The organism is Pseudomonas sp. WS 5059, from assembly GCF_012985525.1.
Lineage (GTDB): Bacteria > Pseudomonadota > Gammaproteobacteria > Pseudomonadales > Pseudomonadaceae > Aquipseudomonas.
The window spans coordinates 1-230,089 of record NZ_JAAQWO010000008.1 but is presented as its reverse complement, the minus strand read 5'-3'; the positions used below and the strand labels follow the sequence as shown (position 1 = coordinate 230,089).

General features: G+C 61.4%; 203 protein-coding genes, 1 tRNA gene, 2 rRNA genes, 1 other RNA gene and 1 pseudogene (1 of these 208 cut by a window edge). 99 read left to right on the top strand and 109 right to left on the bottom strand.

Annotated elements, in window-relative coordinates; translation table 11 throughout:
- From ccoN (HBO12_RS23325) to hemN, 16 genes are all read left to right on the top strand, one after another.
- On the top strand, positions 1–603 hold the end of the coding sequence (gene ccoN / locus HBO12_RS23325) for a cytochrome-c oxidase, cbb3-type subunit I (protein ID WP_169954201.1). The gene continues 822 nt to the left of window position 1, outside the view; 603 of the gene's 1,425 nt are visible here — the last part of the coding sequence; the start codon falls outside the window, past its left edge; it ends in the stop codon at positions 601–603.
- Between the two features lie 10 nt (positions 604–613).
- Positions 614–1,222: a cytochrome-c oxidase, cbb3-type subunit II gene (gene ccoO, locus HBO12_RS23320; protein WP_029300055.1), complete on the top strand. Its 609-nt coding sequence runs from the start codon at positions 614–616 to the stop codon at positions 1,220–1,222.
- A 3-nt stretch (positions 1,223–1,225) separates the two neighbouring features.
- Complete coding sequence (locus tag HBO12_RS23315) at positions 1,226–1,444, top strand: cbb3-type cytochrome oxidase subunit 3 (protein WP_169954202.1); 219 nt, start codon at positions 1,226–1,228, stop codon at positions 1,442–1,444.
- Positions 1,441–2,364, top strand: a complete 924-nt coding sequence (ccoP, locus tag HBO12_RS23310; RefSeq protein WP_169954203.1) for a cytochrome-c oxidase, cbb3-type subunit III — start codon at positions 1,441–1,443, stop codon at positions 2,362–2,364. The genes HBO12_RS23315 and ccoP (HBO12_RS23310) overlap by 4 nt, the downstream gene beginning before the upstream one ends.
- 536 nt (positions 2,365–2,900) lie before the next feature.
- The gene (ccoN, locus tag HBO12_RS23305) at positions 2,901–4,343 is read left to right on the top strand and encodes a cytochrome-c oxidase, cbb3-type subunit I (protein ID WP_057439486.1); all 1,443 of its coding nucleotides are present in this window, start codon (positions 2,901–2,903) and stop codon (positions 4,341–4,343) included.
- Positions 4,343–4,951, top strand: a complete 609-nt coding sequence (gene ccoO, locus HBO12_RS23300) for a cytochrome-c oxidase, cbb3-type subunit II (RefSeq protein WP_029300047.1) — start codon at positions 4,343–4,345, stop codon at positions 4,949–4,951. The genes ccoN (HBO12_RS23305) and ccoO (HBO12_RS23300) overlap by 1 nt, the downstream gene beginning before the upstream one ends.
- Positions 4,952–4,956: 5 nt before the next feature.
- Complete coding sequence (locus tag HBO12_RS23295) at positions 4,957–5,142, top strand: CcoQ/FixQ family Cbb3-type cytochrome c oxidase assembly chaperone (RefSeq protein WP_003175465.1); 186 nt, start codon at positions 4,957–4,959, stop codon at positions 5,140–5,142.
- Positions 5,139–6,113 carry a cytochrome-c oxidase, cbb3-type subunit III gene (ccoP, locus tag HBO12_RS23290; RefSeq protein ID WP_170043329.1) on the top strand — a complete coding sequence of 325 codons (975 nt, stop codon included), beginning with the start codon at positions 5,139–5,141 and terminating at the stop codon, positions 6,111–6,113. Before HBO12_RS23295 ends, ccoP (HBO12_RS23290) begins: the two co-directional genes overlap by 4 nt.
- A 156-nt stretch (positions 6,114–6,269) precedes the next feature.
- Positions 6,270–6,524 (top strand): type II toxin-antitoxin system Phd/YefM family antitoxin, encoded by a 255-nt coding sequence (locus tag HBO12_RS23285; protein ID WP_169954205.1) that lies wholly within the window; start codon positions 6,270–6,272, stop codon positions 6,522–6,524.
- The gene (locus HBO12_RS23280) at positions 6,524–6,934 is read left to right on the top strand and encodes a type II toxin-antitoxin system VapC family toxin (RefSeq protein WP_169954206.1); all 411 of its coding nucleotides are present in this window, start codon (positions 6,524–6,526) and stop codon (positions 6,932–6,934) included. The genes HBO12_RS23285 and HBO12_RS23280 overlap by 1 nt, the downstream gene beginning before the upstream one ends.
- Positions 6,935–7,141: 207 nt before the next feature.
- On the top strand, positions 7,142–8,557 hold the full coding sequence (ccoG, locus tag HBO12_RS23275) for a cytochrome c oxidase accessory protein CcoG (RefSeq protein WP_169954207.1): 1,416 nt from the start codon (positions 7,142–7,144) through the stop codon (positions 8,555–8,557).
- 14 nt (positions 8,558–8,571) lie between these two features.
- Positions 8,572–9,111, top strand: a complete 540-nt coding sequence (locus tag HBO12_RS23270) for a FixH family protein (RefSeq protein WP_057960318.1) — start codon at positions 8,572–8,574, stop codon at positions 9,109–9,111.
- A gap of 114 nt (positions 9,112–9,225) precedes the next feature.
- Positions 9,226–11,676 carry a heavy metal translocating P-type ATPase gene (locus HBO12_RS23265; RefSeq protein ID WP_169954296.1) on the top strand — a complete coding sequence of 817 codons (2,451 nt, stop codon included), beginning with the start codon at positions 9,226–9,228 and terminating at the stop codon, positions 11,674–11,676.
- A gap of 22 nt (positions 11,677–11,698) precedes the next feature.
- The gene (gene ccoS, locus HBO12_RS23260; protein WP_169954209.1) at positions 11,699–11,926 is read left to right on the top strand and encodes a cbb3-type cytochrome oxidase assembly protein CcoS; all 228 of its coding nucleotides are present in this window, start codon (positions 11,699–11,701) and stop codon (positions 11,924–11,926) included.
- Positions 11,919–12,602, top strand: a complete 684-nt coding sequence (locus tag HBO12_RS23255; protein ID WP_170043328.1) for a sulfite exporter TauE/SafE family protein — start codon at positions 11,919–11,921, stop codon at positions 12,600–12,602. The genes ccoS and HBO12_RS23255 overlap by 8 nt, the downstream gene beginning before the upstream one ends.
- A 102-nt stretch (positions 12,603–12,704) precedes the next feature.
- Positions 12,705–14,087 carry an oxygen-independent coproporphyrinogen III oxidase gene (gene hemN, locus HBO12_RS23250; protein WP_169954211.1) on the top strand — a complete coding sequence of 461 codons (1,383 nt, stop codon included), beginning with the start codon at positions 12,705–12,707 and terminating at the stop codon, positions 14,085–14,087.
- 6 nt (positions 14,088–14,093) lie between these two features.
- Here the strand turns inward: hemN and HBO12_RS23245 are convergent, their stop codons facing one another.
- Entirely contained in the window at positions 14,094–14,564 is a 471-nt protein-coding gene (locus HBO12_RS23245) for a hypothetical protein (RefSeq protein WP_057960322.1), read from the bottom strand.
- 154 nt (positions 14,565–14,718) lie between these two features.
- Here HBO12_RS23245 and fnr point away from each other — a divergent pair, with 154 nt between their 5' ends.
- Positions 14,719–15,453, top strand: a complete 735-nt coding sequence (gene fnr / locus HBO12_RS23240) for a fumarate/nitrate reduction transcriptional regulator Fnr (protein ID WP_032863348.1) — start codon at positions 14,719–14,721, stop codon at positions 15,451–15,453.
- A 90-nt stretch (positions 15,454–15,543) separates the two neighbouring features.
- Positions 15,544–16,092, top strand: coding sequence for an adenine phosphoribosyltransferase (locus HBO12_RS23235; RefSeq protein ID WP_169954212.1), 549 nt, complete (start codon positions 15,544–15,546; stop codon positions 16,090–16,092).
- Positions 16,093–16,210: 118 nt separating this feature from the next.
- Here HBO12_RS23235 and HBO12_RS23230 read toward each other — a convergent pair whose 3' ends face one another.
- From HBO12_RS23230 to dnaX, 5 genes are all read right to left on the bottom strand, one after another.
- Positions 16,211–17,359 (bottom strand): acyl-CoA dehydrogenase family protein, encoded by a 1,149-nt coding sequence (locus HBO12_RS23230; protein ID WP_170043327.1) that lies wholly within the window; start codon positions 17,357–17,359, stop codon positions 16,211–16,213.
- Positions 17,360–17,559: 200 nt separating this feature from the next.
- Positions 17,560–18,162, bottom strand: a complete 603-nt coding sequence (gene recR, locus HBO12_RS23225) for a recombination mediator RecR (protein ID WP_170043326.1) — start codon at positions 18,160–18,162, stop codon at positions 17,560–17,562.
- A 58-nt stretch (positions 18,163–18,220) separates the two neighbouring features.
- Positions 18,221–19,246: an NADP-dependent oxidoreductase gene (locus HBO12_RS23220; protein WP_170043325.1), complete on the bottom strand. Its 1,026-nt coding sequence runs from the start codon at positions 19,244–19,246 to the stop codon at positions 18,221–18,223.
- Positions 19,247–19,387: 141 nt separating this feature from the next.
- Positions 19,388–19,726 carry a YbaB/EbfC family nucleoid-associated protein gene (locus HBO12_RS23215; protein ID WP_003193199.1) on the bottom strand — a complete coding sequence of 113 codons (339 nt, stop codon included), beginning with the start codon at positions 19,724–19,726 and terminating at the stop codon, positions 19,388–19,390.
- Between the two features lie 66 nt (positions 19,727–19,792).
- Positions 19,793–21,844, bottom strand: a complete 2,052-nt coding sequence (dnaX, locus tag HBO12_RS23210; protein WP_169954298.1) for a DNA polymerase III subunit gamma/tau — start codon at positions 21,842–21,844, stop codon at positions 19,793–19,795.
- A 134-nt stretch (positions 21,845–21,978) separates the two neighbouring features.
- On the opposite strand from dnaX, the gene HBO12_RS23205 reads away from it, so the two are divergent.
- Positions 21,979–22,746 carry a substrate-binding periplasmic protein gene (locus HBO12_RS23205; RefSeq protein ID WP_170043324.1) on the top strand — a complete coding sequence of 256 codons (768 nt, stop codon included), beginning with the start codon at positions 21,979–21,981 and terminating at the stop codon, positions 22,744–22,746.
- Here HBO12_RS23205 and HBO12_RS23200 read toward each other — a convergent pair.
- The 3 genes and pseudogenes from HBO12_RS23200 to HBO12_RS28830 all read right to left on the bottom strand — a co-directional run.
- Complete coding sequence (locus HBO12_RS23200; protein ID WP_170043323.1) at positions 22,725–24,416, bottom strand: putative bifunctional diguanylate cyclase/phosphodiesterase; 1,692 nt, start codon at positions 24,414–24,416, stop codon at positions 22,725–22,727. The genes HBO12_RS23205 and HBO12_RS23200 overlap by 22 nt on opposite strands.
- Positions 24,417–24,434: 18 nt before the next feature.
- A complete protein-coding gene (locus HBO12_RS23195) occupies positions 24,435–25,502 on the bottom strand; it encodes a methyl-accepting chemotaxis protein (RefSeq protein ID WP_432755740.1) in 1,068 nt (355 codons plus the stop codon).
- A 216-nt stretch (positions 25,503–25,718) separates the two neighbouring features.
- A pseudogene (locus tag HBO12_RS28830) lies at positions 25,719–26,000 on the bottom strand (PAS domain-containing protein); the annotation flags it as partial.
- Between the two features lie 458 nt (positions 26,001–26,458).
- Between HBO12_RS28830 and HBO12_RS23190 the strand changes: the two are divergent.
- The gene (locus HBO12_RS23190) at positions 26,459–26,773 is read left to right on the top strand and encodes a helix-turn-helix domain-containing protein (RefSeq protein ID WP_032863355.1); all 315 of its coding nucleotides are present in this window, start codon (positions 26,459–26,461) and stop codon (positions 26,771–26,773) included.
- Between the two features lie 429 nt (positions 26,774–27,202).
- Here the strand turns inward: HBO12_RS23190 and ffs are convergent.
- The 6 genes from ffs to HBO12_RS23160 all read right to left on the bottom strand — a co-directional run bounded on the left by ffs (position 27,203) and on the right by HBO12_RS23160 (position 36,474).
- Positions 27,203–27,299, bottom strand: an RNA gene (gene ffs, locus HBO12_RS23185) — signal recognition particle sRNA small type.
- A 208-nt stretch (positions 27,300–27,507) separates the two neighbouring features.
- Positions 27,508–28,674 carry a zinc-binding metallopeptidase family protein gene (locus HBO12_RS23180; protein ID WP_170043321.1) on the bottom strand — a complete coding sequence of 389 codons (1,167 nt, stop codon included), beginning with the start codon at positions 28,672–28,674 and terminating at the stop codon, positions 27,508–27,510.
- A gap of 86 nt (positions 28,675–28,760) precedes the next feature.
- On the bottom strand, positions 28,761–31,118 hold the full coding sequence (gene ligA, locus HBO12_RS23175) for an NAD-dependent DNA ligase LigA (RefSeq protein ID WP_170043320.1): 2,358 nt from the start codon (positions 31,116–31,118) through the stop codon (positions 28,761–28,763).
- A gap of 88 nt (positions 31,119–31,206) precedes the next feature.
- Entirely contained in the window at positions 31,207–32,070 is an 864-nt protein-coding gene (gene zipA, locus HBO12_RS23170; RefSeq protein ID WP_169954221.1) for a cell division protein ZipA, read from the bottom strand.
- A 253-nt stretch (positions 32,071–32,323) separates the two neighbouring features.
- Positions 32,324–35,812 carry a chromosome segregation protein SMC gene (gene smc, locus HBO12_RS23165; protein WP_170043319.1) on the bottom strand — a complete coding sequence of 1,163 codons (3,489 nt, stop codon included), beginning with the start codon at positions 35,810–35,812 and terminating at the stop codon, positions 32,324–32,326.
- Between the two features lie 2 nt (positions 35,813–35,814).
- The gene (locus HBO12_RS23160; RefSeq protein WP_170043318.1) at positions 35,815–36,474 is read right to left on the bottom strand and encodes a GntR family transcriptional regulator; all 660 of its coding nucleotides are present in this window, start codon (positions 36,472–36,474) and stop codon (positions 35,815–35,817) included.
- A gap of 267 nt (positions 36,475–36,741) precedes the next feature.
- Here HBO12_RS23160 and xdhA point away from each other — a divergent pair, with 267 nt between their 5' ends.
- The 4 genes from xdhA (at position 36,742) to guaD (ending at position 42,852) form a co-directional block, all read left to right on the top strand.
- The gene (gene xdhA / locus HBO12_RS23155; protein ID WP_169954224.1) at positions 36,742–38,190 is read left to right on the top strand and encodes a xanthine dehydrogenase small subunit; all 1,449 of its coding nucleotides are present in this window, start codon (positions 36,742–36,744) and stop codon (positions 38,188–38,190) included.
- A complete protein-coding gene (gene xdhB, locus HBO12_RS23150) occupies positions 38,183–40,582 on the top strand; it encodes a xanthine dehydrogenase molybdopterin binding subunit (protein ID WP_170043317.1) in 2,400 nt (799 codons plus the stop codon). Before xdhA ends, xdhB begins: the two co-directional genes overlap by 8 nt.
- 115 nt (positions 40,583–40,697) lie before the next feature.
- The gene (xdhC, locus tag HBO12_RS23145; RefSeq protein ID WP_169954226.1) at positions 40,698–41,540 is read left to right on the top strand and encodes a xanthine dehydrogenase accessory protein XdhC; all 843 of its coding nucleotides are present in this window, start codon (positions 40,698–40,700) and stop codon (positions 41,538–41,540) included.
- Positions 41,541–41,547: 7 nt separating this feature from the next.
- Positions 41,548–42,852, top strand: coding sequence for a guanine deaminase (guaD, locus tag HBO12_RS23140; protein WP_169954227.1), 1,305 nt, complete (start codon positions 41,548–41,550; stop codon positions 42,850–42,852).
- A 122-nt stretch (positions 42,853–42,974) separates the two neighbouring features.
- Here the strand turns inward: guaD and HBO12_RS23135 are convergent, their stop codons facing one another.
- Positions 42,975–43,739, bottom strand: a complete 765-nt coding sequence (locus HBO12_RS23135) for a GntR family transcriptional regulator (RefSeq protein ID WP_057439513.1) — start codon at positions 43,737–43,739, stop codon at positions 42,975–42,977.
- A gap of 220 nt (positions 43,740–43,959) precedes the next feature.
- On the opposite strand from HBO12_RS23135, the gene HBO12_RS23130 reads away from it, so the two are divergent.
- A complete protein-coding gene (locus tag HBO12_RS23130) occupies positions 43,960–45,150 on the top strand; it encodes a benzoate/H(+) symporter BenE family transporter (RefSeq protein WP_169954228.1) in 1,191 nt (396 codons plus the stop codon).
- 53 nt (positions 45,151–45,203) lie between these two features.
- Here the strand turns inward: HBO12_RS23130 and HBO12_RS23125 are convergent, their stop codons facing one another.
- Positions 45,204–45,548 (bottom strand): YggL family protein, encoded by a 345-nt coding sequence (locus tag HBO12_RS23125; RefSeq protein WP_170043316.1) that lies wholly within the window; start codon positions 45,546–45,548, stop codon positions 45,204–45,206.
- Between the two features lie 237 nt (positions 45,549–45,785).
- On the opposite strand from HBO12_RS23125, the gene dacB reads away from it, so the two are divergent.
- Entirely contained in the window at positions 45,786–47,246 is a 1,461-nt protein-coding gene (gene dacB, locus HBO12_RS23120; RefSeq protein WP_170043315.1) for a D-alanyl-D-alanine carboxypeptidase/D-alanyl-D-alanine endopeptidase, read from the top strand.
- Between the two features lie 133 nt (positions 47,247–47,379).
- Here dacB and HBO12_RS23115 read toward each other — a convergent pair whose 3' ends face one another.
- Both HBO12_RS23115 and rlmKL read right to left on the bottom strand, forming a co-directional pair.
- The gene (locus HBO12_RS23115) at positions 47,380–49,779 is read right to left on the bottom strand and encodes a sensor domain-containing diguanylate cyclase (protein WP_169954230.1); all 2,400 of its coding nucleotides are present in this window, start codon (positions 49,777–49,779) and stop codon (positions 47,380–47,382) included.
- Between the two features lie 135 nt (positions 49,780–49,914).
- Positions 49,915–52,185: a bifunctional 23S rRNA (guanine(2069)-N(7))-methyltransferase RlmK/23S rRNA (guanine(2445)-N(2))-methyltransferase RlmL gene (gene rlmKL, locus HBO12_RS23110; protein ID WP_170043314.1), complete on the bottom strand. Its 2,271-nt coding sequence runs from the start codon at positions 52,183–52,185 to the stop codon at positions 49,915–49,917.
- A 533-nt stretch (positions 52,186–52,718) separates the two neighbouring features.
- Between rlmKL and rmf the strand changes: the two genes are divergently transcribed.
- Positions 52,719–52,934 (top strand): ribosome modulation factor, encoded by a 216-nt coding sequence (rmf, locus tag HBO12_RS23105; RefSeq protein WP_002553055.1) that lies wholly within the window; start codon positions 52,719–52,721, stop codon positions 52,932–52,934.
- A gap of 136 nt (positions 52,935–53,070) precedes the next feature.
- Here rmf and HBO12_RS23100 read toward each other — a convergent pair whose 3' ends face one another.
- The 4 genes from HBO12_RS23100 to HBO12_RS28635 all read right to left on the bottom strand — a co-directional run bounded on the left by HBO12_RS23100 (position 53,071) and on the right by HBO12_RS28635 (position 56,093).
- On the bottom strand, positions 53,071–54,096 hold the full coding sequence (locus HBO12_RS23100; protein WP_169954231.1) for a quinone-dependent dihydroorotate dehydrogenase: 1,026 nt from the start codon (positions 54,094–54,096) through the stop codon (positions 53,071–53,073).
- A gap of 90 nt (positions 54,097–54,186) precedes the next feature.
- Positions 54,187–54,651 (bottom strand): transglycosylase SLT domain-containing protein, encoded by a 465-nt coding sequence (locus HBO12_RS23095; RefSeq protein ID WP_169954232.1) that lies wholly within the window; start codon positions 54,649–54,651, stop codon positions 54,187–54,189.
- Entirely contained in the window at positions 54,648–55,055 is a 408-nt protein-coding gene (locus tag HBO12_RS23090; protein ID WP_169954233.1) for a winged helix-turn-helix domain-containing protein, read from the bottom strand. Before HBO12_RS23090 ends, HBO12_RS23095 begins: the two co-directional genes overlap by 4 nt.
- 177 nt (positions 55,056–55,232) lie before the next feature.
- Positions 55,233–56,093 carry a secretin N-terminal domain-containing protein gene (locus HBO12_RS28635; RefSeq protein ID WP_346343192.1) on the bottom strand — a complete coding sequence of 287 codons (861 nt, stop codon included), beginning with the start codon at positions 56,091–56,093 and terminating at the stop codon, positions 55,233–55,235.
- A gap of 246 nt (positions 56,094–56,339) precedes the next feature.
- On the opposite strand from HBO12_RS28635, the gene HBO12_RS23080 reads away from it, so the two are divergent.
- The 8 genes from HBO12_RS23080 to cobA all read left to right on the top strand — a co-directional run bounded on the left by HBO12_RS23080 (position 56,340) and on the right by cobA (position 67,874).
- Positions 56,340–57,566 carry a CmpA/NrtA family ABC transporter substrate-binding protein gene (locus HBO12_RS23080; protein ID WP_170043312.1) on the top strand — a complete coding sequence of 409 codons (1,227 nt, stop codon included), beginning with the start codon at positions 56,340–56,342 and terminating at the stop codon, positions 57,564–57,566.
- Positions 57,567–57,579: 13 nt separating this feature from the next.
- Positions 57,580–58,155 (top strand): ANTAR domain-containing response regulator, encoded by a 576-nt coding sequence (locus HBO12_RS23075; RefSeq protein WP_038442299.1) that lies wholly within the window; start codon positions 57,580–57,582, stop codon positions 58,153–58,155.
- 247 nt (positions 58,156–58,402) lie between these two features.
- Complete coding sequence (locus HBO12_RS23070; protein ID WP_169954236.1) at positions 58,403–59,614, top strand: nitrate/nitrite transporter; 1,212 nt, start codon at positions 58,403–58,405, stop codon at positions 59,612–59,614.
- Positions 59,614–61,281 (top strand): bifunctional protein-serine/threonine kinase/phosphatase, encoded by a 1,668-nt coding sequence (locus HBO12_RS23065; protein WP_170043385.1) that lies wholly within the window; start codon positions 59,614–59,616, stop codon positions 61,279–61,281. Before HBO12_RS23070 ends, HBO12_RS23065 begins: the two co-directional genes overlap by 1 nt.
- A 368-nt stretch (positions 61,282–61,649) precedes the next feature.
- Positions 61,650–64,103, top strand: coding sequence for a nitrite reductase large subunit NirB (nirB, locus tag HBO12_RS23060; RefSeq protein ID WP_170043311.1), 2,454 nt, complete (start codon positions 61,650–61,652; stop codon positions 64,101–64,103).
- On the top strand, positions 64,100–64,417 hold the full coding sequence (gene nirD / locus HBO12_RS23055; protein ID WP_169954238.1) for a nitrite reductase small subunit NirD: 318 nt from the start codon (positions 64,100–64,102) through the stop codon (positions 64,415–64,417). Before nirB ends, nirD begins: the two co-directional genes overlap by 4 nt.
- Positions 64,417–67,125: a nitrate reductase gene (locus HBO12_RS23050; RefSeq protein ID WP_170043310.1), complete on the top strand. Its 2,709-nt coding sequence runs from the start codon at positions 64,417–64,419 to the stop codon at positions 67,123–67,125. The genes nirD and HBO12_RS23050 overlap by 1 nt, the downstream gene beginning before the upstream one ends.
- An 11-nt stretch (positions 67,126–67,136) precedes the next feature.
- Positions 67,137–67,874 (top strand): uroporphyrinogen-III C-methyltransferase, encoded by a 738-nt coding sequence (cobA, locus tag HBO12_RS23045; RefSeq protein ID WP_170043309.1) that lies wholly within the window; start codon positions 67,137–67,139, stop codon positions 67,872–67,874.
- A 60-nt stretch (positions 67,875–67,934) separates the two neighbouring features.
- On the opposite strand, the gene HBO12_RS23040 is transcribed toward cobA, so the two are convergent.
- The 8 genes from HBO12_RS23040 to ppsA form a co-directional block, all read right to left on the bottom strand.
- Positions 67,935–68,915, bottom strand: coding sequence for an OmpA family protein (locus tag HBO12_RS23040; RefSeq protein WP_169954241.1), 981 nt, complete (start codon positions 68,913–68,915; stop codon positions 67,935–67,937).
- Positions 68,916–69,022: 107 nt separating this feature from the next.
- Positions 69,023–69,613: an RNA polymerase sigma factor SigX gene (sigX, locus tag HBO12_RS23035; RefSeq protein WP_038442311.1), complete on the bottom strand. Its 591-nt coding sequence runs from the start codon at positions 69,611–69,613 to the stop codon at positions 69,023–69,025.
- 87 nt (positions 69,614–69,700) lie between these two features.
- A complete protein-coding gene (locus HBO12_RS23030) occupies positions 69,701–70,525 on the bottom strand; it encodes a mechanosensitive ion channel family protein (RefSeq protein ID WP_169954242.1) in 825 nt (274 codons plus the stop codon).
- A gap of 2 nt (positions 70,526–70,527) precedes the next feature.
- A complete protein-coding gene (locus HBO12_RS23025) occupies positions 70,528–70,773 on the bottom strand; it encodes a hypothetical protein (protein ID WP_038442312.1) in 246 nt (81 codons plus the stop codon).
- A gap of 85 nt (positions 70,774–70,858) precedes the next feature.
- On the bottom strand, positions 70,859–71,854 hold the full coding sequence (locus HBO12_RS23020) for a zinc transporter ZntB (protein ID WP_170043308.1): 996 nt from the start codon (positions 71,852–71,854) through the stop codon (positions 70,859–70,861).
- 24 nt (positions 71,855–71,878) lie between these two features.
- Entirely contained in the window at positions 71,879–72,370 is a 492-nt protein-coding gene (gene rraA / locus HBO12_RS23015; RefSeq protein ID WP_170043307.1) for a ribonuclease E activity regulator RraA, read from the bottom strand.
- A gap of 229 nt (positions 72,371–72,599) precedes the next feature.
- Entirely contained in the window at positions 72,600–73,589 is a 990-nt protein-coding gene (locus tag HBO12_RS23010) for an alpha/beta fold hydrolase (protein WP_170043306.1), read from the bottom strand.
- 99 nt (positions 73,590–73,688) lie between these two features.
- The gene (ppsA, locus tag HBO12_RS23005; RefSeq protein WP_170043305.1) at positions 73,689–76,064 is read right to left on the bottom strand and encodes a phosphoenolpyruvate synthase; all 2,376 of its coding nucleotides are present in this window, start codon (positions 76,062–76,064) and stop codon (positions 73,689–73,691) included.
- A 178-nt stretch (positions 76,065–76,242) separates the two neighbouring features.
- Here ppsA and ppsR point away from each other — a divergent pair, with 178 nt between their 5' ends.
- Complete coding sequence (gene ppsR / locus HBO12_RS23000) at positions 76,243–77,061, top strand: posphoenolpyruvate synthetase regulatory kinase/phosphorylase PpsR (RefSeq protein WP_076961191.1); 819 nt, start codon at positions 76,243–76,245, stop codon at positions 77,059–77,061.
- Between the two features lie 105 nt (positions 77,062–77,166).
- Here ppsR and HBO12_RS22995 read toward each other — a convergent pair whose 3' ends face one another.
- Positions 77,167–78,591 carry an aminotransferase-like domain-containing protein gene (locus tag HBO12_RS22995; RefSeq protein WP_170043304.1) on the bottom strand — a complete coding sequence of 475 codons (1,425 nt, stop codon included), beginning with the start codon at positions 78,589–78,591 and terminating at the stop codon, positions 77,167–77,169.
- 160 nt (positions 78,592–78,751) lie between these two features.
- On the opposite strand from HBO12_RS22995, the gene HBO12_RS22990 reads away from it, so the two are divergent.
- From HBO12_RS22990 to HBO12_RS22970, 5 genes are read left to right on the top strand one after another with little or no spacing between them, the layout of a single operon-like run.
- Positions 78,752–79,645, top strand: a complete 894-nt coding sequence (locus tag HBO12_RS22990; RefSeq protein WP_170043384.1) for a DMT family transporter — start codon at positions 78,752–78,754, stop codon at positions 79,643–79,645.
- 26 nt (positions 79,646–79,671) lie between these two features.
- Positions 79,672–81,531 (top strand): molybdopterin-synthase adenylyltransferase MoeB, encoded by a 1,860-nt coding sequence (gene moeB, locus HBO12_RS22985; RefSeq protein WP_170043303.1) that lies wholly within the window; start codon positions 79,672–79,674, stop codon positions 81,529–81,531.
- Between the two features lie 25 nt (positions 81,532–81,556).
- Positions 81,557–82,471, top strand: a complete 915-nt coding sequence (locus HBO12_RS22980) for a PLP-dependent cysteine synthase family protein (RefSeq protein WP_170043302.1) — start codon at positions 81,557–81,559, stop codon at positions 82,469–82,471.
- A gap of 23 nt (positions 82,472–82,494) precedes the next feature.
- On the top strand, positions 82,495–83,487 hold the full coding sequence (locus HBO12_RS22975; protein WP_169954249.1) for a serine O-acetyltransferase: 993 nt from the start codon (positions 82,495–82,497) through the stop codon (positions 83,485–83,487).
- A gap of 2 nt (positions 83,488–83,489) precedes the next feature.
- Positions 83,490–84,218 carry an alanyl-tRNA editing protein gene (locus tag HBO12_RS22970; protein ID WP_170043301.1) on the top strand — a complete coding sequence of 243 codons (729 nt, stop codon included), beginning with the start codon at positions 83,490–83,492 and terminating at the stop codon, positions 84,216–84,218.
- Positions 84,219–84,272: 54 nt separating this feature from the next.
- Here the strand turns inward: HBO12_RS22970 and HBO12_RS22965 are convergent, their stop codons facing one another.
- The 7 genes from HBO12_RS22965 to HBO12_RS22935 form a co-directional block, all read right to left on the bottom strand.
- On the bottom strand, positions 84,273–85,208 hold the full coding sequence (locus tag HBO12_RS22965) for a hypothetical protein (protein ID WP_170043300.1): 936 nt from the start codon (positions 85,206–85,208) through the stop codon (positions 84,273–84,275).
- Positions 85,209–85,374: 166 nt separating this feature from the next.
- A complete protein-coding gene (gene prpD / locus HBO12_RS22960) occupies positions 85,375–86,859 on the bottom strand; it encodes a 2-methylcitrate dehydratase (protein ID WP_170043299.1) in 1,485 nt (494 codons plus the stop codon).
- A gap of 247 nt (positions 86,860–87,106) precedes the next feature.
- Positions 87,107–88,297: a 2-methylaconitate cis-trans isomerase PrpF gene (gene prpF, locus HBO12_RS22955; protein ID WP_170043298.1), complete on the bottom strand. Its 1,191-nt coding sequence runs from the start codon at positions 88,295–88,297 to the stop codon at positions 87,107–87,109.
- Positions 88,298–88,308: 11 nt separating this feature from the next.
- Positions 88,309–90,903 carry a Fe/S-dependent 2-methylisocitrate dehydratase AcnD gene (gene acnD, locus HBO12_RS22950; RefSeq protein WP_169954300.1) on the bottom strand — a complete coding sequence of 865 codons (2,595 nt, stop codon included), beginning with the start codon at positions 90,901–90,903 and terminating at the stop codon, positions 88,309–88,311.
- A gap of 202 nt (positions 90,904–91,105) precedes the next feature.
- Entirely contained in the window at positions 91,106–92,233 is a 1,128-nt protein-coding gene (gene prpC / locus HBO12_RS22945) for a bifunctional 2-methylcitrate synthase/citrate synthase (RefSeq protein WP_169954255.1), read from the bottom strand.
- Positions 92,234–92,274: 41 nt separating this feature from the next.
- Positions 92,275–93,168, bottom strand: a complete 894-nt coding sequence (gene prpB / locus HBO12_RS22940) for a methylisocitrate lyase (protein ID WP_169954256.1) — start codon at positions 93,166–93,168, stop codon at positions 92,275–92,277.
- Positions 93,165–93,875 carry a GntR family transcriptional regulator gene (locus tag HBO12_RS22935; protein ID WP_170043297.1) on the bottom strand — a complete coding sequence of 237 codons (711 nt, stop codon included), beginning with the start codon at positions 93,873–93,875 and terminating at the stop codon, positions 93,165–93,167. Before HBO12_RS22935 ends, prpB begins: the two co-directional genes overlap by 4 nt.
- A 272-nt stretch (positions 93,876–94,147) precedes the next feature.
- Here HBO12_RS22935 and rloA point away from each other — a divergent pair, with 272 nt between their 5' ends.
- From rloA to pabB, 4 genes are all read left to right on the top strand, one after another.
- Positions 94,148–94,684 carry a retropepsin-like aspartic peptidase RloA gene (gene rloA, locus HBO12_RS22930; RefSeq protein WP_038442340.1) on the top strand — a complete coding sequence of 179 codons (537 nt, stop codon included), beginning with the start codon at positions 94,148–94,150 and terminating at the stop codon, positions 94,682–94,684.
- A 5-nt stretch (positions 94,685–94,689) separates the two neighbouring features.
- Entirely contained in the window at positions 94,690–96,222 is a 1,533-nt protein-coding gene (gene rloB, locus HBO12_RS22925; RefSeq protein WP_169954258.1) for an osmotic stress tolerance membrane protein RloB, read from the top strand.
- Positions 96,222–97,208, top strand: a complete 987-nt coding sequence (locus HBO12_RS22920) for an alpha-L-glutamate ligase-like protein (protein ID WP_169954259.1) — start codon at positions 96,222–96,224, stop codon at positions 97,206–97,208. Before rloB ends, HBO12_RS22920 begins: the two co-directional genes overlap by 1 nt.
- Before the next feature lie 113 nt (positions 97,209–97,321).
- Positions 97,322–98,665: an aminodeoxychorismate synthase component I gene (gene pabB / locus HBO12_RS22915; protein ID WP_169954260.1), complete on the top strand. Its 1,344-nt coding sequence runs from the start codon at positions 97,322–97,324 to the stop codon at positions 98,663–98,665.
- Positions 98,666–98,909: 244 nt separating this feature from the next.
- Here the strand turns inward: pabB and thrH are convergent, their stop codons facing one another.
- Complete coding sequence (thrH, locus tag HBO12_RS22910) at positions 98,910–99,527, bottom strand: bifunctional phosphoserine phosphatase/homoserine phosphotransferase ThrH (protein ID WP_029298307.1); 618 nt, start codon at positions 99,525–99,527, stop codon at positions 98,910–98,912.
- A gap of 154 nt (positions 99,528–99,681) precedes the next feature.
- Here thrH and HBO12_RS22905 point away from each other — a divergent pair, with 154 nt between their 5' ends.
- The 3 genes from HBO12_RS22905 (at position 99,682) to HBO12_RS22895 (ending at position 103,189) form a co-directional block, all read left to right on the top strand.
- A complete protein-coding gene (locus HBO12_RS22905; protein ID WP_057960355.1) occupies positions 99,682–100,416 on the top strand; it encodes a phosphoadenylyl-sulfate reductase in 735 nt (244 codons plus the stop codon).
- 500 nt (positions 100,417–100,916) lie between these two features.
- Entirely contained in the window at positions 100,917–102,446 is a 1,530-nt protein-coding gene (locus HBO12_RS22900) for an NCS1 family nucleobase:cation symporter-1 (protein WP_170043296.1), read from the top strand.
- Between the two features lie 14 nt (positions 102,447–102,460).
- Positions 102,461–103,189: an aspartate/glutamate racemase family protein gene (locus tag HBO12_RS22895; RefSeq protein ID WP_170043295.1), complete on the top strand. Its 729-nt coding sequence runs from the start codon at positions 102,461–102,463 to the stop codon at positions 103,187–103,189.
- A gap of 14 nt (positions 103,190–103,203) precedes the next feature.
- On the opposite strand, the gene HBO12_RS22890 is transcribed toward HBO12_RS22895, so the two are convergent.
- Both HBO12_RS22890 and HBO12_RS22885 read right to left on the bottom strand, forming a co-directional pair.
- Positions 103,204–103,677 carry an anti-virulence regulator CigR family protein gene (locus HBO12_RS22890; protein ID WP_463671620.1) on the bottom strand — a complete coding sequence of 158 codons (474 nt, stop codon included), beginning with the start codon at positions 103,675–103,677 and terminating at the stop codon, positions 103,204–103,206.
- Between the two features lie 76 nt (positions 103,678–103,753).
- A complete protein-coding gene (locus HBO12_RS22885; protein ID WP_169954265.1) occupies positions 103,754–104,677 on the bottom strand; it encodes a LysR family transcriptional regulator in 924 nt (307 codons plus the stop codon).
- A 125-nt stretch (positions 104,678–104,802) separates the two neighbouring features.
- Between HBO12_RS22885 and HBO12_RS22880 the strand changes: the two genes are divergently transcribed.
- Positions 104,803–105,549, top strand: a complete 747-nt coding sequence (locus HBO12_RS22880; protein WP_170043293.1) for a 3-oxoacyl-ACP reductase family protein — start codon at positions 104,803–104,805, stop codon at positions 105,547–105,549.
- Between the two features lie 61 nt (positions 105,550–105,610).
- On the opposite strand, the gene HBO12_RS22875 is transcribed toward HBO12_RS22880, so the two are convergent.
- Positions 105,611–106,300, bottom strand: a complete 690-nt coding sequence (locus tag HBO12_RS22875; RefSeq protein ID WP_170043292.1) for an HAD-IA family hydrolase — start codon at positions 106,298–106,300, stop codon at positions 105,611–105,613.
- 115 nt (positions 106,301–106,415) lie between these two features.
- Between HBO12_RS22875 and HBO12_RS22870 the strand changes: the two genes are divergently transcribed.
- Positions 106,416–106,772: a DUF2784 domain-containing protein gene (locus HBO12_RS22870; protein WP_169954268.1), complete on the top strand. Its 357-nt coding sequence runs from the start codon at positions 106,416–106,418 to the stop codon at positions 106,770–106,772.
- 95 nt (positions 106,773–106,867) lie between these two features.
- The gene (locus HBO12_RS22865) at positions 106,868–107,527 is read left to right on the top strand and encodes an aminopeptidase P family protein (RefSeq protein ID WP_262377058.1); all 660 of its coding nucleotides are present in this window, start codon (positions 106,868–106,870) and stop codon (positions 107,525–107,527) included.
- Positions 107,528–107,532: 5 nt separating this feature from the next.
- Here HBO12_RS22865 and HBO12_RS22860 read toward each other — a convergent pair whose 3' ends face one another.
- Together HBO12_RS22860 and HBO12_RS22855 are read right to left on the bottom strand one after the other, a co-directional pair.
- On the bottom strand, positions 107,533–108,543 hold the full coding sequence (locus HBO12_RS22860) for an alpha/beta hydrolase family protein (protein WP_170043291.1): 1,011 nt from the start codon (positions 108,541–108,543) through the stop codon (positions 107,533–107,535).
- A 144-nt stretch (positions 108,544–108,687) separates the two neighbouring features.
- A tRNA-Ser gene (locus tag HBO12_RS22855) sits at positions 108,688–108,777 on the bottom strand.
- Positions 108,778–109,110: 333 nt separating this feature from the next.
- On the opposite strand from HBO12_RS22855, the gene HBO12_RS22850 reads away from it, so the two are divergent.
- The 3 genes from HBO12_RS22850 to HBO12_RS22840 all read left to right on the top strand — a co-directional run bounded on the left by HBO12_RS22850 (position 109,111) and on the right by HBO12_RS22840 (position 111,790).
- A complete protein-coding gene (locus HBO12_RS22850) occupies positions 109,111–109,800 on the top strand; it encodes a crotonase/enoyl-CoA hydratase family protein (RefSeq protein WP_169956995.1) in 690 nt (229 codons plus the stop codon).
- A 216-nt stretch (positions 109,801–110,016) separates the two neighbouring features.
- Positions 110,017–110,739 carry a 1-acylglycerol-3-phosphate O-acyltransferase gene (locus tag HBO12_RS22845; protein ID WP_170043290.1) on the top strand — a complete coding sequence of 241 codons (723 nt, stop codon included), beginning with the start codon at positions 110,017–110,019 and terminating at the stop codon, positions 110,737–110,739.
- 79 nt (positions 110,740–110,818) lie between these two features.
- Positions 110,819–111,790 carry a magnesium and cobalt transport protein CorA gene (locus HBO12_RS22840; protein WP_169956993.1) on the top strand — a complete coding sequence of 324 codons (972 nt, stop codon included), beginning with the start codon at positions 110,819–110,821 and terminating at the stop codon, positions 111,788–111,790.
- Between the two features lie 24 nt (positions 111,791–111,814).
- Here the strand turns inward: HBO12_RS22840 and HBO12_RS22835 are convergent, their stop codons facing one another.
- The 3 genes from HBO12_RS22835 to HBO12_RS22825 form a co-directional block, all read right to left on the bottom strand.
- Positions 111,815–112,537, bottom strand: coding sequence for an amidotransferase (locus HBO12_RS22835; protein WP_169956992.1), 723 nt, complete (start codon positions 112,535–112,537; stop codon positions 111,815–111,817).
- A gap of 98 nt (positions 112,538–112,635) precedes the next feature.
- Positions 112,636–114,780, bottom strand: coding sequence for a 3-hydroxyacyl-CoA dehydrogenase NAD-binding domain-containing protein (locus HBO12_RS22830; RefSeq protein WP_170043289.1), 2,145 nt, complete (start codon positions 114,778–114,780; stop codon positions 112,636–112,638).
- A gap of 16 nt (positions 114,781–114,796) precedes the next feature.
- A complete protein-coding gene (locus HBO12_RS22825) occupies positions 114,797–116,002 on the bottom strand; it encodes an acetyl-CoA C-acetyltransferase (protein WP_169956990.1) in 1,206 nt (401 codons plus the stop codon).
- A 686-nt stretch (positions 116,003–116,688) separates the two neighbouring features.
- Between HBO12_RS22825 and HBO12_RS22820 the strand changes: the two genes are divergently transcribed.
- The gene (locus HBO12_RS22820; RefSeq protein WP_170043288.1) at positions 116,689–117,501 is read left to right on the top strand and encodes a c-type cytochrome; all 813 of its coding nucleotides are present in this window, start codon (positions 116,689–116,691) and stop codon (positions 117,499–117,501) included.
- Here HBO12_RS22820 and HBO12_RS22815 read toward each other — a convergent pair.
- From HBO12_RS22815 to HBO12_RS22795, 5 genes are all read right to left on the bottom strand, one after another.
- Positions 117,498–118,037, bottom strand: a complete 540-nt coding sequence (locus tag HBO12_RS22815; protein ID WP_169956988.1) for a C40 family peptidase — start codon at positions 118,035–118,037, stop codon at positions 117,498–117,500. The genes HBO12_RS22820 and HBO12_RS22815 overlap by 4 nt on opposite strands.
- Positions 118,038–118,181: 144 nt before the next feature.
- Positions 118,182–118,811, bottom strand: a complete 630-nt coding sequence (locus tag HBO12_RS22810; RefSeq protein WP_170043287.1) for a C40 family peptidase — start codon at positions 118,809–118,811, stop codon at positions 118,182–118,184.
- A 213-nt stretch (positions 118,812–119,024) separates the two neighbouring features.
- Positions 119,025–119,729: a DnaA regulatory inactivator Hda gene (hda, locus tag HBO12_RS22805; protein ID WP_029292403.1), complete on the bottom strand. Its 705-nt coding sequence runs from the start codon at positions 119,727–119,729 to the stop codon at positions 119,025–119,027.
- A 215-nt stretch (positions 119,730–119,944) separates the two neighbouring features.
- Positions 119,945–121,018 carry an AI-2E family transporter gene (locus HBO12_RS22800; RefSeq protein ID WP_169956987.1) on the bottom strand — a complete coding sequence of 358 codons (1,074 nt, stop codon included), beginning with the start codon at positions 121,016–121,018 and terminating at the stop codon, positions 119,945–119,947.
- Between the two features lie 43 nt (positions 121,019–121,061).
- Positions 121,062–122,120: a DUF2066 domain-containing protein gene (locus tag HBO12_RS22795; RefSeq protein ID WP_170043286.1), complete on the bottom strand. Its 1,059-nt coding sequence runs from the start codon at positions 122,118–122,120 to the stop codon at positions 121,062–121,064.
- Positions 122,121–122,478: 358 nt separating this feature from the next.
- Between HBO12_RS22795 and purM the strand changes: the two genes are divergently transcribed.
- The 4 genes from purM (at position 122,479) to HBO12_RS22775 (ending at position 125,465) form a co-directional block, all read left to right on the top strand.
- A complete protein-coding gene (gene purM / locus HBO12_RS22790; protein ID WP_169956985.1) occupies positions 122,479–123,537 on the top strand; it encodes a phosphoribosylformylglycinamidine cyclo-ligase in 1,059 nt (352 codons plus the stop codon).
- Entirely contained in the window at positions 123,537–124,187 is a 651-nt protein-coding gene (gene purN / locus HBO12_RS22785) for a phosphoribosylglycinamide formyltransferase (protein WP_169956984.1), read from the top strand. Before purM ends, purN begins: the two co-directional genes overlap by 1 nt.
- Before the next feature lie 8 nt (positions 124,188–124,195).
- Positions 124,196–124,909: a DUF3108 domain-containing protein gene (locus HBO12_RS22780; protein ID WP_170043285.1), complete on the top strand. Its 714-nt coding sequence runs from the start codon at positions 124,196–124,198 to the stop codon at positions 124,907–124,909.
- Positions 124,910–125,276: 367 nt separating this feature from the next.
- Complete coding sequence (locus HBO12_RS22775) at positions 125,277–125,465, top strand: hypothetical protein (protein WP_032857031.1); 189 nt, start codon at positions 125,277–125,279, stop codon at positions 125,463–125,465.
- Between the two features lie 93 nt (positions 125,466–125,558).
- Here the strand turns inward: HBO12_RS22775 and HBO12_RS22770 are convergent, their stop codons facing one another.
- From HBO12_RS22770 to HBO12_RS22745, 6 genes are all read right to left on the bottom strand, one after another.
- Positions 125,559–126,104, bottom strand: coding sequence for a DUF2058 domain-containing protein (locus HBO12_RS22770; RefSeq protein ID WP_076963006.1), 546 nt, complete (start codon positions 126,102–126,104; stop codon positions 125,559–125,561).
- Positions 126,105–126,129: 25 nt separating this feature from the next.
- Positions 126,130–126,963, bottom strand: coding sequence for a nucleoside triphosphate pyrophosphohydrolase (gene mazG, locus HBO12_RS22765; RefSeq protein WP_170043284.1), 834 nt, complete (start codon positions 126,961–126,963; stop codon positions 126,130–126,132).
- A gap of 166 nt (positions 126,964–127,129) precedes the next feature.
- The gene (gene relA, locus HBO12_RS22760; RefSeq protein ID WP_169956980.1) at positions 127,130–129,373 is read right to left on the bottom strand and encodes a GTP diphosphokinase; all 2,244 of its coding nucleotides are present in this window, start codon (positions 129,371–129,373) and stop codon (positions 127,130–127,132) included.
- Between the two features lie 120 nt (positions 129,374–129,493).
- The gene (gene rlmD, locus HBO12_RS22755) at positions 129,494–130,846 is read right to left on the bottom strand and encodes a 23S rRNA (uracil(1939)-C(5))-methyltransferase RlmD (protein WP_170043283.1); all 1,353 of its coding nucleotides are present in this window, start codon (positions 130,844–130,846) and stop codon (positions 129,494–129,496) included.
- Positions 130,846–131,748, bottom strand: coding sequence for a cysteine synthase CysM (gene cysM, locus HBO12_RS22750; RefSeq protein WP_169956978.1), 903 nt, complete (start codon positions 131,746–131,748; stop codon positions 130,846–130,848). The genes rlmD and cysM overlap by 1 nt, the downstream gene beginning before the upstream one ends.
- Positions 131,749–131,941: 193 nt before the next feature.
- The gene (locus tag HBO12_RS22745) at positions 131,942–140,563 is read right to left on the bottom strand and encodes a retention module-containing protein (protein ID WP_170043282.1); all 8,622 of its coding nucleotides are present in this window, start codon (positions 140,561–140,563) and stop codon (positions 131,942–131,944) included.
- 466 nt (positions 140,564–141,029) lie between these two features.
- Between HBO12_RS22745 and HBO12_RS22740 the strand changes: the two genes are divergently transcribed.
- Genes HBO12_RS22740 through HBO12_RS22730 form a run of 3 tightly spaced genes read left to right on the top strand, consistent with a single transcriptional unit; the run spans position 141,030 to position 145,936 of the window.
- Complete coding sequence (locus HBO12_RS22740; protein ID WP_169955621.1) at positions 141,030–142,388, top strand: TolC family outer membrane protein; 1,359 nt, start codon at positions 141,030–141,032, stop codon at positions 142,386–142,388.
- Between the two features lie 22 nt (positions 142,389–142,410).
- Entirely contained in the window at positions 142,411–144,570 is a 2,160-nt protein-coding gene (locus HBO12_RS22735) for a type I secretion system permease/ATPase (protein WP_170043281.1), read from the top strand.
- Positions 144,571–144,580: 10 nt separating this feature from the next.
- On the top strand, positions 144,581–145,936 hold the full coding sequence (locus HBO12_RS22730; protein ID WP_170043280.1) for an HlyD family type I secretion periplasmic adaptor subunit: 1,356 nt from the start codon (positions 144,581–144,583) through the stop codon (positions 145,934–145,936).
- 120 nt (positions 145,937–146,056) lie between these two features.
- Here HBO12_RS22730 and HBO12_RS22725 read toward each other — a convergent pair whose 3' ends face one another.
- Positions 146,057–146,653 (bottom strand): tRNA-uridine aminocarboxypropyltransferase, encoded by a 597-nt coding sequence (locus HBO12_RS22725; RefSeq protein ID WP_170043279.1) that lies wholly within the window; start codon positions 146,651–146,653, stop codon positions 146,057–146,059.
- 2 nt (positions 146,654–146,655) lie between these two features.
- A complete protein-coding gene (locus HBO12_RS22720; protein ID WP_169955617.1) occupies positions 146,656–147,549 on the bottom strand; it encodes a LysR family transcriptional regulator in 894 nt (297 codons plus the stop codon).
- Positions 147,550–147,836: 287 nt separating this feature from the next.
- Here HBO12_RS22720 and speB point away from each other — a divergent pair, with 287 nt between their 5' ends.
- On the top strand, positions 147,837–148,787 hold the full coding sequence (gene speB / locus HBO12_RS22715) for an agmatinase (protein WP_170043278.1): 951 nt from the start codon (positions 147,837–147,839) through the stop codon (positions 148,785–148,787).
- Positions 148,788–148,838: 51 nt separating this feature from the next.
- The gene (locus tag HBO12_RS22710; protein WP_170043277.1) at positions 148,839–150,221 is read left to right on the top strand and encodes a sodium:solute symporter family protein; all 1,383 of its coding nucleotides are present in this window, start codon (positions 148,839–148,841) and stop codon (positions 150,219–150,221) included.
- A 197-nt stretch (positions 150,222–150,418) separates the two neighbouring features.
- Here the strand turns inward: HBO12_RS22710 and HBO12_RS28445 are convergent, their stop codons facing one another.
- Positions 150,419–150,541: a PA1414 family protein gene (locus HBO12_RS28445; RefSeq protein WP_003210728.1), complete on the bottom strand. Its 123-nt coding sequence runs from the start codon at positions 150,539–150,541 to the stop codon at positions 150,419–150,421.
- A 139-nt stretch (positions 150,542–150,680) separates the two neighbouring features.
- On the bottom strand, positions 150,681–151,574 hold the full coding sequence (ptrR, locus tag HBO12_RS22705; protein WP_170043276.1) for a putrescine utilization regulator PtrR: 894 nt from the start codon (positions 151,572–151,574) through the stop codon (positions 150,681–150,683).
- Positions 151,575–151,675: 101 nt separating this feature from the next.
- Between ptrR and HBO12_RS22700 the strand changes: the two genes are divergently transcribed.
- Positions 151,676–152,839 carry a YbfB/YjiJ family MFS transporter gene (locus HBO12_RS22700; protein WP_170043275.1) on the top strand — a complete coding sequence of 388 codons (1,164 nt, stop codon included), beginning with the start codon at positions 151,676–151,678 and terminating at the stop codon, positions 152,837–152,839.
- Here the strand turns inward: HBO12_RS22700 and HBO12_RS22695 are convergent.
- Positions 152,829–153,236 (bottom strand): DUF2177 family protein, encoded by a 408-nt coding sequence (locus HBO12_RS22695; protein WP_170043274.1) that lies wholly within the window; start codon positions 153,234–153,236, stop codon positions 152,829–152,831. The two genes, HBO12_RS22700 and HBO12_RS22695, sit on opposite strands and share 11 nt — an antisense overlap.
- A 66-nt stretch (positions 153,237–153,302) precedes the next feature.
- Positions 153,303–154,139, bottom strand: a complete 837-nt coding sequence (locus HBO12_RS22690; protein ID WP_038446825.1) for a CvfB family protein — start codon at positions 154,137–154,139, stop codon at positions 153,303–153,305.
- 334 nt (positions 154,140–154,473) lie between these two features.
- On the opposite strand from HBO12_RS22690, the gene HBO12_RS22685 reads away from it, so the two are divergent.
- The 3 genes from HBO12_RS22685 (at position 154,474) to HBO12_RS22675 (ending at position 156,525) form a co-directional block, all read left to right on the top strand.
- The gene (locus HBO12_RS22685) at positions 154,474–154,653 is read left to right on the top strand and encodes a hypothetical protein (protein WP_007946007.1); all 180 of its coding nucleotides are present in this window, start codon (positions 154,474–154,476) and stop codon (positions 154,651–154,653) included.
- A 216-nt stretch (positions 154,654–154,869) separates the two neighbouring features.
- Complete coding sequence (locus HBO12_RS22680) at positions 154,870–155,592, top strand: TorF family putative porin (protein ID WP_169955611.1); 723 nt, start codon at positions 154,870–154,872, stop codon at positions 155,590–155,592.
- 66 nt (positions 155,593–155,658) lie between these two features.
- Positions 155,659–156,525, top strand: a complete 867-nt coding sequence (locus HBO12_RS22675) for a DUF6279 family lipoprotein (protein ID WP_170043273.1) — start codon at positions 155,659–155,661, stop codon at positions 156,523–156,525.
- A gap of 15 nt (positions 156,526–156,540) precedes the next feature.
- Here the strand turns inward: HBO12_RS22675 and HBO12_RS22670 are convergent, their stop codons facing one another.
- The 3 genes from HBO12_RS22670 to HBO12_RS22660 all read right to left on the bottom strand — a co-directional run bounded on the left by HBO12_RS22670 (position 156,541) and on the right by HBO12_RS22660 (position 159,585).
- Positions 156,541–157,350 (bottom strand): copper resistance protein B, encoded by an 810-nt coding sequence (locus tag HBO12_RS22670; RefSeq protein WP_170043272.1) that lies wholly within the window; start codon positions 157,348–157,350, stop codon positions 156,541–156,543.
- Positions 157,351–157,360: 10 nt separating this feature from the next.
- Entirely contained in the window at positions 157,361–159,097 is a 1,737-nt protein-coding gene (locus HBO12_RS22665) for a copper resistance system multicopper oxidase (protein WP_170043271.1), read from the bottom strand.
- 98 nt (positions 159,098–159,195) lie between these two features.
- Entirely contained in the window at positions 159,196–159,585 is a 390-nt protein-coding gene (locus HBO12_RS22660; RefSeq protein ID WP_169955607.1) for a transcriptional regulator, read from the bottom strand.
- 155 nt (positions 159,586–159,740) lie between these two features.
- Between HBO12_RS22660 and HBO12_RS22655 the strand changes: the two genes are divergently transcribed.
- Positions 159,741–160,016, top strand: coding sequence for a hypothetical protein (locus HBO12_RS22655; protein WP_170043270.1), 276 nt, complete (start codon positions 159,741–159,743; stop codon positions 160,014–160,016).
- A gap of 48 nt (positions 160,017–160,064) precedes the next feature.
- Here HBO12_RS22655 and HBO12_RS22650 read toward each other — a convergent pair whose 3' ends face one another.
- On the bottom strand, positions 160,065–161,411 hold the full coding sequence (locus HBO12_RS22650; protein WP_169955605.1) for a DEAD/DEAH box helicase: 1,347 nt from the start codon (positions 161,409–161,411) through the stop codon (positions 160,065–160,067).
- A gap of 193 nt (positions 161,412–161,604) precedes the next feature.
- Here HBO12_RS22650 and HBO12_RS22645 point away from each other — a divergent pair, with 193 nt between their 5' ends.
- Positions 161,605–162,903 (top strand): mechanosensitive ion channel family protein, encoded by a 1,299-nt coding sequence (locus HBO12_RS22645; protein ID WP_169955604.1) that lies wholly within the window; start codon positions 161,605–161,607, stop codon positions 162,901–162,903.
- Positions 162,904–163,023: 120 nt separating this feature from the next.
- On the opposite strand, the gene HBO12_RS22640 is transcribed toward HBO12_RS22645, so the two are convergent.
- From HBO12_RS22640 to HBO12_RS22630, 3 genes are all read right to left on the bottom strand, one after another.
- A complete protein-coding gene (locus HBO12_RS22640) occupies positions 163,024–163,893 on the bottom strand; it encodes a carboxylate/amino acid/amine transporter (RefSeq protein ID WP_128593759.1) in 870 nt (289 codons plus the stop codon).
- Positions 163,894–164,096: 203 nt separating this feature from the next.
- Complete coding sequence (locus tag HBO12_RS22635) at positions 164,097–164,696, bottom strand: FMN-dependent NADH-azoreductase (protein ID WP_169955603.1); 600 nt, start codon at positions 164,694–164,696, stop codon at positions 164,097–164,099.
- Positions 164,697–164,841: 145 nt separating this feature from the next.
- Positions 164,842–165,156, bottom strand: coding sequence for a 3-phosphoglycerate kinase (locus tag HBO12_RS22630; RefSeq protein WP_169955602.1), 315 nt, complete (start codon positions 165,154–165,156; stop codon positions 164,842–164,844).
- A 49-nt stretch (positions 165,157–165,205) separates the two neighbouring features.
- Between HBO12_RS22630 and HBO12_RS22625 the strand changes: the two genes are divergently transcribed.
- From HBO12_RS22625 to aqpZ, 5 genes are all read left to right on the top strand, one after another.
- Positions 165,206–166,129: a LysR family transcriptional regulator gene (locus tag HBO12_RS22625; protein ID WP_169955601.1), complete on the top strand. Its 924-nt coding sequence runs from the start codon at positions 165,206–165,208 to the stop codon at positions 166,127–166,129.
- Between the two features lie 14 nt (positions 166,130–166,143).
- On the top strand, positions 166,144–166,947 hold the full coding sequence (locus HBO12_RS22620; RefSeq protein ID WP_170043269.1) for an alpha/beta fold hydrolase: 804 nt from the start codon (positions 166,144–166,146) through the stop codon (positions 166,945–166,947).
- Positions 166,948–166,950: 3 nt separating this feature from the next.
- Positions 166,951–167,511 (top strand): peptidylprolyl isomerase, encoded by a 561-nt coding sequence (locus HBO12_RS22615; protein ID WP_170043268.1) that lies wholly within the window; start codon positions 166,951–166,953, stop codon positions 167,509–167,511.
- 80 nt (positions 167,512–167,591) lie between these two features.
- Positions 167,592–169,424: an ABC transporter ATP-binding protein gene (locus tag HBO12_RS22610; RefSeq protein WP_169955598.1), complete on the top strand. Its 1,833-nt coding sequence runs from the start codon at positions 167,592–167,594 to the stop codon at positions 169,422–169,424.
- A 167-nt stretch (positions 169,425–169,591) separates the two neighbouring features.
- Positions 169,592–170,293 carry an aquaporin Z gene (gene aqpZ / locus HBO12_RS22605; RefSeq protein ID WP_169955597.1) on the top strand — a complete coding sequence of 234 codons (702 nt, stop codon included), beginning with the start codon at positions 169,592–169,594 and terminating at the stop codon, positions 170,291–170,293.
- Between the two features lie 116 nt (positions 170,294–170,409).
- Here aqpZ and HBO12_RS22600 read toward each other — a convergent pair whose 3' ends face one another.
- From HBO12_RS22600 to aceK, 9 genes are all read right to left on the bottom strand, one after another.
- Positions 170,410–170,658, bottom strand: coding sequence for a BrnA antitoxin family protein (locus tag HBO12_RS22600; protein WP_170043267.1), 249 nt, complete (start codon positions 170,656–170,658; stop codon positions 170,410–170,412).
- Positions 170,636–170,914 carry a BrnT family toxin gene (locus HBO12_RS22595; RefSeq protein WP_170043266.1) on the bottom strand — a complete coding sequence of 93 codons (279 nt, stop codon included), beginning with the start codon at positions 170,912–170,914 and terminating at the stop codon, positions 170,636–170,638. Before HBO12_RS22595 ends, HBO12_RS22600 begins: the two co-directional genes overlap by 23 nt.
- A 96-nt stretch (positions 170,915–171,010) precedes the next feature.
- On the bottom strand, positions 171,011–172,135 hold the full coding sequence (locus HBO12_RS22590) for a GNAT family N-acetyltransferase (protein ID WP_170043265.1): 1,125 nt from the start codon (positions 172,133–172,135) through the stop codon (positions 171,011–171,013).
- Between the two features lie 165 nt (positions 172,136–172,300).
- Positions 172,301–173,635 (bottom strand): OprO/OprP family phosphate-selective porin, encoded by a 1,335-nt coding sequence (locus HBO12_RS22585; protein WP_169955595.1) that lies wholly within the window; start codon positions 173,633–173,635, stop codon positions 172,301–172,303.
- 335 nt (positions 173,636–173,970) lie between these two features.
- Complete coding sequence (locus tag HBO12_RS22580) at positions 173,971–174,204, bottom strand: anti-sigma factor family protein (RefSeq protein WP_170043264.1); 234 nt, start codon at positions 174,202–174,204, stop codon at positions 173,971–173,973.
- On the bottom strand, positions 174,198–174,812 hold the full coding sequence (locus HBO12_RS22575; RefSeq protein ID WP_170043263.1) for an RNA polymerase sigma factor: 615 nt from the start codon (positions 174,810–174,812) through the stop codon (positions 174,198–174,200). The genes HBO12_RS22580 and HBO12_RS22575 overlap by 7 nt, the downstream gene beginning before the upstream one ends.
- 43 nt (positions 174,813–174,855) lie before the next feature.
- Positions 174,856–175,977 carry a beta-ketoacyl-ACP synthase III gene (locus tag HBO12_RS22570; protein WP_170043262.1) on the bottom strand — a complete coding sequence of 374 codons (1,122 nt, stop codon included), beginning with the start codon at positions 175,975–175,977 and terminating at the stop codon, positions 174,856–174,858.
- 226 nt (positions 175,978–176,203) lie between these two features.
- The gene (gene hrpA / locus HBO12_RS22565) at positions 176,204–180,115 is read right to left on the bottom strand and encodes an ATP-dependent RNA helicase HrpA (protein WP_170043261.1); all 3,912 of its coding nucleotides are present in this window, start codon (positions 180,113–180,115) and stop codon (positions 176,204–176,206) included.
- Between the two features lie 188 nt (positions 180,116–180,303).
- Positions 180,304–182,037: a bifunctional isocitrate dehydrogenase kinase/phosphatase gene (aceK, locus tag HBO12_RS22560; protein ID WP_169955625.1), complete on the bottom strand. Its 1,734-nt coding sequence runs from the start codon at positions 182,035–182,037 to the stop codon at positions 180,304–180,306.
- Between the two features lie 401 nt (positions 182,038–182,438).
- On the opposite strand from aceK, the gene HBO12_RS22555 reads away from it, so the two are divergent.
- Together HBO12_RS22555 and HBO12_RS22550 are read left to right on the top strand one after the other, a co-directional pair.
- On the top strand, positions 182,439–184,064 hold the full coding sequence (locus HBO12_RS22555) for a methyl-accepting chemotaxis protein (RefSeq protein WP_170043260.1): 1,626 nt from the start codon (positions 182,439–182,441) through the stop codon (positions 184,062–184,064).
- Positions 184,065–184,135: 71 nt separating this feature from the next.
- Positions 184,136–185,032, top strand: coding sequence for an EamA family transporter (locus tag HBO12_RS22550; RefSeq protein ID WP_170043259.1), 897 nt, complete (start codon positions 184,136–184,138; stop codon positions 185,030–185,032).
- A 31-nt stretch (positions 185,033–185,063) separates the two neighbouring features.
- Here HBO12_RS22550 and HBO12_RS22545 read toward each other — a convergent pair whose 3' ends face one another.
- On the bottom strand, positions 185,064–185,924 hold the full coding sequence (locus HBO12_RS22545) for a DMT family transporter (RefSeq protein WP_170043258.1): 861 nt from the start codon (positions 185,922–185,924) through the stop codon (positions 185,064–185,066).
- 445 nt (positions 185,925–186,369) lie between these two features.
- Here HBO12_RS22545 and HBO12_RS22540 point away from each other — a divergent pair, with 445 nt between their 5' ends.
- Positions 186,370–186,918 carry a hypothetical protein gene (locus tag HBO12_RS22540; RefSeq protein ID WP_170043257.1) on the top strand — a complete coding sequence of 183 codons (549 nt, stop codon included), beginning with the start codon at positions 186,370–186,372 and terminating at the stop codon, positions 186,916–186,918.
- Positions 186,919–186,960: 42 nt separating this feature from the next.
- Complete coding sequence (locus HBO12_RS22535; RefSeq protein ID WP_170043256.1) at positions 186,961–187,125, top strand: hypothetical protein; 165 nt, start codon at positions 186,961–186,963, stop codon at positions 187,123–187,125.
- A gap of 45 nt (positions 187,126–187,170) precedes the next feature.
- Here the strand turns inward: HBO12_RS22535 and HBO12_RS22530 are convergent, their stop codons facing one another.
- Together HBO12_RS22530 and cysK are read right to left on the bottom strand one after the other, a co-directional pair.
- Positions 187,171–188,109 (bottom strand): aspartyl/asparaginyl beta-hydroxylase domain-containing protein, encoded by a 939-nt coding sequence (locus HBO12_RS22530; RefSeq protein ID WP_169955575.1) that lies wholly within the window; start codon positions 188,107–188,109, stop codon positions 187,171–187,173.
- A gap of 206 nt (positions 188,110–188,315) precedes the next feature.
- Positions 188,316–189,290, bottom strand: coding sequence for a cysteine synthase A (gene cysK / locus HBO12_RS22525; RefSeq protein WP_170043255.1), 975 nt, complete (start codon positions 189,288–189,290; stop codon positions 188,316–188,318).
- Between the two features lie 125 nt (positions 189,291–189,415).
- Here cysK and HBO12_RS22520 point away from each other — a divergent pair, with 125 nt between their 5' ends.
- From HBO12_RS22520 to HBO12_RS22510, 3 genes are all read left to right on the top strand, one after another.
- Positions 189,416–190,492, top strand: a complete 1,077-nt coding sequence (locus HBO12_RS22520; protein ID WP_170043254.1) for a DUF748 domain-containing protein — start codon at positions 189,416–189,418, stop codon at positions 190,490–190,492.
- A 117-nt stretch (positions 190,493–190,609) separates the two neighbouring features.
- Positions 190,610–191,455 (top strand): AAA family ATPase, encoded by an 846-nt coding sequence (locus HBO12_RS22515; protein ID WP_029292347.1) that lies wholly within the window; start codon positions 190,610–190,612, stop codon positions 191,453–191,455.
- 11 nt (positions 191,456–191,466) lie between these two features.
- Positions 191,467–192,645 carry a vWA domain-containing protein gene (locus HBO12_RS22510; RefSeq protein ID WP_057441266.1) on the top strand — a complete coding sequence of 393 codons (1,179 nt, stop codon included), beginning with the start codon at positions 191,467–191,469 and terminating at the stop codon, positions 192,643–192,645.
- A 116-nt stretch (positions 192,646–192,761) separates the two neighbouring features.
- On the opposite strand, the gene HBO12_RS22505 is transcribed toward HBO12_RS22510, so the two are convergent.
- Genes HBO12_RS22505 through HBO12_RS22495 form a run of 3 tightly spaced genes read right to left on the bottom strand, consistent with a single transcriptional unit; the run spans position 192,762 to position 195,117 of the window.
- Positions 192,762–193,676 carry a 5-oxoprolinase subunit C family protein gene (locus HBO12_RS22505; RefSeq protein ID WP_170043253.1) on the bottom strand — a complete coding sequence of 305 codons (915 nt, stop codon included), beginning with the start codon at positions 193,674–193,676 and terminating at the stop codon, positions 192,762–192,764.
- Entirely contained in the window at positions 193,673–194,377 is a 705-nt protein-coding gene (locus tag HBO12_RS22500; RefSeq protein ID WP_169955571.1) for a 5-oxoprolinase subunit B family protein, read from the bottom strand. Before HBO12_RS22500 ends, HBO12_RS22505 begins: the two co-directional genes overlap by 4 nt.
- Positions 194,374–195,117 carry a 5-oxoprolinase subunit PxpA gene (locus HBO12_RS22495; RefSeq protein ID WP_169955570.1) on the bottom strand — a complete coding sequence of 248 codons (744 nt, stop codon included), beginning with the start codon at positions 195,115–195,117 and terminating at the stop codon, positions 194,374–194,376. The genes HBO12_RS22500 and HBO12_RS22495 overlap by 4 nt, the downstream gene beginning before the upstream one ends.
- 178 nt (positions 195,118–195,295) lie before the next feature.
- Here HBO12_RS22495 and HBO12_RS22490 point away from each other — a divergent pair, with 178 nt between their 5' ends.
- A complete protein-coding gene (locus HBO12_RS22490; RefSeq protein WP_170043252.1) occupies positions 195,296–196,234 on the top strand; it encodes a LysR family transcriptional regulator in 939 nt (312 codons plus the stop codon).
- A 124-nt stretch (positions 196,235–196,358) separates the two neighbouring features.
- On the opposite strand, the gene HBO12_RS22485 is transcribed toward HBO12_RS22490, so the two are convergent.
- Genes HBO12_RS22485 through HBO12_RS22475 form a run of 3 tightly spaced genes read right to left on the bottom strand, consistent with a single transcriptional unit; the run spans position 196,359 to position 198,184 of the window.
- Entirely contained in the window at positions 196,359–196,901 is a 543-nt protein-coding gene (locus tag HBO12_RS22485; RefSeq protein WP_016971394.1) for a DUF2937 family protein, read from the bottom strand.
- 11 nt (positions 196,902–196,912) lie between these two features.
- The gene (locus HBO12_RS22480) at positions 196,913–197,689 is read right to left on the bottom strand and encodes a class II glutamine amidotransferase (RefSeq protein WP_029292340.1); all 777 of its coding nucleotides are present in this window, start codon (positions 197,687–197,689) and stop codon (positions 196,913–196,915) included.
- A gap of 30 nt (positions 197,690–197,719) precedes the next feature.
- Positions 197,720–198,184: an MFS transporter gene (locus HBO12_RS22475; RefSeq protein WP_225923868.1), complete on the bottom strand. Its 465-nt coding sequence runs from the start codon at positions 198,182–198,184 to the stop codon at positions 197,720–197,722.
- Between the two features lie 90 nt (positions 198,185–198,274).
- On the opposite strand from HBO12_RS22475, the gene HBO12_RS22470 reads away from it, so the two are divergent.
- Positions 198,275–200,329, top strand: coding sequence for a S9 family peptidase (locus HBO12_RS22470; protein ID WP_170043251.1), 2,055 nt, complete (start codon positions 198,275–198,277; stop codon positions 200,327–200,329).
- On the opposite strand, the gene HBO12_RS22465 is transcribed toward HBO12_RS22470, so the two are convergent.
- A complete protein-coding gene (locus tag HBO12_RS22465) occupies positions 200,326–200,610 on the bottom strand; it encodes a hypothetical protein (protein WP_169955567.1) in 285 nt (94 codons plus the stop codon). The genes HBO12_RS22470 and HBO12_RS22465 overlap by 4 nt on opposite strands.
- 81 nt (positions 200,611–200,691) lie before the next feature.
- On the opposite strand from HBO12_RS22465, the gene HBO12_RS22460 reads away from it, so the two are divergent.
- Positions 200,692–201,378 carry a spermidine synthase gene (locus tag HBO12_RS22460; RefSeq protein WP_169955566.1) on the top strand — a complete coding sequence of 229 codons (687 nt, stop codon included), beginning with the start codon at positions 200,692–200,694 and terminating at the stop codon, positions 201,376–201,378.
- Positions 201,379–201,390: 12 nt separating this feature from the next.
- Here HBO12_RS22460 and rarD read toward each other — a convergent pair whose 3' ends face one another.
- A complete protein-coding gene (rarD, locus tag HBO12_RS22455; protein WP_170043250.1) occupies positions 201,391–202,275 on the bottom strand; it encodes an EamA family transporter RarD in 885 nt (294 codons plus the stop codon).
- A 622-nt stretch (positions 202,276–202,897) separates the two neighbouring features.
- Between rarD and HBO12_RS22450 the strand changes: the two genes are divergently transcribed.
- From HBO12_RS22450 to HBO12_RS22440, 3 genes are all read left to right on the top strand, one after another.
- Complete coding sequence (locus HBO12_RS22450) at positions 202,898–203,272, top strand: YajD family HNH nuclease (RefSeq protein WP_038448187.1); 375 nt, start codon at positions 202,898–202,900, stop codon at positions 203,270–203,272.
- Between the two features lie 134 nt (positions 203,273–203,406).
- Positions 203,407–203,874: an RNA methyltransferase gene (locus HBO12_RS22445; protein WP_032863501.1), complete on the top strand. Its 468-nt coding sequence runs from the start codon at positions 203,407–203,409 to the stop codon at positions 203,872–203,874.
- Positions 203,875–203,943: 69 nt separating this feature from the next.
- A complete protein-coding gene (locus tag HBO12_RS22440) occupies positions 203,944–204,285 on the top strand; it encodes a YgaP family membrane protein (RefSeq protein ID WP_169955564.1) in 342 nt (113 codons plus the stop codon).
- 138 nt (positions 204,286–204,423) lie between these two features.
- On the opposite strand, the gene HBO12_RS22435 is transcribed toward HBO12_RS22440, so the two are convergent.
- Positions 204,424–205,656: a hypothetical protein gene (locus tag HBO12_RS22435; RefSeq protein ID WP_170043249.1), complete on the bottom strand. Its 1,233-nt coding sequence runs from the start codon at positions 205,654–205,656 to the stop codon at positions 204,424–204,426.
- 12 nt (positions 205,657–205,668) lie between these two features.
- Positions 205,669–206,118 (bottom strand): YcgN family cysteine cluster protein, encoded by a 450-nt coding sequence (locus tag HBO12_RS22430; protein WP_029292333.1) that lies wholly within the window; start codon positions 206,116–206,118, stop codon positions 205,669–205,671.
- 153 nt (positions 206,119–206,271) lie between these two features.
- On the opposite strand from HBO12_RS22430, the gene HBO12_RS22425 reads away from it, so the two are divergent.
- Positions 206,272–206,865 (top strand): nitroreductase family protein, encoded by a 594-nt coding sequence (locus tag HBO12_RS22425; RefSeq protein WP_169955562.1) that lies wholly within the window; start codon positions 206,272–206,274, stop codon positions 206,863–206,865.
- 71 nt (positions 206,866–206,936) lie between these two features.
- Here the strand turns inward: HBO12_RS22425 and HBO12_RS22420 are convergent, their stop codons facing one another.
- The 7 genes from HBO12_RS22420 to cynR all read right to left on the bottom strand — a co-directional run bounded on the left by HBO12_RS22420 (position 206,937) and on the right by cynR (position 216,366).
- Entirely contained in the window at positions 206,937–210,359 is a 3,423-nt protein-coding gene (locus HBO12_RS22420; RefSeq protein ID WP_170043248.1) for an OspG family effector kinase, read from the bottom strand.
- Positions 210,360–210,448: 89 nt separating this feature from the next.
- Positions 210,449–211,381 carry a D-2-hydroxyacid dehydrogenase gene (locus tag HBO12_RS22415; RefSeq protein WP_169955560.1) on the bottom strand — a complete coding sequence of 311 codons (933 nt, stop codon included), beginning with the start codon at positions 211,379–211,381 and terminating at the stop codon, positions 210,449–210,451.
- Between the two features lie 113 nt (positions 211,382–211,494).
- Positions 211,495–211,788: a YcgL domain-containing protein gene (locus HBO12_RS22410; RefSeq protein ID WP_169955559.1), complete on the bottom strand. Its 294-nt coding sequence runs from the start codon at positions 211,786–211,788 to the stop codon at positions 211,495–211,497.
- On the bottom strand, positions 211,785–212,918 hold the full coding sequence (gene rnd, locus HBO12_RS22405; protein ID WP_169955558.1) for a ribonuclease D: 1,134 nt from the start codon (positions 212,916–212,918) through the stop codon (positions 211,785–211,787). The genes HBO12_RS22410 and rnd overlap by 4 nt, the downstream gene beginning before the upstream one ends.
- Before the next feature lie 122 nt (positions 212,919–213,040).
- Entirely contained in the window at positions 213,041–213,697 is a 657-nt protein-coding gene (locus tag HBO12_RS22400) for a class I SAM-dependent methyltransferase (RefSeq protein ID WP_169955557.1), read from the bottom strand.
- A 98-nt stretch (positions 213,698–213,795) separates the two neighbouring features.
- On the bottom strand, positions 213,796–215,169 hold the full coding sequence (locus HBO12_RS22395) for a glutamine synthetase family protein (RefSeq protein ID WP_170043247.1): 1,374 nt from the start codon (positions 215,167–215,169) through the stop codon (positions 213,796–213,798).
- A gap of 285 nt (positions 215,170–215,454) precedes the next feature.
- On the bottom strand, positions 215,455–216,366 hold the full coding sequence (cynR, locus tag HBO12_RS22390) for a transcriptional regulator CynR (RefSeq protein WP_169955555.1): 912 nt from the start codon (positions 216,364–216,366) through the stop codon (positions 215,455–215,457).
- Between the two features lie 112 nt (positions 216,367–216,478).
- Between cynR and HBO12_RS22385 the strand changes: the two genes are divergently transcribed.
- The 3 genes from HBO12_RS22385 to HBO12_RS22375 are packed head-to-tail and all read left to right on the top strand — an operon-like array spanning position 216,479 to position 218,516.
- Entirely contained in the window at positions 216,479–217,120 is a 642-nt protein-coding gene (locus HBO12_RS22385; RefSeq protein WP_057958801.1) for a carbonic anhydrase, read from the top strand.
- 28 nt (positions 217,121–217,148) lie between these two features.
- The gene (gene cynS / locus HBO12_RS22380) at positions 217,149–217,619 is read left to right on the top strand and encodes a cyanase (RefSeq protein WP_057958800.1); all 471 of its coding nucleotides are present in this window, start codon (positions 217,149–217,151) and stop codon (positions 217,617–217,619) included.
- A 54-nt stretch (positions 217,620–217,673) separates the two neighbouring features.
- On the top strand, positions 217,674–218,516 hold the full coding sequence (locus HBO12_RS22375) for a cache domain-containing protein (protein WP_170043246.1): 843 nt from the start codon (positions 217,674–217,676) through the stop codon (positions 218,514–218,516).
- A gap of 42 nt (positions 218,517–218,558) precedes the next feature.
- On the opposite strand, the gene HBO12_RS22370 is transcribed toward HBO12_RS22375, so the two are convergent.
- Positions 218,559–220,076: an MDR family MFS transporter gene (locus HBO12_RS22370; RefSeq protein WP_170043245.1), complete on the bottom strand. Its 1,518-nt coding sequence runs from the start codon at positions 220,074–220,076 to the stop codon at positions 218,559–218,561.
- Between the two features lie 33 nt (positions 220,077–220,109).
- Positions 220,110–221,303, bottom strand: a complete 1,194-nt coding sequence (gene pobA / locus HBO12_RS22365) for a 4-hydroxybenzoate 3-monooxygenase (protein WP_170043244.1) — start codon at positions 221,301–221,303, stop codon at positions 220,110–220,112.
- Between the two features lie 179 nt (positions 221,304–221,482).
- Here pobA and HBO12_RS22360 point away from each other — a divergent pair, with 179 nt between their 5' ends.
- Entirely contained in the window at positions 221,483–222,358 is an 876-nt protein-coding gene (locus HBO12_RS22360) for a helix-turn-helix domain-containing protein (protein ID WP_170043243.1), read from the top strand.
- A gap of 59 nt (positions 222,359–222,417) precedes the next feature.
- On the opposite strand, the gene HBO12_RS22355 is transcribed toward HBO12_RS22360, so the two are convergent.
- Together HBO12_RS22355 and HBO12_RS22350 are read right to left on the bottom strand one after the other, a co-directional pair.
- Positions 222,418–222,591: a hypothetical protein gene (locus tag HBO12_RS22355; RefSeq protein ID WP_169955550.1), complete on the bottom strand. Its 174-nt coding sequence runs from the start codon at positions 222,589–222,591 to the stop codon at positions 222,418–222,420.
- 99 nt (positions 222,592–222,690) lie between these two features.
- Positions 222,691–223,596, bottom strand: coding sequence for a LysR family transcriptional regulator (locus tag HBO12_RS22350; protein ID WP_170043242.1), 906 nt, complete (start codon positions 223,594–223,596; stop codon positions 222,691–222,693).
- Between the two features lie 113 nt (positions 223,597–223,709).
- On the opposite strand from HBO12_RS22350, the gene HBO12_RS22345 reads away from it, so the two are divergent.
- The 4 genes from HBO12_RS22345 to HBO12_RS22330 all read left to right on the top strand — a co-directional run bounded on the left by HBO12_RS22345 (position 223,710) and on the right by HBO12_RS22330 (position 227,691).
- Positions 223,710–224,576 carry an MBL fold metallo-hydrolase gene (locus tag HBO12_RS22345; RefSeq protein ID WP_170043241.1) on the top strand — a complete coding sequence of 289 codons (867 nt, stop codon included), beginning with the start codon at positions 223,710–223,712 and terminating at the stop codon, positions 224,574–224,576.
- A 34-nt stretch (positions 224,577–224,610) separates the two neighbouring features.
- A complete protein-coding gene (locus HBO12_RS22340) occupies positions 224,611–225,225 on the top strand; it encodes an NAD(P)-dependent oxidoreductase (protein ID WP_170043240.1) in 615 nt (204 codons plus the stop codon).
- A gap of 184 nt (positions 225,226–225,409) precedes the next feature.
- Positions 225,410–226,597 carry a CynX/NimT family MFS transporter gene (locus HBO12_RS22335; RefSeq protein WP_170043239.1) on the top strand — a complete coding sequence of 396 codons (1,188 nt, stop codon included), beginning with the start codon at positions 225,410–225,412 and terminating at the stop codon, positions 226,595–226,597.
- A gap of 137 nt (positions 226,598–226,734) precedes the next feature.
- Complete coding sequence (locus tag HBO12_RS22330; RefSeq protein WP_169955545.1) at positions 226,735–227,691, top strand: LysR family transcriptional regulator; 957 nt, start codon at positions 226,735–226,737, stop codon at positions 227,689–227,691.
- A gap of 10 nt (positions 227,692–227,701) precedes the next feature.
- Here HBO12_RS22330 and HBO12_RS22325 read toward each other — a convergent pair whose 3' ends face one another.
- Complete coding sequence (locus HBO12_RS22325) at positions 227,702–228,604, bottom strand: LysR substrate-binding domain-containing protein (RefSeq protein WP_169955544.1); 903 nt, start codon at positions 228,602–228,604, stop codon at positions 227,702–227,704.
- A 108-nt stretch (positions 228,605–228,712) separates the two neighbouring features.
- Between HBO12_RS22325 and HBO12_RS22320 the strand changes: the two genes are divergently transcribed.
- Complete coding sequence (locus tag HBO12_RS22320) at positions 228,713–228,919, top strand: hypothetical protein (protein WP_178121219.1); 207 nt, start codon at positions 228,713–228,715, stop codon at positions 228,917–228,919.
- 57 nt (positions 228,920–228,976) lie between these two features.
- Entirely contained in the window at positions 228,977–229,378 is a 402-nt protein-coding gene (locus tag HBO12_RS22315; RefSeq protein ID WP_170043238.1) for a VOC family protein, read from the top strand.
- Positions 229,379–229,430: 52 nt separating this feature from the next.
- On the opposite strand, the gene HBO12_RS22310 is transcribed toward HBO12_RS22315, so the two are convergent.
- The 3 genes from HBO12_RS22310 to HBO12_RS22300 form a co-directional block, all read right to left on the bottom strand.
- The gene (locus HBO12_RS22310; RefSeq protein ID WP_170043237.1) at positions 229,431–229,577 is read right to left on the bottom strand and encodes a hypothetical protein; all 147 of its coding nucleotides are present in this window, start codon (positions 229,575–229,577) and stop codon (positions 229,431–229,433) included.
- Between the two features lie 163 nt (positions 229,578–229,740).
- Positions 229,741–229,856 (bottom strand): 5S ribosomal RNA (gene rrf / locus HBO12_RS22305).
- Between the two features lie 154 nt (positions 229,857–230,010).
- Positions 230,011–230,089: ribosomal RNA gene (locus tag HBO12_RS22300) — 23S ribosomal RNA — on the bottom strand; the annotation flags it as partial.

Below are 230,089 nucleotides of genomic sequence, written 5' to 3'. Positions count from 1 at the left end.
ATGTCACTGGTTCTGCTGGCGCCAAGCTGGGGCGGCATGATCAACGGCATGATGACCCTCTCGGGCGCCTGGCATAAGCTGCGCAGCGACCCGATCCTGCGCTTCCTCGTTGTATCGCTGGCGTTCTACGGCATGTCGACCTTCGAAGGGCCGATGATGGCCATCAAGACGGTCAACGCCCTGTCCCACTACACCGACTGGACCATCGGCCACGTACACGCCGGCGCCCTCGGTTGGGTAGCGATGATCTCCATCGGCGCGCTGTACCACATGATCCCGAAAATCTTCGGTCGCGAGCAGATGTACAGCCTCGGCCTGATCAACGCGCACTTCTGGCTGGCGACCATCGGCACCGTGCTCTACATCGCTTCGATGTGGGTCAACGGCATTGCCCAAGGCCTGATGTGGCGTGCGGTCAACGAAGACGGCACCCTGACCTACTCCTTCGTCGAAACCCTGGTGGCCAGCCACCCAGGCTTCATCGTGCGGTTGGTGGGCGGAGCGATCTTCCTCAGCGGCATGTTCCTGATGGCTTACAACACTTGGCGCACCGTGCGTTCGGCACAACCTGCCGAAGTGGCCGCTGCGGCGCAGATGGCCTGAGGAGTCGATGATGAAACACGAAACGATTGAAAAGAACGTCGGCCTATTGATGCTGCTGATGGTGCTTGCCGTGAGTATCGGCGGCCTGACGCAGATCGTCCCGCTGTTCTTCCAGGACGTCACCAACAAGCCGGTCGAAGGCATGAAGCCCTACACCGCGCTGCAACTGGAAGGCCGTGACATCTACATCCGCGAAGGCTGCGTACAGTGTCACTCGCAGATGATCCGGCCGTTCCGCGCCGAGACCGAACGCTACGGCCACTACTCGGTCGCCGGCGAAAGCGTGTGGGATCACCCGTTCCTGTGGGGTTCCAAGCGTACCGGTCCGGACCTGGCCCGCGTTGGCGCGCGCTACTCCGACGACTGGCACCGCGCGCACTTGTACAACCCGCGCAACGTTGTGCCTGAGTCGAAGATGCCGGCCTACCCATGGCTGGTCACCGCCCAGGTCGACAGCAGCCACACCGAAACCAAGCTCAAGGTCATGCGCACCCTCGGCGTGCCGTACACCGACGCAGACATCACCGCGGCCGTGGACAGCCTCAAGGGCAAGACCGAAATGGACGCCCTGGTCTCCTACCTGCAAGTGCTCGGCACTGCAATCAAGAGCAAGAGGTGAACCATGGGTTTTGAACTGGATACCGGAATGATCCGCGGCCTCGGCACGCTGGTGGTGGCAATTGCCTTCATCGGCCTGTCGCTGTGGGTGTTCAACTCCAAGCGCAACCCGGAGTTCGCCGAGGCCTGCCTGCTGCCATTTGCCGATGAGCCTAAGCCTGACGCCATCGACACCCCATCCGACGCTCAAGAAGAGCCTGTAACAAGGAGCATTCGGCCATGACTACCTTTTGGAGTACATGGATCTGTGTACTGACCCTCGGCAGCCTGATCGGCCTGACCTGGCTGCTGTTCGGCACCCGCAAGGGCGAGACCAAGGGCAGCGTCGACCAGACCATGGGCCACGCCTTCGACGGGATTGAGGAGTACGACAACCCCCTGCCCCAGTGGTGGTTCATGTTGTTCGCCGGCACCCTGGTGTTTGCCGTCGGCTACCTGATCCTCTATCCGGGCCTGGGCAACTGGAAAGGCGTGTTGCCGGGCTATGAAGACGGCTGGACCCAGACCAAGGAATGGGACAAGGAAATGGCCAAGGCCGACGCCAAGTTTGGGCCGATCTTCGCCAAATTCGCAGCCATGCCCGTGGAAGAAGTGGCCAAGGACCCGCAAGCGTTGAAAATGGGCGGCCGCCTGTTTGCCTCCAACTGCGCGGTGTGCCACGGCTCCGATGCCAAGGGCGCCTACGGCTTCCCGAACCTGGCGGACGACAACTGGCGCTGGGGTGGTTCGGCAGACGCGATCAAGCTGACCATCATGAACGGTCGCCACGCCGCCATGCCGGCCTGGGGTGAAGTGCTGGGCGAGGACGGGGTGAAAAACGTCGCGGCCTATGTGCGCCACGACCTGGCCAAGTTGCCGCTGCCGGCTGACAGCAAGGTCGACCTGGCTGCTGGCAAGCAAGCGTTCGACACCACCTGCGTGGCCTGCCACGGCCCAGAAGGCCACGGCGTTGAAGCCATGGGCGCGCCAAACCTGACGCAGCCTGCCGGTTTCATCTACGGCACCAGCCTTGCGCAGTTGCAGCAGACCATCCGTCACGGCCGCCAGGGCCAGATGCCGGCGCAGGAAGCTCTGCAAGGCAACGACAAGGTCCACCTGCTGGCGGCCTACGTCTACAGCCTGTCGCAGAAAGAGCAGAAGTAAGCTTCAAGCTGCACGCTGCAAGAGAAGAGTTCTCAACTCGGCTCTTGCAGCCCTCCCTCTCCCCGCTCCAAACCTGCCCCTTGCAGCTTGCTACTAACCGCTGCGCCCTGCGCCAGATTGTCACACCCTTCTAAAGCACACCTTTCCCCTCTCGCCATTCGGGTCTACGCTTGTTTCCACAGTGGGCCGGCGTTGATCGGTCGCAGCTCGACTTGCACTCGATGAGTCAGACACTCCAGCAGGGTGACAGGCGCAAAGGCTGGCAGTTACCGGCTGTCGTGCCATTGACCATTCGTCACTTCGCCAGCTTGTTTGTACATACCTCGCTACAAGTACCTGCGCCCCCTCAAAATTCCTGTCCAACCCGTCAGCTTTTCATTTTTGATTTTGTCCTTACGCCAAACATGGAAAGGGCGCAGAATCTGGTTTGTAAAGCATTGACGCAGGTCAGCGTTACGTTGCAATGGCACCTCGCTTTCTCCATACTTGCGACCGATTTTTATCCTAATAAAACACCTAAACCGTGGAACCTTAGAATGAGCACAGCAATCAGTCCGACTGCTTATAACTATAAGGTAGTCCGCCAGTTCGCCATCATGACGGTGGTCTGGGGGATCCTTGGCATGGGGCTCGGTGTCTTCATCGCCTCGCAACTGGTCTGGCCGGAGTTGAACTTCGACCTGCCATGGACGACGTTTGGACGCCTACGCCCACTGCACACCAACCTGGTGATCTTCGCCTTCGGCGGATGTGCACTGTTTGCCACTTCCTACTATGTCGTGCAGCGAACCTGCCAGACGCGACTGATTTCCGATGGTCTCGCCGCCTTCACCTTCTGGGGATGGCAAGCGGTGATTGTCGGCGCCATCATCACCCTGCCAATGGGCTTCACCACCACCAAGGAATACGCGGAATTGGAATGGCCCCTTGCCATCCTTCTGGCGATCGTCTGGGTGACCTACGGCATTGTGTTCTTTGGCACCATCGTCAAGCGCAAGACCAAGCACATCTATGTTGGCAACTGGTTCTACGGCGCATTCATTGTCGTGACGGCGATGCTGCACATCGTCAACCACGCGTCCCTGCCGGTGAGTTTCTTCAAGTCCTACTCGGCCTACGCCGGTGCGACCGATGCGATGATCCAGTGGTGGTACGGCCACAACGCCGTAGGGTTCTTCCTGACCACCGGCTTTTTGGGGATGATGTACTACTTCGTGCCGAAACAGGCCGAGCGTCCGATCTACTCCTATCGCCTGTCCATCGTGCACTTCTGGGCGCTGATCACCCTGTATATCTGGGCCGGTCCGCACCACCTGCACTACACCGCACTGCCAGATTGGGCACAGTCCCTGGGCATGGCCATGTCGATCATCCTGCTGGCTCCGAGCTGGGGCGGCATGATCAACGGCATGATGACCCTGTCGGGCGCCTGGCATAAGCTGCGCACCGACCCGATCCTGCGCTTTTTGGTGGTATCGCTGGCGTTCTACGGCATGTCGACCTTCGAAGGGCCGATGATGGCCATCAAGACCGTCAACTCGCTGTCCCACTACACCGACTGGACCATCGGCCACGTCCACGCCGGCGCCCTCGGCTGGGTAGCGATGATCTCCATCGGCGCGCTGTATCACATGATTCCCAAGCTCTATGGCCGGGCGCAGATGCACAGCACCAGCCTGATCAATACCCACTTCTGGCTGGCCACCATCGGCACCGTGCTCTACATCGCCTCGATGTGGGTCAACGGCATCACCCAGGGCCTGATGTGGCGTGCGATCAACGACGACGGCACCCTCACCTACTCCTTCGTCGAAGCGCTGCAAGCCAGCCATCCTGGTTTCATCGTCCGTGCCCTCGGTGGTGCGTTCTTTGCCAGCGGCATGCTGTTCATGGCCTACAACGTGTGGCGCACCGTGCGTGCCTCCAACCCTGTAGAGGCTGAAGCCGCCACCAAGATCGCCGTCGTGGGAGCTCACTGATGAAGCATGAAGTAGTCGAGAAGAATATCGGCCTGCTGGCCTTCTTCATGGTCATCGCCGTGAGTATCGGCGGCCTGACCCAGATCGTTCCGCTGTTTTTCCAGGACGTGACCAACAAGCCGGTCGAAGGCATGAAGCCACGTACCGCCCTTGAACTGGAAGGTCGCGATGTGTACATCGCCAACGGCTGTGTCGGCTGCCACTCGCAGATGATCCGCCCGTTCCGTGCTGAAACCGAACGCTATGGCCACTACTCGGTCGCCGGCGAAAGCGTGTGGGACCACCCGTTCCTGTGGGGCTCCAAGCGTACCGGTCCGGACCTGGCCCGCGTGGGTGGTCGTTACTCCGATGACTGGCAGCGTGCGCACTTGTACAACCCGCGCAACGTGGTGCCCGAGTCGAAAATGCCGGCGTACCCGTTCCTCGTGGAAAACAAGCTCGACGGCAAAGACACTGCCAAGAAAATGGAAGTCTTGCGCACCCTCGGCGTGCCTTACACCGACGAAGACATCGCCGGTGCCCAGGCAGCCGTCAAGGGCAAGACCGAAATGGACGCGCTGGTGGCCTACCTGCAAGGCCTGGGCACCATCATCAAAAGCAAACGGTGATCTGAATGGATATCGGGATGATTCGAGGCCTGGGCACCGTTGTCGTGATGGTGGCCTTTATCGGCCTGGCGTTGTGGGTGTTCAGCCCCAAGCGCAAGTCAGAGTTTGAAGACGCGACCTTGCTGCCTTTTGCGGATGATCCCGAAGCCATCAAGCACGTCGAGCAAGCTTCTAGGAGTAACAAAGAATGACTACGTTCTGGAGTCTGTACGTCACAGTCCTCAGTCTGGGTACCATTTTTGCCCTGACCTGGCTGCTGCTGTCGACCCGCAAGGGCCAGCGCGCCGAACAAACGGACGAGACGGTTGGCCACTCGTTCGATGGCATCGAGGAATACGACAACCCACTGCCAAAGTGGTGGTTCATGTTGTTCGTCGGCACCATCGTGTTTGCCCTGGGCTACCTGGTGCTGTACCCGGGCCTGGGCAACTGGAAAGGCCTGCTGCCGGGCTATGCCTACCTCGATAACGACAAGCAAACCCCATTCGCCAACGGCCAGAGCGGCTGGACTGGCGTGCACGAGTGGGAAAAGGAAATGGCGCGCTCGGACGCCAAGTTCGGGCCGATCTTCGCCAAATTCGCGGCCATGCCTATTGAAGAAGTGGCCAAGGACCCGCAAGCGCTGAAGATGGGAGGCCGCCTGTTCGCCTCCAACTGCTCGGTCTGCCACGGTTCCGACGCCAAGGGTGCCTACGGCTTTCCCAACCTGACCGACGCCGACTGGCGCTGGGGCGGCGAGCCGGAAACCATCAAGGCCACCATCATGGCCGGCCGCCATGCAGTGATGCCGGGCTGGGCTGAAGTCATCGGCGAACAAGGCGTGGCTGACGTGGCCGGCTTCGTGCTGACCAACCTCGATGGCCGCAAGCTGCCGGAAGGCGCCAAGGCCGACGTGGCCAACGGCGAGAAACTCTTCGCCGCCAACTGCGTGGCCTGCCACGGACCGGCCGGCAAGGGTACGCCAGCAATGGGCGCACCCGACCTGACCCACCCGGGCGCGTTCATCTACGGCTCCAGCTTCGCCCAACTGCAGCAGACCATCCGTTACGGCCGCCAGGGCCAAATGCCTGCGCAAGAGCAACTGCAAGGTAACGACAAGGTGCACTTGCTGGCGGCGTATGTTTACAGCCTGTCGCACAAAGAGCAGCAAGAGCAGAAGTAAGCTGCAAGCCCCAATAAAAAGCCCCGTACAGCGCATGCTGGCGGGGCTTTTTTGGTTCTGGTGAAGCCTATCGACCGTTTGTAGCTTCAAGCTTGTGGCTTGCAACTGCGTAGTAGTAACGTAACTACATTCACCCATCCCGCTGGGAGGCGCCCCATGACTATCACGACAATCTCCAGCCGCGAATTCAACCAGGACACAAGCGGTGCCAAAAAAGCCGCGCGCCAAGGACCGGTTTTTATTACCGATCGAGGCAAGCCTGCCCATGTACTGCTAAGTATTGAGGACTACCAAAAATTGACAGGCATCAACGCCGATATCGTTGACCTGTTGGTGATGCCCGAAGCGGCGGATATCGAGTTTGAAACCGAGCGTGCCGTGATTACACACCGACCCGTGGACCTCTCCTGATGTATCTGCTCGATACCAACGTCATTTCCGAGTTACGCAAACCCCAAGCCGACAAAAATGTGGTGGCCTGGGCCAGAACCGTCGCCGCACCGCGCATGTATATTTCGGCGATTACCTTGAAGGAACTGGAGACTGGGGTGCTGCGAATGGAGCGCCGTGACCCCGCGCAGGGCAAGGTCTTGCGCACCTGGCTCAAACGCCACGTCATGCCGGCCTTCGATGCCAGAATCCTGCCAATTGACGCTGCCGTGGCATTGCGCTGCGCCAGCCTACATGTGCCCGATTGTGCCAACGAAAGTGATGCGCTTATCGCCGCAACCGCTCTGGTTCACGGCCTGACCGTGGTCACCCGCAATGTCACCGACTTCCAAAGCAGCGGTGTGACACTGATCAACCCATGGGACGAATGACCTTCGAGCCCTGAAAAACCGTCCATACTCATCCTGTCAATTGATTCAAGTCACGTACACCATCAATTGATTTCCCCCAACGCGACCAAAGGTCGCACCCGTTCATCGGTACTACAGGCGTATCATTACGCCACTGCAAGACCCCTATTTTGACCCCGGCTGGCACGTACTGGCCGAGGCAAATCTCCACTGCCGTGGGATGCAATGATGAGCAACCAGATTCCGGTACATGACGTTACCCCGCCTGCCAAAAAAACCAGCGACACCGTCGATCTCTACGCCTCGCGGGAGAAAATCTACACCCGTGCGTTCACCGGGATGTTCCGCAATCTGCGGATGCTCGGCGGTGCCGGGTTGTTCCTGCTGTACTTCGGTACGGTGTGGCTGAACTGGGGCGGGCACCAGGCCGTCTGGTGGAACCTGCCAGAGCGTAAATTCTTCATTTTCGGTGCGACATTCTGGCCCCAGGACTTCATCCTGCTGTCGGGCATCCTGATCATCTCGGCCTTTGGCCTGTTCTTTATCACCGTGTACGCCGGGCGGATCTGGTGCGGCTACACCTGCCCGCAAAGCGTGTGGACCTGGATCTACATGTGGTGCGAAAAGGTCACCGAAGGCGACCGCAACCAGCGGATCAAGCTGGACAAGGCGCCAATGAGCGCCAACAAGTTCCTGCGTAAACTCAGCAAGCACAGCCTGTGGCTGATCATCGGCTTTGTTACCGGCATGACCTTTGTCGGCTACTTCTCGCCGATCCGCGAACTGGTCTTCGACTTCTTCACCGGCCAAGCCGATGGCTGGTCGTACTTCTGGGTCGGCTTCTTCACCCTCGCCACCTACGGCAACGCCGGCTGGCTGCGTGAACAAGTGTGCATCTACATGTGTCCGTATGCGCGCTTCCAGAGCGTGATGTTCGACAAGGACACCCTGATCGTCTCCTATGACCCGCGTCGTGGCGAAGTGCGTGGCCCACGCAAGAAAGGCATCGACTACAAGGCCCAGGGCCTGGGGGATTGCATCGACTGCACCATGTGCGTGCAGGTCTGCCCCACCGGGATCGACATCCGTGACGGCCTGCAGATCGAGTGCATTGGCTGCGCCGCCTGCATCGACGCCTGCGACACCATCATGGACAAGATGGACTACCCTCGCGGGTTGATCAGCTACACCACCGAACATAACCTGTCGGGGCAAAAGACCCACAAGTTGCGCCCGCGCCTGATCGGCTATGCGCTGGTGCTGCTGGCGATGATCAGCCTGCTGGCCACGGCGTTTTTCATGCGCTCGCTGGTGGGTTTCGACGTCAGCAAGGACCGCGTGCTCTACCGCGAAAACGCCGAAGGGCGGATCGAGAACGTCTACAGCCTGAAAATCATGAACAAGGACCAGCACGACCACACCTACGTGCTGGACGCCAGCGGCCTGCCGGACCTCAAGCTGCAAGGCAAGCGCGAGATCAAGGTCGCCGCCGGGGAAATCTTCACTATGCCGGTGGAGCTGTCGAGCGCGCCGGAACAATTGCCATCGAGCACCAACGAGGTGAAATTCATCCTCAAGGATGCTGACGATGACAGCGTCCACGTTGAAGCCAAGAGCCGGTTCATCGGCCCACAAATTCGTTAAAAGAGAGCAGAACAATGCCCGTAGCAACTGCCGCAAGCCCCTGGTACAAGCACCTCTGGCCCTGGATCATCATTGCCATCCTGGCCTGCTCGGTGACGCTGACCTTGTCCATGGTGACCATCGCGGTGAACAACCCGGACAACCTGGTCAACGACAACTACTACGAGGCCGGCAAAGGCATCAACCGCTCCCTGGACCGCGAACTGCTGGCCCAGACCCTGCAAATGCGCGCCACCCTGCACCTGGATGAACTGACCGGTGAAGTGGAACTGTTCCTCACCGGCAACAGCGGGCCGACTACTCTGGAGCTGAACCTGATTTCGCCGACCCAGCCGGAGAAAGACCGCAAGGTCGTGCTCACCCGCAGCCAGAGCGAGCCTGGGCGTTACATCGGCCAGGTGACCGACAAAGTCGAGGGGCGGCGCTTCGTCGAACTGCTGGGGGTCGAAGGCGACAGGACCTGGCGCATGTTTGAAGAGGAAGAAGTCAGCCATGGCACCGACTTGAAGTTAGGTGACGAGCCGTTGCAGGGTGCTGAAGACCTGAAGAACTGACAGCCGCGCTTCGCGCATCGCCGGCAAGCCGGCTCCTACAGGGAGTGTGCGATAACCTTGTAGGAGCGGGCTTGCCCGCGATGAGGCCCTCCCCGCCCACACAGATCCAAAACCATGACCACCCCAACCCCCTGCTACCACTGCGCCCTCCCCGTCCCGCCCGGCAGCCGCTTCACTGCGGTGATCCTTGGCGAGTCCCGCGAGCTCTGCTGCCCGGGTTGCCAGGCGGTGGCCGAGGCGATTGTCGCAGGCGGGCTGGAAAGCTATTACCAACACCGCAGCGAGGCCTCGGCCAACCCCGAAGCGCTGCCCGTGCAGTTGGTCGACGAACTGGCGCTGTACGACCGCGCCGATGTGCAAAAACCCTTCGTGCGCCACGACGGCGACCTGGCCGAAGCCACCCTGTTGATGGAAGGCATCAGTTGCGCCGCCTGCGGCTGGCTGATCGAAAAACACCTGCGCAGCCTGCCCGCCGTGGCCGAGGCGCGACTGAACCTGTCCAACCATCGCCTGCATGTGCGCTGGGCCGATGGGCAGTTGCCGTTGAGCCAGGTGCTCAGCGAGCTGCGCCAGATCGGCTACGCCGCCCACCCCTATCAAGCCGACCGCGCCGCCGAACAACTGGCCAGCGAAAACCGCCTGGCCCTGCGCCAACTCGGCGTCGCCGGCCTGCTGTGGTTCCAGGCGATGATGGCAACCATGGCCACCTGGCCGGAATTCAATATCGACCTGAGCCCCGAGCTGCACGTGATCCTGCGCTGGGTCGCGCTGTTTTTGACCACCCCCATCGTGTTCTACAGCTGCGCGCCGTTTTTCAAGGGCGCCATGCGCGACCTGCGCACTCGCCACCTGACCATGGATGTCTCGGTGTCACTGGCCATCGGCGGCGCTTACCTCGCGGGAATCTGGACCGCGATAACGGGAGTGGGCGAGCTGTATTTCGATGCCGTGGGCATGTTCGCCCTGTTCCTCCTGGCCGGCCGCTACCTGGAGCGCCGTGCCCGCGAGCGCACGGCCGCCGCCACCGCGCAGTTGGTCAACCTGCTGCCGGCCTCGTGCCTGCGCCTCAAAGGCGATGGCCAGAGCGAACGCATCCTGCTCACCGAACTGGCCCTGGGCGACCGGGTGCTGGTGCATCCGGGCGCGATCCTGCCGGCCGACGGGGTGATCCTGGAGGGCCAATCGAGCATTGATGAATCCCTGCTCACCGGCGAATACCTGCCACAACCGCGACAGGCCGGCGATAGCGTCACCGCTGGCACCCTCAACGTCGAAGGCGCGTTGACCGTGCAAGTGCGCGCCCTGGGACACGACACCCGCTTGTCGGCCATCGTGCGCCTGCTGGAGCGGGCCCAGGCCGAAAAACCGCGCCTGGCAGAAATCGCCGACCGCGCCGCGCAATGGTTCCTGCTCTGCTCACTGATCGCCGCCGCTGTGATCGGCCTGCTGTGGTGGGAGCTGGATTCATCGCGAGCATTCTGGATTGTCCTGGCGATGCTGGTGGCGACTTGCCCGTGCGCCCTGTCCCTGGCAACCCCCACGGCCTTGACCGCCGCCACCGGCACTCTGCATAAACTCGGCCTGCTGCTGACCCGTGGCCATGTGCTGGAAGGCTTGAACCAGATCGACACAGTGATTTTCGACAAGACCGGCACCCTCACCGAAGGCCGCCTGGCCCTGCGCGCCATCCGGCCGCTGGGCAGCATGAGCAGCGATCTCGCCCTGGCCCTGGCCGCCGCCCTCGAAAACCGCTCCGAACACCCGATTGCCCGGGCCTTTGGCCGCGCGCCGCTGGCAGCTGAAGAGGTGCTCAGCACCCCTGGCCTGGGGCTCGAAGGGCGGGTCGGCGAACGCCTGCTGCGGATCGGCCAACCCGCTTTTGTCTGTGAATTAAGCGGCTGTGGGATTCCCGATTCGCCGCAAGACGCTGGCCAATGGCTGCTGCTGGGCGATACCGGCGGGGCCCTGGCCTGGTTTGTCCTGGATGATCGCCTGCGCAGCGATGCACCGGCGCTGCTGGCCGCGTGCAAGGCGCGGGGCTGGCGTACCTTGCTACTGTCGGGTGACAGCTCGCCGATGGTCGCCAGCGTCGCCGCCGAACTGGGGATTGATGAAGCCCGTGGCGGCCTGCGCCCGGATGACAAGCTGCAGGTGCTGCAACAACTGCACAAGGAAGGCCGCAAGGTGCTGATGCTCGGGGACGGCGTGAATGACGTGCCGGTATTGGCCGCCGCCGATATCAGCGTGGCCATGGGCTCGGCCACTGACCTGGCGAAAACCAGCGCCGATGCGGTGCTGTTGTCCAACCGCCTGGACGCCCTGGTGCAAGCCTTCAGCCTGGCCCGGCGCACGCGCCGGGTAATCATTGAAAACCTGCTGTGGGCCGGGCTGTACAATGGCCTGATGTTGCCGTTCGCCGCCCTCGGTTGGATCACGCCGATCTGGGCTGCGATCGGCATGTCCCTCAGTTCGTTGACCGTGGTGCTCAACGCCCTGCGCCTGACACGCCTGCCGCGCGCCAGTGCCGCGAGCACCACCCCACAGCCTCGCCCGCTGCCGGCTTGAGCCGCGCGGGCATGGAGTAGCGATGCCAGCTCTTTACGTAATGATTCCAGCGGCGCTGCTGATCGTCGCCATCGCCATCTACATCTTCTTCTGGGCGGTTGACAGCGGCCAGTATGACGACCTCGACGGGCCGGCCCACAGCGTGTTGTTCGACGACCAGGACCCCAAGCACCTGGCCGCTGTCGACGAAGCCAGCAGCCATGCGCAACCACCGACCAAGCCTGACGAGCCGGCGCCGCCCCATGCTTGACCTCGCGCCGCTGCTGGTTTCTGCGCTGATCCTCGGCCTGCTGGGCGGCGGCCATTGCCTGGGCATGTGCGGCGGCCTGATGGGCGCGCTGACCCTGGCCATCCCCCCGGAGCAACGCAGCCGGCGCTTTCGCCTGCTGCTGGCGTACAACCTGGGACGCATCCTCAGCTATGCCTGCGCCGGCGTATTGATTGGCCTGGCCGGCTGGGCCGTGGCCAACAGCCCGGCGGCGATGTTCATGCGCATCCTCGCGGGCCTGCTGTTGATCAGCATGGGCCTGTACCTGGCCGGCTGGTGGAGCGGCCTGACCCGTATCGAAAGCCTCGGCCGCGGCCTGTGGCGCCATATCCAGCCGTTTGCCAGCCGTTTGCTGCCGGTGTCCAGCCTGCCCCGCGCCTTGCTGCTGGGCGCGCTGTGGGGTTGGTTGCCGTGCGGCCTGGTCTACAGCACCTTGTTGTGGGCGGCCAGCCAGGGCAATGCGATGGATAGCGGGTTGCTAATGCTGGCCTTCGGCCTTGGCACCTGGCCGGTCTTGCTCGCCACCGGGCTGGCGGCGGAGCGTGTCACCGCGCTGTTGCGCAAGCGCAGTGTGCGCGTGGCGGGCGGCCTGCTGGTGATGGTGTTCGGGATCTGGACCCTACCCGGCCCCCATCAGCACTGGCTGATGGGCCACTAAAAGGCCATGTGGCATAGCGCCGCTCCCCTTTGATACAAATCAAGATGACCGCCCGGCCATGCCCCTAGACTCGGCCCACTAGCCAATCCGGGGAACGCCCGCATGCTCGACGCCATTCGTTGGGATACTGATCTGATTCATCGCTACGACCTCGCGGGGCCGCGCTACACCTCCTACCCCACCGCCGTACAATTCACCAGCCAGGTCGGCACTTTCGACCTGCTGCACGCCCTGCGCGACAGCCGCAAGGCGGTGCGCCCGCTGTCGCTGTATGTGCACGTGCCGTTCTGCGCGAACATTTGCTACTACTGCGCCTGCAACAAAGTCATCACCAAGGACCGCGGTCGCGCCCAGGCCTACCTGCAACGCCTGGAACAAGAGATTCAACTGGTCGCCTGTCACCTGGACCCCAACCAACGGGTGCAGCAACTGCATTTTGGCGGCGGCACGCCGACCTTTCTCAGCCACGACGAATTGCGCCAACTGATGGCGCAACTGCGCCAGCATTTCAACCTGCTGGATGACGACTCCGGCGACTACGGCATCGAGATCGACCCCCGGGAAGCCGACTGGGCCACCATGGGCCTGCTGCGTGAACTGGGCTTCAACCGCGTGAGCATCGGCGTGCAGGACCTGGACCCCGAGGTACAGCGGGCGGTCAATCGCCTGCAAAGCCTGGAAGAAACCCGCGCGGTGATCGACGCGGCGCGCACCCTGCAGTTTCGCTCGATCAATATCGACCTGATCTACGGCCTGCCCAAGCAGACCCCGGAGCATTTCGCCCGCACGGTGGCCGAGGTCATCAGCCTGCAACCCGACCGCCTGTCGGTGTTCAACTATGCCCACCTGCCCGAACGCTTCCTGCCCCAGCGGCGGATCAACGGCGAAGACCTGCCGGCCCCCGCCGTCAAATTGCAGATGCTGCAGGAAACCATCGAACAGTTGACGGCGGCTGGCTACAACTACATCGGCATGGACCACTTCGCCCTGCCCGATGACGAATTGGCCATTGCCCAGGAAGAGTCCACCCTGCAGCGCAACTTCCAGGGCTACACCACCCACGGTCACTGCGATTTGATCGGGCTTGGCGTTTCGGCCATCAGTCAGATTGGTGACCTGTACTGCCAGAACAGCAGCGACCTGAATCACTACCAGAACGCCCTGGCGGGGGCGCAACTGGCCACCAGTCGCGGCCTGCTCTGCACGGCGGACGATCGTTTGCGCCGGGCGGTGATTCAACAGTTGATCTGTCACTTCAGCCTGGACTTCGAAAGCATCGAGCAGGCCTTCACCGTGGATTTTCGCGGCTATTTCGCCGAGCTTTGGCCACAACTCCAAGCCATGGCCAGTGACGGCCTGATCGAACTCGACGCCGAAGGCATTCGGGTACTGCCGGCCGGACGCCTGCTGGTGCGCTCGGTGTGCATGGTGTTCGATGCCTATCTGGAGCAACAGAATAGGCAGCGATTTTCGCGGGTGATCTAAGCCGGGTTACTTGGCCATCAACGAGGCGGCCTTCACCGCGTCTTCGGCGCTCAGGTTCTTCATCGCTTCGCTCAACGACGCATAGGCGCCGGTCAGCGAGGCTTGCAAGCCGCCCAACGCCGATTGCACGCCGCTCAGTTTCGCCAGGACCTGCTCCGGGCTGAGGCGCTTGTCGGACATGATCGCCGACATCTCAGCCATCTTTTCCGCGATCTGCTGCTTCAACTGGCGAATCATTTTCAGCAGTTTCTGCACGTTCTCGTCCAGCCCGCTTTCTTCGATATCGTCGTTGGCGGTCTTCTCGGCGCTGGCAGCCTTCAGCGACGCACCGGAAAAGGTCACACTCACGCCTTCGGCAGGCTGGGTTTCACCCAGCGCCGTTGATTCGGTACCGGCGCCCACGGTGCTGGTTTTTTTCGGTTCAAGCAGCGTCGGCACAGTGGTGCGGGACGGAAGATTGCCGTCGATGGAAAGCATATCGTGAGCCTCCAAGCTCTTGGTCGTTAGCAGTTCATCGGCCGCGGGGTAAAATTCTTTATACCCCTGCCGGTTTTTTGTACAGGCTGGCCTGATAGTCCCTCAGTGCGGTACCCTTACGTCTTATGTGTGTTTTCCCACAAGGATTTAAGAAATGTCCGAGCCAGTTAAACTGCGCGCTCATAGCCAGGCTCACTGCAAGGATTGCAGCCTGGCGCCCCTCTGCTTGCCACTTTCGCTGAATCTGGAAGACATGGATGCGCTGGACGAAATCGTTAAACGTGGTCGCCCCCTGAAGAAAGGCGAGTTTCTGTTTCGCCAGGGTGACAAGTTCGATTCCGTCTATGCAGTACGCTCGGGCGCCTTGAAGACGTTCAGCCTGAGCGACAGCGGCGAAGAACAGATCACCGGCTTCCACCTGCCCAGCGAGCTGGTGGGCCTGTCGGGCATGGACACCGAGATTCACCCGGTGTCGGCCCAGGCCCTGGAAACCACGTCGGTGTGCGAGATCCCGTTCGAACGCCTGGACGAACTGGCCCTGCAATTGCCGCAGTTGCGCCGCCAGTTGATGCGCGTGATGAGCCGGGAAATCCGTGACGACCAGCAAATGATGCTGCTGTTGTCGAAAAAAACCGCCGACGAACGGATTGCCACCTTCCTGGTCAACCTGTCGGCGCGTTTCCGCGCCCGGGGTTTCTCGGCCAATCAGTTCCGCCTGAGCATGTCGCGCAACGAAATCGGCAATTACCTGGGCCTGGCGGTGGAAACCGTATCCCGGGTATTCACGCGCTTCCAGCAGAACGAACTGATTGCCGCCGAGGGCAAGGAAGTACACATCCTCGACCCGATCCAGCTCTGCGCACTGGCCGGCGGCTCCCTCGACGGCTGACCGCCGGACCAGGGGCGCGACACTTGCGGCCAAGCCAACCGGCGAGGCCGCAGGTATACTGCGAAGTCTTTGCGCCCAGGACTCCCGACGATGGCTTTCGACTCCTTCGACATCAAATCCCTGATTCGCCCCGTCATCGACTTCCCCAAGCCTGGGGTGATCTTTCGTGATATCACGCCGCTGTTCCAGTCGCCCAAGGCCATGCGCCTGGTGGCCGATACCTTTATCCATCGCTACGTCGAAGCCGAGTTTAGCCATATCGGCGCAATGGATGCCCGCGGCTTTCTGATCGGTTCGGTGATTGCCTATCAACTGAACAAGCCGCTGATCCTGTTCCGCAAACAGGGCAAGCTGCCGGCGGACGTACTGTCCGAGGGCTATCAGACCGAATATGGCGAAGCGTTCCTCGAAGTACACGCCGACAGCCTGTGCGAAGGGGATTCGGTATTGATGTTCGATGACCTGATCGCCACGGGTGGCACCTTGATTGCTGCGGCTAATCTGGCGCGGCGCATGGGGGCACGGATTTTCGAGGCCGCGGCGATTATTGATCTGCCGGAGCTGGGGGGCTCGCAGCGTTTGGAGGATATGGGGATCGCGACCTTCTGCTTGACGCAGTTTGGCTTGACTGAGCGGTAATTTGCGCCGGTCTTGCGGGCCTCATCGCGGGCAAGCCCGCTCCCACTTTTGAATGGGTTCACAAATCAAAATGTAGGAGCGGGCTTGCCCGCGATGAGGCCAGTAATAACACCCTCAATCACAACCCCATCTGCTTACTGATGATTTCATTCATCACCTCCCGCGTCCCGCCACCAATCGACAAAATCCGGTTATCCCGGTACAGCCGCTCCACCAGGCTGCCGCGCATATAACCCAGGCCTCCCAGGATCTGCACCGCGTCATACGTCACCCGGTCGGCGGTGTCGGTGGCCAGGTTCTTGGCCATGGAAATCTCCTTGATCACACTCTTGCCCGCCGCCATCTTCGCGGCCTGGCGGTAGGTGAACTCGCGGGAAACCTCGACCGCCGTGGCCATCTCCGCCAGGCGGTGCTTGAGCACCTGGAACTTGCCAATCGGCTTGCCAAAGGCCTCGCGCTGCGCAGCCCACTTCAGGCTCTCTTCCAGGGCCATCTGCGCCGTCATGTTGGCCATCAATGCCAATGCCAGGCGTTCGCTCTGGAAATTGCCCATGATGCAGGCAAACCCCATGTTTTCGCTGCCGATCAGGTTGCCTACGGGCACCTGGCAATTGTCGAAGAACAACTCGGCCGTGTCCGACGCCCACCAGCCCATTTTCTTCAGCGGTTGGCCGACGGTGAAGCCAGGTGTGCCCTTCTCGATCAGCAACAGGCTGATGCCGGCAAAGCCCGGCCCGCCGGTACGTACGGCGACAGTGTAGTAGTCGGCGCGCACGCCACTGGTAATAAAGGTTTTGCTGCCACTGACCCGATAGCAATCGCCATCGCGCACGGCACGGGTTTGCAGGCTGGCCACGTCGGAGCCACCACCGGGCTCGGTGACGGCCAGGGCCATGATCTTCTCGCCAGACAAGACCTGCGGGGCCACGCGCTCGCGGATTTCGGGGCGGGCCCATTTGACGATGGGCGGCAGGCCGATATCCAACGAGCCCAGCCCCGCCACCACGCCGCCGGAGCCACAGCGCATCAGCTCTTCGCTGGCGGCCACCTTGGCGAACAGATCGCCTTCATGACTGCCGCCGAGGGCTTCGGGGTAACCGATCCCGAGAATCCCCGCCGTACCGGCCTTGAGGTACAGCTCGCGAGGGAAGTGTTCGGCCTCCTCCCACTGCTCGATGCCCGGCACAATCTCGCGCTCGACAAAACGGCGCACGCTGTCGCGGACCAATTGGTGACTGGGGTCGAAATATTCCTGGTAGGCAGACATCGGCAAGCTCCATGCAGAGATGGAGCGAACTTACCAAGCGCTTGCTTGGTTATCAAGCCGAACGCAAATGCAATGTGCATGCTTGTGTAGGAGCTGGCTTGCCTGCGATGGTATCGCCTCGGTCCCCCTGATAAACCGCAGTGCCTGCATCGCAGGCAAGCCAGCTCCTACACAAGCCAGCGTGCTACAGGGAGTTTGGCTTACAGCGCGATAGGTTTACGCCCGGCAAACGAGTGCGCCAGGGTGCCGCCGTCCACCAGTTCCAGCTCACCACCCAACGGCACGCCGTGGGCGATGCGCGAGGTGATCAGGCCTTTGTTGGTCAGCAGTTGCGCGATGTAATGCGCCGTGGCTTCCCCTTCCACCGTAGGGTTGGTGGCCAGGATCACTTCGGCAAAGGTGCCCTGCTCTTCGATGCGCGCCACCAATTGCGGGATACCAATGGCTTCAGGCCCCAGGCCGTCAAGGGGCGACAGGTGGCCCTTGAGTACGAAGTAGCGCCCGCGGTAGCCGGTCTGCTCCACCGCATACACGTCCATCGGCCCTTCGACCACGCACAGCAGGGTGTCGTCGCGACGGGGGTCGGCGCATTGCGGGCACAGTTCTTCTTCGGTAAGGGTGCGGCACTGACGGCAATGGCCCACGCCTTCCATGGCCTGGCTCAAGGCCTGGGCCAGCCGCGAGCCACCGCTGCGGTCACGCTCCAGCAGTTGCAGCGCCATACGCTGGGCGGTTTTCTGGCCCACGCCCGGCAAGGTGCGCAGGGCGTCGATCAGTTGACGAATCAGAGGGCTGAAGCTCATGGGGCAAAAGTCCGACAAAACAACGAGACGCGGTTTATACCCGCGCCTCGGATAAGCGTCAAATACGCACGACCAACTTGCCGAAATTGCGCCCTTCCAACAGGCCGATAAAGGCCTCGGGCGCCTGCTCAAGGCCCTCGACCACGTCTTCGCGAAACTTGACCTTGCCGTCCCGCACCCACGGCGCCATGGCGCTGATGAATTCCGGGTGGCGGTCGCCATAGTCGTCGAACACGATAAAGCCCTGGATGCGCACGCGCTTGGTCAACAGGGTGCGTTGCAACGCTGGCAGCCGGTCAGGGCCGGTGGGGGCCTCATGGGCGTTGTAGCCGGCAATCAGGCCACACAGGGGGATCCGCGCCTTGGGATTGAGCAGGGGCAGTACGGCGTCGAAGACCTTGCCGCCGACGTTCTCGTAATAAATGTCCACCCCTTTGAAACAGGCCTGGGCCAGCTCATCGGCAAAATCTGCGCCTTTGTGATCGATGCAGGCGTCAAAACCCAACTCTTCCACCACGTAGCGGCATTTGTCTGCGCCGCCCGCGATGCCAACCACCCGCAGGCCCTTGAGCTTGGCCACCTGGCCAACCACCGAGCCCACCGCACCGGAGGCCGCCGCCACCACCAGGGTTTCCCCGGCCTGGGGTTGGCCAATATCCATCAGGCCCATGTAGGCCGTCATGCCGGGCATACCCAGCACACCCAGGGCCATGGATGGGCTTGGCAAGCCGTTGGGCACCGGTATCAAATTGCGGCCGTCACTGATGCTATGGCTTTGCCAGCCGGTGGCGCCGACCACCAGGTCACCCACCTCGAACTTGGGGTTGCGCGACTGTTCGATGCGGCTGACAGCGCCACCAGTCATCACCTCGCCGATTTCTACCGGGGCTGCGTAGGACGGCGCGTCACTCATGCGTCCACGCATGTAGGGGTCCAGGGACAGGAACAGGGTCTTGAGCAGGACCTGGCCGTCTGCCAGGTCGGGCAGCGCCACGCGCTCCAGGCGGAAGTTTTCCGGCACGGGCGCACCCTGCGGGCGGGATACCAGGACGATGCGCTGGTTGAGGGTCGTGGCTTGGGTCATCAGCGGGGCTCCTTTATATCGGTGATTGAATTCAGCGGTATAGGGTGCAGACAGCTGTTGCAGGGCTGACGTTCGATTGTGCCCGAGACAAACAAAAATGCCAGGCGCGATGCCTGGCATTTTCAGTCTTGCGCTGGCCGGTCAGAACGGCAGCTTCATGCCCGGCGGCAGTTGCATGCCCGCGGTGACGCCGGACATTTTGTCCTGGCTGTTGGCTTCGATCTTGCGCACGGCGTCGTTGACGGCCGCGGCGAACAGGGCTTCGAGCATTTCCAGGTCGTCTTCGCCAACGCCCGGCAATACGCTTGGGTCAATGCTCACGCGCTTGATGTCGTGACGACCGGTCATCACCACGCTGACCATATCGCCACCGGCTTTACCGGTGACTTCGGCGTTGGCCAGTTCTTCCTGCATCTTGGCCATCTTTTCCTGCATCTGCTGCGCCTGCTTCATCAGGCCGGCCATGCCACCTTTCATCATGGGAATCACCTCAAAAGTACGTGGATCAATACGGCGCCGAGCCTCAAGGCACGGCGCCTGCAATTATCAGCCCGCTGCAGCCTGGGCTTCGACAGGTTCAATAGTATCGTGTCGCACCACCGCGCCAAACTGCTCCATCATCTGCTGGATCAGCGGGTCGGCCTGGATCGACTCCTCGGCCTCGCGCTGGCGGTTGAGCCGGCGACGGGTGGCGGCCTGGGCCGGGGTTTCCTGCTCGGGCTTGATCAGCTCGATGGTCACCGTCAGGGTGCGTTCGTGGAACTGGTTCAGGGCATCGTTGAGCCGGCGCTGCTGGGTCGCGTTGAACAGGGCGCTGTGGGCCGGGTCCAGGTGCAACAGCCAGTGATCGCCATCGACAGCGATCAGCGTGCAGTTGGCGGCGATGCTGCCGGTCATGCCGGAAATCGGCAATTTCGGGAACAGCTCCAGCCATTGCAGGGCCAGGCCGGTGGCCGGCATGGCGGCAGGTTCCGCCTCGGGCTCGGGCGCAGGCTCGGCGGTGTGCTCGCTGGCCAGGTCGTCCAGGTAGCTGTAGGCCGAATCCATGTCCGGCTCGATGTAATCTTCGTCCAGCGGCGGCTCGTCATCCAGGTCGATGCCTGGGGTAGCGGCGTCCACTTCGGCAATAGTCGGCTCGGGCACGGGTGCCGAGACCCATTCCGGCGCGTCGGGTACCACGCTGTCGGGGGTTGGCGTCGGCATCGGCGTCAGTTCAGGCTGCTCGCCGGTGGTTTCGAGGACAGGCTCGACGGCAGGAGCCAGCTCGACCACGGCCTCTGCCGGCTCATTCCAGGGCAGATCGACTACCGGCGCGGGCTCGGGCTCGACCATCGGCTGCGGCGCCACTACAGGCGCCACAGGCTCCACCGCGACCATGGCTGGAGCAGCGGCCACAGGTTGCGGCGCGCTTACTGGCGCAACGACCGCCGCGCCAGCCACTGGTTTGGCGGAATCAACTGTGGCCTGGCTGATCCCCACTGGCTTTAGTGGCTGTCTCGGCGCGTCGGCGGTATCCGCGGGGCGAAACGCCAGCATGCGCAGCATGACCATTTCGAAACCGCCGCGCGGGTCTGGTGCCAACGGCAGGTCGCGGCGCCCGATCAGGCCCATCTGGTAGTAGAACTGCACATCTTCGGCCGGCAGCGCCTGGGCCAGTGCCAATACGCGGTCGCGGTCGCCGTGGCCGTTGTCGACCCCCTCAGGCAGGGCCTGGGCGATAGCGACGCGGTGCAGCACATTGAGAATTTCCGAGAGCACGCCATTCCAGTCCGGCCCCTGCTCCGACAGATGGCGCACGGCTTCGAGCAGCGCCTTGGCGTCGCCTTCGATCAGCGCATGCAGCACGTCGAATACTTGGCCGTGATCGAGGGTGCCGAGCATGGCGCGCACGTCGGCGGCCATTACCTTGCCTTCACCGAAGGCAATCGCCTGGTCGGTCAGGCTCATGGCATCGCGCATCGAGCCATCGGCGGCGCGGCCCAGCAGCCACAGCGCATCGTCTTCGAACGGCACGTTCTCCACACCCAATACGTGGGTCAAATGCTCGACCACCCGCTCAGGGGTCATGTTCTTCAGGGAGAACTGCAGGCACCGCGACAAAATCGTTGCAGGAAGTTTCTGCGGATCGGTGGTGGCCAGGATGAACTTAACGTAGGGCGGCGGCTCCTCCAGGGTCTTCAACAGGGCGTTGAAGGAGTGGCTGGAGAGCATGTGCACTTCGTCGATCAGGTAGACCTTGAAGCGCCCGCGGCTGGGGGCGTACTGCACGTTGTCCAGCAGTTCGCGGGTGTCCTCGACCTTGGTGCGGCTCGCGGCGTCGATTTCGATCAGGTCGACAAAACGCCCTTCGTCGATCTCCCGGCACACCGAGCAGGTGCCGCAGGGCGTCGAGGTGATGCCGGTCTCACAGTTCAGGCACTTGGCAATGATCCGCGCAATGGTGGTCTTGCCCACCCCGCGCGTGCCGGTGAACAGGTAGGCGTGGTGCAGCCGTTGGCTGTCCAAGGCATTGATCAGAGCCTTGAGCACATGGGTCTGGCCGACCATTTCGCGGAACGAGCGCGGACGCCATTTACGTGCAAGAACCTGATAACTCATCGAAAACCGTCGCAACTGGGAAGCGGAAGCCGGTAATGCTAGCGGAGCAGGGGGGAAATTGCATCCGGCACGCTCGCCTAATCTGACTAAGCTGGTAGTGGCACGCCCTGCAAAGGGCTGATCCCGGAGAGTTTATGCGCGTAGTCCTGGGCGCTTTATGGATGATCACCACACTGAGCCTGGCGGCGCCCGCCCCGTTGCGCTTCGCCATTTCCGACAGCTGGGCCATGCCCATGGTGCAGATCGAGGGGGCCCAGCCGACCCAGGGCATTTTGTATGACTTGATGCTCAGCCTGGCAACCCAGGTCGGCCACCCGGCGCAGTTCCAGGTACTGGCCCGGGCCCGTATCGCTCCAGCCATGGAGCACGGCGAGATTGATGTGCGCTGCTACGTCGCACAAGCGTGGCTGAATAATCTGTCCGGGGACTACATATGGAGCATTCCGTTATGGGTGCAGCGCAATGTCCTGGCCAGCGCCCATGTGCCGCCGCTGTCGGTGAATGTGGCGCAGCTGGCGGCACAGAATATCGGCACGGTGCTCAACTACAGCTACCCGACCCTCGAACCGCTGTTTGCCAAGGGCCAGCTCAAGCGCGACGACGCCCGCAGCGAAGAGCAAGTGCTGCAAAAGCTGGTGGCGGGACGCTTCAAGTACGCGGTCACCAACGAATGGACCCTGGAACGCTTCAATCAGCAGTTACCGGCAGGTCGCAAGCTGCACGTGGTGGCCGTGATTGAAGAGCAGAGCCTGGGCTGCTACGTGCGCAACGACCCAGCCCTACCCGTGCAGCGGATTTTGCGCACACTGCTGCGTATGAAAATGTCCGGGGAGATTGACGCAATCATCCTGCTCTATACCGGCGACGCTGGGCGCCTGCCTCAATCCCCGCCAGCGCCATAGTTGAGCAGATCAAACCCCGCCGCCCAGGCCGGCACCTCGGCTGCCGGCATCGGTTGGGCGAAGTAATAGCCCTGGGCCACTTCACAGCCCATGCGCAGCAGCAACTGGCCATGCTCGAGGGTTTCCAGGCCCTCGGCGATCACTTCGCGACCAAATGCCCGGGCCAGGCCGATCACCGCCTGGGTCAGCGCGAGGTCATCCTTGTCGTGCAGGATGTCGCGCACAAACGACTTGTCGATCTTGATGGTCTGGGTGGGCAGGCGCTTGAGGTAGCTGAGGGACGAATAGCCCGTGCCGAAATCGTCCAGGGAAAACCGCACTCCCAGCGCCTGGCATGCCGCCAGGTGCTCGGTGACGCGCTGGATATGATCGATGGCTACCGATTCGGCGATCTCCAGGTCGAGCATGTGCGGCGCAACGTCAGGATGCTGGGCCAGCAGCTGTTGCAAGCGCTCGACAAAATCCGCGCGCTGGAAGTGTCGCGCCGCGATATTCACGCTGACCGGCCAGCAGTGCCCGGCATCTTGCCACTGGCGTATCTGCGCCAGCACCTGGTCCATCACCCACTCGCCGACATCGACGATCAGGTCGGTCTGCTCGATCAACGACAGGAAATCCTTGGGCGACACCAGCCCGCGAATCGGGTGCTGCCAGCGCAGCAATGCCTCAAAACCCACGACCTGGCCGTGGCGCAGGTTGATCTTGGGATGGAAGTGCAGGCACAACTCCCCCGCTGCCAGGGCCTGGCGAATCTGCTGCACGGTCTGGTGGGTGGCCTTGACCTCCTGCTCCAGGGACACATCAAACAGCTGGTAGCGGTTACGGCCACTTTGCTTGGCCACGTACATCGCCTGGTCGGCATGGCGCAGCAGGGTGTCGGCATCCTCGTCATCCAACGGGAACAGCGTGACGCCAATGCTGGCAAACACGTTGATCTGCGCGCCGAGGATCGAGTACGGCTCGGAAATGGCCGTGAGGATGCGCCGCAAAGCGCGGTTCAACTCCTCGGCATCGCGCACGTAGCGCAGGATCAGCACAAACTCGTCACCGGCAAGCCTTGCGACCACGTCTTCGCCACGGATGATGTCGCGCAGGCGGCTGGCGACCTCCACCAGCAACAGGTCGCCAGAGGCATGGCCGTAGCCGTCGTTGACCGCCTTGAAGCCGTCTAGGTCGAGCATGCACACCGCCAGGGGGATGTGCTCGCTGCGGGAAAACTCCAAGGATTGCACGAGCAGTTCAGACAGATAGGCACGGTTGGGCAGCCCGGTCAGCACATCATGGCCGACCCGCCATTGCAGGGTCTGCAACAACTGGCGCTTTTCGCTGACATCAAAACGAATCGACACGTACTTCTGCACCTTGCCGGTCCGCTCATCGACCAGCGGCACCATGGTGCTGTCGACCCAGTACAGCGAGCCGTCCTTGGCGCGGTTACAGATTTCCCCGCGCCAGACCTTACCCTCGGTGATGGTGCGCCACATCCCCTGGAAAAACCCGGCAGGATGCAACCCGGAACTGAGGATCCGGTGGTTGCGCCCCAGCAACTCGTCGCGGCTGTAGCCGGACATGCCGCAGAATTGGTCGTTTACATAGGTGATGCGGCCGGTGAGGTCTGTCTCGGAGAAAATGGCGGCGGCATCCACGGCCCTGCGGTATTTCTCATCCATGAATGAGGCTCTAGGTGGCTAGCGGTTGAACCGCTCGACCAGGGCACGCAACCCGGAAGAGATGCTTTCAAGTTCCCGGCCCCGGGTGACTGCAGCGTTGGCATTGCCCGCTGTCTTTTGTACCGTGGCCGCGACGTTATTGATCTGTTGTGAAACATCCTCTGCGACGTGGGATTGTTCCTGCGAGGCAGCAGCCATTTGCTGACTCATGCCGGTAATGCGCTCTACTGCCTGGCGAATACCCAGCAATGCCTGTTGCGCCTGCAATACCTGCTGCACGCCCTGCTCGGCCTCATGGATACCGGTGCTGGCAATTTCCACTGCTTCATCGGCGCCCGCGCGTAGATTCTGGATGATGCCCTGGATCTGCTCGGTCGACTCCCGGGTCTTGCCCGCCAGCGCCCGCACTTCATCGGCCACCACCGCAAAACCACGGCCCTGTTCACCAGCCCGCGCCGCCTCGATGGCAGCATTCAGGGCCAGCAGGTTGGTCTGGTCGGCAATCGCCTGGATCATGCTCGCCGCCACGCGGATTTCCTGGGTCTGGCCGGCCAGGTGGCCCACCGCCTGGTTGATCTGGGTAACGGTGGCCGCCAGCAGTTGGATCGCGTCGCGTGTGGTTCCGACCACCTGGCTGCCATGCCCGGCCAGGTCGTTGGCGGTACGGGCTTCGCTGGCGGTCTGCTGTACATGTGTCGCCACTTCGGCGATGGAGGCGGCCATTTCGGTCATGGCCGCGGCGGTCATATCGGTTTCGGCGCGCTGTTCCAGCAGCGCCGACTCGGTATTGCCCGACAACACGCTGGAATCGGTAGCCGCCTCGGCCATCTGTGTGGCCAGGTCGCTGAGCCGCGTGAGGGCGGTTTTCAAGCGCGCCTCTTCGCTGATCAGGATCATCTCCAATTGCGCGGCCGGACCTAGCGCATCGCTGTAGGTCATGGCGCTGATCGGGTCGGAAAAGGTGTTGGGAGTGTGCTCGACAATCTGCTTGAGCTGCTGCCCCAGACGCAGGTGCGCCCAGGCGCCCAGACCGAGAAACAGCAGCGCAGTCGTTGCCTGAGCCCAGCCGCTGGGCAGCCATTGCACCGCGCCGCCAGCCGCCACCGCCGCCAGGGCCGGCACGGCCAGGGCATTGCCGAACTGGCCCAGGCGTTGCAGCGGCGAAACCGCCGAACGCCCGGCACGCAAGCGCGCGTAGAGCGCTTCGGCACGCCGCACCTGTTCGCGCGTCGGCTTGACCCGCACCGACTCATAGCCCACCAACCGGCCGTCTTCGAGGATGGGGGTCACATAGGCGCTGACCCAATAGAAGTTGCCATTCTTGCAGCGATTCTTGACCACGCCCATCCAGCTCTGGCCGGCCTTGAGGTAGCGCCACATCAGTTCGAAGACCGCTGGCGGCATATCCGGGTGGCGTACCAGGTTGTGGGTACTGCCGATCAGCTCGGCCTGGGTGAAGCCGCTCATGGCAGCAAACTCGGCGTTGCAGTAGGTAATGTGGCTATTGATGTCCGTCGCGGAAATGAGCCGTTGCTGCTCCCCGAAAGTCTGTTCAACTGTGGTGACCGGCAAATTGACGCGCACTTTAAAGCTCCATGGACAGCATTCGATCTACCGGCCCGGGATCGGGTAGATCCGGCAGGTAGAGGGGTATTTCCAGACGGGTAAACCGTCAATCGGCTGGCTGGCCCCATTCGGCGGCCAAACCAGGTTTTGCCCAGCACCTGAGCTTCGGTTTAGCGAAGATCAACTAGGCTTTAATTCGAGCGTCTGGTGTGAAAGGCGGGGGCTGCGGGGGCGCGCAAGAGCGAGCCTGGCGCTGCGGCCAAGCAACTGTTTTGCAACTACCTTTATGAAAGAGAGGAGAAAGCAATGATTTCCCGTTTCATAAAGGTGCCCTGTGAAACGACACCGCCAAATACTTGTCCTAAACGCCGATTCTACGAATTACATCACATTTTGCAAGAAAAGGTGATGGTGCGTGCCGTTGTCTAATGCCAATATTTATCGTTAAGTTCTTGATTCTAAATGGGAATTGAGCGATGCAAATTTCAAGTTTGGGTCCAGCCATCAGACGTTATCGAAAGGTAGCGGGGCTTACTCAGGCTGAACTAGGTGAGAAAACCGGTTTTGACCCTAAAACCATCAGCCGCTTCGAAACCGGCACCTATACACCCAGCGTTGACGCTCTCTTCTTGTTTGCAGAGGCTCTGGGAGTGAAGCTGAAAGTCTTTTTTGCCGATCTGGGCGATGAGGACGAACAGCGCGCTTATCTGTTCGGTGTCATTCATAAAGCCACCCCGAAGGATCTGGGAAAGCTGATAGCGGCGGTAGACCAGGCCTTGTCCAAGCCTTAGAGCTCGTACGACATAAAAAAGAGCAGGTCGCTGATGCTGCCTGCTCTTTGCTCTTTGCCTACTGACATGATCCGACCGGACAGCGCCTCTCCTGGCAGGCGCTGGGCCACGCCTTTTGCCAATATGCTCGCGCAGCCCAAGCGGACTCGGCATCCTTTCGCGCAATTACTTCAAAATGCAAGGGACTACCATGAGCTACCTCCGCCTGCTGGCGGTGGCTGGCACCTAGAACCTGCCTGCAAGACCGGCATCTTCCTGCTGGCGGCGAAGAAGCTTCTTCAACCGCAATAAAGGCTGATAGCCAGACACGAAAACGCCGCGAAAAAACGCGGCGTACAGACGGCTTCGACCGCTGCGCAATAACGCACGGCAAAGTGATAATTTTTGATCAGAGGAAGAGTTGTTACGAAGGGAGCGTTATGGAGGCAACCCCACCAGCCACACCCCGGCACACAATGTTCCCGCTGTGGCTGCTGCCTTCCGGCTCTGACCAGGTTCACGGGTAATCGTTGCGAGGGGACCGATGGGGTCACCATAACGACGCTGGCCTCTCGGCAAGCCGCGCCATTGTACCGATCTCATCGGAAGTTACAACCGTTGGTGCAGGATTAAAAAGCCAAGGGGCTCAAGTACTTGCCATAGCCCTGAAGAACACCCTCTATGTGGTGTGGGAGCGGGCTTGCCCGCGATGGCGGTGGTCACGTCATCGCGGGCAAGCCCGCGTCCACATTGGATCATTGGGCTTTCAACACCTCATCCGCCCGGCCGCCCTCCTCCTGGATCACCAGGTGGATGAAATGCAGCTTGGCAATCACCGCCGGTGGCAGCACGAAGGGATAGAAATCCGGTTGCCCCATGCTGCGGGACAGTTCGTTGAGCATGCCGGCCAGTTCGATCCAGGCGTTGACGAACGACAGGAACGCCGCCCCGCCAGGGTGTTGCGGATCGTAGAGCGTGGCGAGGGGAAACGGCTGGTAGTCCAGGTCCATCTCCCGCGCGCTCATACCAAAGCCCAGGGCGGTATCGACCGCGTCCATCATGTGCAGGTAGTGGGCCCAGGTTTCCGCCCAGTCTTCCCAAGGGTGCATGGTGGCGTAGGCGCTGACGCAGGTTTGCTGCCAACCCGGGCGCGGGCCGTTCTGGTAGTGCTGCTCGAGAGCATCGGCATAGCTGGCACGCTCATCACCAAACACCTGGCGGAACGGCTCCAGCCAGTGGCTGCCGGCGACCAGGCGATCCCAGTAATAGTGACCGACTTCATGCCGGAAATGACCGAGCAAGGTGCGGTACGGTTCACGCATCTGCACGCGAATTTTCTCACGGTGTTCGTCGTCGGCTTCCTTGATATCCAAGGTGATCAAGCCGTTGGCGTGGCCGGTGGTGGGGGCCTTGCCTTGCAGGTCGATACCGACGAAGTCAAAGGCCAGGCCATTGGCTTCATCGACGGACTTGGGGACCACCTGCAACCCCAGGCTGATCAGTTGCGCCACCAGCCGGCGCTTGGCGGTTTCGACTTTGCGCCAGCGCTCGGGGTTTTCTGCAATCGACAGGTCGGGGATGGTGCGATTAAGGCTACACGCCACGCACAGCGCTGCGGTGCTGTAGGCCGGGATCAGCCAGTTGCAGGCAGCAGGCGTGTCGAGGTTGGCGCAGCGGCGCGAGGCGCCCGCGTCAAGATTATCGTCCTGCAGCCAGGTATTGACGACCGGCCCAGGTTGCAGGGACGACAGCCGGCTTTGCTCGGGCAGATAGCCCAGCAGCGCCGAACAGGCCAGGCATTGGCTGTTGCGAAAGAACAGGGATTGCCCGCAACGGCACTGCCACACCTTGCTATTGCGCGAAGTCCCGGCCATGAACGGTGCGGCGATGCGCGAACTGAGCTGTTCGAAGAAGCGGTACATGGCGATCTCTCCAGGGGCGTGCCCAAGACTAGATCATTTACCACGCAAGATCGTTCCCACACTCTGCGTGGGAACGATCGCCATCATCAGATGGAGATGTTGTGGCGGGTCAGAAAGGCGACAAAAGCCTCTTCATCCATGACTTTCAACCCCAGCTCACTGGCCTTGGCCAACTTCGACCCGGCGCCTGGCCCCGCGACCACGCAATAGGTTTTCGCCGACACCGAACCGGCGACCTTGGCGCCCAGGCTTTCGAGTTTTTCCTTGGCCACGTCGCGGCTCATCAACTCCAGCGAGCCGGTCAGCACCCAGGTATGGCCCGCTTCGGGCAAGCCCTCGAGGACTTTCTTCTCGCTCTGCCAGTGCATGCCAAAGTCCTTGAGCTGCTGCTCGATGGCTTGCGCACGCTGGGCATTGTCCGGATTATCAAAAAATTCGCGCACGGCCTTGGCCTGTTTCTCTGGGAGTGCCTGGCGCATATCCAGCCAATCGGCCTGGATAACGCCCTCCAGGGAGCCGAACTTGTCCGCCAGCTTCTGCGCAGCCCCCGGCCCCACGGAAGGCACGTGCAGCTTGTCGAGAAAGCCGCCCAGGGTGGTACTGGCCGCGAACTCGGCGCTCAGTTCGCCCTGGTCCTGCAATTGCAGGCCGCACTCATCCGGCGACAGTAACGCGCCAATCACCTGCTGGTTATGGCTGTCTTCAAAGAAGCTGTGGATCTCGTGCGCCACCTCCAGGCCAACATCCGGCAAGTACGTCAACACTTCCGGCAAGGCTTGCTGCACGCGCTCCAGGGACGCCAGGGAGCGCGCCAGCACCTTGGCGGTTTCCTCGCCGACATCGGGAATGCCCAGGGCGTAGATAAACCGTGCCAGGGTTGGGGTCTTGCTGTTTTCGATGGCAGCGATCAGTTTCTTGCTGGAAACATCAGCGAAGCCTTCCAGGTCGATGATCTGTTCGTACTTGAGCTTGTACAGGTCAGCCGGCGAACCGATGAGCTTTTCATCGACCAGTTGCTCGATGGTCTTGTCGCCCAGGCCGTCGATATCCATGGCCCGTCGCGAGACAAAATGGATAATCGCCTGCTTGAGCTGCGCACCACAGGCCAGCCGCCCGACACAGCGATACACCGCGCCTTCGCTGACGGTTTCCTTGCCCTTGCTACGCTTGACCAACTGCGTGCGTTCCACATGGGAGCCACACACCGGGCAGGTTTGCGGGATCTGTACGGCGCGGGCATTTTCCGGGCGGCGCTCGGCAACCACCGACACGACCTGTGGGATTACGTCACCGGCACGGCGGATAATCACGGTGTCACCGATCATCAAGCCCAGGCGCGCCACTTCGTCCATATTGTGCAACGTCGCATTGGACACAGTGACGCCCGCCACCTTGACTGGCTTCAAGCGTGCTACCGGGGTCACTGCGCCGGTGCGGCCGACCTGGAACTCAACGTCCAGCAATTCGGTGAGTTCTTCCAGCGCCGGAAACTTATGAGCGATGGCCCAGCGCGGCTCGCGGGCGCGAAAGCCCAGTTCACGCTGGTAGGCAATGCTGTTGACCTTGAACACCACCCCGTCGATTTCATAGGGCAGACTGCTACGCCGCTCACCGATGTCGCGGTAGTACTCCAGGCAATCCTCAATACCCTTGGCCAGCTTCAACTCATGGCTGATGGGCATGCCCCATTTCTGCAACTGCTGCAGGTTGCCGATATGAGTGTCGCTGATATCCGTGGTCACGCCGTAGCAGCAAAACTCCAGGGGGCGACTGGCGGTGATCTTCGAATCGAGTTGGCGCAGGCTGCCGGCGGCGGCGTTGCGCGGGTTGGCGAAGGTCTTGCCGCCGACTTCCAGTTGCGTGGCGTTCAAACGCTCGAAACCGGCCTTGGACATGAACACTTCGCCACGCACTTCCAGGGTCGCCGGCCAGCCCGTGCCATGCAGTTTCAGCGGGATATTGCGCACGGTGCGCACATTGACGCTGATGTCTTCGCCCGTGGTGCCGTCGCCACGTGTCGCGCCGCGTACCAACTCGCCATCCTGGTACAGCAGGCTGACCGCCAGGCCATCGAGCTTGGGTTCGCAGCTGTATTCCACCGCCGCACCACTGCCAAACAGATCGCCCACCGGCAGGTCGAGGCCCTCGGTGACCCGACGATCAAATTCCAGCATGGTGGTTTCATCAAACGCGTTGCCCAGGCTGAGCATGGGGATCTCATGGCGCACCTGGGTAAACGCCGACAACGCCGCACTACCCACCCGTTGCGTTGGTGAATCACGGGTCACCAGGTCGGGGTGCTCGGACTCCAGGGCCTTGAGCTCATGGAACAACCGGTCGTACTCGGCGTCCGGGATGCTCGGCTCGTCGAGTACGTGATAACGGTAGTTGTGCTGATCCAGTTCAGCGCGCAGTTCGAGGATGCGGGTGTGGGCGGCGGTCATGGGTGTTCTCTCATAAAGCAAAAGAGCAGCCGAAGCTGCTCAATATGTTAGTGCGCTTAATTCTACTGACAACGCTGAAGACCAATCCTCAGCGTTTCTGTGTCAGGGCGCGACGCTCGAACTCGACGATGCGCTGACGGTAGTGTTCGATGGTCTGGGCGGTCAGTACGCTGCGCTGGTCGTCCTTGAGCTCACCGTTAAGTTCCTGGGACAGCTTGCGGGCGGCGGCCACCATGACGTCGAACGCCTGTTTCGGGTGGCGCGGGCCTGGCAGGCCGAGGAAGAAGCTCACCGCCGGGGTGCTGAACAGGTCGATATCGTCCAAATCGAAGGTGCCCGGCTTGACCGCGTTGGCCATGGAGAACAGCACTTCACCGTTGCCCGCCATGCTTTCGTGACGGTGGAAAATATCCATCTCGCCAAAACGCAGGCCGCTTTCCAGGATGTTCTGCAACAGCGCCGGGCCCTTGAAGCCGGCCGCGTCGCGGCAGATCACGCTGATCACCAGCACTTCTTCAGCCGCCGGCTGATCCTTGGAGGACTCACGCGGTGCGCTCTTGGCCGGGGTTTCATCCGGAAAATCACCGTCACGGCTGCTGAAGCTCGGGCCTTCGTCGACGTCGAGGTTCAGGTCGCCCTGATGCGGCTCGGCCACGACAGCACTGCCACGCTTGCCGCGCTTGGACGACGGCTCGCGGGGCTCGCGCACCGGCGCGCTCATCGACGGCAGGTCGTGTTCGTCCAGTTGCGGTTCTTTATGGGTATCCAGGACACGGGGAGGCCCCAGCAGCTCGGCGGCGCCATCGTCGTCGGGCAGATTGGACAGGTTTCGGTCCAGGCGGAATTTCAGCTTGCCCTTGCCGCCGCGCATACGGCGCCAGCCATCAAAAAGAATACCGGCTATTACAATAATGCCGATGACGATCAGCCACTCGCGCAGACCGATTTCCATGTAATCCCTTGCCTCTATAAAAAATGCTGAAAAATAAGGGGTTTAGCACCGTGCAAACCGCTTTAAAACGTGGCGCCAACTCTATGTTCTGACTGACGTTTTGCCCACGCATACGAAAAATTGACATTAAACTAGCACGACCAAAGATAACTTTACACAGTTGGCGCAAAATGTGTCGGCTAACGCAGGAATCAGGCTACAAATCATAAGCTTCAAGCCGACACTCTTGCCCCTTGAAGCTAGCAACTTGCCGCTAACTTTCCACCATCGCCATCGCCTCTTCCACATCCACCGCCACCAGTCGCGAACAGCCCGGTTCATGCATGGTCACCCCCATCAATTGATCAGCCATTTCCATGGCGATCTTGTTGTGGGTGATATAGATGAACTGCACCGTCTGGGACATCTCTTTAACCAGGCGGGCATACCGTCCAACGTTAGCGTCATCCAGCGGCGCGTCAACTTCGTCGAGCATGCAGAACGGCGCCGGGTTCAACTTGAAGATGGCAAACACCAGGGCCAATGCGGTCAGGGCCTTCTCGCCGCCGGACAACAAATGGATGGTGCTGTTCTTCTTGCCCGGAGGCCGCGCCATGATCGTTACCCCTGTATCGAGTAGATCTTCGCCCGTCAGTTCCAAGTAAGCGCTGCCACCACCGAAAACTTTTGGGAATAAGGCCTGTAAACCGCTATTAATCTGATCAAAGGTATCTTTGAAGCGGTTTCGGGTTTCTTTGTCGATCTTGCGAATGACGTTTTCCAAAGTGTCGAGGGCTTCCACCAGATCGGCGTCCTGGGCATCCAGATAACGTTTGCGCTCGGACTGCTGCTGATATTCGTCGATGGCCGCGAGGTTGATCGCCCCGAGTCGTTGAATACGTGCGCCAATGCGCTCAAGTTCTTCCTCGGCGTCCTTCTCGTTGGCCTGGGCGGTCAGGGTATTGAGTACGCCGTGCAGGTCGTAGCCATCTTCCAGCAACTGGTCTTGCAGGGTTTTGCGGCGCACCGTGAGGGCTTGCCACTCCATGCGCTGCTGTTCGAGCTGGCCGCGGATCAATTGCGATTGCTGCTCGGCCTGGGTCCGGCGCTTTTCTGCGTCGCGCAGTTCGCGGTCGGCGTCTTCCAGGGCGATTTGTGCGGTCTTGAGTTCTTCGTCGACGCTCATGCGTTTATCGAGCAACTCTTCGAGCTTCAAGCGCAGCTCTTCCAGCGGCGCCTCGCCCTCCTCCAGGTTGAGGCTCAGTTGCTCGCGCTTTTCCGTCAGGCGTTCGGACTGCATCTCCAGGCGCTCCAGGGCCTGGCGCGTGGAATCGTGCTGGGCGCGCAAGGAGCCCAGGCGCACGGCCAACTGGTGGGCATGATCCTTGTGCTGGCGCGCTTCCTGGCGTACCCGGTCGAGGCGCTCGCGCAGGCTGTCACGCTGGGCCAGCAACAGTTCGCGCTGCTCGGTATCGAGGGCCATGCTGTCGAGGGCCTCCTGCAATTGCAGGCGTGCTTCGCCGACTTGTTCGTGTTCGAGGGCGCGCTGTTCGCCCATTTCGGCCACTTCTTCGTCGAGCCGGGTGCGGCGCAGGGTCAGCTGTTCGGCCTTGGCCTTGCTGGCCGAGAGCTGGGCTTTCAATTCGCCCTGCTGGCGCGCTTCGTCCTGCAACAGGCGGCGCAAGTGTTCGCGGCCGGTCTCTTGCTGGCGCTGAGTGGCGCGCAGGGTTTGCAGTTGGGTTTCCAGGGACTCAAGGGTGGCTTCGCGCTCTTCACGCTCGGCACTCAGGTTGACGATTTCCTGGCCACGGGCCAATACGCCACTTTCGGCTTCACTGGCGCGGCGCACCCGCAAAAAGTGCCGGCCTACCCAGTAGCCGTCGCGGCTGATCAGGCTTTCGCCAGAGATCAATTGGCCACGCAGCGCCAGGGCCTGTTCCAGCGAGTCCACCGGTTTGACCTGGCCCAGCCACGGCGCCAGATCAATCTGCGCCTCGACTTTATCCAACAGGCTGCCGGGCACGCGGGTGCCATCGGCTGCCGGGCTGAGCAGGCGCAAGTCACCTTGTGTGAAGCCCGCCAGGTCAAAGCCGCCAAAATCGTCCACCAGCACCGCTTGCAGGTCCGCACCGAGCACGGTTTCCACAGCCAATTCCCAACCAGCTTCAACCTTCAAGCCTTCGGCCAGGCGCGGGCGCTCGGCCAGGTGCTGATCGCGCAGCCATTCGGCGGTGCCGGTGCCTGGGTCCAATGCGGCCTGCTGCAAGGCTTCAAGGGAGGCCAGGCGCCCGTTAAGGCGCTGTAAATCGCCCTGGGCCTGCTGCTGCGCCTGGGTCGCCTGCTGCAGCTCCTGACGCAATTGCTCCAGGCGTTCCACTTGTTGTTCTTCGCTGGCCTCCAGCTCTTCCAGGGTCATTTCGCTTTCGGCCAACTGCTCGCTCAGCGCCATGATCGCCGCGTCTTCCGGAGCGGAGGCGAGCAACGCGCGCTCCTCCAGGACCCGGCGCTGACGCTCGGCCAGGCGTTCCATACTGGTTTCCAGTTGCTGGATGCGCGACTGCTGCACCTCAGCCTGGCGCCGTGGCTCGGCGGAGCGCAGGTTGAACGCGTCCCACTGCTCCTGCCAGCCGTGCATGGTGGTTTCCGATTCTTCCAGGGCGGCGGCGGCTTCTTCGGCGGCGGCGCTGGTGATTTCCTGCTCGGGGGTGAGCATGTCCAGCTCTTCGCCGAGGGTCAGCAGCAAGGTGCGGTCGTGGCCCAGGTGGGACTCGGTTTCCAGCCGCGCCCGCTCCGCTTCCTTGAGGTCATCCTGCAACTGGCGCAGGCGCTGCTGGCCGTGCTGGATGCTCTGCTCGACCCGCGCAATGTCGCCGCCCACCGAATAGAAGCGGCCCTGCACCAGATTGAAGCGCTCGGACAGATCATGGTGACCGTCACGCAGGCGCTCGATGCTGGCGTCGGCATTGCGCTGCTCGGCCACCAGGGCTTCGAAGCTGATTTCCTGGGTGCCGATGATCGCTTCGCGCTGGCCCACCTGGTCATTCAAGGCCTGCCAGCGCAGGGCCGAGAGTTGTGCCTTGAGCTGGCGCTCTTCGCCTTTGTATTCCTGGTATTTCTCGGCGGCCTGGGCCTGGCGGTGCAGGCGCTCCAACTGGCGCTCCAGCTCTTCACGCAGGTCGGTCAGGCGCGCCAGGTTTTCGTGGGTGCGGCGGATGCGGTTCTCGGTCTCGCGCCGGCGCTCCTTGTACTTGGAGATGCCGGCCGCTTCCTCGATAAAGTTGCGCAAGTCCTCGGGCTTGGCTTCGATCAGCTTGGAGATCATGCCCTGCTCGATGATCGAGTAGCTGCGCGGGCCCAGGCCGGTGCCGAGGAAGATGTCGGTGATGTCGCGGCGCCGGCACTTGGTGCCATTGAGGAAGTAACTGTTCTGGCTGTCGCGCGTCACTTTGCGGCGGATGGAAATTTCTGCGTAGGCCGCGTATTCGCCCACCAGGGTGCCGTCGGAGTTGTCGAACACCAGTTCGATGCTGGCCTGGCTCACCGGCTTGCGGCTGGTGGAGCCATTGAAGATGACGTCGGTCATCGACTCGCCACGCAGGTTTTTTGCCGAGCTCTCGCCCATCACCCAGCGCACGGCGTCGATAATGTTCGACTTGCCGCAACCATTGGGCCCGACCACTGCCGCCATGTTACTGGGGAAGTTCACCGTAGTCGGGTCGACGAAGGATTTGAACCCCGCCAGTTTGATGCACTTGAGCCGCACGCTTAGGCGTCCGCCAGGGCTGCGATAACCAGGGTGCAACTGCGCTGGCCATAGGCCGACAACACTTGGCGAATCTGCGGCAAGTCACGGGCCAGTACGGCAGCGAGCAGTTGCTCGAACAGCGCCAGGTACTCGCTCATGGACGCCTTGCGTTGATCCAGGGCCAGGTAATAGGCGCGATTCATCGCCGGCTGCAGGTTCTCGACGGTTTCCTGCAGGTACGGATTGTTGGCAAAGGGATACGCGGCGCGCATGACATTGAAGCATTCCTCGACAAAGGCGCGGATGTCCTGGCGTTCGAAATTGCTCACCAGTCGTTGCTGGATCTGCACGAACGGCGCCATGTCGACCTGGGTCTGCCAGCCTTCGGCAACCGCGTTGCCCAGCAGGATGTACAGCTCGCTCATCAGCGTGCACAGGCTCTGCACCTTGTGTGCGGTGAGCTCGGTGACGTGGGCGCCACGGCGCGGCAGGATGGCGATCAGGTGCCGCCGCTCGAGGATCAGCAAGGCTTCGCGCACGGAGCCACGGCTGACATTGAGTGCCAGCGTGACTTTCTGTTCCTGGATCCGCTCCCCAGGCTTGAGATCGCCGCGAATGATGCGTTCGGCGAGGTGGTGAGCGATTTGCTCGGCGAGACTATCCGGCGCCTTGAACGTCATGTTTTCCCTTCAAAATCGTCTATCGGTACAAGGGCGGCAGTGTAGCGCAATCACTGGGCCAGCAACGCCGAATTTGGCATGAAATAAGCAGACGATAAAGCCCAGGCGCCCCTGAAAACGGCGGTTACAGGGATCTGAACCATAATCAAAGGTGTTGCAATCGCATTTTCTTGACCTTCTGGTCAGAAAATCGTTGACCGAAAAGTCAGACATGACTAGATTCGGCGCAAAGCGGTTAACAACAATAATGAGTCTGCGAGGCCTTCCGTGATCCAGTTTTTACTAAACCAGGAGCTCCGTAGCGAGCACGCCCTGGACCCGAACCTGACTGTGCTCAACTACCTGCGTGAGCACCTGGGCAAATCCGGAACCAAGGAAGGCTGCGCCAGCGGCGACTGTGGTGCCTGCACCGTGGTAGTCGGCGAGCTGCATACCGATGAGCAAGGTGCCGAGCAAATTCGCTATCGCAGCCTCAATTCGTGCCTGACGTTTGTCTCGTCCCTGCACGGCAAGCAACTGATCAGCGTCGAAGACCTCAAGCACCAGGGCCAACTGCACAGCGTGCAACAGGCGATGGTCGAGTGCCATGGCTCGCAGTGCGGTTTCTGTACGCCGGGCTTTGTGATGTCACTGTTCGCCCTGCAAAAAAACAGCGACGCCCCGGACAGCGCCAAGGCCCACGAAGCCCTGGCCGGCAACCTGTGCCGCTGCACCGGCTACCGGCCGATCCTGGCCGCCGCCGAACAGGCCTGTTGCAACAAGCCCCAGGACCAGTTCGATAGTCGCCAGGCGCAGACCATCGCCCGCCTCAAGGCCATCGCCCCGACGCAAACCGGCGAACTGAACAGCGGCGACAAACGCTGCCTGGTGCCCCTGACCGTCGCCGACCTGGCCGACCTCTACGACGCCTACCCACAGGCCCGGCTGCTGGCCGGCGGCACCGACCTGGCGCTGGAAGTGACCCAGTTCCACCGCACGCTGCCAGTGATGATCTATGTGGGCAACATCGAGTCCATGAAGCGCATCGAGACCTTTGACGACCGCCTGGAAATCGGCGCCGCCACCGCCCTCTCCGACTGCTACAGCGCGCTGCACCATGAATACCCGGACTTCGGCGACCTGCTGCACCGCTTCGCCTCCCTGCAAATCCGCAACCAGGGCACCCTCGGCGGCAATATCGGCAACGCCTCGCCCATCGGTGATTCGCCGCCGCTGCTGATCGCCCTCGGCGCGCAGATCGTGCTGTGCAAGGGCAGCGTGCGCCGCACCCTGGCCCTGGAAGACTACTTTATCGACTACCGCGTCACTGCCCGCCAGGACAGCGAGTTCATCGAAAAAATCATCGTACCCAAGGGCCACGCGCTGTTTCGTGCCTACAAGGTTTCCAAGCGCCTGGACGATGACATCTCGGCGGTGTGCGCGGCGTTCAACCTGAAAATCGACAACGGGGTGATCAGCGATGCCCGCGTGGCCTTCGGCGGCATGGCCGCCACGCCCAAACGCGCGCAACACTGCGAGACGGTGCTGATCGGCGCCACCTGGAACAGTGCCACCGTGGAGAAAGCCTGCGCGGCCCTGGCCGAGGATTTCACCCCGCTGTCGGACTTTCGCGCGAGCAAGGAATACCGCCTGCTCAGCGCACAGAACCTGCTGCGCAAATACTTCATCGAACTGCAAACGCCGCACATCGAGACTCGGGTGACCGCTTATGTCTAACCATCACGCCGTGGTAAAAACCCAAGCCGAAATGGCCGCGCTGTTTGCCCAGGACCTGACGTCCGGGGTCGGGCGCAGCGTCAAGCATGACAGCGCCGCCAAGCACGTGTCGGGCGAAGCGCAGTACATCGATGACCGCCTGGAATTCCCCAACCAGTTGCACCTGTATGCGCGCATGTCCGACCGCGCCCATGCCCGGATCCTCAGCATCGACACCGCGCCCTGCTACGCCTTCGAGGGGGTGCGCATCGTCATCACCCACGAAGACGTACCGGGCCTCAAAGACATCGGCCCGCTGATGCCCGGCGACCCGTTGCTGGCCATCGACACCGTGCAGTTCGTCGGCCAGGTGGTGCTGGCCGTCGCCGCCCGCGACCTGGAGACCGCACGCAAGGCCGCCATGGCGGCGGTGATCGAATACGAAGACCTGGAGCCGGTGCTGGATGTGGTCGAGGCCTTTCGCAACAAACATTTCGTGCTGGACAGCCACACCCACCAGCGCGGGGATTCGGCGGGCGCCCTGGCGAGCGCGAAACATCGTATCCAGGGGACCCTGCATATCGGCGGCCAGGAACACTTCTACCTGGAGACCCAGATTTCCTCGGTGATGCCCACCGAAGACGGCGGCATGATCGTCTACTGCTCCACCCAGAACCCCACCGAAGTGCAGAAACTGGTGGCCGAAGTGCTGGACGTGTCGATGAACAAAATCGTCGTGGATATGCGCCGCATGGGCGGTGGTTTTGGTGGCAAGGAAACCCAGGCGGCCAGCCCGGCATGCCTGTGTGCAGTGGTCGCGCGCCTGACCGGCCAGCCGACCAAAATGCGCCTGCCACGGGTCGAAGACATGCTGATGACCGGCAAGCGCCACCCGTTCTATATCGAATACGACGTGGGCTTTGACGACAACGGCCGCCTGCACGGGATCAATCTGGACCTGGCGGGTAACTGCGGCTGCTCGCCAGACCTGTCTAACTCGATTGTCGACCGCGCGATGTTCCACTCCGACAACTCCTATTACCTGGGCGACGCCACCGTCAACGGCCATCGCTGCAAGACCAACACCGCCTCCAACACCGCCTACCGTGGCTTCGGCGGCCCGCAAGGCATGGTCGCCATCGAGGAAGTGATGGACGCCATCGCCCGCCACCTGGCGCTGGACCCGCTGGCGGTGCGCAAGGCCAATTACTATGGCAAGACCGAGCGCAACGTCACCCACTACTACCAGACTGTCGAGCACAACATGCTCGAAGAGATGACCGCCGAGCTTGAGGCCAGCAGCCAATACGCCGAGCGCCGCGAAGCGATCCGCCTGTACAACGCCCACAGCCCGATCCTGAAAAAAGGCCTGGCGCTGACCCCGGTCAAGTTCGGTATTTCGTTTACCGCCAGCTTCCTCAACCAGGCCGGCGCCTTGATCCATATCTACACCGACGGCAGCATCCACCTGAACCACGGCGGCACCGAGATGGGCCAGGGCCTGAACATCAAAGTCGCGCAAGTGGTGGCCGAGATTTTCCAGGTGGAAATCGACCGGGTGCAGATCACCGCGACCAACACCGACAAAGTGCCCAACACCTCGCCGACCGCCGCCTCCAGCGGTGCCGACCTCAACGGCAAGGCCGCGCAGAATGCCGCCGAGACCATCAAGCAGCGCCTGGTGGAATTTGCCGCGCGCAAATACGACGTCAGCGAGGCCGATGTTGAGTTCCACAACGGCCATGTGCGGGTGCGTGAGCTGATCCTGACGTTCGAGGAGCTGATCCAGCAGGCGTATTTCGCCCAGGTGTCGCTGTCCAGTACCGGGTTCTACAAGACCCCGAAAATCTTCTACGACCGCAGCCAGGCGCGGGGTCGGCCGTTCTACTACTTCGCCTTCGGTGCGGCCTGCTGCGAAGTGATCGTCGACACCCTGACCGGCGAGTACAAAATGCTGCGCACCGACATCCTCCACGATGTGGGCGCCTCGCTGAACCCGGCCATCGATATCGGCCAGGTGGAAGGCGGCTTTATCCAGGGCATGGGCTGGCTGACCATGGAAGAGCTGGTGTGGAACAACAAGGGCAAATTGATGACCAATGGCCCGGCCAGCTACAAGATCCCGGCGGTAGCAGACATGCCCCTGGATTTGCGGGTCAAGCTGGTAGAAAACCGCAAGAACCCGGAAGACACGGTGTTCCACTCCAAGGCCGTGGGTGAGCCGCCATTCATGCTCGGAATTGCCTCGTGGTGCGCGATCAAGGATGCGGTGGCGAGCCTGGCTGACTATCGCCATCAACCCAAGATCGATGCACCGGCGACCCCGGAGCGGGTGTTGTGGGGCTGTGAGCAGATGCGCCAGTTGCAGGCGGCGACGGTGGTTGAGCCTGAGACCGAGATGGCTTCGCTCTAGACCCAGGTGCTGCCATCGCGGGCGAGCCCGCTCCCAAATTTGGATTGCATTCCCCGGTGGGAGCGGGCTTGCCCGCGAAGACGGCCGAACTGACAACAGAAATGTTGAGGTAGACATGAACAACTGGATCAGCGCCCTCGCCGACCTGCAACACCAGGGTGAACCCTGCGTGCTGGTGACCATCATCGAAGAACTCGGCTCCACGCCGCGCAACGCCGGTTCCAAGATGGTGATCAGTGCCGCCCGGACCTTCGACACCATCGGCGGCGGCCACCTGGAATACAAAGCGATGCAGATCGCCCGCGAGATGCTCGCCAGCGGTCAGCACAACACCCATCTGGAGCGCTTCAGCCTGGGGGCCAGCCTCGGCCAGTGCTGCGGCGGCGTGACCGTGCTGCTGTTTGAGCCCATGGGCCAGGTGCAGGCGCAGATTGCCGTATTCGGCGCCGGCCATGTCGGCCGCGCGCTGGTGCCACTGCTGGCCAGCCTGCCGTGCCGGGTGCGCTGGATCGACTCGCGGGAACAGGAATTCCCGGAGCATATCCCCCAGGGCGTGCGTAAAATCGTCAGCGAAGAGCCGGTCGATGAAATTGCCGACCTGCCGGCGGGCAGTTACTGCATCGTCATGACCCACAATCACGCGCTGGACCTGGAACTCACCGCCGCCCTGCTCAAGCGCAATGACTTTGCCTACTTCGGCCTGATCGGCTCGCAGACCAAACGCGTCAAGTTTGAACACCGCCTGCGTGAGCGCGGCTTCGAGGCCGCGCAGTTACAACGCATGCGCTGCCCCATGGGCCTCACCGAGGTGAAGGGCAAATTGCCGGTGGAAATCGCCATTTCCATCGCCGGCGAGATCATCGCCACCTATAACGCCAACTTCGGCCAGCACACCGCGAGTGCCGAACCCATTGCCAAACTGCTGCCGGCCTCGCGCCGCAGCCAAGCTATCAATTGAGACGACCATGCCTTTGACTCGCAAAGCCTACCGCGCCGCCATCCTGCACAGCCTCGCCGACCCTGCCGTGGTTGGGATCGACGCCTCCTACGAGTATTTCGAAGACGGCCTGCTGGTGATCGACAACGGCCAGATCAGCGCCCTGGGGCATGCCAGCGACTTGCTGCCGACGCTGGCGGCCGATATCGAAATCACCCATTACCAGGACGCGCTGATCACCCCCGGCCTGATCGACACCCATATCCACCTGCCGCAAACCGGCATGGTCGGGGCCTACGGCGAACAACTGCTGGATTGGCTCAACACCTATACCTTCCCTTGCGAAAGCCAGTTCGCCGACAAGGCCCACGCCGAAGAAGTGGCGGATATCTTTATCAAGGAACTGCTGCGCAACGGCACCACCACCGCCCTGGTGTTCGGCAGCGTGCACCCGCAATCGGTCAACTCATTCTTTGAAGCCGCCGAGAAACTCGACCTGCGCATGATCGCCGGCAAGGTGATGATGGACCGCAATGCGCCGGACTACCTGACCGACACCGCCGAGTCCGGCTACCAGGAGAGCAAGGCGCTGATCGAGCGCTGGCACGGCAAGGGCCGTTTGCACTACGCCGTGACCCCGCGCTTCGCGCCTACCAGCACACCGGAACAGTTGACCCTCGCCGGGCAATTGCTGGGGGAATACCCGGACCTGTACATGCAGACGCACATCAGTGAAAACCTGCAGGAAGTGCAATGGGTCAAGGAGTTGTTCCCGGAGCGCAGCGGCTACCTGGACGTGTACGACCACTACAAGCTGCTGGGGGAACGTTCGGTATTCGCCCATGGCGTGCACCTGTGCGACGACGAATGCGCGCGACTGGCGCAAGCGGGTTCAGCAGTGGCGTTCTGCCCGACGTCGAACTTCTTCCTCGGCAGCGGCCTGTTCAACCTGCCGATGGCCGAGAAGCACCAACTCAATGTGGGCCTGGGCACGGACGTGGGGGGTGGCACCAGTTTCTCGCTGCTGCAGACCCTGAACGAGGCCTACAAGGTCATGCAATTGCAGGGCGCGCGGTTGAGCCCGTTCAAATCGTTGTACCTGGCGACCCTGGGCGGTGCCAAAGCGCTGCGCCTGGAAGACAAGATCGGCACCTTGCAGCCGGGCACCGATGCCGATTTCCTGGTCCTGGACTACAACGCCACGCCACTGCTCAGCTATCGCCTGAAGCAGGCCAAGAACATTGCCGAGACGTTGTTTGTATTGATGACACTGGGGGATGATCGGGCGGTGATGCAGACGTATGCGGCGGGCAATCTGGTACACCAACGCTGACCCAAAGAACACCACAAAACCCTGTAGGAGCTGGCTTGCCAGCGATAGCATCACCGCGGTGAACAGATACACCGCGGTGCCTGCATCGCTGGCAAGCCAGCTCCTACACAGTTTGATCGGGTTTACAGCTTGATCGAGGAGCGGCCCGGCTTCTTGGTCTGCAGCAAATGCGAGAACACCGCATGCAAATCATCCGACGCGCTTTCCTCATCGAGGTTGAGCTTGCTGTCGATATGATCCATGTGGTGCATCATCAGGTTCACCGCCAACCCCACATCCCTAGCTTCGATGGCATCGATCAACTGGGTGTGCTCGTCGTAGGAACAGTGCGAGCGGTTGCCACTTTCATACTGGGCGATGATCAGCGAAGTCTGGGACACCAGGCTGCGTTGGAAGCTGATCAGCGGGGCATTTTTTGCCGCCTCGGCCAGCTTGAGGTGGAACTCGCCAGAGAGCCGGATACCCGCGCCACGATCGCCACGGGAGAAGCTGTCGCGCTCATCGTTGACCATCTGCCGCAACTCGGCCAACTCTTCGGTGGAGGCATGCTGCACCGCCAGTTCGGTGATAGCCCGCTCGACCAGGCGCCGTGCGAGGAATACCTGACGGGCTTCCTCGACACTTGGGCTGGCCACGACCGCACCCCGATTGGGGCGCAACAACACCACGCCTTCATGGGCCAGGCGCGACAAGGCGCGGCGGATGATGGTGCGGCTGACGCCAAAGATCTCGCCCAGTGCTTCTTCACTCAATTTGGTACCGGGCGCCAGGCGTTGTTCGAGGATGGCCTCGAAGATATGCGCGTAGACGATATCGTCCTGGGTTCCACTGCGACCGGCCTTACCGGCTCGCGGCTGTTTCTTGAGGGGCTGCAACTGTTCGTTCATGGGCACTCGGGTCGGGAGAACGGCGGCGAATTGACGTTGACTGTAATAAGGGTATAGCGGGTCGCTGGCAAGTATCGCGTAAAAACAGCGCACATTGTACACAACCCGTTGCGCCAACACACTGTACGGCTGTTTGCGCGGCCGGCTGTATTGCAACAGTCAGTTACGTTTGAGTTTAGGCTTGATTCCACGATTTCCCAGGTACAAGGAACACCGCCCCATGACCGACGCGACCCAGGCGCCCCTGCGCCCACTGGCCGACACTTCACCCTCGGCCATTGTCGCCGGCTTCATCGCCATGATGACCGGCTACACCAGTTCGCTGGTGCTGATGTTCCAGGCCGGCCAGGCTGCCGGCCTGACCACCGGGCAAATCTCCTCGTGGATCTGGGCGATTTCCATCGGCATGGCGGTGTGCAGCATCGGCCTGTCCCTGCGCTACCGCACGCCCATCACCATTGCCTGGTCGACCCCCGGTGCGGCGCTGCTGATTACCAGCCTGGGCGGGGTCAGCTATGGCGAGGCCATTGGCGCCTACATCACCTGCGCGGTGCTGGTGACGATCTGCGGCCTCACCGGCAGCTTTGAGAAACTGGTGAGGAAGATCCCCGCCTCGCTGGCCGCCGCGCTGCTGGCCGGGATTCTGTTCAAGATCGGCAGCGAGATTTTCGTCGCCGCGCAGCACCGCACCGCCCTGGTACTGGGCATGTTCTTTACCTACCTGATCATCAAGCGCCTGTCGCCCCGGTATGCGGTGCTGGCGGCGCTGCTGATCGGCACCGCCTTGTCCGGGCTGATGGGGCTCCTGGATTTCAGCGGGTTCAGCCTGGAAGTGGCGACGCCGGTGTGGACCACGCCGCACTTCTCCCTGGCGGCGACCATCAGCATCGGTATTCCGCTGTTCGTGGTGGCGATGACTTCGCAGAACATGCCGGGGGTCGCGGTGTTGCGCGCCGATGGCTACGATGTACCGGCCTCGCCACTGATCACCGCCACCGGCCTGGCCTCGCTGGTGCTGGCACCGTTCGGCTCCCACGGCATCAACCTGGCAGCCATCAGTGCGGCCATCTGCACCGGGCCTCACGCCCATGAGGATCGCAACAAGCGCTACACCGCCGCGGTGTGGTGCGGGATTTTCTACGGTATCGCCGGGGTATTTGGCGCAACCTTGGCGGCATTGTTCGCCGCATTGCCCAAGGAGCTGGTGCTGTCGATCGCGGCATTGGCGTTGTTTGGCTCGATCATCAATGGCCTGAGCATCGCCATGAATGAGCCCAAGGAGCGGGAAGCCGCGCTGATTACCTTTATGGTCACGGCGTCGGGGCTGACGCTGTTTTCCATCGGTTCGGCATTCTGGGGGATTGTGGCGGGGGTGTTGACGCTGGTGATTCTGAACTGGCGCAAAGCCTGACTTTAATACCCTGAAACGAAAAAGCGACCCGGGAGGGTCGCTTTTTCATGACATCAGACAGCCGGGTTGATCGGCTTTTCTGGGTGCCAGGCGTCCAGCAGTTCGCTGACTTCAACGCGGGTCAGCTCTGGGCGAGCCTTGAGCCACGCTTCGACAGCTGCACGCTGCTCAGGGGTAACCGAACCACGGGTGGCTTTGCAGACCAGACCGAAGTCGTCGCCGCCCACGTAGTCCAGGCCATTGCCATCCATCGCTTCGGTCAGGAAGGCGTCGAGGAAAGCGTCAACCGCTTCGTCGTCCAAACCTTCTTTGAAATCCAGGTTCAGTTCGAAACCCAGCTCTTGAAATTCATCAACGCACAGTTTTTTGCGCAGACGCCGGGAACGGTTAGTCGCCATTGGAACAATCCTCTTAAGTATTAACGGCCGGCACTCTACCAGTTTAAGGCGCTGATTGCCCGGCAATCCAAGACGGGTGGCACGATAGCGCGAAAAAAAACCGTGATTTGCAGCTATCGTTGAGGCACAAGTAGCTCCACCTTGGGGCATAATGCCGACACTTTCATGACCACTGGGGGATTTTCTTACATAGCCCCCGCTATATTCACCCTCCTATGCAGTAGGGTCTTACTTCTTATGATCAAATCCTTGCGTCCATTGTTACTCGCCAGTTTCCTTTTGCCCCTGGCCCTCTCTGTCACCGCCGCCCCGATCAATACCACCTTGCCACCTAAAGTCCAGGAAGCCCTGCAGAAAGCCAAGCTGCAGAACAATGCACTGTCCCTGGTGATGATTCCGCTCAATGGCCCCGGCACTGCCACGGTGTTCAACGCTGACGTCTCGGTCAACCCGGCGTCGACCATGAAGCTGGTCACCACCTACGCTGCCCTGGAAATGCTCGGCCCCAATCATCAATGGAAAACCGAGTTCTACACCGACGGCACCCTCAGCGGCGGCGTCCTGCGGGGCAACCTGTACCTCAAGGGCGGCGGCGACCCCAAGCTGAACATGGAAAAACTCTGGCTGCTGATGCGCGACCTGCGTGCCAATGGCGTCCAGCAAGTCACCGGTGACCTGGTGCTGGACCGTGGCTTCTTTATCCAGCCGCAATTGCCGGAATTCAACGACGACGGCAACGATGCCAACAAACCTTTCCTGGTCAAGCCGGACGCCCTGCTGGTCAACCTCAAGGCCCTGCGTTTCGTGACCCGCAACGATTCAGGACGGGTGTTGGTGTCGGTGGAACCGCCGATTGCCAGCATCCAGATCGACAATCAGGTCAAGGCCACCAACGCCAAGCAGTGCACCGGTGACGTGCGCTACAACCCGGTCACCGCCGCCGATGGCAGTGTCACCGTGACCGTCAGCGGCCAGTTGGGCGATGGCTGCAGCTCGCAGACATATCTGTCGCTGCTCGACCATGCCACCTACACCGCTGGTGCCGTGCGCGCGATCTGGAAAGAACTCGGCGGCACGATCCAGGGCCGCGACGTGCTGGCCCCAGTGCCGAAAACCGCCAAGGTCCTGGCCCGGGCGTTCTCCCCGGACCTGGCCGAGATCATTCGCGACATCAATAAATACAGTAACAACACCATGGCCCAGCAACTGTTCCTCAGCCTCGGCGCGCAATACCGCACCGATGCCGATGGCGACGATGCCAAGGCTGCGCAGCGTGTGGTGCGCCAGTGGCTGGCGAAAAAAGGCATCACCGCGCCGCACCTGGTGATGGAAAACGGCTCCGGCCTGTCCCGTGCCGAACGGGTCAGTGCCCGGGAAATGGCGACCATGTTGCAGGCTGCCTGGAGAAGCCCGTACGCGGCAGAGTTCATCAGCTCGATGCCGATTGCCGGCAGTGACGGCACCATGCGCAAGCGCCTGAAGACCACGGCCCTGCGTGGCGAAGCCCACGTCAAGACCGGCACCCTGAACACCGTGCGCGCCATTGCCGGCTTCAGCCGTGATAACAATGGCAATACTTGGGCGGTGGTGGCGATTCTCAACGATCCGAAGCCTTGGGGTGCTTCATCGGTGCTCGACCAGGTGCTGCTGGACCTGTATCGCCAGCCGAAGCTGGCAGCAGCGGCACCAGGTCTATAGATGGGGACTCAATGTGGGAGCGGGCTTGCCCGCGATAGCTGTGGGTCAGTCAGCACATTTGGCACCTGATACACCGCCATCGCGGGCAAGCCCGCTCCCACACAACCCTGCTCCCACATTCGGTATACGGTACTCAGGCAGGCAAGCGCTGCGCCTCGACCCGATCCCGGCCCGCCTGCTTGGCCGCATACACCGCCGAATCCGCACGCAGCAACAAGCTATCCACGCCCTCATCGACCCGCCAACTGGCCACGCCGAAACTGGCCGTTACCGTGCCGACGCCGTCCATTGGTGTACTGCGCAGCACTTCCCACAACTCAACGGCCAGGCTGTAGGCCTGAACGCCATCGGTGTTCGGACACAACACCATGAACTCCTCACCGCCCAGGCGACAGAACACATCGCTGCGGCGCACACGCAGGCGGATACGCCGGCACAGCTCCTGCAGCACGCCATCCCCCGCCGCGTGCCCATGCTGGTCATTGATACGTTTGAAGTGATCGATATCCAGCATGATCACTGCCAGTGCTCCCGACGTGCGCCGCACCCGGCTCATCTCGGCCTTCAGCCGGTCCTGGAAATAGCGACGATTATGGATACCCGTCAACGAATCGGTGATGGACAACGCCCGCAACTCTTCCTCTACCCGCTTGAGATCGGAGATATCCGACACATAGCCATGCCATAGCGTACCGCCGCCAGGTAACTCTTCCGGCGTCGCCTCGCCGCGAATCCAACGCAGGCCCCGACCTGGGAGTTGCACCCGGTACTCTTCACGCCAGTGGCTCAATTGCAGCGCTGACAGGCGGATGGAGGCGCGGATGCGTTCAGCGTCCTGGGGATGAATTCGCTCGAAGACTTGCTTGGCATCCTGTTGCAGCAACCCCGGATCGATTTCGTAGATATCGCGAATACCGTCGCTGGCGTAGATAAACCGCCAATTGTCGTTAGGCTCCAGGGTGAACTGGAAGATCCCGCCCGGCACATGGGCGCTGAGTTTTTTCAGCAACCGATCCCTCGCCGCCAGGGCCTCATAGGCGCGTTTCTGTTCGGTGACATCCAGGCAGATCGCCAGGTGCCCGACCCACAAACCATGTTCATCAAGCAAGGCTGTGGCCAGCATATTCACGGTCAACTGGCTGCCGTCCTGGCGCACCAGCGTCCACTCCCGGGCCTCATGCAGGCTGTCGGCGCCCTCCACCAGCATCGCCTGGCCGGGCATGATCCGCTTGCCGAGAGCATGGCTCAGTTGCATGGCACGGGTTTCCAGCTCCACCGCCAGGTGCAGGCTTTCGAGGGTCATGTGGCCCAGCACCTGGTCAGCCGGATAACCCAGCATTTGCTCGGCGCCGGCATTGAAGGTGCTGATCACGCCCCGCAAATCGGTGGCAATGATCGCCACCTGGGTCGCGGCGTTGAGCACACTGCGCAACTGGCCGTGGGCACCGCGCAACTCGTACTCGCGCTGGTGCAATTGCCCGGTGCGTTGCTGCACCAGCCGCACCGCCCGTTGACGCTGGCTGACCAGCACATAGAGCAAGGCACTGAGTAACAGGCTGAGCAAACAGCCCATGGTCAGGATACTGGCGACGGAGGAATGATTGGCCTGGGCGAATACCTGGCTGGGGCGCAGGCTCAGGGCGTAGACATGATCCCCAAGGGTCAGCCGGCGGATCGCTTCCAGGCCACTATCGCCCAGGGCATTGTCCGACGCATACAACACCCGCTGCTGGGTATCGGAAGTATCCACAATCTGCATCACCAGGTTGTCCCGCGCAGGTTTGGGCAGACCGTCGGCGACCAATTGGCGCATGCTGATCACCGCCATGACGAAACCGTAGGGTTCGTTGTAGGGCATTTGCGCGGTGGGCGCTCGAGTGACGGGCGCCACCAGCAACACCCCCATGGCATACGCCGGCTCGACGCCCACCAGCGACATCGGTTGGGACACGGCGATGGTGCCGGAACGGTACGCCCGCTCGACCGTCGATCGGCGCAGTGGCTGCGCCAGCAAGTCAAACCCCAAGGGTGAGCCGAGCAGGCTTTGGGTCTGGCTGTACAACACCGGCACATATTCATCGCGCTCGCCCGCCGTCACCAAAGTCCCGGCTTCGTTCAGCTCGCGAATGGAGAACGACATGCCACGCTGGAGTGACACTTGCTGTTCAAAAGCCTGGCGCTGATCGCGAAATATCCGTGGCGCCCAGGCGTAGGCACGCGCGCGCAACAGTAGCGGCTGGGCGAACCCATCGAACTCTTCGCGGGAAACATCATGGGAGTTGACGAAAAAACGCCGCAGGCTGCCCAGGCGCTGTTCCTGGTCTTCAAAACGCTCTTCCAGGCGGCTATAGCGTTCGTTGACCAACAACTGAAAACGCTGGCGGACCTCCTGGTGATGCAGGTCGGCCGTGGCCAGCGCCAGTACGCCGGTAAGCGCCACACCCACCAGCAAGACCACCAAAGCCACCAGCCAAGCCGACGCCTGTTCGCTGATAAATCCCAGTATTTTCGGGCGGACGGCTTGCAACGGCATAGGCAAAACTCGCAACACCAGCGTGCAGGGGCGCCACTTTGGCTAAGAGAATAGTTATAGCCATCGAGCCCACTTTTGACCAGCGCAAAAAAGCCGCGAGCCCGGAAAAATCCAGGCTCGCGGCTTCAAGGTCGATCAGCGTGCGGTGATTTTCCAGGCGCGGTGGATTTTCGGGTTACGGGCGAAATCCGGATCGATGGTTTTGTCGCTGATTTCCTCGACGGCATAGCGCTCGCCCAGGTTGTCTTCCAACTGGAACTTGCGGAAGTTGTTGGAGAAATACAGCACCCCGCCCGGCGCCAAGCGGGCCATGGCCAGGTCCAACAACTGCACGTGGTCACGCTGGACGTCAAACACGCCTTCCATGCGCTTGGAGTTGGAGAAGGTTGGCGGATCGATGAAGATCAGGTCGAACTCATCACGACTGGCTTCCAGCCACGCCATCACATCACCCTGCTCCAGGCGGTTCTTGTCGGAGAAGCCATTGAGGGACAGGTTGCGACGTGCCCAGTCCAGGTAGGTTTTCGACAAATCGACGCTGGTGGTGCTGCGCGCACCGCCTTTGGCCGCGTGCACACTGGCAGTGGCGGTGTAGCAATACAGGTTGAGGAAGCGCTTGCCGGCGGCTTCTTTCTGGATGCGCATGCGCATCGGGCGGTGGTCGAGGAACAGACCGGTGTCCAGGTAATCGGTCAGGTTGACCAGCAACTTCACCCCGCCTTCGCTGACTTCCGTGAACTTGCCCTGGGCACTCTGGCGCTCGTACTGCTTGGTGCCGCTCTGGCGCTCGCGGCGCTTGACCACCACACGGTTCTTGTCGATGTTCAGCGCCTGGGGAATTGCGGCCAGGGCATCGAACATGCGCGCCGAGGCTTTTTCCGGGTCAATGGATTTGGGTGCCACGTATTCCTGGACGTGCACCCAATCGTGGTACAGATCGATAGCCATGGAGTATTCCGGCATATCGGCGTCGTACACACGGTAGCAATCCACACCCTCGCGCTTGGCCCACTTGCCTAGCAACTTGAGGTTCTTTTGCAGGCGGTTGGCAAACATCTGCCCGCCTTCGCTCAAGCGCGCCTGCTCGACCACCGGAGCCGGTGCCGGCGCGGGTTTGATCGGGTTACCGTTCTTATTGTACTGGCGCTCTTGCGGCTCGGTCGGGGCCTGGTCGTAAGCGGCTTGCTCACGTTCGGCCTGGCGCTGTTCCGGGGTGCGGCGCTCGCCGGTGACGAACTGGTCCGGGTTGACCTTGATCAGCAGCAGCTTGCACGGCAAGGCGCCGTTCCAGAACGAGTACTGCTTGTGGCTGCGGATACCCATGCGCTTGCCCAGGTCTGGCGCGCCGGTGAACACCGCCGCTTCCCAGCCCATGCACGCCTGGCGCAGACGCTCGCCAAGGTTCTGGTAGAGGTACAACAGGCTGGCTTCATCACCCAGGCGCTCGCCGTACGGCGGGTTGCAGATGACCAGGCCTTTCTGGTTCTGGTCGGGGCGCGGTTCGAAGGTGCCGACTTCACCCTGGTAGATCTTGATCCAGTGGCTCAGGCCGGCGCGCTCGATGTTGTTGCGCGCGGGCTGGATCAGACGCGGATCGGCTTCGTAGCCACGGATCCACAGTGGTGGCTTGTTCATGCCGATAGCCGCACGCTCGCTGGCCTCGGTGTGCAGTTTTTTCCACAAGGCCGGCACGTGGCCGAGCCAGGCGGTGAAGCCCCACTGTTCGCGATTGAGGTTGGGGGCCATGTCGGCGGCGATCATCGCGCCTTCGACCAGGAAAGTGCCGACGCCGCACATCGGGTCAGTCAACGCGCCGTTTTCAGCGGCAATGCGCGGCCAGCCCGCACGAATCAGAATTGCCGCCGCGAGGTTTTCCTTCAACGGTGCCGCACCCTGCTGCAAGCGGTAACCGCGCTGGTGCAGGCTATGGCCGGACAGGTCAAGGGAGAGGATCGCTTCGCCACGGTCCAGGCGCAGGTGAATGCGCAGGTCGGGGTTGATCTTGTCGATGGACGGACGTTCGCCGGTCGGGGTACGCAGCTTGTCGACAATCGCATCCTTGACCTTCAGCGCGCCGAAGTGAGTGTTGTCGATACCCGAGCCATGGCCGCTGAATTCCACCGCGAGGGTGCCATCAGGGACCATATGGTCTTGCCATTCGATATCCAGCACGCCGTGGTACAGGTCTTCGGCATCCTTCATCGGGAAGCGCTTGAGCACCAGCAACACACGGTTGGCCAGGCGCGACCAGAGGCACAGGCGGTAGGCGGTTTCCATGTCGGCCATGCCGCGCACGGCCGAGGTGTGCTCGCGCGCGTCTTCAAGGCCAAGCCCGACGGCTTCCTCGATCAGCAGGCCTTCGAGGCCCTTGGGGCAAGTGAGGAAGAGTTCGTAACGGTCCGACATGGGCATTCCAGGCTTTTCAGCAATAAGTGAACGGGCGACGCATCGCGCGTTCGGTTTTCAATCAAGCGCTTTTCTTGAAGAGCGCTCGCGTGGCACGAATGTGTGCCGTTCCACCCCGGTCTCCTGGCCTATTGGCCTTGATTGCCGGGGCAGAGAGATAATTTGTGCAACAAAATGAAATATTCTGACCCTTCGTCGAATAATAACCGACTGCAAGCGGCGGGTATTCTCACTAAAGGATTAAACCCATCCTCTATACAGGGCACATCATAGCTGGCTTTGCCCTGTAAATGGGGCGAAAAGCCATCCCAGCTTATGGCTATAGCATCGTTATCGTTACGTGCTTATGACAAAACGATCATTGAATCCATGTGACCTATTGGTTAGAACTCAACACAGGTTAGCGCCGCAACGACGCTGACACAGAGGCTCGCCACGCCGGCAGCGAGCCACACCAACGGCAGAAAAACTCTGCCCGGCCTCGGATGAGGTCGAAGGATATCAAGACAGTCAACAAGTGAGGGAAACACCCTATGAGAAGACTTAAGCGTGATCCGTTGGAAAGAGCATTTTTACGCGGATATCAGTATGGCGTTCATGGCAAATCCCGTGAGCTTTGCCCCTTTACTCTACCGTCGGTACGCCAAGCCTGGATTAACGGCTGGCGCGAAGGACGCGGCGACAATTGGGACGGTATGACCGGCACTGCGGGGATCCACAGACTCAACGAACTTCACGCCGTCGGCTAATAATCAGGGCACTTAATTCCGACAACCACCTTGAAGAATGTAACGACTTAACCACGCACGCCCCATCCGGGCGGCGGGCTTCGGCCCAGGGGCTCCTTCGAGGAGCCCTTTTTTATGGGCCGGCTCCTACAGGGGCTCAGGATTTGGGGAGCGCCGCGATAGCGTCGACCGATTGGCGAATCAGCGCTGGCCCCTTGTAGATAAACCCGGAATACAACTGCACCAGGCTGGCCCCTGCGGCGATTTTCTCGGCAGCGTGCTTGCCTTCTGTGATCCCGCCCACGGCGATGATCGGCAAACGGCCGGCCAGTTCGGCCGCCAGCACCTTGACGATATGGGTGCTCTGGTCACGCACTGGCGCACCGGAAAGGCCACCGGCTTCGTCACCGTAGGCCAGGCCTTCAACGCCGACACGGCTGAGGGTGGTGTTGGTCGCAATCACCGCGTCCATCCCCGAATCCACCAGAGCCTGGGCCACCAGCACGGTTTCTTCGTCGCTCATGTCCGGGGCGATCTTGATGGCCAACGGCACGCGCTTGCCGTGGCGTACCGCAAGGTCTTCCTGGCGCTGGCGCAGGGCTTCGAGCAGCTGCTTGAGGGAATCGCCAAATTGCAGGCTGCGCAGGCCCGGGGTGTTGGGCGAACTGACGTTGACTGTCACATAGCTGGCGTGGGCGTAGACCTTGTCCAGGCAAGTCAGGTAGTCATCCACCGCACGCTCCACCGGGGTATCGAAGTTCTTGCCGATATTGATCCCGAGGATGCCCTTGTACTTGGCGGCCTGTACCCGGGACAGCAGGTGGTCAACCCCCAGGTTGTTGAAGCCCATGCGGTTGATGATCGCCTCGGCTTCCGGCAGGCGGAAAATGCGCGGCTTGGGATTGCCCGGCTGCGGGCGCGGCGTGACGGTGCCGATCTCGACAAAACCGAACCCCAACTGCGCGAAGCCATCGATGGCCGCGCCATTCTTGTCCAGGCCAGCCGCCAGGCCCACCGGGTTGGGAAAATCGAGCCCCATCACCGACACCGGCATCTTCGCCGGCGCCTTGCACACCAGGCCATTGAGCCCCAGGCGGCCACCCGCGCCGATCAGGTCCAGGGACAGATCGTGGGAAGTTTCCGGGGAGAGTTTGAACAACAGCTGGCGGGCCAGGGTATACATGGGCGGGCTTGACTCGGATGGCGGCAAAAGGTGGCGGCGATTATAGCCGGGGTGGCGGGTCCGTGCGAGGCATGGCACACCGCCGGTCGATCATCCATTGCGATGGGCCATCAACTCTTCATAGCGGCTCCAGATCTTCTGCGCGTAGCGCAAGCGCAACGCGTCACGCTCGGCCCCCGCCCCAGGCCCGACGTTATAGGCGCCCACGGCAGTCCAGTTGTAGCCAAACTGCTTGATGAAGCCGGCCAGGATCGAGGCCCCCACCTCGACCGACAGACAGGGCTCATCCAACAGGCGCTGCTCGGTAATGCCCTGCTTGAGCAGGCGAGGCAGATGGATGCTGTTGATTTGCATCAGGCCAATATCATAGGTGCCGTTGTTATTGCTGTAGTTCATGGCCTCGGCACGGTAGCCGGACTCCACAGCGGCAATCGCCTGCAACAGTTCCGGCTCGATATCGTATTGACGAGCGGCCTCGGCCCAGCAGTAAGCCCGGGCTTCGCCTGCCCCGCCCAGGCAAAGCAACAACAGTCCCAGCCGGCAGGCGCGTTTCATGCCCGCTCGCCATACCATCCACAGGCAGGGCACGCACGGGGCGCTTTGCCCGCCGCCTGCGCCGGGCCAGGTGGCTCGATCACACGCACCCGGCCATTGAAGCGATAACCGCGGCCATACACGGTCGCGATCAACGCCCGGTCGCCCTCCAACTGCTTGCGCAGCGCGTAGATGCACCGGGTCAGGGATTCTTCGGCGATATCGGTATGGGGCCAGACCTGCTCCAGCAGGTGGTCCTTGCTGACCAGCACGCCGGGCGTGGCCAGCAACAGGCGCAACACGTGACATTCCTTGGGTGGTAGCTGAATGTCGCGACCTTCAGTGGTCAACCTGCCATCCGCCTGCAACCTCCAATGACCAAAGGCGAGGGACGCCGCCATCAAGCCCTCAACTGCAACAACCATTCAAACCTCTGTACCTGTCTGCGGACATTCACGGCGCCCTGATTTTCCATAGCGCACCGTCTGGGAGATAGGGCGACTATAGAAACCCGCAGCCAGTTTCACGTTAGGAAAAAGCCCGCTGCTTCGAAGTTTTCCGGGAGTGTTGCGTAGGAACTTTCGAAGTCTGTACAAACCCCGCTACGGCTCGGCGATCCGCGCAAATGCACGCCGCACACGCTCGTATTGCTCGGCACTCAAGGGCGTCGAAGTGACGGAATGCGCGGGTGTGTCCAGCTCAGCCACCAGTTTTTTGATCAGCCTCAACTGCTGCTCACTGCCTTTGACCAGCAGGCTGTTGGTCTCTGGGTAGGCGATTACCACCGCGCCGGTGCCGGCCTTGCGCCCCAGCGTGGCGAGCTGTTTCTCGAGCAGCGTGGCGACACCCGGCACGGTGATGGTCTGCGAGCCCATGTCATACCGACGGTCCGAGACGTCGGCATTCTGCACCTGGACTACGCCCACTTCAGGCGGGGCCTCGCGTCGCGCCGGGCGCGGGCGATCCATCAACTGGGCCAGGCGCAGGACGTGGTCGACGTAATTGGCGGGCCCCGACACATAAAACAATCGGGCGCCGGCCTTGCGCAGGGGGTAACGCGCCTCTTCGAGCCCCGCGCGGCGCATGACCTGGCGCAATCGGTCGACGGTCATGTAGCGCAGGGTCACCCCGGAACTCTTGGCCTCGCTGGCGTCGTAGAGATGCAGCACCTGGCCGTCGCTGTACCAGATCAGATCGTGCTGTAACGCCACGCTCTCCAGGACCGCTTGTGCATGGGCAAAATCAAAATGCCCGGTAATGCGCTTGCCCGCCGCCAGTTTGCTGACCACGATGGGCTGGCCCAGGGGCACCGCAAGCCGTCTGAAGAAGCCTTGTAGGCTTTCGTCCCACATCAGATAGGACTCGCCCATGGCCGGTAAGGCATTGAGCATCAACAGACCGCCCAGCAGCCAGCGCTGTAAAAAGCCACGACAGGTCGTTGCGTTAGATCGATCAAGGAGCACGCCGGGTTTCCTGGACGGTGTTGCGTGAAAGAGCGCCATAGTGAAAGCCCACCCGGGTGCAATCTTGATGAAAACCTGATCAACCACCACTCGCCCGGGCGCCGTGGCATGTGCCTTGCTTTGCCCTACCCAGCGCAGCCCGCGCCAACGCCGGAACGGGCTCACAGACAAAGGCGTCGTTACCTGCCGCGGCTTGCATGCCGCCTGGCATGACGACGCCTTTTTTCATACAGAAGGTAGGTGTAGATGAGTGATCAGCTCGGCAACAGCCAGGCCAACAACCCTCTGGCCTGGGTCAACGGCAGCGATGCCCCGGAAAAGAGCAGCCTCGACCTGGGCTTCATGGCCCTGAGCGATTGTGCCTCACTGGTGGTCGCGGCGACCCAGGGGTTTGCCCAGCCCTACGGCCTGACGCTAAACCTCAAGCGCCAGTCATCCTGGGCCGGCCTGCGGGACAAGCTGGTCAGCGGCGAACTCGACGCCGCCCATAGCCTGTACGGCCTGATCTATGCGGTGCACCTGGGCATCGGCGGCGTTGCGCCGACCGACATGGCGGTGCTGATGGGCCTGAACCAGAACGGCCAGGGCATCAACTTGTCCCAGGGCCTGCAACAACAGGGCGTGACCAGTCCTGAGGCACTGGCGCGCAAGGTGCACCAAAGCCGGACAAAACTGACCTTCGCCCAGACGTTTCCTACCGGCACCCACGCCATGTGGTTGTATTACTGGCTGGCTAGCCAGGGCATTCATCCATTGCGGGATGTGGACAGTGTGGTAGTGCCGCCGCCGCAGATGGTCGCGCACCTGCAAGCCGGGCGGATCGACGGCCTGTGTGTCGGCGAACCCTGGTGCGCCAGCGCGGCGCAACAGCACCAGGGTTTTACCCTCGCCACCAGCCAGGCGATCTGGCCGGACCACCCGGAGAAAGTCCTGGGCTGCACCCAGGCGTTTGTCGAGCAGTACCCCAACACCGCCCGGGTGCTGGTGATGGCGGTCCTGGAAGCCAGCCGCTTTATCGACGACAGCATCGAAAACCGACGTTCCACCGCGCAACTGCTGAGCGCCCGGGAGTACCTGGACGCCCCGCTCGACTGCATCGAGCCACGGCTGCTGGGCGCCTATGCCGACGGCCTGGGCAACCACTGGCAGGACGCGCACGCGCTGCGCTTCCATGGCGAGGGCGAGGTCAACCTGCCGTACCTGTCCGATGGCATGTGGTTCATGACCCAGTTCCGCCGCTGGGGCCTTTTGCGGGAAGACCCCGATTACCTCGCCGTGGCCCGCCAGGTGCAACAACTGGATCTCTATCGCCAGGCCGCAAGCGCCGTGGGCGTGGCGGCCATGGACACGCAGATGCGCAGCAGCCAATTGATCGACGGCAAGGTCTGGGACGGCTCGGACCCGGCCGGTTATGCCCGCAGTTTCCGCCTGAATGCCCTGGCCGACGATGTCGTCCGCCACGCCTTGCGCTGACCGGAGGCCACCCATGTTGCGAATCCTGCTGATCAATGACACCCCACGCAAAGTCGGGCGCCTCAAGAGCGCGCTGACCGAGGCCGGCTTTGAGGTAATCGACGAGTCCGGCCTTACCATCGACCTGCCGGCGCGCGTCGAAACGGTGCGCCCGGACGTGATTCTGATCGATACCGAATCACCCGGGCGCGATGTGATGGAGCAAGTGGTGCTGGTCAGCCGCGACCAGCCGCGGCCCATCGTGATGTTTACCGACGAACATGATCCCGGGGTAATGCGCCAGGCGATCAAGTCCGGGGTCAGCGCCTACATCGTCGAAGGCATCCAGGCCCAGCGCCTGCAACCGATCCTTGATGTCGCCATGGCGCGCTTCGAGAGCGACCAGGCCTTGCGCGCGCAACTACTGGCCCGCGACCAGCAACTGGCGGAACGCAAGCGCATCGAGCTGGCCAAGGGCTTGCTGATGAAAATGAAGGACTGCAATGAGGAACAGGCCTACACCCTGATGCGCCGCCAGGCCATGAGCCGCCAGCAGAAGTTGATCCAGGTGGCGGAGCAGATTATTGCCATGAGTGAATTGCTAGGCTGAGCCACACAACCGCAATCGCCCAAGGTGGGAACGGGCCTGCCCGCGAGGGCAATGTCACGGTTGGCGCAAGACTTGCTAACTAAACACCACAGGTAGCCAACGGCGGTTGCCCCTCCACGACAAAGACGTCGCACATCCGGTTTGCCCAGGCGAACCCGGTGGCGGCGTTTTTTCGTTTGGATGGGGCGGCCTTCGCTGGCCGTTCCATCACCAGGCCTTCTACAAGATCCCCAATCTGAGGTGCGTGATGAAATCAAGCTTCTGGAAATCCGGGCACACCCCGACCTTGTTTGCCGCGTTCCTGTATTTCGACCTGAGTTTCATGGTCTGGTACCTATTGGGCCCGCTGGCGGTGCAGATCGCCGCCGACCTGCAACTGACCACCCAGCAACGCGGGCTGATGGTCGCCACGCCGATCCTGGCAGGGGCGATCCTGCGCTTCTTGATGGGTATGCTCGCGGACAAGCTGTCGCCCAAGACTGCCGGCCTGATCGGCCAGGTGATCGTGATTGTGGCGCTGTTCTGTGCCTGGAAACTGGGGATCCACAGTTATGAACAGGCGTTGCTGCTAGGGCTGTTCCTCGGCATGGCCGGGGCCTCGTTTGCCGTCGCCCTGCCGCTGGCCTCCCAGTGGTACCCCGCCGAACACCAGGGCAAGGCCATGGGCATCGCCGGTGCCGGCAACTCCGGCACGGTTTTCGCCGCGCTACTGGCACCGCTGATCGCCGCCGCATTTGGCTGGACCAACGTGTTCGGCTTTGCCCTGATCCCGCTGATCCTGACTTTGATCGTGTTCGCCTGGCTGGCACGCAATGCGCCTGAGCGACCCAAAGCCAAATCCATGGCCGACTATTTCAAGGCCCTGGGCGACCGCGACAGTTGGTGGTTCATGTTCTTCTACAGCGTGACCTTCGGTGGTTTCATCGGCCTGGCCAGCGCCCTGCCCGGCTACTTCAACGACCAATACGGCCTGAGCCCGGTCACCGCTGGTTACTACACCGCCGCCTGCGTGTTCGGCGGCAGCCTGATGCGGCCCCTGGGCGGCGCCCTGGCTGACCGTTTCGGCGGGATCCGCACCCTGCTGGGCATGTACGGCGTGGCGGCCGTGTGCATCGCCGCAGTGGGCTTCAACCTACCGAGTTCCTACGCGGCACTGGCACTTTTCGTGTGCACCATGCTCGGCCTGGGCGCCGGTAACGGTGCGGTATTCCAACTGGTGCCCCAGCGCTTTCGCCGCGAGATTGGCGTGATGACCGGGCTGATCGGCATGGCCGGCGGTATCGGCGGTTTCGCCCTGGCAGCGGGCATGGGCGCGATCAAGCAAAGCACCGGCAGCTACCAGTTGGCACTGTGGCTATTCGCCAGCCTGGGCGTGCTGGCGTGGTTCGGCCTGTATGGCGTGAAGCGCCGCTGGAGGACCACCTGGGGTTCGGCTGCCGTCACCGCCGCGCGGGTCTGATGAGCCTGCAACTGAGCGTGGCCCAGGCCAGCGCCATCGGGCCGCGCGCGGAAAACCAGGACGCCCTGCGCCTGGTCACGCCGGCTCCGGAACTGGCCGCCAGCAAAGGCTATCTGTGTGCTATCGCCGATGGCGTCAGCCAATGCGCCGACGGCGGCCTGGCCGCGCGCTCGACCGTGCAGGCCCTGGCCCTGGATTACTACGCCACGCCACAGACCTGGGGCGTGGCCCAGGCCCTGGAGCGGCTGTTGCTGGCACAGAATCGCTGGCTGCAGGCCAATGGCGGCGGCCAACCGTTGCTGACCACCCTTAGCGCCCTGGTGTTTCGCGGCCAGCGCTTTACCCTGGCCCATGTTGGTGATTGCCGGGTGTATCGCTGGTTTGACGGTGAGTTGCAGCGCATCACTCAAGAGCATGTCTGGGAGCAACCCGGCATGCAGCATGTGCTCAAGCGCGCCCTGGGCCTGGACCAGCATCTGGTGGTGGATTTTCTCGACGGTGAACTGCGCCAGGGCGAATGTTTCCTGCTGCTCAGCGATGGTGTGTGGGCGACCCTCGCCGACCACAGCATCCGCGCGATCCTGCGCGAACAGGCCGACTTGGACGTGGCCGTCAATACGCTGGTCAACGCCGCGCACCTGGCAGGTAGTCAGGACAACGCCAGCGCCCTGCTGGTGCGCATCGACCGACTCGGCGCCGCGACCCTGGGCGATGCACTGGTGCAGTTGCAACAGTGGCCATTGCCGCCACTGTTGAAGGCCGGGCAATCCTTCGAAGGCTGGCAGGTGGAATGCCTGCGGGCACACAGTCGCCAGTCGTTGCTGTACCGGGTGCGGGATGCCCAGCAGCAACCCTGGCTGCTCAAGACCCTGCCCCCTGACCACGATGATGACCACGATGCCGCCCAGGCCCTGCTCGCGGAGGAATGGTTTCTGCGCAGGGTGGCCGGGCGGGCATTTCCTGAAGTCCATCTGGGCGGCGGGCGTCAGCATTTGTACTACGTGATGCGTGAATACAGCGGGCAAACCCTGGCGCAGCTGTTCCAGCGGCAAGGCCCGTTGCCACTGGCGCAGTGGCAATCCATTGCCGAACGCTTGCTGCGGGCAGTGGGCATGCTGCATCGCCGGCAAATCCTGCACCGCGACATCAAACCGGAAAACCTGCTGCTGGGCGATGACGGCGAACTGCGGGTGCTGGATTTTGGCCTGGCCTATTGCCCTGGGTTGTCCGAAGACCGCGCTCACCTGTTGCCGGGCACACCCAGCTTTATCGCGCCCGAAGCCTTCAGCGGCGAACGTCCGACCCCGCAGCAGGATTTGTACAGCGCCGGTGTGAGCCTGTATTACCTGCTCACCGGGCATTATCCCTACGGTGAGATCGAAGCTTTCCAGCGGCCCCGGTTCAACACGCCGGTCAACGCCAGCCGCTACCGGCCGGACCTGCCCGATTGGTTGCAGCAAAGCCTGGAACGCTCGGTGGCCGCGCAAGCAGATCAGCGTTACGAAACCGCCGAGCAATGGCTGCTGGTACTGGAACAGGCCGACCGCCGCGAACTGAGCCTGCGCCCGCGGCCGCTGCTGGAACGCGAACCGCTGAAGGTCTGGCAAACCCTGGCGTTGGTGTCGCTGCTGATCAATCTGCTGTTGCTGTATCTGTTATCCCTGTAGGAGCCAGCTTGCCGGCGCAAAACCCACAATCACCGTATTCATCCAGGTACCTCGCGTTATCGTTAACGTCCTTCGCCGGCAAGCCGGCGCCTACAGGAGGTCGACGCGCCAGTTGTGGGCATCGCGCCTTTAAATGGTGCGAAACAGCCTTGTGGCAGCCGCCAGAACCTCAGTAAATCCGGCTTTTCACGACTTGGCACAACCGCTGCATTAGCTCCTGCAACACCCCCACATACAGCCCACCCTTCAACGACGAAGGTGGGGCTCTCCCGAGAGAACGGGACCAGGACAAAGGCGTCCTCGCTAGGCAACTAGCGGGGCGCCTTTTTTGTTTGCGCGTGATTTGTCGAGCCACTGCGGAGAACGACATGAAGAAACTCAAACTGGTGATGATCGGCAACGGCATGGCCGGGGTTCGCACCCTTGAAGAACTGCTGAAACTGAGCACCGAGCTGTACGACATCACGGTGTTTGGTGCCGAGCCCCACACCAACTACAACCGCATCCTGCTCTCGCCGGTACTGGCCGGCGAGCAGACGTTCGAAGAGATCGTGCTCAACGACCTGGACTGGTACCTACAAAACAACATCAAGCTGCTGCTCAACCGCAAGGTGGTGCAGATCGACCGGGTCAAGCGCAAAGTCATCGCCGAAGACGGCACCGAGGCCGAGTACGATCGCCTGCTGATCGCCACCGGTTCGACCCCGTTTATCCTGCCGATCCCCGGCAACACCTTGCAGGGCGTGATTGGCTACCGCGACATCGCCGATACCCAGGCCATGATCGACACCGCCAAAACCCACAAGCACGCGGTGGTCATCGGCGGCGGCCTGCTGGGCCTGGAAGCCGCCAATGGCCTGATGCTGCGCGGCATGCACGTGACCGTGGTGCATATCGGCGAATGGCTGCTGGAACGCCAGCTGGACAAGACCAGCGGCCAGTTGCTGCAAACCGAACTGGAAAGCCGGGGCCTGGTGTTTCGCCTGTGCGAACAGACCCAGGCCCTGCATGACGCCGGCAATGGCCGCGTGGGCTCGGTGCAGTTCAAAAATGGCGAAGTGATTCCGGCCGACCTGGTGGTGATGGCCGCCGGTATCCGCCCCAACACCGAACTGGCGGAACGGTCTGGCATCCCGTGCAACCGTGGGATCCTGGTCAACGACACGCTGCAAACCTACGACCCGCGCATCTATGCCATCGGCGAGTGCGCCAGCCATCGTGGGATTGCCTACGGCCTGGTGGCACCGCTGTTCGAACAGGCCAAGGTGTGTGCCAACCATCTGGCGCAGTTGGGCTTCGCCACCTACAAAGGCTCGGTGACCTCGACCAAGCTCAAAGTCACCGGCATCGACCTGTTTTCTGCTGGCGACTTCATGGGCGGCGAAGGCACCGAGACCATCACCCTTTCCGACCCCATTGGCGGCGTCTATAAGAAGCTGGTGATCAAGGACGACATACTGGTCGGCGCCTGCCTGTACGGCGATACCGCCGACGGCGGTTGGTATTTCCGGCAGATCCGTGAGAACCATGGCATTGGCGAGATCCGCGACCACCTGATGTTCGGCGAAAACGCCTTGGGCGATGTAGGCCACCAAGGCCAGGACAAAGCCATGAGCATGGCCGACAGCGCCGAAGTCTGCGGCTGTAACGGGGTGTGCAAGGGCACCATCGTCAAGGCGATCCAGGAACAGGGCCTGTTCAGCGTCGATGAGGTAAAAAAACACACCAAGGCCGCCAGTTCCTGCGGCTCCTGCGCCGGGCTAGTGGAGCAGATCCTGATCAATACCGTGGGCGGCGCCGCCGACGTCAAGCCCAAAAGCGAAAAAGCCATCTGCGGTTGCAGCGACCTCAACCACGGGCAAATCCGCAAGGCCATCCGCGACCAGCACCTGCTGACCATCGCCGACACCATGGGCTACCTCAACTGGCGCACGCCCAACGGCTGCGCCACCTGCCGCCCGGCCTTGAACTACTACCTGATCTCCACCTGGCCAGGCGAAGCCAAGGACGACCCGCAATCGCGCCTGATCAACGAACGGGCCCACGCCAATATTCAGAAAGACGGCACCTACTCGGTAGTCCCACGGATGTGGGGCGGTGTGACCAATCCTGCCGAGCTGCGGCGGATTGCCGATGTGGCCGACAAGTACAACGTGCCAATGGTCAAGGTCACTGGCGGCCAGCGCATCGACTTGCTGGGCATCAAGAAACAGGACCTGCCCGGGGTCTGGAAAGACCTCGATATGCCGTCCGGGCATGCCTACGGCAAATCCATCCGCACCGTGAAGACCTGTGTCGGCAGCGAGTTCTGCCGTTTCGGCACGCAGAACTCCACGCAACTGGGCATTGAGCTTGAGCATGACCTGTTCAATATGTGGTCGCCCCACAAGGTCAAGCTGGCGGTGTCCGGGTGCCCGCGCAACTGCTCGGAAGCCGGGATCAAGGACGTGGGAATAATCGGCGTCGACTCGGGGTGGGAGATGTATATCGGTGGCAATGGCGGGATCAAGACCGAGGTCGCGGAATTTTTCGTCAAGCTCAAGACCGCCGAGGAAGTGCGTGAGTACAACGGCGCTTTCCTACAGCTGTACCGCGAAGAAGCCTTCTACCTGGAGCGCACCGTGCATTACCTGCAACGGGTCGGCATGGACCACATCAAGAAGGCCGTGCTGGAAGACCCGGCGCGGCGCCAGGCCCTCAATGAGCGCCTGCAATTTTCCCTGTCGTTTGAACAGGACCCGTGGAAAGAGCGCCTGGAGCAGCCATTGCTGAAAAAGGAATTCGACACCATCGCCGTCAAACAGCTGGAGGTAGTGCTATGAACTGGCTGGATATCTGCGCCCTCGAAGAAATCAACGCCCTGGGCTCGCGCATCATCAGCGGCCCGAAAGGGGAAATCGCGATTTTTCGTACCAGTGACGACGAGGTTTTCGCCCTCGACGACCGCTGCCCGCACAAGGGCGGCCCACTGTCCCAGGGGCTGATCTATGGCAAACGCGTGGCCTGCCCGCTGCACAACTGGCAGATCGACCTGGCATCCGGCGAAGCCCAGGCCCCGGATATCGGCTGCGCCCACCATCACCACGCCCGGGTGGAAAACGGCCGGGTGATGCTGGCCCTGCGGGACGCCGGTTGATGAACCGCCAGGTCACCGCATCGACCTGCTGCTACTGCGGGGTCGGCTGCGGCGTGCTGATCGAACATGATGGCACGCAGATCCTCGGGGTCAGCGGCGATCCGGCGCACCCGGCCAACTTCGGCAAACTGTGCAGCAAGGGCTCCACCCTGCACCTGACCGGCGACCGGTCGGCGCGGGCGTTGTACCCGGAACTGCGCCTGGGCAAAGGCCTGGCCCGTAGCCGCACCGACTGGGACACGGCCCTGGAACACGCGGCCAATGTGTTCGCCGATACCATCACCGAGCATGGCCCCGACAGCGTGGCGTTCTATATCTCCGGGCAACTGTTGACCGAGGACTACTACAGTTTCAACAAACTCGCACGGGCCCTGGTGGGCACCAACAATATCGACAGCAATTCCAGGCTGTGCATGTCCTCGGCGGTGGTCGGCTACAAGCGCAGCCTGGGTGCCGATGCGCCACCGTGCAGCTATGAGGATCTGGAGGCCAGCGATTGCGTGATGATCGTCGGCAGTAACATGGCCTACGCCCACCCGGTACTGTTTCGCCGGCTGGAAGAAGCCAAGGCGCGCCGACCGGACATGAAGGTGCTGGTCATCGATCCCCGACGCACCGACACCTGCGACCTGGCGGATATGCACCTGGCGATCCTGCCGGGGACTGATGTGGCGTTGTTCCATGGGATTTTGCATCTGTTGCTGTGGGAAGACTGGATCGACCGCGACTTTATCCAGGCCCATACCGAGGGTTTGGTCGAGCTGAAACGGCTGGTGCATGACTACACGCCGCAGATGGTCACGCAATTGTGCGGGATCAGCGTCGAACAACTGCGCCAGTGTGCTGAGTGGGTCGGCACCTCGCCGAGTTTCCTGTCTTTGTGGTGCATGGGGTTGAACCAGTCCACTGCCGGCAGCGCGAAAAACAGTGCATTGATCAACCTGCACCTGGCCACCGGCACCCTTGGCCGCCCAGGTTGCGGGCCCTTTTCCCTGACCGGCCAACCGAATGCCATGGGCGGGCGGGAAACCGGCAGCCTGTCGAACCTGCTACCGGGCCATCGCGACGCCGGCAACGCCGAGCACCGCGCCCAAGTCGCCGCTTATTGGGGGGTTGAGCAACTGCCATCCAGCACCGGCTTGACCGCCATCGAACTGTTCGAGCAGGTGCAGGCCGGCAAGATCAAGGCATTGTGGATCGCCTGTACCAACCCGGCGCAATCAATGCCGGACCAGAACAGCGTGCGTCTGGCCTTGGCCGCGTGCCCGTTCGTGGTATTGCAAGAGGCCTTTCGCACTACCGAAACCGCGGCCTTTGCCGACCTGTTGCTGCCGGCAGCCAGTTGGGGCGAGAAGGACGGCACGGTGACCAATTCCGAGCGGCGCATTTCCCACGTCCGCCAGGCCATCACCCCACCGGGCGAAGCGCGACCGGACTGGGCAATCACTGTGGATTTCGCCCAGCGCCTGGAACGCCGCTTGCGCCCGCAGAAAACCGGCCTGTTCACCTTCGAAAACCCCGCGCAGGTGTTTGATGAATACAAACAGCTGACTCGTGGCCAAGACCTGGACCTGTCAGGCCTCAGCCACGCGCTGCTCGACCGGATCGGCCCGCAGCAATGGCCGTTTCCCGCAGAGGCCCAGGCCGGCACGGCACGCTTGTACACCGACGGTATCTTCCCAACCGCCAATGGGCGGGCGCGGTTTGTCGCCGACCCTTATCGCGCCGCCAAGGAGCAGCGTGATGCGCGCTTTCCCCTGACCCTGATCACCGGCCGCCTGCGTGACCAATGGCACGGCATGAGCCGTACCGGCACGGCGGCGCAACTTTTCGGGCACGTCAGCGAAGCGTTGCTCAGCCTGCATCCGGACGAATTGCGTCGGCATCGTTTCAAGGAAGGCGACCTGGTCAACCTCAAGAGCCGTCGTGGCAATGTGATCTTGGCGGTGAGCAGTGATGACAGCGTGCGCCCCGGCCAGGCGTTCCTGCCGATGCATTGGGGCGATCGCTTCCTCAAGGGCGGCGTCAACGCCCTGACCCAGCCGGCGTTCGATCCACTGTCGAAACAGCCGGAACTCAAGCACAGCGGCGTGCGCCTGGAAGCCGTGCAATTGCCCTGGCACTTGTTCGCGCTGATCGAGGGCGATGTGCAGCAACATTTCGAAGCCTTGCGCCCCCTGTGCGAGGGTTTTGCCTATGTCAGCCTGAGCCTGGCCGGGCGCGAACGGCCTGCCCTGCTGGTACGCGCGGCACATAGCGAGGCGCCGGACCTGCAACTGCTCAAGGCCATCGACCAACTGCTGGGCCTTAATGACGGCCCGGTCATGGCCTATGACGACCCGCGGCGCTCCATCGGCAAACGGGTAAAAATCGAGAAAGGCCGGATTACCGCGATCCGCCTGGCCGGCGAAACCCTCGCCCGCCACTGGCTGCAAAGCCTATGGCTGGAAGGTCGGGCCGACGAGCAATTGCGCCGTTGGCTGCTGGCACCGCTGAGTGCGCCACCTGGTGGTGAAATGACCAGCAACAGAACCCTCTGCAACTGCAAGAACGTCAGTGAAAGCGCGATATGCGCCGGCATCGGCCGTGGTTTGGATCTGGATGGGCTGAAACAAGCGTTGGGCTGCGGTACGCAATGTGGCTCCTGCGTGCCCGAAATCAAACGGCTATTGGCGAGCACCTCGCAGCCAATCGCTATCAGTGTGTGAGGGCAATACCTATGAACGCAAAAGTCTGGCTGGTGGGCGCAGGCCCAGGTGATCCGGAGTTGTTGACCCTCAAGGCGGTACGGGCCCTGCACGAGGCCGATGTGGTACTGATTGATGACTTGGTCAACCCTGCGGTACTTGAGCATTGCCCCGGTACGCGGGTGATAACCGTCGGCAAGCGCGGGGGATGTCGTTCTACGCCCCAGGACTTCATTCACCGCTTGATGCTGCGTTATGCACGCCAGGGCAAATGTGTGGTGCGCCTGAAAGGCGGCGATCCGTGCATTTTTGGGCGCGGCGGCGAAGAGGCGAGTTGGCTGAGAGATCGAGGGGTGAGCGTGGAGTTGGTCAATGGCATCACGGCGGGGCTGGCGGGTGCCACAAACTGCGACATACCGCTGACGTTGCGGGGAATCAGTCGCGGCGTAACGCTTGTCACCGCCCATACCCAGGACGACAGCCGCCTCAATTGGCGGGCATTGGCCGAGGGTGGCACGACACTGGTGGTGTACATGGGTGTGGCGAAGCTTTCAGAGATTGCCCGGCAATTGCTCGAAGGGGGCATGGCCCCTGGTATGCCGGTGGCGATGATCGAGAACGCCTCGCTGCCCCAGCAGCGTGAGTGCCGCAGCTCCCTGGCGCACATGCAGGAGGATGCCAAGGCGTTTGCCTTGAAGAGCCCGGCGATCCTGGTGATCGGAGCAGTAGCGGGCAACGTGGTAGAGGTCGCCTTGCAGGCCAGCGCCTGAGGCAAATGGCAGGCGAAAAAAAGCCCGGCCTAAGCCGGGCTTTTTTCTACCACTCAGTAATTACTGAGCTTGAGCTTCAACCGACGCTTCTACACGACGGTTAACAGCACGACCAGCTTCAGTTGCGTTGTCAGCAACTGGGCGGGATTCGCCGTAACCTACCGCGGTGATGCGGTTGGCTTCAACGCCATCATTGGCCAGGACTTTCTTAACAGCGTCAGCACGACGCTGGGACAGCTTCTGGTTGTAGGCGTCTGGACCGACGGAGTCAGTGTGACCAGCAACTTCTACGTTGGTAGCTGGGTACTGCTTCATGAAGTCGGCCAGGTTTTTCACGTCGCCGTAGCTGTTAGGCTTAACAACGGCCTTGTCGAAGTCGAACTTCACGTCCAGCTCAACACGAACAACCTGAGCAACCGGAGCTTCTGGCTCTGGAACTGGCTCTGGAGCTGGTGCTGGGGTAGGAGCTGGAGCAACTGCGCCAGCGTTACCGCCGAAGTTTACGCCCAGGCCGACCAGTGCGGAGTAGTCCCACTTGCCGTTGTCCAGACCGTAGTCAGCTTCAACACCGGCACGAGCGTACAGGTTGTTGGTGAAGTAGTACTTAACGCCGGTACCAACGGTAGCGAAAGTAGTCTGATCGCGACCAGTGTGGCCATCAGCACGTACGTTGCCACGGCTCTGGTGACCGAAACCACCTTCTACGTATGGACGCAGGGAGTCGACGCCAGCTTGACCGAAGTGGTACTGAGCAACGAGGCTGCCGGTATCACCTTTGATCTTCTGGTTGCCAGTACCGTCAGTCGAACGGGTGTGGTTGGTCTTGTCGTAGGACAGGTTCAAGGACAGGTCGTCGGTCAGGAAGTAACCGATGCGAGCGCCAGGATTGAAGCCGTCTTCGATGTGCTTGACGCTATCGTTGTACTGCTTCTTGTAGAACAGCTCGCCTTCAACTGCGCCTTGGCCTTGTGCCAGAACGCCGAAAGAAGTAGCGGCAATAAGAGAACCAATGGCCAAGCCCAAGGTGTTTTTCAGTTTCATCCGTTAAATCCCCATCTGGTGATTGTAAAGCAGTCCCACATACCGGGGGACAACTCGGCGACAAGTCTAACAGAACTTGCCTACACGTAAGAGATATTTGCACCGAACTAAGTTTCAGTACTGTCCGCAAATTTCTCACGCAATTTATCAAGAGCACGTTTGTAACGCATTTTTGTAGCACTCAAACCCATATGCATAATGTCAGCAATTTCCTGAAATTCCAGTTCTGCGACAAATCGTAGCACCAGAATTTCCCGGTCAATTGGATTCACATGCACCAACCAGCGATCAAGCCCGCCCTTCTCCTCGGGTGCCGGCGTCTTTTCTTCAGACGCCTCCTCAAGGGGGTCCAGGCTCAATGCGTCCATCAAGCGACGCTTTCGCCGTTCCTTACGATACTGCGTGATGCACTCGTTGTACGTGATGCTGTAGAGCCAGGTTTTGAACTTCGATTTACCCTCGAAGTTCTTCAGGCCATACAACACCTTGAGCATCACTTCCTGACAGACATCATCCGCATCACGATCGTTCCCTAAATATCTTGAACAAACGTTGAACAGAGTGCGTTGATACCTGCGCATCAATTCTTCGTACGCGCGTGTTACGTGAAACAGCTCCGTGTGCGAGCGCGCGACCAACTCCTCATCAGAGAGCTCACGGGGGTCATAGCGCGTGGACAGCGTTTGGGCTTTATTCAAAACAAGTCGTGCCGACAGTCAGGTCAATGTCCGCCACAGCCTGGATACCCAGGTTTGCGGCGGCGTACATTAGCAGGGTTTACCGGGTTAGCGGCTATTGACCTGCTGTTCCAGCAGAACCCGATTGGACAGCGACACTAGTTCGCCATCATCGGTCAGCACCGTGGTTTTCACCGTACCGATCTCTTCAATCTGCCCTTCGACCTCGCCAACACGCACGTGTTGCCCAACCTGATACAACTCACGCACATAGATTCCCGCAAGAATCTGACCGGCAATTCCCCGGCTTCCCAACCCCATGGCCAGTGCAACGGCCAGACCAACGGTAATCAAAACGATCACGATCACATGGTTGAGCAGGTCAGTCTTGACCTCCAACTGGCTGATCGCCACCGAAATACTGATGATGATTACCAGCCCCTGGGCGATTCGCCCCAGGCCGCTGGCATAGTCCAGGCCCACTCCTTCGGCAGCGCCGCGTACCAGCCCATTGGCCAGTTGCGCCAGCAAAACCCCCACCAGCAACACCAACGCGCCGCCGAATACCTTCGGCAAATACAGCGCCAGCATGTCGAGCGTAGCTGAAACTCGCTCAAGTCCAAGTGATTGCGCCGCAGAAACCAGAAAAATCAGCAAAACAAACCAATAGACGATCTTGCCGATCAGTGTCGAGATCGGCACTTGCAGCCCGGCACGCCCCAGCAGCTTGGTCAATCCGGTGCCGGCCATCAGGCGATCGAGGCCCAGCTTGGCGAGCAATTTTGAGAGCAGGGTGTCGAGCAACTTGGCCACGACAAAACCCAGTAGCACCAACACCAGCGCACCAAACAGGTTGGGAATGAAATTCGCCACCTTGGTCCACAACGCAGTCATTGCAGTGACCAGACTCTGCGTCCAGAGATCAAGTTCCATATTCAATCAGCCTTATCAGCAGTGCGAGCAATAGGTTTACGACGAGAAACAGGTGATACGTGGGCCGAACCATTGTTCAGGGCCATCATCAATGCCGGCACCCAGCGGCCGAGCAGACCAAACAGATCGCCCGCACCTACCTGGCGGTTGGCAGTTTTCAGTACGCGGCCCAGGCAAGCGTCGTCGTCACGGTTGGACGGCGAAGCATTAAGCATGTCACGCAGAGACTGTTCAAACGGATCGTGCATAGGGACCTCTCGCAAGTGAGTTAAAAGACGAGGGCAAAATTCGTCGGGTCACATGACCTCTCCCGCCGTTCAGGTCACGTTCAGGTCAAACCCAGCGTAAACGTCGAAACAACCACCACTGCCCAAGGGCCACCGAGACCATCAACAGGCACGCTAGCGCGAAACCATATGGGCTCTCGGAGAACGGAATTCCGCCCACGTTGATCCCCAGCAACCCTGTCAGAAAACTCATCGGCAAAAAGATCCCGGTGATGATCCCGAAGCGGTACATGGTGCGGTTCATGCGCACGCTCAAACGCCGATCCTCGGCCTCCAGCACCAGCCCCACGCGCTCCCGGCTCAGTTCCAGCTCTTCCAGGTAACGGGTCAGGCTGTTATTCAATTCATTCCAATAGTCGGCATCGTCATCGGCAAACCATGGCAGTTTTATGCGTGTCAGTTGCGCGAAAATATCGCGCTGCGGCGCCAAAAAACGCTTGAGCGCGGCGGCACGCCGACGGATCTGCAGGACACTGCCATGCTCCGGGGTATACCGTTCGTCGGTATCGAGTTTTTCTTCTTCGATATCGACGATTTCAGACAGGTCACTGACCAGATCCTGCACTTTATGGGTCAGGTACTGCGCCATGTACAGGATCAGCTCGGAAGCAGTCCTGGGGCCTTTACCATCCGCCAACTGCACCAGCAACTCGTCGGTGGCGCGCAATGGCCGCAGACGCAGGGAGATGACCCGGCCAGCCGAAGCAAAGATACGCACCGACACCATGTCTTCCGGCTCAGCCCCAGGATTAAGGTTGATCCCGCGCAGAAACAGCAGCAATTCGTCGTCCGGCAACGGCAGCAAACGCGGGCGGGTGTTCTCCTCCAGCAGCAGGTCACAGGCAAACTCGCTCAGGCCACTGGATTTGCGCAACCAGGTCTGGGTCTGGGGATGACTGCGATCCCAATGCAGCCACAGGCTTTCCTGAGGCTGCAGTTGCAGCTCGTCAAGCTCAGTCCGGGCAATTGAACGCGCACCGCCTTTACCGTCCAGCACCAGGGCATGCACCAGCCCCCACTGCGCGTTTTCTTCCTCGAACATCCTCACCCCTGTCGGCTGCTGCAGTTATTCAGGCATTTTCAAAGGGCTTGGCGAAACAATCACGCCATTATTATCGGCATAGACATATTCGCCTGGACGCAATGTCACGCCGGCAAAGGTCACGGCCCCGCCCACGTCACCCACACCCTGGCGATGACTCTTTTTAGGGTGGCTGGCCAGGGCCTGCACGCCCAGGTGGGTCTGCGCCAGTACATCAACGTCACGCACACAACCGTAGATCACCAAGCCCTCCCAACCATTCTTTGCGGCTCGATCAGCGATCATGTCGCCCAGCAAGGCGCAACGCAGCGAACCACCACCGTCGACCACCAGCACTTTGCCAGTGCCGTCCAGCTCGGCCTGTTCCTTGACCCGGGAGTTGTCCTCAAAACACTTGACGGTCACGATCTGCCCACCGAAGGAGTCCCGGCCCCCAAAGTTGGCGAACATCGGCTCCAGCACCTGCACCAGGTCCGGGTAGGCGTCACACAGGTCGGGGGTAACGTAATGGTTCATCGAGAAACTCCTGTCGGTGAAAGAAGGTGTCGAACATCCACAGCCACATCAAGAAAACGCATCGCAACGGGCATTCTTTAAGACCTGCCGCTGCAAGGGCGACAATGATCAGACCCACCAGACTGTAACGCAATAGCCACTGCGCGACTGAATATGACCAAAATAGCTCGGGGCGTCATATCTTAGCCGTAAGCCACTTCAAGCGAAACGCCCTCTTTAGAGCCTTTTCTTAGACAGTCGCAGGCACCTGCGCCTGTGCACCCACCGGAGGTGTCAGGGGATCTTTCAGCCAGCGCTGCACCAGTGGCCATACTTCGGCCTGCGCCGCTTTGCTGACCAGCATCTCGACATGCCCGAAATCACCGCTGAACCCATGCTTGCGTCCCAGGCACAGATACTGGCGATGCTCGCTGCCCACCTGCTCAAACAGCTTGCGGCAGGCCCAGTCCGGGTCCTGATGATCGCCAGCGGCGCTCACGGCCAGTAGCGGCACATCGACCTCGGCCAGGCCTTTCCACCAGTCGCGCTCGGCATCGCCGAAACGCCCGAACAAGCCGTGCCAGCGCATGCTTTCCAGGGCCAGGCCGATAGGCTCGTCTTCCGGACCACGCTTGAGGCGCGAGCCGGAGAGCTGGGCAAAGCGCTTGAGGATCAAGCGTCCACCCCACTCCACCGGCGGAATCTTCAACGGCCAGTAAGTGCGGCTGACCTGGCAGCCAAACAACGCCACCGACGCCACCGCCGGCGCGCCCAGATAGTGGCCGCCCAAGGCTGCCGCCAGAGTCGTGCCACCCAACGAATGGCCGATCCAGTGCGGGATCTGCGCACTTTGCTCACGCACAAAGGCGGCAATGGCTGGCAAATCGTAACGAGCATAGTCGGCGACACGATTCTTGGCGTAGTCCTGGTTGCGCCGGGAAAGCCCGTGGCCGCGCATTTCCGGGATCCATACATCAAAGCCCTGGCGCGCCAGGTACGCCCCCAGGCCGATACCTTTGGGCGAATACCAGAAGCGCCGGTTGGAAAAGCTGCCATGCACCAGCACCACCGGTATGCCACGGCTTTGCGCGACATCGGCGAGGCCCAGGCGTGTCACCGCCAGCTCTACGGTGCTGTCGGGGCTGTTGCCAGGCTTGAGGCGATAGACATCTTCACTCAGGTCGCCACGACGCTCAGCGCTGATCAAGGCGACGGGAAACAGGTTGCTGCTGCTTTGCATAATGTTCTTGCACAAAAAAGGGCGGCGTCCGGTAGGAGTTCCGCCCTGTACAGAATGAGAAATGCCGGCCAGCCGCACTGGCTGGCCGGCAAATGGCAATTACGCCGAGGCTTGACCTTCAGCCAGGAAGAACCAGGTTTCCAGCACGGAATCGGGGTTCAGCGAGACGCTTTCGATGCCCTGTTCCATCAGCCATTTGGCCAGGTCCGGGTGATCGGAAGGGCCTTGGCCGCAGATGCCGATGTACTTGCCGGCCTTGTTACAGGCCTGGATGGCGTTGGCCAGCAGCTTCTTGACCGCAGGGTTACGCTCGTCAAACAGGTGCGCGATGATCCCGGAGTCACGGTCCAGGCCCAGGGTCAACTGGGTCAGGTCGTTGGACCCGATGGAGAATCCATCGAAGAACTCCAGGAACTCTTCGGCGAGGATGGCGTTGGACGGCAGCTCGCACATCATGATTACGCGCAGGTCGTTTTCGCCGCGGGTCAGACCGTTCTCGGCCAGCAGGTCAACGACCTGGCTCGCTTCGCCCAGGGTACGCACGAAGGGCACCATGATCTCGACGTTGGTCAGGCCCATCTCGTTGCGCACACGCTTGAGGGCGCGGCACTCAAGCTCAAAGCAGTCACGGAATGCTTCGCTGATGTAACGCGAGGCGCCACGGAAGCCCAGCATCGGGTTTTCTTCTTCCGGTTCGTAGAGCTTGCCGCCGATCAGGTTCGCGTATTCGTTGGACTTGAAGTCGGACAGGCGCACGATGACTTTCTTCGGCCAGAAGGCCGCCGCCAGGGTGCTGATGCCTTCCACCAGCTTCTCGACGTAGAAGCCCACCGGGTCGTTGTAGCCGGCGATGCGCTTGTCGACGCTGTCCTTGATTTCCACCGGCAGGCCGTCGTAGTTCAACAGGGCCTTGGGGTGCACGCCGATCATGCGGTTGATGATGAACTCCAGGCGGGCCAGGCCCACACCGGCGTTCGGCAACTGCGCAAAGTCGAAGGCGCGATCGGGATTGCCGACGTTCATCATGATCTTGAACGGCAGGTCCGGCATGGCGTCGATGGAGTTTTGCTTGATATCGAAGCCCAGCTCACCTTCAAAGATGAAGCCGGTATCGCCTTCGGCGCAGGACACGGTGACGCCCTGGCCATCCTTGAGCAGTTGGGTGGCGTTGCCACAACCCACCACTGCCGGGATCCCCAGCTCACGGGCGATGATCGCCGCGTGGCAGGTACGCCCGCCACGGTTGGTGACGATGGCGCTCGCGCGCTTCATCACGGGTTCCCAGTCCGGGTCGGTCATGTCGGAGACCAGCACGTCACCTGGCTGGACCTTGTCCATCTCGGACACGTCCTTGATGATCCGCACCTTGCCCGCACCGATGCGCTGACCGATGGCACGGCCCTCTACCAGCACGGTGCCGGTTTCTTTCAACAGGTAGCGTTCCATGACATTGGCCGAGGTGCGGCTCTTCACGGTTTCCGGACGGGCCTGGACGATGTACAGCTTGCCGTCGTCGCCGTCCTTGGCCCATTCAATGTCCATCGGGCACTTGTAGTGCTTCTCGATGATCATCGCCTGCTTGGCCAATTCGCTGACTTCGGCATCGCTGAGGCAAAAGCGCGCACGCTCGGCCTTGTCGACATCAACGGTTTTCACCGAGCGACCGGCCTTGGCCTCGTCGCCGTAGATCATCTTGATGGCCTTGCTGCCCAGGTTGCGGCGCAGGATCGCCGGGCGACCGGCCTCAAGGGTGTGCTTGTGCACGTAGAACTCGTCCGGGTTGACCGCGCCTTGTACGACGGTTTCGCCCAGGCCGTAGGCGCCGGTGATGAACACCACGTCACGGAAGCCCGATTCGGTATCCAGGGTGAACATCACGCCGGCAGTACCGGTTTCCGAACGCACCATGCGCTGTACGCCGGCAGACAACGCTACCAACTTGTGGTCGAAACCCTGGTGTACACGGTAGGAAATGGCGCGGTCGTTAAACAGCGAGGCAAATACTTCCTTGGCTGCACGGATAACGTTTTCCACGCCACGGATATTCAGGAAGGTTTCCTGTTGGCCGGCGAACGAGGCGTCCGGCAAGTCTTCGGCGGTGGCCGAGGAACGCACGGCGACGGCCATGTCCGGGTTGCCGGCCGACAAGGTGGCGAAGGCTGTGCGGATTTCGGCGTTGAGCTTCTCGGGGAACTCGGCTTCCATGATCCACTGGCGGATCTGTGCGCCGGTCTTGGCCAGGGCATTGACGTCATCGACGTCCAGCGCGTCTAGGGCAGCGTGGATCTGGTCGTTGAGGCCGCTCAGTTCGAGGAAATCGCGGTATGCCTGGGCCGTGGTGGCGAAACCACCGGGCACCGAGACACCAGCGCCCGCAAGATTACTGATCATCTCGCCGAGGGATGCGTTCTTGCCCCCCACATGCTCTACATCATGGACGCCGAGCTTATCGAGGGAAACTACGTACTCTACCAAGGTGATCTCTCCACTAACTGTGTTGGAAAAGCTCAGGGCGCCGGCGGCTCAGTAGGAGCATTTACCGGCGTTTGTGGCCTGGACCTGGAAAATAAGTGAGAATGCGGCCCACTGTGGGACGGCAAAATCGCGCCTATCATATCCAAGATTCGTCATCAGCTTAAGGCCCAAGGCTCAAATGAAACGATCTGCTTTCTTTATCTCCGATGGCACCGGCATTACCGCCGAAACCCTGGGTCAGAGCCTGCTGGCGCAGTTCGAAAGCATTACCTTTGCCAAATTTACCCGGCCTTATATCGATAACGTGGATAAAGCGCGGGCCATGGTACAACAAATCAATCTGGCCGCCGAAAAAGACGGTGTGCGCCCGATCATTTTCGACACCATCGTCAATCAGGACATCCGTGAGATCCTCGCGACCTCCAATGGTTTCATGATCGACATCTTCTCGACCTTCCTAGCGCCCCTGGAACAGGAGTTGAGCGAACACTCCTCGTACTCCGTAGGCAAGTCCCATTCCATTGGCCACAACTCCAACTATATGGAGCGGATCGAGGCGGTGAACTTCGCCCTGGACAACGACGACGGCGCCCGCACCCATTACTACGACAAGGCCGACCTGATCCTGGTCGGCGTGTCGCGCTGCGGCAAGACCCCGACCTGCCTGTATATGGCCATGCAATTCGGTATCCGCGCGGCCAACTACCCGCTGACCGAGGACGACATGGAGCGCCTGCAACTGCCGGCGGTGCTGCGCACCCATCAGCACAAGCTGTTCGGCCTGACCATCGACCCGGACCGCCTGACAGCGATCCGTAACGAACGCAAGCCCAACAGCCGCTATTCGAGCTATGCCCAGTGCGAGTTCGAGGTGCGGGAAGTGGAAAATCTATTCCGTCGGGAGAACATTGCGCACATCAATTCCACGCATTTTTCGGTGGAAGAGATTTCGGCGAAGATCCTTGTGGAAAAGGGCGTCGAGCGGCGCTTCAAGTAATTTGCATTGCTTGAGCCAGCTCCCATATTTGATCGGGTTCACACGTCAAATGCGGGAGCTGCGGTGGGACAATTCGACTTGCCTGCGATCAACGATAACCCAGCCTCACAGATGAAACCGGTCCCCACCCTGCCCCAGCGCCGTGGCCAGCGCATCAAACCCTGCCCTTAGCAGCTGATCATCCCCAGACGTATTGCAGATACTCGCCCGAATAAACTGCGGCACGGCCGTCTGCCCCACGGCGAAGGCCTCGGCCGTGGCGATCAGGTAATTGTTCTGCTTGAGCTCAGCCTCTATTTCCGACGCACGCCATGGCTCCGGGACTTCAATCCAGAAGTGCGGGCTATTGGGGTGCGTCCGGTATTCCAGGCCGCTCAGCAGGTCCTCGACCAACGCCTTGCGCCGGCTGATTTCGTGGATCTGCTGACGCAACAGATGCGCTGCCGTGCCGTTTTCAATCCACTGCGTGGCCAGTTCCAGGGTCACAGGGGTGGCCATCCAACAGGTTGAGCGCAGCGCTGCGGAAATACGGCTGACCAACGCCGGCGGCGCATGCACATACCCCACGCGCAAGCCCGCCGATACCGCCTTGCTCAGGCTGCTGATCAGAATCGTGCGCTCCGGGGCAAAATGACTCAGGGGCGGCGGGCGGTCCTCCACCAACACACCATGGGCCTCGTCCTCCAGGATCAGCAGGTTGTGCTCACGGCAGACCCTGGCCAGCGCCTCGCGGCGGGCAACCGACAAGACCGCTGTCGTCGGATTCTGGATGGTCGGCGTGCAGTACAGGGCAGAAACCCGGTGATTACGACACACCTCCTCCAGGGCCGTCGGCAGCACACCCTCCTCGTCCATTTCCAGGCCGATCAGGCGGATGCCAAGCATCCGTGCGGCAGTGATCAGGCCGGGATAGGTCAACTGCTCGGTGACGACCGTATCGCCCGCGCGCACCAACGCCATCAACGCGCACAACAAACCATGCTGGCCGCCGTTGACACAGATGACCTGCTCGGGAATCGGATGAAAATCACGCTGCACCAACCATTGCGCGCCCGCCGCGCGGTAGCGGGGCAAGCCGGCGTCCGGGGTGTAGGCACTGATGTCCTGCAGGAACTTGGCATTGGTGGCCAGGGTTTCAAAGCTCTGGGCCAGGAACGTGGTCTCCTGCCCCGGGATGTGCATATTGCGGCTCATATCGAAGTACTGGCGCGGTTCCTCGCTGACGTTGCGAAAGCCTTCGTCGCGCTGGCGCTCCATCCCACGCTTGCGCACGAATGTGCCGTCGCCCACCCGCGCCACCACCAGGCCCAGGCGTTCCAGTTCGCCGTAGGCGCGGCTGATCGTGCCGATGGTCACCCCCAGGTTGTCGGAAAGCACCCGATGAGGCGGCAGTTTGCGCCCTGGTTCGATCAAGCCCTCGAGGATGCCCCGCTCCATCACATCAGACAGGCGTTTGTACTTCACGCCCTGCCCACTGGACAGTCCCTCTCGCATAATTGACACCATGTCAATATTTGTTTTGACAGCCATCATTCGCCCTAATAGTGTGCTTTTACGGGTTCAATCACCGGGTGAAACCTCTAATTACAAGTCCAATATAGAGTTCAATTCCGGCTCAGGGAAGCAATAAACGATGCCAATGTCCGCCGTTCTCGAAAATTCCGAAAAAACCAAACCCTCCAAACAATGGCTGGCTGGCCTGATCACCAGTGTGATGTTCCTGATTGTCTGCCTGAGCTGGGGCACCACCTGGCTGGGGATCAAGATCGCCGTGGAAAGCGTGCCGCCCCTGACGTCGGCGGGCCTGCGCTTTTTGATCGCCTTCCCGCTGTTCCTGTGTTTTGCCTTCCTGCGTCGCGAGCCGATCCTGTTTCCACGGGAAAGCCGCTGGTTCTTTGTGTTCGTGACCCTTTGCTATTTCAGCGTGCCCTACTACCTGCTCAACTATGGCGAGATGCACGTCTCGTCCGGCCTCACCGCCCTGCTGTTCAGTTGCATGCCGGTGTTCATCCTGATCTTCTCCGCGCTATTCCTGCGCGAGCGCATCTACTTTTCCCAGGTCGTGGGGATCGGCATCGGTTTCGCCAGCCTGTACATGATCATCAAGAGCCAGGGACTGCACCTTGACCATGCCGAGTTCTTCGGCGTCCTGGCCATTCTGAGCGCCGCGATCATGCATGCCTTGTGCTATGTCATTACCAAGCAAAAAGGCAGCGCCATCAGTGTGATCACCTACAACACCCTACCCATCGGGATTGCCGGGCTGATGCTGTTCGTCGCCGGGCTGTGGTTTGAATCACCGACCTTCGAGGCCATTACCCTGCGTTCCTGGAGCGCCCTGTTCTACCTGGGCCTGGTGGCCTCAGTTGGTGGGTTTATCGTGTACTTCATGCTGCTCAAGCGCCTGAGCCCGATCATCCTGTCGTTCGTCTTCATTATTTTCCCGGTGTTCGCCGTGATCATCGGCGCCTGGTACGAAGGCCTGGAACTGTCCCGGGACCTGATGCTGTATTCGGCGATCCTGCTGGCAGGCTTTGCCATCACCAAGTTGCCGATCGAAAAGCTGCTGGCAAAACCCAATTGACCCTTTCCCCACCACGCGAGAGAAACATGGACGTCCTCCGCCAAACCGCCCTGGCACAGATCTACGCCCACGCCAGCAGCACCTACCCCGAAGAGTGCTGCGGCTTTGTCTTCGCCGACGGCAGTGTGTACCTGGGCAGCAATATCCAGAACGAGTTACACCGCAAGAACCCCGAGGCCTACCCCCGCAGCGCGGCCAACGGCTACACCTTCTCGGTGACCGACACGCTGCTGATGAACAAGGCCTTTCGCACGGATAACCCGGTGGTGGTGATCTACCACTCCCACCCGGATGTCGGTGCCTATTTCAGCGACGAGGATCAGGACAAGGCCCTCTACATGGGGGAACCGATCTACCCCGTCAGCTACCTGGTGGTGGATGTTCGCCAGGGCAAGGCCCTTGGGTCGAAGCTGTTTGCCTGGGATGGCACGCACTTCGCCCTCACCCCCTTCAACGACCTGCAAACGGAGTTGTACATGAACGCTGTCTCTTTCCCCGACATCCTGGCCCGTGTGGCCAAGTTGCCAGAATCGACCCTCGAGGGTGCCGGATCGACATTGCGCGAAGTCATTGAAGGCCTCTGTGCCCGCTACCCGCAGCTACGGGCGCACCTGTTCCACGAAAACAACGGTCGACTCAAGGAACATTTCCTGTTCACGGCCGGGGAAGAACTGATCGGCCCCGACGAGCCGCTGCCCGAGAAAGCCAGGATCGAAGTGCTGCTCGCCACCTCCGGCGGCATCGACATCGAGTCCCTGAGCAACGAGGAAGTGCAGCGCTATGTGCGCCATATCACCCTGCCCGGCGTCGGCCGCGAAGGGCAACTGAACCTGAAGAAAGCCAAGGTGCTGATCATCGGTACCGGTGGCCTGGGCTCGCCCATCAGCCTGTACCTGGCCGCAGCCGGCATCGGCACCCTGGGGCTGGTGGACTTCGATGTGGTGGAAAGCAGCAACCTGCAACGCCAGGTCGTGCACGGCAACAGCACCCTGGGCCTGCCCAAGGTCGAATCCGCCAAGCGCCGGCTGCAGGACCTCAACGCGCATATCCGGATCAACACCTACGACACCGCACTGAATGCCGACAACGCCCTGGAACTGGTCGGCGCCTACGATCTGGTGATCGACGGTACTGACAACTTCGAGACCCGCTACCAGGTCAATGATGCCTGCGTACAGTTGGGCAAGCCGTTGGTGTACGGCGCGATCTACCGCTTCGACGGCCAGATCAGCGTGTTCAACTATCAAGGCGGGCCCTGCTACCGCTGCCTGTACCCCCACGCGCCACCCGCGGAACTGGCGCCCAATTGCAGCGCCGGTGGGGTGATCGGTGTATTGCCCGGTGTGGTCGGGATGATCCAGGCCACCGAGGCGATCAAGCTGTTGATCGGCCTCGGCGAATCCTTGTCCGGCCGGTTGATGCGCTTTGATGCCCTGGCCATGAAATTCAGTGAACTGCGTTTCAAGCGCCGCGCCGACTGCCCGTGCTGTTCCGACTTGCGTGAAGAACACCAACCCGCCGCCGTGTGTGCCGATACCCTCCGCGGCACCCAGGGTCTGGCAGAAGAGCACTACATCAAGCCCCAGGTGCTCAAGCAACTGCTGGAGCAGCGCCGCAGCGCCGATATCCTGCTGGATGTACGCGACGCCAGCGAGCTGGAGGTCTGCCAACTGCCCGGCGTGGTGCACATCCCCTTGGCCCAGCTCGACGAGCAACTCGATACCCTCAGCCGTGACAACACCCATTACCTGATCTGCTATGCCGGCAGCCGCGCCGAGCAAGCCGCCAGTACGTTGCTGGCCGCAGGCTTTGCCAACACCCGGGTGCTGCAAGGCGGCATGAAACACTGGGTACGCGACGTCGAACCCGACATGCCGTTGTACTGACCACAGGCCTTGGGGTACTTATCCGATGCTGCATAACTCCATACTCGACGCCATTGGCCAAACGCCTATCGTGCGCCTGGAACAATTCTCCGAAGACCTCGGCATCGAGGTCTTCGCCAAGCTTGAATCCCTGAACCCGGGCGGTAGCCACAAGGCACGGATTGCCCTGGGAATGATCCTCGACGCCGAGCGCCGGGGCATCCTGATTCGCGATTCGGGGCAAACCATCATCGAACCCAGCGGCGGCAACACGGGCATCGGCCTGGTGATGGCCGGCAACGTGCTGGGCTACAAAGTGGTGCTGGTGATTCCCGACAACTACAGCCCCGAAAAGCAAAAGCTGCTGCGCCTGTATGGCGCCAAGGTGGTGCTGTCCGATAGCCGCCTGGGCAATAACTCCCATGGCGAAAAGTGCATGGAGTTGCAGCTGGAAAACCCCAGCTTCGTCATGCTCAACCAACAGCGCAACGGCGCCAACCCCCAGACCCACCGCGACACCACCGCCCCGGAAATCATCCGTGCCTTTGGCGAGCGCCAGGTCGACTATTTCGTCAGCGGGATAGGCACCGGGGGCCACATCACCGGGATCGGTGAAACCCTCAAGGCCACCTGGCCGCAGATCCGCGTGATGGGCGTGGAGCCCGAGGAGTGCGACCTGCTAAGTGATAGCCATGCGCCGCATCATATCCAGGGCCTGTCCATCGGCCTGATCCCGAGCATTCTCAACCTGAACGTGCTGGACGGCATGCTCAAGGTCTCGCGCCTCGATTGCCTGGAAATGATGAAACGCATCATGCGTACCGATGCCATCAGCCTGGGGCTGTCGTCGGCCGCCAATATGGTGGCCATCGCCAGGCTCGCACCGGAACTGCCCACCGACACCGTCGTCCTGACCATGGTGTACGACAGCGCCGACAGTTATCTGCCCTGCTTCGAATAACGACAATTACGGGGGTGCCTTCCATGGGAGGCTTTATCGACATGCAACAGCTGCACGATGAGCTGCTGACCCACCTCATCAAGACCCTGTCGCCGGCGCAGATGGCACAGTTGCAGCCACACCTGGCGGCGTTGATCCAGCCCGCCGCGCAGGAGGTGGCCGAGGACTTGATCGCCTATGCCTGGCGCGATCCGGCGTCCAGGGGCCGCGGCGAACTGATCCTGGAGTCCTACGCCTCATTCAAGGCCGTGCTGTATTACCGGCTGGCGCATCGGGTATGGAATCTACCCGACCAGGCCCACGGCCAGTTCTGTGCGATCGCGCTGACGTTGAGCAACCAGGGCAAGATCCTGTCCGGCGCCGAAATCCACCCCGCCGCCCGCATTGGCCGGCGCTTCGTCCTGGATCATGGCTTTGGCACGGTGGTCGGCGAGACCTGCGAGATCGGCAATGACTGCTACATCCTGTGTGGCGTGACCCTGGGCGCCCGGGGCATCGCCAACAACCCGGACGGCAAGCGTCACCCACGCCTGGGCAACAACGTGGAAGTCGGCGCGGGCGCGAGGGTGCTCGGGTATGTGCTGATTGGCGACAACGTGTTTATCAGCCCCTCCTGCGTCATCACCCAGGACGTGCCCGCGGGCACCAAGGTCAAGGTGGTCAACCAGATCCAGTTGCAGAAAAACGACGAAGCTGACGCCAGCAATTACCTCGGGGCATTTGCCCTCGACGAGCGCCTGCACGTGGTCGGCGAAGTCAACATCAGCCACCGGGTCACGGTGCTGGATGCCGACTTCCACCCACTGTCAGGCCTGGTGCTGGAACCCACGGTCAAGGAGCGTCATCACCTGCAGTTTCGCCTGCGCACGCTGCAGGCCCCCACCTACCCCCCGCGCCTGCCGCTGAACCTGAAGGTGTGCGGACCGAGATTCGAGGTCACCCTGCTCTCCCCACCCGGGCTGAGCGCAATGGTGCGGCGCCTGCTGCAAACCAGCCCACTGATCGTTGGAGGATGAACATGTCCGTACACACCATGGAAACCTTGGCGCTGTTCGACAGCGCGCCTTACCAGAACGCCTTCAGCGCCCGGGTAATCGCCGTCAGCGAACAGGGCGTGGCCCTCGAACACACGCTGTTCTACCCCACCGGCGGTGGGCAACCCGGCGATACCGGTTACTTCACCCTGCCGGACGGCAGCCGGGTCAATGTAACCGGCACCGTACGCGACCCGGTCCTGCGCTCGATCATCTGGCACCAAGTGGAACACTGCCCCGAGTCATTGCGTGCGGGGGTACAGGTAGATGCCGGCCTGGACTGGGAGCGTCGCTACCAACACATGAAAATGCACACCTGCCTGCATCTGTTGTGCTCGATCATCGACGCACCGGTAACCGGTTGCAGCATCAGCGCCGACAAGGGCCGCCTGGACTTCGACCTGCCGGAAATGACCCTCGACAAGGAAAGCATCACCCGCGACCTCAATGCCTTGATCGAGCAGGCCCATGGGGTCAAGTCGCTGTCGATGCCGGCCTCCGAATACTCCACCCTGCTGCAAATCACCCGCACCCAGGCCGTCGCGCCTCCGGTGATCCAGGGCGCGGTACGGGTGATAGAAATTGCCGACATCGATATCCAGCCGTGTGGCGGCACCCATGTGGTCAACACCGAGGAAATCGGTCGGGTGTTCTGCGAAAAAATCGAGAAGAAGAGCAAGCACAACCGACGGGTGATCCTGCGGTTCGAGTGAATCGGCAAGCAGCCAACAGGGAGGCCCAGCCTCCCCTTATCGACGCGTTTGCCCTTACTTCGACTGGGCTTTGACCTGGGCACTCAATTGCGCTATTTGCTGTTGCAGTTGGGAAATCACCTGGGTGAACTCAGTCATCATTTGATCGATGCGAGCGCGCAATTGCTCGTTCTCGCGCATAAGATCATCAACACTGCGGGCCGACGGCGCCGTGGCTTCATCGGCCTGGGCCGATGGGGTGGCGCCCTTGGCACGGGGCGCTTGCTCAGCCGGCGCAGAGTCCGACGCGGTATTGCTGTCAGCCTTCGGGCCTGCGCTAGGAGCCTGGTTTGCGGAAGTACCGGCCCCCGTTATTTTCTGGCTCAACGCCTGGATCTGCTCTTGCAGCCTGGTAACCACCGTCGTGAACTGGGTTTGCAACCGCTCGACCGTTTCACGCAGTTGGTCGTTTTCAGCAGTCAACTGCTCAAGATTACCCGGCGCTTCGGGGCCTGAAGCCGGCGTACTCTCTGCGCGGGCCGATGCTGCAGGCGCTGTTCCGTCCTGCTGCACCGCTGTGCTGTCCTGCCGAGCCGCTGGTTTTTCACCCGCGCCCCGATTGGATGGAGCGTCCTCTTTCTGCGGTTTTTGCATCGTGTTGACTTGCTGAGCCAGCTCAGCCACTTGCTGCTGCAGCGCGGTGATTATCGGCGAGAACTTGGCCACCAACTGGTTAAGCTGGTCGCGCAGCTGATTGTTTTGCTGGGAAAGCTGTGCGAGTTGGGCCGGGGCGGTATTGGTCGCAGATGACGGTGAGTTGACCAAGCCCTTGTGGGCCGCAAACTGCCCGCGCTGCTGTGCAGTCATAGGCTTTCGAGGGGATGCTGAATCTGCTGGAGTCTGGCCGGGAGTCTGGGTTTTGGCGCTGTTTTCGGACTGCGCGGATGCAGGCTTGGAGGGCATTTCATAGCCGTGGTAGGGCGCGTACTGCTGCTGGTTTACGCTAGTCATGGCGAACCTCTCATTTAATTCACAGGTCTTGCTTGCCAGACGACCCGGTACAAAAGGTCATCTGGCTACCTGATTGGCAATTATCTGAAGACGGTTCCGAAGATGTAGGACATACGATTGGCAAAGTGTGTCGACTGCAAATCCTGCCACCTTGCAGCGGCTTTTATTACATCACCCACAGATCCACAAACCGATTCACCGGCGTCCCTTCCAGCCGTGCCTGGTCCTTGCACAGTGCAAAAATCTCAGCGCTGCGCTGCGCAGTGAAGCGTGTCGCCAGGTTGGCCTTGAACTTGTCTTCCAGCAACGGAATGCTATCCGCCCGGCGCCGACGATGGCCAATCGGGTATTCCACCGCGACCTGTTCGGTGCTCGAACCATCGGTGAAAAACACCTGCACGGCGTTGGCAATGGAACGCTTGTCAGCTTCAAGGTATTCGCGGCTGTAACGCGGGTCTTCGACGATGACCATTTTTTTGCGTAACTCATCGATGATCGGGTGTGCGGCATGGAATTCATCTTCGTACTGCTCGGCCACCAGGTTGCCAAACGCCAGGGGCACAGCGGTCATGTATTGCAGGCAGTGGTCGCGGTCGGCCGCATTAGCCAGTTGGCCGACCTTGGAAATGATGCGAATGGCCGACTCGTGGGTGGTGATCACGATGCGCTCGATTTCATGCAAGCGCTGCTTGACCTGCGGGTACAAGGTGACGGCGGCTTCACAGGCGGTCTGGGCGTGGAATTCGGCGGGAAAGCTGATCTTGAACAGCACGTTTTCCATCACATAAGTGCCATAGGGCTGGGGCAGGCTGAACGCGCGCTTGCCCTCAGGTTTGAGGGCCAGGTCCTTGTTGGTGTGGCTGAACAGCACGTCATAAAAACCCCATTGCGGCGCGCTCAACACACCCGGGATGCCCATTTCGCCGCGCAGGGCGATATCCGCCAGGCGCACGCCACGGCTCGACGCATCCCCCGCCGCCCACGACTTGCGCGACCCGGCATTCGGCGCGTGACGGTAAGTGCGCAGCGCCTGCCCATCGACAAACGCCTGGGACAACGCCGCCAGCAGTTGCTCACGATTGGCACCCATCAACTTGGCGCAGACCGCCGTAGAGGCGACTTTGACCAGCAGCACATGGTCGAGGCCGACGCGGTTGAAGGAGTTTTCCAGGGCAATCACGCCCTGGATTTCGTGGGCCATGATCATCGCTTCCAGCACCGCGCGCACGGTCAGCGGCGCCTCGCCATGGGCCACGCGTTTTTGTGACAGGTGATCGGCAACGGCCAGGATGCCGCCGAGGTTATCCGAAGGATGGCCCCATTCGGCAGCGAGCCAGGTGTCGTTGTAATCGAGCCAACGCACGATGCAGCCGATGTCCCACGCGGCCTTGACCGGGTCCAGGCGATAGGACGTACCCGGCACCCGGGCACCGAACGGCACCACTGTGCCTTCGACAATCGGTCCCAAATGCTTGGTGCACTCAGGAAAGCGCAGGGCCAGCAGGCCGCAGCCGAGGGTGTCCATCAGGCAGTTGCGGGCGGTGTCCAGGGCGTCCCGTGAGTCGATGCGGTAGTTGAGGACGTAATCGGCGATGTCCTGCAAAACCTGGTCATAGTCGGGGCGGTTGTTCTGGTCGACGTTGGCGCTCATGGCAGTACTCCAAAATAGGTGGGTGTGTTCCTTCCTCAGGCTCAGGGTTGGTCGTTTGTGGCAGGTCTCTCGCCTGCTCTAATACAAAAATCGAGAAGCCACCGCTAGCCCCCTGTGGGAGCGGGCTTGTGTGGGAGCGGGCTTGCTCGCGAAGACGTCGGCCCAGCAAACATTGACATTGACTGACCCACTGCTTTCGCGGGCAAGCCCGCTCCCACACAAGCCCGCTCGCACATTGGGGCCGGCTTTAGAATGCGTCGCCGGGCACGCGCACGTAGCCTTCCATCAAGACCCGCGCACTGCGGCTCATGATGGCCTTCTTCACCACCCATTCGCCGTTGACCTGGCTGGCCTCTGCGCCCACGCGCAAGGTGCCGGACGGATGCCCGAAGCGCACGGCATTGCGTTCCACACCGCCCGCCGCGAGGCTGACCAGTGTCCCGGAAATCGCCGCCGCCGTGCCAATCGCCACCGCGGCCGTGCCCATCATCGCGTGGTGCAGCTTGCCCATGGACAGCGCCCGCACCAGCAGGTCCACATCGCCGGCCTTGATCGCCTTGCCACTGGAGGCCAGGTAATCCGCAGGCTTGGCCACGAACGCCAGCTTCGGTGTGTGCTGGCGCTGGGCCGCTTCGTCCAGGTGCTTGATCAGGCCCATGCGCAACGCCCCATGGGCCCGCACTGTCTCGAACATGGCCAGGGCTTTCGGATCGCTATTGATCGCGCCTTGCAGCTCGGTGCCGGTGTAGCCGAGGTCTTGCGCGTTGATAAAAATCGTCGGGATCCCCGCGTTGATCAGCGTCGCCTTGAAGGTGCCGACACCCGGCACTTGCAGGTCGTCGATCAGGTTGCCGGTGGGGAACATCGAACCGCCGCCGCCCTCTTCTTCGGCTGCCGGGTCGAGGAATTCCAGTTGCACTTCGGCCGCCGGGAAGGTCACGCCATCCAGCTCGAAGTCGCCGGTTTCCTGCACCGCGCCGTCGGTGATCGGCACATGGGCGATGATGGTCTTGCCGATATTCGCCTGCCAAACCCGCACCACGGCCACGCCGTTAGAGGGGATACGCGCAGCGTCCACCAGGCCAGCACTGATGGCGAATGCACCCACCGCTGCCGACAGGTTGCCGCAGTTGCCGCTCCAGTCGACAAAAGGCTTGTCGATGGACACCTGGCCAAACAGGTAGTCCACGTCATGCTCGGCGCGGGTGCTCTTGGCGAGGATCACGGTTTTGCTGGTGCTCGACGTGGCACCGCCCATGCCGTCGATCTGCTTGTCATAGGGGTCGGGGCTGCCGATCACCCGCAGCAGCAGGGCATCGCGCGCCGCCCCCGGGACCTGGGCCGATTCGGGCAAGTCCTTGAGGTTGAAAAACACGCCCTTGCTGGTGCCGCCACGCATGTAGGTGGCGGCGATCTTGATTTGCGCTACGTGTGTCATGGTTATCCTCTTCAGGCGGTCGCCGCCGATTCCAGGAAGTCCTGGGCAAAACGCTGCAACACGCCGCCCGCCTCGTAGATCGACACTTCTTCGGCGGTGTCCAGGCGGCAGGTCACTGGCACTTCGACACGTTCGCCATTCTTGCGGTTGATCACCAGGGTCAACTGCGCACGCGGGGTGCGCTCGCCGATTACGTCATAGGTTTCGCTGCCATCGATCTGCAGAGTCTTGCGGTCGGTGCCCGGCAAAAATTCCAGGGGCAGCACGCCCATGCCCACCAGGTTGGTGCGGTGGATGCGTTCGAAGCCTTCGGCGGCAATCGCTTCCACACCCGCCAGGCGCACGCCCTTGGCCGCCCAGTCGCGGGACGAACCCTGGCCGTAGTCGGCGCCGGCAATGATGATCAGCGGCTGCTTGCGCTCCATGTAGGTTTCGATGGCTTCCCACATCCGCGTGACCCGGCCTTCCGGTTCGATGCGCGCCAGGGAACCCTGCTTGACCTTGCCGTTTTCCTGGACCATTTCATTGAACAGCTTGGGGTTGGCAAAGGTCGCGCGCTGGGCGGTCAGGTGGTCGCCACGGTGTGTTGCATAGGAGTTGAAGTCGACTTCCGGCAAGCCCATTTTCGCCAGGTATTCGCCGGCGGCACTGTCGAGCATGATCGCGTTGGACGGCGACAGGTGGTCAGTGGTGATGTTGTCCGGCAGCACCGCCAGCGGGCGCATGCCCTTGAGCGGACGCGCACCGGCCAGGGCGCCTTCCCAGTACGGCGGACGACGGATGTAGGTGCTTTGCGGGCGCCAGTCGTATAGCGGGGTGACTTTCGGGCCGGTGTCTTCATGGATCGCGAACATCGGGATGTAGACCTGGCGGAACTGCTCAGGCTTGACCGAGGCCTTGACCACCGCGTCGATTTCTTCGTCGCTCGGCCAGATGTCCTGCAGGCGGATTTCCTTGCCGCTCGCGTCCAGGCCCAGTACGTCTTTTTCGATATCGAAACGGATGGTGCCGGCAATCGCGTAGGCCACCACCAGCGGTGGCGACGCCAGGAACGCTTGCTTGGCGTACGGGTGGATGCGCCCGTCGAAGTTGCGGTTACCCGAGAGCACGGCGGTGGCGTACAGGTCGCGGTCGATGATTTCTTGCTGGATCACCGGGTCGAGTGCACCGGACATGCCGTTGCAGGTGGTGCAGGCGAAGGCAACGACACCAAAACCCAACTGCTCCAACTCGCTGGTCAGCCCGGCTTCGTCGAGGTACATGGCCACGGTTTTCGAACCCGGGGCCAGGGATGACTTGACCCACGGCTTGCGGGCCAGCCCCAGCTTGTTGGCATTGCGCGCCAGCAGGCCGGCGGCGATCACGTTGCGCGGGTTGCTGGTGTTGGTGCAACTGGTAATGGCAGCGATGATCACCGCGCCGTCGGGCATTTGCCCCGGCACGTCATCCCATTGCCCGGAAATGCCCTTGGCCGCCAGGTCGCTGGTAGCCACACGTGCATGCGGGTTGCTCGGGCCGGCCATATTGCGCACGACGCTGGACAGGTCGAAGCTCAGGCCACGCTCGTATTGCGCGCCCTTGAGGTCATCGGCCCACAGGCCGGTGTGCCGTGCGTACTGCTCGACCAGGGCGACTTGTTCGTCTTCGCGACCGGTGAGCTTGAGATAGGCGATGGTCTGCGCGTCGATGTAGAACATCGCCGCCGTAGCGCCATATTCCGGGGCCATGTTGGAGATGGTGGCGCGGTCGCCCAGGGTCAGGGCCGAAGCGCCTTCACCGAAGAACTCCAGCCAGGCACCGACGACTTTCTGCTGGCGCAGGAACTCGGTCAGGGCCAGCACCATGTCGGTGGCGGTGATGCCCGGTTGCAGCTTGCCCGTCAGTTCGACGCCAACGCTTTCCGGCAGGCGCATCCACGACGCGCGGCCAAGCATCACACTTTCGGCTTCCAGGCCGCCGACGCCAATGGCGATCACGCCCAGGGCGTCGACGTGGGGGGTGTGGCTGTCGGTGCCGACGCAAGTATCCGGGAAGGCCACGCCGTCACGCACCTGGATCACCGGGGACATTTTCTCCAGGTTGATCTGGTGCATGATGCCGTTGCCCGGCGGGATCACATCGACGTTCTTGAAGGCCTTTTTGGTCCACTCGATAAAGTGGAAACGGTCTTCGTTGCGGCGGTCTTCGATGGCGCGATTTTTCTCGAAGGCCTGTGGGTCAGAACCACCGGCCTCGACCGCCAGGGAGTGGTCGACGATCAGTTGGGTCGGCACCACCGGGTTGACCTGGGCCGGGTCCCCCCCTTGCAGGGCGATGGCATCACGCAGGCCGGCGAGGTCCACCAGGGCGGTCTGGCCGAGGATGTCATGGCATACCACACGGGCCGGGAACCAGGGAAAGTCGAGGTCGCGCTTGCGTTCGATCAACTGGCTCAGGGACGCGTTGAGCGTCGCCGGGTCGCAGCGGCGCACCAGGTTTTCGGCGAGCACGCGGGAGGTGTAGGGCAGCGTGGCGTAGGCACCGGGGGTGATGGCCTCGACAGCCGCACGGGCGTCGAAGTAATCCAGGCGGCTGCCGGGGAGCGGTTTGCGAAATTCAGTGTTCATCGTCAGGACTCGGTCACGGTAGTTACAGAAGGAAGACCTGTACCGACCCAGAATTGGAATGAGGTCAAAATGTGGGAGCGGGCTTGCTCGCGAATGTGGTGTGTCATTCAACACATTCAGTGACTGTTACCCCGCATTCGCGAGCAAGCCCGCTCCCACACTTCTGATTCGGTTACCAATTCGGGATTGTCGGTCTCCTCATTCAGCGACGTTCGATTGGCACGAACTTGCGCTGCTCGACGCCGATGTACTCGGCGCTTGGACGGATGATGCGGTTGTTGGCACGCTGCTCGAACACATGCGCCGCCCAGCCGGTGAGGCGCGAGCAGACGAAGATAGGCGTGAACAGCTTGGTCGGGATGCCCATGAAGTGGTACGCCGAGGCATGGTAGAAGTCGGCGTTGGGGAACAGTTTTTTCTGTTCCCACATGGTTTTGTCGATGGCTTCGGAGACCGGGAACAGCACCTTGTCGCCCACTTCATCGGCGAGTTTTTTCGACCAGCCCTTGATCACTTCATTACGCGGGTCGTTGTCTTTATAGATCGCGTGGCCAAAGCCCATGATCTTGTCCTTGCGCTCCAGCATGCCGAGGGTGCCTTTCACGGCGTCTTCGGCCGAGGAGAAACGCTCGATCATTTCCATCGCCGCTTCGTTGGCGCCGCCATGCAGCGGGCCGCGCAGCGAGCCGATGGCGGCGGTGACGCAGGAATACAAGTCGGACAGGGTCGAGGCACACACACGAGCGGTGAACGTCGAGGCGTTGAACTCGTGCTCGGCGTACAGGATCAGCGACACGTTCATGACTTTTTCGTGCAGCGGGCTCGGCTTCTCGCCGTGCAGCAGGTGCAGGAAATGCCCACCGATGCTCGGCTCGTCGGTCACGCAGTCGATGCGCTTGCCGTCATGGCTGAAGCGGTACCAGTAGCACATGATCGCCGGGAACGCGGCCAGCAGGCGGTCGGTGACATCGCGCTGCACGCTGAAGTCTTGTTCCGGCTCGATGTTGCCGAGGAACGAGCAACCGGTGCGCATCACGTCCATCGGGTGGGCGTCGGCGGGGATGCGCTCCAGTACTTCCTTGAGCGCCTGGGGCAGGTCACGCAGCTTGCTCAGCTTGGCGCTGTAGGCCGCCAGCTCAGCCTTGCTCGGCAATTCGCCGTACAACAGCAGGTAGGCGACTTCTTCAAACTGCGCGTCGGCGGCCAGTTCACGCACGTCGTAGCCGCGATAGGTCAGGCCGGCACCGGCCTGGCCCACGGTGGACAGTGCCGTCTGCCCGGCCACCTGGCCACGCAGGCCGGCGCCACTGAGTACTTTTGCTTCAGCCATGGTTCTTCTCCAATTTTGTAGTTATCTGGGAGGCGCTGCGCTTATTTCTTGGCGGCGAACAGCGCGTCGAGCTTCTGCTCGAAGGTGTGGTAGTCAATGCGATCGTAAAGCTCCATGCGGGTTTGCATGGTGTCGATCACGTTCTGTTGGGTGCCGTCGCGACGGATCGCGGTGTAGACGTTCTCGGCGGCCTTGTTCATGGCGCGGAATGCCGACAACGGGTACAGCACGATGGAAACATCGGCAGATTTCAACTGTTCGGTGGTGTACAGCGGCGTCGCGCCGAATTCCGTGATGTTGGCCAGGATCGGCGCCTTCACACGGGAGGCGAACAGCTTGTACATCTCCAGCTCGGTGATGGCCTCGGGGAAGACCATGTCGGCGCCGGCCTCGATGCACGCGGCAGCGCGTTCCAGGGCAGACTCCAGGCCTTCCACGGCCAGGGCGTCGGTGCGCGCCATGATCACGAAGCTGTCATCGGTGCGGGCATCCACGGCAGCCTTGATGCGGTCGACCATTTCCTGCTGCGAGACGATTTCCTTATTCGGGCGATGGCCGCAGCGCTTGGCGCCCACCTGGTCTTCGATATGGATCGCGGCGGCGCCGAACTTGATCATCGACTTGACGGTACGCGCCACGTTGAACGCCGAGGAACCGAAACCGGTGTCCACGTCCACCAGCAGCGGCAGGTCGCATACGTCGGTGATCCGGCGCACGTCGGTCAGCACGTCATCCAGGCCGGTGATGCCCAGGTCCGGCACCCCCAGGGAGCCCGCGGCGACACCGCCACCAGACAGGTAAATGGCCTTGAAACCGGCGCGCTTGGCCAGCAAGGCATGGTTGGCGTTGATCGCGCCAACCACTTGCAGCGGGTGTTCGCTGGCTACCGCATCACGGAAACGCTGGCCTGGGGTGCTGTTTTTATCGGAACTCATGACTCACCTCTCGAGGGGGCGCCGTCGGGGAAGTGACGGGCGATATTGCGTTTGGAAGCGCCGATATGACGGCGCATCAACAACTCGGCCAGTTCACCGTCGCGATCGGCAATCGCGTCAAGAATGCGGTGATGCTCGGCAAATGCCTGGCGTGGACGATTGGGGGTGGCGGAGAACTGGATGCGGTACATGCGCACCAGTTGATACAGCTCGCCGCACAGCATCTGGGTCAAGGTGCGGTTACGCGCGCCCTGGATGATCCGGTAGTGAAAGTCGAAGTCGCCTTCCTGCTGGTAATAGCCAACACCGGCCTGGAACGCAGCATCGCGCTCGTGGGTGTGCAGGACCTGGCGCAGCTCCTCGATTTCTGCGTCGCTCATGCGCTCGGCGGCCAGGCGGCAGGCCATGCCTTCGAGGGATTCGCGGATTTCGTAGAGTTCCACCAGTTCCGCCTGGCTCAGGGACACCACCCGCGCGCCGACATGGGGCACGCGCACCAGCAGGCGCTGGCCTTCCAGGCGGTGGATCGCCTCGCGCAACGGGCCACGGCTGATGCCGTAGGTGCGCGCCAGCTCAGGCTCAGAGATCTTGCTGCCGGGGGCTATCTCGCCCTTGACGATGGCGGCCTGGATACGACGGAAGACGTTCTCGGACATCGTCTGGGAATCGTCCTGCCCTGCCACCGGAATTTCCAGCTGATCCAGCATGATTGTCGACACCTTTAAAAGCAATGCCGCAAAAACTAGCCAATCAGCCCCTGATAGTCAAAGAATAAATGCACATTGTCGACAATCGTCTAATAACCCGCCCTGCACGCGACAAGGCATGGCCGGCTGCCAGCGCTGGCGCCAGAAAACCTTCATGTTAGAATGCCCGCCGCATTTGCCTGACATCTCCGGATGAAAAGGCGCACGAGGGAGCTTGCGCAGCAATGCCAGTCGCCTTGAATCAAACATCGCACTGCACCGCCTCAGGATCTATGAGACTCAAGCCCTTCCCCCTATTGTTCTGCCTACTGATGTTTCCGGGCCTTGGCATCGCTGCCGAGAAGACGGTTTACGGCCTCAATGAATACGCCAAGCTGGCGGGCATTGACTTGGAAGTCGCCGCCAAGCTCGACACCGGCGCCAAGACTGCGTCCTTGAGTGCCCGGGATATCAAGCGCTTCAAGCGCAATGGTGAGTCCTGGGTCCGCTTCTACCTGGCCATAGACACCGCCCATTCGCACCCCATCGAGCGCCCCCTGGCCCGCGTCAGCAAGATCAAGCGTCGCGCCGGCGACTACGACCCCGATGAGGACAAGAACTACACCGCCCGTCCGGTGATTGCCCTGGACATCTGCATGGGCACCGCTTTACGCAGCATCGAAGTGAACTTGACTGACCGCAGCGCCTTCCAATATCCGCTGCTGATCGGCTCCGAAGCCTTGAAACGCTTTGATGCGCTGGTCGACCCCAGTCTTAAATACGCAGCGGGCAAACCTGCCTGCGCCACCGACGCTCATACCGCCGAGTAATTCCAATGCGCTCTCTTACTATGCACCTGAAGATTCTGATCGCCGTCCTGGTGGTACTGGGCATTTCGGTCACGGCCTATCAGATCTTCGTCCTCGGCATCCCGGTGACCGAAGACGCCACTGACGACCTGTGGAACATCGACGCCAAGGTCGAGTTCGTCGCCAATGCCAAGGACCCGGTCAAGGTCCAGATGTTCGTGCCGCCCCTGAGCCGCGACTTCGTCAGCCTCAATGAGAGCTTCATCTCCAATAACTATGGGGTGAGCGTCAACCGCATCGACGGCAACCGCAAGGTCACCTGGTCGGCCCGGCGCGCCAAGGGCAACCAGACCCTCTACTACCGCCTGGTGCTGACCAAGCGCTACAGCGGCGAGAAGGTCAAGGTCAAGGGCCCGACCTTCCGCGACAGCATTGCCGTGGAAGGCCCGGAAAAAATCGCCGCCGAGGCCCTGCTGGCACCGATCCGCCAGCACTCGGCCGATGTCGAGACGTTTATCAGCGAAGCCATCAAGCGCACCAACAACCTTAACGACGATAACGTCAAGCTGCTGCTGGCGGGCGATCCGTCGACGCCCCACAAGGCCAAGATCGTCGAGTTACTGCTGTCCATAGCCCACGTGCCGGTAGAAAAAGTCCACACCATCCGCCTGGTGGCCGACCAACCGCAAACCCCGGAGCTGTGGCTGCGCAGCTTCAATGGCAACGACTGGCTGTACTTCAACCCGGAAACCGGCGAACAGGGCCTGCCCTCGGACCGCCTGCTGTGGTGGACCGGCGATGAAAACCTGATCACCGTCGATGGCGGCAAGAAAGCCGCCGTGACCTTCAGCCTGAACAACAGCGAGATGAACGCGATCCGCCTGGCCAAGCTGACGGACGAGAACACCGACGCCAACTTCCTCGAATACTCGCTCTACGGCCTGCCGCTGCAAACCCAGCAGACCTTCATGATCATGGTGATGATCCCCATTGGCGTGCTGGTGATCCTGATTCTGCGCAACCTGATCGGCCTGCAAACCCTGGGTACATTCACCCCGGTACTGATCGCCCTGGCATTTCGCGAGACGCAGCTGGGCTTTGGCATCGTGCTGTTTACCGTGATTACGGCGCTCGGGCTGTCGCTGCGCTCGTACCTGGAGCACTTGAAGTTGCAGATGCTGCCGAGGCTGTCGGTGGTGCTGACCTTCGTCGTGGTGCTGATTGCGGCCATCAGCCTGTTCAGCCACAAGCTGGGCCTGGAACGCGGCCTGTCGGTGGCGCTGTTCCCGATGGTGATCCTGACCATGACCATCGAACGCCTGTCCATCACCTGGGAAGAGCGCGGTGGCGGCCATGCGATGAAAGTCGCGATTGGCACCCTGTTCGCCGCGTCCCTGGCCCACATCATCATGAGCGTGCCGGAGCTGATCTACTTCGTGTTCACCTTCCCGGCGATCCTGTTGATCCTGGTGGGCTTCATGCTGGCCATGGGTCGCTATCGTGGCTATCGCCTGACCGAGCTGGTGCGTTTCAAGGCCTTCCTCAAGGCTGATTCGTAATGTTCGGGTTCTGGAAGACCTGGAAGGCCCTGGAGGCGCGGGGCATCATGGGCATCAACCGGCGTAATGCCGACTACGTGCTCAAGTACAACAAGCGCAGCCTGTATCCGATTGTCGATGACAAGATCATCACCAAGGAGCGGGCGATTGCGGCCGGGATCCATGTGCCAGAGATGTACGGGATCATTTCCACCGAAAAAGAAATCGACAAGCTCGACGAAATCATTGGTGGCCGTAGCGATTTCGTGATCAAGCCGGCCCAGGGCGCCGGCGGCGACGGCATCCTGGTGATCGCCGACCGCTTTGAAGGGCGCTATCGCACCGTGTCCGGCAAGATCATCAGCCACGAGGAAATCGAGCACCAGATCTCCAGCATCCTCACCGGCCTGTATTCCCTGGGCGGCCACCGTGACCGCGCACTCATCGAGTACCGCGTGGTGCCCGACCAGATCTTCAAGAGCATCAGCTACGAAGGCGTGCCGGATATCCGCATCATCGTGTTGATGGGCTACCCGGTGATGGCCATGCTGCGCTTGCCGACCCGCCAGTCCGGCGGCAAGGCCAACCTGCACCAGGGCGCGATTGGTGTCGGTGTGGACCTGGCCACCGGCCTGACCCTGCGCGGCACCTGGCTGAACAACATCATCACCAAGCACCCCGACACCACCAACGCGGTGGACGGTGTGCAACTGCCCAACTGGGACGGTTTCATGAAACTCGCCGCCGGCTGCTACGAGTTGTGCGGGCTGGGTTACATCGGCGTGGACATGGTGCTGGACCAGGAAAAAGGCCCGCTGATCCTGGAACTCAATGCCCGGCCGGGGCTGAATATCCAGATCGCCAACGATTGCGGCCTGACCTTGCGTACCCATGCGGTAGAAGCTCGCCTTGAAGAGCTGAAGGCGGCGGGCGTGACGGAAACGGCTGAAGAACGCGTGCGGTTTGCCCAGGAAATGTTTGGGCATATTCCACCGGTACAAGGCTGAATAACCCACCCGGCCGCGCCCCTCAACCAACAATCCCCGACATCCCCTCTAGGAGCAAATCCTACAGGGGACTACAATCCCCTCCCCCGCGCCCATGGCTGATACACCCCCGCATGTCGACCTGCTCCGTACACCCGCTGCCCTACCACGCCAACCCCGCCGAGTATTTTGCGGCGATCCGCCATGCGCCTGGCGCCGTGCTGCTGGACAGTGGCCGGCCGGCAGCCGAGCGTGGTCGTTATGACCTGCTCAGCGCCTGGCCGGAAGCAACGTTGGCGGTGTGGCCGGATGAAAGCGGTAGCGATTTCCTGGAGCGTCTGAGGGAAAACCTGACGCTGCTGGGTGACGCCAGCCTGCCCGCGCCTTATGAACTACCGTTTGCCGGCGGCTTGATCGGCTACCTGAGCTACGACTTTGGCCGCCACCTGGAACAACTCCCGCAGCAGGCAATCGATGACATCGGCCTGCCCGACGCACGTTTTGGCCTCTACTCCTGGGCGTTGATCAGCGACCACCAGGCACGCACCAGCCAATTGGTGTTCCACCCGAAACTGCCGCAAAGCGAACGGCAAAGGCTGCTGGACCTGTTCCGCCACCCTGCCGCCCACACCCCGGCCAGCTTCAAGCTGCACAGCCGAATGACCCCAGACCTGAGCGCCGCCGCCTATGAACAGGCCCTGGCGCGGATCCAGGACTATATCCAGGCGGGTGACTGTTACCAGGTCAACTTTGCCCAACGCTTTCGCGCGGCGTGCAACGGCGATCCCTGGGTCGCCTATTGCGCCTTGCGGGCCGCCTGCCCGACGCCGTTCTCGGGCTTCCAGAGCCTGCCGGATGACGGCGCGGTCGTAAGCCTGTCACCGGAACGCTTCGTGCGGATCAGCCAGCGCCAGGTGGAAACCCGCCCGATCAAGGGCACCCGCCCCCGAGGGCGAACACCCAACGAGGATGCAGCCAACGCCGCCGAACTCCTGGCCAGCCCCAAGGATCGGGCAGAGAACCTGATGATCGTCGATCTGCTGCGCAATGATCTGGGGCGCACCTGCCGCACCGGCTCGGTCAAGGTGCCGGAGCTGTTCAGCCTGGAAAGCTACCCGAATGTGCATCACCTGGTAAGCAGCGTCACGGGCGAGTTGGCTGACGACAAAGACGCCCTGGACCTGATCGCCGGCAGCTTCCCCGGCGGCTCGATTACCGGCGCACCGAAGATCCGTGCAATGCAGATCATCGACGAACTGGAACCGACCCGGCGCGGGCTGTACTGCGGCTCGCTGCTATACCTTGACGTACGCGGCGAGATGGACAGTTCCATCGCCATCCGCAGCCTGCTGGTCAAGGACGGCCAGGTCTGTTGCTGGGGTGGCGGCGGGATCGTCGCCGATTCCCAGTGGCAAGAGGAGTACCAGGAATCGATGACCAAGGTGCGGGTGTTGCTGGAGACGCTGGAAGGGCTGTAAACGCATATCCCAGGGAAAGAACCTGAATCGACCGCCGTGGACCGTGCTGGAGCGCAACGATAGCGTCTGATCACATGGCGCAACTGCTTGTTGCCCTTATCGTTTTATCGCTTGCGCCGTTGAAGCACAGCCCTTTTTCGAGGACCTCATGGTAAGCAAGCCCACCTTCGACTGCGTTCCCAAAGGATAAACACGGTCGAAGGTGGGCTTGCTGGCGATGAGGCATCCAGCCCCGCTAAATCACTTACAGGCTCAACGAACGATTCGAAGCCTTGATGAACTCCCGCTTCAAGTCCTCAAAGGTATGCACCGCCGGAAATTGCGGGAACTCGCGGATCACGTTTTCCGGTGCATGGAACAGAATCCCACGGTCCGCCTCACCGAGCATGGTGGTGTCGTTGTAGGAATCGCCCGCAGCGATGACCCGGTAGTACAGGGTCTTGAAGGCCAGCACCGACTGGCGCTTGGGGTCTTTCTGGCGCAATTGATAGCTCACCACCCGGTCATTTTCATCGGTAATCAGGCGGTGGCAAAGAAGGGTCGGGAAGCCCAGTTGACGCATCAACGGCTGGGAAAACTCATAGAAGGTGTCCGACAGGATCACCACCTGGAAGCGCTCGCGCAGCCAATCGACGAACTCGATCGCACCTTCCAGCGGCTTGAGCGTGGCAATCACTTCCTGGATATCCGACAGCTTCAAGCCGTGCTCGTCGAGAATCCGCAGGCGCTGCTTCATCAGCACGTCGTAGTCGGGAATGTCCCGGGTGGTGGCCCGCAAGGATTCAATACCGGTTTTTTCAGCGAAGGCGATCCAGATTTCCGGAACCAGCACCCCTTCCAGGTCGAGACAGGCAATTTCCACAAGACACTCCCATTTGGATTTTTTTTCAGTTGAGCGAGCAAAAGGACTGCCGAACTCTAGCGATTCGCGCTGGCCGCCGCAACGCAGGGCGGATTTTGTTAACATCCCACTCCTATAGAGCGCTCAGCGCCACTGACCTGTAGGAACCGTCCTGATGAACCAAGCCTTCGACGTCGCTGAACTCGCCGCGACCTATGCCAACAAGTCCGCCCAGGACATCCTCAAGCTGGCGTTCAGCCAGTTCGGCGATGACCTGTGGATTTCCTTCAGCGGTGCCGAGGACGTGGTGCTGGTGGATATGGCCTGGAAACTCAACAAGAACGTCAAGGTCTTCAGCCTCGACACCGGCCGCCTGCACCCGGAGACCTACCGGTTTATCGAGCAGGTGCGCGACTTCTACAAGATCGATATCGAATTGATCTCGCCAGACCAGAGCAAGCTGGAACCCTTCGTCAAGGAAAAGGGCCTGTTCAGCTTCTACAAAGACGGCCATGGCGAATGCTGCGGCGTGCGCAAGATCGAACCCCTGCGCCGCAAGCTCAGCGGCGTACGCGCCTGGGCCACCGGCCAGCGCCGCGACCAGAGCCCCGGCACTCGCAGCCAGGTGGCGGCCCTGGAAGTCGATAGCGCGTTCTCCACGCCCGAGCGCACCCTCTACAAGTTCAACCCCCTGGCACAAATGACCAGCGAAGAAATCTGGGGTTATATCCGCATGCTCGAACTGCCTTACAACAGCCTGCACGAACGCGGGTTTATCAGCATCGGCTGCGAGCCCTGCACCCGCCCGGTGCTACCGAACCAGCACGAGCGCGAAGGCCGCTGGTGGTGGGAAGAGGCAACCCAGAAGGAATGTGGGCTGCACGCGGGAAATATCATCAGCAAGGCCTGAAGCCTGGCCTGCCAAGAATGTCGCAACAAGCTCGTGTGGGAGCTGGCTTGCCCGTGATCGCATCACCTCGGTGTAATTGAATACCGGGATGATGCGATCGCAGGCAAGCCAGCTCCCACATTTGTTTCCATCGACCATGAAACCTGTACACACAAACGTTACAACCAGTGCCATTTTTGTGTGCACTTTAATGATTACGCACCGAAAAGTTACAACCTGTTTTTGCCTACTTCCTACATATTCCATTCCCAAAATCTTGCAAAAAAATAAATACCTGTTCAAACGGTCAATTTATAATTGTTTAAATTCAGCTAATTATTAGTAACCCCTGCAAAAACGAAATTAGCCTAACTTTTTATAGATGAAAACCTGGCACACAAGTGGCTAAGGGAGTTGAAGTCTTTGTATACAACTTCAACAACAACCTTCATACACTTTGTGTCTGCACGCTAGCCGCGCCTTACCCACGCGCTCGCTGCAGATGCCAGGAGCCTGCCGGAATGCGTACAACTCTGCCCAACACTCTCGCACTGGATCTGCCCTCCTCCACAGCAATGCCCACGGCCTCCAACCTCGGGCCACTGGTACTCAGCCCGCGCCTGCACAACAAGGACCTGGCACCCACCAAGGCCGAAGGCCGGCGCTGGGGTGGCTATAGCATTTTTGCCCTGTGGACCAACGATGTGCACAACATCGCCAACTATTCATTCGCCATCGGCTTGTACGCCCTGGGCCTGGGTGGCTGGCAGATTCTGCTGTCCCTGGGGATCGGCGCGGCGCTGGTGTATTTCTTTATGAACTTGTCGGGTTACATGGGCCAGAAAACCGGCGTGCCATTCCCGGTGATCAGCCGGATCAGTTTTGGCATCTATGGCGCGCAAATACCTGCGCTGATCCGGGCCGTGATCGCGATCGCCTGGTTCGGGATTCAAACCTACCTCGCATCAGTGGTGTTCCGCGTGCTGTTGGTGGCGATTCATCCAGGGTTCGCCGACTACGACCACAACTCGATCCTCGGCCTCTCCACCTTGGGCTGGGCCTGTTTTGTGATGATCTGGTTCGTGCAACTGGTGATCCTGGCCTACGGCATGGAAATGGTCCGGCGCTACGAGGGCTTTGCCGGCCCGGTGATCCTGCTGACCGTTGCGGCGCTGGCCGGCTGGATGTATTTCCAGGCAAGCGGCACTATCGCCTGGTCGATCCGCGAGCCCCTGAGCGGTGGCGAGATGTGGCGCAATATCTTTGCCGGCGGCGCCTTGTGGCTGGCGATCTACGGCACCCTGATCCTCAACTTCTGCGACTTCGCCCGCTCATCGCCCTGCCGCAAGACCATCAAGGTCGGCAACTTCTGGGGCCTGCCGGTGAACATCCTGGTGTTCGCGATCATCACCATCCTGTTGTGCGGCGGGCAGTTCCAACTCAATGGCCAGGTGATCGAAAGCCCCACCCAGATCATCGCGGCCATTCCCAACACCTTCTTCCTGGTGCTGGGCTGCCTGGCATTCCTGATCGTTACCGTGGCGGTAAACATCATGGCCAACTTCGTTGCCCCAGCCTTTGTGTTGAGCAACCTGGCGCCCAAGTATCTGAATTTCCGGCGTGCGGGGCTGATCAGCGCGTTCCTCGCGGTGCTGATCCTGCCGTGGAATCTCTACAACAGCCCGCTGGTGATTGTGTACTTCCTCTCCGGCCTGGGTGCGCTGCTGGGCCCGCTGTATGGCGTGATCATGGTGGATTACTGGCTGATCCGTAAGGGCCGGATCGACGTGCCGCAGCTGTACAGCGAGGACCCCAACGGGACGTATTACTACAGCCGTGGGGTGAACATGCGGGCGGTCGCCGCGTTTGTCCCGGCTGCGGTGATTGCCATTGTGCTGGCGCTGTTGCCGGGTTTTGCCAGTGTCTCGCCGTTCTCCTGGCTGTTTGGCGCGGGGATTGCCGGGGTGCTGTATCGGCTGATCGCCAAGCGCCAGCCGTTCTATGCCGATATCAGCGGCGAGAGCATCGCTGTCGACAACGTCAATCATTGATCAGGGAGCATTCCATGCGCATTCTCGTCGTCAACGTCAACACCACCGAATCCATCACCCAAGCCATCGCCCAACAGGCGCGCAGCGTTGCGGCAGCGGGCACCGAAATTGTCGGCCTGACCCCGTTTTTCGGCGCCGAGTCGGTGGAAGGCAATTTTGAAAGCTACCTGGCAGCCATCGCGGTGATGGACCGGGTGATGGCCTACGACCAGCCATTCGATGCGGTCATCCAGGCCGGCTATGGCGAACATGGCCGCGAAGGCCTGCAGGAACTGTTGAACGTGCCGGTGGTGGATATCACCGATGCCGCCGCCAGCACCGCGATGTTCCTTGGCCATGCTTACTCGGTGGTCACCACGCTGGACCGCACAGTGCCGCTGATCGAAGACCGGCTCAAGCTTTCCGGGCTGTTTGAGCGCTGCGCCTCGGTGCGCGCCAGCGGTATGGCGGTGCTGGAACTGGAGGAACACCCGCTGCGGGCCATGGAGGCCATCGTGCGCCAGGCCGAGCTGGCCATCAGCGAAGACAAGGCCGAGGTGATCTGCCTGGGTTGCGGCGGCATGGCCGGGCTCGATGAGCAGATCCGCCAGCGCACCGGCGTGCCGGTGGTCGATGGCGTGACTGCAGCGGTAACCCTGGCCGAATCCTTGGTGAGGCTGGGGTTGTCGACGTCGAAGGTGCGCACCTATGGAACACCCCGGCCAAAGACCATCATCGGCTGGCCTGGCAGGTTCGCACGCTGAATCGCCGATCTCGATCAGTTCAAGACGTCATTGAGCACTTCATAAATGATCCCGGTGGCAATCGTCACCAGGATCAGGTTGGTGCCAGCCTGCTGCCATTCGTAGCCGTCGTAATGGGGCAGGCGCCCCAACAGGCGTCCATCGAGTTTCTTGGCGATTCCCGGTGGCAGGGGTTTGCCACGGGCCAGGTTTTTCTGGATGCCTCGCGGCAGGGACGAACCACCGCGCCAGTAGTCGCGGCTGTCACCAAGGATTACCCGCACACCCCCGATATCAATTTGCGGGCCGCTGTAATGGGCGCCTGCACCCTTCTTGCCACCACCCTGGACCTGATTACCCTGGCCGCCACCCTTATTGCCATGGGCACTGCCTTTGTCCTTGCCGTTGCCATTGCCATTGCCATTGCCGGGATCGGCCAGCAGCGCCGGGGAGCCTGCAATCAACGCCAGGCTGGTAAATACGAGTAAAGCGCGTGATATGGACATGATCGGTCTCGACAGTCGCAAGCCCCATTGGCCCGTATCAGCTTAGAACACTAGCGGGCAGCAAGTTCAGCAGTGAGTGCTATACCGCGCTGAACCGCTGCGCCAACTGCTGCTGGGCAAACTGCTCGAGGATGAAGTCGACGAACACTCGGGTCTTGCCCGGCAGCAGTTTGTGCTCGGCGTAGTACAGGGAGATGTTGCCGTCATCGACGTACCAGTCGGGCAGCACCCGCACCACGGCACCACTGTCGAGGAACGGCACGGCCATCGGCATGCTGACCAGGGCAATCCCCAGGCCTTGGGTGCAGGCGCAGCACGCGGCTTCGGAGTCGCCCATGGTCATGCGTGGCTTGAGCATCAGGGGCCGCTGTTCGCGGGCGCGGTTGGTCAGTTGCCAAGTGCGCACGCGGCCGGTTTGCGGCGAGCGAATCAGGATGCCATTGCACAAGCCCAGGTCTTCGGGAACACGCACGGGCAGGCGCTTGGCCAGGTAATCGGGCGAGGCCACCAGAATCCGGTGGGCCGGGGTCAACTTGCGTGCGACCACGCCCTGGGGTAGCTCGAACCCGCCGCCGATGGCGGCGTCGAAGCCCTGGCCGATCAGGTCGACCTGGCGATTATCAAAATGCCAATCAGGGCTGATATCGGGAAAGCGCCGCAAAAACTCCGCCAGCAACGGCACCACATAACGGTTGCCAAATACCGTGCCCATACTCACCTTGAGCGTGCCCACCGGCCGGCCTTCGGCGCTGGCCAGGTTGGCCACGGCATTCTGGATGGTGGTAAGGCTGGCGCTGACCTCTTGCAGGAACAACTTGCCGGCTTCGGTCAATGTGAGCCGCCGGGTGCTGCGCTGGAACAGCCGCACGCCTAAACGCGCCTCAAGCTTGGCCACGCTTTTGCCGACGGCCGCCGGCGTCAGGCTCAGGTGCCGCGCCGCTTCGGCAAAGCTGCCGCCTTCGGCGCTGCGCACGAAGCATTCGATACTGCCGAAGCTCTCCATACCACCTCACTCTAAACTTTTGGTTTACACAGACTATAGCAATCACGGTCTACCGAGGGATGCCCGCGAGGTCGATACTCGGCAACAACACAAGGCATTCGCGCCTTGCCTGATTGGAGATCGACATGACCACGCAAAATCTCAGCGGCAAAGTTGCCTTGATCCAGGGCGGTTCCCGCGGTATCGGCGCCGCCATCGTCAAGCGCCTGGCCGCGCAAGGTGCAGCCGTTGCCTTTACTTACGTCAGCTCTGCCGACAAGGCCCAGGCCCTGCAGGACAGTGTGATCAACGATGGCGGCAAGGCCCTGGCGATTCACGCCGACAGCGCCGATGCCGTGGCCATTCGCAATGCGGTCAACGCCACGGTCGAAGCGTTCGGGCGCCTGGACATCCTGGTGAACAACGCCGGGGTGCTGGCGGTCGGCCCGCTGGAAGAGTTCAAACTGGAAGACTTTGACCAGACCCTGGCCATCAACGTGCGCAGCGTGTTTATCGCCACCCAGGAAGCGGCGCGGCACATGGGCGAAGGGGGTCGTATCATTAATATCGGCAGCACCAACGCCGAGCGCATGCCCTTCGCCGGCGGCGGCCCGTATGCCATGAGCAAGGCCGCGCTGGTGGGCTTGACCAAAGGCCTGGCGCGCGACCTGGGGCCACGGGGAATTACCATCAACAACGTGCAGCCGGGCCCGGTGGACACCGATATGAACCCGGCCAACAGTGAGTTTGCCGAGAGCCTGATTGGCTTAATGGCGGTGGGCCGTTATGGGCAGGTGGCAGAGATCGCCAGCTTTGTTGCCTACCTGGCAGGGCCTGAGGCGGGCTATATCACCGGGGCCAGCTTGACTATTGATGGTGGCTTTAGCGCCTGATTGCAGTGTGCTATCGGGCGCCATCGCCGGCCGCCGGCGCCTACGCAGGCGCCGATAGCTTTCAGCGCATCGGTGGCAGGCCGTAGGCCGCCAGGTCGAAGTCCGCGAGTTTGCGGATGATCTGGTCGGCATGAGCGTACTTGCTGTCAGCCATGGCCTCATCAGGCACGGCGATGGCCGTCATGTTCGCGGCCTTGGCTGCGGTCACGCCAAACGGTGAGTCTTCAAACACCAGGCAATCCTCGGGCGCAACGCCCAGGCGGCGGGCAGCGGTGAGGAAGATGTCTGGCGCAGGCTTGGCTGCGCCGACTTCCGGGTCGTCGGCGGTGACGATGGTGCCGAACAGGCCAAACCACTCCCGGTGCAGCGTGGTCTTGTGGCCAAACGAATTGCGCGACGAACTGGTGCCCACGGCTATGGGGATATTGTGCGCACTTAAATGCCGCACCAACGCCTCGGCGCCCGGCATGCCCAGCGCCTTGGGAAAACGCTCGCTCATCAACGGCTCACGGATGCGCAGGAACTCCTCGGGAGTGATCGGCAAGTCCAGCGCCTTGACCACATACTCGGCCAGGTCCTGGGCGCCACGGCCGATGATGTGCTGCTTGATGCCCCAGTCGTAGGTACGGCCATAGCGTTCGGCAATGATCTGCGTGACTTGGGTATAGATGCCTTCAGTGTCCAGCAACAACCCGTCCATATCGAAAATCACGGCCTTGATCGGGCCGACAGCAGTACGCGATGCGCTCATCACAAAAGATCCGTGGCAAAGGACTAAAAGGATTCAGCACAATAACGGCCCTGCCAGCCTGCAAGCAACCCATTATCCCTTAGACTGGCGCCCTAACCGTTCAAGCGAACCCGATATGCTTTTGCGCATTGCCGCCGACAGCCTGGTGCTGTTTCACCTGTGTTTTATCCTGTTTGTGCTGTTCGGTGGCCTGCTCGCCCTGCGCTGGCGCCGAGTCATCTGGCTGCACCTGCCCGCCGCCGCCTGGGGCATGGCCGTCGAGTTCTTCCACCTGCCCTGCCCCCTGACCCGCTGGGAAAACCTGCTGCGCCACCTCGCCGGGCAAGAAGGTTATGGCGCGGGTTTTATCGAGCACTACATCATTGCCCTGATCTATCCGGCAGGGCTGACACCCCAGATCCAACTGGGCCTGGGCGCCCTGGTCCTGCTGATCAATATTGCGGTGTATACGCGCCTGGCCAGGCGCTCGTAGCCTGGCTTCGTTGCATGCATGGGTATCCCGATCACTACTGCTCGCTATATAGTAAAAGATATAGCGATTAGCCAATAAAAATCGAGGATACCCCGTTGAACGCACCTTCGAAGGAAGCCGTGGGCGCCGCCTACAGCATCGACTCCATGCGCCACGCCCAAGCCATGACCTGGCGCGCCATCGAGCAATTGTCCCAGCAGATCCGCCCCGGCATACTCGAATCCCAAGCCCGGGAACTGGGCAAGCAGGTGCTTGCCGATCTGGACATGCAACGCATCTGGCACCCGCTGCTGGTGCGATTTGGCGCCAACACCCTCAAGACCTTCAAGCAACGCTCCGACGGCGACCCGGTACTGGCCGAGAACGACATCTTCTTTATCGACATGGGCGCAGTGTGGCAGGGCCATGAAGGCGACGCCGGCGCCACCTTCACCACCGGCAGCGACCCACAAATGGCCGCCTGTGCCAGCGCAGCCAAAGCGCTGTTCGAGCGGGTGCAGTTGCGCTGGAAAACCGAAAAAGTCGTCGGCCTTGAGCTCTATCGCTATGCCCAAGAACAGGCCCGGGACATGGGCTGGGAACTGAACCTAAGCATCAAGGGGCACCGCGTCAGCGACTTCCCCCATGCCATCCACCGTGGCGGCGACCTGGGGGATTTCGAACATTACCCCAATGAAGGGCTGTGGATCCTGGAGATTCAGATTGCCCACCCGAGCAAGGCTTATGGGGCGTTTTATGAGGATTTGCTGGCCTAGCCTGTTTAACGAGCCAGAAATTCAACAATCAGGGAAGTGACCTGCTGCTGGATCACCTCACGCGGGCGGGCACCTTCGCCATCGCGGCAGATCATGCCGTCGCCTGGCGAGCTTTTTTCAATCAGCGCCTCCCCGCCCGGCTTGCACACGGCCATAAAACTGAAGTGAGTGGCGTCGCTGATTTCGACATAGCGCGTCGATGCCGGGGGCAGGCGCTTGGCCAAGTCAGCAGACTCCAACTCAGCGGGAAGCTCTGTTGAGGGCACGCCCGCAGCAATCACCAACGTCGGCACCGGCAACGCCGCCAGGCTTTGATCGGTAAACCCACGCGACAGGCCCAGGTCCAGCGAAACAATGGCAGTGACCCGCTTGTCACTCAAATCCTCTGCCAACGGCGCCTGCGCGGGGTTCAACTGCTGGTAGACCGCGCAAGGGGCCAACTGCCGGTGAACCTTGCAGTCCTGGGAAAAACGCTCAGGGTCGAAACGGGCACCGGCGACTTCCAGCGCCGTCCAACCACCCAGCGAATGACCCACCACTGCAATTCGGCCGGGCAGCACCTCGCCAAACTGGTTTGGCTGCGCCAGCACCGCGTCGATAGCGCGGCGGATATCCACCGGCCGCTGCCATAACTGCGCGGCGGCACGAGCGCTGCGGTCCTTACTGGTAGTGCCAGGATGATTGACCGCCGCCACGATAAAACCCCGCTGGGCCAACGCACTGGCCAACCACTCCTGATTGCCCCAACTGCCGCCGAAACCGTGGGAAAGCACCACCAACGGATGCTCACCCACCGCCGCAGGCGCATTACGCACGGCCAGGGCACTGAAAAACACCGGGTTGTCGTCGATCACCTTTGGCGTGGCGGTAGTGGAGCTGGGATACCAGACCATCATCTCCAGCGGGCGCTCGTTGTTGGGGTCTGGCAAGGTCGAGGCTTGGAAGCCGACAGGGTTACTGGCAAAAACGGTGGAAGTAACGCAGGTAAGGAGCAGAGCGATTAGGGCTGCTTTCAATGGGAATCTTCCTTGATGGAATGCAATGCACGGCAGACACTGCGCGTGTGGCCACATTATTCCCATATCACTGATTTTCATGCAGCAAAAACCACAAACCCCCGGCTTTCTCTAGGAAAACCGGGGGTTTGTGTTTGTAGAATGTGGCGGTGAAGGAGAGATTCGAACTCTCGATACAGTTTCCTGTATACACACTTTCCAGGCGTGCTCCTTAAGCCACTCGGACACTTCACCGTATCTCGTCAAACTGATTCAGTCTGTCGAGGCGCGCTAATGTAGTCGAAAGCTTTTCCGATGGCAAAGGTTTTTTTCAGAATTTTCATGCGCTTAGACGGTTATCCCATGCCGCCTCCCTCTGGCACGGCGTGGAGGGCGGCGATTGTGCCATTCTCAAGGCGTGTCGGTATGGGGCCAAGGTGGCTGGCGAGCCCTGACGTAGCCTACTCTGGGCCGGGAGGTTGGGAAAAGTCTGACTGGCCAGTCAGTCATGGCGCTTTACCGGGGCGGCCATGCTGGGTAACGTCTGCGGCCTGCCCTTCTATTAAACGTATTACAAGGAATCGCGTCATGAGTGAGTTGATTGCCTACCACCTCGAAGACGGTATCGCGACCCTGACCTTGAGCAACGGTAAGGTCAATGCCATTTCCCCTGCCGTGGTCAGTGCGTTTAATGAAGCGCTGGACCAGGCCGAGAAGGATCGCGCGGTGGTGATTATCACCGGTACGCCGGGGATTCTGTCGGGTGGTTATGATTTGAAGGTGATGACGGCCGGCCCTAAAGAGGCGGTCAGCCTGGTGACGTCGGGTTCGACCCTGGCGCGTCGCCTGTTGTCGCACCCGTTTCCGGTGATTGTCGCGTGCCCTGGGCATGCGGTGGCAAAGGGGGCGTTCCTGTTGCTGTCGGTCGATTACCGGATTGGTGTCGAGGGGCCCTTTAGCATTGGTCTGAATGAAGTGATGATCGGCATGACCATGCACCATGCCGGGATTGAACTGGCCCGCGATCGCCTGCGTAAGTCGGCGTTTCATCGTTCGGTGATCAATGCCGAGATGTTCACCCCGCAGGACGCCTTGAGCGCCGGTTTCCTCGATAAGGTGGTGGCACCCGAAGAGCTGCAAGCCGCGGCCCTGGAAGCGGCGCGGCAGTTGAAGAAGATCAATATGAACGCCCACAAGCAAACCAAGTTGAAGGTGCGTAAAGCCCTGCTGGATCTGCTGGATAACGCGATCATTCAGGACCAGGAACATCTGGGCTGAGTCTCCCGAGACCGCATCAAACAAAGCCCGACCCTGTGTCGGGCTTTTTCTTACAGTGCGTTCTGAATCACCTTGCAACCGCTCTAGATGGCATCTGTCTCCATCTGCTGAAACATGTACTTAAACATCGCCCATCTCCTACCTCTACAGGGGTAATTGCCGAATACAGTGCACGTCCGTACACTGCGCCACCTTTTGTCCCGATGGTCCGTGTCGATGCTCTATTGTTTACGCATGTTATTGATGGGCCTGCATTTTCTGATTGCCGGTGTGCTGGGCGTGCTGCTGGGGATCTGCCGGCCGTTCAATCCGGATAACAGCCGCCTGTGCGCACGCCTGTATGCTCTGCCGGCCATGTGGATCCTGCGGCTGCGGGTCAAGCCGCAAGTGGACTCGCTGCGCAACAAGCCGAGCAGTTGCGTGATTATTGCCAACCACCAGTCCAACTATGATTTGTTCGTGTTCGGCAATGTGGTGCCCTATCGCACCGTGTGCATCGGCAAAAAAAGCCTGAAGTGGGTGCCACTGTTCGGGCAACTGTTCTGGCTGGCGGGCAATGTGTTGATTGACCGGGGCAATGCGCAGAAGGCGCGGCGGTCGATGTTGACCACCACCCATACCCTGCAACACGAAGAAACCTCGATCTGGGTGTTTCCGGAAGGCACACGCAACCTGGGTGAATCGTTGCTGCCGTTCAAGAAGGGCGCGTTCCAAATGGCGATTGCCGCCGGAGTGCCGATTGTGCCGGTGTGCGTCAGTACCTATGTGACGCAGATGAAGCTCAATCGCTGGAACAGTGGCGATATCTTGATCCGGTCATTGGCGCCGATTCCTACAACAGGATTGACGATGGATGACATGCCCGGGCTGATGGAGAAGTGCCGGACGCAAATGGTCGAGTGCATTGAAGCCATGGATAAAACACTGCAAAAAACCTGACGGCAAGCCGGCTCCTACAATGTGGCGTTTCAGGCTAAGCTGGCCGGTTACTGCCACTTGTGAAGAAGCGATCAGCATTATGGGTAGAGTTGTTGCGGCGGCCGTCTATAGCGCCGGTAAAAAAGTCCGGGATATCACCCTCGATGAAGGCGCCGCCTGGGCGGCCAAGCCTGATCACTTTGTATGGATCGGCCTGGAAGAGCCCGACGCCCAGGAACTGGCCAACCTGCAACGCCAGTTCAACCTGCATGAACTGGCCATCGAAGACGCCCTCGAAAAACACAGCCGGCCGAAGCTGGAAACCTTTGGCGACGCACTGTTTATCGTGACTTATTCGCCGGTGCGCCATGAAGGCAAGCTGGAGTTTATCGAGACCCATATTTTTGCCGGCAACGGCTATATCATCACCGCGCGCAACGGCCACTCGGCGTCCTACGGCTATGTACGCCAGCGCTGTGAGGCGCGGCCGCTACTGCTGGAGCACGGGGAAGATTTCGTACTCTATGCCCTGCTGGATTTTGTCACCGAAAACTACCAGCCCGTGAGTGAGGCGATTCATGCCGAGATCGATGCGCTGGAGCACAACGTGTTGTGCAACTCCCTGAACGAGCGCGATATCCAGAACCTGCACGGCCTACGCCGCGACGTACTGCGGCTGCGCCGGCATGTGGCGCCAATGGTGGAAATCAGCGAGGAATTGCAAAAGCTGAGCTTCCCGTTTATCGACAAGAACATGCGCCCATACTTTCGCGATGTAGAGATCCACGTCACGCGGCAGATGGAAGACCTTTCGACCCTGCGCGACATCGCCAGCCAGACCATCGAGATCGGCGTGCTGCTCGAAGCCTCGCGCCAGAGCGTAGTGCAGCGCAAGTTTGCAGCCTGGGCGGCGATCCTCGCATTCCCCACGGCGGTGGCCGGGATCTATGGGATGAACTTCCAGAACATGCCGGAACTGCAATGGCACTACGGCTATTTTGCGGTGCTGGGATTTATCGCGGTGGGGTGTACGGGCCTGTGGGCCAGCTTCAAGCGCTCGGGGTGGCTGTAACCTGCCCACCCCGGCCGGCCGGGGTCAGGCGACCTGCGGCTTGTGGGCTACAAAACGCATCATCCATTCCGCCACGGTTACCCCGTGGTGGTCATGGGCAAGGCTGGCGACGCCCTGCTGGTAGATCTGTTCGCCAAGGTTGAGCTGGCGAATGTCGAGCAAGGCCCGGGAGTAATCGTGGATAAACTCCGGATGCCCCTGGAAGCACAGCACCTGATCATTGATGTGATAAGCGGCAAACGGGCAGAAATCGCTGGAAGCGATCACCGTGGCGTTTTCCGGCAAGGCGGTGACCTGGTCCTGATGGCTGATCAATAGGGTCAGTTCTTCTACCACCGGGCTCATCCACGGCGCCTTGGCGGCCAATTGATAGTTGTGCGTGCCCACGCCCCAGCCCTGGCTCGCCCGCTCGCTCTTGCCGCCCAGCAACAGCGCCAGCAGTTGATGGCCGAAACAGATGCCGAGCAGCTTGTCGCCCCGCTCGTAACGGTTCAGCAGGTAGGCCTTGAGGGTTTCGATCCACGGATCGGTAGCGAAGGAATCCGCCTTGCTGCCCGTGACCAGGTACGCGTCGAACACTTCGCTGTCCGCCGGGTAGTGGCCTTGCATCACGTTGTAGACGACGAATTCGGCGGCAATCGGCTGCTGCGAAAACAGGCGCTGGAACATCTGCCCGTAACCTTGATATTGATCGACCAGTTCCGGACGCAGGATATCGGTTTCCAGAATGCAGACGCGTAGCGACATAAAAAATACCTGACACGGTGATGGGAATAACGCACACCCGCCAGCCTGCCCTGAAATACCCTTTCAAGGCAAGCCCCCACCCATGACCTGTCAGGAGGTTAGAACGTTGTGCCCTGGGCGGCCTTTTCCAGCAACAAGGCTGGCGGGGTGAACCGTTCGCCGTATTGCTCGGCCAGGTAACGCGCCCGCGCCACGAAGTCGTTCAAACCGTACTGGTTGATAAACTGCAGCGCCCCGCCGGTCCACGCCGCAAAGCCGATGCCGAAGATCGAACCAATATTGGCATCGGCGGTGGACATCAACACGCCCTCCTCCACACACCGCACTGTTTCGATGGCCTGGATAAACAGCAGGCGGTCGCGCACATCCTGTGCCGAAATCTGCTGGCCGGGCTTCTCGAAGCGTGCCTTGAGTTCTGGCCACAGGTATTTCTGGCCACCGCTGGGGTATTCGTAGAAACCACCGCCCGCCGCCTTGCCCGGGCGCTTGTACTCATTGAGCAACAGGTCGATCACCGCAAACGCCGGATGCTCGGGCAGCGTCTTGCCTTCGGCGTGCAGATCCTTGGCTGTCTGCTGACGGATATGGCTCATCAGGCTGAGGGAAACTTCGTCAGAAATCGCCAGCGGACCAATCGGCATCCCGGCCTTGCGCGCTTCGGTCTCGATCATCGGCGCAGCCACGCCTTCGCCGAGCAGGGTGATGCCTTCGTTGGTGAAGGTGCCAAATACCCGCGAGGTGAAAAAGCCGCGACTGTCGTTCACCACAATCGGGGTTTTCTTGATTTGCAGTACGAAATCAAAACCACGAGCCAGGGTTTCGTCGCTGGTATTGGCGCCTTTGATGATTTCCACCAGTGGCATTTTTTCCACCGGGCTGAAGAAATGCAGGCCGATAAACTTGCCTTGGTCTGGCACCGCATTCGCCAGGCCGCTGATGGGCAAGGTGGACGTATTGGAAGCAATCACCGCGTCAGCGCCTACGACGCGCTGGGCCGCCGCCGAGACCTTGGCCTTGAGGTCACGGTCTTCGAATACGGCTTCGATGATCAGGTCGCAACCGGCCAGGTCGGCATCGCTGTCTGTAGGATGGATCCGCGCCAGGGTGCTTTCCCGCTGCTCAGGCGTCAGTTGCCCACGGCTGACTTTCTTGTCCAGCAGCGCCGCCGAGTGGGCCTTGCCCTTCTCTGCCGCCGCCAGCGTCACGTCCTTGAGCACCACTTCCACTCCCGCCAATGCACTGGTGTAGGCAATCCCCGCGCCCATCATGCCGGCGCCGAGGATGCCGACCTTGCGCGTGACATACGGCGCAAACCCCGCAGGCCGTGAGCCCCCGGCGTTGATTTCGTTGAGCTGGAACCAGAAGGTGCCGATCATATTCTTCGCCACCTGGCCGGTGGTGAGCTCGGTGAAGTAGCGGGTCTCGATCAGGTGCGCGGTGTCGAAGTCCACCTGGGCGCCCTCCACGGCCGCACAGAGGATTTTCTCCGGCGCCGGGAAGCAGCCATTGGTTTTGCTGCGCAGGATCGACGGCGCAATGGCGAGCATTTGCGCGACTTTTGGATTGGACGGTGTGCCACCTGGAATCTGGTGACCCTTGATATCCCAAGGCTGTTTGGCCGTCGGGTTGGCCAGGATCCAGGCCCGGGACTTGGCCAGCAGTTCATCGCGATCCGCCGCCAACTCGTCGATCAACCCGGCTTGCAGGGCCTTCTGCGCGCTGATCTTCTTGCCTTCCAGCAGGTACGGCAAGGCCTTCTCCAGACCCAGCATGCGCACCATGCGCACCACCCCGCCGCCGCCCGGCAACAGGCCGAGGGTGACTTCCGGCAAGCCGATCTGCACGGCTGGATGATCCAGCGCCACGCGGTGCTGGCACGCCAGGCATAGCTCCCAGCCACCGCCGAGGGCGGCGCCGTTGATCGCGGCCACCACCGGCTTGCCGAGGGTTTCCAGGCTGCGCAACTGCGCCTTCAGGCCCAGGACCATGTCGTAGAACGCCTTGGCATGGGGCTTGTCGACTTTGATCAGCTCATTGAGGTCACCGCCGGCAAAGAAGGTTTTTTTCGCCGAGGTGATTATGACCCCGGCAATCCCATCCTTTTCCGCATCCAGGCGTGCGACGGTGGCGGCCATGGCCTCGCGGTAGGCGGCGTTCATGGTGTTGGCACTCTGGCCGGGCATGTCGAGGGTCAGCACCACGATCTGGTCCTGGCCTTTTTCGTAACGAATGGCGTCGGTCATGACAGATTCCTTAGGCTCAGAGGCGTTCGATAATGGTGGCGATACCCATGCCGCCGCCCACACAGAGCGTGGCCAGGCCGTAGCGCTGCTGGCGCACCTCCAACTCGTCGAGCAAGGTGCCGAGGATCGCGCACCCCGTGGCCCCCAGTGGGTGGCCCATGGCAATTGAGCCACCATTGACATTGACCCGGGCGGCGTCGATGCCCATGTCCTTGATGAACTTGAGCACCACCGAGGCGAAGGCTTCGTTGACCTCGAACAGGTCGATGTCCTCGACCCGCAGGCCGGCCTTGGCCAGGGCCTTGCGGGTGGCCGGCGCGGGGCCAGTCAACATGATGGTCGGATCGGTACTGGTGACGGCGGTGGCGACGATACGCGCACGCGCTTGCAGGCCCAATTCACGGCCCCGGGCCTCGGAGCCGATCAGCATCAAGGCCGCGCCATCGACAATCCCGGAACTGTTACCCGGTGTGTGCACATGCTGGATGCGCTCGACATGGCTGTAGACCCGCAAGGCCGTGGCATCGAAGCCCATCTGCCCCATCATTTCGAAGCTCGGCTTGAGTTTGCCCAACCCTTCGAGCGTCGAGTCGCCACGGATAAATTCGTCGTGATCGAGCAGTACGATGCCGTTCTGGTCCTGCACCGGGATCAGGGATTTGTTGAAGGAACCATCTGATCTGGCCCGCGCCGCTTTCTGCTGGGAGTGTAAGGCGAAGGTGTCGACATCTTCGCGGCTGAAGCCTTCCAGGGTGGCGATCAGGTCGGCGCCAATCCCCTGGGGCGTGAAGTGGCTGTGCATATTAGTCTGCGGGTCCAGCACCCAGGCACCGCCATCGCTGCCCATGGGCACGCGGGACATGGACTCGACACCGCCGACCACCACCAGGTCCTCGAAGCCGGAACGCACCTTCATCGCCCCAAGGTTGACCGCCTCCAGGCCCGACGCACAGAAGCGGTTGACCTGCACACCGGCGACGCTGACGTCCCAGTCGGCTACCAACGCGGCCGTCTTGGCGATATCCGCGCCCTGGTCCCCGACTGGCGTGACGCAACCGAGCACGATGTCATCCACCTGGCGCGTGTCCAGGTCACTGCGCTGTTGCAGGGCGCTGAGCAAGCCGGCCAGCAGGTTCACCGGCTTGACGCTGTGCAAGGCGCCATCGGCCTTGCCTTTGCCCCGGGGCGTACGTATCGCATCAAAGATCAAAGCTTGGGTCATGACGTCCTCGAACCACTGTGCAATGGAGCTCTCAAGGGGAGAGCCGACCGTGCCCTTACCTTAAGCGCCGCCAGGGCAGATTCAATGACCGATGCGCTCATTGGCCTTGACGAGCACGCTCAGACGAACGGTAGGAGGCTGGCGAAAACCCCAGGTTAATCGTTTTAGCTGTCTAGCCAAGGGGCTGGCGCGAAGATGGCCATATGCCTCATGCGTTTTTAAAAGGATTTCAATCTAAGTTGATATGAAAGCGATCTAAGCCACGCCCGACATGGGCTCTAAGGTTGAATCAGTAAGAAGTGTATGACGCTGCTGCCGGGTCTTGCTGGAGCAGCTGTAAGAAAAATGCCATCTCGCAGGCCTAACGTAGTCAATGATGGTGCTTGCATCGGCGCATTTGACGCTCAGGAATAACAACAAAAGGCAGTCAGCCATGTTCAAACAATCGAAAGTCCGCCAGGCGGGGCTCATTCTCTTCGCCACCACACTGATTCTGATTTTGCCCAACCTGACCAAGATCATTGGTTGAGCGGGCCGATCACACCTAGACATTGCAGCCTTTGGCAGCACCGCCCGGGAAACCGCGTAGAGCGTTCCCGTGACCGGGGCTGTCTTTTTTGCGTACGGTTTCGTCGTCGATGTCCGGTATCCTGAGCCCAGACCGCCACTGCCACATGGGACTCGCCTTGAAACACATTATCGTCCTGCTGATGCTGATCCTGGCCTGCCCCGCCAGCGCCGCCTCGTTGACCATCGAGCTGGATCACAGCCGCACAACCTGGCAAACCGCCGAGTTGCTCAAGCACCCGGCAGCGCAAACCGTGCAGATCGTTGATGACGTTTCCTACAAGCGCAACATGACCTATCGCGCAGTACCGCTGGCCGTACTCTTGCCGGGCGTGTTGGCGCAGAACCATGTGCAGGCGGTAGCGCTCGATGGTTTCGCCGCCGAACTGGCTGCCGCCCCGCTGCTTTCGCAAAGCGGCGCCCAGGCGTGGTTGGCGGTGGAGGATCCGGCCCAGCCATGGCCCCCGCTGGCCAAGGGCAAGCCCAGCGCCGGGCCGTTTTACCTGGTGTGGACCCAACCCCTGGCGAGCGGGATCAGCCCGGAACAATGGCCCTTCCAGATCTCGACGATCAAACAGTTGAAAACCGTTGCCGAACGCTTCCCGGCGCTGCTGCCGGACCCTGCGCTGGCGGTGGACGATCCGGTCAACCAGGGGTTCGCACTGTTCCAGAAGAACTGCCTGGCCTGCCATCGCCTAAACGGCGCGGGTGACGCGCAGGTAGGCCCGGACCTGAATCTACCCTACAGCCCCACCGAATATTTCGGCGGCGACTTTCTCAAGCGTTACATCCGTGATCCCCAGAGCCTGAGGCATTGGCCGCAAGCCAAGATGCCGGCGTTTCCCGCCAGCGTGTTGCCAGAGGCCGACCTGGAGTTGCTGGTGGGCTATTTGGAGCATATGGCCACTCGCAAAACCGACGCCCCCTTCTAGGGGTTACGCGCCAGATGCTCCGACGGCAATACGCGCTTGGCGCTCAGATAGGCATTCTGCCAGTAGGCCTTGGACAAGGTATCAAGCTTCACCGTACCGCCGGTTTGCGGTGCATGGACGAAACGCCCTTCACCCACATAGATGCCGGCATGGCTGACCTGCGAGCCGCCGCCCGTGGCGAAGAACAGCAAGTCACCGGTCTGCAGCGCATCTTCACGCACGTCCTGGGCCCGCATCACGATCAACTCGCGAGTGGTGCGCGGCAGGGAGATACCAGCGGCATCGCGGTAGACAAAACCAATCAGGCCACTGCAATCAAATCCCGAATCCGGCGTATTGCCGCCCCAGCGATAAGGCGTGCCGACCAGGCCCAGGGCGCGAAACAGCACATCTTCAGCCGCTGGCGAAAAGTTCTGGGTGGCGTAGTTGAAGACCGGCTTGGGCTTGACGGCCACAGGCGCAGGAGGAGGACGGCTGGCGCAGGCACTGAGCAGTGCGGCGCAAACAAGAAGAATTAGGCGGGCCGAGGTCGACATGGGCAGAACAATCCTGATCTGGATGCGGCTTTCGCTGCCGAACGCTGAAAACTAGACCGCGCAAGCAAGCTTGCGCGGTCAGGTTCGCAACAATATCTCAGGATTCTAGCGGTTACGCGTCAAACTTCAAGTATCACTTTAACTTTACTTGCGAGCGGTAACGGTAGTCGGGGCCATCGCCAATGCACGCTTGGCTTCGATGAAGGTTTTGCTCCAGTAGCTGTCGCCCAGCTTATCGACCCGCACCCCACCGCTGCGACGGCTGCTGGAGTGGATGAACTGGTCATCGCCCAAGTAGATACCGGCGTGGCTGACACGACCACGGCCATTGGTACTGAAGAAAAGCAGATCGCCAGGCTTGAGGTTGTTCCGTGCGACCAACGGTGCATCCACGTTGATCATTTCGCGGGTGGAGCGCGGCAGGTTCATGCCGGCCTCTTCACGAAACAGATAGCCGATAAAGCCACTGCAGTCGAAACCGGCTTCAGAGGTACCGCCGAAACGGTAACGGGTACCGATCAGGGACATGCCGCGTTCGAGAATGCTATCGGCCAGCAGCGGCAGCTGATAAGGCTTGCTATCGGCGAACTGGGCCAGTTCTTTTTCGGTCGCCATCTCTTCTTCATAAACAGAAGAAGACTGTGCTGCGACGAATTTGGCTTGATGCTGTTGTTGCGGCTTTTGCTGCTCGACCACCTGCTGGGGGTGGGTGGCGCAACCAAACAACAGGGTAACGAGTGCGAGAGGCACGAGGGGTGCGAAGCGATTTAGCATGGGCACGACCGTGGCTGATATGTAAAGAAGTCGAGACTATGCCTTCTATGACATCGATTTGCAAATTCAATCGTGATCTATGTGACTTCTTGTTTGACCTATGTCATCTAAGCCCTTACACCCCATTTAAACCCTTTTGCGTGGCCATAGCGGCTCAAGCGCAGGTTTTCTGGCGCCTGGAATTTGCCAGGAGCCCCGGTTTCAAAGGGCTGGCTACCAGCCGAGGGTTTCTTTGAGAAAGGGGATAGTGAGCTTGCGCTGGGCCTGCAAGGAGGCCTGGTCGAGCTGCTCGAGCAAGTCGAACAGCGCGCTCATGCTGCGGGTACCGCGGGTGAGGATGAAATGCCCGACTTCATCGGTCAGGTGCAAGCCACGGCGCGAGGCACGCAGTTGCAGGGCCCGCAATTTGTCTTCGTCGGACAGCGGGCGCATCTGGAAGATCAGCGCCAGGGTCAGGCGCGACTTGAGGTCTGCCAGCTTGACCGGCAATTCCCGTGGCGAGGTAGACGCGGCAATCAACAGGCGCCGGCCACTGTCGCGCAGGCGGTTGAACAGATGGAACAGTGCTTCTTCCCAGTCTGCCCGGCCGGCGACCGCTTGCAGGTCGTCCAGGCACACCAGTTCGTATTGCTCAAGGTTGTCGAGGATGCCGATGCCACGGTCCAGCAGCTCGGCCAACGGCAGGTACACCGCCGGCTCACCCAACTGCTCAAAACGCAGGCAGGCGGCCTGCAACAGGTGGGTCCGCCCCACGCCGTCCTTGCCCCAGAGGTAGATCAGGCTTTCCGTCCACCCGGCGTCGGCTTCGCAGAGCCGCTCGACATAGCCGAGTGCAGCGGCATTGGCGCCTGGGTAGTAATTGATGAAGGTAGCGTCGTCACGCAGACGCACACCTAGGGGCAGCTGAATCGGTTTCATGCTGACTGAACGGTTCCAATCGAACCGTTAGTGGCCTCTGTGAAAAGTTTGCAAAGTTTATACCCGTGACGCCGGGCGCACAATGCAACAGACCACAAGCAAAATCAAAGGTTTGCGTTAACTCATTGGATTTTTTGGAGATTGTTTGACGCGATGGCTAAATGCCAAGCCCTAGAGGTAACAAACCCGGCATTGAGCCGGGTTTGTGATCAGCCTTACAACTGAGGGTCATCGGCGCCCGTATAGACGTCCGAATCCTTGTACACATCATGCACATGGCGCACCAGCACCATGATCACCGCCGCCACCGGCAGCGCCAGGAGGATGCCGGTAAAGCCAAACAGCTCGCCGCCCGCCAGGATCGCAAAGATCACGGCCACCGGATGCAGGCCGATGCGGTCGCCCACCAGCAACGGCGTCAGCACCATGCCTTCCAGGGCCTGGCCGACCATAAACACCGCGACAATCCCCAGCATCGGGTACAAGTCGCCGCCAAACTGGAACAGGCCTGCCACCAGCGCCGCGCCAATCCCGATGACAAAGCCCATGTACGGCACAATCGCCGCCAGGCCGGCGATCATGCCGATCAACAGGCCCAGTTCCAGGCCAATCGCCATTAGCCCGCCAGCGTAGATAATCCCCAGCGCCACCATCACCAGCAACTGCCCGCGAACAAATGCACCCAGTACCTCATGGCACTCCCCGGCCAGGGACACGATGCGCTCCTCGCTATCACGGGGCAGCAGGCTGCGGATCTTGGCCATCATGATGTCCCAGTCACGCAGCAGGTAGAACGCCACCACCGGGATCAACACCAGGTTGGTCAGCCAACCGATCAGCGCCAGGCTGGAGGCCGTGGCTTGGCTGAGGATCACCCCGACGATATCGGTGGTCTGGCCCATATGCTCGCTGATCGCGGCCTTGACCTTGTCGAACTTCCAGAAGCCATCGGCCAGGCCGAGCTTGGACTGCGCCCACGGCATGGCCGTGTGTTGCAGCCAGTCGAGCATTTGCGGCGCCAATTCGTACAGGCGAATCATCTGCTTGGCCAGCATCGGCACCAGCACCAACAGCAGCGCCATGACGATCAGGGTAAACAGCGCAAATACCGCCACCACGCCCCAGGTGCGCGACAGGCCGAGTTTTTCCAGGCGATCGACCACCGGGTCGAACAGATAAGCCAGCAGCAAGGCGACCAGGAACGGCGTCAGGATCGAATGCAGCAAGAACACAAAGACGCACAGCAGGACAATCCCGCCAAGCCACACCCAACGACGCGTATCCGCCATAAACCACTCCATCTGTCAGTTGCTTCTATATAAGGAAGAACATTTACCAACGAAAACGCAGCTGCGGCTCGGGCTCGGCTTGCGGCACGGGTGCCGGTGAAGCGCCTTCGACCACTGGCGCCGGCACAGGTTGTGGCGCGAGCGCCTCGCCGGCCGGCACTTCCTGCAGCTTGGCCAGGCTCAACTGGCTGCGCAGTTGCTCGCTGCTGCCATTGACCCGATAGACGATCCGGTCGCCATCCACTCGCTGCAACTGCGCACCAAAGGGCTCCAGCAGGTGACCGAGGGCGGCGTAGCGTTCCAGGGTCATGCCCTGCACTTGCAGCAACTGCTCGCTCGACACCCCGGCTTTTACCGCAAACCGTGGGGCAAGCCGCTCACTGACCGCCAGCAAGACGGCATCGGCCAAGGCCGCAGTGTCGGCGCCCTGTACGGTGCCCTGCTCGGCTTTGTCACCCAGCCACAGGCGCCACTTGGCTTGCCATTGGCCCGCGTCTTCACGGGCATGCACCGCCAGCAGCGCATCGGCGCCATAACGCTCGGAGGCCGAACGCAGGGGCGCGGGATCTGCGCTCTCAAGATTAGGCGCGGTGGCAACGATCTGTTCATCGAGGTCACCCAGCGGCAGGCGCAACGGCAAGCCCCGGTGCTGGGCCGCACGGCGCAGCGGCTCGGCAGCGGCCTGGCCATCACCCACCAGGCTGCTGCCTTCGGTGGAATCGCTGAGCCACCAGCCAAGGATCGATGGCCGATTGTTACCCCACAGCGCCAGGCCGGCATCGCGCAGGGCCCGGTCGGTGCTGACCGGATCGAAATCCACTTGCAGGCTTTCCGGCGGACCGGCGTCGTAGCCGTACTGGCTGATGATCTGTTGCGGATCCTTGCGAATTGCCGCCAGGCCAGGGCCCTGGGCGGCTTTGGTGTCGCCGGTGAGGCGGATCACCAGGGTTTCCAGGGCGCGCTGGGTAGCTTGTGCGCGCTCCTCGGGCGCCTGGCTGCTGACCGGCTCCAGCACTTGATAAAGACCATTAACGGTTTCGGCATGACTGGCCAGGCTGACCAACGACAAACAGCCCACAAAAAAATATCTACTCAGACCCATGAAAAAAGATTCCCGAACGACAAAAAAGCGGCTGGAACAGGCCGCGTGAAGAAGGTTAAGCAAGGCTGTGACCACAGCGACCGGCAAAACATTCACAAGGCCCCGGTAAGTTTTCGTACTGTCATAACGATAGCGGGTTAAAGGCTATACCTTAATACAGGCGATCGCGGCGCCGATTAAGGTTTTTTTAGCACCATATGCCCCTGCCCGTCGGCCCGAGGATGGCCGCTGCCCCTCAAGCCTGATAAAATCGCGCGCCTTCGCAGACCGTCAACGGCTGGGCGTCCTGAAGTGTTCGACTTCCGTACCCCCACCGCATCGGTCGTTACCCCTGAATCCCCCCCTAAAGGCCTGGATCATGAGCAAGCAACCCTCCCTGAGCTACAAGGACGCCGGTGTAGACATCGACGCCGGTGAAGCATTGGTCGAACGCATCAAGAGCGTCGCCAAGCGCACTGCGCGCCCCGAAGTCATGGGTGGCCTGGGCGGTTTCGGCGCCCTCTGCGAGATCCCGGCCGGCTACAAGCAGCCTGTGCTGGTCTCCGGCACCGACGGCGTGGGCACCAAGCTGCGCCTGGCGCTGAACCTGAACAAGCACGACACCATCGGCATCGACCTGGTGGCCATGTGCGTCAACGACCTGGTGGTATGCGGTGCCGAGCCGCTGTTCTTCCTCGACTACTACGCCACCGGCAAACTGAACGTGGAAACCGCTGCACAAGTGGTCACCGGTATCGGCGCTGGCTGCGAACTGTCGGGTTGCTCCCTGGTCGGCGGCGAAACCGCTGAAATGCCGGGCATGTACGAAGGCGAAGACTACGACTTGGCCGGCTTCTGCGTCGGCGTCGTGGAAAAAGCCGAGATCATCGACGGCTCCAAGGTAGCTGCCGGTGACGCCCTGCTGGCCCTGCCATCGTCCGGCCCGCACTCCAACGGCTACTCGCTGATCCGCAAGATCATCGAAGTGTCCGGCGCCGACATCGAGAACACCCAGCTCGATGGCAAGCCTTTGACCGACCTGCTGATGGCCCCGACCCGCATCTACGTCAAGCCGTTGCTCAAGCTGATCAAGGACACTGGCGCAGTCAAGGCCATGGCCCACATCACCGGTGGCGGCCTGCTGGACAACATCCCGCGCGTGCTGCCAAAAGGCGCCCAGGCCATCGTCGACGTGGCCAGCTGGCAGCGCCCGGCGGTCTTCGACTGGCTGCAAGAGAAAGGCAACGTCAACGAAACCGAAATGCACCGCGTGCTGAACTGCGGCGTGGGCATGGTCATCTGCGTGGCGCAAGAACACGTGGAAAGCGCGCTGAACGTACTGCGTGAAGCCGGCGAGCAGCCATGGGTGATCGGCCAGATCGCCACCGCTGCCGAAGGCGCTGCCCAGGTTGAACTGAAGAACCTCAAGGCTCACTGATGCCAGCAACCTGTGATGTCGTGGTGCTGCTCTCCGGCACCGGCAGTAACTTGCAGGCCCTGATCGACAGCACGCGCGCCGGCGACAGCCCGGTGCGCATCGCTGCGGTGATTTCCAACCGCAGCGACGCCTACGGCCTGCAACGCGCCCAGGACGCGGGTATCGATACCCGCTCCCTGGATCACAAGGCGTTCGAAGGTCGCGAGGCCTTCGATGCAGCCTTGATCGAACTGATCGACGCCTTCAACCCCAAACTCGTGGTGCTCGCCGGCTTCATGCGCATTCTCAGCGCTGATTTCGTGCGCCATTACCAGGGGCGCCTGCTGAATATCCACCCTTCCCTGCTGCCCAAATACAAAGGGTTACACACTCACCAGCGGGCCCTTGAGGCCGGCGATACAGAGCACGGCTGCAGCGTGCACTTTGTCACCGAGGAACTCGATGGCGGGCCACTGGTCGTACAGGCAGTAGTTCCGGTAGAGTCTGCGGACTCAGCGCAGAGCCTTGCGCAACGGGTTCACACCCAGGAACACAGGATTTACCCGCTGGCGGTTCGCTGGTTTGCCGAAGGACGCTTGGTTCTCGGTGAACAGGGTGCATTGTTGGACGGCCAGTTACTTGCGGCCAGCGGCCACTTGATTCGTACCTAGGAGATTTTATGCGTCGCGCCCTGCTCTTCGCTTTTGCTCTGCTTGCCCTGCCTACCGTGCACGCGGCAGATCTTCAGCCTTTCTCCGCCAGCTATACCGCCGACTGGAAGCAGTTGCCCATGAGCGGTACTGCGGAACGCAGCCTGGAAAAAACCGCCGACGGTACCTGGAAGCTCAGCTTCAAGGCCTCGATGATGATCGCCAGCCTGACCGAAACAAGTACCTTGACCCTGGACAAGGATACTTTGCTGCCACAGTCCTACCACTTTGAACGGGGTGGGCTGGGTAAAGCCAAGAAAGCCGACCTGGACTTCGACTGGACCGCCAAGATGGTCACCGGTACCGATCGCGGCGATGCAGTGAAGATCCCGCTGAACCGTGGCATGGTCGACAAATCCACTTACCAGTTGGCCCTGCAGCATGACGTGGCCGCCGGCAAGAAAACCATGAGCTACCAGGTGGTGGATGACGGCGAAGTCGACACCTATGACTTCCGCGTGCTGGGTGCCGAGAAAGTCGACACCAAGGCCGGCAAGATCGACGCCATCAAGGTTGAACGCGTGCGCGACCCGACGCAAAGCAAGCGCACCACCGTGATGTGGTTTGCCAAGGATTGGGACTACCTGCTGGTTCGCCTGCAGCAAGTCGAAACCGACGGCAAGGAATACAACATCATGCTGTTGGACGGCACGGTCAATGGCAAGGTTGTGAAAGGCATCTGATCGTTGATGGGTTGAAAGAGCCTCGCTAAATGCGGGGCTTTTTTTCGCCTGGAGTTTGTGGTGAGGCGACTGGCGCTATCTATCGCAGGCAAGCCAGCTCCCACAGGTGAGCGCATTCCAAGCTGGCTTGCCTGCGATAGCGGTGGGATGCCCGGCTCACGGCCAAAGCCTCACTCAAACATGAAACTTTTGTCATAAAACCCCGCCCCCTGCGACGCAATGTCGCGGTTTACGTGGCCTGGAGCATTGTTGCGTTTGCTGCAATGAATTGTTGCGCGCAAAGTCAGTTTACTTAGCAAGCTAACAAAATATATAACAAAGGCCTGCGACGCCTTGCCGCAGATCAACCAGAGACTGGAGCAAGCAGATGACAGTAAAAGTAACGGAACGCGACGATGCCCATATGTCCCACGAGGCCCTGGCCCACGGAATTCATATCTGGGATGTACATCAACAAGACCTGCTGGTCGGTATGTTTCACAACGAGTGCGACGCCCATAACTATAAAAACGAGCTCGAAACCCTCGAAATGAGACGCCAGGCATCTAGCTCCTGAGTAACTGAAATCCCATAGCCACCCGGCCCACGCAGCCGCAGTGCCTATAAACACAAACCCCGCCTTTTGAGCGGGGTTTGTTGTTTTAACGCCTTACCACATCAGATCGTCAGGGATCTGGTAGGCGGCATACGGATCATCTTCATCCGGCACCTGGGCCTCGGTGAGGATGTTCATCTGCACGATACGCTCAGGGGCGCGCTCCTGGATTTTCAGCGCGGCCTCCCGCGGGATCACTTCGTAGCCGCCGCCGTGATGGACAATCGCCAACGAGCCGTTGCTCAGCTTGTTGCGCATCAAGGTGTTGACCGACAGGCGCTTGACCTTCTTGTCGTCCACGAAGTTGTAGTAGTCCTCGGTGGTCAACTTGGGCAGGCGCGAGGTCTCGATCAATTGCTTGACCTGCGCGGCACGGGCCTTGGCCTCGACCTTTTCCTGCTGCTGGCGGTTGAGCTCCTGGTCGCGCTTGACCTTCTCGGCCTGCGCTTCCAGGGCCAGGCGCTGCTGGGTGTCATCGGCCTGGGCCTGGCCTTTGTGAACCAGGCGCTGCTGCTTCTGCTTGTCTTTGCCGACCTGCTTGGCCTGCTTCTGATTGACCAGGCCTGCTTTGAGCAACTGGTCGCGAAGGGAAATGCTCATGGTGCTTACTCACTTAGGCAACTGCTCAACCGCAGTTGGACACATTCTTTTCCTGGCGTTTGGCTTCGCCCCATAGGGCGTCCAACTCTTCGAGGGTGCAATCTTCCATGGGACGGTGGGTGTCGCGCAATGCCTGTTCGATAAATCGGAATCGCCTTTCGAATTTGGCATTGGCACCGCGCAGGGCGGTTTCCGGGTCCACCTTGAGGTGCCGCGCCAGGTTGACCGCCGCAAACAGCAGGTCACCGACTTCATCGGCAATCGCTGCCGGGTCGTTGTCGGCCATGGCTTGGAGCACTTCATCGAGCTCTTCACGTACGTTATCCACCACCGGCAACGCCGCCGGCCAGTCGAAGCCGACCTGGCTGGCGCGCTTTTGCAATTTGGCCGCGCGAGACAGGGATGGCAAGGCGGTAGGCACATCATCGAGCAGGGACAGCTGCTGCGGGGCGTCGGATTTTTCTGCGCGCTCCTCGGCCTTGATTTGCTCCCAGCGCGCCTTGACCTGCTCTTCGTTTAACTGAGGAATATCCAGCGGCGCATACAGGTCACCGGTGGGGAACACATGGGGATGGCGGCGAATCAGCTTGCGGGTGATGCTGTCGATCACGCCGGCAAACTCGAAGCGCCCTTCTTCCCGGGCCAACTGGCTGTAATACACCACCTGGAACAACAGGTCGCCCAGCTCGCCTTGCAGATGATCAAAATCCCCGCGCTCGATGGCGTCGGCGACTTCGTAGGCTTCTTCCAGGGTGTGGGGCACGATGCTGGCGTAGGTTTGCTTGATGTCCCACGGGCAACCGTATTGCGGGTCGCGCAGGCGGTTCATCAGGTGTAGCAGGTCTTCAAGTGAATACATCGTTCTCTATCCGATCAAGTGGGAAAACCACCGAGCAAATGTGGGAGCCGGGCTTGCCCGCGATGCAGGCACCTCGGTATCGGGTAGACCGAGGCGCCTGCATCGCAGGCAAGCCAGCTCCTACACAAGCCCGCTCCCACATTTCAGGCCGCACTCATCCAGCGACTCATGGCGTGCGGTTACGCCGGGTCTCGATGATGTTCGGCAACTGGGAAATACGCCCCAGCAGCCGCCCCAACGCGTCCAGCCCCGGAATCTCGATGGTCAGGGACATCAACGCAGTGTTGTCCTCCTTGTTCGAGCGGGTGTTGACCGCCAGTACGTTGATCCGCTCGTTGAGCAGCACTTGCGAGACGTCACGCAGCAACCCCGAACGGTCGTAGGCGCGGATGATGATGTCCACCGGGTAGGTGAGCACCGGCACCGGGCCCCAGCTGACCTGGATAATCCGCTCCGGCTCGCGCCCGCCCAGTTGCAACACCGAGGCACAATCCTGGCGGTGAATGCTCACCCCACGGCCCTGGGTGATGTAGCCGACGATCGCGTCGCCCGGCAACGGCTGGCAGCAGCCGGCCATCTGGGTCATCAGGTTGCCCACGCCCTGGATCTGGATATCGCCGCGCTTGCCCGGCTTGTAGCCCGTGGCCTTGCGCGGAATCAGCTCCAGTTGCTCGCTGCCGCGCTCCGGTTCCACCAACTGCTGGGCCAGGTTGACCAGTTGCGCCAGGCGCAAGTCGCCGGCGCCGAGGGCGGCGAACATATCCTCGGCAATCTTCATGTTGGCTTTTTCGGCCAACTTGTCGAAATCCACCTGGGGCAGGCCCAGGCGTCCCAGTTCGCGTTCGAGCAGGGTCTTGCCGGCGGCGACGTTCTGGTCCCGCGCCTGCAGCTTGAACCAGTGGACAATCTTCGCCCGCGCCCGCGATGTGGTGATGTAGCCCAGGTTCGGGTTCAGCCAGTCGCGGCTCGGCGTGCCGTGCTTGCTGGTGATGATCTCGACCTGTTCCCCGGTCTGCAGGCTGTAGTTGAGCGGCACGATGCGCCCATTGATCTTGGCGCCACGGCAGTTGTGGCCGATCTCGGTGTGCACGCGATAGGCGAAGTCCAGCGGCGTCGCGCCCTTGGGCAGGTCGATGGCGTGGCCGTCGGGGGTGAAGATGTAGACCCGGTCAGGCTCGATATCCACCCGCAACTGCTCGGCCAGGCCGCCGATATCGCCCAGTTCCTCGTGCCACTCCAGCACTTGGCGCAGCCAGGAGATTTTCTCTTCGTACTGGTTGGAGCCCGCCTTGACGTCGGTGCCCTTGTAGCGCCAGTGCGCGCAAACCCCCAGCTCGGCTTCCTCGTGCATGGCGTGGGTGCGGATCTGCACTTCCAGCACCTTGCCCTCGGGGCCGATCACCGCGGTGTGCAGCGAGCGGTAGCCGTTTTCCTTGGGGTTGGCGATGTAGTCGTCGAATTCCTTGGGAATATGCCGCCACAGGGTGTGGACGATGCCCAGCGCGGTGTAGCAATCGCGCATTTCCGGTACCAGCACACGCACGGCGCGCACGTCGTAGATCTGGCTGAAGGCCAGGCCCTTGCGCTGCATTTTGCGCCAGATCGAATAGATGTGCTTGGCGCGACCGCTGATATCGGCCTCGACACCGGTGGCCTGCAACTCCGAGCGCAACTGGCCCATCACATCGCTGATAAAGCGCTCACGGTCCAGCCGCCGCTCATGCAGCAGGGTGGCGATCTGTTTGTATTGATCGGGTTCGAGGTAGCGGAAGGACAAGTCCTCCAGCTCCCACTTGATATGGCCGATCCCCAGGCGGTGGGCCAGGGGCGCATAGATGTCGAAGACCTCGCGGGCGACACGGTTGCGCTTTTCGTCATCGGCGGTTTTCACCGCACGGATCGCGCAGGTGCGTTCGGCCAGCTTGATCAGGGCGACGCGCACGTCGTCGACCATCGCCACCAGCATCTTGCGCAGGTTTTCCACCTGGCCCTGGGTGCCCAGCACCATCGACTGGCGCGGGCTGAGGCTGGCGCTGATCGCGGCCATGCGCAGCACGCCATCGATCAGCTTGGCCACCACCGCGCCGAAACGCTGGCTGACCAAGGGCAACGCGATATGCCCTTCGCGCACGCCGCGATAGAGCACCGCGGCGATCAGCGAATCCTGATCCAGCTTGAGGTCGGCGAGGATCTCGGCGATTTCAAGCCCGGTACGAAAACTGGAGGTTCCTTCGGCCCAAAGATTCTTGGCCGCATTGTCTTGCTGTTCAGCCTCGCGAGCGAACTCGCAGGCGGCTTTCAAGGCTTCACGGTCCAGTGCCGGATCGACACTGATGGCATGATCCAGCCATGCCTCGAGATTGATACTGCCGTCGGTGTTGATCGGCTGGTGTGCTCTCACCTGTACCATCTTGCTTACCTTCCCTACGACGCGCCTGTAGCGCGTCAAAATCGCTGACCCTTGTACCGCGAACTCCCTGGCAGGTCACAGGCCCTGGAGAACGCAGGCCAGTCGGACTAAGCGAGCATCCTAGCTCGCTTCAAATAACGCCATCGCCTCGACATGCGCGGTTTGCGGAAACATATCGAGGATCCCGGCACGTTTTAGCCGGTAGCCTTGCTTGACCAACTCGACAGTGTCCCGCGCCAGCGTGGCTGGATTGCAGGACACATACACCAGGCGATCAGCCCCCAGAGTGGCGAGCTTGCGCACAACCTCCAGGGCACCATCGCGGGGTGGGTCCAAGAGTACCGCACAAAAGCCTGCTTTGGCCCATTGCGCATCACTCAAAGGCTGGGACAAATCGGCCTGAAAAAACTGCACATTATGCAAATTATTGCTGCCTGCGTTGAGGGCTGCGCGGTCCACCATGGCCTGCACGCCCTCTACCGCCACCACTTCACGCACTTGGCGGGCCAGGGGCAAGGCAAAGTTGCCAAGGCCGCAGAACAGGTCCAGCACCCGTTCGTCGGAACGCGGGGCCAACCAATCCAGCGCCTGGGCCACCATCGCCTCGTTGACCCCGGCATTGACCTGCACAAAATCCCCCGGCCGGTACGCCAGCTCCAGGCCCCACTGCTCCAGACGATAGCCCAGGGCCGCCCCGGCCGCGAACGGCTGCGGCTCGCCCTCTCCATGCAGCCACAACTGGGCGTCATGGAACCCGCAGAATTCTTGCAGCACCAGCAGGTCAGCGTCGGACAACGGCGCCATATGCCGCAGCAACACGGCAATCGACGAGCCGCTGAACAGTTCCACATGCCCCAGGGCCTGAGGTTTGCTCAGGCGCCGCAACATGTTGGGCAGGCGCTGCATGATCGGTTGCAAGGCCTGTACCAGCACCGGGCAATCATCGATGGCGACGATGTCCTGGCTGGCCACGGCGCGAAAACCCACGTCCAGGCGCTTGGCCTTGGCATCCCAACGCACGGCGACCCGCGCCCGGCGGCGATAGCCGAACTCGGGGCCGCTCAACGGCGCTGCCCACTCCTGGGGCTCGACCCCGGCAACACGGGACAATTGCTCGGCGAGCATGCGCTGTTTCAGGGCAAGCTGTTCGGCATGGGGCAGGTGTTGCAGGCTGCAACCGCCACAACGGCCAGCATGCACGCACGGCGCCGGGCGGCGCAGTTCGCTGGCCTGGAACACCCGCTCGGTGCGGGCCTCGACCACTTTGCCATGGGCACCGAGCACCCGCGCCTCGACCTCTTCGCCGGCCAGGGCGCCCACCACAAACCAGGTGCGACCTTCGAAAAACACGATCCCCCGGCCATCATTGGCCAGGCGCTCAATGGTCAGGCGTTGTTTCTTGCCGACCGGGATCTGGGGCGCCCGGCTGCCGCCCGTGGGCTGGAAGCGCAGGCCTCGCTCTTGCTTGGCCATCAGTTGGGCGCGTCGAAAATGCCGGTCGACAGGTAACGGTCGCCTCGGTCACAGATGATCGCGACGATCACCGCGTTTTCCAGTTCTGCAGACAGGCGCAACATGCCGGCCACGGCGCCACCGGAGGACACGCCGCAGAAGATGCCTTCTTCACGGGCCAGGCGACGGGTGGTGTCTTCGGCTTCGCGCTGGGCCATGTCGATGATGCGATCGACGCGGGCAGCGTTGTAGATCTTGGGCAGATACTCTTCGGGCCAACGACGGATCCCCGGGATCGCCGCGCCTTCCATCGGTTGCAGGCCAACGATCTGGATCGCCGGGTTCTGCTCCTTGAGGTAGCGCGAGTTGCCCATGATGGTGCCGGTGGTGCCCATGGAGCTGACGAAATGGGTGATGGTGCCCTGGGTCTGGCGCCAGATCTCCGGGCCGGTGCTGGTGTAGTGCGCCTCGGGGTTGTCACCGTTGGCGAACTGGTCCAACACCTGGCCACGGCCTTCGGCGGCCATGCGCTCGGCAAGATCACGCGCGCCTTCCATGCCCTCTTCCGGGGTCACCAGTACCAACTCGGCGCCATAGGCGGTCATCGCCGCCTTGCGCTCGGCGCTGCCGTTGTCGGGCATGATCAGGATCATTTTGTAGCCTTTGATCGCCGCGGCCATGGCCAGGGCGATCCCGGTATTACCGGAAGTGGCTTCGATCAGGGTGTCGCCAGGCTTGATCTGCCCGCGCTGCTCGGCACGGGCGATCATCGACAGCGCCGGGCGGTCCTTGACCGAGCCCGCCGGGTTATTCCCCTCGAGCTTGAGCAGCAAGGTATTGCTGGTGTTACCCGCCATGCGCTGCAAGCGGACCAAAGGTGTGTTGCCGACGCAATCGGCGATGGTTGGGTATTGCAGGGTCATGGCGTATTCGCAATCCAGACTGCGGGGGCGCCTATCATACCGGCAAACGCTGGCGGGCCATATCACGCAAAGTATGGTGCTTATAACTCAATGCGCTAACAGCGCCAAAAACGCCTGTCGGCGATGGCGACCTATTGATCGCCATCGTCGGCAAGCCGGCTGCTGCACAGTGTTTTGCGTTGCAAGGATCCGCTCAGACCGTATCCACCTTCAACGAATGGTCATTCAACATCCCGTTGATGATCGTCGCGGTATCCGCGCCACCCGCAATCAGCCCGCCCGCGCCCGGTGTCACACCGTATTGGGTCGCCAGGTTGACCCCGGCCAGGTCGATGGTCTGGGTCGGCGTGGCACCGGCCACGGCGCTGATGTCGATGGTGGTCAACAACGTGGCCCCACTGCCCGTGACCTTGAAGTGCAGGTAGTCATCCAGGGACGCCGCCGTCGCATTCTCCCCTTGCAACAATTGCGAGAGGTCCAGCTTGTCGGTGCCCACGCCAAAGTCGGTGATGACATCGTGCCCGCTGTTGCCCGTCAGGTACTGGAACGTATCGGCACCAGGGCCACCGGTCAGGGTGTTGTTACCCGGGCCGCCGATCAGGATGTCATCGCCACCCTCGCCCTTGAGGGTGTCATTGCCCAGCCCGCCGGAGATCAGGTTGTTGTTGCCGTTGCCAGTGAGGAAGTCATTGAAGTTGGAACCCACCAGGTTTTCCAGGGCCATCAATGTATCGGTCCCGGCCCCGCCGGTGGCTTGCGCGCTCGCCAGGCCAAGGTTGACGGTCACGCCTGCCGTGGCGTGGGCATAGCTGACCGTATCGATGCCCGCCCCGCCATCGAGCAGGTCGTTGCCGATGCCACTGAACAGCAGGTCATTGCCATTGCCGCCGTGCATCTCGTTGTTGCCGGTGCCGGCGGTGAGCACGTCGTTGCCATCGCCGCCATTGAGGATGTTGTTGCCGGGCCCGGCCATGATGATGTCATCACCGTTGGTACCGGTGAGGGTCGTACCGGCCTGGTAGCTGATGTCTACCGCGGCGCTGTCGCTGCCGCCGTGGTTATCGCTGACCGAGTAGTTGCCGTGGTAGTCCGGCGTGAAGTCCTGGGCGCCGGAGTAGTTGATCTTCATGTTCAACTGGTAGTTTTCGGCGCTGTTGCCCCCACTGCCTGTCGGGTTGGTGACGTTGGTGATATGGATCTGATAGGTGCTGTCCATCGCTGCAGCAGGCAAGGTCGTGCCATCGGGAATGACGGTCTCGGGGCCGCCATTGATCGAGTACGCCATGATGACGTTACCGCTCGCCAGGTTGTGATCCAGGTTGAGGGTTTCACCCGCCTTGAGGCTGACCGTAATGCGGTCTTCGGCATTACTGTTGCCGACCGCGCCGAGGTTACCGCTGACCACGAGTAAAGCGGTCATGGCCGCCGAGTCGCGGGCAAAGGAGGTACGCACATCCGCCAGGGTTGTGCTGCTGGGGTTGATGAACGATCGGCTCCCCGACCCGGTAAAGCTGACGCCCTTGGTGGCCACCCAGCCGGTTGGAAAACTGGTAGGGATAGCCGTCAGGGTGTCATGGTTGGCATCGCTGTCATTGGCCAGCAGCAACTCGGCAGGCACCACGATATTGCCCGACAGGATATTGGTGATCACATGGTCGTCACCGGCCACCGGTGCCACGTTGGGGTTGACCTTGACCACCAGGCTGGAACTCGCCAGGTCGCCGTCGTTGTCGCTGACGATCACCCCAAAGGTTTCGGTGACCAGCGAGCCGGTCAGCTTGGGCGGTGTGTAGCGGAACTCGCCGTTGTCCATGTCCACTATCAGCGTGCCGCCCTGGTTGGTGGTGATGGTGACGCTGTTGCTGACGGTGTCGAACGTGCCATGCCCGCCCGGCAGGTTGGCGCTCATCGAGCCCCCCGCCGCGGGGTTGTAGGTATAGGTGATGCCGTCCACCGTGAGGGATTTGACGAAGCCACCATCGGCGCCGAACGTGCCGTCCGTCAGCAGGCTGCCGGTGACTGGCGCGCCCTGTACCGTGCCGGCCAGCACTGCATCCAGGCCCGCCAGGTTGGCCACCACCACCGCATTGGTGTTGGTGTGGGTGCTGCCGTCGTACGCCACCGGGTCCAGGTAAATGCTGTTGACGCCGGCCCCCAGGCCGATGGCATAGGCCTTGATGCCGTTGGCATCGAGGAAGGCGCGCCATACACCTTCTTCAGTGGCGTCGATCCCATCACCGTATTCCGGGTTGACCACGTTGCCGGGGTTGTTCGGGTTATTGGTGTTGGACGTGGTGGGGTTACCGTCCGAGAAGAAATACGCCACGTTCTGCGCACCTTCCAGCTTGCCGGCAGTGCCGTAGGCGGTCTGCGCGGTGCCGAGGGCCGAATCGTAGTTAGTGCCGTTGAACGCGGTGAGGCCGTTGACCAAGGACTTGGCCGTGGCGACGCTGACCCACTGGCTGCTCAATTGCTGGGAGCTGTCATTGAAGGTCACGATCTGCACCTTCACATCACCCATCTCGTCATAGCGGTTGAGCAACTCGACGATGGAGGCCTTGGCCAGGTCGAGCCGCGAACCACCGGCCCCGGACGGGTCGTTCATGCTGCCGGAAATATCGATGATCAGCAGCAGGTTGGAATCCACCTCCGTGGCCGTGACCTCACGTGCGCTGGACACCACTTTGGGCACGTCATCGACGATGCTCACCACGATGCTGCTGGTGGTGGAGTTGCCCAGTTGGTCGGTGGCCTTGTAGGTGAAGGTCTCGGTCAGCACATTCGGCCCATCATTGCTGTTGGGCAAAGTCTTGGGAGCCGACGTCAGGGTGTAGGTGTAGGTGCCGTTGGGGTTGAGCAGGATCTGCCCATAGCTGCCCGTTGCGCTGCCCACCAGGCTGAAACTCAACGGGCCACTGCCGCCAGTGGCCGACCCCACCAGGGTGCCGCTGGCGGTTTCGCTGGTGGCGGTCGGGTCGCTGCCGACCACGGTGCCGGGCGCCAGGTCCTGGCCGTCGAGGTTCAAGTCCAGGGCTTTCTCGTAGACCGTGACGTCGCCGTCGACTGTCGCCACCAGGCCGCTGTCGGCCACCGTAATGGTCAGGGTCGTGGTGCTCAAGTCACCGTCGCCATCGCGCACGGTATACACGAAGGTATCCACGGCTCCCGGCGGGCTCACCGAGTTGGGGTTGCTGTGGTACACGGCATTGCCGTTCGCATCCAGGGTCAGGTAACCGAAGTTGCCGTTGATATTCACGCCCAGGCCACCACTGGCCGGGGTGCCGGTATTGCTCCCCGCCCGCACCCCGACCACCGCGCCGGCCAACGTGGGGCTATCGGCGCCGCCGACGTCATTGCCCAGCACATTGGCGCTGACCACACCGCCTTCTGCCACCGAGCGCACGTCAGGGTTGGCGGTGGGCAGGTCGTCGATGATGTTGATATCGATCGTGCCCGTGGCCGTATTGGTGTCGTAATCGCTGGCCGTGACCGTGATGTGCTCGGGCAGGCTGTTGTCGCCGCTGGCATTGGGGTGCATTTCATTGTCGAGCAGGGTGTAGCGGTAGCTGACCACCCCGGTGTTGGGGTCGTAGCCGACCACCGTAAAGTTGTTGCCCAGCAGGGTGCCTTCCGACAGCGGGAAGGTGGCTACGACGCCGTTGGTCACCACGTTCAGGCCGCCGACCGTGAGGTTCTTCAAACCGTCCAGGGCCGTCACCGTGAAGGTACCGGTCTGGGTCAGCAAGGGGGTGTTGGGGCTGGAACCGTCGATCAGGTTTTTTTCAAAGACGGTCAACTCACCGCCGGTGAGGTCCAGGCCGGTCAGCACCACCGGATCGTTGTTGTTATGCACCTGTAGCACCAGCTTGGCGGAGCTGGTATCGCCATCGCTGTCGTTCAACTGATAGGTGAAGGTCTCGGTGCCGTTCCCCCCGCCGTGAAGGGCGACGAATTGTGGGTCGGTCTTGTCGAGGGTGTAGGTGTAGCTGCCATCGGCGAACAGTTGCAGGGTGCCGTAGGTGCCGACGATGGTATTGGGCGTGACGGGGCCGGTGGCGATGCGGTCGGCGCCTTGTACGTCGTTACCGAGAACACTGCCGCTCAGGATGAGTTGGCTTTCAGAGGCAATACCAGCGGGGTTGTCGTCGACGGCTTTGGGCACGTCGTCGACCACCTTGACGTCCAGGGAGCCATTGGCGCTGCTGTTGTTGCTGTCGGTGGCGGTCACCGTGAACGACTCGCTGATGCTATTGATGCCCGCGCCGGTTGGGTGGCTGTCAGTGCCGTTGAGGGTGTAGCTGTAGCTGATCACCCCAGTGCTGGCGTTGTAGCCGGTGATGGTCAGGGTGTTGCCGAAACCGGTAGGTTCCGACTGCGGGAACGTCGCGGCAACACCGTTGGTGACGACGCTAATCCCGCCCACAGTGAGGTTTTTCAGGCCGTCCAATGCCGTCACGGTGAAGGTGCCGGACTGAGTCAAAGCAGGCCCATCGATAGCACTGCCCAACGGCAGGTTCTTCTCGTAGACCGTGACTTCGCCGCCGGTGACGTCTAAGCCGGTTAGCACCACCGGGTCGTCGTTGTTATGCACCTGTAGCACCAGCTTGGCGGTGCTGGTATCGCCGTCGCTGTCGTTCAGTTGGTAGGTGAAGGTTTCAGTGCCACTGCCACCGCCATTCAGGGCCATGAACTGCGGATCAGTCTTGTCCAGGGTGTAGGTGTAGCTGCCATCGGCAAACAGTTGCAGGGTGCCGTAGGTACCAACGATGGTGTTGGGCGTAACCGGGCCGGTGGCGATGCGGTCGGCGCCTTGTACGTCATTGCCCAGCACGCTGCCGCTCAGGGTCAGCAGGCTCTCGGAGGCGATACCTGCGGGGTTGTCGTCGACGGCTTTGGGCACATCGTCGACCACATTGACGTCCAGCGAACCCGTCGCGCTACTGTTATTACTGTCGGTGGCGGTCACCGTGAACGACTCGCTGATGCTATTGATGCCCGCGCCGGTTGGGTGGCTGTCAGTGCCGTTGAGGGTGTAGCTGTAGCTGATCACCCCAGTGCTGGCGTTGTAACCGGTGATGGTCAGGGTGTTGCCGAAGCCGGTGGGTTCCGACTGCGGGAACGTCGCCGCGACGCCGTTGGTGACGACGCTAATGCCGCCCACAGTGAGGTTTTTCAGGCCGTCCAATGCCGTCACCGTGAAGGTGCCGGATTGGGTCAGCGCAGGCCCGTCGATAGCACTGCCCAACGGCAGGTTCTTCTCGTAGACCGTGACTTCGCCGCCGGTGACGTCTAAGCCGGTCAACACCACCGGGTCGTCGTTGTTATGCACTTGCAGCACCAGGTTCGCGGTGCTGGTATCACCGTCGCTGTCGTTCAGTTGGTAGGTGAAGGTTTCAGTGCCACTGCCACCGCCATTCAGGGCCATGAACTGCGGATCAGTCTTGTCGAGGGTGTAGATGTAGCTGCCATCGGCGAACAGTTGCAGGGTGCCGTAGGTGCCGACGATGGTAGTTGGCGTGACGGGGCCGGTAGCGATGCGGTCGGCGCCTTGTACGTCATTGCCCAGCACGCTGCCGCTCAGGGTCAGCAGGCTCTCGGAGGCGATACCCGCCGGATTGTCGTCGACGGCTTTTGGCACATCGTCGACCACATTGACGTCCAGTGAACCGTTGGCGCTGCTGTTGTTACTGTCAGTGGCAACCACCGCAAACGACTCACTGATGCTATTGGTGCCCGCTCCGGTTGGGTGGCTATCGGTGCCGTTGAGGGTGTAGCTGTAGCTGATCACCCCAGTGCTGGCGTTGTAGCCGGTGATGGTCAGGGTGTTGCCAAAGCCGGTGGGTTCCGACTGCGGGAACGTCGCGGCGACACCGTTAGTGACGACGCTAATGCCGCCCACAGTGAGGTTTTTCAGGCCATCCAACGCCGTCACGGTGAAGGTGCCGGATTGGGTCAACGCAGGCCCGTCGATAGCACTGCCCAACGGCAGGTTTTTCTCGTAGACCGTGACTTCGCCGCCGGTGACGTCTAAGCCGGTCAACACCACCGGGTCGTCGTTGTTATGCACCTGCAACACCAGGTTCGCGGTGCTGGTATCACCGTCGCTGTCGTTCAGTTGGTAGGTGAAGGTTTCAGTGCCACTGCCACCGCCATTCAGCGCCATGAACTGCGGATCAGTCTTGTCCAGGGTGTAGATGTAGCTGCCATCGGCGAACAGTTGCAGGGTGCCGTAGGTGCCGACGATGGTATTTGGCGTGACGGGGCCGGTAGCGATGCGGTCGGCGCCTTGCACGTCATTGCCCAGCACGCTGCCGCTCAGGGTCAGCAGGCTCTCGGAGGCGATACCTGCGGGGTTGTCGTCGACGGCTTTGGGCACATCGTCGACCACATTGACGTCCAGTGAACCATTGGCGCTGCTGTTGTTACTGTCAGTGGCAACCACCGCAAACGACTCACTGATGCTATTGGTGCCCGCTCCGGTTGGGTGGCTATCGGTGCCGTTGAGGGTGTAGCTGTAGCTGATCACCCCAATGCTGGCGTTGTAACCGGTGATGGTCAGGGTGTTGCCGAAACCGGTAGGTTCCGACTGCGGGAACGTGGCGGCAACACCGTTGGTGACGACGCTAATCCCGCCCACAGTAAGGTTTTTCAAGCCGTCCAATGCCGTCACCGTGAAGGTGCCGGATTGGGTCAGCGCAGGCCCGTCGATAGCACTGCCCAGCGGCAGGTTCTTCTCGTAGACCGTGACCTCCCCGCCATTCACCTCGAGTCCCGTCAACACCACCGGGTCGTCGTTGTTATGCACTTGCAGCACCAGGTTCGCGGTGCTGGTATCGCCGTCGGCATCCGTCAGGGTGTAGGTAAACGTCTCCGTCCCATTGCCGCCACCGTGCAACCCCAGGAAGTCGCTGTCGGCCGGGTTCAGCGTGTACACATAAGTGCCATTCGCCGCCAACTCCAGCGTGCCGTAGAGCCCCGTGAAGGAGCCCGGCGTCACCGGCCCGGACGCGACCCGATCAGCGCCTTGCACGTCATTGGTCAACACCGTGCCGCTCAGGGTCAGCAGGCTTTCGGAGGCCACTTGTGCATTGCTGTCATCGGCAGCGGTCGGTACATCGTCCACCACACTCACGTGCAGGGTGCCGGTGGCGGTGCTGTTGTTGGTGTCATTGGCGATAACGCTGAAGCTCTCGGTCAGCTCATTCACCCCTCCTGCCGACGGGTGCGCCTCGGTGCCGGTCAGGGTGTAGCTGTAGCTGATCACCCCGGTGGCCGGGTCAAACCCGGTGATGGTCAGGGTATTGCCCAGGCCGGTGGCGATCGATTGCGGGAAGCCGGCGGCGACACCACCGGACACCACGTTGATACCGCCCACGGACAGGTTCTGCAAACCGTCCACGGCCGATACGGTCAGGCTGCCGGTACGGGTCAGCGCGCCAGCGTCGGGGCTGCTGCCATCCACCAGGTTTTTTTCGTAAAGGGTCAGGTCAGCGCCATTCACGCTGATGCCGCCGATCACCACCGGGTCGTCGTTGTTGTGCACTTGCAGCACCAGGTTGGCGGTGCTGCTGTCGCCATCGGCGTCGGTCAGGGCGTAGGTGAAGGTTTCCGTGCCATTACCGCCGCCCTGCAGCGCGACAAAATCAGGGTCGGCGCTGTTCAACGTGTAGGTGTAGCTGCCATCGGCCGCCAGCACCAAAGTGCCATATTGACCGGTGAACGTACCGCCCGTGATCGGGCCACTGGCGACTCGGTCGGCGCCCTGGGTGTCGTTGTCCAGGACGTTGCCGCTGAGGGTCAACAGGCTTTCCGAAGCGCTGCCCTCATGGCTGTCATCCAGCGCCTTGGGCACGTCATCGACGATGGTGATATCCAGCGAGCCGGTGGCGGTGTCGTTATCGCTGTCGGTGGCCACTACCGCAAATTGCTCGCCCAGGCTGTTGGTGCCGCCACCTGACGGATGGGCCTCGTTGCCGGTCAAGGTGTAGCTGTAGCTGATCACCCCGGTGGCCGCGTTATAACCGGTGATGCTCAGGGTATTGCCCAGCCCGGTGGTGATAGTTTGCGGGAAGCTGCTGGCCACCCCGCCGCTGACCACACTGATGCCGCCCACCGTCAGGCTTTGCAGACCATCGGGCGCTGTGACGTTGAAGGTGCCGCTTTGCACCAGCGCCGCCGGGTTGCTGGACGAGCCTTGGGCAAGATTGGCCTCGTTGAGCGTCAACTCGCCGCCCTCGACCTCCAGCCCACCCAGGCTCACCGGGTTGTCGGGAGGCACCACCACAGGCTGGCCGTTGCCGGTGTCCGGCTGGCCGGCGACCTGGAACAACGGAAACTCGGGAATCCCACCAAACCCTGCCGTGGGAAAGCCTATGACCGGCTCCACGCGCCCGGCGACTTCGGTCAGCAGCACAAAGGAGTGCCCGCCGCCCAACTCACCCGCCGCCGTGCTGCCGGTTTGCCCGGCAGCCGTGGCTTCTGCGGTCTGGGTCGGGTCGTCACCGGCGGCGATGGCTTTTTGCAACTGCTGCACATCGGTCAACTGCGCCTGGCTCGGCGCAAGGTCTTCGGAGGCGTGAATCTGCGGCGCCTGGCCAGCCAGCAATTGCGGGGAAAGGCCCAGGCTGCTGTCGCGCCCCAGGGTCAGCTCATGGCCGTTGGTCAGTTGCACCGCCACCGCACCGGCCGCGCCGGTCTGCAGTTGCTCGCCGGCAAACAGTCGGTCGCCTTCGACCAGGCTTCGGCGGCTGCCATCTCCCGCCACCGCGAAGACTTCCCCAACCACCTTGCTGACAACACCGATTAACTTGGCCATGTGCTTATCTCCCTGTCCGACCCCAGTAGTCGGCACCTCGGTTACGTGCACAAGCGCAGTGGATCGGGTGGCCCGCAGGTGGCACAAAACTGATTCAAATCAGCCGCCAACCAGCGTTTTGACCTACCTGCAGAGAGCCTTCCAAGGGAACAAGTGACAAAAAACCGTCACTCTGAAATCCCCTTTTTTCCGCTTCCCCATCATCCGCTCGCACTTGCGATTGAACTTTCCAAGAGCCTAAAAACGCGCCGAAGCGCACATAACTCAAGGCTTGTGCTTTGAACAATGTCTTGCTTCGCGCAGAACGCATAAGTTTTTTTGGACATAACCATTATGAGAAATCCTTCTTAGGTCCTCCCGCAAATGTTCTTAGCTCTGTTGTTACAAGCCTGAGACGGTTTGACCCCTTAAATTCGTCAAATAAATGGCGACAGACCAGCAACATTGATACACAGGAGAGGTACCCATGCGCGTCTTTACCCCCCTCTGCAGCGCGATTCTGATCGCCATGGCCTGCACCAACACCCAAGCGATGTCGCTGACCCAAGCGATCCAAAGCACGCTGGACACTCACCCGGAACTCAATGCCAGCCGTAATAGCCGGCTGTCGGCTGATGAAGATGTGAAAGTCGCCAAGGGCGGTTTCTACCCCAGCCTCGACCTCAACGCCGCCTACGGCCGCGGTTACAGCGACAACAGCACCACCCGCGCCCGTGGCGGCAACCACCACACCGAGACCGACAACTACACCCAGTCGGAACTGCGCCTGCGTCAGATGCTGTTCGACGGTTTCAACACCTCCAACGAAGTGCAGCGCACCGGGGCGGTGGTCAACTCCCGCGCCTATTACACCCGGGGCACCGCCGAAAGCCTGGCCCTGCGCACCGTCGAGGTGTACCTGGAAGTGCTCAAGCGCCGCGACCTGCTGACACTGGCCAAGAACAACCTGCAGGCGCACCTGCGGGTCACCGACCAGATTGGCCTGCGCACCGAGCGCGGCATCGGCAGCACCGCTGACCGCGATCAGTCCACAGCCCGCCGGGCCCTGGCAGACAACAACTACCAGACCGCCCTGGTCGACCTGCAAGACGCCGAATCGAACTTCTACAGCGTGGTCGGGCGCATGCCGGACGAACTGGAAAGCCCGGCCTCGATCAAGGGCGAACTGCCCAGCGACCAACTCGGCGCCCGGCGCAGCATGCTGGAGAACAACCCCTATCTGAAATCGGCCCAGTCCGACGTGATGGCCGCCGAGAGCCAGTACGAAGTGGCCAAGTCGCCGTTCTACCCACGCTTCGATGCCGAGGCGGCGGTGGGTGCCAATAACAATGTGCAGGGCGACCTGGGCCACGACAACGAATGGCGGGTGGGCGTGGTGATGAACTACAACCTGTTCCGTGGCGGCAGCGACAAGGCCCGCCTGGCGTCGGACTCGCACAAGATCAACCAGGCCATGGACATCCGCAACAACGCCCTGCGCATGCTCAACGAGAACCTCAACCTGGCCTGGCATGCCATGGACAACGCGCGCATCCAGACCCCCACCGCCCGCGAATACGCCGAAACCACCCAGCGCGTACGCGCGGCCTACCAGGACCAGTTCGGCTTGGGCCAACGCACCTTGCTGGACCTGTTGGACAGTGAAAACGAGCTGTACAACGCCAATCGGCGCTACACCGAAGTGCGCTACACCGAAGAGTTCTCCATGTACCGCGTGCTGGCCAACATGGGCGAGTTGCTGAACAAGGAGCGCGTGGTGGTGCCGGCCGAAGCCATTGCCCAGTCGGAAGTCAGAAGCGAAGCCCACCTGCCTGACCTGAAGTAGCCAACACGTGGAGCAGATCGCCGTGAGCCAGATGGAACCGCTGAACCCGGGTGTCGACCCGCGCCAGAGCTTTGATGACCCGTTGCTCGACGGCCTGCTGATCCTGTGCAAGCTGCACGGCTGTACCGTCAGCCGCTCCAGCCTGAGCGCCGGCCTGCCCTTGGCAGAGCAACGCCTGAGCCTGGACTTGCTGCCACGGGCGGCGGCCCGGGCCAGCTTGCAGGCGCGGGTATTGCGCCGGGACTTGAAGGCCATCTCGGCGTTGAACCTGCCAGTGCTGTTGCTGCTCAACGAAGGCCGCTGCGCGGTGCTGCGGCGCTGGGGCGAGGATGGCCAGGCGCTGATCCTGCCCAGCGAAGCCGAGGGCGGCGAACAGTGGGTCAGCCGCGAGGAGCTCGAAGCGGCCTACAGCGGCCAGGCCCTGTTCGCCCGGCCCCGGCACGAGATCGAAGACCTGCGCGCGCCGCTGGTGCCCCGGGTCGAGGCGTGGTTTCGCGACACCCTGAAGCTGTCGCGCTGGCTGTACAGCGATGCGATCCTCGCCAGTTTGCTGATCAACCTGCTGGGCCTGATGGTGCCGCTGTTCGTCATGCAGACCTACGACCGCGTGGTGCCGAACCAGGCCACCTCGACCTTGTGGGTGCTGGTGATCGGCCTGCTGATCGGCACGGGCTTCGAGCTGGTGCTGCGAGTGGTACGCGCCCATCTGCTGGACACCGCCGGCAAAAAGACCGATGTGATTCTTTCCGCCACCCTGTTCGAGCGCATCACCGGTATGTCGATGAAGGCGCGCCCCGCGACCATCGGCGGTTTTGCCCAGAGCATCCATGACTTCCAGGGCCTGCGCGAATTCCTCACCGCCGTGACCCTCACCAGCCTGATCGACCTGCCTTTCGCCGTGCTGATGCTGGTGGTGATCGGCCTGCTCGGTGGCTGGCTGGTGATCATCCCGTTGTGTGCGTTCCCGCTGACCATCGGCTTTGCGATGCTGATCCAGGCGCGCCTGCGCGACACCGTGCAAAAAAGCCTGAGCCTGGGCGCCGAACGCCAGGCGCTGTTGATCGAAACCCTCAGCGGCCTGGAAACCCTCAAGGCCTGCAGCGCCGAAAGCGAGCGCCAGCACCAGTGGGAAAGCACCCACGGCGCCCTCACCCGCCTCGACAGCCACGCGCGCAACCTCTCGGCGCTGGCCACCAATGGCACGCTGTTCATCCAGCAGTTTTCCGGGATGGCCACGATTGTCGCCGGGGTCTACAGCATCATCGCCGGCAGCCTCAGCGTCGGCGCGCTGGTGGCCACCTACATGCTCGGCAGCCGGGTACTGGCGCCGCTGGGGCAGATCGCCGGGTTGATCACCCGCTACCAGCAGGCGCAGTTGACCATGCGCAGCACCGACGCGCTGATGGCCCTGCCCCAGGAGCGCGACCCGCAGCAGCGCCCACTGGAACGCACGCAACTGAGCGGCGCCCTGGAAGTCAGCCAGGTCACCTTCCGCTACGCCGGGCAAAACGCCCCGGCCCTGAGCCAGGTCAGTTTCCAGCTCAAGGCCGGCGAGCGCGTGGGGATTATCGGCCGCAGCGGCTCGGGCAAAAGCACCCTGGGCCGCCTGGTGATGGGCTTTTACGCGCCAGAAGAAGGCCAGTTGCTGCTCGATGGCCTCGACCTGCGCCAATTGGATGTGGCCGACCTACGCCAGCAAGTGGGTTATGTGGCCCATGACCTGCCGCTGTTGGCCGGCAGCCTGCGCGATAACCTGACCCTGGGCGCGCGCTACATCAGCGATGCGCGGATGCTCGAAGTGGCCGAATTGACCGGTGTCAGCGAACTGGCCCGCCAGCACCCACAAGGCTTCGACCGGCCGGTGGGCGAGCGCGGGCAGTTGCTGTCCGGCGGCCAGCGCCAGGCGGTGTTGCTGGCCCGCGCGCTGCTGCTCGACCCGCCGATCCTGTTGCTGGACGAACCCACCAGCGCCATGGACAACAGCAGCGAAGAAACCCTGCGCCAGCGCCTGGAACTGTGGGTCAAGGGCAAGACGTTGCTCTTGGTCACACACCGCACCTCGATGCTCAGCCTGGTCGACCGCCTGATCGTGCTGGACAACGGCCGCATCGTTGCCGATGGTCCCAAAGAAAGTGTGATCGATGCTCTGCGCAAGGGCCGTGTCGGCTCGGCCGCCGTCTAGGAGCCCCACCATGTCAGCCACTCCCACGTCACCGGGCTATTTCAAGAGCTTTGGCAAAACCGCCGACAGCGAATTCATGCCCGAACTGGCGGGCGCTGCGCTGCAGGACTCGCCGCGCCGCTCACGGATTATCGTGTGGCTGACCGCCGGCCTGATCATCTGCGCCCTGCTATGGGCCAACTTTGCCGTACTCGATGAAGTGACCATGGGCGAAGGCAAGGCTATCCCGTCGAGCAAGGTGCAAGTGATCCAGAACCTGGAGGGCGGCATCGTCACCCAGATTTATGTGCGTGAAGGGCAGATGGTGGACAAGGGCGACAAACTGCTGCAACTGGACGACACGCGGTTCCGCTCGAACAAGGGCGAGAGCGAAGTCGACCGGTATGCCCTCACCGCCCAGGTCGAACGCTTGTCGGCCGAGGCCGAGGGGCGGCCGTTCAAATTGTCCGATGAAGTGATCGCCAAGGCCCCGCAAGTGGCCGAAGACGAACGTTCACTGTTCGAACAACGCCAGCGCCGCTTGAGTAGCGAGCAACGGACCTTGAGTGAACAACTGCGGCAGAAAACCCAGGAACTGGCGGAGTTTCGCTCCAAGCAGGGCCAATTCAGCTCCAGCCTGGCGCTATTGCAACAAGAGATGAACATGTCGGCGCCCCTGGTGGGCACCGGTGCGGTATCACCGGTGGAAATCCTGCGCCTCAAACGCAGCGCCGTGGAGATCCGCGGTTCGCTGAACGCCACCACCCTGGCGATCCCCCGGGCGGAATCGGCGATCAATGAGATCAAGAGCAAAATCGACGAATCGGTACAGGCTTTCCGCTCGGAAGCCGCCAAGGAACTCAACGAAAAACGCACCGACCTGTCAAAAATCACCGCCACGAGCATCGCCATCGATGACCGCGTCAGCCGCACCACCGTGGTCTCGCCGGTGCATGGGGTGATCAAGCAATTGAAGGTCAACACCATCGGCGGCGTCGTCCAGCCAGGCAGCGACATGGTGGAAATCGTCCCGCTGGAAGACAACCTGCTGATCGAGGCCAAGGTGCGGCCCCAGGACGTGGCGTTCTTGCATCCGGGGCAGAAGGCGATGGTCAAGTTCAGTGCCTATGACTACACCATCTACGGCGGGCTGGCGGCGAAACTGGAACTGATCGGCGCCGATACGATTACCGACGACAAGGGCAACAGCTTCTACCTGATCCAGGTGCGCACCGATAAGAACCATCTGGGTGGGGAGAAAAAACCGCTGCTGATCATCCCGGGGATGGTGGCGACGGTAGACATCATTACCGGGGAGAAAAGCGTGTTGGATTACTTGCTCAAGCCGGTGTTGAAGGCGAGGACGGAGGCGATGCGCGAGCGTTAGCGGTGTTTGGGTGGGCGCCATCGCCGGCAAGCCGGCTCCTACACTGACCGCGCATGTCTTGAGCAACGCGGTCAATGTGGGAGATGGCTTGCCAGCGATGGCCCCACCTCGGTGCCCCTGCTAGTCACCCCCATGATTGCGCTGGAAAACCTCTTCCCCCATCGCCGCAATCTGCCCCTCGATCAGCGCCTCGAACGGCCGCAACAAGGGCTCGAATGACTGCGGCGCCTCCAGCACCTGCAACGCCTGCACGATCGCCTCCACCGTCGACAGCGCCCCCGGCCCCGGTGCCTTGCGCAGCCGGTAGCGGGACACGGCCCCTTCAGCCAGCGTCACCCGTGGCAACGCCGCCAGCAGCGGGTTGAGGTGCAGCAACTTGCGCGCCTTGCGCCAGGTGCCGTCGGGCACCACCAGCAGCAACGGCTGGCTGGATGGGCTGTAGGCCTGCAAAGGCTGCGCATCCTCGGCGGGAAACAGCAGCCGCGCCTGATAGCCCGGCGGGTTGAGCAAGGTCTGCAAGTCTTCGAATATTTCACCTACCACCAGTTGCGCATTCACCAGGCCCAACGCGGCCAGGCGTGCGGTGTTGAGCGCATGGTTGACCTCGCTGGGATGCTGCAACAGCAACACCCGGGTGCGGCTGTCGAGGCGCGGGATCAGTGCGCACAGGCAGTGGGTGGTTGGCCGCAGGCAGCGGGGGCATTGGGGTCTGGACATGTTCAGGCCTGATTGAGCTGTGCTTTGAGTAAATCGCGGAAGGTCTGGATCAACGGCTCGCGGCTGCGCCCACGGCGCATGATCAGCGAAAACGGCGCCTGGTAGCCAAAGGTCGCCGGCAGCAGCACCCGCAAGTCGCCCTTGTCGGCCCAGGCCTGGGCGTAGTGTTCGGGCAAATAGCCGATGTAGGCGCCGGACAGCACCAGGATCAACTGCGCCTCCATACTTTCTACGGTGGCGGCGCTGTGCTTGAAGCCGTGGCGCGCCAGTTCCGCCTGGCTCCAGTAACCGCGCCCGACCATGCGTTGCTGGGTGATCACCTGCTCCGGAATGCGCCTTTCGCTGAACAGCGGATGCCGCGAGCTGCAATAGAGCCAGTGCTGTTCGCGGTACAGCGGCATGTAGACCAAGCCGCTCATGCGGTTGGAGAAGGCGCCGATGGCGAGGTCCAGGCGATTGTCCTGCACCCCCAGTTGCAGTTCGTAGGGGCTCATGACCGATAAGTGCAGATGCACCGCCGGGTGCTCAAGGCTGTAGGCGCCGATGACTTCGGCGAATGGCAGGGCCTTGTCGCTGACCGTGGAGTCGAGCACACCCAGCTTGAGCGTGCCGCGCAGTTCGCCCTTGAGCGCCGCCGCGTATTGCTCGAAGCCCTCCAGTTCGCCCAGCAGGCGCAGGGTCTCCTGGTGAAACAACTCACCCTTGCTGGTCAGGCTGAAGCCGCCACGCCCGCGATGGCACAACACCAGGCCCAACGCGCCTTCCAACTGGCTCATGTAGGTGCTGATGGCCGAGGTCGACAGGTTGAGCTCGTGCTGGGCACTGGCAAACCCTTGGTGGCGCACCACGCTTGCGAAGATGCGCAACAGTTTCAGGTCGGGCAAGGCGCTGGCCATGGAACCTCCAGGCAAAAAATCGGCTGACAGGCCCATTCCCTGTAGGAGCGAGCTTGCTCGCGAAAAACCTGAGAGCGCCGCGTACATTCTGAATGCCCGCGTAATCGTTAACGTTTTTCGCGAGCACGCTCGCTCCTACAGGGAACAGGGTTTGCAACCCGGTGGAGTCTACCCCAGGCATTAGTTCAGAAAAATCTGAACTAAGTATTTCCCCACAGCGATTCTTCCCTTGTCTGGCATTTCGCAGAATCGACCCCTGATAACCACAACAACGATGAGGCCCTGCCGTGGACAAGATCTTTCACCAACCACTGGGCGGCAACGAAATGCCGCGCTTTGCCGGCATCGCCACCATGATGCGCCTGCCCCACCTGCAAACCGCCGCCGGCCTGGATGCGGCCTTTATCGGCGTGCCCCTGGACATCGGCACTTCGCTGCGCGCCGGCACCCGCTTCGGGCCGCGTGAAATCCGCGCCGAATCGGTGATGATCCGCCCCTACAACATGGCCACCGGCGCTGCGCCGTTCGACTCGCTGTCGGTGGCCGATATCGGCGATGTGGCGATCAACACCTTCAACCTGCTGGACGCCGTGCGCATCATCGAAGAGTCCTACGATGAGATCCTCAAGCACGATGTGATCCCGCTGACCCTGGGCGGCGACCATACCATCACCCTGCCGATCCTGCGGGCGATCCACAAGAAGCACGGCAAGGTCGGGCTGGTGCATATCGATGCCCACGCCGACGTCAACGACCATATGTTCGGCGAGAAAATCGCCCACGGCACCACCTTCCGCCGGGCCGTCGAAGAAGGCCTGCTCGATTGCGACCGCGTGGTGCAAATCGGCCTGCGCGCCCAGGGCTATACCGCCGAAGACTTCAATTGGAGCCGCAAACAGGGGTTTCGCGTGGTCCAGGCCGAAGAGTGCTGGCACCACTCCCTCGCGCCGTTGATGGCCGAAGTCCGGGAGAAAGTCGGCGGTGGCCCGGTGTACCTGAGCTTCGACATAGACGGCATCGACCCGGCCTGGGCGCCGGGCACCGGCACCCCGGAAATCGGCGGGCTGACCACCATCCAGGCGATCGAGATCATCCGTGGCTGCCAGGGCCTGGACCTGATTGGTTGTGACCTGGTGGAGGTTTCGCCGCCCTACGACACCACCGGCAACACCTCGTTGCTGGGCGCCAACCTGCTGTACGAAATGCTCTGCGTACTGCCGGGCGTCACGCACCGTTGATGTAGCGCTACCTGATCAGTCAATAAAAACAATAACTGGAGAAGCGCCACCATGGCCCTGGATCTGTTCGTCGTACTTATCTACGCCGCCGGCATGCTTGTGCTCGGCTATTTCGGCATGCGCCGGGCCAAGACCCATGAAGACTACCTGGTCGCCGGGCGCAACCTGGGGCCGACGCTGTACATGGGCACCATGGCCGCGACGGTGCTGGGCGGCGCGTCCACGGTGGGCAGCGTGCGCCTGGGCTATGTGCATGGCATTTCCGGTTTCTGGCTGTGCGCGGCGCTGGGCACAGGGATCATTGCGCTGAACCTGTTTCTGGCCAAACCCTTGCTCAAGTTGAAAATCTTCACCGTGACCCAGGTCCTGGAGCAGCGCTACAACCCCACGGCCCGCCAGGCCAGCGGCCTGATCATGCTGGCCTACGCGCTGATGCTGGCGGTGACCTCGATCCTGGGGATTGGCACCGTATTGCAAGTGATGTTCGACCTGCCGTTCTGGGCTGCCATCCTGCTGGGCGGTGGCGTGGTGCTGGTGTATTCGACCATCGGCGGCATGTGGTCGCTGACCCTGACCGATATCGTGCAGTTCGTGATCAAGACCATCGGCCTGATGTTTATCCTGCTGCCGATCTGCCTGTACCGCGTAGGCGGCTGGGATGAGCTGGTGGCCAAGCTGCCGGCGGCCAGTTTCAGCTTCACCAGCATCGGCTGGGACACCATCATCACCTACTTCATGATCTACTTCTTCGGCATCCTGATCGGCCAGGACATCTGGCAACGGGTATTTACCGCCCGCGACGCAAAGGTCGCCCAGTATGCGGGGACCTTCGCCGGTTTCTACTGCATCCTCTACGGCCTGGCCTGCGCCCTGATCGGCATGGCCGCCCACGTGCTGATCCCGGACCTGGACAACGTCAACAACGCCTTCGCCGCCATCGTCAAACTGTCGTTGCCCGATGGCCTGCGCGGCCTGGTGATTGCGGCGGCCCTGGCGGCGATGATGTCCACCGCCAGCGCCGGCCTGCTCGCCGCATCCACCGTGCTTACCGAGGACCTGCTGCCGCGCCTGCGCGGCGGCAAGCAGTCTAGCCTGAACATCAACCGCCTGTTCACCCTGCTGACCGGCTGCGCCGTGCTGGCTATCGCCCTGGTGGTCAGCGATGTGATCAGCGCACTGACCCTGGCCTATAACCTGCTGGTCGGCGGCATGCTGATTCCATTGATCGGGGCGATCTACTGGAAACGTGCCACTACCGCGGGCGCGATCAGCGCCATGGCATTGGGGTTTGTCACATCCCTGGGGTTCATGATCAAGGATGGTTTGGAGGCAAACACACCGATCTACTACAGCCTGGGCGTGAGTGTGGTGAGTTTTGTGCTGGTGAGTGTGCTGTCGCGTCGGCCAGAGGTGGCGGCGGCCGACGCAGCCTGAGTGAAGCTGGCTTGAGCGGGTGCGATAAACACCAAACAAAAAATGGGAGCGGGCTTGCCCGCGATTACGGTAGGTCAGTCAAACTTTCAGTGACTGATTTAGCGTAATCGCGAGCAAGCCCACTCCCACATCGAATCTGCGGTGTTGCGTGGTCCTACAACCGCGCTCAAACCCTATGTCTGAGCGCTTTTGCGGACTTACCTGCGACGCGGGCGGCGCTGTTCGTCATCGGTGCGGATTGGCACCGGTTGCAGCGGTGGCTCGATCAAGCCGAGTGCGACGCCGAGGTCGTGCAGCCAGTTTTGCAGTTTTTCTTTCATGGTGCCCCCTTTGAGGGTAGTGCCGAGCAGCTGGAATTCTGTGGCTGCTTCCTACAGATAATAGTACTAAGTCCTACGCAATGCTTGCCTGAAACCGCAACGAACCATTACTGAATTGATACAAATCCTGACGGGGTGGTCAGGCAATCGCGTGCGCCTGCTGTTCTGGACGCGTCTTGCCCGCTTGCTGCAGGTCAATCCACGCGTTGAGATTAGCGCCGAGCATGCCCTTGCGCCACATCAGCCAGGTGGTGGCATGGGCAAATGGCTCGGCCAGGGGGTGGATCGACACACTGTCCTTGCCCGGCAGACTGTCGAGCATCGACTCGGACATCAACGCGACCCCGGAACCGGCGATCACGCACGCAAGCATGCCTTGATAGGACTCGATCTCGATGGCCCGGCCCATGGCCACGCGATCGTGGGAAAACCACGCCTCCAGGCGCGCCCGATAGGAACAACTGCGTCGGAAGGTGAACACCGCGCGCCCGGCCACATCCTGCGGGCCGCGTACCGGTGGGTGGTCCGCCTCGCAAATCAGCAGCAAACGTTCCTCGCACAATGGCACACCGTCCAGGGTCGCCAACGCCAGCGGGCCATCCACCAATGCCGCATCCAGGCGCCCGGTGATCAGGCCCTCGAGCAACTCGCCACTGGGCGCCGACTGCACTTGCAGGTTCACCATCGGGTAAGCCTTGTGATAGCGCGCCAGCAGTTTTGGCAAATGGATCGCGGCGGTGCTGTACATGCTGCCCAGCACAAAGTCCCCGGCCGGCTGCCCGCCCTGCACGGCGCCGTGCGCTTCATCATGCAGGGCCAACAGCCGCGTGCTGTAGTCGAGCAGCACCTTGCCCGCAGGCGACAGTTGCAGGCGCTGGCGCTCGCGCACGAACAACTCGACACCCAATTGCTCTTCCATTTGCTTGAGTCGGGTCGAGAGGTTCGACGGCACCCGGTGCAGACGCTCTGCAGCACGGGTGATGGAGCCCTCCTCGGCCACGGCCTGGAAAATACGCAATTGGCTGAACTCCACGACCATTCTCCTTAACTGAACAAGTTACTCAGTATTATTCATTTTTACTGAACAACAATCCACCTTAACCTGGGGTCATCGCTTCTGCAGGAAGGTGCCCCATGTCTCCCCTGATCCGTTTACTCGCCAGTTTTATCGCCCTGATGATGGCCATGGGCATTGGCCGCTTCGCCCTTACCCCACAGATGCCGCACTTGCTCAGCGAAGGGCAAATCGACCTGACCGAGGCCGGGCTGATCGCCGCAGCCAACTACCTGGGCTACTTCGTGGGGGCCGTGGACTCGATGTTCGCGCGCAGTCATCACCACATACGCGGGCGGTTGCTCGGCGGGTTGTGGTTGTGTGTGCTGCTGACCCTGGCGTCGTTCTGGGCCAACGGCTTCTGGTCGCACCTGCTGCTGCGCTTTGGCACGGGCGTGGCCAGCGCCTGGGTGCTGGTGATGATTACCGGCCTGAGCCAACCCCTGGCGATTGCCGCCGGGCGCCCGCGGCTGGGCGCATTGGTGTTTGCCGGGCCGGGGCTGGGGATCCTGCTGACGGGATTGCTGGCACTGGCCTCCAACCTGCTGGGCAAGGATTCGGCGACGCTGTGGCTGGTGTATGGCGTGGTCGCTCTGGGCATGTTGCTGGTGATCCTGCCATTGCTGCCCAAGCCGCACAGGGAGGCGCTACAAAGCAGCGCCGCTGCCGGGCGAAACGCCAGCATCGCGCATCTGGGCTGGGTTTACCTGCTGTATGGCCTGGGCTACATCATTCCCGCCACCTTCCTCTCGCAAATGGCCAACGCGCAGTTCAAGGGCGCCTGGCAGGCAGACCTGTTCTGGCCATGCTTTGGCTTGGCGGCGGCCCTGGGCGTGTTGCTGGTCAGCCTGCGCAAGCCCAACCCCGACACCACGCGCTACTGGTTGATGGCCACACTATGGCTGCAAGCGGCTGGCGTCTTCGCGTGTTTGTTGGGCAATGGCCTGGGTTTGGCCCTGGGCGTCGTGCTCTGCGGGCTGCCGTTCCTGGCGTGCATGCAACTGGTGATGCAACGCCTGCGAGAAATCGCGCCCCACGCGGCGCAACGCGGCACGGGGTTGCTGACGGCGTGCTTTGCCCTGGGCCAGTTGAGTGGGCCGTTGCTGGCCTCGTTAAGCAGTCACCTGAGCGGCGGCTTGCAACCGGCACTGATGGTGGCGGGCAGCGGCCTGATACTGGCCGGCGCATTGCTGCTTCGACCTGCCCGGGCACTGATTGATTGCCGGGCGCGGGTCAGCCGCTGACGCGGCGCGCCGCCCCGTACCCCAACGAACAACAGGCCGCCGTGAGGCAGGTGCCCCACGCCATGTCCATCAATGCGAGGCCCGCAGACCAGCCTTGCAAGGTCGCCCAGTTGCTCAGGTCATAGGTGCCATAGGCGACCAACCCGAGCAACGCGCCCAGGCGGGCGGCCCGTTGCCAGCCTCCACTGGCCAGCGCCGGCACCACCACAAAGGCTACACAGCCCAATACATAAAGGAAGTAGAACAGCGCCGCCGGCAGCCATCGCGGTTGTTCAAGCATCAGCGGCCCCAGCAAGGCCTTGTAGGTCGGCCCCATCAACACGCCAAGCCAGAGGCCATCGAGCACCAAAAAAGCCAATAACGTACCGAGGTAAGCAAACACGACTTTTTTGCCCATGGCGACAACCTACTGTAGGAGCCGGCTTGCCGGCGATAGCGACTCCTACCCAAGAGCAGCTTGCAGTCAGCTTAGTTCAATGCGATCGGCATGAATCACGATCTGACCCTGCTTGTACAGCGCACCAATGGCCTTCTTGAAGTTGCCCTTGCTCACGCCAAACAAGTTGCTGATCACGGTCGGATCGCTCTTGTCGCTGACCGGCAGGCTGCCGTTGTTTTCACGCAACTTGGCGAGGATCTTCGAGTTCAGGCTGGACGCCGCTTGCTCGCCGACCGGCTGCAGGCTCAGGCTGATATTGCCGTCGGCGCGGATTTCCTTGATGAAGCCCTTCTCTTCCTTGCCCGGACGCAGGAACTTGAACACTTCGTTCTTGTGGATCAGGCCCCAGTGCTTGTTGTTGATAATTGCCTTGAAGCCCATATCAGTGGCTTCGGCAACCAGCAAGTCGACTTCCTGACCCACGGTGTAGTTGGCCGGCGTCTTGTCCAGGTAACGGTCCAGGCGCGCGGTGGCGGTGATGCGCTTGGTGTGTTTGTCGAGGTAGACGTGCACCACACAGTATTCACCGGCGGTCAGTTGGCGCTTTTCCTCGGAGTAAGGCAGCAGCAGGTCCTTGGGCAGGCCCCAGTCGAGGAACACCCCGATACTGTTGACTTCGACCACTTTCAGGCTGGCAAACTCACCCACCTGCACTTTTGGTTTTTCAGTGGTGGCGATAAGTTTGTCATCGCTGTCCAGATAAATAAAAACGTTAAGCCAGTCTTCATCTTCACTGGGAATATCTTTGGGAATATAACGATTGGGCAAGAGGATTTCGCCATCTTGCGCACCGTCCAGATACAAACCAAAGTTAGTGTGTTTAACCACTTGCAAACTGTTGTAGCGCCCGACTAAAGCCATTTCCAATACCCTCATTGCGTGGGCGGCATTCTACCCGAGTTGAAGGCGGCGGTCCCGTGTCCGGGCGCGCAACCCTGAAAAATCGCGGGTTTGCCGGGCAGTTGTGGGCAATTGTCCCGCTCGTCAGGTCAAGCCCGAGCTGTGCAGCAATGGCCAGGTGCTGTTTTTACCCATGGTTTCTATTTAAAACAGCGAGTTAGGGCCTTCGATCAAAGACCAACTTCGGGTTTTTATAATAGCGCAGCTTATTCCTGGGAGATATTTACCAAGCAATTGTCAAGCTTTTCATGTACGATGCCTGGCCAAGTTAATTTTCTACAGGTTAGTGGCCGCCATGCGCGTAAAAGCATCCAACAGCAAAGCAAAGCCAGCTCCCGCCGTTGAAACCAGCGAATCGATCAACAACCAAATCGCCGCGTTCCTCAAGTCCGGTGGCGAAATCCAGCAGATCGCCAAGGGCGTGAGCGGCCAGACTTTCGGCCCGTCCAAGCAGATCACCCTGGGTAAAAAGTAAGCGCGCAGCCGCCTACGCACCCCACCTGGTCCCTAAGCGCCTTGCCATCAAGGCGCTAGGACTAGAGCAAGCAACCTCCCCCTGACACACATTCAACTGCGCCAATCGACGAACGGGCCTCAACCCCGGACTTTCGCCGGTATGCTTGCACACCTCTAGAACGGGCGTTTGCCCGATTCCTTCGGTTACTGCTCCTCGCTTTTCATGGAGTGACGCATGCTCAAGCCCTGCATATTCCTGGTCAGCGCCCTGCTCGCCAGCCCCCTCGCCCAAGCGCAGGTTTTCCAGCGTGAACTGGGCGACTTCGACTTGAAACTGGGAACCACCCCCAGCCGCAGCATGGCCCAGGGCCTGGTCAAACCCACCGCTCCGGGCAGCAACTCGTTCCACGGCGGCCTCGACCTCACCCACGCCAGCGGCCTGTATTTCGGCCAGTTTTCACCGAGCATGGGCCTGTCGCCCGCCAGCAACCTCGAAGTCGATTCCTACATGGGCTTCAAGCGCCCGTTCGACCAGACCCTGGGCTATGAGCTGGGGATGATTCACTACAGCTACCCCAAGCTCAGCCCCCTCGACAGCCAGGAGTTCTACGGCGGCCTGAACCTGCTGGGCAATCGGTTTGGCGTGTCACTGGGCAACGACCCCGACCGGCGCGACAGCACCCTGTTTGCCGACCTGGGCGGGACCCAACCCTTCGGCATTGGCGTGAGCATGAAGTACACCACTCATCAGTTGGGCGCCCCAGCCTCGGTGGAGGGCGGCTCAATCCGCAGCTTCAGCGACTGGTCGGTGAAATTCTCGCGGCCATGGATGGGCATGGACCTGGACCTGATCTACAGCGACTCCAGCCTCAACGGCAGCGACTGCTCGGCCTACTCCGGACACAATTCGCAATGTGATGGCCTGTTGACCCTAAAGGCCGAGCGGTCGTTTTATTGATGGGCTGAACTGTCACGCCCCCGGCGGGTTCAGATAAACATCCCTGGTCTGTGCAAGGACTCGCCCATGCTGCGTCGGTTAAGAATCCTGGTGGCCTTGCTGGCCCTGAGCGTCCTGCTGGCCGGCTGCAATCGCGTGGGCCTGGCCTATCGCAATCTCGATGTGATCATCCCCTGGACCCTCAACGACTACCTGGATATGAACGCCGGGCAGAAAAGCTGGTTCAACGACACCCTCAAGGAACACCTGGCCTGGCACTGCACCACCCAATTGCCCGGCTACCTGGACTGGCTCGACCGCCTGCAACAGATGGTCGACAACCATCAAGTCAGCGATGCCGCCCTGCAAACCCGCACCCTCGAAGCCAAGCTGGCAATCGCCGACGTCGCCCGGCAGATCACCCCGTCAGCCATCGAGTTGCTGCGCGGGCTGGATGAGCAGCAGGTGCGCGAGATGGATCAAGCGCTGGCCAAGGACCTGCGCAAACGCCAGGACGAATACCTCAAGCCGCCCTTGGAACAGCAGATCAAGGACCGCAGCGAGCGCATGAGCGAACGCTTGAATGCCTGGCTTGGCCCGTTGAGCACCAGCCAGCAGGAGCGTGTGCGGGCCTGGTCCACCGCCCTCGGTGCGCAGAACCAGCAATGGATCGGCAACCGCGCCCATTGGCAGGCGCAGTTCATCGCAGCAGTCAATCAACGGGCCAGTAGCGATTTCCCGCGCAAGATGGAGCAACTGCTGGTGGACCGTGAAAGCCTGTGGACGGCGGACTATCGCCAGGCCTATGCCCAGACCGAAGCGGCGGCCCGCAGCCTGCTGGTGGACTTGATGGCCGAAAGCACCGTGCAGCAACGCCAGAAGCTGGTGCAGCGGATTGATAAGGTGCGCAGCGACTTCCAGTCACTCAAGTGCCTCAAGGGCAGCGCGGCCTAGGCGACTGCAGCGCCCTCAGAACCACAGGCGTACACCCAAGACCCAGCGCACCTCGTTGCGGTCCTCGCCCTCATCCCTGGCGTATTCGGCCGTCTGGCCATAGGCGCGATTCCAGGTCACGCCGACATAAGGGGCAAACTCGCGGCGGATTTCGTAACGCAGCCGCACCCCGACCTCGGTGTCCGCAAGGCCGGAACCAATCCTTCTCTGAGGGTCGTTTTTCCCGTAGACGTTGGCCTCGGCGGTGGGCTGCAGCACCAGGCGATTGCTCAGCAAAATGTCGTAGTCGCCCTCCAGGCGCGCGGCAGTCTGGCCACCTTCACCGACAAACAGCGTGGCCTCGGCCTCGAAGTTGTACAGGGCCATGCCTTGCAGGCCCAGCGCCGCCCAACTCTGGCTGTCGCCCGGCTTGAAATCCTGGCGCATACCGGCCACTACATCCCACCAGGGGCTAATGGCGTGGCCCCATAACGCCTGGACCTCGGCCTTTTCGGTATTGCCCTTGGCGCGCTCGCCCTCGCTGCGCAGCCATAGGCGATCGATATCCCCGCCGACCCAACCCTTGGCATCCCAGCTCACGGCATGGCCATCGCCGGCCCCCTGCCATTCCAACTGGTTGATCACAAACAGTGAGTTGAGGGCGCTGTCATGCACCACATGCCCACCCGGCGCGTCGTACACCGCTGCGCGGTCGGCATCGGTCAGCAGCGGGATCGGCGTGCGGCTCTGGCTGGGCGGCGTCATGCCGTGCATCTGGCTGTGGGCCAGCGCTACGGGGGCGAATGTCGTAATCAGCAGCGCAACGCGGCGAAATAGAGGGTTCATGCTCGGCTCCTCACTCTTGCACCCGGACTTCACGGAACATGCCCATTTCCATGTGGTACAGCAGATGGCAGTGGAAGGCCCAGCGCCCCAGGGCATCGGCCGTCACCCGGTAGCTGCGGCGGGAACCTGGCGGCATATCGATGGTGTGTTTGCGCACCATGAACTGGCCGTTTTCGTCTTCCAGGTCGCTCCACATGCCATGCAGATGGATGGGGTGGGTCATCATGGTGTCGTTGACCAGCACCAGCCGCACGCGCTCGCCATAGGTCAGCCGCAGCGGCTCGGCATCGGAGAACTTCACCCCGTCGAAGGACCAGGCGAACTTCTCCATATGCCCGGTCAGGTGCAACTCGATGGTACGGCCGGGTTCGCGGCCATCGGGGTCGGCAAAGCTGCTGCGCAAGTCGGCATAGGTCAGGACCCTGCGCCCGTTGTTGCGCAGGCCCATACCCGGATCATCGAGCTTGGGTGAGGTGCTCATGGCCTGCATGTCCACCAGCGGGTTATTGGTTTCGCTGGCCGGGTGGCCTTGCATCGGCATCGCCATCCCTGCCATTGCGCCGTGGCCCATACCGGGCATCGCACTGTGGTCCATGCCAGGCATAGCCCCCGTGGCACCGTGATCCATGCCGCCCATGCCCATGTCGTCCATGGTCAACCAGGGGCGCGGGTCCAGCGCGGGAACCGGCGCCCGCAAGCCCGGCTGGCGGCTGAGAGTGCCGCTGGCGTAGCCGGTGCGGTCCATGGATTGGGCGAACAGGGTGTAGGCGGCGGCGCTCGGTTCGACGAGCACGTCGTAGGTCTCGGCCACGGCGATGCGCAACTCGTCCACACTGACCGGTTTTACCGGCTGGCCATCGGCAGCCACCACCGTCATCTTCAGGCCCGGAATACGCACATCGAAGTAGGTCATGGCCGAACCATTGATCAACCGCAGACGGATCTTCTCACCGGCGCGAAACAGCCCGGTCCAGTTTTGCGCAGGTGGCTGGCCGTTCATCAAGAAGGTGTAGGTCGCGCCGCTGACATCCGCCAAGTCCGTGGGATTCATCTTCATTTGCGCCCACATCAGACGGTCGGCAGCGGTGGCCGACCAGCCCTTGTCGGCCACATCCTTGATGAAGTCGCCCACGGTGGGTTTATGGAAGTTGTAGTAATCGGACTGTTTCTTCAGCGTCTTCATCAGGCTGGCGGGATCTTCATCGGTCCAGTCCGTGAGCATCACCACATAGTCGCGCTGGTAGGTGAAGGGTTCCGGCTCCCGCGGATCGATCACCAGCGGGCCATAGACCCCTTGTTGCTCCTGGAACCCGGAGTGGCTGTGATACCAGTAGGTGCCGTGCTGGTTGACCTTGAACTGGTAGACATACACCCCGCCTGGCTCGATCCCCTTGAAACTCAGGCCCGGCACGCCATCCATATTGGCCGGCAGGATAATCCCATGCCAGTGGATCGACGTCGGCTGCGCCAGGCGATTGCGCACGCGCAGGGTCACGGTATCGCCTTCACGCCAGCGCAGCAGCGGGCCCGGCAGGCTGCCGTTGATCGTCAGCGCGGTGCGCACGTGGCCGGTGATATTGACCGCAGTCTGGCCGATAGACAGCTCGAACTCGCGGCCCGCCAGCACACCCGGCTCCCCGGGGCTGGCCAGGGCCCAGACCGGTGGCCGCCACAGGCCTGCGCCACCCAGCAGGCCGGCCGCAGCCAAGCCTTTGACGAAGGTTCGTCGAGAAGTGTTGGAGTGCATGCCGATTCCATTCCCGTCAATTGAATGACCGCAGAGTAGGGACCGGCGCCTGTCAGTTGGCTTAGCGCCAGATTACCTATTTGACAGTTTGCGCGTGCTCAGGCGATCTGCGCCTTGGAGGCCACCACCTCGAACGTCGCCGGGTCCAGCGCGTCAGCCTGCTCGTCCAGCACCTGGCGCGGATGATTGTTACCCGGGATGGAGCTGTCGATCAGCGCCAGCAGCCGCGCACCCAGCGGCGTCAAAATGAAGTTCTCACCGTTGCCGCCCTCATCCTCGGGCCGGGACTCGATAAAGCCGCGCTTGAACAACAATGCCTCGTAGTCGGCGGCAGTCTTTTTCAGCGCATCAAGGTCACCGTTGAACTCGCCGGCCGTGGCCTTCTCGGCCGCTTCCTGTTCGGCATATTTGCGCGGGGCAAAGCTGCCCTCGCCGTTTTGCACTTCATGCAACAGACGTTCGATCAGATCCCAATTGTAAGTGCTCATCCTCAATCCTCCTGCAGGCACACCGGCTGGCTGCCTTCAAAGGTTGTGACCTGTGGGTGCGGGCGCCGTTCAGCCGGGTCGACGGGCGTGATTGCACTGAACTTTTCGCCGGCCGGTGCCCTCAACCGGGTATCACCGCCAAGGAGGTCTACCCCATGAAAACCCTGATGCAACTGGCTGTCGCCGCCACCCTGTTGAGCGCCTTGCCCGCCTGGGCCTGTACCCCGGAAGAAGCCACGCAAAAACGCGAACAACTGGCCAAGGAGGTCAGCACCCTCACCCAGCAGAACCCGACCAAGGCCAAGGAAATCAACGACGAACTGCAGCAGATGGACCTGGACACCGAAAGCGCGAAGTTTCCGGACAAGTGCCAGTTGATCGAGGCGCGGCTCAAGGAGTTGAAGGAAGCGGCGGCCAAGGCGAAAAACTGAGGGCATAAAAAAACCGGACATTGTCCGGTTTTTTAGTGCGCTGGCGTATTACTCGGCAGCCGGCGCTTCTGGCTTGCGGCGCTTGAGCGGCGCCATGCCGTCCTTGCTGACCAACGACAGGTTGTCGGTCTTCGGCCGGTTGGCGATCTTGCGCTTGGTCGGCGACTTGGCGCCGGTTTTCTTCTTGTCGCCCTTGGCATCGACCTTTTTCTTCTTCACGCCCACGGCCTTGCCCGAAGCCTTGACCTTCTTCGGCCCGGTGTAGGTGCCTTTGACTTCCTTGATGGTGCGGCGCTCGAACGACTGCTTGAGGTAGCGCTCGATGCTCGACATCAGGTTCCAGTCGCCATGGCAGATCAGCGAGATGGCCAAGCCATCGTTGCCGGCACGCCCGGTACGGCCGATACGGTGCACATACTCGTCGCCGCTGCGTGGCATATCGAAGTTGATCACCATGTCCAGACCTTCGACGTCCAGGCCGCGCGCGGCGACGTCGGTGGCCACCAGGATCTTCACGCCGCCCTGCTTGAGGCGGTCGATGGCCAGCTTGCGGTCCTTCTGGTCCTTCTCACCGTGCAACACAAACGCCTTGTACTCCTGAGCCACCAGGCGCCCGTAGATACGGTCAGCCATGGCCCGGGTGTTGGTGAACACGATGGCCTTCTGATAGGTCTCGTTGGCCAGCAGCCAGTTGAGGATCTGCTCTTTGTGCACATTGTGGTCAGCGGTGATGATCTGCTGACGGGTAGTCGAGTTCAGGTCGCTGACGTTATTGACCTGCAGGTGCTCGGGGTTGTTCAGGACCTTGGCGACCATCTCGCGCAGGGTCGAACCGCCGGTGGTGGCGGAGAACAGCATGGTCTGCTGGCGGTTGACGCATTCTTCGACCAGGCGCTGCACATCGTCGGCAAAGCCCATGTCGAGCATGCGGTCGGCTTCGTCGAGCACCAGCACTTCAACTTCCTTGAGGTCCAGGTTGCCGGCGTTCAATTGCTCGATCATCCGCCCTGGGGTGCCGATCAGGATATCCGGGACCTTGCGCAGCATGGCGGCCTGCACCTTGAAGTCTTCGCCACCGGTGATCAGGCCGGACTTGATGAAAGTGAACTGCGAGAAGCGCTCCACTTCCTTCAAGGTCTGCTGGGCCAGTTCGCGGGTAGGCAGCAGGATCAGGGTCTTGATGCTGACGCGGACCTTGGCCGGGCCGATCAGGCGATTGAGGATCGGCAGGACGAAAGCGGCGGTCTTGCCACTCCCGGTTTGAGCCGTCACCCGTAGGTCACGCCCTTGGAGCGCGAGCGGGATGGCCGCTGCTTGCACAGGCGTAGGCTCGACAAATTTAAGCTCGGCCACGGCTTTGAGCAGGCGTTCGTGCAGGGCGAATTGGGAAAACACGGGTGCTACCTCGAAGAAATACAAAAAATCAGCTGCATAGGGTAACGGTTTCGGGCGCTCAGGCCGAGTTTCTTTACGCGAAGTGGGCCAATCAGGTGGTTTTTTGTCAGGTGATTTGTCTGCCTGCACAACTTTGCAGCACTTAAATGCTCTAATCGCCCCGTCATGTCTTACAGAAGAATCGCGTTAAACCATGGATATCAAACAGCTCTGGCTCAACGTTCAAGACCTCTGGGGTGCCTTGGACCAACACCCGCTGCTGCATTCAAGCCTGGCTTTGCTGGTGCTGTTGGTGGTGGCCCTGCTGGTCGGACGGGTGGCACGCTACCTGATCCTGCATGCCGTCAAGTTGCTCGGCCGCCAACCTGCCCTGCATTGGCTCAATGACCTGCGCCACAACAAAGTCTTCCACCGCCTGGCACAGATGACGCCGTCGCTGGTGATCCAGTTCGGCCTGCACCTGGTGCCGGAATTGAGCAAGACCAGCGCGCTGTTCATCGGCAACGTGGCGCTGGCGTTCACCATCCTGTTCCAGGTATTGGCCATGAGCGCCCTGCTCAACGCCCTGCTGGATATCTACGCCCGCACCGAACATGCCCGCACGCGCTCGATCAAGGGCTATGTGCAACTGGCGAAAATGGTGTTGTTCGTGTTTGGCGCGATCATCATCGTCGCAACCTTGATCGACCGCTCGCCGCTGTTGCTGCTGTCGGGGTTGGGTGCGATGTCGGCGGTGATCCTGTTGGTGTACAAGGACACCCTATTGTCGTTTGTCGCCAGCGTGCAATTGACCAGCAACGACATGCTGCGAGTCGGCGACTGGATCGAAATGCCCCAGGTCGGCGCCGATGGCGACGTGGTGGACATAACCTTGCATACGGTCAAGGTGCAGAACTTCGACAAGACCATCGTCTCGATCCCCACCTGGCGCTTGATGTCCGAGTCTTTCAAGAACTGGCGCGGCATGCAGGCCTCGGGCGGGCGGCGGATCAAGCGCAGCCTGTTTATCGACGCGGCCGGCGTGCGTTTCCTGCGTGACGATGAAGAAGTGCGGATGACCCAGGTCCACCTGCTGACCGACTACATCAGCCGCAAACAGGCAGAATTGAAAGCCTGGAACGAAGCCCAGGGCCACAGCGCGCAACTGTCGGCCAACCGCCGGCGCATGACCAACCTGGGCACCTTCCGTGCCTATGCCCTGGCGTATCTGAAGAGCCATCCGGATATCCAGCCGAACATGACCTGCATGGTGCGCCAGATGCAGACCACCTCCCAGGGCGTGCCGCTGGAAATCTACTGCTTCACCCGCACCACGGCGTGGGCGGATTACGAGCGGATCCAGGGGGATATTTTCGATTACCTGCTGGCGGTGCTGCCGGAGTTTGGCTTGAGTTTGTATCAGCAACCAAGTGGTAATGACCTGCGGGCCGGAGTACTGCCGGCGGTGTTGGGTGCCAGCCATTTGCCGGCGCCGGAGAAGGCTACGCTCTAACCAGGCGCGAAGCTGCCCCCTGTGGGAGCGGGCTTGCCCGCGATAGCGGTGTGTCAGTCAACACAGCTGTTACTGATCGTCCGCTATCGCGGGCAAGCCCGCTCCCACCTTTGGGAACGATCATTGCCGGCAGAGTGGCGCCGGGCGAATCCCCAACCGGCTGATCCACACTGCCGCCACAATCACCGCCCCGCCCAGGAACAACCGCCCCAGCGGCTCATGCTGATTCCAGATCAGCAGATTCAGCAGCAACCCCACCGGCACATGCAGGTTGTTCATCACCGCCAGGGTGCCGCCATTGACCAGGCACGCGCCCTTGTTCCACCAGTACAAACCCAAGGCGGTGCTGACCAGGCCAAGAAACAGCAGCACCCCCCATTGCAACGGCGCTTCGGGCAGGAAGTTGGCCTTGCCGAACAGCAGGAACGCCGGCAATACCACCGCCAACGCTCCCAAATAGAAGTAGCCAAAGCGCCGGTAGTGCGGCAGGTCGCTCGGGTGCCGCGCCACCAGGCGCCGATACAGCACTTGCCCAGCGGCGTAGGTGAAGTTGGCCAGTTGCAGCAGCAAAAAGCCCATGAAGAAGTCCGGGTTGATCTGGTCAAAACGGATCACCGCCGCCCCCGCTACCGCCACCAGCGCGGCGATCAGCGCCCAGGGGTTGAAGCGCCGGTTCAGCGCGTCTTCGATCAGGGTCACATGCAACGGCGTGAGGATGGTGAACAGCAGCACCTCCGGCACCGTCAACACGCGAAAGCTCAAATACAGGCACACGTAGGTCACGCCGAACTGCAACGCGCCGATCAGCAGCATGCCGCGCATGAACGCAGGCTCCACCGAGCGCCAGCGGGTCAGGGGGATAAACACCAACCCAGCCAGCAGCACACGCACCAGCACGGCGAAGTAGCTGTCGACATGACCGGCCAGGTATTCGCCGATCAAGCTGAAGGAAAACGCCTGGATCAGGGTGACAATCAGTAAGTAGCCCATGTGCGCCTCATATTTGAATGGGCGCGACATTAGCGTCTTTCACGGCGGGGCGAAACTCGGGGCAAAAAAAACCCGACCTCGCTAAAGCGCCAGTCGGGCAGGAGCACTCAGGAGCAACGAGCGCAAAGGGAGGTTCGATACGCGTACTTGAAGGGTTGCGTGGAGCTATAAAAACATCGCGCGATTATCTGGCGATTAACGCTTCAGGCAACTTGTGCCAGCAGGGCCTTGGCATGGTTCACGCCCTTTTCCTGGAAATCGCCACCCAGGTTCACCCCTTCGGCATGAATGAAGGTCACGTCATGGATGCCGATAAACCCCATGACCTGGCGCAGATACGGTTCCTGGTGATCGCTGCTCGCGCCGGTGTGGATGCCACCACGGGCGGTCAGCACAAAGGCGCGCTTGCCGGTCAACAGGCCCTGGGGGCCGGTGGCGGTGTACTTGAAGGTCACGCCGGCACGCAGCACATGGTCAAGCCAGGCCTTGAGGGTACTGGGGATGGCGAAGTTGTACATCGGCGCGGCCATCACCAGCACATCGGCGGCCAGCAACTCGTCGGTCAGGTGGTTGGAACGGTCCAGGGAAGCCTGCTCGTCGCTACTGCGCTGCTCGACCGGCTTCATCCAGCCACCCAGCAGGTTCGCGTCCAGGTGCGGCACCGGGTTGACAGCCAGGTCGCGCACGGTGATCTGATCGGCCGGATGGGCCGCCTGCCATTGGCTGATGAACTGTTGGGTCAACTGGCGGGAGATAGAGTCCTGCTGGCGGGCGCTGCTTTCGATGATCAGAACGTTGGACATGGCTTTGTAAGCTCCATCGGTAATTGCTGTAAGTCGATGGAGTGAAGGTTAAACAGAGCCCGTTCGATAAAAAAGCGCAAAAAACTGCTATAACCCATCTATAAAGTTGTTTATAAGCGGAGCATCGTCAGTGCTCCGCAGCACCTTACTTGGGTTCGCAGGTCAGCTTGATCCGCATCTTGATAATCGCGCGGCTGAACTTGACCGTGGTGTTGGTGCTTTTGCCGGCGGGGACCGTGACCTTGCGCACCCGCGCTGGCTCCGGGCCATTGGTAAACGCGACCGTACACGCAGCGTCATTGCTGCCGAAGTTACTGAGCTGGATGGAGCTGATATCGCCGTCCACATCGGAGGCGTTGTAATCGATGCTGACCCCTTTGATCGACTTTGACACGTCGATCGGATAGGCAAACGCGCTCAACGGCAACAATGCCAGCACTACACAACAGAATTTTCTCATTCGGCAGTCTCCAATAAGGACCGCCAGCTTAGGACAAGAGGAGCTCATCTTGAAAGCGCCCCGCGTGACCCTTGATCAATGGCGCACGTTGCAAGCCGTGGTCGACCATGGCGGCTTCGCCCAGGCGGCCGAAGTGCTGCACCGCTCGCAATCCTCGGTGAGCTACACCGTGGCCCGCATGCAAGACCAACTGGGCGTGCCCCTGTTGCGCATCGATGGGCGCAAGGCCGTACTCACCGACGCCGGCGAAGTACTGTTGCGCCGCTCCCGGCAACTGGTGAAAAACGCCAGCCAACTGGAAGACCTGGCCCACCATATGGAACAAGGCTGGGAAGCCGAAGTACGCCTGGTAGTCGATGCCGCCTACCCCAACGCCCGCCTGGTACGCGCCCTCACCGCCTTTATGCCGCAAAGCCGTGGCTGCCGTGTGCGCCTGCGCGAAGAAGTGCTGTCGGGTGTCGAGGAACTGCTGATCGAAGGCGTGGCCGACCTGGCGATCAGCGGCTTCAGCATCCCCGGCTACCTGGGCACGGAAATGAGCGACGTGGAATTTGTCGCCGTGGCCCACCCCGAACATCCGTTGCACCGGCTCAACCGCGAATTGAGCTTCCAGGACCTGGAAAGCCAGATGCAAGTGGTGATCCGCGACTCCGGTCGCCAGCAACCGCGGGACGTCGGCTGGCTCGGCGCCGAACAGCGCTGGACCGTGGGCAGCCTGGCCACCGCCGCCACCTTCGTCGGCAGCGGCCTGGGGTTTGCCTGGCTGCCCCGGCACATGATCGAGCGCGAACTCAAGGAGGGTGTGCTCAAGCAACTGCCCCTGGAGCAAGGCGCCAGCCGCCACCCGACGTTCTACCTGTACTCGAACAAGGACAAGCCCCTGGGCCCGGCCACGCAGATTCTCGTCGAACTGCTGCGCACCTTCGACACCGCACCGCTGGACGCACCCTTTGCCGCTCCCCGGCAAGCCTGACACGGAGTTCACCGATGGCCTATTTCGAACATGAAGGCTGCACCCTGCATTACGAGGAATACGGCCACGGCGAGCCACTGATCCTGATCCACGGCCTGGGCTCCAGTTGCCAGGATTGGGAACTGCAAATCCCGGTATTGTCCCGGCATTACCGCCTGGTGGTGCTGGATGTGCGCGGTCACGGGCGCTCCGACAAGCCCCGGGAGCGCTACAGCATCGCCGGTTTTACCGCCGACCTGGTGGCGCTGATCGAACACCTGCAACTGCCCGCCGCCCATGTGGTGGGCCTGTCGATGGGCGGGATGATCGCCTTCCAACTGGCGGTCGACCAACCGCAGTTGCTCAAAAGCCTGTGCATCGTCAACAGCACGCCCGAGGTCAAGGTGCGCAGCGCCGATGATTATTGGCAATGGGCCAAGCGCTGGAGCCTGGCGCGCGTGCTGAGCTTGAATACCATCGGCAAGGCGCTTGGCGACCGGTTGTTCCCCAAGCCCTCACAGGCCGACCTGCGGCGCAAGATGACCGAACGCTGGGCAAAAAACGACAAACGTGCTTACCTCGCCAGCTTCGATGCGATTGTGGGCTGGGGGGTGCAGGAACGACTTTCGCGGATTACCTGTCCAACCCTGGTCATCAGCGCCGACCACGACTACACCCCGGTGGCGCAAAAACAAATCTATGTAAAACTGCTGCCTGATGCGCGGTTGGTGGTGATTGCGGACTCACGTCACGCGACACCGCTGGACCAACCCGAGACCTTCAATACAACCCTGCTCGATTTTCTCAAGACCGTCCAAACCACTTCCCAGGATCACTGACCCATGCTGAAAAAAATCGCCGTTTTTGCCGGTTCTGTTCTGTTTGCTGCCAACCTGATGGCGGCGGACGCCAAGGCACCGCATGTCTTGCTGGACACCAGCTTCGGCAACATCGAAATCGAACTGGACCCGGTCAAGGCGCCGATCTCCAGCAAGAACTTCCTGGAATACGTGAAGAGTGGTTTTTATACCAACACCATTTTTCACCGTGTGATTCCAGGCTTCATGGTCCAGGGCGGTGGCTTCACCTCGCAAATGGTCCAGAAAGACACCAAGGACCCTATCCGCAACGAAGCCAGCAACGGCCTGCATAACGTGCGTGGCAGCTTGTCGATGGCCCGGACCTCCAACCCCAACTCGGCCACCAGCCAGTTCTTCATCAACGTTGCCGACAATGCCTTCCTCGACCCAGGTCGCGATGCCGGTTACGCAGTCTTCGCCAAAGTCGTCAGTGGCATGGACGTGGTGGACCAGATCGTCAACTCGCAGACCACCACCAAGCAAGGCATGCAAAACGTGCCCATCGATCCTGTGCTTATCAAGTCGGCCAAAATCATCGACTGATCGACAGGAGTTCCGCGCGCCGCCCACAAGGCCGCGCGCGTATTCAACAAGGAGAGCCCGCCCGGCGGGCGTCAGACCTAATGCTCTATCGTCGTTTTGAACAACTGATCGATATCTTCCGCGACGCTCCCAGCGCGGCACCTCCCGATAAAGTCTTGCCCTTCTACCTCTATTACCTGCGCCAGGTCTGGCCGTGCTTTGCCGCGCTGCTGGTGGTGGGCCTGATCGGCGCGCTGATCGAGGTGGCGCTGTTCAGCTACCTGAGCCGCATCATCGACCTGGCCCAGGGCACGCCGCCGGCCAATTTCTTCCAGATCCACGCCACCGAGTTGATCTGGATGGCCGTGGTCGCCCTGCTGCTGCGCCCGATCTTCGGCGCCCTGCACGACCTGCTGGTGCACCAGACCATCAGCCCCGGCATGACCAGCCTGATCCGCTGGCAGAACCACAGCTATGTGCTCAAGCAGAGCCTGAACTTCTTCCAGAACGATTTTGCCGGGCGCATTGCCCAGCGCATCATGCAGACCGGCAATTCGCTGCGTGACTCGGCCGTGGCCGCCGTCGATGCCATCTGGCACGTGGCGATCTATGCCATCAGTTCCCTGGTGCTGTTCGCCGAGGCCGACTGGCGCCTGATGATCCCGCTGGTCACCTGGATCATTGCCTACAGCCTGGCGCTGCGCTACTTCGTGCCACGGGTCAAGGAACGCTCGGTGATTTCCTCCGAGGCGCGCTCCAAATTGATGGGGCGCATCGTCGATGGCTACACCAATATCACCACCTTGAAGCTGTTCGCCCACACCCAGTCCGAGCAGGAGTACGCCAAGGAAGCGATCATCGAGCAGACCGAAAAAACCCAGCTGGCCAGCCGCGTGGTCACCAGCATGGACGTGGTCATCACGACCATGAACGGCCTGCTGATCGTCACCACCACCGGCCTGGCCCTGTGGCTGTGGACGCAATCGCTGATCTCGGTCGGCGCCATCGCCCTGGCGACCGGCCTGGTGATCCGCATCGTCAACATGTCGGGCTGGATCATGTGGGTGGTCAATGGCATTTTCGAGAACATCGGCATGGTCCAGGACGGCCTGAAAACCATCGCCCAGCCCCTGGCGGTAATCGACCGCGAGAACGCCCCGCGCCTGCGCGTGCCCCACGGCGAAGTGCGCTTCGAACAGGTGGATTTCCACTACGGCAAGAGCAGCGGCATCATCAGTGGCCTGAACCTGGTGATCAAGCCAGGGGAAAAGATCGGCCTGATCGGCCCGTCCGGTGCCGGCAAGTCGACCCTGGTCAACCTGCTGCTGCGCCTCTACGACCTGCAAGGCGGACGCATCCTGATCGACGGCCAGGACATCGCCGAAGTGGCCCAGGAAAGCCTGCGCGAACGCATCGGCATGATCACCCAGGACACCTCGCTGCTGCACCGCTCGATCCGCGACAACTTGCTGTACGGCAAACCCGATGCCACTGACCAAGAGCTCTGGGAAGCGATCCGCAAGGCGCGTGCCGATGAATTTATCCCGCTGCTGTCGGACGCCGAGGGCCGCATTGGCCTGGATGCCCATGTGGGTGAGCGCGGGGTGAAACTCTCCGGCGGGCAACGCCAGCGCATCGCAATCGCCCGGGTCCTGCTCAAGGACGCACCGATCCTGATCATGGACGAAGCCACTTCGGCCCTGGACTCGGAAGTGGAAGCGGCCATACAGGAAAGCCTGGAAACCCTGATGCAGGGCAAGACGGTAATCGCCATCGCTCACCGCCTGTCCACGATTGCTCGAATGGACAGGTTGGTGGTCCTGGAAAAAGGCCAGATCGCCGAAAGTGGCAGCCATGCGCAATTGCTGGCACATGGCGGCCTGTACTCGCGATTGTGGCAGCACCAGACTGGAGGATTCGTGGGTATCGACTGATTCTGGACTACTAACCGCGCGATCAATTCCGAACAATTCTGACAGTTTTTTCTAACTCGCTGGCCGTGTATCACAATCCTGCTGTACTGCAATCAGGGCCCAGGGAGGGCCCTGACATCAGACTGCAGGGAAGCCTCACCGACCAGTTGATTTAGAAGGACGCGTTCATGTCTCTGTTCAAACGTTCCGTTACAGAAGGGTTAGGTACGTTTTGGCTGGTGTTGGGTGGTTGCGGGAGTGCGGTTCTGGCCGCAGCGTTCCCCGATGTCGGAATCGGCCTGCTGGGTGTCTCGCTGGCATTCGGGCTTACCGTACTGACCATGGCATTTGCCATTGGCCATATCAGCGGCTGCCACCTCAACCCGGCAGTCACCGTGGGCCTGGTGGTCGGCGGCAGGTTTTCGGCCAGGGAAATGCCGGCGTATATCGTCGCGCAAGTCATTGGCGGCGTAGTGGCAGCGGCCCTGCTGTACTTCATTGCCAGCGGCAAGCCGGGTTTTGAACTGGCTTCGGGCCTGGCATCCAATGGCTACGGTGAACACTCGCCGGGCGGGTATTCGATGGCGGCTGGGTTTGTCACCGAACTGGTGATGACCGCGATGTTCGTGCTGATCATCCTCGGCGCCACTGACCGTCGCGCACCGGCTGGCCTGGCACCCATCGCCATTGGCCTGGGGCTGACACTGATCCACCTGATCTCCATCCCGGTCACCAACACCTCGGTCAACCCGGCCCGCAGCACCGGCCCTGCGCTGATTGTCGGCGGTTGGGCGATCCAGCAACTGTGGCTGTTCTGGCTGGCGCCGATCCTTGGCGCAGTGATCGGTGGCATCACCTACCGTTGGTTGGGCAAAGAAGAAACCGCCTGATCCAACCGCAATGACCCTTGTAGGCGCTGGCTTGCCAGCGATAACGGACTACCTGCCAGCACATCATGGGCAGACACACCGTCATCGCCGGCAAGCTGGCTCCTACATGGGTGCTATCAGCCTTGGTGAGCTTGCATGTACTGACGCAGCAGTTGGTTGATACGAGTCTGATAGCCCGCACCTTGCCCCTTGAACCACTCAAGGACGTCAGCATCGAGCCGAATAGTGACGGCCTGTTTCACAGGCACGCGCAACTCTGCACGACGGAAGAAGTCTTCACCCAACTCGGGAATATCGCTGGTATCAACCTCCTGATCGCTCATCTTGGCCAGTCGCTCCCAGTCAGTTTTCGATGTTTTCGACATAGTATTTGGCCTCCTGCTTGGTTGCTTTTCGGGCTGAGATGATGCGGATCACATCACCTCGACGCTCGGTATATACAACTACACCAATCAAAATCTTGATCCATCCGATACCGACCCAACGTTCTTCACCGTAATCCGCCCGCTCATCAAGCAAGGCTAGCATCGGGTGTTGGAAGATATCCGGCACATCGTTGAAATCAATACCGTGTTTAAGAATATTGGCTTGGTTCTTGGACTCATCCCACTCGAAATTCATGGCCCACCCTGTATTTACTTTTGTAAATACAAAGTAGTTCACCCAACAATATCTCAACAGGGCTTGCCAACCAAGGGTTACAAAACAAACCTGTATTCAGGCCTGTCGATACGGCAACGCCGACCGCGCCTCCTCGGCATACGCCAGAATCCCCACCCGCTCGCGCTCCAGGAAATCCGCCACGGCGCTTTTCAAGCCTGGATGGCGCAAGTAGTGCCAGGAGTGGGTAATCACCGGCTCAAATCCACGGATCAACTTGTGCTCGCCCTGGGCCCCGGCGTCGAAACGTTGCAGGCCATTGGCAATCGCGTGGTCCATGCCTTGATAGAAGCAGGTCTCGAAATGCAGCCGGTCGAATTCGCCCAGGCAGCCCCAATAGCGGCCATATAGGCTGTCGCCGCCGACCAGGCTGAACGCCATGGCTACCGGGCGCGGCCCTTGCTTGGCCAGCACCACCCGTATTGCCTGCGGCATGCGTTCGGCCAGCAGGCTGAAAAACGCTCGCGTCAGGTACGGTGACTGCCGGCGCACCGCATAGGTGTTGGCGTAGCAGGCGTAGACAAAATCCCACTGGGCCTCGCTCAGCTCATGGCCGTGCAGCCACTCGAACTCGATGCCCTGCCCCGCCACTTGTTCGCGCTCCTTGCGCATCTGCTTGCGCTTGCGCGAGCTCAAGGCGTCGAGGAAGTCCTGGAAGTCGCGATAACCACGGTTCTGCCAGTGGAACTGGCAACCCAGGCGCGCAAGCCAACCGGGTTGCTGGCCCAGCGCGGCATCGGCCATGGCATCGGTGAAGTTGATGTGGGCACTGGAAAGCCCTTCGATCTCCAGGTAGCCAGGCAGGCTCTGGAGCAGCTCCAGGCCATCCGCGCCACTGGCCGTCAACAGGCGCGGCCCGCTGACCGGGCTGAAAGGCACCGCTGTCAGCAGCTTAGGGTAATAGTCGATGCCCGCGCGCGCGCAGGCGTCAGCCCAGCCATGGTCGAATACGTATTCGCCATAGGAGTGCCATTTGCGATAGCTGGGCAGCGCCGCCGCCAGCCGCTCGCCCTCGTAATGCAGCAAGTGCTCCGGCTGCCAGCCAGAATGCCGGCCAAGGCTGGCACTGTCTTCCAGCGCACTGAGGAAAGCATGGCGCAGAAACGGCTGATCCTCGGGAACCAATGCGTTCCATTCATCAGGCGACACTTCGGACAGGCTATTCAAACGTTTCAACGGCATGCCATTCCCCGACGGTAAACGCTCGCTCACAATATTCAGGCCATTCTGACAGAACCTGCCACCCGCGCGGTCAGCAAAAAAAAACCCCGCCAGTTGGCGGGGTGAAAAAGAGGATCGCGCTTTAACGGATGAAGAAAGAGCGCGTTGGAGCGGTATTACAGTTGCTTAGAACACGTACTGCACACGACCGACGATGGAGTCACCGCTGTCATCGCCATTGGCGTTGGTGATTTTGTCGGTGCTGACCTTGCTGTAGTTCACGGACAGCTTGACCGCTTCGTTGGCGTACCAGTTCACACCCAGGGTGTTCACGTTGGCCTTGGCGTCGCCGGTTTCGCGGGTAGCGCTGCTGACGACGATGTTCTTGTCGTCAACCTTGATGCTGTCGTAACGGTAGAACACTTCCCAGGCGCCGTACTGCTTGTTCTCAGGCTTGATGGCGTCGAACTTGCCGCCGTCGAGCTTGTAGGCACGGGACTCGCCGGTCAGGGTGTAGGCCAGTTGGCCGTAGAAACCGCTGGTTTTCACGTCCTGGTAGGCATTGCTGTCAGCCTTCATCTTGCGGCTCAGGGCTTCAGCCTGTACCGAGAATGGGCCAGTGGCGAAGGCAAACTCACCACCAAACACGGTGTCGGTGTCATAGGCGCCGACTGCGGTCAGGTTGCTGGCGTTCAGGCCCACACCGCCGCCGAAGGTAGCGCGGTTGCCGTTGGAGCCAGCATCGTTGCCACCGGTCGTCGCCACGCCACGGGCGCCAAGACGCGGACGGATCCGCGAGTCGAAGGCCGCGTCGTTGAGGTCACGTGCCGCCACGTTCAAGCCGAAGTGCAGGACGTCGCCGCCTTTGTTCATCGGCGCCAACACGATACGGCCGTTGAATTGCTTCACGCCCTTGCCGTCTTCGTCGTTGATGTCTTTGGAAGCCAGGCTGGCGGAGCCGTAGAACATCTCAGCCGCAGTGCCGCTGACCTGGATGCCCATGCCGTTTTCGTGGGTGTTGACCCAGTCTGCAACCTCGTAGGCCGAGTTACGCTCCATGGCGGTGATCCACTTGGAGCTGGTGGCTTTTTCCAGGCCGAAATCCGGGTCAAAACGACCAACGCGGATAGTCACCGGCTTGAAGCCCACATAGGACATGGACGCTTCGTCGAAGTAACCGTCGTCGGAGTTACCCGAGTTGTGGGAGAAGTCGTAGTTGAGCTGGTATTTGAAATCCTTGTAGACGGTGCCACCCAGCTCCAGGAAGGCGCGACGGAAGTAAGCGGCGTCGCCCGAATCACCGTTCTTGGTGTAGAAGCCGTCAAATGTGCCGTAATCGGCTTGCAAGCGACCACCCAGCTTGAAGCTGAAGTTCTGGTCGGTAGTAGCAACCTCAAGGCCGCCCTTGGTTTTGACAACGATATCGGCGCCGTCAGTAGTGACAGTACCAGCGAAAGCCTGGGCGGTAACGGCCAGGGCCAGGGCGCTGGCCGCGAAACCGGCGAAGTGCTTACGGATCATCGAAGAATTCCCCTAATTGGTGGTCTTTTGCGTTGGAAAACACACGGGTTCTGCCCCGCTGGTGTTGGGAGGGGATCTTGGCGAGGGGATATTTCAGCCAAGTTGCTGCAAGATAAATATTTTATTACAGGGGAACTTTCTTACAACCACTTGGAATAAGCGCAACGCTACGGCCGGCGTGGGCTTGAGCGAAAAAAGTACGAGAAATGCCAAGTGAAAAAAAGGTGAAAAAAAATGACAAACCTGCAAGGTTTTTCAGCGCATAGCTTTTCGCCGACACAAAAAAGCCCGCGACGGGGACGTCGCAGGCCTTGGCAACCGCAGACAGCGTTGGGTCAGGAGTTGCGCTTGAGCTCCGAGGCCAGGCGCTCGGCCAACCCTTGCGCATCGGCCACTTCGGGTTCGGGCAGGATGCGCAACGTGGCTTGCATCAGGCGCATCTGGCGAATGAAGCGCCGGCAATTGGCGCAGAACATCAGGTGATGGCGCATACGCAGGCGCTCACCAAAGCTCAGTTGCCCATCGAGAAAATCGCTGGAACGCGCCACGTGTTCTTTGCAGGTCAACATTCGCCAGTCTCCTCGAAATGCTCCACCGTAGCGAAGACTTTAAGCCGCGCCCGGTGCAGCAGCACTCGCACATTGGAGAGCGAGATCTCCAGAAGATTACAAATCTCTTCCAGTTCCAGCCCCTGGCGCTCGCGCAGCAGCAGCACACTGCTTTGCAGCTCGGAAAGACTTAGCAACGTGTGCTCCAGACATTCACGCAGCTCGTTTTCGGTGAGCAGCGCCTCAGGGGTGTCCTGGTGCCAGGCAAATGGCGCGACCAGCCAATGCTCATCGCCGGCGGCAAAACGCTCATCGCCGATGGTGCCGTGGGGCGACGGCAGGTCGTCCAGCAGCACTTCCCGTCGATTCTGCTTGTAGCGCCCCTTGGCCGAGTTGGCGGTGATGGTCAGCAGCCAGGTCTTGAGGCTGGAACGCCCTTCAAACCGGGCAAGGCTGCGCACCACCGAAAGCCATGCGTCCTGGACCACTTCGTCGGCATGGCGCTGGCCTACGATGGCGTAGGCCACCGCACGCATCGCGCTCTGGTAGGTGGTGACCAATTCCTTGTAGGCCCGCTGCTCGCCCTTGAGCAGGCGTTCAAGCAGGTGCGCGTCGTCGGCTGCTGCCATTCAAAACCTCATTGTGCAAGACGTGGCCGCAATCGCCTGGTTCCTAGCGCTTGCGCAGGATCACGCTGCCAATCGAATACCCGGCGCCAAACGAGCTGAGTACCGCCAGCGCGCCCTTGGGCAGGTCGTCCTGATAGGTGTGGAACGCGATCACCGAACCCGCCGAACTGGTGTTGGCGTAGGTATCGAGGATCACCGGTGCTTCTTCGATCTCGGCTTCACGGCCCAGCAGCTTCTTGACGATCAGGTGGTTCATGCTCAGGTTGGCCTGGTGCAACCAGAAACGCTTCACATCGGTGACGCTCAACTGGTTTTCCGAAAGGTGCTGGCCGATCAACTCGGCAACCATCGGGCAGACATCACGGAAGACTTTGCGGCCTTCCTGCACGAAAAGTTTATCTGGCGCACCAACGCCCTCTTCCGCCGCGCGGTTGAGAAAGCCAAAGTTGTTGCGGATGTTATTGGAGAACTTGGTCAGCAACTTGGTGCTGACAACGTCGAACTGGTGTTCGGAAGTGGCCAGGTCGGCACGCTCCAGAATCACCGCGGTCGCCGCATCGCCGAAGATGAAGTGGCTGTCACGGTCGCGGAAGTTCAGGTGGCCGGTGCAGATCTCCGGGTTGACCATCAGGATCGCCCGGGCCTGGCCCAACTGAATGCTGTTGCAAGCGTTCTGGATACCGAAAGTCGCCGAAGAACACGCCACGTTCATGTCAAAACCAAAACCCTGGATGCCCAGGGCTTCCTGGACTTCGATAGCAATGGCCGGATAGGCGCGTTGCAGGTTGGAGCAGGCGACGATCACCCCATCGATATCGGCGGCAGTCTTGCCAGCGCGCTGCAGGGCTTGCTCGGCGGCGCCCACGGCCATCTGACAGAGAATCGACCACTCGTCGTTGGAGCGCTCGGGCAAACGCGGGGTCATGCGCTGGGGGTCAAGAATGCCTTCCTTGTCCATGACAAAGCGGCTCTTGATACCTGAGGCCTTTTCGATAAAGGCGGCGCTGGATTCGGTCAACGCCTGAACGTCGCCCTGCTCGATGGCCACGGCGTTGTCGGCATTGAACTGTTGAACGTAAGCATTGAAAGACTGCACCAGCTCTTCGTTGGAGATGCTGTTGGCCGGGGTGTACAGGCCTGTGCCGCTGATGACGACGTTATGCACGGTCGTTCCTCTAAATCTGTTCAGGCAGAAGGGATTGGTACCTTCGTACCAAACCGTAAATCGCTCTAGTCCGCCGCGCGGACATCAAACGGGGAAACGCTTTGTCCCGGCGCGTCGAGGCTGATACAGCCAATCTAGACGATCCTGGCATTTATAGCGGCGAAGTTTGCCATAAACCGGGGGGTTTGGCGCCTGTCGCGCGCGCACCCGCCCCCGGTACGCCAGGTCAAGGCTCGACCTGACTCCACTGTTTGCTCAAGCGCTTGTCGGAAATCGGTGCCTTGGTGCCCAACTGCTGGGCAAACAACGACACCCGGTATTCCTCCAGCCACCAGCGGTAAAGCTCCAGTTGCGGGTCGCGCTTGCCTTCCTGGGTGTGCTTGTTCAGGCGCGTCTGGTACTGGCTCCACAGGCCGCTCAACTCACCGCTCCAGACCCGGTCCTTCTGCACCTGGCTGGGCAGTTTTTCCAGGCGTAGCTCGATGGCCTTGAGATAGCGCGGCAGTTCCTTGAACCACTGCGCCGGGGTTTCGCGCACAAACCCTGGATACACCAGGTTGCTCAGTTGCTGCTTGATATCGTTGAGTGCCACGGCCTGGGCCAGGTCGATCTTGCCTTTGAAGCGCTTTTGCAGGCCATGCCACAGTTTCAGCACTTCCAGGGTCAGGCGCGCCAGGCGTTCGGCATGTTCGGTCCAACTGCCGCGCTTGCGCTCGGCCAGGGCGGCCAGGCCCGCGCCATCCCTGGGCAGGCTGGCCTCGCCTTCCAGCACGCAGCTGTCGAGGCTGGCCAGCAGAATGTCCTCCACCAGGGCCTCGATACGTCCCAACTCGCGGTACATCAGCCCCAGCTCTGTCAGGCCCGGCAATTTGCCGCGCAGGAATTTTGCCGGTTCGGCCAATTGCTGCATCAACAGGCGCTGCAAGGCGCGGCGATGCTGGAACTCGGCTTCGGCAGCCGTAGAGAAACGTCCTTCCTTGACCGTGCCGTTTTCTTCTACCAGCGCCGGATACACCGTCATCGACAGGCCAGCAATCTTCTGCTGGGTAGTCTCGGCAACCGCAGCGAAGACCTTGGCCTCCACCGGCTGCTGGCTTTTGGCAGTCTGCGGCACTGCCAGGGCAGCCTGGCTGGCTTCGACAAACCGCGCAGTCAACGCTGCCAGGTCGCGGCCTTCGCCGAGGAACTTACCCTGGGCATCGACCACTTCCAGGTTCATCTTCAGGTGGTTTTCCACCTGCTGCGCCGCTTCGCTCCAGGCTTCATCGCTGACCCGTACACCGGTCATGCGCAACAGTTCGCGCCCCAGCGCCTGGGGCAGCGAGCCCTGGGCAAATTCGATACGTTGCAGCGCGGCCTTGACGAAGTCCGGCACCGGCACGAAGTTCTTGCGCAGGGCCTTGGGCAGGTTGCGCACCAGGGCAATGCACTTGGCTTCGATCAGCCCGGGCACCAGCCATTCCAGACGCTCGGCGGGCAAGGCCGGCAACAGCGGCGCCGGCACGCGCAAGGTCACGCCGTCGCGCGGGTGGTTGGGTTCAAAGTGGTAACTCAAGGCCAGGGCCAGGTCGCCCAGGTGCAAGGTGTCGGGGTAATGGGCGGCGGTGACCTCGCTGGCCTCGCGGGCCAGCACGTCTTCTTCGCGCATGATCAGCAGTTGCGGGTCTTTCTGGCTGGTGATCTTGTACCAACTGTCGAAGGTCGCCGTCTGATGAATCTCCGCCGGCAGGCGCGCGTCGTAGAAGGCGTACAGGGTTTCCTCGTCGGCCAGGATATCGCGGCGCCGGGCCTTGGCTTCCAGCTCGTCCAATTGCTCCAGCAACTGCTGGTTTGCGGCCAGGCACTTGGCCCGGGATTGGATCTCGCCACGCACCAGGCCTTCGCGGATAAACAGCTCGCGGGACACCACCGGGTCCACCGGCCCGTAGTGCACGGGCCTACGCCCCACCACAATCAAACCGAACAACGTGATCTGCTCAAAGGCCACGACCTGGCCGCGCTTCTTCTCCCAATGGGGTTCGAAGTGGTTTTTCTTGATCAGGTGCCCGGCCAACGGTTCGATCCAATCGGCATCGATCTTGGCCACCATGCGCGCATACAGCTTGGTGGTTTCCACCAGTTCGGCGGTCATCAACCATTGCGGACGCTTCTTGCCGATCCCCGAGGAAGGATGAATCCAGAAGCGCCGCTGACGGGCCCCCAGGTAATCGCCGTCTTCGGTTTTCTGGCCGATCTGGCTCAACAGGCCGGACAGCACCGCCTTGTGCAGTTTCGGGAAGTCCGCCGGTTCCTTGTTGACCGTCAGCTGCATATCGCGGCAGATCAGGCTCAACTGGCGATGGGAATCGCGCCACTCGCGCAGGCGCAGGTAGTTGAGGAAGTTCTTGCGACACCAGTTGCGCAGCGGGCTGGCGGTCAGTTCCTGGCGCTGCTCTTCAAAGCCGCGCCACAAATTGACCAGCCCGGCGAAGTCCGAATCGGGATCCTTCCATTGCGCGTGGGCCTGGTCGGCCGCTTGCTGGCGCTCCGGCGGGCGCTCGCGCGGGTCCTGGATCGACATGGCGCTGGCGACGATCAGCACTTCCTGCAAACTGCCAAGCTTGGCCGCTTCCAGCAACATGCGACCCATGCGCGGGTCCACCGGCAGGCGCGCAAGTTGCCGGCCCAGGGGTGTCAGTTGGCTATTGCGGTCTACTGCCGAGAGTTCCTGCAGCAGGTTGAAACCATCGCTGATGGCCTTGCCATCCGGGGGCTCGATAAACGGGAAGTCGGTGATTTCGCCCAGGCGCAGGTGCAGCATCTGCAGGATCACGGCCGCAAGGTTGGTACGCAGGATCTCCGGGTCGGTAAATTCCGGGCGCCCGATAAAATCTTCTTCGCTGAACAGGCGCACGCAAATGCCCGGCTCGACCCGGCCGCAACGGCCTTTACGCTGGTTGGCGCTGGCCTGGGAAATCGCCTCGATCGGCAGGCGCTGGACCTTGGCGCGGTAGCTGTAGCGGCTGATGCGAGCGGTGCCGCTGTCGATCACGTAGCGGATGCCCGGCACGGTCAGCGAGGTTTCCGCAACGTTGGTCGCCAGCACCACGCGCCGCCCCGGATGGGACTGGAAAATGCGCTGCTGTTCGGCCGGTGACAGGCGCGCGTACAACGGCAGGATTTCGGTGTGCTTGAGCTGGGCCTTGCGCAGCATATCGGCGGCATCGCGGATCTCGCGCTCACCGGGCAGGAACACCAGCACATCGCCAGGGCTCTTGCGCTCGCTGCGCTCAAAGGCGGCGATTTCATCGAGGGTGGCGAGGATCGCCTGGTCCACGGTCAAGTCGTCTTCGACGCGGTTGCCCTCTTCGTCCTGCTCCAGGGTCAGCGGGCGGTACCAGGTTTCCACCGGGAACGTACGCCCCGAGACCTCGACAATCGGCGCATCGTCGAAGTGCTTGGAAAAGCGCTCCAGGTCGATGGTGGCCGAGGTGATGATGACTTTGAGGTCGGGACGGCGCGGCAGCAGGGTCTTCAGGTAGCCGAGCAGGAAATCGATGTTCAGGCTGCGCTCGTGGGCTTCGTCGACGATGATCGTGTCGTAGCGTTCGAGGTAGCGATCGTTCTGGGTCTCGGCGAGCAGGATGCCGTCGGTCATCAACTTGATCAGGGTGTTGGAATCGCTCTGGTCCTCGAACCGCACCTGATAACCCACCAGCGCCCCCAGCGGCGTGGCCAACTCGTCCGCGACCCGGCTCGCCACACTGCGCGCGGCGATACGCCGGGGCTGGGTATGACCGATCAAGCCGTACTGGCCGCGACCGATTTCCAGGCAGATCTTCGGCAACTGCGTGGTTTTACCCGAGCCGGTCTCGCCCGCGATGATCAGCACCTGGTGCTTTTGCAGCGCGGCCTTGATCTCGTCGCGCTTGGCGGCGATGGGCAGGCTGTCGTCATAGCGAACCTGCGGCACGCTGGCCGCGCGCGCCGTGACCTGGGCACACGATGCCTGCATGCGCGCCACCCACTGCGCCAGCTTCTCCTCATCGGGTTTCTTGCGCAGCTCAAGCAACTGCCGACGCAAGCGGTGGCGGTCGGCGAGCATGGCGTGATCGAGGTTTTTCAGGAGTTGGTCGATAGCGGGCGCTTGGTCAGTCATCAGGTACTTTGAAGGTCGTCTATTTATGCACGGCCGGCAATTGTGGCAGAAAAGCGCACACAACGTTAAAGGCCGCGTAAATCACCTGTAGGGGCTGGCACGGCCGGCATCGCTGTTGGCTGGCCCAGCGCTATCGCAGCCTCGCCGGGGCTCGACAGCTCCCACAGGGTCTGGCGGTATTGATGCCCTTATTCGTTATCCAGGCCCTTGCGCCGATACGGGAACACATCAATCACCTTCCCCGCCCGAATCGCCTCTTGCAGGCCTTTCCAGTAGTCGGCGTTGTACAACTCGCCGTGCAGTTCATCGAACAGGCGCCGCTGCCCGGCGTCGGCAAACAGGAACGGCGGGAATTCCTCGGGGAACACGTCCAGCGGGCCGATGGAATACCAGGGCTCGGAGGCCATTTCGTCTTCCGGGGTGCGCGGTGCCGGGATGTGGCGAAAGTTGGCTTCGGTAAGAAAGCAGATCTCGTCATAGTCGTAGAACACCACGCGACCATGACGGGTGACGCCAAAGTTTTTCAGCAGCATGTCGCCGGGAAAGATATTCGCCGCCGCCAGTTGCTTGATGGCCAGGCCGTAGTCTTCGAGGGCTTCGCGTACCTGGGCCTCGTTGGCGTTTTCCAGGTAGAGGTTGAGCGGGGTCATGCGGCGTTCGGTCCAGCAGTGGCGAATCAGTACCGTGTCGCCTTCGACTTCGACCGTGCCGGCAGCCACTTCCAGCAGTTCGGCCAGGCATTGCGGCTCGAATTTGCTCAAGGGGAAACGGAAATCGGCGAATTCCTGGGTATCGGCCATGCGCCCGACCCGGTCGACACTCTTCACCAGGCGGTACTTCTCGATCACCGTGGCACGGTTGACGTTTTTCGACGGCGAAAAACGGTCCTTGATGATTTTGAACACCGTGTTGAAGCCCGGCAGGGTAAACACGCTCATGACCATCCCACGCACGCCCGGGGCCATGATGAACTGATCGTCAGTGCTGGCCAGGTGGTTGATCAGCGCCCGGTAGAACTCCGACTTGCCGTGTTTGTAGAAGCCGATGGAGGTGTACAGCTCGGCGATGTGCTTGCCCGGCAGGATGCGCTTGAGAAAGCCGATGAACTCTGCCGGCACCGGCACATCCACCATGAAATAGGAGCGGGTGAACGAGAAGATGATCGACACATCGGCTTCATCGGTGATCAGCGCGTCGATGCGGATGCCCTGCCCTTCGCGGTGCAGCAGCGGGATGACCAGCGGCCATTGTTCATCGCGGGTGTAGAGGCGGCCCACCAGGTACGCGCCCTTGTTGCGGTAAAGCACCGAGGAAAACAGCTCGACGTTGAGGTCCGGGTCCTTGCATACCCAGTCCGGCAGGTTCTCGCGCAGTTGTGCTTCGAGACGCTGCAGGTCGCCGGCCAGGTCGGCGTAGGGTTCGCTGAAGCGGTAGTCGCTGAAAATTTGCTCGAGCATCCCGGCCAACTGGCCCTGGGGCTTGTAGGTGCGGGTTTGCGCGGCACGGGCGCGGCGCAGGCTCGGGCGGGTGGTGTGGATGAACATGCAGCCGTCGCTGATCAGGTCGTGGCTGAACAGCCCGCAAAAGATCGAGTTGTACCAGGTCTCGGACAGTTCATCGTCAAACCGCAGGTCGATCAGGCTGATATAGGCGCTCTTGACCAGGGGCCAGGACTGGATATCCAGCAGCGCCCCCGCATCGAAAGTGGCTCGCAGGCGCGTGGTGACTTCGCCGACCTTCTCTTCATAGAGGTTGATCCGCGCCGCCGAGGCGGCTTGCGCCTCTTGCCACTGGGCCTTTTCAAAACGCTCGCGGGCGCCGTCGGTGATCTGGCGAAAGTGCTCGCGGTAATCGTCGAAGCCATCGAGGATCATCTTGGCGATGGACTGCGCGGTGTCGATGGCAGGCGTTTGCTGCGGCATGTCGTAGACCTCTGCGGGCATTCGGAAGACCTGAGATTAGCCAGAGTCCTCATGCAGGAGAAGTACATTTTTTACCGGGCGCTGGCTCTTCACGGGGGCGACTCAAACAATTGTTTACGATTTTTTAATTCGACCACAGGGTCAATAAAACACCCATAAAGTCACCTCGCGTTGATTAATCGATTCATCTGAAGGCCACAAAACACGGGCGCTGGCACCGCGAACAGGAAGAACCCCAGGCCGGGTGGGGTTTGGCGACCTTATACGGACTTGGATCCAACGTAAGGGAAACCCCGATTACCTCAATGATGGCACTTTGCTATATAGCCCAGCGTTTTCCCTGATAACAAGGTCCTAAGACCGGCTCGGGAATCGATTTAAATCGCCCAAGGAGCATTGATATGTCATTGAGGAACATGGGAATCGGCCTGCGTGCCAGTCTGAGTTTTGCGGTATTGGCCGGCCTGCTGGTGCTGGTCGGGTTGTTTGGCCTGGGGCAGATGGCCAAGCTGCGCGAAAGCGCCGCCATCATTGAAACGGCCTGGATGCCGAGTATCGAGAACATCCACAACAGCGCCGCCAACGTCGCGGCTATCCGCCTGGAGGCGTTGCGCTTGCTGACCACCGATGAATCGGCGGTGCGCGAGCGCAGCAAAGACGTGATCACCAAGGAGCGCGGCTATTTGCAGGAACGCCTGGACAATCACCAGGCCCTGCTGAGCAATGACCAGGAGCGCCAGCTACTGGAGCAGCTCAAGGCCACCGCGTCGGCCTATATGACCATCGTCGACCAATTGATCCACCTGGTGGGCCAGGATAACCAGATGCAGGCCCTGACCCTGCTCACCGATACGTTGACGCCCCAGGGCGTGATCCTCAACCGGAGCCTGGGCGCCTTGATCGACTTCAACCAGCAAGGCGCCCAGGATGCGGCGCAATCGGCGGCGCAGATGTACCAGAGCGCACAGTGGATCGTCGGCCTCATCATCGCGGTCGCCCTGATCGCGACGCTGCTGCTGGCCTGGCTGTTGACCCGCAGTATCACCACGCCCCTGGCGCAGGCATTGCACGCGGCACGCACGATTGCCGCCGGCGACCTGAGCCAGCCGATCCACGTGCATGGCAAGGACGAACCGGCACAGTTGCTGGGCGCCCTGGCCACCATGCAGGAACAGTTGCAGGCGACTATTCGCGGCATCAGCGAGTCCGCCCAGCAACTGGCCTCGGCAGCCGAAGAGATGAGTTCGGTGATGGAGCAAAGCACTCGCGGCCTGCAAGCGCAGAACGATGAAATCGAACAGGCCGCCACCGCCGTCACACAGATGAGCGCAGCGGTGGATGAAGTGGCGGGGAATGCGGTCTCCAGCGCCGAGGCATCCCAGGCATCCGATGAGGACAGCAAGCACGGCCATTTCCAGATCAGCGAGACCATCAGCTCGATCCAGAGCCTGGTCAACGAGGTGCTCGACGCCTCGGGCAAGGCCGAGGGCCTGGCGCTACAGGCGCAAGACATCAGCAAGGTGCTGGAAGTGATACGCGGGATTGCCGGGCAGACCAACCTGCTGGCGCTCAATGCGGCCATTGAAGCCGCCCGCGCCGGCGAGGCCGGGCGGGGGTTTGCGGTGGTGGCCGACGAGGTTCGCTCGCTGGCGCAGCGGACCCAGGATTCCACCGAGGAAATCGAGCAGATGATCACCGGTATCCAGCAAGGCACCCAGGCCACGGTCGGCGCCCTCACCAGCAGCGCCGAGCACGCCAGCCAGACCCTGCAACGGGCCAACAGCGCCGGCAATGCCCTGGAAAAAATCACCGCTGCCATCTCGCAGATCAGCCAACGCAACCTGGTGATCGCCAGTGCCGCCGAGCAACAGGCATCGGTGGCCCGGGAGGTGGATCGCAGCCTGGTGAATATCCGCGACCTGTCGACGCAAACCGCCGCCGGTGCGACCCAGACCTCGGCCGCCAGCCAGGAGCTGTCGCGCCTGGCGGTGGACCTCAACGGCCTGGTGACGCGCTTTATTGTGTAGTTGATACGTAAAAGATTGTGTCAGGCAGGCCCCTGGGCAACACTCTCGCCCTTGTTGAAAAGGAGCTGTCCGTGAGACCTGTCGACACCCTCTACCTGCTGCTACTGGCCGCCATCTGGGGCGCGAGCTTTCTGTTCATGCGGATTATCGCGCCGCAGATCGGCACCTTGCCTACGGCGTTTTTCCGCGTTTCGATTGCCGCCGCCGGCCTGCTGGTGATCCTCGCGATGCTACGGGTGCGCTGGGATTTCCAGGGCAAGTTCAAGATCGTGTTGTTGCTGGGGGTAATCAACTCGGGGATTCCCGCGACCATGTATTCGGTGGCGGCCCAGGTCTTGCCAGCGGGTTACTCGGCGATTTTCAACGCCACCACGCCGTTGATGGGGGTGTTGATTGGCGGGCTGTTTTTCCATGAACGGCTGACGCCCTCGAAGATTGCCGGGGTGTGCCTGGGCCTGTTCGGCGTGGGCATCCTCACGCGCGCCGGGCCGGTGGCGTTTGACCTGGAGTTGCTGATGGGCGCCCTCGCCTGCCTGCTGGCAACCACCTGCTACGGCTTCGCCGGTTTCCTGGCACGCCGTTGGCTGGATCAACAGGGTGGCCTGGACAGCCGACTTTCGGCACTGGGCAGCATGCTCGGCGCCACATTGTTTCTATTGCCGTGGTTTGGCTGGAGCGCCATCAGCCACCCGCCCGCCAGTTGGGGCGGCTGGAATGTGTGGCTGTCCCTACTGGGCCTGGGGCTGCTATGCACGGCATTCGCCTACATCCTGTACTTCCGTTTGCTGACCTCCATCGGGCCGGTGAAGTCGATGACCGTCACCTTCATGATTCCGCCATTCGGCGTGTTGTGGGGCGCATTGCTGCTGGACGAGCCGTTGTCCATGGCCCATCTGTATGGCGGGTTGTTGATCGCGGGGGCGCTGTGGCTGGTGCTACGGCGAGGGAAATTGATCAAAGCTGTGTAGGAGCCGGCTTTTCGGCTCCTACACAGGGATATCAAGCTTTACGGAAGACGAATACCAACCCAATGATGATCAACCCCATCCCCAGCACGCTCAGCACTGCCAGCCGATTACCGAAGATCAAGTAGTCCATCACCGCAGTGACTGCCGGCACCAGGTAGAACAGGCTGGTGACATTCACCAGGTTGCCCCGGGCAATCAGGCGGTACAGCAGCAGCGTCGCCAACAGTGACACCACCAGCCCCATCCACAGCACCGGCAGGTAAAAGCCACTGTTGTGCTCGAAAGCAAAGGGCTGGAACGGCACGAACACCGCGCACAACAACAAACCCGCCAGGTACTGCACCGGCAAGGTACCCAATGGGTTATCGGTGATGCGCTTTTGCATGATCGAGCCCAGGGTCATGCTCGCCAGCGCCAGCAAACCAAACAGCATGCCGGCCAGGGACATGCCAGCCAGACCGATGCCCTGGTACACCACCATGATCAGGCCCGCCAACCCCAACGCCAGGCCGAACATCCGGCGCCATGAACGCTGGCGCTCCATCAGCACCACGGTGAGGATCGGCTGCACGCCCATGATGGTCGCCATCACGCCGGGGGTGACCTTCAGGTCCAGGGCCAGCAGATAAAAAATCTGATAGGCCCCCAGCAACACCAGCCCGGTGGCCGCCGCATACCACAGCGGTTTGCCCGGGCGCGGCAACCTCAGTTTGAGAATCGGCACCAGCAGCACCAAGCCCGCCAGGGCAATGGCAAAGCGGATCAACAGGAAGGCAAAGGGGGACGCATGGGCCAGGCCCAGCTTGGAGAAAATCGCCCCGCTGCTCCACAGCAGCACAAACAGGCTCGTCGAGGCCGCCGCGGCCACGGATTGTTTCGAAAGAACAGACATGATGAACACCTGTAGTCAGGCAAAAAGCCAACTCAGCCAAGGCTGAAATTCAGTAGGTTCGGTACAGGCAGGCAACGGGGAGCAGCGGTCTGCTGATCAGCCCGAAACGCCAACGCCCGGCGGTGATACGAGTGCGTACACCGGGATGCTACTGACAGGTGGGGGGTAATGACTGATCTGCACAGGCTGCTGATTCCCGCACGGCACGACCGCAGCGTTGACCGCTGAATCGACTACCGCTATGCGTGGGGAAGCAGGCATGGGCTGATCTTTTTTGGAGGGATGAAAGGTGCTGCGAAACACCTGGCGCCGACTATAACCAGCCGCTGACACGCTTTGCAATGGCTTTGCCAAAAGGCCAGTAAGGGCATGTTGAAAAATCACCTCTAGCCTTGGGAAAACCCAACGCCCTCCGCTTCAGGAGGCTTTCGACTCATGACCGCCAATGCCAAAAAAACGCGCCCCCTTGCGATACCAGCTCTACCGATCAAAAGCCATACGCCTTGTGAATGCATCGACTCAACAGTGGTACAAAAACCTGAAACACACCGCCGCCCAAGGCACAGAGATCGACTTAACCCATGTCCGTTTTGAATTGATCGACAGCCATGCATTGGCTGCCTATCAGGACTGGACAGCAGACTCTCACTTCTCATGGGACGAGGTTGCGACGTGGAAAGGCCGTGAACCGATGGCGTTCGATTTGTCCCTCTGGTACGAAGAGGAACTCTGTGGGCTGTGCTTTGCCAATCCCAATCAAAGCCGATTGCGGATCAAGGTCATCCGCCTGGAGGGAAGACCTGGAAAATCCCACCCGTTGAAAAGCCGCATAGCTTCACTGACGATGATTGCCATCGACCATTACGCGAGAATCATTGGCAGCCAATGGATAGAGATTCAGGAGCCCGCACCCGGTGCTATTGCCCTCTATCAAAACCTGGGCTTTGACTTCGATTCACGGGGCAGGCTTGTGATAGCGGTAGAGAACGAATAGCATCGAAAAAATGTTCAATTAATGATCAATTGTGGAGGCTGCATGGGAGAACTTATTAAAAAACCCGGCGCCCGAAAAGCGTCGTCCAAGGCCCGCCAGGAACTTAAAAGCACTGTACTGACTGCCAATCAGCGCCGTTTTCTAAACGCGGCCATGGCCGGCAACGTTGAAGAACCAAGCCTTTTGGCGGGGCACCCGGAAAAATAAAAGTCATAAAAAAACCGCTCATACGAGCGGTTTTTTTTGAACCCATCAGCCAAATAACCAATACACCAACGCCACAACCACCACCGCCGCCAGCACCGGCCGCATGATGCGATAGGCTTTGGGGTGCTTGCGCTTCCACTGCTTGACCACCCCACTGAAACGATCACTGAAGCTCTTGCTCCAGGCATAGGCCTGGTTGATCCCGCCCACGCGCTCGTCATCCAGGTTCTGCGGCGCGGTTGCGCGGCCCAATTGGGCACTGACCCAGCGATTGACGCGAGTCATCAACCGGTTGCTCAGTGGCCGCTCGATGTCACAGAACAAAATCACCCGGGTCTTCTCGGTTTCGTTCTTCACCCAGTGCACGTAGGTTTCGTCGAACATCACGTCTTCGCCATCGCGCCAGGCGTAGACCTGGCCATCGACGAAAATGCGGCAGTCGTCGGAGTTGGGCGTCGACAACCCCAAGTGATACCGCAGGGAGCCGGCAAACGGGTCGCGATGGGGGTTGAGGTGGCTACCGCCCGGCAACAGCGCGAACATGGCGCCCTTGACGTTGGGAATGCTGCTGACCAGGGCCACGGTCTTGGGGCACAGCAACTCGGCCGATGGCAGCGGTTTGTCGTACCACTTGAGGTAGAAGCGCTTCCAGCCCTTCTTGAAGAACGAGCCAAACCCGGCATCGTTGTTCTTCTCGGCGGCGCGGATATAGCCTTCGTCGAACAGGTGCATGGCCTCCTCGCGGATCACCTCCCAGTTGTCCTTGAGCACATCCAGTTCCGGGAACTTGCTGCGATCCAGGTAGGGCTTGGACGGTACAGCCGAGAAGATGTACATCAACGCGTTGTACGGGGCGAACAGCGCCGAATGGTTGACGAACTGGCGCAGCACCGGCAAACGCGCCTTGCCGCGCAAATGCACGTAGAGCGTACTGCCGATAAACAGCAACAGCACCGACAGCTTGGCGGCCAAAGAAAAGGTCATGCAGCAACTCCTGGAAATAGCCTCCCGGCAGCGGGAAACCAGACATAGCAGCCGGCCATGATAAACACTCCGGGCCGGAGGAAAAACCCGCGTCATCCAACAATCCGTTTTAAGGGGCGCGCGGCGAGCAATCAATTATGCATAAGGGGCATAAAACCGGGCTGATATGGATCAACCCGATTTCCCTGGAACGGCACCTACCAGGGTCAGGCCTGGTTTTCCTGGTCGGTGAACAGATCGCTGAACAACATGCTCGACAAGTAACGCTCGCCGGAGTCCGGCAGGATCACCACGATAGTCTTGCCCTGCATTTCCGGTTTCTCGGCCAGGCGCACCGCAACGGCCATCGCCGCGCCACAGGAGATCCCGCACAGGATGCCCTCTTCCTGCATCAAGCGCAGGGCCATGACCTTGGATTCCTCGTCACTGGCCAACTCCACCCGGTCGACCATCGACAGGTCGAGGTTCTTCGGCACAAAACCGGCACCAATGCCCTGGATCTTGTGGGGGCTGGGCTTGATTTCTTCACCGGCCAACGCCTGGGTAATCACCGGCGAACTGATGGGTTCCACCGCCACCGAGAGGATCGGCTTGCCCGCCGTGTTCTTGATATAGCGCGACACGCCCGTGATCGTCCCACCCGTGCCGACGCCCGCCACCAGTACATCCACCGCGCCATCGGTGTCGTTCCAGATTTCCGGGCCAGTGGTTTTCTCATGGATGGCCGGGTTGGCCGGGTTGTCGAACTGCGCCGGCATGAAATAGGTCGCCGGGTCGCTGGCGAGGATTTCGCCGGCTTTCTCGATCGCGCCTTTCATGCCCTTGGCCGGCTCGGTCAGCACCAGTTCGGCGCCCAGGGCCTTGAGCACCTTGCGCCGCTCGATACTCATGGACGCAGGCATGGTCAGCAACAATTTGTAGCCACGGGCGGCGGCGACAAAGGCCAGGCCAATCCCCGTGTTGCCCGAGGTCGGTTCAACGATGGTCATGCCTGGCTTGAGTTTGCCGCTGCTTTCCGCATCCCAGATCATGCTCGCGCCAATCCGGCACTTCACCGAATACCCAGGGTTACGCCCTTCGATCTTGGCCAGGATGGTCACGCCACGGGGTGCGATACGGTTGATCTGAACCAGGGGCGTGTTACCGATGGAGTGCGCGTTGTCTGCAAAAATGCGGCTCATGGCGGGGTCCTTTAGGCAGTTTTCATGAAGGCAACAAGGGTATGCCTCGTACTCCAAGGCGTCCAGTCGAGGAACGTTGCCGCTGCCGGCGTAGTCAACCGCCTATACACAGGGAGGAAAAACCCATGAAGCGTCGCTACAGTTGGCCGATATGGACGGTCGCCGGGCTGGTGGTCGTGCTGGTGGCACTGGACATCGCACTGCCCTACCTGGTGCGCAACTACCTCAATGAAAAACTCGCCGACATGGGCGACTACCGTGGCCAAGTGACGGACGTAGACCTGGCCCTGTGGCGCGGCGCGTACCGGATCAATGGCCTGCAGATCGTCAAGGTCGACGGCAAGGTGCCCGTACCGTTCGTCAAGGCGCCGGTCATTGATCTGTCAGTGAGCTGGCATTCCTTGTGGTACGACCATGCGGTGGTGGCCCAAGTGCAATTCGTCAAGCCAGAGCTCAACTTCGTCGACGGTGGCGCCAACAAACAGGCGTCCCAGACCGGTCGTGGCACCGACTGGCGGGCGCAACTGGGCAAACTGCTGCCCATCACCCTCAACGAAGTGCGCATCGACGACGGCAAGATTGCCTTCCATAACTTCAACTCCAAACCGCCGGTCAACATCGGGGCCACCCAGGTCAACGCCAGTTTCTACAACCTGACCAATGTGGTGGACGTCGAAGGCAAGCGCGATGCGCGCTTTGACGGCAAGGCCCTGTTGCTGGGGCATGCGCCGCTGGAAGCCAGCGCGACTTTCGACCCGCTGAGCAACTTTGAAGACTTCGAGTTCCGCTTTCGCGCCCGCGACATCCAGCTCAAGCGCATGAACGACTTCGCTTCGGCCTACGGCAAGTTCGACTTCAATGCCGGCACCGGCGACGTGGTAATCGAGGCCCAGGCCGAGAAAGCCCAACTGACCGGCTATATCAAGCCACTGTTGCGGGATGTGGAAGTCTTCGACTGGCAACAGGATGTGGAGAACAAGGACAAGGGGATTTTCCGCTCGATCTGGGAGGCCGTGGTCGGCGCCAGCGAAACCGTGCTGAAGAACCAGAGCAAAAACCAGTTCGCCACCCGGGTCGAGCTCAGTGGCAGCGTTCACCAGCAAGATATCAGCGCGTTCCAGGCGTTTTTGCAGATTTTGCGCAATGGCTTCGTCCAGGCGTTCAACGCCCGCTACGAACAACCCAAACCCAGCGCCGATTGAACCTGGCGTGACTGGTCATTCAGAGACTGAATAACCCGTCTGCGTTCACAGTCACCGGGGCTGCGCGCTATAGTCGCAGGCATGCTGACTACCGGCGTCATGTTCGAGGATTGAGAAATGAAGTTCGAAGGCACCCAGGCCTACGTTGCCACCGATGACCTGAAATTGGCCGTCAACGCTGCCATCACGCTGGAGCGCCCGCTGCTGGTCAAGGGCGAACCGGGTACCGGCAAGACCATGCTCGCCGAACAACTGGCCGAATCGTTCGGCGCGCGGTTGATTACCTGGCACATCAAGTCCACCACCAAGGCGCACCAGGGCCTGTATGAATACGATGCGGTCAGCCGCCTGCGCGACTCGCAGTTGGGCGTGGACAAGGTCCATGACGTGCGCAACTACCTGAAAAAAGGCAAGTTGTGGGAGGCTTTCGAGTCCGAAGAGCGGGTGATCCTGCTGATCGACGAGATCGACAAGGCCGATATCGAGTTCCCCAACGACCTGCTGCAAGAACTCGACAAGATGGAGTTCTACGTCTACGAAATCGACGAGACCATCAAGGCCAAGAAACGCCCGATCATCATCATTACCTCCAACAACGAGAAAGAGCTGCCAGACGCGTTCCTGCGTCGCTGCTTCTTCCACTACATCGCCTTCCCCGACCGCACCACCCTGCAAAAAATCGTCGACGTGCACTACCCCGACATCAAGAAAGACCTGGTCAGCGAAGCGCTGGACGTGTTCTTCGACGTGCGCAAGGTGCCGGGCCTGAAGAAAAAGCCCTCCACCTCCGAACTGGTGGACTGGCTCAAGCTGCTGATGGCCGACAATATTGGCGAGGCGGTGCTGCGCGAGCGTGATCCGACCAAGGCCATCCCGCCACTGGCCGGCGCCCTGGTGAAAAACGAGCAGGATGTGCAACTGCTTGAGCGCCTGGCGTTCATGAGCCGTCGCGGCACTCGATAAGGGCTTTTGCCATGCTGCTCAACCTGTTCAATGAAATGCGTGCAGCCAAGGTGCCGGTCTCGGTGCGTGAGCTGTTGGACCTGATCAACGCCCTGAAACAACGGGTGACCTTCGCCGACATGGACGAGTTCTACTACTTGTCCCGGGCGATCCTGGTGAAGGACGAGCGCCATTTCGACAAGTTCGACCGGGCCTTTGGGGCCTACTTCAACGGCCTGGAAAAACTCGACGATCACCTGCAGGCGCTGATTCCCGAAGACTGGCTGCGCAAGGAGTTCGAACGTTCGCTGAGCGATGAAGAGCGCGCGCAGATCCAATCCCTGGGCGGCCTGGACAAGCTGATCGAAGAGTTCAAGAAACGCCTGGAAGAACAAAAGGAACGCCACGCCGGCGGCAACAAGTGGATCGGTACTGGCGGTACCAGCCCGTTCGGTTCCGGCGGTTTCAACCCCGAGGGCATTCGCGTGGGTGATGCCGGCAAGCGCCAGGGCAAGGCGGTCAAGGTCTGGGACCAGCGCGAGTACAAAAACCTCGATGACTCGGTGGAACTGGGCACACGCAATATCAAGGTGGCCCTGCGCCGCCTGCGCAAATTTGCGCGCCAGGGGGCGGCCGAGGAGCTGGATATCGACGGCACTATCGACCACACCGCCCGCGACGCCGGCCTGCTGAATATTCAGATGCGTCCGGAGCGGCGCAATACGGTCAAGCTGCTGTTGCTGTTCGACATCGGCGGCTCGATGGATGCCCACGTCAAGACTTGTGAAGAGCTGTTCTCGGCCTGCAAGACCGAGTTCAAGCACCTGGAGTACTTCTACTTTCACAACTTCATTTATGAGTCGGTGTGGAAGAACAACATGCGCCGCACTTCCGAGCGCACCTCGACCCAGGACCTGCTGCACAAGTACGGCGCCGACTATAAGGTGATCTTTATCGGCGACGCGGCCATGGCGCCTTACGAAATCACCCAGGCCGGTGGCAGCGTGGAGCACTGGAACGAGGAGCCGGGGTATGTGTGGATGCAGCGGTTCATGGAGAAGTACAAGAAGCTGATCTGGATTAACCCTTACCCGAAAGACACCTGGGGCTATACCTCGTCGACCAACATCGTGCGGGATTTGATTGAGGACCAGATGTATCCGTTGACCTTGCGCGGGCTTGAAGAAGGGATGCGTTTTCTCTCTAAATAGGCGGTGAATTCACCGCAGCTATCGCAGGCAAGCCAGCTCCCACAGTTGAATTGCATTCACAAATCAAAAGATGTGAACGCCGCTCAACTGTGGGAGCTGGCTTGCCTGCGATGCCTTTAGCGATTCGTAAATCGCTGCAAATAGCTCAGATGCTCGCGATGCGCTGTCTCCTGCATCACCGGCGCCAGCCTCACCTTCTCCCCCGGCAGGCACTGCGCCAGGCGCGCCAACGCCAATGGCGTCAACGCCCCCAACCGCGGATAGCCGCCAATGGTCTGGCGATCATTGAGCAATACAATCGGCTGCCCATCCGGCGGTACCTGGATCGCACCCAAGGGAATGCCTTCGGAGATCAGCGACGGTCCCTGATACGCCAACGGCGTGCCCAGCAAGCGCATGCCCATGCGGTCGGCGCGGCTGTCCACGGCCCATTCGGTATTGAAGGCATCGAACAGGCTCTGGCCGCTGAACTGGCCGATCTGCGCGCCGAGGATCACGCCCAGGGGCGCGGTAGCTTGCAACCGCTCAACCGGCAACTCCCGCAACTGACTGCCGGTGCCGGAATACCCCAGGGCCGCACCTTCGGCCAGGGCCCGGCCAAAACCGTCAAGCCCGCCCAGGGCTTCGCGCCCGACGCTGGCACAACTGCCCAGCACCTTGGGCGCGTCAAACCCGCCCGGCGCCGCCAGGTAAGCCCGCGCACCACGGTGTGGCTGGGTGAAGCGCAGACGCTGGCCTTTTTGCAGAATGAAACTGCGGCCAGGGCTGATGGCGCGTTCGTCGATATACGCCCCCAGGTCCGCACCGGCCAGGGCCAGCACGCACAGCGCCTCGGCCTGCACGGTAAAACCGCCCAGGGTGATTTCCACCACCGGCGCATCCAGCGGGTTGCCCAGCAGCCAGTTGGCCCAGGACATCGACACCCAATCCAGCGCGCCGCCCTGGGTCACGCCCAGGTGCCGCACACCAAAACGCCCGGCATCCTGCAACAGGCACAGCGCGGTGCTGGCCTCGATCAACAAGCGGCTCATGCCTGGGCCTCCAAGGGCGTGTCATCGCCACCCAGCTTGATAAATTCAGCGCGGCCAATAGCTTCGAAACGCACGCTGTCGCCTGGCTGCATCAGGCTGTAGCCGTCGCGCTCGCGGTCGAACAGTTTGGCCGGGGTGCGGCCGATCAGGTTCCAGCCACCAGGAGATTCCACCGGATAGGCTGCGGTCTGGCGCTCGGCAATACCGACGCTGCCCGGCGCCACCCGTTTGCGCGGGGTGCCCAGGCGCGGCGCGGCAAGCTGTTCTTCCACCAGGCCCATAAACGCAAACCCAGGAGCAAACCCGAGGGCGAAGACCTGATAGTGATGCTGGCTGTGGCGGCGAATCACCTCGTTGACCGCAAGCCCGCTACGCTGGGCGAGCAAGGTCAGCTCAGGGCCGACGCTCAGGTCGTACCACACCGGCAATACATGACACTGCCCACTGCCCTGGGCCTGCGGCTGCAAGTCCGTCAGGGCGTGCTCGATCAGTTCCCGGGCCTGTGCCGGGCTCAGTGCCAGCAGGTCGTAATGCACCATCAGCGTCGTGTAGGAAGGCACCAAATCCACCAGCGCCGCGCCAAACCCCTCGCGCAGCCGGCGCGTGGCAGCAAGCATCCAGGGCATGTTGTCTTCGGCGATCACGTCAAACAGGCGCACCATCAGACAGTCGATGGCGACTACTTCAATCCGTGGCTTCATGCTGGCGTCAACGCCTGGCGAATGCGCTGCACCGCCGCCACCGAGCTGGCGTTATCGCCATGCACGCAGAGGGTGTTGGCTTGCAGCAACAGCGGGCTGCCATCGCTGGCGACCAGGGTTTGGCCACGGGCAATGGTCAAGGCCTGCTCAAGGATGACCTGCGCATCGTGATGCACCGCGCCCGGTAACTGGCGCGAGACCAGGTGCCCGGCGTTGTCGTAGGCGCGGTCGGCGAAGGCTTCGAACCACAGGGTCACGCCATATTCATCCCCCAGGGCCTGGGCGGCGCTGTTGTCACGGGTGGCCATCAGCATCAACGGCAGGCTGGCGTCGTACGCCGCCACGGCCTGGATCACTGCGCGCAGTTGCGCAGGCTTGGCCATCATGTCGTTGTACATCGCGCCATGGGGTTTGACGTAGCTGACCCGGCCACCCTGGGCCCGGCAGATACCGTCGAGGGCACCGATCTGGTAATGCAACAGGTCCTGGAGTTCCTGGGGCGCATAGGCCATGGAGCGGCGGCCGAAGCCTGCCAGGTCCTGATATGCCGGGTGCGCACCTATCTGCACGCCATGCTGCAACGCCAGGGCGACGGTCTTGCGCATGATGCTCGGGTCGCCGGCGTGGAAACCGCAGGCGATATTGGCGCAATCAATGAATGGCATGACCTCGGCATCCAGACCCATGGTCCAGGCGCCAAAACTTTCGCCGATGTCGCAGTTCAGTAGCAGGCGGCTCACACTGAAGACTCCTGTAGGCTTTATTTTTTTGTAGTGTGGGATCTTTTACCAAGATCCCGCAACGATGTTGTCCTGAGCCCCGACGACGCTTATCGTGAGACAGCCCGATTTTTGGCGCGCAGCCCCTGCTGCGTCCAACTAATAAAAACCGATCCATGCATAAGAAAAAGTTGATCCCATGAATTTGAAGTTCCTCGAAACCTTCGTCTGGGTGGCCCGGCTCAAGAGCTTCCGGCTCACCGCAGAGAAGCTGTTCACCACCCAGGCCTCGATCTCCAGCCGCATTGCAGTGCTGGAAAGCGAGCTGGGGGTGAAGCTGTTTTTGCGAGACTCGCGTGGCGTAAGCCTGACCCCGGACGGGATGAAGGTGCTCGATTATGCCGAACAGATGATGGTCACCATGCAGGGGCTCAAGCAATCGCTGGAAACCACCAGCAGCAAGGTCGGACGCATCCGCATCGGCGCAATGGACACGGTGATCCACACCTGGCTCAGCCCGTTGGTGACCGAACTGATGGACCACTTCCCCTTGGTTGAGATCGAATTGGTCGCCGATACGGCGCTGAATCTCTGCGATCAGCTGCAAAAAGGCTTCCTCGACGTGATCCTGCAAACCGACCTGATGCGTCAGGAGTCGGTGCGCAGCCTGGAACTGGCCAGCCACCCCATGGGCTGGATCGTCGCCAGCCACTCGATCTACAACCGCGACTACGCCTCCCTCGCCGAACTGGCCCAGGAACGGATTATTACCTACTCGAAAAACTCCCATCCCCACCAGGACGTGTTGAGCCTGATGCAGGCCCATGGCGTGGCGGCGCCGCGCATGAACTGCGTGAACTCGGTGTCGGCCATCACCCGCCTGCTACGCGACGGCTTCGGTATCGGCGCGTTGCCGCCGGTGCTGGTCAGCGAAGAATTGGCGCGGGGCGAGTTGCTCGTGCTGCCGATGGCGCAGCGCTTGCCGAACCTGCAGGTGGTGGTGTCGTGGCGGGTGGGGGTGGAGTTGGTGGAAGAGATTGTGGCGTTGTGCCAGAGCGTAGTGGCGCGGTATGCCGAGGAAGTGGGTGAAGAGCGCATGGTGCTCAACCAACCAAACCCGCTGAGGACACCCGATTAAACCTGTGGGAGCTGGCTTGCCTGCGATGCAAGCACCTCGCTACATAAGCTGCACCGGGGTGACGCCATCGCAGGCAAGCCAGCTCCCACACAAACCCGCTGCAACCTTGGGATTTGTGGCGTAGTTACAGGCCCTTGAGGTCCCGCTCTTCAATCGGCCGGCTCTGGCGCAAGCGCTTGCCGCCCAGCACCACCCAGTCGATCAGGCGGAACAGGCACTCCAGGCCGAACGACAGCAGCATCGCCCCACCCAGGCCCCAGCCCATGGCTTCGGGGGTCAGGAGGATCTGGTAGCTGTAGCCATTCCAGGTTTCCCGGCGGATATCCGGGTCGGCGGCCACCGCCACCTGCAAGGCGCGGATGTACCACGGCCCCTGCATGGCCTGAAATTGCTTGTCCAACGCCACCTGGCGATCGAGCAAAGTGCCGAGGCTGTTGGCATCGCTGCGGAACACCGGGTCATCGCTGGCACGGTAATGCGCCACCAATGCTTGCAAATCGCCATTGAAGAACTGCTGGGCCGTGCTTTCAAAACCGCGCAAACCGGTCTGGGCTTCGATCAGGTGGGCCTCGACCCGCTTGGCGTAGTCGTTGATAAACCCCGGGACTTGCACCCCGACCAACAAACCGATGGCAAACAACACCAGGCGCAGATAGCTGAGCAACATAATCGACGTCCTTATGCGGTTGTGCCCTGGCGCACGCATTCGCCGCGCCGCCACAGGCTCCACTGGCCCGGTTCGTAGCGGGTCCAGGTCTCGTTTTCGGTCAAGGGTTCGGTGGCAATCACCGTCACCACATCGTTTGGCGTGGTTTCAGCCTGAAAATCGACGATCACGTCGACATCTTTCAACCGTGCAGGGCCAAACGGCGCACGGCGAGTGATCTGCGCCAGCTTGGTCGAGCAGTAGCAGAACAACCAATCACCATCACTGAGCAGGCAGTTGAACACGCCCTTGCTGCGGTATTCGGCGCAGGCCGCGATCAGGTCCGGCAGCACTTGCTCGATATCCACCGGTTCTGGAAACGCCTCGCGGATGCGGTTGAGCAGGTCGCAGAACGCCGCTTCGCTGTCGGTATCGCCCACCGGGCGGTAGAACGTGGCCTGGGGCGTGAAGTCGGCGAGTTGGCCATTATGGGCGAAACACCAGTTGCGCCCCCACAGTTCGCGCACGAACGGATGGGTGTTGGACAGGCTCACCTTGCCGACGTTGGCTTGGCGGATATGACCAATCACCACTTCACTTTTGATCGGATAACGCTGCACCAGCAGGGCCACTTCCGACTCGCTGCTGGCCGCCGGGTCCTGGAACAGCCGCAGGCCACGGCCCTCATAGAAGGCAATGCCCCAGCCATCGCGGTGTGGCCCGGTGCGCCCACCGCGCTGCATCAGCCCGGTGAAGCTGAACACAATATCGGTCGGTACGTTGGCACTCATGCCCAATAATTCACACATGCCAGGACTCTCGATGCAGGGCTTACAACGTTAAAGACGCGGCTCGACCCGCATACCACTGACCGGGGCCGGCGCACGGCCATAGGGCTCGTCGTCCTCAGGCTCGGCCGCGACCGCTGCCGCAGCGGCGGCCTTCTGCTCACGCCGGGCCTTGGCGGCACGCTCGATGGGCCAGCGAATCAGCACAAAGACCAGGTACAGGCCAAAGGCGATCATGGCGTACATCAGCAAATCGGACACCGCCCGCCAGGCGTTATTGCCCACTTTGAGCAACAGATCCAGGGCGGTGATGGCCACGGCCGGGGCGAATTGCTCCTTGACCGGGTCGACAATGGTCGGGCTCAACAGCAGCACCGCCATCAGCAACCGCAGCGGTTCGCGCAGCCAGCGCCAGATCCAGCGGGTCAGGCGAAACCACACCAGCAGGCAGCCCAAAGCGGCGAAGGCGTAGAGGCCCCAAGCGGTCAGATAGTCGTTCTCGGTCATGGTGTCCATGGCAAGGTAGGCAAACAGGCCCGTATGATAACGGCTTTTGAGTGCCACGGCTGCAATGCCGTCGGCCCGCCACCAGACAGAGAGTGATCCATGCCTTCATCGACCCACGCCGCTGCCGCCCCGATTGCCCGCCAGGACTCAGGCCAGGACCCGTATGCCTGGTTGCAGGAACGCGACAACAGCGAGGTGCTCGACTACCTCAAGGCCGAAAATGCCTGGCAAGAGGCGCAGCTTGAGGACCAGAAAGCGTTGCGCGAAAGCCTGTTCCAGGAGATCAAGGGCCGTATCCTCGAGACCGACCTGTCACTGCCCTCGCCCTGGGGCCCGTACCTGTATTACACGCGCACCACCGCCGGTGACGAATACGCGCGCCATTACCGCTGCCCGCGCCCGGCCGACGACAGCCAGCAGATCGATGAAAACGCCGAAGAACTGCTACTGGACCCAAATGTGCTGGCCAATGGCGGCTTTTTCTCCCTCGGCGCCTTCAGCATCAGCCCGGACCACAAGCGCCTGGCCTACAGCCTGGATACCAATGGCGAAGAGATCTACACCCTGTACGTGAAGGAATTGTCTTCGGGTAAGGTCAGTGAACTGGCCTTCGAAGACTGCGATGGCAGCATGACCTGGGCCAACGACAGCCTGACGCTGTTCTTCGGCGAACTGGACGACACCCATCGCCCGCACAAGCTGTATCGCTACCGCCTGGACGGCACCGCTGCCGAAGAAGTGTTCCACGAGCCCGACGGCCGCTTCTTCCTGCATTGCTACCGCTCCAGTTCCGAGCGCCAATTGCTGCTGTCCCTGGGCAGCAAGACCACCAGTGAAATCTGGGCCCTGGACGCCGAGCAGCCGCAACAGGCGTTTGCCTGCCTGGCGCCACGGGTTGAAGGCCATGAATACGATGTCGATCACGGCAAGCTGGACGACCAATGGACCTGGTTTATCCGCAGCAACCGCGATGGCATCAACTTTGCGCTATTCCAGGCGGCCGACACCGGCGGCGTGCCCACCGAAGACCAGTGGCACAACCTGATTGCCCACGATGACGCGGTGATGCTCGATGGCGTGACGCTCAATGCCCGGGCCATGACCCTGAGCCTGCGCATTGGCGGCCTGCCGGTGATCGACGTGCACCCACAAGGCCTGCCGACTTATCGCGTGGAACTGCCGGACGCGGCCTACAGCCTGTATGTGCAAAACAGCCTGGAATTCGACAGCGACAAAATCCGCCTGCGCTATGAAGCACTCAATCGTCCGGCCCAGGTCCGCCAATTGGAGCTGGCCAGCGGCGCGCAGCACGTGCTCAAGCAAACCCCGGTACTGGGCGTGTTCAATGCCGACGATTATGTCAGCCAGCGGCTGTGGGCTACCTCTGCCGATGGCACCCAGGTGCCGATCAGCCTGGTGGTCAAGCGTGACCAGGTGGGCCAGCCGACGCCACTGTACCTGTACGGCTACGGCGCCTACGGCTCGAGCCTCGACCCGTGGTTTTCCCATGCGCGCCTGAGCCTGCTGGACCGCGGCGTGGCGTTTGCCATTGCCCATGTGCGCGGGGGCGGCGAATTGGGCGAAGCCTGGTACCGCGCCGGCAAGCAGGAGCACAAGCAAAACACTTTCAGCGATTTTATTGCCTGCGCCGAACACTTGATCGCCGAGAGCCTGACCACCTCCAAGCAGCTGGCCATCAGCGGCGGCAGCGCCGGCGGGCTGTTGATCGGTGCCGTGCTCAACCAGCGCCCGGAGCTGTTCCAGGCAGCCATTGCCGAAGTGCCCTTTGTCGATGTGCTCAACACCATGCTTGACCCCGACCTGCCACTGACCGTCACCGAATATGACGAATGGGGCAACCCTCAGGAACCCGAAGTGTACGAGCGGATCAAGGCCTATGCGCCGTACGAAAATGTCAGCGCCCAGGCCTACCCGGCGATGCTGGTGATCGCCGGCTATAACGACAGCCGCGTGCAGTACTGGGAGGCCGCCAAGTGGGTGGCCAAGCTGCGCGCCACCAAGACCGACGACAACCTGCTGTTGCTCAAGACCGAACTGGGCGCCGGCCATGGCGGCATGAGCGGGCGTTACCAGGGCTTGCGTGACGTGGCCCTGGAATACGCCTTTGTGTTCAAGGCCCTGGGGCTGGTTTAAGAACCCGCCGCCTTGGGCTTGCTGTCGTTTTGCTGCAAGCCGGGCAAGGTCTGGTCCTTGGGCGGCTTGGGCATTTCAATCGGCGGCAACAATGGCGCCCCGCTACCTTGTGGCTTGGGCGCCGTTGGCGGCGTGACTTGCGGATAGGGGGTCGGCGTGGCAGTGCCCGGCGCCCCCGTGGTGGTCGCCGGCGTGTTCGGCACGGGTTGCAACTGCTGGGCATGTGCGGCACCCAATGTGAGCACACTCCCTACAATGACCGCTAGAATGCTGCACTTCATCGATGGCTCCATGGCCTGACTGTTAACCAGTCCCAAGGCTACTCCCAACCGCGCAAGAATGCCCTTCCCAATGAGATTTCCATGAAACGTTTCGTGCTGCTCGACACCACCCCGATCCCCGATAACGGCGGCGCCCTGTGCCTGTTCGAGTACGGCGAGGATTTTGTGATCAAGATCCAGGGCGGTGACGGCGGGCAATTGATGAACACGCGCATGCACGGCTCCGAAGATGCCCTGGCCGAAATCCCCTGTCGCAAGGTCGCCGGCCGCCCTGGTTCACGGGTATTGATTGGCGGCCTGGGCATGGGGTTCACCCTGGCCTCGGCGCTCAAGCACCTGGGCAAGACGGCCGAAGTGGTGGTGGCTGAATTGGTACCGGGCGTCGTGGAGTGGAATCGCGGCCCGCTCGGGGAAAAATCCGGCAACCCGCTGCTGGACCCGCGCACGGTAATCCGCCTGGAAGACGTGGCCAAGGTGCTGCAAGCCGAGCCCCAGGGCTTTGATGCAATCATGCTCGACGTCGACAACGGCCCCGAAGGCCTGACGCAGAAAGCCAACAGCTGGCTGTACTCCGCCGGTGGCCTCAGCGCCTGCGCCAAGGCCCTGCGCCCCAAGGGCGTGCTGGCCGTGTGGTCGGCCAGCGCCGACAAGCAGTTCAGCGACAAACTGCGCAAGGCCGGCTTCAAGGCCGAGGAAGTGCAAGTGTTTGCCCATGGCAACAAGGGCACCCGGCATACCATCTGGATTGCCGAGAAACTCAAGGGCTGAACGGCGCGCCGCTCAGATCGAGCGACGCAGTCGACTCAGGTGCCGCAAGCCTTCCAGTACCAACACCACCACCGCCAGCCAGATGGGCAGGTAGGTCATCCACTGGCCCGGCTTGAGGCTGTCGCCCAGCATCAACGACACCGCCACCAGCAACACCGGCTCAGCGTAACTGAGCAGGCCGAACAGGCTGAAGGGCAACAGGCGGCTGGCCAGGATGTAGCAATAGCCTGCCGCCGCGCTGACCAGGCCCATCACTGGCACCAGCCAGTACAACGCCGGGCGCTGCGCCAGCGTTTCGCCAATGGGTTGGCCGCCGAGGATGAACCACAGCGCCACGGGGATCATCAGCATCATGTCCAGCCACAATCCGCCCAGGTTGTCGGTGCCACAGCGCCGGCGCAGGACGAAATACAGCGGGTAACCAACACACACCACCAGGGTGGTCCAGGAAAACCCGCCCGTGCGGTACAACTCATTGCCCACGCCCACTGCGGCCAACACGGCGGCAATCTTTTGCAGATGGGAAAGGCGTTCGCCATAAACGATACGCCCGGTGATAACCATGGTCAGCGGCAACAGGAAGTAACCCAGGGAAACGTCCAGGCCATGGCCGTTGAGCGGCGCCCACATGAAGATCCACAACTGCACACCCACCAACGCGCTGGTCAGCACCACGCAAGGCAACAACCCCGGCTTGTCGCGCAAGCGCTGGTAGATCAGCGGCACCCATTTCCAATCCCCGGACAGGCACAGCAGCAGCGTCATGAAGGGCAACGAAATAAGGATTCGCCAGCCAAATATCTGCTGGCCGTCCAAAGGCTCAAGAAGAGAAGTAAAGAAATACAGCACACCAAACAGCAAGGACGCGGAAACCGCCAGAACAACACCTTTAGACACAACAGCCTCTACAACAAATTGCATGTATTGAATTGAAGCTGGCAGTTGAATGTAAGCGAGACGAACATCAAAACTTATTAACGCGCACCACAAACTTACAACTCACACAGAATAGAATTCCAGAGTCATGAATTTATAAGCACAGGGTAACTCGTCGATTTTTTATTATTGGCAAGACGCTGATCAAACTCTTCAACCAACCCGACTTCGGTGATTGGCAGCAGTACGCTCTGCACGAGCGCCTCTGATTTGAAACGCCACAACGCCAGCCGCGGGGGCTGATATCGTGATGGGAAAACCCGATTGCACGGGAAACTAACGGTCGCCAGGCAAGACCTGGCTTATTGAGAACCTGACACCACCACACAACAGCGGCAGTGGGCCAAGAGACGCCACATTAAAGAACTTGGTAAAGTTAGTCCAACACTTTCTCAGCTAAAACTAACGCTGGCCTTATTTAACTTCCCAACGGTATTCAAACACAGCGCTGGCCAGCCATTGTTAGTGTGCCCCAAGCCGCCCAATCGCCGCCCGGCGCCCGGACTGAAAAAGCCAAGGGCTTATTGCCCCGCGAGCAGCTAGAATCAACGCCATCCGTGATCCACTAAAAACAGGAGCCATGATGAGCTCAAGCAACCCGCCCTCCCACACCGCCAAGCTGGACCGTATCCTCGCCGATGCCCAGCGCGACCGGGAAATGGGCTACCGCGACAAAGCCCTGAAAATGTACCCCCACGTATGTGGCCGCTGCGCCCGTGAATTTGCCGGCAAGCGCCTCAGCGAGCTGACCGTGCACCACCGCAACCACAACCATGACGACAATCCCCAGGACGGTTCCAACTGGGAATTGCTGTGCCTGTACTGCCACGACAACGAACACTCGCGCTACACCGACCAGCAGTATTTCGGTGAAGGCTCCACCAGCAGCCCGACCATTGCCAAAGCCACGCACAACCCGTTTGCGGCGTTGGCGGGGTTGATGAAGAAGGACGACTGACGGTCGTCGCTGAACGTTACGACGTCATCGCGGCGATGCTGCGATGACAATCGCCCAAACACGCCATTTCTATAGCGACCGCTGCTCGAGCAATCCCCGTATAATTGCGGTTTTTCTCGAAGGCACCCTCTCCCGTGGGCAATAAACGCTACAGCTGCATCGGTCTGTACAACCCCAAATCCCCCGAAAACGTCGGTTCGGTCATGCGCGCCGCCGGCTGCTATGGCGTGGCTTCGGTGTTCTACACCGGTAAACGCTATGAGCGGGCCCGGGACTTTATTACCGATACCAAGAAGGTCCACCACGATATCCCGCTGATCGGTATCGACGACCTGAAAAAGATCCTGCCCCTGGGCTGCATCCCGGTCGCCGTCGAGCTGGTGGACGGCGCCCGCCCGCTGCCCGAATACACCCACCCGGATCGCGCGCTGTATATCTTCGGCCCCGAAGACGGCTCCCTCGACAAAGAGATCCGCGACTGGTGCGAAGACGTGATCTACATCCCGACCACCGGTTGCATGAACCTCGCGGCCACGGTCAACGTGGTGCTCTACGATCGCCTGGCCAAGGGCAATAACACCCGTTCGGGCCCCAAGTACTGATTTGGCGGGAACATCCACGAACTGCCGGCAGTCAGTTGCATATCAATGGCCCTTTGTTGGAGACAGACCATGAGCGACAGCAAAACCCTCAACCCTGTAATTGAATCGACGCCGTTCCAAACCCAGCCGACCCAGAATGTCCAAGGCTGGGAGCGCATTGGCTCCTTGGCCGGTGGCGTGGTGATGATGGGCAAGGGCATTCGCCGGGGCGGCTTCTTTGGCCTGATCCAAGTGGCGATTGGCGGTGTGGCCTTGGCACGCGGGATCAGCGGGCATAGCTCGGCCAAGTCGCTGCTGGAAAAAAGCCGCCAGGATATGAACAGCGTACGCACAAAAATCGAACGCGCCGGCGAAGAACTGAAAAACCTCAAGACCCGCGCGCAAGTGGCTGCCGAAAAAACCACCCCGTGACGCAACTTGTGTGGGAGCTGGCGTGCCTGCGATGCGGGCGGCTCGGTCTTTTAGTCAGACCGAGGTGATGCTATCGCAGGCAAGCCAGCTCCCACACAAACCCAGTGCCTACACAAGCTGTGTTTGCACCATTGAGTTTCAGCGCAGCAGTTTGCTGTCGAGCACCACCGAGGATTCGCCAATCACGCTTTCGGCCAACTGCACAAACTCCCTGGTCGTGATGCTGTCCAGGCGCATCAGCGCCTGCGTCAGGTCATCCAGGGAACGCTTGTTGTGGGTTTTCAGGCGAATTTCGCGATCCAGTTCCTGCAACACCACCACCGCCCGCGCCACCGTGGCGCCGCTGACGTGCTCGCCGCGCAAGGTCGTCACACCTTTGCCGTCCTTGCTCAAGCGCGCCTGTATTGCCTCATAACGCTCGTCGCTGATGCCACCCGCACGGCGTAGCAGTTCAATGGAGTAATACTCGGCAAGCCCTTCGCTGATCCAATCGCTGCCCTGATGGTCGTTGAACCGGCCGATGGCCTGCACCACTTCGCGAATCAACGGGCTACTGCCGTTTTCGCTGACCAGCGGCGTGCGGCTATTGAGGTACACCGAATCGCGCCCGGAAAACGCGCCACGGCGCATCGGATCACTGGCCCCCACGACCAGCAGTTTGGCCGGATGCCGGGGAAACGCTGCTTGCACCTGGGGCCAAACGAATGTCAGCAACGTCAACACGTCCATGCGGCGCATGGCCTGGCCCTTGGGCGAGGTCACGGTGATTTCAGTTTCGCCCAGGCGTACCCGGCGGCTGCCCAGGTTACCGGCGAGCATCCAGCCCGTGGGCCGGTCGAACAGACGGGACACGTTGTCGATACGGAACTTGTGCTTGCCGATCCGCGGCCAGGGGGTCTCGACGCTTTTCCATCCTGGCGGCAGCTCGAAGGTCAGCCGCGACACCAACTCCACGCCGTCCTGCTGGTCAAGCCGGGCCGCAGGCACCAGGTCTTCACCACGAAACAGCGCCCAGCTGGGGGTCATGCGCGATTCGTAGATGCCGGGCTTGCGCGCATGGCTCAGGCGCACGCGGTAGGTCAGGCTGGCCTTGTCGGCGCCCGGCTGCCACAGGCCACGCCGGGCCCCCGTATCGGGCGTGACCTGCCACTGGCCGTCGGCCTTGAAGTCGCTGTAGTCACCGTCGCGCCCCAGGTCGAAGTTCAGGCTGCGCACCGCCGAGCCCTCGGACAGGCTCAGGCGCACCTCGGCCTGATCGCTCTGGGGTAATAGTTTGACGTGATAGTCGAGGTCGACTTTTTTCGCCGACCATGCCGACGTGCTCAACCCCAGCAACAGCAGGCTTGCCGCCAGCCTGGCTTGGACCGTCATACGCTCTCCTTTTCAGCCTGCGCGAAAAATCAGGTAATCCTCCCAATCGTCCTCGGGCACGCTGCCTTCGCTGAGCATGCGGCCGGACTGGGAAATGCGTTCGTGGTGCACGGCGTCGCGATCACCGCAGACCAGGTGGTGCCACAGCGGCAAGTCCTTGCGCTCACTGACCAGGCGATAGCCACAGGTCGGCGGCAGCCATTTGAACTGATCGGCCTGGCCCGGCGTGAGCTGGATGCAATCGGGCACCGAGTCCCGACGGTTAGGGTAGTCGGTGCACTGGCAGGTTTTCAGGTCCAGCAATTTGCAGGCGATGCGCGTGTAATAGACGCTGTTGTCGTCTTCATCTTCAAGCTTTTGCAGGCAGCACAGGCCACAGCCGTCGCACAGCGACTCCCATTCCTCCTGGTCGAGGTGCTCGAGGGTTTTGCGTATCCAGAAAGGTTCGACTTTGGCGGCCATGGCTCTACATCAGTATCGGTAGGTGAAAAGGCCGCCAGTCTAGTGCCCAAGCCCCCTGGGGCCAAGCGCTTACGACTGCCGGTAGGGCAAGACTTGTCAGGCGCGCGACGGCGCAGTAGCTTTGAGGGCCGTTTTTTTCACCAGGATCCGCTTATGAGCACTGAGCCACGCGTTGCCGATTACCCGATCCACCCGCAGTTCACCGAGCGTTGGTCGCCGCGTGCGTTTACCGGGGAAAGCATTCCGGAGGAAACCCTGCTGAGCTTCTTCGAAGCTGCGCGCTGGGCGCCTTCGGCCTACAACTCGCAGCCTTGGCGGTTTCTCTATGCCCGTCGCGATACGCCGCACTGGCAGCGTTACCTGGGCCTGCTCAATGAATTCAACCGTGGATGGGCGCAACATGCCTCCGCACTGGTGATCGTGGTGTCGAAAACCACTTTCGCAGTGCCCGGCGCCAGCGAAGAAACCCCGGCGCTGTGGCACACCTTTGACACCGGCTCGGCCTGGGGCCACCTGGCGCTGCAAGCCAGCATCAGCGGCTGGCATACCCACGGCATGGCCGGCTTCGACCAGGAGCTGACCCGCAAGGAACTGAAGATCCCCGAGGGTTATGCGCTGCATGCGGCAGTTGCGGTGGGCAAGCTGGGGGACAAGGCGACCCTGGCCGACTACCTACAGGCCCGGGAAGCCCCAAGCCCCCGCCGGCCGTTGAGCGAGTTGGTATCTGCTGGTGACTTCAAGCTCTAAGCCCCCGGCTGCATAGGCCATCGCCTGGCGTATGCAGCTTGTTGAAAGCGCCAAGGTGCAGATCACGACGCTCAGGCAAGCAGGCGCGCAAAGGCCTGGCGCAGCGCCTCCCTTTGACGTACATACGCGGCCATCACCACCGGCACCATGAACTCCAACGGCTGGGAATCCATATCCACCGGGTAGATTTTCTGGTCTTTCGCCGAGTACATAAAGTTCTTCAGCTGCAAATCATTGTGATAGATATCCTTCGCTTCCATTTGCGCCAGGGCATCATCCAGCAAGGACCGTGCTTGCGGCGGCAAACTCCCTCTCTCAAAATGACTGAGCGCCACCCCATCAAGCTTGCGCATCTTTATGTATTTAAAGCCGTCCTCAATGATCCCTCTTGCAAAACCATCGCCATAATATTTATTCAGCGATATCACCTCCATGTTGAGGTAATTGGCCGAAGGTTGCAGTGAAGTAGGCCCAAGATCCTTGTAGACACTTTTGCCATCGCGGCTGGCGTAAATCACACCCTCGCCACCGGCCGCGATTTCCGGCCCCAGATCGTCCGCGACTGACACAGGCCCCGCCCCGCGCAGCGTCAGCCGCCGCCATTGATCGCCCTGGACGTGCTCGACCAGCAACGGCGTTTGCCGGCCATTGTGATAGATCCGTGCCTGGACAGTGCCGTCCTCGGCACGACTGACTTGCCGGACTTCATACACCGCCGTCTGACCGGCACTGTCGATGTGGCGGATATGAGACAGATGGCCATCAGCGGCGAGATAAACCCCCTGGCTGTTGCGCGAAAGCCCGGCGATTCGCGAGGGCGCAACGCTGTACTCGGCAAACAGCCGGTTGCCCAGCTCGCTACCCGGGGCAATACGCGCCATGGCCAGTGCGCCGTCCACGGCCTTGGTTTGGGCAACAAACCCTTCAAGGGGGCTCCCATAGGGGCGTATCCTGTCAACATCGAAGGCATACCATTTACCGTTGCGCAGCACCGCGCCGCCTTCGATACGCCTTCCTGCAACTATGTAGGTGCCTGTTGCCGCAACACCAGACTCCTTACTGACCGCCTTCAATAGGTCATAGCTGCCGCTGCTCCCCCTGAGCTTGTTAACCGCCTGGATACCTTTGGACAATCCTTTACCGGCCAGTTGCGCACCGCCCACGGCCAAGTCGCCCAATCCTCCCAGGGGGTTAAACGCGCCAATCGTGGCCACACCGATTATCTTCGTCCCCCGTAATACCTTGGTCACCCCGGAGACAGCAGCGCCGCCCAACCGCCCCAGTTTCCCCGCCACTGCCGCGCCGGCAGTCAGGAAGCCAAAGATATCCAGCGCCAGGTCCACAGCCCCCTCGCCGTAGTTGCCCTGCTGAAAATTGACAATCGCCGAGCGCAACGGAACAAGGTTGAGCACAAACTCTTTAACCGCCCTGGCTGTGCCCTTCTGCTCGTCCAGCGTGGTCTGCCCCCTGGCATGTTCCTTTATCTGCGGGTCATCCAGATCAAGGTGCTCAACGAATACATCGGCAATGTATTGAGTACGCGGCGTCGCAAAGCTATCAAGCAACCCGTTATCCCGTGGGGTTCTTTCATTTCTCTGCTGAGGGGCACCCTCAGGGCTGAACACTTTGGTCTCGTACACGACATTGGCATTTCTTGAACTACGCTGCGCCGCCCGCCAGAGATCCACGGGCCGAATAACCCCTTGGGCAAAGTTGATTTCATAGGCTGCTGGAGGCTTTCCCTCGCGCTCAACTTTCAGCAGCAGTTCCTGGCCTTTGGGGTGCTGGGTTCTGTCGGTAAAGCCTAGGCCCAAGGTGTGGGATAGATTCTGATAGAAGGTCAGCTTTCCATACTCAAGGTTCTCCCGATCGACCACCGGCAACTGCGCGACCAGATGCTTGATGGTGATGCCGATAGCTGCCTTTTTATTTTTTATCGTGTCATCGAACGGCTGGTTGAACGCCTCGGTGGTGCCAAATCGGTGATTGGCGTTCAACTCGGCCAGGGGGATGCGGCTGTCTGCGCAATCAAATACGGCGGGCGAAGGTAGGTCCATCATGGCGATATCCAGCAGCGAATGGCGCCCAAGCAAGTAGGTTGCTGGCGTTCCAGGACCACCTCGCGGATGGCCTGTAGTACTGATCAGTTTCTCTTCAAACAACGCGCCCAGGTCGCCAAATCGTCGCTTGAGTTCGGCCAGCGCCAACTCTTTTCGACTGGGAATCGCCTTATCCAATGCCTGGCTGGCGCTGATCATTTGCCGCTGGCGGCTGTTGAAGGTGTCTTTGAGTATGTTCAGTTCCTGGTCGCTGTAGCCCTCATCATCCCGGCGCTCCAGCAGTCCATTGGCAACCCCCCAGTCCAGCAGGGCGGCCTTCTGCGCCCGCCAGGTGACGCCCGGATCAGCCAGGCCCGCACTCTCGGCCTGTAGCATGACCTGCACAAAGGTCATGTTCGGTACCTTGCCCGGCGATTGAGCTTCTATCGTGCGCGCCGCAACCGCCAGGTTTACCCAGGCCGAGCTGCCATAGGTGACACTGGCGGGGATGTCCTTGATCAGGAACTCGGGGGCCATCCTGGCCAACAACAGATAGGCGCCTACCCCTGCCATCTCCGGGCGGGTTCTGCCACTGGCGCTCAGGTGCGTGCGCAACCCGTCGACCACCACTGAAGCGGGTTTACCCCAGTGCCGAGCGCTTGCCAGGTCAAAACCCGCCACCTTGGTGCGATGTGGCGCGGTGATGGATTCGGGATCCATCTGCACAGCAATGGCAGCCAGCAAATAGTCGTTGATACTGCGGTCGGTAGCGACTGCATCCATTTGCTCTTGCAGGTACTGTCCCAGCCGCTGCCCTGGCGCGCAACTGATCAGCGATTGCAGGGCCTCGATGGGGTTGCTGCGTACCTGCAGGTCGACGGGCTGCTGATCGTTCAGGTAATCCAGCACCCCCTTATCACCGAGCCGGTCCAGAGCCAGCGCGCCCAGCCTGCGTTGCTCATCAGGACTGATAGGCACCGGCCACGATAAGCCGCCGCCAAGATCGCCAAGTGGGTGCTCCAGGGCTTTTTGAGTGACCGCATCGGCGAGGCTGGCAAGGTGAAAATGGCTGGTGGGCTGGAAAAATCCAAGATGCCGGATAAAGGTCGTCAGGGTGATGCTGCTGCCGGCATCCAGCGGATAGGACGACCCAGGGTCTATGCCCATCGGGGTACTGCCCAGCGCCGCCAGCACAGCTTGCGGAGTGGCATCTACGCCCAGGCGCGTGGCGACCTCGAAGAGCTTTTGCCCCAGGACCTTCAGGTTTTCTCTGTCGGCCAGGGCAGCCTGCAGGCCAGACTTGGGTTTGGCCTGTGTCGGGATGACCGGGCCACCAGCAGCGCCAGTTGCCGGCAAAGGGTCAGGCTGCGCAGGCCTGGCCCCTTCAGCGACACGGTCAGTCAAAGACGCGGGAAACAGAGGTGTTTGCGGGGGGATAGCACGCAGATCGAACATTGAGAGGCCTCCCTGATTAAGGTCAGCGAGCCTCCCACGATACCGTCAGCGATAAAATCAGATGCGGGCTACGCAGCCTGTGGGGGAGTTCAATATCCGCGCTCGAAACTCACCTCGCCACGCAGCGAATCCTTAGCCTGGTACGCCCCAAGGTTCTCGACAAACAGCGCCACCATGCGTCGCGGGCAGGTCGGCGCCGAGCTGTGGCCCGTCAGCAACAAGCCCCAGGCAGTCCAGAACGGATGGCGCTGGGGCAGAGGCTCCTGGCGACACACGTCGATGACCGCACCGGCCAGGTGCCCTTCTTTCAGGGCCTCGACCAGATCGGCATCCACCACCGCCACGCCCCGGCCGACGTTGATGAACAAGCCGGTCGGCTTGAACTGCTTGAACAGCGCCGCATCGTACAGGTCGTGGGTGTTCGGCGTGTTGGGCAGCAGGTTGACCACATAGTCCACCTCGCCCACCAGCCGGCCCAGTTGATCCGGCCCGGCCACCTCGAGAAACGGGGCCTGCTCCCGGGCTTGGCTGGCAACGCCGTATAACTCCACGCCAAAGGGCAGCAGGAACTGCGCGACGCTCTGGCCGATATCGCCGGTGCCGACGATCAGTACCTTGCGCCCCGCCAGGCTCTGGCCCATGCGGTTGTCCCACTTGCGCTCGACCTGGCTGACCAGGCGCGCCAGCACCTCGCGCTCGTGGCCGAGCATGTAGGTGAGCACGTACTCGGCCATCACCTGGCCAAAAATGCCGACGGCACGGGTCAGTCGATAATCCCGTGGCAAGCCATCGGCCAGCAGCGGCGTGATACCGGCCCAGGTCGATTGCAGCCATTGCGGGTGATGGCCCTGGCGCAGCAGGGTTGCCAGCAGGTCCGGCTGGCCCAGCCACACCGGGCAATCGGCGGCCAGGCGTGACAGTTCAGCCGAGTCGCCGCTGGTCAGGACTTCAATATCCGGCGCCGCTTCGCGCAGCAGTCGGGCGTACAGCGGGTGGTCCTGTTCTGCTATCAGAACGCGCATGGTTCAAACCTTTCAAAAACAGTGCAGGCGACCACCGGCAGCAGACTGACTGCTGGGCTCGGGGCTCGCCAGGTCATTCGATTCAAACGTGCCCCGAGCGGGACACGGGTCGATCACATCGGGTCGTTACGGCGCAGCAGTTCTTCGGGCAGGTGTTCGATGTACTCATCGTCCGGCGGTGGCATCTGCAGGTGGTAGCCCTGCTTTTGCAGGTTGGCCAGGACTGCCACGATATCTTCCTGCTGCAGCTTGCGTTCCGCCGTCAGCACCAGGTTGAAGGCGTGTACCGGCTTGCCGAACACGGTCAGCAGGCCTTCGGGCACGCGCTCCAGGGCATCGCTCTTGAGCACGTAGAGGTACATGCCGGCGCGTTTCGGGCTGCGGTAGATGGAACAAATATGTTTCAAGGCTGTTCTCCGGCAGTGGCCAGGCTGTCCAGCAGCGCCTGGCCCATCAACTCGCGGCGCCAGCCACGCAGCGAGTCAGGCAATTGGTAAGGCCCATCGGGGTAGCCACTCTTGACCAGCGCCTCGAGGGTTTTCTTGCGCAGCATCAGCTCCGGGGCCATGTCCAGGCGTTCGGCGAAGGTTTGGCCCAGGGCGCGCAGTTGCTTGATCAGCACCGCGGCATCCACCGGCAACGGCTCAGGCACGGCCGGCGGCCATTGGTCCATCGGCACACTGGCGGCACGTTTGATCAGGCCCAGCAGAAACTCGCCGTCCTGGCGCACGGTGCGCGGGTGCATGTCTTCGATTTTGCCCAGGGCCGCGAGGTTATCCGGCTGCGACTTGGCAAGGGGCCATAGCGAGTGTTCACGCAGGATACGGTTGCGTGGCAGGTCGCGGGCGCGGGCTTGCTGTTCGCGCCAGGCGCACAGCTCGCGCAGCACAGCGAGTTGGGCACGGGACAGTTTCCAGGCCAGCTTGGCGTCGCGGTAGACCTCATAGGGATCGATTTCCCGACGCAGGTTGGCCACCAGTTCCGCGCCATCTTCCAGGATCCAGGCGTATTTTTCGTCGGACAGGCGCGGGCGCAGCCGTGTGTAGACTTGCGCCAGGTGCACCGCGTCTTCGGCGGCGTAGCTGACCTGGGTCTCGGACAATGGTCGCTGCAGCCAGTCCGAACGGGTCTCGCCCTTGGGCAGTTCGATGTCGAGCACAGCTTGCACCAGGCGCGAGTAGCCCATGGAGAAGCCGAGGTTCAGGTAGGCAGCTGCCAGTTGGGTGTCGAACAGCGGCGCCGGCAGACTGCCGGTCAGGCGCAGCAACACTTCCAGGTCTTCACTGCAGGCGTGTACCACCTTGATCACCGCTGGGTTTTCCAGCAGCGCGGCCAGGGGTTGCCAATTATCGATGGTCAGGGGATCGATCAGATAAGCGCGTACACCATCGCCGATCTGGATCAGCCCGGCGATGGGATAGAAGGTATCGACCCGCATGAATTCGGTGTCGAGGGCGACGAATGGCAACTGCTGCCATTCGGCGCAATGCTGGCCGAGGCTATCGTTGTCGCAGATCCAGTGAATATCGATGGCCACACGGCTCTCCCTTGAAGAATGGCGCGCAGTATATATCGCCAGAGGGACTTTCGAGCACCCGCAGTGTGCCAGCCATCATGAAAACTCTGACAGGAGACGAAGAATTGCCCGACATCTGAGGGTTATCCTCGTTTGCGCAGCACATAAACCCGCCACAAGGTCGAGCCGGGCATGAACTCTTGCTGATTGAGCACCGTGAACCCCGCCTGGCGGAACTCCGCTTCCACCTCGACACGATGGGACAGCAAGGCTTGCCCCGTGCCTGGCGGGTGGAGCTCACGATGGCGGCTGTCGCTGTCCACCGAGACAATCACCGTGTCGCGGCTGACCCGGTGAAACTCGCGCAACAGCGCCAGGCGCGCGTCGGCCGTGGGGACGTGGCGAAACAGTTCCAGGCAGAAAATGCAGTCCACCGCGTTGGCCGACAGGCCGATGGAAAAGGCCGAGCCCTGGAACGTCTTGATCCGGCGCAAAAATGCCGCGCCGTGATGGCTCTGGGCATGATCGAGCATGGCCTGGGATGGGTCCGAGGCGAGGATCACACGGTTGCTGTGTTCGGCCAGCACCGGCCAGAAGCGCCCCGCCCCACAGGCCAGGTCCAGCAGCAGCCCGGGCTCCCCCGCGACTTTCAGGGCCTGGCGCACCAGGCGCTCATCGCGCCATAACCATAGGCGCCGCCGTAAAGTCGGGGGGCGCGGGTCGCCGCAGACCCGAGCGTGGTCACGATCACAGCGCGCGGCGAATTCAGCCTCGATGGACGATGGGGGTTGCGACGACATCACGGGACTCATGTAGATGAACCGGTCTCTACGGACACTGGACCCTCAGCTTATCCACCCGCTCGTGAAAAAAAGGTCGAAAGCATCGCGCTTCATCATCACGCCTGGTGCAGGTACCAGCGCCAGTCCTGCTCGCCCACCTCGCCCATGAACTGCCGGTACTCAGCCCGCTTGACCGCCAGGTACACGCCGAGAAACTCCTGGCCGAATGCTTCACGTGCCCAGGTCGAACCTTCCAATGCACGCAAGGTGGTCAGCCAGTCGGTGGGCAGCAGCTCCTTAGCCTGGGCATAACCATTGCCCGTGACTGGCGCGCCGGGATCGCGCTGCTCACGAATGCCACGGTGGATCCCCGCGAGGATTGCCGCCGCCGCCAGGTACGGGTTGGCATCGGCGCCGCAGATGCGGTGTTCGATATGCCGCGAAAACGCCGGGCCGCCGGGCACACGCAGGCTCACGGTGCGGTTGTCGACCCCCCAGGTGGCCGCCAGCGGCGCATAGCTGTTGCTCTGGAAGCGTCGGTACGAGTTGGCGTTGGGGCAGAACAACAGCAAGGAATCGAGCAAAGTACTGAGCATCCCGCCCACCGCCTGGCGCAGCAGCGGCGTACCATCGGGCGCCTCGCTGGCAAACAGATTGTTACCGTCGGCGTCCGCCAGGCTGACGTGCATGTGCATGCCGGTGCCGGCCAGGTCGTCGAACGGCTTGGCCATGAAACAGGCCGTCATCCCGTGCTTGTGGGCCACGCCCTTGACCAGGCGCTTGTAACGCACCGCCTCGTCCATCGCTTGCAACGCATCGCTGCGGTGTTCGAGGGTGATCTCCACCTGGCCCGGCGCGTATTCGGAGATCGCCGTGCGCGCGGGAATGCCTTGCAGCTTGCAAGCGCTATACAAGTCGGCCAGAAACGGCTCGATCTGCTCCAGCTCGCGCAGGCCATAGACCTGGCTCGAGCGCGGGCGACCGCCGTCCATATCCCGCGCCGGTTGCGGGCGGCCATTGCTGTCGGGCTTCTGGTCCAGCAGGTAGAACTCCAGTTCCGCCGCCATCACCGGGTAATAACCATCGGCCTTGAGCCCGTCGATGACCTTGGCCAGCAAGTGCCGGGGATCAGCCACCGTCGCCGGCAAGCCCTCCACCGGGTGCATGCTGACCTGCACCGCCGCAGTGGGAATCAACCGCCACGGCATGCGCTGCAAACTGCCGCTGATCGGGTAGGCGCGGCAGTCGATATCCCCTACCTCCCACACCAGGCCGGAGTTTTCCACGTCGTCGCCATTGAGGGTCAGGCCCAGGATGGTACTGGGCAGCGGGCGGCCACTGGCGTAGACCGCCAGCAGTTCATCACGGTGCAGCAACTTGCCGCGAGGCACGCCGTTGCTGTCGAGGATGAACAGTTCGAACATCTCGATATCGGGATTTTGGTCAAGAAACGATTGGGCTTCGTGCAGGCTGGCAAAGACGGTACTCATGGCAACTCTCTTACGTATGCGTCAGGCAGGCGCGCACGACGGCGCACCCGTGAGGGGGCAATCAGCGTAAGGGAGCGGTATCCGGCGGGCGGGCGTGGCGGCAGTGCCACAGCGCCCAAAAGGCCAGTTCAGAAGGCAATACATCAACGCCCAGCCGACACACCGGGCGGCTCGGCGCGATGGCGCCAGGCAAGGCCTCGGGGTGAGTGTCGGGGGAACCGTCCATGCAGGGATCACAGTGAAGAGATAAGCGCCAGCGTCACACGCTGGGTTAAGCCATTAAATTCAGTCTTGATGGAGTTCACTTTCAGGATGACTAAACATTCGCCACCCACTCACCACATCGACAAACGCCCGGCATGCAGCACTGCGATAAGCGCCCTTGCGACTGAGCAGGGCCACCGTGCGCTGCGGCAACGGCGGGCGCAGTTGCACCGCGTGCAAGCCCTGCTGGGCCATGGCCACCTCGCGGGGCAGGATCGTCGCCAGTTGGGTATGGCGAATAATTTCAATCACCGCACTGATCGAATTGGCCTGCATGGCAATCTGCGGCGTTATCTCCAGCGTCCGGCAATAGTCATCAATGTAACGTCGCGTCGCAAATCCGCTGTTCAACAGCACCAGGGGTTGCTGCTTGAAGTCAGCCAGCTTGAGCCACTGTTTGCGCTTCAAGGTTGGATGACTGGCGCTGGCCACTACGCTCAACTCCTCGACAAACACCCCTTGGCATTCGATGTCTGGCATGTGCTCGCCGCTGAAGCCAATGCCGATATCCAGCAAATCCTCGGTCAGCGCGCGCTCAAGACGGTCCTGGGGCATTTCCTCGACGCTGACGGTGATCCCCGGATACTGCTGATAAAACTGGGCCAGTAGCGGCCCGATCAGGTACGCGGTGAACGTCGGGGTCATGGCCAAGCGTAAATTGCCACGGCTCAGGTCCTGCACGTCATGCATGGCCCGGGTGCCCGCCTGCAGATCCTGCAGCGCCAGGCGGGCAAACCGCACATAGGCCTGGCCCGCGTCGGTCAGGTTGACACTGCGCCCGGAACGATCCAGCAGCGGTGCCCCCAGGTTCTCTTCGAGTTGCTTGATCTGTTGCGACAATGTCGGCTGCGACACATGCAACGCTTCGGCAGCCCGCGTGAAGTTACGGTGCTCGGCGACGGCCAGCAGGTAGCGGATATGGCGTAGCAGCATGCAAAACACTCCAACTATAGGCATGACTTATAGAAACCATAATAATCCAGTCTTGGACGCTATAACAAAAAACTTCCATCCTTGCCCCATTAGCGACGCAAGGAGAAACACCATGCAGCATCTCATCGACGGCTTGCGCAAGTTCCAGAGCGAAGCCTTCAGCCAGCGCAGTGACCTGTTCAAGCAACTGGCAACCACGCAACACCCCAGCACGCTGTTTATTTCCTGCTCCGACAGCCGTGTAGTCCCGGAGCTGTTGACCCAGCAGGAACCAGGCGATCTGTTTGTGATCCGCAATGCCGGCAATATCGTGCCGTCCTACGGCCCGGAGCCGGGCGGGGTCTCGGCCACGGTCGAATATGCGGTGGCCGTGCTGGGGGTCAGCGATATCGTGATTTGCGGCCACTCCGACTGCGGCGCCATGACGGCCATTTCCACCTGCAAATGCCTGGATCACTTGCCCGCCGTGGCCAACTGGCTGCGCCATGCCGAGTCGGCCAAGGTGATCAACGCCGCACGTACCCATGCCTCGGATGCAGAGCGACTGAGCGCCCTGGTACGGGAAAACGTGGTCGCACAATTGGCCAACCTCAAGACTCATCCCAGCGTCGCCCTGGCGCTTGAACAGGGCCGGCTGAGTCTGCATGGCTGGGTCTACGATATCGAAAGCGGCTGCATCAACGCCCTGGATGGCCGCACCGCTCGCTTTGTATCCCTGCTGGACAATCCACAGACCCGCGCACACGCCGCCTGAACCTTATTTAACCGAAGAGGAAGTCATCATGCTGCAATCCCAATTGTCCCAAACCCCACGCCTGGCCCTGGCCGACACCGTGATTGATATCAAGGCCCGCAAAAACCTGTCCTGGCAGGACCTCAGCGACGGCACCGGCCTGAGCCTGGCGTTCGTCACCGCAGCCCTGCTCGGGCAACACCCGCTGCCCAAGGACGCAGCCGATGTGGTGTGCGCCAAACTGGGCCTGGACGCGGACGCCAGCCGTCTGCTGCAAAGCGTGCCTCTGCGCGGCAGCATCCCCGGTGGCATTCCGACGGATCCGACCGTGTACCGTTTCTATGAAATGCTGCAGGTCTATGGTTCAACCCTCAAAGCCCTGGTCCACGAGCAGTTTGGCGATGGCATCATCAGCGCCATCAACTTCAAGCTGGACATCAAAAAGGTCGAAGACCCGGACGGCGGCTCCCGCGCGGTCATTACCCTGGACGGAAAATACCTGCCGACCCAGCCGTTCTAATCCCCGGGCAACCGTCTACGCTCTTGGGACATTCACAAGAACGAGGGACGGGTAATGAAGGGAATGCTCCGCGCCACCTGGCTGCTGCTGTTGTTTGGTTTCAGCCAGGCCCAGGCCGCAACCGCCCATGAACAGGACGCCCAGGCCGCCAAGGCGCTGCTGGAGAAGGCCCTGGCTTATTACCACGACAACGGTGACAAGGCCTTCGCCGCCTTCAGCCGCCAGGGCGAGTTTGTCGACAAGGACCGCTATGTGTTCGTGGTCGATACCAAGGGCGTGCTGCTGGCCAGTGGTGGCCCATCTTCGGCGCTGATCGGTCGCGACGTGTCCGAAGTGCTCGGGCCGGACCTGCGCCAGTCGTTCAAGGACGCGCTGAAGATCCCGGAAGGCAATGGCATCCAACAGGCCGAATACCGCTGGCAGAACTGGAACGACGGCAAGGTGGAACGCAAGCATGTGTTCTACCAGCGTATCGGCCAGCGCATCCTGGCCGTCGGCTATTACCTGCCCCGGGCCACACCCGAGCAGGCCAAGGCCCTGCGGGACAAGGCAGTCAGGGAACTGGAGAAAAACGAAGCCGGTACGTTGAAAGCGATCAATGCGCTGCAAGGCGGCTTTTTGCAGGACGACTTGTATGTGTTTGTGGTCGACCTGGATACCGGGCGCTATGTGGCCCACGGCACCAACCTGCGCCTGATCAACACCGACTTCGCCAAGATCAAGGATCCGGACGGCAAGCCCGTGGGTGAACCGATCCTGGCACTGATGAAGGAGCAGGGTCAGGGAGAATATGAATACCGCTGGAAAAACCCGGTGACCGGCAAGGTGGAAAACAAGCATGCCTATCTGCGCAAGAGCGGGCATTTTCTGGTAGCGGTGGGTTACTACAGCCCGTAAGCGCGCAACTGCACGCCTTGTAGGAGCAGGCCGGCGCCTACGCTAGCGGGCCTTGTCTTCGCGCCCGCGCAACAGCTGGTTGGGCATCGCAATCGCCGCTGCCAGCCCCAGCAGCGACACCGCCGCGCTGATCATCAACAAATGCCGGAAGGTCCTCAACAGCTCCCCACGCAAGGCGTCCTGCGCCGGGCCGGGAGCCGCGTTGAGGCCATCGAGCAGCACGTTGCCGGAGCTGCCTTCGGCCATCATCGAGCCACTGGCCAGGTGGGCAAAACTCGAGTCCTGCAACAACGCCAAAAGCAAGGCCGACATACACGCCACGCCGACCGCGCCACCCAGGGAGCGAAACAGGTTGGTGGTGCTGGTAGCGACACCGATGTCGTGTTGCGCCACTGAGTTTTGCGTACCCACCAGGGAAGTCGGGAACTGCATGCCCGAGGCAATGCCGCTGAGCACCATGAACAAGCTGCTGAGGATCAGTGACTGGGGTGCGCTGAAGGCCATGCCGAGGATAGCAATCGGCGTGAGCAGCGCACCGGTAAGGATCATCGGTTTATAGCGGCCGGTGACTGAGGTCATGCGCCCGGCAAAGAACGCGCCCATGGGCAAGCCAATCGCCAGCGGCAGCAGGTGCAAGGCGGCGCTGTCGGCACCGGCCCCCGTGACGCTCTGATAGCGCAGGGGCATCAGCACGATCAGCGAGATGGCCTGGAAGCTGGTGAAAAAAATCGTACACCAGCACAACACCGCGCTGCGGTTGGCGAACAGGTGCATGGGCAACAACGGCTCCCGCGCCCGGCGCTCATGCCAGACAAACACCGTCAACGCCACCAGCGCACAGGCCAGCAGGCCCAGTACTTGATCATCGCGCCAATGATGGCCCTGGCCGATTTCAGTGATGCCCAGCAACAGCGCGGTCAGGCCGATGATCATCAGCACCGTGCCAAGGTAATCGATGATCGGCTTGCGCTGTGGCACCGGCAGCCCCACCAGCGTGCGATGGGCCACCCACCAGGCGCCCGCGCCCAATGGCAGGTTGATCAAAAATACCCAGCGCCACGACAGGTACTCGGTCATATAGCCGCCCAACACCGGCCCGGCCACGCTGGCGACGGCGTACATGCTGCTGAAGTAACCCTGGTAACGCCCACGCTCGCGGGGCGGAATAATGTCGCCGATGATCGCCTGGCTTACCGAAATCATCCCGCCCGCACCGATGCCCTGGAGGATCCGCGCCAGCACCAACTGCTCCATGCTTTGCGCCATGCCACAAAACAGCGAGGCCACGGTGAACAGGCCCATGCCGATCAACATCATCGGCCGCCGCCCATACAGGTCGCCAAGTTTGCCGTAGATCGGCACCGCCACGGTCATCGCCACCATGTAGCCGGAGATGACCCAGGCCAGCAGGTTGACGTCGTTGAACTGCGCAGAAATGGCCGGCATCGACACGGCGACGATGGTCTGGTCCAGCGCACCGAGGAAAATCGCCAACATCAGGGCCGCAAGGACACTGCGTACAGAGGGTGTGGATTGGGTCACGACAGAACCTGCAGGCAAGCGGCAATGCCCGCCATGTTACTCGATAGCCGGCTATTCGATAGCCTCGTAAGGAAGCCCGACGTAATTTTCTGCAATGGTTGCGCGTCCAGCCTGCGACTCGACAAAGTACTCCAGCTCGCTCTGGGCAATCCGTTGGCTGAAGCCATCCGCCTCGGGAAACTGGTGCAGCATCGAGGTCATCCACCAGGAAAACCGCTCGGCCTTCCAGATCCGCCGCAAACAGATCTGGGAGTATTTCTCCAGCAGCTCCACGCGCCCTTCCCGGTACACCTTGCACAAGAGGGTGAACAGGGTGCTCACATCACTGGCCGCCAGGTTCAGGCCCTTGGCGCCTGTGGGCGGCACGATATGGGCGGCGTCCCCCAGCAGGAACAGGCGCCCGTACTGCATCGGCTCCACCACGAAACTGCGCAGCGGCGCGATGCTCTTTTCAATTGAAGGCCCGGTCACCAGGCTTGCCGCCAGATCCGCCGGCAAGCGCTCCTTGAGTTCGGCCCAGAAGCGCTGGTCGGGCCATGCATCAAGCGACTCCTCGGCCGGCACCTGCAGGTAATAGCGACTGCGGCTGGGCGAACGCATGCTGCACAGGGCAAAGCCACGCGAATGCTTGGCGTACACCAGTTCCCCGTGGACCGGCGGGGTGTCGGCAAGGATGCCCAACCAGCCGAACGGGTAGACCCGCTCGAAGGTCTTGAGCACATCGGCGGGGATCGACTGGCGCGACACGCCATGGAAGCCGTCGCAACCGGCGATGTAGTCGCAGTCCAGGCGCACCTGCTGGCCTTGATGCTCGAAGGTCAGCCAGGGCCGCTCGCCCTTAAGGTCGTGGGGCTGAACATTGCGCGCTTCATACAGGGTGATCGCGCCGGCGTGCTCGCGGGCGGCCATCAGGTCGCGGGTGACTTCGGTCTGGCCGTAGATCATCACAGTCTTGCCGCCGGTCAGGGTCTTCAGGTCGATGTGGTGCAAGCGCCCATTGAGGGCCAGCTCGAAGCCTTCATGCACCAGGCCCTCGGCGTCCATCCGCTGGCTGACACCCGCCTGGCGCAACAGGTCGACCATGCCTTGCTCCAGCACTCCGGCGCGAATTCGCCCGAGAACGTAGTCCGGGGCCTGGCGCTCAACAATCAGGGTTTCAATCCCCGCGTTATGCAGCAATTGGCCGAGCAGCAGCCCCGAAGGACCGGCGCCGATGATGGCGACTTGAGTTTTTAGGGTTTTCATTATTTTTATGGCCCGCCGGCTTCCCCCGAACGTTATCGGTGAAAGCGTTGTCATTGGTTTTGGTACTGGCATTTTTCCCTTGAGTGAGCCCCACAAGAAGGTGAAAACTGAGCCAAAGCCTGCGCTTTTCGCCAATCGGGGCGATTACCGAACCACTGTCCTGAGTATCGGATAAAAACATGACCAAAAATGCCAGTCCCGCGATTCCAGTGTTCAAACTCTACGGAGAAAGCCAGCAGTGGCCGACTCCGGATTTGCTGCATTGCGAGACCATCTCCCGGCGCAGCCGCGAGTACCAGTGGGAGATCCAGCCCCACCGGCATGCGGACCTGTGCCAATTGCTCTATGTGTACAAGGGCCAGGCGCAATTGGAGATCGAGGGCCAGCGCACGACGCTGACCGAATCGACCCTGCAAGTGCTGCCGCCGCTGTGTGTGCACGGGTTTCGGTTTGCCGAGGATGTAGAAGGGTTTGTGGTGACACTGGCCGCGCCGCTGGTGGCGCACCTGCAGGGCCAGTTGGGCTCGGCGGTAGACGGCTTGAGCGCCCTGGGCAGCTACCCGGCGGGCCAGGACAGTGACTACCTCAATAGCCTGTTCACCCGCTTGCAGAATGAATACACCGATGACTTCCCGGCCCGGGACATGATGATGCACGCGCTGGTCAGCGTGCTGCTGGTGTGGATCAGCCGCCAGGCCATCCAACGCCGCCATCCACGGGCACCTCGGGGCCGCGAGTACTTCCGGCACTTCACCCAGTTGGTTGAGCAGCACTACCGCGAACACCCGAAGATCGAAGACCTGGCGCACAAGCTGGGGATCTCGGTGTCGCACCTCAACGGCACCTGCCGCGAGCTGGGCGGGCAGCCGGCGTTGCAGATCATGCACGACCGCCAACTGCTGGAGGCCAAGCGTCTGTTGACCTACACGAGCATGACCATTAATGAAATGTCTGACGTGCTGGGGTTCTCTGACCCGACGAACTTTTCTCGATTGTTTCGCAGGCGCGTAGGATTTTCACCCAAGGCATTTCGCGAACAACTGAACGCGGACTGACCGACCACCCACGCACTGTTGCAGGAGCCCGCAAGCCGGCTGCTGCAACAGGTTGCGTGTCAGCGCAGTGCGCTCAGGGTCGCCGAGTAGGTGCATTGCCCATGGTTGCAGGCAGAAGCCATGCCGGGTTGCAGGCGGGCCTGTTCGGCGCGGTAGGCTGCGGTGCCATAGAGGGCCGTGGCAAAGGCGCAGAGGGCAAAAATCGTCAGGTACTTTCTGGTTTTGATCGTCATGGCATCAACCTCCGGACAGATCAAGAAGGTGCTGTATTGAGCATAGGCCAGCCAGGGCCAGTTGCCAGTATTGACGGGTATTCAGACGCCTTATAGAGCTTACAGCCCCACGTCCCATTGCGGCTCTGGCGGGAACCTCAAGACCAGGAAATCCAGAAGGCTGCGCAATGCCTGGGGCATGTGCTTGCGCGAGGCATACACCGCATACATGTTCATCTGCCGCGGTTCGGCATGGGGCAGCAGGCGGATCAACTGGCCGCTGCGGATGTAGTCGCCGGCCTGATAGGTCGGCAACATCGCCACCCCTGCCCCGGCCAGGGTCAGCCGCAGCAAGGTGCTGGCTTCATTGGCGCTGATATTGCCATGCACCGGCACCGACACGGGCTCAGCGTTCTCCTCGAAATGCCACAGGCTCTTGCCGAAGTAGGAATGGGTCAGGCAGTTGTGATCCGCCAACTCTTCTACCCGCTGGGGCTGCGGGTGTTCCTGCAGGTAGGCCGGCGACGCGCAGATCACCGAGCGGCACACGGTCAACTGACGCGCAATCAGATTGGGATCCAGGTCGTTGCTGGTGCGGATCGCCAGGTCGATGCGCTCATCCACCAGGTTCACTGTGCGGTCGAGCATTTGCAGGTCAATACTGACCAGCGGATAACGCTTGACGTACTCGGCCATGGCCTCGGCCAACTGCGCCTGGCCAAACGAGGTGCTGACGCTCAGGCGCACCAGGCCGCGAGGGGCGTCGTCCGGTTCGCTGACGGCGGCCTGCATGTCGTAGGACAGTTCCAGCATCTGCCGGCAACGCGGCAGGGTCTCACTGCCAGCGGCGGTCAGGCTGAGCTTGCGCGTAGTGCGGTGCATCAGGCGCGCGCCCACCCAGTCTTCCAGCTCCGCCAGATAGCGCGACACCACTGGGCGCGACAGGTCCAGATGATCGGCGGCGGCCGATTGGCTGCCCAGGTCGACCACGGTGACAAACACCCGCATTGCTTGAAGACGATCCATGATTTGCCCGGTTTTAGAAACAAACTATGTCCAAGCATCGCATTTTTTGCTGCGTTCAGTGCAACTAAGCTCTGTCCATCGCCTGCCAAGGCATCCCTGACCTGGACTTGAACATGCTCACTACCCTCAAGCGCTTTGTATTGGCCACTACCGTTCTCGGCCTTGCCGCCCACGCCGTCGCCGCCGACCTGACCCTCGAGGTGTATAACCCAGGTGAATCGGCGATCTTCCCCGTCAGTTCGGTGCTGGTCAGCGGCGAAAAAGACGCGATCCTGGTGGACGCGCAGTTCGGCAAAAGCCAGGCCGAACAACTGGTGCAGAAGATCCGCGCCAGCGGCAAACAGCTGACCACCATTTACATCAGCCATGGCGACCCGGATTACTACTTCGGCCTCGACACCCTGGCCAGCGCTTTCCCACAGGCCAAGATCGTCGCGCCACAACCGGTGGTCGAGCATATCAAGGCCACCGTTGCCGGAAAGATTGAATACTGGGGCCCGAAAATGGGCGCCGATAAACCCGCCAAGACCCTCATTCCCCAAGTCCTCGACGGCCATAGCCTGACGCTCGAAGGGCAATCGCTGGAAGTCATCGGCCTGGACGGCCCGCAGCCGGACCGCAGCTTTGTGTGGATCCCGTCGATCAAGGCCGTGGTCGGCGGCGTGGTGGTCTCGCAGAACATCCACCTTTGGATGGCCGACACCCAGGGCGCACAGTCCCATGCCGATTGGTTGGGCACCCTGCAACGTATCGAAAAACTCAAGCCGGTCACCGTGGTTCCCGGCCACTACCTGGGCACGCCTTCGGTCAAAGCTGTCGCCTTTACGGCCGACTACATCAAGGCTTTCGATGTAGAAACCGCCAAGGCCAAGGATTCCTTGGCCCTGATCGCAGCCATGAAAAAACGCTACCCGAACCTGGCCGATGAAAGCTCCCTGGAGCTGAGCGCCAAAGTCGCCAAGGGCGAAATGAAGTGGTGATTTGATCCAACCCTTACCCACACTGGAGAACGTCATGAGCAAGATTGCAATCATTGGTGCCACCGGCCGTGCCGGTAGCCAACTGCTGGAAGAAGCCCTGCGTCGCGGCCACACCGTCACGGCCATTGCCCGTAACACCGGCGCGATCGCCGCGCGTCCCGGCCTGACCGTCAAACAGGTGGACGCACTGGACGCCCAAGCCCTGCAACAGGCCATCAGCGGCAGCGACGTGGTGATCAGCGCCGCGCACTTCGCCACCCTGCCTGCGCCTGCGGTGATCGGGCCGGTCAAACAGGCCGGCGTGAAACGCCTGCTGGTGGTGGGCGGTGCGGGTTCGCTGCTGCTGCCGGGTGGCGGGCGGGTCATCGACAGCGAAGGCTTCCCTGCCGAATACAAGGCCGAGGCCAGTGCTGGCGCAGCGTTCCTCGACACCTTGCGCCAGGAAAAGGAGCTGGACTGGACGTTCCTTTCGCCCTCGGCAGAGTTTGTCGAGACCGCGCGCACCGGTAAGTTCCGCCTGGGCCAGGATGACCTGTTGGTGAGCAGCGAGAACCGCAGTTGGATCAGCTTTGCCGACTTCGCCATTGCCTTGATCGACGAAGTGGAAACACCCAAGCATTCGCGCCAGCGTTTCACCGTGGGCTACTAAGCCCACAACCCTGTAGGAGCCGGCTTGCCGGCGATGGCGGCGATGGCGGCTTATCTGACAAACCACTATCGCCGGCAAACCGGCTCCTACAGATGTAGTTTTTCAATAGCTCCTGCGACTTTCTGATTTGCCGCCGGGCCCGCGCGGTCGCCTAATGGCGACCTTGTCCGCTCAAGGCCCGCCCATGGAAAACGTCCACGCAAAACCCACTACCGCCCTCTGGCTGATAATCAGCGTCGTGCTGGTGGCCCTCAATCTGCGTCCGTCCATGGCGGCGGTCGGCCCTTTGTTATCGTCGATCCGCGGCGATGTGCCGCTGAGTTTCAGCACTGCTTCGTTACTGACCATGTTGCCGGTGATGGCGATGGGCTTGGCGATGTTCTTCGGCATGGGCCTGGGCAAACGCTTTGGCGAGCATCGCAGCATTGCCCTGTCGCTGGTGGTGATTGGCATTGCCACCTTGTCGCGGCTGTTTCTCGACTCTGCCGCCGAGTTGATCCTCAGCGCCATCGCCGCCGGCGTGGGCATTGCCCTGATCCAGGCGTTGATGCCGGCGCTGATCAAGTCGCGCTTTAGTGACAACGTTTCGCTGTTCATGGGCTTGTACGTCACCGCGATCATGGGCGGCGCGGCATTGGCGGCGTCGTTCTCGCCATTCATCCAGGTACAGACTGGCAGTTGGCGGATGGGTTTGGCGATCTGGGCGGTGCTTGCCGTGTTGGCGCTGCTGTTCTGGTATGCCCAGCGCGCCGCGTTGCCACCACTGCCCCAAGCCGGCAGCGGCCCGCAGGAATCGTTTTTCGACAATCGCCGCGCGTGGTTGCTGGCGATTTTCTTCGGCCTCGGTACCGCGTCCTACACCTGTGTACTGGCTTGGCTGGCGCCGTACTACGTCGAGCAGGGCTGGAGCGAACAGAACGCCGGCCTGCTGCTGGGCTTCCTGACGGCCATGGAAGTGGTCTCCGGGCTGATCACCCCGGCTATCGCCAACCGGCGCCAGGACAAGCGCGGCGTGGTGGCCGTGCTGCTGGTGCTGATCATCGCCGGCTTCTGCGGCCTGATCCTTTCCCCGCAACACCTCACACTGCTGTGGCCATGCCTGCTGGGCCTGGGCATTGGCGGGCTGTTCCCGATGAGCCTGATCCTGTCCCTCGACCACCTGGACAACCCGCGCCGCGCCGGTGGCCTGACGGCGTTTGTGCAAGGCATCGGCTACCTGATCGCTGGGGTGTCGCCGCTGATTGCCGGGATGATCCGCGACCAACTGGGCAGCTTCGAATGGGCCTGGTGGTCACTCACCGCCGTGGTGGGGGTGATGTTACTGATAGTCCTGCGCTTCGACCCGCGCCACTATGCACGGCATATTCGTTAGGGCGTCGTGTTCCAAACAGTATCTGTCCCACAATGGACATAGAAAGGTCCGACAGACCTTTCTATTGGGACGAGCGTTCCGTTAACATTTTGTCTTGTTTGCGCTGCGGTCGCGCAACAGGCTCACGGACGGAACGAATGCTAAACAGTAACTTGCTTAGAAAGCTCGATATGCAGGATCTGATGGTGTTTATCGCTGTGTATGAGCAAAGCAGCGTCACCGATGTGTCCGAAACCCTGTTTGTCAGCCAGTCCACGGTCAGTTACAGCCTGAAAAAGCTGCGCACCAGCTTTGAGGACGACCTGTTTATCAACACCCGTGCCGGCATGCGCCCAACCTACAAGGCCAGCACCATGTACGGGCATGTGCAGAAAATCCTCGAAAGCATCAACCTGTGCCACGCGGGCGCGCAGACGTTCGATCCCACGCAAAAAGCCGTCACCTTCAACCTCTGCGCACCCGAATACTTCGAGCAACTGATCCTGCCCAGATTGTTGAAACACTTCGATCATGCCGACCTGCCGGTGATCGTCAATGTGCAGAAGCTGGAAACCGAGATCCCTGTCGAGGCGCTACGTGACGGGCGCCTGGACCTGGTGATCTGCTTCGGCCCGCACTTTCACCGTGAGCACAAGGACCTCAGGACCCAGATGCTGCTGGAGGACGACCTGGTCTGCGTCTTCGACAAGCGTGCGGCCCCCCGGGAGCCGGCGTTCAGCTTGCAGTCCTTTGTGGCCCGGCGCCATGTGTTCCCCACGCCCTGGACCTCGGACACCAACATGATCGACGGCTGGCTGAGCCGCCAGGCTCACAAGCGCCAGGTCATCGCCCGGGCCAACAGCTACAGCGCGGCGCTGAAGATGATTGCCGGCACCGACTTTATCGTCACCCTACCCCGGCGCGTGCAACAACTGCTGGCCGTGGAACCACAGTTCGGCCATTGCGAAGCCCCCAACGGCCTGCCGGGGTTTACCCTGGAGATGCAGTGGAACGATGCCAGCGAGCAGGAAAGCGCCAACGCGTGGTTTCGCGAGCAGGTGGCGGCGGTTGCGGCCAGTTGCAAAGTGGACGTGGCAAGAGAAGCAAACGCCTAACTTGCCGCGCTCACGCCCCCATGAACGCTTCCAGCCGCGAGCGCATCCAGCGTTCGGCGGGGTCGCTGTCAACGTGGCTGAGCCAGACCATGGACAGGTCCAGGGTCGGTGTATCGAACGGAAACGGCTCACAAAACAGGTTGCCCGCCGCCGCCATGGCTTGGGCCGTGTAGTCTGGCAGGCTGGCGATCATATCGGTGCCGGCCAGTAATGCCGGTAAGGAACTGTATTGCGGCACGGATAACACCACGTGCCGCTTGCGACCGATCTCCGCCAGCCACTCATCGGCAAACCCCGCGACGTTAGCGGTGTGAGACACCAGCACATGGGGCCGTGCGCAGTATTCGTCGAGGGTCAGCGCCTGGTCCGAGGCATCGGCGCGCAGCACGCTGGGACGGATGTGGCGCAACAGTTTGCGCTTGGCATTGGCCGGCAGGCCACGGGTCTGGGTGATGCCGACGGTGATATCGCCAGAGGCCAGCAAATCGGGAATCCGCCAGTAATCGACGTGCTGCACCACAAACACCACCTGCGGTGCTTCGGTGCGCAGGGCCCGCAACAGCGGTGGCAACAGACCGAACTCGACGTCATCGGACAGGCCGATACGAAAGGTCATGGTACTGACAGACGGGTCGAAATCATGGGTAAGACTCAACGCCGCCGACAGCGAGTCCAGGGCCGGCGACAGATGCAGGATGAGCTCCTCGGCCCGCGCCGTGGGTTCCATGCGGTGGCCGACACGGATAAACAGCGGGTCGTTGAACAGCGTGCGCAGGCGGTTGAGGGCCGAACTGACCGTGGGCTGGCCAAGGAACAGCTTCTCTGCCACACGCGTTACGTTGCGCTCGAGCATCAGTGTTTCAAAGACCACCATCAGGTTGATGTCGGCCTTGCGTAATTCATTGCGATTCATGGCAAGCGCCCCACTGCCCAAGACAGTCGGCAGTTTAGGAACACAGCGGGGCCTGCGTCTATGCGCCGACTATCCAACCCACGTATTTGGGACTATAAATCAGCTTCCATGGCAACCGAGAACATCCCCGTGCTGGTCATTCTTGCCCTGGCCATCCTGATGGCCGGGCTGTGCATCTGGAGTATCAGGTTCATCGCCCATCCAACCGCCAGGACGCTGCTGCGGGTATTTATCGGGTTGTGCCTGGCCGCCATCGTGGCGTACCTGGTCTTGGCGTCGGGGTTTCCCACGGCGCTGCTGGTATCGGCAGGTTGACGAGCCTGCTGGCACTTCCTCTAATAGGCATCTTTTTCAAGCACGGAGCGCTTAGCCATGAAATTCGCCTACACCATCGTCTACGTCCCGGATGTCGCCGCGTCGCTGCAGTTTTTTGAAACGGCCTTCGGCTTCAGTCGACGCTTCCTGCATGAGTCTGGGACCTATGGCGAGCTGGAAACCGCAGGCACCACCTTGTCCTTCGCCGCGCATGAACTGGGGGAGTTGAATTTCAAGGGTGGGCACGTCGCTGCTCATTCTTCTAAGCAACCGCTGGGTGTGGAACGGGGATTTGTGACCGATGACGTCCCGGCCGCCCACGCCAAGGCTGTGGCCGCGGGTGCGACCGAGCTATCAGCACCGAGCAGCAAGCCCTGGGGCCAAGTGGTGTCTTATGTGCGCTGCCCGGATGGGACGCTGGTGGAGTTGTGTACGCCGATGTCCTGTAAGCCGGCTTGACGGCGGGGGCCTGTCAGCGTTATGCCCATCGCGGGCAAGCCGGTTCCTACAGTTATGGCTTCAGGGGGCGTTCCTGATCGCGTTCGGATAGCTCCGTCCCGTCATCCGGATGCTTCCAGGTCTGTGGCTTCTCTTTCTCGCGACGCTGCCTGGCGCGCTCCTGCTCCGCGTCATCGCGCGGTTTGGGTTCAGTGGTCATACCTACCTCCCGTCCTTAAGAATGAGTCAAGCCAACTAAGCATAGAGCAGCAATCGCATTTGTTGCAGTTGGCGGGCGCGACCAGTTGCTTGCGGGCTTATGGGTTTTCGACCGCCCAAAACAAAACCCCAACTGCTTTCGCAATTGGGGTTTTGGAATTTAATCTTGACGATGACCTACTCTCACATGGGGAAACCCCACACTACCATCGGCGATGCATCGTTTCACTGCTGAGTTCGGGATGGGATCAGGTGGTTCCAATGCTCTATGGTCGTCAAGAAATTCGGGTACTGAGTCGCGGCAGGTGCCTCGCTTCAGCAAATTGGGTATGTGACAGCTTTCGGTGTTTTGTGAGATTCGAACTTTCGGTTCATTTCGTCTTCATACACCGCAATCTGATGCTCTTTCGAGAAACAAATTGCTTGGGTGTTATATGGTCAAGCCTCACGGGCAATTAGTATTGGTTAGCTCAACGCCTCACAGCGCTTACACACCCAACCTATCAACGTCGT

Excerpts from the sequence above, each read along its gene's own strand:
- ccoO (WP_029300055.1), top strand. The coding sequence starts at position 614 with ATGAAACACGAAACGATTGAAAAGAACGTCGGCCTATTGATGCTGCTG.
- HBO12_RS23315 (WP_169954202.1), top strand. The coding sequence starts at position 1,226 with ATGGGTTTTGAACTGGATACCGGAATGATCCGCGGCCTCGGCACGCTG.
- ccoP (WP_169954203.1), top strand. The coding sequence starts at position 1,441 with ATGACTACCTTTTGGAGTACATGGATCTGTGTACTGACCCTCGGCAGC.
- ccoN (WP_057439486.1), top strand. The coding sequence starts at position 2,901 with ATGAGCACAGCAATCAGTCCGACTGCTTATAACTATAAGGTAGTCCGC.
- ccoO (WP_029300047.1), top strand. The coding sequence starts at position 4,343 with ATGAAGCATGAAGTAGTCGAGAAGAATATCGGCCTGCTGGCCTTCTTC.
- HBO12_RS23295 (WP_003175465.1), top strand. The coding sequence starts at position 4,957 with ATGGATATCGGGATGATTCGAGGCCTGGGCACCGTTGTCGTGATGGTG.
- ccoP (WP_170043329.1), top strand. The coding sequence starts at position 5,139 with ATGACTACGTTCTGGAGTCTGTACGTCACAGTCCTCAGTCTGGGTACC.
- HBO12_RS23285 (WP_169954205.1), top strand. The coding sequence starts at position 6,270 with ATGACTATCACGACAATCTCCAGCCGCGAATTCAACCAGGACACAAGC.
- HBO12_RS23280 (WP_169954206.1), top strand. The coding sequence starts at position 6,524 with ATGTATCTGCTCGATACCAACGTCATTTCCGAGTTACGCAAACCCCAA.
- ccoG (WP_169954207.1), top strand. The coding sequence starts at position 7,142 with ATGAGCAACCAGATTCCGGTACATGACGTTACCCCGCCTGCCAAAAAA.
- HBO12_RS23270 (WP_057960318.1), top strand. The coding sequence starts at position 8,572 with ATGCCCGTAGCAACTGCCGCAAGCCCCTGGTACAAGCACCTCTGGCCC.
- HBO12_RS23265 (WP_169954296.1), top strand. The coding sequence starts at position 9,226 with ATGACCACCCCAACCCCCTGCTACCACTGCGCCCTCCCCGTCCCGCCC.
- ccoS (WP_169954209.1), top strand. The coding sequence starts at position 11,699 with ATGCCAGCTCTTTACGTAATGATTCCAGCGGCGCTGCTGATCGTCGCC.
- HBO12_RS23255 (WP_170043328.1), top strand. The coding sequence starts at position 11,919 with ATGCTTGACCTCGCGCCGCTGCTGGTTTCTGCGCTGATCCTCGGCCTG.
- hemN (WP_169954211.1), top strand. The coding sequence starts at position 12,705 with ATGCTCGACGCCATTCGTTGGGATACTGATCTGATTCATCGCTACGAC.
- HBO12_RS23245 (WP_057960322.1), bottom strand. The coding sequence starts at position 14,564 with ATGCTTTCCATCGACGGCAATCTTCCGTCCCGCACCACTGTGCCGACG.
- fnr (WP_032863348.1), top strand. The coding sequence starts at position 14,719 with ATGTCCGAGCCAGTTAAACTGCGCGCTCATAGCCAGGCTCACTGCAAG.
- HBO12_RS23235 (WP_169954212.1), top strand. The coding sequence starts at position 15,544 with ATGGCTTTCGACTCCTTCGACATCAAATCCCTGATTCGCCCCGTCATC.
- HBO12_RS23230 (WP_170043327.1), bottom strand. The coding sequence starts at position 17,359 with ATGTCTGCCTACCAGGAATATTTCGACCCCAGTCACCAATTGGTCCGC.
- recR (WP_170043326.1), bottom strand. The coding sequence starts at position 18,162 with ATGAGCTTCAGCCCTCTGATTCGTCAACTGATCGACGCCCTGCGCACC.
- HBO12_RS23220 (WP_170043325.1), bottom strand. The coding sequence starts at position 19,246 with ATGACCCAAGCCACGACCCTCAACCAGCGCATCGTCCTGGTATCCCGC.
- HBO12_RS23215 (WP_003193199.1), bottom strand. The coding sequence starts at position 19,726 with ATGATGAAAGGTGGCATGGCCGGCCTGATGAAGCAGGCGCAGCAGATG.
- dnaX (WP_169954298.1), bottom strand. The coding sequence starts at position 21,844 with ATGAGTTATCAGGTTCTTGCACGTAAATGGCGTCCGCGCTCGTTCCGC.
- HBO12_RS23205 (WP_170043324.1), top strand. The coding sequence starts at position 21,979 with ATGCGCGTAGTCCTGGGCGCTTTATGGATGATCACCACACTGAGCCTG.
- HBO12_RS23200 (WP_170043323.1), bottom strand. The coding sequence starts at position 24,416 with ATGGATGAGAAATACCGCAGGGCCGTGGATGCCGCCGCCATTTTCTCC.
- HBO12_RS23190 (WP_032863355.1), top strand. The coding sequence starts at position 26,459 with ATGCAAATTTCAAGTTTGGGTCCAGCCATCAGACGTTATCGAAAGGTA.
- HBO12_RS23180 (WP_170043321.1), bottom strand. The coding sequence starts at position 28,674 with ATGTACCGCTTCTTCGAACAGCTCAGTTCGCGCATCGCCGCACCGTTC.
- ligA (WP_170043320.1), bottom strand. The coding sequence starts at position 31,118 with ATGACCGCCGCCCACACCCGCATCCTCGAACTGCGCGCTGAACTGGAT.
- zipA (WP_169954221.1), bottom strand. The coding sequence starts at position 32,070 with ATGGAAATCGGTCTGCGCGAGTGGCTGATCGTCATCGGCATTATTGTA.
- HBO12_RS23160 (WP_170043318.1), bottom strand. The coding sequence starts at position 36,474 with ATGACGTTCAAGGCGCCGGATAGTCTCGCCGAGCAAATCGCTCACCAC.
- xdhB (WP_170043317.1), top strand. The coding sequence starts at position 38,183 with ATGTCTAACCATCACGCCGTGGTAAAAACCCAAGCCGAAATGGCCGCG.
- xdhC (WP_169954226.1), top strand. The coding sequence starts at position 40,698 with ATGAACAACTGGATCAGCGCCCTCGCCGACCTGCAACACCAGGGTGAA.
- guaD (WP_169954227.1), top strand. The coding sequence starts at position 41,548 with ATGCCTTTGACTCGCAAAGCCTACCGCGCCGCCATCCTGCACAGCCTC.
- HBO12_RS23135 (WP_057439513.1), bottom strand. The coding sequence starts at position 43,739 with ATGAACGAACAGTTGCAGCCCCTCAAGAAACAGCCGCGAGCCGGTAAG.
- HBO12_RS23130 (WP_169954228.1), top strand. The coding sequence starts at position 43,960 with ATGACCGACGCGACCCAGGCGCCCCTGCGCCCACTGGCCGACACTTCA.
- HBO12_RS23125 (WP_170043316.1), bottom strand. The coding sequence starts at position 45,548 with ATGGCGACTAACCGTTCCCGGCGTCTGCGCAAAAAACTGTGCGTTGAT.
- dacB (WP_170043315.1), top strand. The coding sequence starts at position 45,786 with ATGATCAAATCCTTGCGTCCATTGTTACTCGCCAGTTTCCTTTTGCCC.
- HBO12_RS23115 (WP_169954230.1), bottom strand. The coding sequence starts at position 49,779 with ATGCCGTTGCAAGCCGTCCGCCCGAAAATACTGGGATTTATCAGCGAA.
- rlmKL (WP_170043314.1), bottom strand. The coding sequence starts at position 52,185 with ATGTCGGACCGTTACGAACTCTTCCTCACTTGCCCCAAGGGCCTCGAA.
- rmf (WP_002553055.1), top strand. The coding sequence starts at position 52,719 with ATGAGAAGACTTAAGCGTGATCCGTTGGAAAGAGCATTTTTACGCGGA.
- HBO12_RS23100 (WP_169954231.1), bottom strand. The coding sequence starts at position 54,096 with ATGTATACCCTGGCCCGCCAGCTGTTGTTCAAACTCTCCCCGGAAACT.
- HBO12_RS23095 (WP_169954232.1), bottom strand. The coding sequence starts at position 54,651 with ATGAAACGCGCCTGCCGGCTGGGACTGTTGTTGCTTTGCCTGGGCGGG.
- HBO12_RS23090 (WP_169954233.1), bottom strand. The coding sequence starts at position 55,055 with ATGGTTGTTGCAGTTGAGGGCTTGATGGCGGCGTCCCTCGCCTTTGGT.
- HBO12_RS23080 (WP_170043312.1), top strand. The coding sequence starts at position 56,340 with ATGAGTGATCAGCTCGGCAACAGCCAGGCCAACAACCCTCTGGCCTGG.
- HBO12_RS23075 (WP_038442299.1), top strand. The coding sequence starts at position 57,580 with ATGTTGCGAATCCTGCTGATCAATGACACCCCACGCAAAGTCGGGCGC.
- HBO12_RS23070 (WP_169954236.1), top strand. The coding sequence starts at position 58,403 with ATGAAATCAAGCTTCTGGAAATCCGGGCACACCCCGACCTTGTTTGCC.
- HBO12_RS23065 (WP_170043385.1), top strand. The coding sequence starts at position 59,614 with ATGAGCCTGCAACTGAGCGTGGCCCAGGCCAGCGCCATCGGGCCGCGC.
- nirB (WP_170043311.1), top strand. The coding sequence starts at position 61,650 with ATGAAGAAACTCAAACTGGTGATGATCGGCAACGGCATGGCCGGGGTT.
- nirD (WP_169954238.1), top strand. The coding sequence starts at position 64,100 with ATGAACTGGCTGGATATCTGCGCCCTCGAAGAAATCAACGCCCTGGGC.
- HBO12_RS23050 (WP_170043310.1), top strand. The coding sequence starts at position 64,417 with ATGAACCGCCAGGTCACCGCATCGACCTGCTGCTACTGCGGGGTCGGC.
- cobA (WP_170043309.1), top strand. The coding sequence starts at position 67,137 with ATGAACGCAAAAGTCTGGCTGGTGGGCGCAGGCCCAGGTGATCCGGAG.
- HBO12_RS23040 (WP_169954241.1), bottom strand. The coding sequence starts at position 68,915 with ATGAAACTGAAAAACACCTTGGGCTTGGCCATTGGTTCTCTTATTGCC.
- HBO12_RS23030 (WP_169954242.1), bottom strand. The coding sequence starts at position 70,525 with ATGGAACTTGATCTCTGGACGCAGAGTCTGGTCACTGCAATGACTGCG.
- HBO12_RS23025 (WP_038442312.1), bottom strand. The coding sequence starts at position 70,773 with ATGCACGATCCGTTTGAACAGTCTCTGCGTGACATGCTTAATGCTTCG.
- HBO12_RS23020 (WP_170043308.1), bottom strand. The coding sequence starts at position 71,854 with ATGTTCGAGGAAGAAAACGCGCAGTGGGGGCTGGTGCATGCCCTGGTG.
- rraA (WP_170043307.1), bottom strand. The coding sequence starts at position 72,370 with ATGAACCATTACGTTACCCCCGACCTGTGTGACGCCTACCCGGACCTG.
- HBO12_RS23010 (WP_170043306.1), bottom strand. The coding sequence starts at position 73,589 with ATGCAAAGCAGCAGCAACCTGTTTCCCGTCGCCTTGATCAGCGCTGAG.
- ppsR (WP_076961191.1), top strand. The coding sequence starts at position 76,243 with ATGAAACGATCTGCTTTCTTTATCTCCGATGGCACCGGCATTACCGCC.
- HBO12_RS22995 (WP_170043304.1), bottom strand. The coding sequence starts at position 78,591 with ATGGCTGTCAAAACAAATATTGACATGGTGTCAATTATGCGAGAGGGA.
- moeB (WP_170043303.1), top strand. The coding sequence starts at position 79,672 with ATGGACGTCCTCCGCCAAACCGCCCTGGCACAGATCTACGCCCACGCC.
- HBO12_RS22980 (WP_170043302.1), top strand. The coding sequence starts at position 81,557 with ATGCTGCATAACTCCATACTCGACGCCATTGGCCAAACGCCTATCGTG.
- HBO12_RS22975 (WP_169954249.1), top strand. The coding sequence starts at position 82,495 with ATGGGAGGCTTTATCGACATGCAACAGCTGCACGATGAGCTGCTGACC.
- HBO12_RS22970 (WP_170043301.1), top strand. The coding sequence starts at position 83,490 with ATGTCCGTACACACCATGGAAACCTTGGCGCTGTTCGACAGCGCGCCT.
- HBO12_RS22965 (WP_170043300.1), bottom strand. The coding sequence starts at position 85,208 with ATGACTAGCGTAAACCAGCAGCAGTACGCGCCCTACCACGGCTATGAA.
- prpD (WP_170043299.1), bottom strand. The coding sequence starts at position 86,859 with ATGAGCGCCAACGTCGACCAGAACAACCGCCCCGACTATGACCAGGTT.
- prpF (WP_170043298.1), bottom strand. The coding sequence starts at position 88,297 with ATGACACACGTAGCGCAAATCAAGATCGCCGCCACCTACATGCGTGGC.
- acnD (WP_169954300.1), bottom strand. The coding sequence starts at position 90,903 with ATGAACACTGAATTTCGCAAACCGCTCCCCGGCAGCCGCCTGGATTAC.
- prpC (WP_169954255.1), bottom strand. The coding sequence starts at position 92,233 with ATGGCTGAAGCAAAAGTACTCAGTGGCGCCGGCCTGCGTGGCCAGGTG.
- prpB (WP_169954256.1), bottom strand. The coding sequence starts at position 93,168 with ATGAGTTCCGATAAAAACAGCACCCCAGGCCAGCGTTTCCGTGATGCG.
- HBO12_RS22935 (WP_170043297.1), bottom strand. The coding sequence starts at position 93,875 with ATGCTGGATCAGCTGGAAATTCCGGTGGCAGGGCAGGACGATTCCCAG.
- rloA (WP_038442340.1), top strand. The coding sequence starts at position 94,148 with ATGAGACTCAAGCCCTTCCCCCTATTGTTCTGCCTACTGATGTTTCCG.
- rloB (WP_169954258.1), top strand. The coding sequence starts at position 94,690 with ATGCGCTCTCTTACTATGCACCTGAAGATTCTGATCGCCGTCCTGGTG.
- HBO12_RS22920 (WP_169954259.1), top strand. The coding sequence starts at position 96,222 with ATGTTCGGGTTCTGGAAGACCTGGAAGGCCCTGGAGGCGCGGGGCATC.
- pabB (WP_169954260.1), top strand. The coding sequence starts at position 97,322 with ATGTCGACCTGCTCCGTACACCCGCTGCCCTACCACGCCAACCCCGCC.
- HBO12_RS22905 (WP_057960355.1), top strand. The coding sequence starts at position 99,682 with ATGAACCAAGCCTTCGACGTCGCTGAACTCGCCGCGACCTATGCCAAC.
- HBO12_RS22900 (WP_170043296.1), top strand. The coding sequence starts at position 100,917 with ATGCGTACAACTCTGCCCAACACTCTCGCACTGGATCTGCCCTCCTCC.
- HBO12_RS22895 (WP_170043295.1), top strand. The coding sequence starts at position 102,461 with ATGCGCATTCTCGTCGTCAACGTCAACACCACCGAATCCATCACCCAA.
- HBO12_RS22885 (WP_169954265.1), bottom strand. The coding sequence starts at position 104,677 with ATGGAGAGCTTCGGCAGTATCGAATGCTTCGTGCGCAGCGCCGAAGGC.
- HBO12_RS22880 (WP_170043293.1), top strand. The coding sequence starts at position 104,803 with ATGACCACGCAAAATCTCAGCGGCAAAGTTGCCTTGATCCAGGGCGGT.
- HBO12_RS22875 (WP_170043292.1), bottom strand. The coding sequence starts at position 106,300 with ATGAGCGCATCGCGTACTGCTGTCGGCCCGATCAAGGCCGTGATTTTC.
- HBO12_RS22870 (WP_169954268.1), top strand. The coding sequence starts at position 106,416 with ATGCTTTTGCGCATTGCCGCCGACAGCCTGGTGCTGTTTCACCTGTGT.
- HBO12_RS22850 (WP_169956995.1), top strand. The coding sequence starts at position 109,111 with ATGAGTGAGTTGATTGCCTACCACCTCGAAGACGGTATCGCGACCCTG.
- HBO12_RS22845 (WP_170043290.1), top strand. The coding sequence starts at position 110,017 with ATGCTCTATTGTTTACGCATGTTATTGATGGGCCTGCATTTTCTGATT.
- HBO12_RS22840 (WP_169956993.1), top strand. The coding sequence starts at position 110,819 with ATGGGTAGAGTTGTTGCGGCGGCCGTCTATAGCGCCGGTAAAAAAGTC.
- HBO12_RS22835 (WP_169956992.1), bottom strand. The coding sequence starts at position 112,537 with ATGTCGCTACGCGTCTGCATTCTGGAAACCGATATCCTGCGTCCGGAA.
- HBO12_RS22830 (WP_170043289.1), bottom strand. The coding sequence starts at position 114,780 with ATGACCGACGCCATTCGTTACGAAAAAGGCCAGGACCAGATCGTGGTG.
- HBO12_RS22825 (WP_169956990.1), bottom strand. The coding sequence starts at position 116,002 with ATGACCCAAGCTTTGATCTTTGATGCGATACGTACGCCCCGGGGCAAA.
- HBO12_RS22815 (WP_169956988.1), bottom strand. The coding sequence starts at position 118,037 with ATGTCGACCTCGGCCCGCCTAATTCTTCTTGTTTGCGCCGCACTGCTC.
- HBO12_RS22810 (WP_170043287.1), bottom strand. The coding sequence starts at position 118,811 with ATGCTAAATCGCTTCGCACCCCTCGTGCCTCTCGCACTCGTTACCCTG.
- hda (WP_029292403.1), bottom strand. The coding sequence starts at position 119,729 with ATGAAACCGATTCAGCTGCCCCTAGGTGTGCGTCTGCGTGACGACGCT.
- HBO12_RS22800 (WP_169956987.1), bottom strand. The coding sequence starts at position 121,018 with ATGGCGGATACGCGTCGTTGGGTGTGGCTTGGCGGGATTGTCCTGCTG.
- HBO12_RS22795 (WP_170043286.1), bottom strand. The coding sequence starts at position 122,120 with ATGGGTCTGAGTAGATATTTTTTTGTGGGCTGTTTGTCGTTGGTCAGC.
- purM (WP_169956985.1), top strand. The coding sequence starts at position 122,479 with ATGAGCAAGCAACCCTCCCTGAGCTACAAGGACGCCGGTGTAGACATC.
- purN (WP_169956984.1), top strand. The coding sequence starts at position 123,537 with ATGCCAGCAACCTGTGATGTCGTGGTGCTGCTCTCCGGCACCGGCAGT.
- HBO12_RS22780 (WP_170043285.1), top strand. The coding sequence starts at position 124,196 with ATGCGTCGCGCCCTGCTCTTCGCTTTTGCTCTGCTTGCCCTGCCTACC.
- HBO12_RS22775 (WP_032857031.1), top strand. The coding sequence starts at position 125,277 with ATGACAGTAAAAGTAACGGAACGCGACGATGCCCATATGTCCCACGAG.
- HBO12_RS22770 (WP_076963006.1), bottom strand. The coding sequence starts at position 126,104 with ATGAGCATTTCCCTTCGCGACCAGTTGCTCAAAGCAGGCCTGGTCAAT.
- mazG (WP_170043284.1), bottom strand. The coding sequence starts at position 126,963 with ATGTATTCACTTGAAGACCTGCTACACCTGATGAACCGCCTGCGCGAC.
- relA (WP_169956980.1), bottom strand. The coding sequence starts at position 129,373 with ATGGTACAGGTGAGAGCACACCAGCCGATCAACACCGACGGCAGTATC.
- rlmD (WP_170043283.1), bottom strand. The coding sequence starts at position 130,846 with ATGGCCAAGCAAGAGCGAGGCCTGCGCTTCCAGCCCACGGGCGGCAGC.
- cysM (WP_169956978.1), bottom strand. The coding sequence starts at position 131,748 with ATGACCCTGCAATACCCAACCATCGCCGATTGCGTCGGCAACACACCT.
- HBO12_RS22745 (WP_170043282.1), bottom strand. The coding sequence starts at position 140,563 with ATGGCCAAGTTAATCGGTGTTGTCAGCAAGGTGGTTGGGGAAGTCTTC.
- HBO12_RS22740 (WP_169955621.1), top strand. The coding sequence starts at position 141,030 with ATGCGCGTCTTTACCCCCCTCTGCAGCGCGATTCTGATCGCCATGGCC.
- HBO12_RS22730 (WP_170043280.1), top strand. The coding sequence starts at position 144,581 with ATGTCAGCCACTCCCACGTCACCGGGCTATTTCAAGAGCTTTGGCAAA.
- HBO12_RS22725 (WP_170043279.1), bottom strand. The coding sequence starts at position 146,653 with ATGTCCAGACCCCAATGCCCCCGCTGCCTGCGGCCAACCACCCACTGC.
- HBO12_RS22720 (WP_169955617.1), bottom strand. The coding sequence starts at position 147,549 with ATGGCCAGCGCCTTGCCCGACCTGAAACTGTTGCGCATCTTCGCAAGC.
- HBO12_RS22710 (WP_170043277.1), top strand. The coding sequence starts at position 148,839 with ATGGCCCTGGATCTGTTCGTCGTACTTATCTACGCCGCCGGCATGCTT.
- HBO12_RS28445 (WP_003210728.1), bottom strand. The coding sequence starts at position 150,541 with ATGAAAGAAAAACTGCAAAACTGGCTGCACGACCTCGGCGTCGCACTC.
- HBO12_RS22700 (WP_170043275.1), top strand. The coding sequence starts at position 151,676 with ATGTCTCCCCTGATCCGTTTACTCGCCAGTTTTATCGCCCTGATGATG.
- HBO12_RS22695 (WP_170043274.1), bottom strand. The coding sequence starts at position 153,236 with ATGGGCAAAAAAGTCGTGTTTGCTTACCTCGGTACGTTATTGGCTTTT.
- HBO12_RS22690 (WP_038446825.1), bottom strand. The coding sequence starts at position 154,139 with ATGGCTTTAGTCGGGCGCTACAACAGTTTGCAAGTGGTTAAACACACT.
- HBO12_RS22685 (WP_007946007.1), top strand. The coding sequence starts at position 154,474 with ATGCGCGTAAAAGCATCCAACAGCAAAGCAAAGCCAGCTCCCGCCGTT.
- HBO12_RS22680 (WP_169955611.1), top strand. The coding sequence starts at position 154,870 with ATGCTCAAGCCCTGCATATTCCTGGTCAGCGCCCTGCTCGCCAGCCCC.
- HBO12_RS22675 (WP_170043273.1), top strand. The coding sequence starts at position 155,659 with ATGCTGCGTCGGTTAAGAATCCTGGTGGCCTTGCTGGCCCTGAGCGTC.
- HBO12_RS22670 (WP_170043272.1), bottom strand. The coding sequence starts at position 157,350 with ATGAACCCTCTATTTCGCCGCGTTGCGCTGCTGATTACGACATTCGCC.
- HBO12_RS22665 (WP_170043271.1), bottom strand. The coding sequence starts at position 159,097 with ATGCACTCCAACACTTCTCGACGAACCTTCGTCAAAGGCTTGGCTGCG.
- HBO12_RS22660 (WP_169955607.1), bottom strand. The coding sequence starts at position 159,585 with ATGAGCACTTACAATTGGGATCTGATCGAACGTCTGTTGCATGAAGTG.
- HBO12_RS22655 (WP_170043270.1), top strand. The coding sequence starts at position 159,741 with ATGAAAACCCTGATGCAACTGGCTGTCGCCGCCACCCTGTTGAGCGCC.
- HBO12_RS22645 (WP_169955604.1), top strand. The coding sequence starts at position 161,605 with ATGGATATCAAACAGCTCTGGCTCAACGTTCAAGACCTCTGGGGTGCC.
- HBO12_RS22640 (WP_128593759.1), bottom strand. The coding sequence starts at position 163,893 with ATGGGCTACTTACTGATTGTCACCCTGATCCAGGCGTTTTCCTTCAGC.
- HBO12_RS22635 (WP_169955603.1), bottom strand. The coding sequence starts at position 164,696 with ATGTCCAACGTTCTGATCATCGAAAGCAGCGCCCGCCAGCAGGACTCT.
- HBO12_RS22630 (WP_169955602.1), bottom strand. The coding sequence starts at position 165,156 with ATGAGAAAATTCTGTTGTGTAGTGCTGGCATTGTTGCCGTTGAGCGCG.
- HBO12_RS22620 (WP_170043269.1), top strand. The coding sequence starts at position 166,144 with ATGGCCTATTTCGAACATGAAGGCTGCACCCTGCATTACGAGGAATAC.
- HBO12_RS22615 (WP_170043268.1), top strand. The coding sequence starts at position 166,951 with ATGCTGAAAAAAATCGCCGTTTTTGCCGGTTCTGTTCTGTTTGCTGCC.
- HBO12_RS22610 (WP_169955598.1), top strand. The coding sequence starts at position 167,592 with ATGCTCTATCGTCGTTTTGAACAACTGATCGATATCTTCCGCGACGCT.
- aqpZ (WP_169955597.1), top strand. The coding sequence starts at position 169,592 with ATGTCTCTGTTCAAACGTTCCGTTACAGAAGGGTTAGGTACGTTTTGG.
- HBO12_RS22600 (WP_170043267.1), bottom strand. The coding sequence starts at position 170,658 with ATGTCGAAAACATCGAAAACTGACTGGGAGCGACTGGCCAAGATGAGC.
- HBO12_RS22595 (WP_170043266.1), bottom strand. The coding sequence starts at position 170,914 with ATGAATTTCGAGTGGGATGAGTCCAAGAACCAAGCCAATATTCTTAAA.
- HBO12_RS22590 (WP_170043265.1), bottom strand. The coding sequence starts at position 172,135 with ATGCCGTTGAAACGTTTGAATAGCCTGTCCGAAGTGTCGCCTGATGAA.
- HBO12_RS22585 (WP_169955595.1), bottom strand. The coding sequence starts at position 173,635 with ATGATCCGTAAGCACTTCGCCGGTTTCGCGGCCAGCGCCCTGGCCCTG.
- HBO12_RS22580 (WP_170043264.1), bottom strand. The coding sequence starts at position 174,204 with ATGTTGACCTGCAAAGAACACGTGGCGCGTTCCAGCGATTTTCTCGAT.
- HBO12_RS22575 (WP_170043263.1), bottom strand. The coding sequence starts at position 174,812 with ATGGCAGCAGCCGACGACGCGCACCTGCTTGAACGCCTGCTCAAGGGC.
- hrpA (WP_170043261.1), bottom strand. The coding sequence starts at position 180,115 with ATGACTGACCAAGCGCCCGCTATCGACCAACTCCTGAAAAACCTCGAT.
- aceK (WP_169955625.1), bottom strand. The coding sequence starts at position 182,037 with ATGCCGCAGCAAACGCCTGCCATCGACACCGCGCAGTCCATCGCCAAG.
- HBO12_RS22555 (WP_170043260.1), top strand. The coding sequence starts at position 182,439 with ATGTCATTGAGGAACATGGGAATCGGCCTGCGTGCCAGTCTGAGTTTT.
- HBO12_RS22545 (WP_170043258.1), bottom strand. The coding sequence starts at position 185,924 with ATGTCTGTTCTTTCGAAACAATCCGTGGCCGCGGCGGCCTCGACGAGC.
- HBO12_RS22540 (WP_170043257.1), top strand. The coding sequence starts at position 186,370 with ATGCCAAAAAAACGCGCCCCCTTGCGATACCAGCTCTACCGATCAAAA.
- HBO12_RS22535 (WP_170043256.1), top strand. The coding sequence starts at position 186,961 with ATGGGAGAACTTATTAAAAAACCCGGCGCCCGAAAAGCGTCGTCCAAG.
- HBO12_RS22530 (WP_169955575.1), bottom strand. The coding sequence starts at position 188,109 with ATGACCTTTTCTTTGGCCGCCAAGCTGTCGGTGCTGTTGCTGTTTATC.
- cysK (WP_170043255.1), bottom strand. The coding sequence starts at position 189,290 with ATGAGCCGCATTTTTGCAGACAACGCGCACTCCATCGGTAACACGCCC.
- HBO12_RS22520 (WP_170043254.1), top strand. The coding sequence starts at position 189,416 with ATGAAGCGTCGCTACAGTTGGCCGATATGGACGGTCGCCGGGCTGGTG.
- HBO12_RS22515 (WP_029292347.1), top strand. The coding sequence starts at position 190,610 with ATGAAGTTCGAAGGCACCCAGGCCTACGTTGCCACCGATGACCTGAAA.
- HBO12_RS22510 (WP_057441266.1), top strand. The coding sequence starts at position 191,467 with ATGCTGCTCAACCTGTTCAATGAAATGCGTGCAGCCAAGGTGCCGGTC.
- HBO12_RS22505 (WP_170043253.1), bottom strand. The coding sequence starts at position 193,676 with ATGAGCCGCTTGTTGATCGAGGCCAGCACCGCGCTGTGCCTGTTGCAG.
- HBO12_RS22500 (WP_169955571.1), bottom strand. The coding sequence starts at position 194,377 with ATGAAGCCACGGATTGAAGTAGTCGCCATCGACTGTCTGATGGTGCGC.
- HBO12_RS22490 (WP_170043252.1), top strand. The coding sequence starts at position 195,296 with ATGAATTTGAAGTTCCTCGAAACCTTCGTCTGGGTGGCCCGGCTCAAG.
- HBO12_RS22485 (WP_016971394.1), bottom strand. The coding sequence starts at position 196,901 with ATGTTGCTCAGCTATCTGCGCCTGGTGTTGTTTGCCATCGGTTTGTTG.
- HBO12_RS22480 (WP_029292340.1), bottom strand. The coding sequence starts at position 197,689 with ATGTGTGAATTATTGGGCATGAGTGCCAACGTACCGACCGATATTGTG.
- HBO12_RS22475 (WP_225923868.1), bottom strand. The coding sequence starts at position 198,184 with ATGGACACCATGACCGAGAACGACTATCTGACCGCTTGGGGCCTCTAC.
- HBO12_RS22470 (WP_170043251.1), top strand. The coding sequence starts at position 198,275 with ATGCCTTCATCGACCCACGCCGCTGCCGCCCCGATTGCCCGCCAGGAC.
- HBO12_RS22465 (WP_169955567.1), bottom strand. The coding sequence starts at position 200,610 with ATGAAGTGCAGCATTCTAGCGGTCATTGTAGGGAGTGTGCTCACATTG.
- HBO12_RS22460 (WP_169955566.1), top strand. The coding sequence starts at position 200,692 with ATGAAACGTTTCGTGCTGCTCGACACCACCCCGATCCCCGATAACGGC.
- HBO12_RS22450 (WP_038448187.1), top strand. The coding sequence starts at position 202,898 with ATGAGCTCAAGCAACCCGCCCTCCCACACCGCCAAGCTGGACCGTATC.
- HBO12_RS22440 (WP_169955564.1), top strand. The coding sequence starts at position 203,944 with ATGAGCGACAGCAAAACCCTCAACCCTGTAATTGAATCGACGCCGTTC.
- HBO12_RS22435 (WP_170043249.1), bottom strand. The coding sequence starts at position 205,656 with ATGACGGTCCAAGCCAGGCTGGCGGCAAGCCTGCTGTTGCTGGGGTTG.
- HBO12_RS22430 (WP_029292333.1), bottom strand. The coding sequence starts at position 206,118 with ATGGCCGCCAAAGTCGAACCTTTCTGGATACGCAAAACCCTCGAGCAC.
- HBO12_RS22425 (WP_169955562.1), top strand. The coding sequence starts at position 206,272 with ATGAGCACTGAGCCACGCGTTGCCGATTACCCGATCCACCCGCAGTTC.
- HBO12_RS22420 (WP_170043248.1), bottom strand. The coding sequence starts at position 210,359 with ATGTTCGATCTGCGTGCTATCCCCCCGCAAACACCTCTGTTTCCCGCG.
- HBO12_RS22415 (WP_169955560.1), bottom strand. The coding sequence starts at position 211,381 with ATGCGCGTTCTGATAGCAGAACAGGACCACCCGCTGTACGCCCGACTG.
- HBO12_RS22400 (WP_169955557.1), bottom strand. The coding sequence starts at position 213,697 with ATGTCGTCGCAACCCCCATCGTCCATCGAGGCTGAATTCGCCGCGCGC.
- HBO12_RS22395 (WP_170043247.1), bottom strand. The coding sequence starts at position 215,169 with ATGAGTACCGTCTTTGCCAGCCTGCACGAAGCCCAATCGTTTCTTGAC.
- cynR (WP_169955555.1), bottom strand. The coding sequence starts at position 216,366 with ATGCTGCTACGCCATATCCGCTACCTGCTGGCCGTCGCCGAGCACCGT.
- HBO12_RS22385 (WP_057958801.1), top strand. The coding sequence starts at position 216,479 with ATGCAGCATCTCATCGACGGCTTGCGCAAGTTCCAGAGCGAAGCCTTC.
- cynS (WP_057958800.1), top strand. The coding sequence starts at position 217,149 with ATGCTGCAATCCCAATTGTCCCAAACCCCACGCCTGGCCCTGGCCGAC.
- HBO12_RS22375 (WP_170043246.1), top strand. The coding sequence starts at position 217,674 with ATGAAGGGAATGCTCCGCGCCACCTGGCTGCTGCTGTTGTTTGGTTTC.
- pobA (WP_170043244.1), bottom strand. The coding sequence starts at position 221,303 with ATGAAAACCCTAAAAACTCAAGTCGCCATCATCGGCGCCGGTCCTTCG.
- HBO12_RS22360 (WP_170043243.1), top strand. The coding sequence starts at position 221,483 with ATGACCAAAAATGCCAGTCCCGCGATTCCAGTGTTCAAACTCTACGGA.
- HBO12_RS22355 (WP_169955550.1), bottom strand. The coding sequence starts at position 222,591 with ATGACGATCAAAACCAGAAAGTACCTGACGATTTTTGCCCTCTGCGCC.
- HBO12_RS22350 (WP_170043242.1), bottom strand. The coding sequence starts at position 223,596 with ATGGATCGTCTTCAAGCAATGCGGGTGTTTGTCACCGTGGTCGACCTG.
- HBO12_RS22345 (WP_170043241.1), top strand. The coding sequence starts at position 223,710 with ATGCTCACTACCCTCAAGCGCTTTGTATTGGCCACTACCGTTCTCGGC.
- HBO12_RS22340 (WP_170043240.1), top strand. The coding sequence starts at position 224,611 with ATGAGCAAGATTGCAATCATTGGTGCCACCGGCCGTGCCGGTAGCCAA.
- HBO12_RS22335 (WP_170043239.1), top strand. The coding sequence starts at position 225,410 with ATGGAAAACGTCCACGCAAAACCCACTACCGCCCTCTGGCTGATAATC.
- HBO12_RS22330 (WP_169955545.1), top strand. The coding sequence starts at position 226,735 with ATGCTAAACAGTAACTTGCTTAGAAAGCTCGATATGCAGGATCTGATG.
- HBO12_RS22325 (WP_169955544.1), bottom strand. The coding sequence starts at position 228,604 with ATGAATCGCAATGAATTACGCAAGGCCGACATCAACCTGATGGTGGTC.
- HBO12_RS22320 (WP_178121219.1), top strand. The coding sequence starts at position 228,713 with ATGGCAACCGAGAACATCCCCGTGCTGGTCATTCTTGCCCTGGCCATC.
- HBO12_RS22315 (WP_170043238.1), top strand. The coding sequence starts at position 228,977 with ATGAAATTCGCCTACACCATCGTCTACGTCCCGGATGTCGCCGCGTCG.
- HBO12_RS22310 (WP_170043237.1), bottom strand. The coding sequence starts at position 229,577 with ATGACCACTGAACCCAAACCGCGCGATGACGCGGAGCAGGAGCGCGCC.